The 227,102-nt window shown below is 66.2% G+C and carries 207 protein-coding genes, 1 tRNA gene and 4 pseudogenes (2 of these 212 running past the window's edge); 81 read left to right on the top strand and 131 right to left on the bottom strand.

All coding sequences use genetic code 11. The annotated features are described in order from the left end of the window. From araG to AB4Y36_RS09340, 9 genes are all read right to left on the bottom strand, one after another. Positions 1-375: the 5' portion of an L-arabinose ABC transporter ATP-binding protein AraG gene (araG, locus tag AB4Y36_RS09380; RefSeq protein WP_368682809.1), read on the bottom strand. The gene continues 1,137 nt to the left of window position 1, outside the view; only the first 375 of its 1,512 coding nucleotides appear in the window; the start codon lies at positions 373-375; the stop codon falls past the left edge of the window. A 105-nt stretch (positions 376-480) separates the two neighbouring features. Then, entirely contained in the window at positions 481-1,482 is a 1,002-nt protein-coding gene (locus AB4Y36_RS09375; protein WP_069269141.1) for an arabinose ABC transporter substrate-binding protein, read from the bottom strand. Positions 1,483-1,634: 152 nt separating this feature from the next. Continuing rightward, positions 1,635-2,414 carry an SDR family oxidoreductase gene (locus AB4Y36_RS09370; RefSeq protein ID WP_368682808.1) on the bottom strand — a complete coding sequence of 260 codons (780 nt, stop codon included), beginning with the start codon at positions 2,412-2,414 and terminating at the stop codon, positions 1,635-1,637. Next, on the bottom strand, positions 2,411-3,088 hold the full coding sequence (locus AB4Y36_RS09365) for a 2-dehydro-3-deoxy-6-phosphogalactonate aldolase (protein WP_342949487.1): 678 nt from the start codon (positions 3,086-3,088) through the stop codon (positions 2,411-2,413). The genes AB4Y36_RS09370 and AB4Y36_RS09365 overlap by 4 nt, the downstream gene beginning before the upstream one ends. Positions 3,089-3,177: 89 nt before the next feature. Next, positions 3,178-4,203: a 2-dehydro-3-deoxygalactonokinase gene (locus AB4Y36_RS09360; protein WP_368682807.1), complete on the bottom strand. Its 1,026-nt coding sequence runs from the start codon at positions 4,201-4,203 to the stop codon at positions 3,178-3,180. Further along, positions 4,200-5,147, bottom strand: a complete 948-nt coding sequence (locus AB4Y36_RS09355; RefSeq protein ID WP_368605879.1) for an IclR family transcriptional regulator — start codon at positions 5,145-5,147, stop codon at positions 4,200-4,202. The genes AB4Y36_RS09360 and AB4Y36_RS09355 overlap by 4 nt, the downstream gene beginning before the upstream one ends. A gap of 500 nt (positions 5,148-5,647) precedes the next feature. Beyond that, positions 5,648-6,037, bottom strand: coding sequence for a RidA family protein (locus AB4Y36_RS09350; RefSeq protein WP_069269146.1), 390 nt, complete (start codon positions 6,035-6,037; stop codon positions 5,648-5,650). 84 nt (positions 6,038-6,121) lie between these two features. Continuing rightward, positions 6,122-7,603: an amidohydrolase family protein gene (locus tag AB4Y36_RS09345; RefSeq protein ID WP_368682806.1), complete on the bottom strand. Its 1,482-nt coding sequence runs from the start codon at positions 7,601-7,603 to the stop codon at positions 6,122-6,124. A 34-nt stretch (positions 7,604-7,637) separates the two neighbouring features. Continuing rightward, positions 7,638-8,570, bottom strand: a complete 933-nt coding sequence (locus AB4Y36_RS09340; RefSeq protein WP_368605878.1) for a MurR/RpiR family transcriptional regulator — start codon at positions 8,568-8,570, stop codon at positions 7,638-7,640. Between the two features lie 127 nt (positions 8,571-8,697). Here AB4Y36_RS09340 and AB4Y36_RS09335 point away from each other — a divergent pair, with 127 nt between their 5' ends. Then, positions 8,698-9,978 carry an amino acid deaminase gene (locus AB4Y36_RS09335; RefSeq protein ID WP_368682805.1) on the top strand — a complete coding sequence of 427 codons (1,281 nt, stop codon included), beginning with the start codon at positions 8,698-8,700 and terminating at the stop codon, positions 9,976-9,978. 23 nt (positions 9,979-10,001) lie between these two features. Here the strand turns inward: AB4Y36_RS09335 and AB4Y36_RS09330 are convergent, their stop codons facing one another. Both AB4Y36_RS09330 and AB4Y36_RS09325 read right to left on the bottom strand, forming a co-directional pair. Then, positions 10,002-10,478 carry a MarR family transcriptional regulator gene (locus AB4Y36_RS09330; protein WP_342949490.1) on the bottom strand — a complete coding sequence of 159 codons (477 nt, stop codon included), beginning with the start codon at positions 10,476-10,478 and terminating at the stop codon, positions 10,002-10,004. A gap of 74 nt (positions 10,479-10,552) precedes the next feature. Continuing rightward, positions 10,553-12,148, bottom strand: coding sequence for an MDR family MFS transporter (locus AB4Y36_RS09325; RefSeq protein ID WP_368682804.1), 1,596 nt, complete (start codon positions 12,146-12,148; stop codon positions 10,553-10,555). A gap of 123 nt (positions 12,149-12,271) precedes the next feature. On the opposite strand from AB4Y36_RS09325, the gene AB4Y36_RS09320 reads away from it, so the two are divergent. Further along, the gene (locus tag AB4Y36_RS09320) at positions 12,272-13,147 is read left to right on the top strand and encodes an EcsC family protein (protein ID WP_342949492.1); all 876 of its coding nucleotides are present in this window, start codon (positions 12,272-12,274) and stop codon (positions 13,145-13,147) included. Here the strand turns inward: AB4Y36_RS09320 and AB4Y36_RS09315 are convergent. From AB4Y36_RS09315 to AB4Y36_RS09275, 9 genes are all read right to left on the bottom strand, one after another. After that, positions 13,117-14,085 (bottom strand): alpha/beta hydrolase, encoded by a 969-nt coding sequence (locus AB4Y36_RS09315; protein WP_368605875.1) that lies wholly within the window; start codon positions 14,083-14,085, stop codon positions 13,117-13,119. The genes AB4Y36_RS09320 and AB4Y36_RS09315 overlap by 31 nt on opposite strands. 143 nt (positions 14,086-14,228) lie before the next feature. Continuing rightward, positions 14,229-14,663: a CHRD domain-containing protein gene (locus tag AB4Y36_RS09310; RefSeq protein ID WP_368618162.1), complete on the bottom strand. Its 435-nt coding sequence runs from the start codon at positions 14,661-14,663 to the stop codon at positions 14,229-14,231. Continuing rightward, the gene (locus AB4Y36_RS09305) at positions 14,660-15,010 is read right to left on the bottom strand and encodes a hypothetical protein (protein ID WP_368682803.1); all 351 of its coding nucleotides are present in this window, start codon (positions 15,008-15,010) and stop codon (positions 14,660-14,662) included. Before AB4Y36_RS09305 ends, AB4Y36_RS09310 begins: the two co-directional genes overlap by 4 nt. Positions 15,011-15,250: 240 nt before the next feature. Then, positions 15,251-19,816, bottom strand: a complete 4,566-nt coding sequence (locus AB4Y36_RS09300; protein WP_368682802.1) for a transporter substrate-binding domain-containing protein — start codon at positions 19,814-19,816, stop codon at positions 15,251-15,253. Positions 19,817-19,837: 21 nt separating this feature from the next. Next, positions 19,838-20,569 (bottom strand): aquaporin, encoded by a 732-nt coding sequence (locus AB4Y36_RS09295; RefSeq protein WP_368682801.1) that lies wholly within the window; start codon positions 20,567-20,569, stop codon positions 19,838-19,840. 236 nt (positions 20,570-20,805) lie between these two features. After that, positions 20,806-21,489: a response regulator gene (locus AB4Y36_RS09290; protein ID WP_368605872.1), complete on the bottom strand. Its 684-nt coding sequence runs from the start codon at positions 21,487-21,489 to the stop codon at positions 20,806-20,808. Positions 21,490-21,515: 26 nt separating this feature from the next. Next, positions 21,516-22,304: a response regulator gene (locus tag AB4Y36_RS09285; RefSeq protein WP_368605871.1), complete on the bottom strand. Its 789-nt coding sequence runs from the start codon at positions 22,302-22,304 to the stop codon at positions 21,516-21,518. Beyond that, positions 22,301-22,942: a response regulator gene (locus AB4Y36_RS09280; RefSeq protein WP_368682800.1), complete on the bottom strand. Its 642-nt coding sequence runs from the start codon at positions 22,940-22,942 to the stop codon at positions 22,301-22,303. Before AB4Y36_RS09280 ends, AB4Y36_RS09285 begins: the two co-directional genes overlap by 4 nt. A 157-nt stretch (positions 22,943-23,099) precedes the next feature. Next, positions 23,100-24,422 (bottom strand): MFS transporter, encoded by a 1,323-nt coding sequence (locus AB4Y36_RS09275; RefSeq protein WP_368682799.1) that lies wholly within the window; start codon positions 24,420-24,422, stop codon positions 23,100-23,102. A 137-nt stretch (positions 24,423-24,559) separates the two neighbouring features. Here AB4Y36_RS09275 and AB4Y36_RS09270 point away from each other — a divergent pair, with 137 nt between their 5' ends. After that, positions 24,560-25,435, top strand: coding sequence for a LysR family transcriptional regulator (locus AB4Y36_RS09270; RefSeq protein ID WP_368682798.1), 876 nt, complete (start codon positions 24,560-24,562; stop codon positions 25,433-25,435). Between the two features lie 11 nt (positions 25,436-25,446). Here AB4Y36_RS09270 and AB4Y36_RS09265 read toward each other — a convergent pair whose 3' ends face one another. The 6 genes from AB4Y36_RS09265 to AB4Y36_RS09240 all read right to left on the bottom strand — a co-directional run bounded on the left by AB4Y36_RS09265 (position 25,447) and on the right by AB4Y36_RS09240 (position 32,102). Further along, positions 25,447-26,418 (bottom strand): threo-3-hydroxy-L-aspartate ammonia-lyase, encoded by a 972-nt coding sequence (locus AB4Y36_RS09265; protein ID WP_368682797.1) that lies wholly within the window; start codon positions 26,416-26,418, stop codon positions 25,447-25,449. Beyond that, a complete protein-coding gene (locus AB4Y36_RS09260) occupies positions 26,415-27,083 on the bottom strand; it encodes a transcriptional regulator (protein WP_218108657.1) in 669 nt (222 codons plus the stop codon). Before AB4Y36_RS09260 ends, AB4Y36_RS09265 begins: the two co-directional genes overlap by 4 nt. A 154-nt stretch (positions 27,084-27,237) precedes the next feature. After that, positions 27,238-28,260, bottom strand: coding sequence for a 2Fe-2S iron-sulfur cluster-binding protein (locus tag AB4Y36_RS09255; RefSeq protein ID WP_368682796.1), 1,023 nt, complete (start codon positions 28,258-28,260; stop codon positions 27,238-27,240). A 17-nt stretch (positions 28,261-28,277) separates the two neighbouring features. After that, positions 28,278-29,945, bottom strand: a complete 1,668-nt coding sequence (gene hcp, locus AB4Y36_RS09250) for a hydroxylamine reductase (protein WP_368682795.1) — start codon at positions 29,943-29,945, stop codon at positions 28,278-28,280. 289 nt (positions 29,946-30,234) lie between these two features. Next, on the bottom strand, positions 30,235-30,777 hold the full coding sequence (locus AB4Y36_RS09245) for a single-stranded DNA-binding protein (RefSeq protein ID WP_368682794.1): 543 nt from the start codon (positions 30,775-30,777) through the stop codon (positions 30,235-30,237). Between the two features lie 149 nt (positions 30,778-30,926). Beyond that, the gene (locus AB4Y36_RS09240) at positions 30,927-32,102 is read right to left on the bottom strand and encodes an MFS transporter (protein WP_368682834.1); all 1,176 of its coding nucleotides are present in this window, start codon (positions 32,100-32,102) and stop codon (positions 30,927-30,929) included. 220 nt (positions 32,103-32,322) lie between these two features. On the opposite strand from AB4Y36_RS09240, the gene uvrA reads away from it, so the two are divergent. Both uvrA and AB4Y36_RS09230 read left to right on the top strand, forming a co-directional pair. Beyond that, positions 32,323-35,214, top strand: coding sequence for an excinuclease ABC subunit UvrA (gene uvrA / locus AB4Y36_RS09235; protein ID WP_368682793.1), 2,892 nt, complete (start codon positions 32,323-32,325; stop codon positions 35,212-35,214). Positions 35,215-35,326: 112 nt separating this feature from the next. Next, entirely contained in the window at positions 35,327-36,412 is a 1,086-nt protein-coding gene (locus tag AB4Y36_RS09230; protein ID WP_069264815.1) for an AI-2E family transporter, read from the top strand. A gap of 30 nt (positions 36,413-36,442) precedes the next feature. Here the strand turns inward: AB4Y36_RS09230 and AB4Y36_RS09225 are convergent, their stop codons facing one another. The 13 genes from AB4Y36_RS09225 to AB4Y36_RS09165 all read right to left on the bottom strand — a co-directional run bounded on the left by AB4Y36_RS09225 (position 36,443) and on the right by AB4Y36_RS09165 (position 54,523). Then, the gene (locus tag AB4Y36_RS09225; RefSeq protein WP_069264817.1) at positions 36,443-37,138 is read right to left on the bottom strand and encodes a response regulator transcription factor; all 696 of its coding nucleotides are present in this window, start codon (positions 37,136-37,138) and stop codon (positions 36,443-36,445) included. Between the two features lie 72 nt (positions 37,139-37,210). Then, the gene (locus tag AB4Y36_RS09220) at positions 37,211-39,220 is read right to left on the bottom strand and encodes a type IV pili methyl-accepting chemotaxis transducer N-terminal domain-containing protein (protein ID WP_368682792.1); all 2,010 of its coding nucleotides are present in this window, start codon (positions 39,218-39,220) and stop codon (positions 37,211-37,213) included. A 271-nt stretch (positions 39,221-39,491) separates the two neighbouring features. Beyond that, positions 39,492-40,175: a respiratory nitrate reductase subunit gamma gene (gene narI, locus AB4Y36_RS09215; protein ID WP_069264820.1), complete on the bottom strand. Its 684-nt coding sequence runs from the start codon at positions 40,173-40,175 to the stop codon at positions 39,492-39,494. Next, complete coding sequence (gene narJ / locus AB4Y36_RS09210) at positions 40,172-40,873, bottom strand: nitrate reductase molybdenum cofactor assembly chaperone (protein WP_368682791.1); 702 nt, start codon at positions 40,871-40,873, stop codon at positions 40,172-40,174. The genes narI and narJ overlap by 4 nt, the downstream gene beginning before the upstream one ends. Positions 40,874-40,889: 16 nt before the next feature. Then, entirely contained in the window at positions 40,890-42,443 is a 1,554-nt protein-coding gene (gene narH, locus AB4Y36_RS09205) for a nitrate reductase subunit beta (RefSeq protein ID WP_368682790.1), read from the bottom strand. Further along, positions 42,440-46,165: a nitrate reductase subunit alpha gene (locus tag AB4Y36_RS09200; RefSeq protein WP_368682789.1), complete on the bottom strand. Its 3,726-nt coding sequence runs from the start codon at positions 46,163-46,165 to the stop codon at positions 42,440-42,442. The genes narH and AB4Y36_RS09200 overlap by 4 nt, the downstream gene beginning before the upstream one ends. Before the next feature lie 169 nt (positions 46,166-46,334). Further along, positions 46,335-47,729, bottom strand: a complete 1,395-nt coding sequence (locus AB4Y36_RS09195) for a NarK family nitrate/nitrite MFS transporter (RefSeq protein ID WP_368682788.1) — start codon at positions 47,727-47,729, stop codon at positions 46,335-46,337. A gap of 45 nt (positions 47,730-47,774) precedes the next feature. Continuing rightward, positions 47,775-49,100: a nitrate/nitrite transporter gene (locus tag AB4Y36_RS09190; RefSeq protein WP_368682787.1), complete on the bottom strand. Its 1,326-nt coding sequence runs from the start codon at positions 49,098-49,100 to the stop codon at positions 47,775-47,777. Between the two features lie 247 nt (positions 49,101-49,347). Further along, positions 49,348-50,217, bottom strand: a complete 870-nt coding sequence (gene purU, locus AB4Y36_RS09185; RefSeq protein ID WP_069264838.1) for a formyltetrahydrofolate deformylase — start codon at positions 50,215-50,217, stop codon at positions 49,348-49,350. A 74-nt stretch (positions 50,218-50,291) separates the two neighbouring features. Beyond that, positions 50,292-51,176, bottom strand: coding sequence for a DUF4743 domain-containing protein (locus AB4Y36_RS09180; protein ID WP_368682786.1), 885 nt, complete (start codon positions 51,174-51,176; stop codon positions 50,292-50,294). A gap of 18 nt (positions 51,177-51,194) precedes the next feature. Further along, positions 51,195-51,809: a LysE family translocator gene (locus AB4Y36_RS09175; RefSeq protein ID WP_368682785.1), complete on the bottom strand. Its 615-nt coding sequence runs from the start codon at positions 51,807-51,809 to the stop codon at positions 51,195-51,197. A gap of 35 nt (positions 51,810-51,844) precedes the next feature. After that, positions 51,845-52,411 carry an adenine phosphoribosyltransferase gene (locus AB4Y36_RS09170; protein ID WP_069264845.1) on the bottom strand — a complete coding sequence of 189 codons (567 nt, stop codon included), beginning with the start codon at positions 52,409-52,411 and terminating at the stop codon, positions 51,845-51,847. A gap of 96 nt (positions 52,412-52,507) precedes the next feature. Further along, on the bottom strand, positions 52,508-54,523 hold the full coding sequence (locus AB4Y36_RS09165) for a cation:proton antiporter (RefSeq protein ID WP_069264848.1): 2,016 nt from the start codon (positions 54,521-54,523) through the stop codon (positions 52,508-52,510). Between the two features lie 225 nt (positions 54,524-54,748). On the opposite strand from AB4Y36_RS09165, the gene kdsD reads away from it, so the two are divergent. The 11 genes from kdsD (at position 54,749) to AB4Y36_RS09110 (ending at position 64,414) form a co-directional block, all read left to right on the top strand. Continuing rightward, a complete protein-coding gene (gene kdsD, locus AB4Y36_RS09160) occupies positions 54,749-55,735 on the top strand; it encodes an arabinose 5-phosphate isomerase KdsD (protein ID WP_069264850.1) in 987 nt (328 codons plus the stop codon). Beyond that, positions 55,735-56,289, top strand: a complete 555-nt coding sequence (locus tag AB4Y36_RS09155) for a KdsC family phosphatase (RefSeq protein WP_368682784.1) — start codon at positions 55,735-55,737, stop codon at positions 56,287-56,289. Before kdsD ends, AB4Y36_RS09155 begins: the two co-directional genes overlap by 1 nt. Continuing rightward, a complete protein-coding gene (gene lptC / locus AB4Y36_RS09150) occupies positions 56,286-56,888 on the top strand; it encodes an LPS export ABC transporter periplasmic protein LptC (RefSeq protein ID WP_342949516.1) in 603 nt (200 codons plus the stop codon). The genes AB4Y36_RS09155 and lptC overlap by 4 nt, the downstream gene beginning before the upstream one ends. 31 nt (positions 56,889-56,919) lie before the next feature. After that, positions 56,920-57,612, top strand: a complete 693-nt coding sequence (gene lptA, locus AB4Y36_RS09145) for a lipopolysaccharide transport periplasmic protein LptA (RefSeq protein ID WP_368682783.1) — start codon at positions 56,920-56,922, stop codon at positions 57,610-57,612. Beyond that, a complete protein-coding gene (gene lptB / locus AB4Y36_RS09140) occupies positions 57,609-58,400 on the top strand; it encodes an LPS export ABC transporter ATP-binding protein (RefSeq protein WP_069264858.1) in 792 nt (263 codons plus the stop codon). Before lptA ends, lptB begins: the two co-directional genes overlap by 4 nt. 274 nt (positions 58,401-58,674) lie before the next feature. Continuing rightward, complete coding sequence (locus AB4Y36_RS09135; RefSeq protein WP_342949517.1) at positions 58,675-60,192, top strand: RNA polymerase factor sigma-54; 1,518 nt, start codon at positions 58,675-58,677, stop codon at positions 60,190-60,192. A gap of 173 nt (positions 60,193-60,365) precedes the next feature. After that, a complete protein-coding gene (gene raiA, locus AB4Y36_RS09130; RefSeq protein ID WP_028201861.1) occupies positions 60,366-60,722 on the top strand; it encodes a ribosome-associated translation inhibitor RaiA in 357 nt (118 codons plus the stop codon). A gap of 353 nt (positions 60,723-61,075) precedes the next feature. Beyond that, the gene (gene ptsN, locus AB4Y36_RS09125) at positions 61,076-61,531 is read left to right on the top strand and encodes a PTS IIA-like nitrogen regulatory protein PtsN (protein ID WP_069264863.1); all 456 of its coding nucleotides are present in this window, start codon (positions 61,076-61,078) and stop codon (positions 61,529-61,531) included. 201 nt (positions 61,532-61,732) lie between these two features. Continuing rightward, the gene (gene hprK, locus AB4Y36_RS09120; RefSeq protein ID WP_028201859.1) at positions 61,733-62,701 is read left to right on the top strand and encodes an HPr(Ser) kinase/phosphatase; all 969 of its coding nucleotides are present in this window, start codon (positions 61,733-61,735) and stop codon (positions 62,699-62,701) included. Positions 62,702-62,839: 138 nt separating this feature from the next. Next, the gene (rapZ, locus tag AB4Y36_RS09115; RefSeq protein WP_069264864.1) at positions 62,840-63,733 is read left to right on the top strand and encodes an RNase adapter RapZ; all 894 of its coding nucleotides are present in this window, start codon (positions 62,840-62,842) and stop codon (positions 63,731-63,733) included. A 42-nt stretch (positions 63,734-63,775) separates the two neighbouring features. Beyond that, positions 63,776-64,414: an LON peptidase substrate-binding domain-containing protein gene (locus AB4Y36_RS09110; protein WP_069264867.1), complete on the top strand. Its 639-nt coding sequence runs from the start codon at positions 63,776-63,778 to the stop codon at positions 64,412-64,414. Between the two features lie 29 nt (positions 64,415-64,443). Here AB4Y36_RS09110 and mutY read toward each other — a convergent pair whose 3' ends face one another. Beyond that, a complete protein-coding gene (gene mutY / locus AB4Y36_RS09105) occupies positions 64,444-65,577 on the bottom strand; it encodes an A/G-specific adenine glycosylase (protein WP_368682782.1) in 1,134 nt (377 codons plus the stop codon). Between the two features lie 15 nt (positions 65,578-65,592). After that, positions 65,593-66,423 carry a bifunctional DNA-formamidopyrimidine glycosylase/DNA-(apurinic or apyrimidinic site) lyase gene (gene mutM, locus AB4Y36_RS09100; protein WP_069264868.1) on the bottom strand — a complete coding sequence of 277 codons (831 nt, stop codon included), beginning with the start codon at positions 66,421-66,423 and terminating at the stop codon, positions 65,593-65,595. 122 nt (positions 66,424-66,545) lie between these two features. Here mutM and AB4Y36_RS09095 point away from each other — a divergent pair, with 122 nt between their 5' ends. The 8 genes from AB4Y36_RS09095 (at position 66,546) to hisC (ending at position 73,811) form a co-directional block, all read left to right on the top strand. Further along, complete coding sequence (locus tag AB4Y36_RS09095; protein ID WP_368605855.1) at positions 66,546-68,381, top strand: tetratricopeptide repeat protein; 1,836 nt, start codon at positions 66,546-66,548, stop codon at positions 68,379-68,381. Beyond that, a complete protein-coding gene (gene lolB, locus AB4Y36_RS09090) occupies positions 68,381-69,043 on the top strand; it encodes a lipoprotein insertase outer membrane protein LolB (protein ID WP_368618124.1) in 663 nt (220 codons plus the stop codon). Before AB4Y36_RS09095 ends, lolB begins: the two co-directional genes overlap by 1 nt. Positions 69,044-69,123: 80 nt before the next feature. Next, positions 69,124-70,026, top strand: a complete 903-nt coding sequence (gene ispE, locus AB4Y36_RS09085) for a 4-(cytidine 5'-diphospho)-2-C-methyl-D-erythritol kinase (RefSeq protein WP_368682781.1) — start codon at positions 69,124-69,126, stop codon at positions 70,024-70,026. Positions 70,027-70,076: 50 nt separating this feature from the next. Then, positions 70,077-70,153 (top strand) — tRNA-Gln (locus AB4Y36_RS09080). 89 nt (positions 70,154-70,242) lie between these two features. Then, positions 70,243-71,199: a ribose-phosphate pyrophosphokinase gene (locus tag AB4Y36_RS09075; RefSeq protein WP_069265235.1), complete on the top strand. Its 957-nt coding sequence runs from the start codon at positions 70,243-70,245 to the stop codon at positions 71,197-71,199. 169 nt (positions 71,200-71,368) lie between these two features. Further along, positions 71,369-71,977, top strand: a complete 609-nt coding sequence (locus AB4Y36_RS09070) for a 50S ribosomal protein L25/general stress protein Ctc (protein ID WP_069264876.1) — start codon at positions 71,369-71,371, stop codon at positions 71,975-71,977. Positions 71,978-72,125: 148 nt separating this feature from the next. Then, entirely contained in the window at positions 72,126-72,728 is a 603-nt protein-coding gene (pth, locus tag AB4Y36_RS09065) for an aminoacyl-tRNA hydrolase (RefSeq protein ID WP_342949522.1), read from the top strand. A gap of 15 nt (positions 72,729-72,743) precedes the next feature. Beyond that, complete coding sequence (hisC, locus tag AB4Y36_RS09060; protein ID WP_368682780.1) at positions 72,744-73,811, top strand: histidinol-phosphate transaminase; 1,068 nt, start codon at positions 72,744-72,746, stop codon at positions 73,809-73,811. Positions 73,812-73,880: 69 nt separating this feature from the next. Here hisC and AB4Y36_RS09055 read toward each other — a convergent pair whose 3' ends face one another. The 3 genes from AB4Y36_RS09055 to rsmD all read right to left on the bottom strand — a co-directional run bounded on the left by AB4Y36_RS09055 (position 73,881) and on the right by rsmD (position 75,475). After that, positions 73,881-74,141, bottom strand: a complete 261-nt coding sequence (locus tag AB4Y36_RS09055) for a YfhL family 4Fe-4S dicluster ferredoxin (protein ID WP_069264882.1) — start codon at positions 74,139-74,141, stop codon at positions 73,881-73,883. 80 nt (positions 74,142-74,221) lie between these two features. Beyond that, complete coding sequence (gene coaD / locus AB4Y36_RS09050; protein ID WP_069264884.1) at positions 74,222-74,725, bottom strand: pantetheine-phosphate adenylyltransferase; 504 nt, start codon at positions 74,723-74,725, stop codon at positions 74,222-74,224. Positions 74,726-74,833: 108 nt separating this feature from the next. After that, positions 74,834-75,475 (bottom strand): 16S rRNA (guanine(966)-N(2))-methyltransferase RsmD, encoded by a 642-nt coding sequence (rsmD, locus tag AB4Y36_RS09045; RefSeq protein WP_069264887.1) that lies wholly within the window; start codon positions 75,473-75,475, stop codon positions 74,834-74,836. 283 nt (positions 75,476-75,758) lie between these two features. Between rsmD and ftsY the strand changes: the two genes are divergently transcribed. Then, positions 75,759-76,928 carry a signal recognition particle-docking protein FtsY gene (ftsY, locus tag AB4Y36_RS09040; protein WP_368682779.1) on the top strand — a complete coding sequence of 390 codons (1,170 nt, stop codon included), beginning with the start codon at positions 75,759-75,761 and terminating at the stop codon, positions 76,926-76,928. 97 nt (positions 76,929-77,025) lie between these two features. Here ftsY and maiA read toward each other — a convergent pair whose 3' ends face one another. Together maiA and AB4Y36_RS09030 are read right to left on the bottom strand one after the other, a co-directional pair. Beyond that, complete coding sequence (gene maiA / locus AB4Y36_RS09035) at positions 77,026-77,673, bottom strand: maleylacetoacetate isomerase (RefSeq protein WP_368618119.1); 648 nt, start codon at positions 77,671-77,673, stop codon at positions 77,026-77,028. A gap of 44 nt (positions 77,674-77,717) precedes the next feature. Further along, entirely contained in the window at positions 77,718-78,416 is a 699-nt protein-coding gene (locus AB4Y36_RS09030; protein WP_342949527.1) for a fumarylacetoacetate hydrolase family protein, read from the bottom strand. Positions 78,417-78,661: 245 nt separating this feature from the next. On the opposite strand from AB4Y36_RS09030, the gene ybiB reads away from it, so the two are divergent. The 3 genes from ybiB (at position 78,662) to leuA (ending at position 81,856) form a co-directional block, all read left to right on the top strand. Next, positions 78,662-79,624 carry a DNA-binding protein YbiB gene (gene ybiB, locus AB4Y36_RS09025; protein WP_069264898.1) on the top strand — a complete coding sequence of 321 codons (963 nt, stop codon included), beginning with the start codon at positions 78,662-78,664 and terminating at the stop codon, positions 79,622-79,624. 392 nt (positions 79,625-80,016) lie between these two features. After that, the gene (locus AB4Y36_RS09020) at positions 80,017-80,220 is read left to right on the top strand and encodes a hypothetical protein (RefSeq protein ID WP_368682778.1); all 204 of its coding nucleotides are present in this window, start codon (positions 80,017-80,019) and stop codon (positions 80,218-80,220) included. Next, positions 80,210-81,856: a 2-isopropylmalate synthase gene (gene leuA / locus AB4Y36_RS09015; RefSeq protein WP_342949530.1), complete on the top strand. Its 1,647-nt coding sequence runs from the start codon at positions 80,210-80,212 to the stop codon at positions 81,854-81,856. Before AB4Y36_RS09020 ends, leuA begins: the two co-directional genes overlap by 11 nt. A gap of 150 nt (positions 81,857-82,006) precedes the next feature. Here the strand turns inward: leuA and AB4Y36_RS09010 are convergent, their stop codons facing one another. Then, positions 82,007-82,390 (bottom strand): nuclear transport factor 2 family protein, encoded by a 384-nt coding sequence (locus AB4Y36_RS09010; protein ID WP_028201838.1) that lies wholly within the window; start codon positions 82,388-82,390, stop codon positions 82,007-82,009. 574 nt (positions 82,391-82,964) lie between these two features. On the opposite strand from AB4Y36_RS09010, the gene rpoH reads away from it, so the two are divergent. The 4 genes from rpoH to cydB all read left to right on the top strand — a co-directional run bounded on the left by rpoH (position 82,965) and on the right by cydB (position 87,138). After that, on the top strand, positions 82,965-83,900 hold the full coding sequence (rpoH, locus tag AB4Y36_RS09005) for an RNA polymerase sigma factor RpoH (RefSeq protein WP_069264904.1): 936 nt from the start codon (positions 82,965-82,967) through the stop codon (positions 83,898-83,900). A gap of 188 nt (positions 83,901-84,088) precedes the next feature. Beyond that, positions 84,089-84,391 carry a cytochrome oxidase putative small subunit CydP gene (cydP, locus tag AB4Y36_RS09000; protein ID WP_368682777.1) on the top strand — a complete coding sequence of 101 codons (303 nt, stop codon included), beginning with the start codon at positions 84,089-84,091 and terminating at the stop codon, positions 84,389-84,391. Further along, positions 84,378-85,964 (top strand): cytochrome ubiquinol oxidase subunit I, encoded by a 1,587-nt coding sequence (locus tag AB4Y36_RS08995; protein WP_368682776.1) that lies wholly within the window; start codon positions 84,378-84,380, stop codon positions 85,962-85,964. The genes cydP and AB4Y36_RS08995 overlap by 14 nt, the downstream gene beginning before the upstream one ends. Before the next feature lie 37 nt (positions 85,965-86,001). Next, on the top strand, positions 86,002-87,138 hold the full coding sequence (gene cydB, locus AB4Y36_RS08990) for a cytochrome d ubiquinol oxidase subunit II (RefSeq protein ID WP_368682775.1): 1,137 nt from the start codon (positions 86,002-86,004) through the stop codon (positions 87,136-87,138). A gap of 83 nt (positions 87,139-87,221) precedes the next feature. Here cydB and nagE read toward each other — a convergent pair whose 3' ends face one another. From nagE to AB4Y36_RS08935, 11 genes and pseudogenes are all read right to left on the bottom strand, one after another. Further along, positions 87,222-88,982 (bottom strand): N-acetylglucosamine-specific PTS transporter subunit IIBC, encoded by a 1,761-nt coding sequence (nagE, locus tag AB4Y36_RS08985; RefSeq protein ID WP_368605845.1) that lies wholly within the window; start codon positions 88,980-88,982, stop codon positions 87,222-87,224. A 120-nt stretch (positions 88,983-89,102) separates the two neighbouring features. Continuing rightward, positions 89,103-91,696, bottom strand: a pseudogene (gene ptsP, locus AB4Y36_RS08980) (phosphoenolpyruvate--protein phosphotransferase). Between the two features lie 12 nt (positions 91,697-91,708). Beyond that, positions 91,709-92,716 carry an SIS domain-containing protein gene (locus AB4Y36_RS08975; protein ID WP_069264913.1) on the bottom strand — a complete coding sequence of 336 codons (1,008 nt, stop codon included), beginning with the start codon at positions 92,714-92,716 and terminating at the stop codon, positions 91,709-91,711. Then, positions 92,709-93,812 carry an N-acetylglucosamine-6-phosphate deacetylase gene (nagA, locus tag AB4Y36_RS08970; RefSeq protein WP_069264917.1) on the bottom strand — a complete coding sequence of 368 codons (1,104 nt, stop codon included), beginning with the start codon at positions 93,810-93,812 and terminating at the stop codon, positions 92,709-92,711. Before nagA ends, AB4Y36_RS08975 begins: the two co-directional genes overlap by 8 nt. A 76-nt stretch (positions 93,813-93,888) precedes the next feature. Next, positions 93,889-94,623: a GntR family transcriptional regulator gene (locus AB4Y36_RS08965; RefSeq protein ID WP_324148451.1), complete on the bottom strand. Its 735-nt coding sequence runs from the start codon at positions 94,621-94,623 to the stop codon at positions 93,889-93,891. A gap of 457 nt (positions 94,624-95,080) precedes the next feature. Continuing rightward, positions 95,081-95,893: a MetQ/NlpA family ABC transporter substrate-binding protein gene (locus AB4Y36_RS08960; protein ID WP_368682774.1), complete on the bottom strand. Its 813-nt coding sequence runs from the start codon at positions 95,891-95,893 to the stop codon at positions 95,081-95,083. 191 nt (positions 95,894-96,084) lie between these two features. Beyond that, positions 96,085-96,726 (bottom strand): SCO family protein, encoded by a 642-nt coding sequence (locus AB4Y36_RS08955; RefSeq protein ID WP_368682773.1) that lies wholly within the window; start codon positions 96,724-96,726, stop codon positions 96,085-96,087. 4 nt (positions 96,727-96,730) lie between these two features. Next, complete coding sequence (gene cyoE, locus AB4Y36_RS08950; RefSeq protein WP_069264928.1) at positions 96,731-97,636, bottom strand: heme o synthase; 906 nt, start codon at positions 97,634-97,636, stop codon at positions 96,731-96,733. Between the two features lie 9 nt (positions 97,637-97,645). Beyond that, entirely contained in the window at positions 97,646-98,755 is a 1,110-nt protein-coding gene (locus AB4Y36_RS08945; RefSeq protein ID WP_342949536.1) for a COX15/CtaA family protein, read from the bottom strand. A gap of 38 nt (positions 98,756-98,793) precedes the next feature. After that, entirely contained in the window at positions 98,794-99,447 is a 654-nt protein-coding gene (locus tag AB4Y36_RS08940; RefSeq protein ID WP_069264933.1) for a cytochrome C oxidase subunit I, read from the bottom strand. Positions 99,448-99,551: 104 nt separating this feature from the next. Further along, a complete protein-coding gene (locus tag AB4Y36_RS08935) occupies positions 99,552-100,346 on the bottom strand; it encodes an SURF1 family protein (RefSeq protein ID WP_368682772.1) in 795 nt (264 codons plus the stop codon). A 105-nt stretch (positions 100,347-100,451) separates the two neighbouring features. Between AB4Y36_RS08935 and AB4Y36_RS08930 the strand changes: the two genes are divergently transcribed. Then, positions 100,452-100,661: a twin transmembrane helix small protein gene (locus AB4Y36_RS08930; RefSeq protein WP_028201826.1), complete on the top strand. Its 210-nt coding sequence runs from the start codon at positions 100,452-100,454 to the stop codon at positions 100,659-100,661. Positions 100,662-100,795: 134 nt separating this feature from the next. On the opposite strand, the gene AB4Y36_RS08925 is transcribed toward AB4Y36_RS08930, so the two are convergent. The 8 genes from AB4Y36_RS08925 to AB4Y36_RS08890 form a co-directional block, all read right to left on the bottom strand. After that, the gene (locus AB4Y36_RS08925; RefSeq protein WP_069264937.1) at positions 100,796-101,653 is read right to left on the bottom strand and encodes a cytochrome c oxidase subunit 3; all 858 of its coding nucleotides are present in this window, start codon (positions 101,651-101,653) and stop codon (positions 100,796-100,798) included. 103 nt (positions 101,654-101,756) lie between these two features. Then, the gene (locus AB4Y36_RS08920; RefSeq protein WP_069264939.1) at positions 101,757-101,978 is read right to left on the bottom strand and encodes a DUF2970 domain-containing protein; all 222 of its coding nucleotides are present in this window, start codon (positions 101,976-101,978) and stop codon (positions 101,757-101,759) included. Positions 101,979-102,021: 43 nt separating this feature from the next. Continuing rightward, positions 102,022-102,600, bottom strand: a complete 579-nt coding sequence (locus AB4Y36_RS08915) for a cytochrome c oxidase assembly protein (protein WP_368682771.1) — start codon at positions 102,598-102,600, stop codon at positions 102,022-102,024. A gap of 40 nt (positions 102,601-102,640) precedes the next feature. Continuing rightward, positions 102,641-102,781: a cytochrome oxidase small assembly protein gene (locus AB4Y36_RS08910; RefSeq protein ID WP_208867222.1), complete on the bottom strand. Its 141-nt coding sequence runs from the start codon at positions 102,779-102,781 to the stop codon at positions 102,641-102,643. Positions 102,782-102,918: 137 nt separating this feature from the next. Next, positions 102,919-104,532 carry a cytochrome c oxidase subunit I gene (ctaD, locus tag AB4Y36_RS08905; RefSeq protein WP_069264943.1) on the bottom strand — a complete coding sequence of 538 codons (1,614 nt, stop codon included), beginning with the start codon at positions 104,530-104,532 and terminating at the stop codon, positions 102,919-102,921. A 122-nt stretch (positions 104,533-104,654) separates the two neighbouring features. Next, a complete protein-coding gene (gene coxB / locus AB4Y36_RS08900) occupies positions 104,655-106,322 on the bottom strand; it encodes a cytochrome c oxidase subunit II (protein WP_368682770.1) in 1,668 nt (555 codons plus the stop codon). Positions 106,323-106,411: 89 nt separating this feature from the next. Beyond that, positions 106,412-106,888, bottom strand: coding sequence for a DUF2244 domain-containing protein (locus tag AB4Y36_RS08895; protein WP_069264947.1), 477 nt, complete (start codon positions 106,886-106,888; stop codon positions 106,412-106,414). 267 nt (positions 106,889-107,155) lie between these two features. After that, positions 107,156-108,145, bottom strand: a complete 990-nt coding sequence (locus AB4Y36_RS08890) for a methyltransferase domain-containing protein (RefSeq protein ID WP_342949539.1) — start codon at positions 108,143-108,145, stop codon at positions 107,156-107,158. 87 nt (positions 108,146-108,232) lie between these two features. Here AB4Y36_RS08890 and AB4Y36_RS08885 point away from each other — a divergent pair, with 87 nt between their 5' ends. Both AB4Y36_RS08885 and trmL read left to right on the top strand, forming a co-directional pair. Beyond that, the gene (locus AB4Y36_RS08885; RefSeq protein WP_368682769.1) at positions 108,233-109,063 is read left to right on the top strand and encodes a ComF family protein; all 831 of its coding nucleotides are present in this window, start codon (positions 108,233-108,235) and stop codon (positions 109,061-109,063) included. A gap of 42 nt (positions 109,064-109,105) precedes the next feature. Then, on the top strand, positions 109,106-109,576 hold the full coding sequence (gene trmL / locus AB4Y36_RS08880; RefSeq protein ID WP_368682768.1) for a tRNA (uridine(34)/cytosine(34)/5-carboxymethylaminomethyluridine(34)-2'-O)-methyltransferase TrmL: 471 nt from the start codon (positions 109,106-109,108) through the stop codon (positions 109,574-109,576). A 25-nt stretch (positions 109,577-109,601) separates the two neighbouring features. On the opposite strand, the gene AB4Y36_RS08875 is transcribed toward trmL, so the two are convergent. From AB4Y36_RS08875 to AB4Y36_RS08855, 5 genes are all read right to left on the bottom strand, one after another. Next, entirely contained in the window at positions 109,602-110,135 is a 534-nt protein-coding gene (locus AB4Y36_RS08875) for an O-acetyl-ADP-ribose deacetylase (protein WP_368682767.1), read from the bottom strand. Positions 110,136-110,204: 69 nt separating this feature from the next. Further along, the gene (locus AB4Y36_RS08870; RefSeq protein WP_368682766.1) at positions 110,205-111,203 is read right to left on the bottom strand and encodes an NAD(P)H-dependent glycerol-3-phosphate dehydrogenase; all 999 of its coding nucleotides are present in this window, start codon (positions 111,201-111,203) and stop codon (positions 110,205-110,207) included. Between the two features lie 46 nt (positions 111,204-111,249). Further along, positions 111,250-111,714: a protein-export chaperone SecB gene (secB, locus tag AB4Y36_RS08865; RefSeq protein WP_042270084.1), complete on the bottom strand. Its 465-nt coding sequence runs from the start codon at positions 111,712-111,714 to the stop codon at positions 111,250-111,252. Between the two features lie 227 nt (positions 111,715-111,941). Next, positions 111,942-112,202 (bottom strand): glutaredoxin 3, encoded by a 261-nt coding sequence (gene grxC / locus AB4Y36_RS08860; RefSeq protein WP_042270085.1) that lies wholly within the window; start codon positions 112,200-112,202, stop codon positions 111,942-111,944. After that, a complete protein-coding gene (locus AB4Y36_RS08855; RefSeq protein ID WP_042270087.1) occupies positions 112,199-112,624 on the bottom strand; it encodes a rhodanese-like domain-containing protein in 426 nt (141 codons plus the stop codon). The genes grxC and AB4Y36_RS08855 overlap by 4 nt, the downstream gene beginning before the upstream one ends. A 212-nt stretch (positions 112,625-112,836) precedes the next feature. Here AB4Y36_RS08855 and gpmA point away from each other — a divergent pair, with 212 nt between their 5' ends. The 3 genes from gpmA (at position 112,837) to AB4Y36_RS08840 (ending at position 116,504) form a co-directional block, all read left to right on the top strand. Next, positions 112,837-113,586, top strand: a complete 750-nt coding sequence (gene gpmA / locus AB4Y36_RS08850) for a 2,3-diphosphoglycerate-dependent phosphoglycerate mutase (RefSeq protein ID WP_069264960.1) — start codon at positions 112,837-112,839, stop codon at positions 113,584-113,586. Positions 113,587-113,986: 400 nt separating this feature from the next. Further along, the gene (locus AB4Y36_RS08845; RefSeq protein ID WP_342949544.1) at positions 113,987-115,567 is read left to right on the top strand and encodes a S41 family peptidase; all 1,581 of its coding nucleotides are present in this window, start codon (positions 113,987-113,989) and stop codon (positions 115,565-115,567) included. Between the two features lie 175 nt (positions 115,568-115,742). Continuing rightward, on the top strand, positions 115,743-116,504 hold the full coding sequence (locus tag AB4Y36_RS08840) for a ThiF family adenylyltransferase (RefSeq protein WP_368682765.1): 762 nt from the start codon (positions 115,743-115,745) through the stop codon (positions 116,502-116,504). Between the two features lie 76 nt (positions 116,505-116,580). On the opposite strand, the gene ptsP (AB4Y36_RS08835) is transcribed toward AB4Y36_RS08840, so the two are convergent. The 7 genes from ptsP (AB4Y36_RS08835) to AB4Y36_RS08805 all read right to left on the bottom strand — a co-directional run bounded on the left by ptsP (AB4Y36_RS08835) (position 116,581) and on the right by AB4Y36_RS08805 (position 124,531). Continuing rightward, positions 116,581-118,320 carry a phosphoenolpyruvate--protein phosphotransferase gene (gene ptsP, locus AB4Y36_RS08835; protein ID WP_069265236.1) on the bottom strand — a complete coding sequence of 580 codons (1,740 nt, stop codon included), beginning with the start codon at positions 118,318-118,320 and terminating at the stop codon, positions 116,581-116,583. Positions 118,321-118,532: 212 nt separating this feature from the next. After that, on the bottom strand, positions 118,533-118,802 hold the full coding sequence (locus tag AB4Y36_RS08830) for an HPr family phosphocarrier protein (protein WP_042270095.1): 270 nt from the start codon (positions 118,800-118,802) through the stop codon (positions 118,533-118,535). An 85-nt stretch (positions 118,803-118,887) separates the two neighbouring features. Beyond that, on the bottom strand, positions 118,888-119,469 hold the full coding sequence (locus AB4Y36_RS08825; RefSeq protein WP_368682764.1) for a PTS sugar transporter subunit IIA: 582 nt from the start codon (positions 119,467-119,469) through the stop codon (positions 118,888-118,890). A 428-nt stretch (positions 119,470-119,897) separates the two neighbouring features. Further along, a complete protein-coding gene (gene gshB, locus AB4Y36_RS08820; protein WP_368682763.1) occupies positions 119,898-120,851 on the bottom strand; it encodes a glutathione synthase in 954 nt (317 codons plus the stop codon). Between the two features lie 133 nt (positions 120,852-120,984). After that, positions 120,985-122,274: a glutamate--cysteine ligase gene (gshA, locus tag AB4Y36_RS08815; RefSeq protein ID WP_069264972.1), complete on the bottom strand. Its 1,290-nt coding sequence runs from the start codon at positions 122,272-122,274 to the stop codon at positions 120,985-120,987. Positions 122,275-122,658: 384 nt separating this feature from the next. After that, a complete protein-coding gene (locus AB4Y36_RS08810; RefSeq protein WP_368682762.1) occupies positions 122,659-124,152 on the bottom strand; it encodes an ammonium transporter in 1,494 nt (497 codons plus the stop codon). A gap of 40 nt (positions 124,153-124,192) precedes the next feature. After that, positions 124,193-124,531 carry a P-II family nitrogen regulator gene (locus AB4Y36_RS08805; protein ID WP_028201804.1) on the bottom strand — a complete coding sequence of 113 codons (339 nt, stop codon included), beginning with the start codon at positions 124,529-124,531 and terminating at the stop codon, positions 124,193-124,195. A 526-nt stretch (positions 124,532-125,057) separates the two neighbouring features. Between AB4Y36_RS08805 and AB4Y36_RS08800 the strand changes: the two genes are divergently transcribed. Together AB4Y36_RS08800 and AB4Y36_RS08795 are read left to right on the top strand one after the other, a co-directional pair. Beyond that, positions 125,058-125,315, top strand: coding sequence for an accessory factor UbiK family protein (locus tag AB4Y36_RS08800; protein ID WP_069264980.1), 258 nt, complete (start codon positions 125,058-125,060; stop codon positions 125,313-125,315). Between the two features lie 210 nt (positions 125,316-125,525). Continuing rightward, positions 125,526-127,163, top strand: coding sequence for a YifB family Mg chelatase-like AAA ATPase (locus AB4Y36_RS08795; protein WP_368682761.1), 1,638 nt, complete (start codon positions 125,526-125,528; stop codon positions 127,161-127,163). Positions 127,164-127,581: 418 nt separating this feature from the next. On the opposite strand, the gene AB4Y36_RS08790 is transcribed toward AB4Y36_RS08795, so the two are convergent. After that, complete coding sequence (locus AB4Y36_RS08790; RefSeq protein WP_368682760.1) at positions 127,582-128,130, bottom strand: hypothetical protein; 549 nt, start codon at positions 128,128-128,130, stop codon at positions 127,582-127,584. Between the two features lie 197 nt (positions 128,131-128,327). Between AB4Y36_RS08790 and AB4Y36_RS08785 the strand changes: the two genes are divergently transcribed. Next, positions 128,328-128,861 (top strand): TlpA disulfide reductase family protein, encoded by a 534-nt coding sequence (locus AB4Y36_RS08785; protein ID WP_069265066.1) that lies wholly within the window; start codon positions 128,328-128,330, stop codon positions 128,859-128,861. 71 nt (positions 128,862-128,932) lie between these two features. On the opposite strand, the gene AB4Y36_RS08780 is transcribed toward AB4Y36_RS08785, so the two are convergent. From AB4Y36_RS08780 to AB4Y36_RS08770, 3 genes and pseudogenes are all read right to left on the bottom strand, one after another. Then, positions 128,933-130,282, bottom strand: coding sequence for a sigma-54-dependent transcriptional regulator (locus AB4Y36_RS08780; protein ID WP_368682833.1), 1,350 nt, complete (start codon positions 130,280-130,282; stop codon positions 128,933-128,935). A gap of 56 nt (positions 130,283-130,338) precedes the next feature. Beyond that, positions 130,339-132,234: pseudogene (locus tag AB4Y36_RS08775) on the bottom strand (ATP-binding protein); the annotation flags it as partial. A gap of 241 nt (positions 132,235-132,475) precedes the next feature. Then, complete coding sequence (locus tag AB4Y36_RS08770) at positions 132,476-133,762, bottom strand: dicarboxylate/amino acid:cation symporter (RefSeq protein ID WP_254314733.1); 1,287 nt, start codon at positions 133,760-133,762, stop codon at positions 132,476-132,478. A 24-nt stretch (positions 133,763-133,786) separates the two neighbouring features. Between AB4Y36_RS08770 and AB4Y36_RS08765 the strand changes: the two genes are divergently transcribed. Further along, positions 133,787-134,026, top strand: coding sequence for a hypothetical protein (locus AB4Y36_RS08765; RefSeq protein WP_368682835.1), 240 nt, complete (start codon positions 133,787-133,789; stop codon positions 134,024-134,026). Between the two features lie 32 nt (positions 134,027-134,058). On the opposite strand, the gene AB4Y36_RS08760 is transcribed toward AB4Y36_RS08765, so the two are convergent. The 6 genes from AB4Y36_RS08760 to AB4Y36_RS08735 all read right to left on the bottom strand — a co-directional run bounded on the left by AB4Y36_RS08760 (position 134,059) and on the right by AB4Y36_RS08735 (position 139,437). Continuing rightward, a complete protein-coding gene (locus tag AB4Y36_RS08760) occupies positions 134,059-134,946 on the bottom strand; it encodes an ABC transporter permease subunit (RefSeq protein WP_083245272.1) in 888 nt (295 codons plus the stop codon). Next, the gene (locus tag AB4Y36_RS08755; RefSeq protein ID WP_368682759.1) at positions 134,943-135,752 is read right to left on the bottom strand and encodes a taurine ABC transporter ATP-binding protein; all 810 of its coding nucleotides are present in this window, start codon (positions 135,750-135,752) and stop codon (positions 134,943-134,945) included. The genes AB4Y36_RS08760 and AB4Y36_RS08755 overlap by 4 nt, the downstream gene beginning before the upstream one ends. Positions 135,753-135,768: 16 nt before the next feature. Next, positions 135,769-136,821 carry a taurine ABC transporter substrate-binding protein gene (gene tauA, locus AB4Y36_RS08750; RefSeq protein ID WP_368606420.1) on the bottom strand — a complete coding sequence of 351 codons (1,053 nt, stop codon included), beginning with the start codon at positions 136,819-136,821 and terminating at the stop codon, positions 135,769-135,771. A 249-nt stretch (positions 136,822-137,070) separates the two neighbouring features. Further along, complete coding sequence (gene lipA / locus AB4Y36_RS08745) at positions 137,071-138,072, bottom strand: lipoyl synthase (protein WP_368682758.1); 1,002 nt, start codon at positions 138,070-138,072, stop codon at positions 137,071-137,073. A 13-nt stretch (positions 138,073-138,085) separates the two neighbouring features. Next, positions 138,086-139,000, bottom strand: coding sequence for a lipoyl(octanoyl) transferase LipB (lipB, locus tag AB4Y36_RS08740; RefSeq protein ID WP_368682757.1), 915 nt, complete (start codon positions 138,998-139,000; stop codon positions 138,086-138,088). Between the two features lie 110 nt (positions 139,001-139,110). Then, entirely contained in the window at positions 139,111-139,437 is a 327-nt protein-coding gene (locus tag AB4Y36_RS08735; RefSeq protein ID WP_069265084.1) for a DUF2917 domain-containing protein, read from the bottom strand. Positions 139,438-139,538: 101 nt separating this feature from the next. Between AB4Y36_RS08735 and AB4Y36_RS08730 the strand changes: the two genes are divergently transcribed. Continuing rightward, entirely contained in the window at positions 139,539-140,516 is a 978-nt protein-coding gene (locus tag AB4Y36_RS08730; protein ID WP_368682756.1) for a transcriptional regulator GcvA, read from the top strand. Between the two features lie 84 nt (positions 140,517-140,600). Here the strand turns inward: AB4Y36_RS08730 and AB4Y36_RS08725 are convergent, their stop codons facing one another. The 10 genes from AB4Y36_RS08725 to AB4Y36_RS08680 form a co-directional block, all read right to left on the bottom strand. Next, positions 140,601-140,894, bottom strand: coding sequence for a DUF493 family protein (locus tag AB4Y36_RS08725; protein WP_368682755.1), 294 nt, complete (start codon positions 140,892-140,894; stop codon positions 140,601-140,603). Then, complete coding sequence (locus AB4Y36_RS08720) at positions 140,891-141,856, bottom strand: D-amino acid aminotransferase (protein ID WP_368682754.1); 966 nt, start codon at positions 141,854-141,856, stop codon at positions 140,891-140,893. The genes AB4Y36_RS08725 and AB4Y36_RS08720 overlap by 4 nt, the downstream gene beginning before the upstream one ends. After that, a complete protein-coding gene (locus tag AB4Y36_RS08715; RefSeq protein ID WP_368682753.1) occupies positions 141,853-143,157 on the bottom strand; it encodes a D-alanyl-D-alanine carboxypeptidase family protein in 1,305 nt (434 codons plus the stop codon). Before AB4Y36_RS08715 ends, AB4Y36_RS08720 begins: the two co-directional genes overlap by 4 nt. Positions 143,158-143,426: 269 nt before the next feature. Beyond that, complete coding sequence (locus AB4Y36_RS08710) at positions 143,427-144,059, bottom strand: alpha/beta hydrolase (RefSeq protein ID WP_368682752.1); 633 nt, start codon at positions 144,057-144,059, stop codon at positions 143,427-143,429. Positions 144,060-144,105: 46 nt separating this feature from the next. Then, complete coding sequence (locus AB4Y36_RS08705) at positions 144,106-144,432, bottom strand: ferredoxin (protein ID WP_069265095.1); 327 nt, start codon at positions 144,430-144,432, stop codon at positions 144,106-144,108. Positions 144,433-144,595: 163 nt separating this feature from the next. After that, a complete protein-coding gene (locus tag AB4Y36_RS08700) occupies positions 144,596-145,960 on the bottom strand; it encodes a VanZ family protein (protein WP_368682751.1) in 1,365 nt (454 codons plus the stop codon). A gap of 69 nt (positions 145,961-146,029) precedes the next feature. Then, on the bottom strand, positions 146,030-146,674 hold the full coding sequence (locus AB4Y36_RS08695; RefSeq protein WP_368682832.1) for an ABC-type transport auxiliary lipoprotein family protein: 645 nt from the start codon (positions 146,672-146,674) through the stop codon (positions 146,030-146,032). A gap of 116 nt (positions 146,675-146,790) precedes the next feature. Beyond that, positions 146,791-147,756, bottom strand: coding sequence for an MlaD family protein (locus AB4Y36_RS08690; RefSeq protein ID WP_069265099.1), 966 nt, complete (start codon positions 147,754-147,756; stop codon positions 146,791-146,793). Between the two features lie 82 nt (positions 147,757-147,838). Further along, positions 147,839-148,774: an ABC transporter ATP-binding protein gene (locus AB4Y36_RS08685; RefSeq protein ID WP_083245276.1), complete on the bottom strand. Its 936-nt coding sequence runs from the start codon at positions 148,772-148,774 to the stop codon at positions 147,839-147,841. Beyond that, positions 148,771-149,904, bottom strand: coding sequence for an ABC transporter permease (locus AB4Y36_RS08680; RefSeq protein ID WP_069265102.1), 1,134 nt, complete (start codon positions 149,902-149,904; stop codon positions 148,771-148,773). Before AB4Y36_RS08680 ends, AB4Y36_RS08685 begins: the two co-directional genes overlap by 4 nt. Before the next feature lie 329 nt (positions 149,905-150,233). Here AB4Y36_RS08680 and AB4Y36_RS08675 point away from each other — a divergent pair, with 329 nt between their 5' ends. The 3 genes from AB4Y36_RS08675 (at position 150,234) to AB4Y36_RS08665 (ending at position 152,258) form a co-directional block, all read left to right on the top strand. Next, a complete protein-coding gene (locus tag AB4Y36_RS08675) occupies positions 150,234-151,145 on the top strand; it encodes a biotin--[acetyl-CoA-carboxylase] ligase (RefSeq protein ID WP_368682750.1) in 912 nt (303 codons plus the stop codon). Further along, on the top strand, positions 151,142-151,945 hold the full coding sequence (locus AB4Y36_RS08670) for a type III pantothenate kinase (protein ID WP_368682749.1): 804 nt from the start codon (positions 151,142-151,144) through the stop codon (positions 151,943-151,945). The genes AB4Y36_RS08675 and AB4Y36_RS08670 overlap by 4 nt, the downstream gene beginning before the upstream one ends. A 73-nt stretch (positions 151,946-152,018) precedes the next feature. Continuing rightward, positions 152,019-152,258 (top strand): hypothetical protein, encoded by a 240-nt coding sequence (locus tag AB4Y36_RS08665; protein ID WP_342949561.1) that lies wholly within the window; start codon positions 152,019-152,021, stop codon positions 152,256-152,258. 111 nt (positions 152,259-152,369) lie between these two features. Here the strand turns inward: AB4Y36_RS08665 and rfaE2 are convergent, their stop codons facing one another. The 7 genes and pseudogenes from rfaE2 to AB4Y36_RS08630 form a co-directional block, all read right to left on the bottom strand. Beyond that, on the bottom strand, positions 152,370-152,861 hold the full coding sequence (gene rfaE2 / locus AB4Y36_RS08660; RefSeq protein ID WP_342949562.1) for a D-glycero-beta-D-manno-heptose 1-phosphate adenylyltransferase: 492 nt from the start codon (positions 152,859-152,861) through the stop codon (positions 152,370-152,372). Positions 152,862-153,027: 166 nt separating this feature from the next. After that, positions 153,028-153,897 (bottom strand): acyl-ACP desaturase, encoded by an 870-nt coding sequence (locus AB4Y36_RS08655; RefSeq protein WP_028201777.1) that lies wholly within the window; start codon positions 153,895-153,897, stop codon positions 153,028-153,030. 599 nt (positions 153,898-154,496) lie between these two features. After that, positions 154,497-154,684 (bottom strand): annotated as a pseudogene (locus AB4Y36_RS08650) (patatin-like phospholipase family protein); the annotation flags it as partial. 30 nt (positions 154,685-154,714) lie between these two features. Next, positions 154,715-155,467: a PhaM family polyhydroxyalkanoate granule multifunctional regulatory protein gene (locus AB4Y36_RS08645; RefSeq protein WP_342949564.1), complete on the bottom strand. Its 753-nt coding sequence runs from the start codon at positions 155,465-155,467 to the stop codon at positions 154,715-154,717. 109 nt (positions 155,468-155,576) lie between these two features. After that, positions 155,577-156,401, bottom strand: a complete 825-nt coding sequence (locus AB4Y36_RS08640; protein ID WP_342949565.1) for an enoyl-CoA hydratase/isomerase family protein — start codon at positions 156,399-156,401, stop codon at positions 155,577-155,579. Between the two features lie 59 nt (positions 156,402-156,460). Further along, on the bottom strand, positions 156,461-157,591 hold the full coding sequence (locus AB4Y36_RS08635; protein ID WP_368682831.1) for an ABC transporter substrate-binding protein: 1,131 nt from the start codon (positions 157,589-157,591) through the stop codon (positions 156,461-156,463). A gap of 190 nt (positions 157,592-157,781) precedes the next feature. Then, the gene (locus AB4Y36_RS08630; RefSeq protein WP_342949566.1) at positions 157,782-158,774 is read right to left on the bottom strand and encodes a fumarylacetoacetate hydrolase family protein; all 993 of its coding nucleotides are present in this window, start codon (positions 158,772-158,774) and stop codon (positions 157,782-157,784) included. A 117-nt stretch (positions 158,775-158,891) separates the two neighbouring features. Between AB4Y36_RS08630 and AB4Y36_RS08625 the strand changes: the two genes are divergently transcribed. From AB4Y36_RS08625 to AB4Y36_RS08595, 7 genes are all read left to right on the top strand, one after another. Further along, on the top strand, positions 158,892-159,797 hold the full coding sequence (locus AB4Y36_RS08625; protein WP_368682748.1) for an IclR family transcriptional regulator: 906 nt from the start codon (positions 158,892-158,894) through the stop codon (positions 159,795-159,797). 117 nt (positions 159,798-159,914) lie between these two features. Further along, positions 159,915-161,336 carry a DUF3108 domain-containing protein gene (locus AB4Y36_RS08620; protein WP_368682747.1) on the top strand — a complete coding sequence of 474 codons (1,422 nt, stop codon included), beginning with the start codon at positions 159,915-159,917 and terminating at the stop codon, positions 161,334-161,336. Between the two features lie 420 nt (positions 161,337-161,756). Beyond that, on the top strand, positions 161,757-162,545 hold the full coding sequence (gene pcaD / locus AB4Y36_RS08615; RefSeq protein WP_368682746.1) for a 3-oxoadipate enol-lactonase: 789 nt from the start codon (positions 161,757-161,759) through the stop codon (positions 162,543-162,545). 174 nt (positions 162,546-162,719) lie between these two features. Further along, positions 162,720-162,977: a DUF3567 domain-containing protein gene (locus AB4Y36_RS08610; RefSeq protein ID WP_028201771.1), complete on the top strand. Its 258-nt coding sequence runs from the start codon at positions 162,720-162,722 to the stop codon at positions 162,975-162,977. Between the two features lie 203 nt (positions 162,978-163,180). Further along, positions 163,181-164,251: a homocysteine S-methyltransferase family protein gene (locus AB4Y36_RS08605; protein ID WP_368682745.1), complete on the top strand. Its 1,071-nt coding sequence runs from the start codon at positions 163,181-163,183 to the stop codon at positions 164,249-164,251. A gap of 61 nt (positions 164,252-164,312) precedes the next feature. Then, complete coding sequence (metH, locus tag AB4Y36_RS08600; RefSeq protein WP_083245277.1) at positions 164,313-167,030, top strand: methionine synthase; 2,718 nt, start codon at positions 164,313-164,315, stop codon at positions 167,028-167,030. A 249-nt stretch (positions 167,031-167,279) separates the two neighbouring features. Then, positions 167,280-167,483, top strand: a complete 204-nt coding sequence (locus AB4Y36_RS08595; RefSeq protein ID WP_069265125.1) for an acid-shock protein — start codon at positions 167,280-167,282, stop codon at positions 167,481-167,483. Positions 167,484-167,624: 141 nt separating this feature from the next. On the opposite strand, the gene AB4Y36_RS08590 is transcribed toward AB4Y36_RS08595, so the two are convergent. Beyond that, complete coding sequence (locus AB4Y36_RS08590) at positions 167,625-167,951, bottom strand: DUF1840 domain-containing protein (protein WP_069265127.1); 327 nt, start codon at positions 167,949-167,951, stop codon at positions 167,625-167,627. A gap of 354 nt (positions 167,952-168,305) precedes the next feature. Here AB4Y36_RS08590 and argS point away from each other — a divergent pair, with 354 nt between their 5' ends. The 6 genes from argS (at position 168,306) to AB4Y36_RS08560 (ending at position 175,012) form a co-directional block, all read left to right on the top strand. Further along, positions 168,306-170,090, top strand: a complete 1,785-nt coding sequence (argS, locus tag AB4Y36_RS08585; RefSeq protein WP_069265129.1) for an arginine--tRNA ligase — start codon at positions 168,306-168,308, stop codon at positions 170,088-170,090. Positions 170,091-170,169: 79 nt separating this feature from the next. Beyond that, a complete protein-coding gene (locus tag AB4Y36_RS08580) occupies positions 170,170-171,015 on the top strand; it encodes an SPOR domain-containing protein (RefSeq protein WP_342949569.1) in 846 nt (281 codons plus the stop codon). Between the two features lie 207 nt (positions 171,016-171,222). Next, positions 171,223-171,876 (top strand): thiol:disulfide interchange protein DsbA/DsbL, encoded by a 654-nt coding sequence (locus AB4Y36_RS08575; RefSeq protein WP_069265132.1) that lies wholly within the window; start codon positions 171,223-171,225, stop codon positions 171,874-171,876. A 10-nt stretch (positions 171,877-171,886) separates the two neighbouring features. After that, on the top strand, positions 171,887-172,663 hold the full coding sequence (locus tag AB4Y36_RS08570) for an SDR family oxidoreductase (protein ID WP_342949571.1): 777 nt from the start codon (positions 171,887-171,889) through the stop codon (positions 172,661-172,663). Positions 172,664-172,841: 178 nt separating this feature from the next. Next, positions 172,842-174,464: an ABC transporter substrate-binding protein gene (locus tag AB4Y36_RS08565; protein ID WP_368682744.1), complete on the top strand. Its 1,623-nt coding sequence runs from the start codon at positions 172,842-172,844 to the stop codon at positions 174,462-174,464. A gap of 242 nt (positions 174,465-174,706) precedes the next feature. Then, a complete protein-coding gene (locus tag AB4Y36_RS08560; RefSeq protein ID WP_368682743.1) occupies positions 174,707-175,012 on the top strand; it encodes a hypothetical protein in 306 nt (101 codons plus the stop codon). Positions 175,013-175,092: 80 nt separating this feature from the next. Here AB4Y36_RS08560 and AB4Y36_RS08555 read toward each other — a convergent pair whose 3' ends face one another. The 3 genes from AB4Y36_RS08555 to AB4Y36_RS08545 form a co-directional block, all read right to left on the bottom strand. Then, on the bottom strand, positions 175,093-176,103 hold the full coding sequence (locus AB4Y36_RS08555; protein WP_069265142.1) for a sulfate ABC transporter substrate-binding protein: 1,011 nt from the start codon (positions 176,101-176,103) through the stop codon (positions 175,093-175,095). A 133-nt stretch (positions 176,104-176,236) separates the two neighbouring features. After that, complete coding sequence (gene fabI / locus AB4Y36_RS08550; RefSeq protein ID WP_368682742.1) at positions 176,237-177,016, bottom strand: enoyl-ACP reductase FabI; 780 nt, start codon at positions 177,014-177,016, stop codon at positions 176,237-176,239. 139 nt (positions 177,017-177,155) lie between these two features. Further along, the gene (locus AB4Y36_RS08545; RefSeq protein WP_368682741.1) at positions 177,156-179,915 is read right to left on the bottom strand and encodes a DUF3141 domain-containing protein; all 2,760 of its coding nucleotides are present in this window, start codon (positions 179,913-179,915) and stop codon (positions 177,156-177,158) included. Between the two features lie 495 nt (positions 179,916-180,410). On the opposite strand from AB4Y36_RS08545, the gene AB4Y36_RS08540 reads away from it, so the two are divergent. Together AB4Y36_RS08540 and AB4Y36_RS08535 are read left to right on the top strand one after the other, a co-directional pair. Continuing rightward, positions 180,411-181,352 carry a bifunctional enoyl-CoA hydratase/phosphate acetyltransferase gene (locus AB4Y36_RS08540; RefSeq protein WP_069265246.1) on the top strand — a complete coding sequence of 314 codons (942 nt, stop codon included), beginning with the start codon at positions 180,411-180,413 and terminating at the stop codon, positions 181,350-181,352. Beyond that, positions 181,349-182,605: an acetate/propionate family kinase gene (locus AB4Y36_RS08535; protein ID WP_368682740.1), complete on the top strand. Its 1,257-nt coding sequence runs from the start codon at positions 181,349-181,351 to the stop codon at positions 182,603-182,605. The genes AB4Y36_RS08540 and AB4Y36_RS08535 overlap by 4 nt, the downstream gene beginning before the upstream one ends. A gap of 34 nt (positions 182,606-182,639) precedes the next feature. Here AB4Y36_RS08535 and AB4Y36_RS08530 read toward each other — a convergent pair whose 3' ends face one another. Continuing rightward, positions 182,640-183,251: an RBBP9/YdeN family alpha/beta hydrolase gene (locus AB4Y36_RS08530; protein WP_368682739.1), complete on the bottom strand. Its 612-nt coding sequence runs from the start codon at positions 183,249-183,251 to the stop codon at positions 182,640-182,642. A gap of 279 nt (positions 183,252-183,530) precedes the next feature. Between AB4Y36_RS08530 and AB4Y36_RS08525 the strand changes: the two genes are divergently transcribed. The 6 genes from AB4Y36_RS08525 to AB4Y36_RS08500 are packed head-to-tail and all read left to right on the top strand — an operon-like array spanning position 183,531 to position 187,608. Then, positions 183,531-184,478 (top strand): glyoxylate/hydroxypyruvate reductase A, encoded by a 948-nt coding sequence (locus AB4Y36_RS08525; protein ID WP_342949577.1) that lies wholly within the window; start codon positions 183,531-183,533, stop codon positions 184,476-184,478. Positions 184,479-184,532: 54 nt separating this feature from the next. After that, positions 184,533-185,456, top strand: a complete 924-nt coding sequence (locus tag AB4Y36_RS08520) for a hydroxymethylglutaryl-CoA lyase (protein WP_069265147.1) — start codon at positions 184,533-184,535, stop codon at positions 185,454-185,456. 40 nt (positions 185,457-185,496) lie between these two features. After that, the gene (locus AB4Y36_RS08515; protein WP_368606338.1) at positions 185,497-186,003 is read left to right on the top strand and encodes a YbaK/EbsC family protein; all 507 of its coding nucleotides are present in this window, start codon (positions 185,497-185,499) and stop codon (positions 186,001-186,003) included. A 2-nt stretch (positions 186,004-186,005) separates the two neighbouring features. Next, on the top strand, positions 186,006-186,233 hold the full coding sequence (locus tag AB4Y36_RS08510) for a DUF1289 domain-containing protein (RefSeq protein WP_368682738.1): 228 nt from the start codon (positions 186,006-186,008) through the stop codon (positions 186,231-186,233). Beyond that, on the top strand, positions 186,230-186,679 hold the full coding sequence (locus AB4Y36_RS08505) for a MaoC family dehydratase (protein WP_368606336.1): 450 nt from the start codon (positions 186,230-186,232) through the stop codon (positions 186,677-186,679). Before AB4Y36_RS08510 ends, AB4Y36_RS08505 begins: the two co-directional genes overlap by 4 nt. Continuing rightward, entirely contained in the window at positions 186,676-187,608 is a 933-nt protein-coding gene (locus AB4Y36_RS08500) for an MBL fold metallo-hydrolase (RefSeq protein WP_368682737.1), read from the top strand. Before AB4Y36_RS08505 ends, AB4Y36_RS08500 begins: the two co-directional genes overlap by 4 nt. Before the next feature lie 213 nt (positions 187,609-187,821). On the opposite strand, the gene AB4Y36_RS08495 is transcribed toward AB4Y36_RS08500, so the two are convergent. Both AB4Y36_RS08495 and AB4Y36_RS08490 read right to left on the bottom strand, forming a co-directional pair. Continuing rightward, a complete protein-coding gene (locus AB4Y36_RS08495; RefSeq protein WP_342949581.1) occupies positions 187,822-189,126 on the bottom strand; it encodes a DUF445 domain-containing protein in 1,305 nt (434 codons plus the stop codon). Between the two features lie 101 nt (positions 189,127-189,227). Continuing rightward, positions 189,228-190,136, bottom strand: a complete 909-nt coding sequence (locus tag AB4Y36_RS08490) for a DMT family transporter (protein WP_368682736.1) — start codon at positions 190,134-190,136, stop codon at positions 189,228-189,230. A gap of 159 nt (positions 190,137-190,295) precedes the next feature. On the opposite strand from AB4Y36_RS08490, the gene AB4Y36_RS08485 reads away from it, so the two are divergent. Further along, positions 190,296-190,769 carry an Lrp/AsnC family transcriptional regulator gene (locus tag AB4Y36_RS08485; protein ID WP_368606334.1) on the top strand — a complete coding sequence of 158 codons (474 nt, stop codon included), beginning with the start codon at positions 190,296-190,298 and terminating at the stop codon, positions 190,767-190,769. A 20-nt stretch (positions 190,770-190,789) separates the two neighbouring features. Here the strand turns inward: AB4Y36_RS08485 and AB4Y36_RS08480 are convergent, their stop codons facing one another. After that, entirely contained in the window at positions 190,790-191,683 is an 894-nt protein-coding gene (locus AB4Y36_RS08480) for an alpha/beta fold hydrolase (RefSeq protein ID WP_069265155.1), read from the bottom strand. A gap of 216 nt (positions 191,684-191,899) precedes the next feature. Between AB4Y36_RS08480 and AB4Y36_RS08475 the strand changes: the two genes are divergently transcribed. Further along, the gene (locus AB4Y36_RS08475) at positions 191,900-192,865 is read left to right on the top strand and encodes an NAD(P)H-dependent flavin oxidoreductase (RefSeq protein ID WP_368682735.1); all 966 of its coding nucleotides are present in this window, start codon (positions 191,900-191,902) and stop codon (positions 192,863-192,865) included. Between the two features lie 19 nt (positions 192,866-192,884). On the opposite strand, the pseudogene AB4Y36_RS08470 reads toward AB4Y36_RS08475, so the two are convergent. From AB4Y36_RS08470 to AB4Y36_RS08460, 3 genes and pseudogenes are all read right to left on the bottom strand, one after another. Beyond that, a pseudogene (locus AB4Y36_RS08470) lies at positions 192,885-193,860 on the bottom strand (LysR family transcriptional regulator). 187 nt (positions 193,861-194,047) lie between these two features. Beyond that, positions 194,048-195,145 (bottom strand): porin, encoded by a 1,098-nt coding sequence (locus tag AB4Y36_RS08465; RefSeq protein ID WP_368606330.1) that lies wholly within the window; start codon positions 195,143-195,145, stop codon positions 194,048-194,050. 535 nt (positions 195,146-195,680) lie between these two features. Beyond that, positions 195,681-196,127, bottom strand: a complete 447-nt coding sequence (locus AB4Y36_RS08460) for a hypothetical protein (protein WP_069265159.1) — start codon at positions 196,125-196,127, stop codon at positions 195,681-195,683. Between the two features lie 705 nt (positions 196,128-196,832). On the opposite strand from AB4Y36_RS08460, the gene AB4Y36_RS08455 reads away from it, so the two are divergent. Next, positions 196,833-197,879, top strand: coding sequence for a bile acid:sodium symporter family protein (locus tag AB4Y36_RS08455; RefSeq protein ID WP_368682734.1), 1,047 nt, complete (start codon positions 196,833-196,835; stop codon positions 197,877-197,879). Positions 197,880-198,094: 215 nt separating this feature from the next. After that, positions 198,095-199,945 (top strand): EAL domain-containing protein, encoded by a 1,851-nt coding sequence (locus AB4Y36_RS08450; protein ID WP_368682733.1) that lies wholly within the window; start codon positions 198,095-198,097, stop codon positions 199,943-199,945. 107 nt (positions 199,946-200,052) lie between these two features. On the opposite strand, the gene AB4Y36_RS08445 is transcribed toward AB4Y36_RS08450, so the two are convergent. Further along, positions 200,053-200,208, bottom strand: coding sequence for a DUF3309 family protein (locus AB4Y36_RS08445; RefSeq protein WP_069265162.1), 156 nt, complete (start codon positions 200,206-200,208; stop codon positions 200,053-200,055). Positions 200,209-200,437: 229 nt separating this feature from the next. Here AB4Y36_RS08445 and AB4Y36_RS08440 point away from each other — a divergent pair, with 229 nt between their 5' ends. The 7 genes from AB4Y36_RS08440 (at position 200,438) to AB4Y36_RS08410 (ending at position 209,970) form a co-directional block, all read left to right on the top strand. Beyond that, positions 200,438-201,493, top strand: coding sequence for a LacI family DNA-binding transcriptional regulator (locus tag AB4Y36_RS08440; RefSeq protein WP_368682732.1), 1,056 nt, complete (start codon positions 200,438-200,440; stop codon positions 201,491-201,493). Positions 201,494-201,571: 78 nt separating this feature from the next. After that, complete coding sequence (locus AB4Y36_RS08435; protein ID WP_141710687.1) at positions 201,572-202,879, top strand: AGE family epimerase/isomerase; 1,308 nt, start codon at positions 201,572-201,574, stop codon at positions 202,877-202,879. Positions 202,880-202,918: 39 nt separating this feature from the next. Continuing rightward, complete coding sequence (locus AB4Y36_RS08430; protein ID WP_069265165.1) at positions 202,919-203,902, top strand: carbohydrate kinase; 984 nt, start codon at positions 202,919-202,921, stop codon at positions 203,900-203,902. 211 nt (positions 203,903-204,113) lie between these two features. After that, a complete protein-coding gene (locus AB4Y36_RS08425) occupies positions 204,114-204,335 on the top strand; it encodes a hypothetical protein (protein ID WP_069265166.1) in 222 nt (73 codons plus the stop codon). Positions 204,336-204,602: 267 nt separating this feature from the next. Then, positions 204,603-204,848: a hypothetical protein gene (locus tag AB4Y36_RS08420; RefSeq protein WP_069265167.1), complete on the top strand. Its 246-nt coding sequence runs from the start codon at positions 204,603-204,605 to the stop codon at positions 204,846-204,848. A gap of 240 nt (positions 204,849-205,088) precedes the next feature. Beyond that, positions 205,089-206,027: an ion channel gene (locus tag AB4Y36_RS08415; protein WP_342949631.1), complete on the top strand. Its 939-nt coding sequence runs from the start codon at positions 205,089-205,091 to the stop codon at positions 206,025-206,027. Positions 206,028-206,334: 307 nt separating this feature from the next. Beyond that, positions 206,335-209,970 (top strand): indolepyruvate ferredoxin oxidoreductase family protein, encoded by a 3,636-nt coding sequence (locus AB4Y36_RS08410; protein WP_368682731.1) that lies wholly within the window; start codon positions 206,335-206,337, stop codon positions 209,968-209,970. 59 nt (positions 209,971-210,029) lie between these two features. Here the strand turns inward: AB4Y36_RS08410 and AB4Y36_RS08405 are convergent, their stop codons facing one another. Together AB4Y36_RS08405 and AB4Y36_RS08400 are read right to left on the bottom strand one after the other, a co-directional pair. Beyond that, the gene (locus tag AB4Y36_RS08405) at positions 210,030-210,731 is read right to left on the bottom strand and encodes a copper homeostasis protein CutC (RefSeq protein ID WP_368682730.1); all 702 of its coding nucleotides are present in this window, start codon (positions 210,729-210,731) and stop codon (positions 210,030-210,032) included. 48 nt (positions 210,732-210,779) lie between these two features. Then, a complete protein-coding gene (locus tag AB4Y36_RS08400) occupies positions 210,780-212,045 on the bottom strand; it encodes an EAL domain-containing protein (protein WP_368606325.1) in 1,266 nt (421 codons plus the stop codon). A gap of 526 nt (positions 212,046-212,571) precedes the next feature. Here AB4Y36_RS08400 and AB4Y36_RS08395 point away from each other — a divergent pair. Further along, on the top strand, positions 212,572-214,239 hold the full coding sequence (locus tag AB4Y36_RS08395) for a Na+/H+ antiporter (RefSeq protein WP_368682729.1): 1,668 nt from the start codon (positions 212,572-212,574) through the stop codon (positions 214,237-214,239). A gap of 80 nt (positions 214,240-214,319) precedes the next feature. Here the strand turns inward: AB4Y36_RS08395 and AB4Y36_RS08390 are convergent, their stop codons facing one another. From AB4Y36_RS08390 to AB4Y36_RS08365, 6 genes are all read right to left on the bottom strand, one after another. Further along, positions 214,320-215,624 (bottom strand): solute carrier family 23 protein, encoded by a 1,305-nt coding sequence (locus AB4Y36_RS08390; RefSeq protein WP_368682728.1) that lies wholly within the window; start codon positions 215,622-215,624, stop codon positions 214,320-214,322. Between the two features lie 371 nt (positions 215,625-215,995). After that, positions 215,996-216,631: a DUF2239 family protein gene (locus AB4Y36_RS08385; protein WP_368682727.1), complete on the bottom strand. Its 636-nt coding sequence runs from the start codon at positions 216,629-216,631 to the stop codon at positions 215,996-215,998. 90 nt (positions 216,632-216,721) lie between these two features. Then, positions 216,722-218,236, bottom strand: coding sequence for a diguanylate cyclase (locus AB4Y36_RS08380; protein ID WP_368682726.1), 1,515 nt, complete (start codon positions 218,234-218,236; stop codon positions 216,722-216,724). 222 nt (positions 218,237-218,458) lie between these two features. Further along, positions 218,459-219,238 carry a putative DNA-binding domain-containing protein gene (locus tag AB4Y36_RS08375; protein ID WP_368682725.1) on the bottom strand — a complete coding sequence of 260 codons (780 nt, stop codon included), beginning with the start codon at positions 219,236-219,238 and terminating at the stop codon, positions 218,459-218,461. Further along, positions 219,235-220,083: a DUF692 family multinuclear iron-containing protein gene (locus AB4Y36_RS08370; protein ID WP_069265176.1), complete on the bottom strand. Its 849-nt coding sequence runs from the start codon at positions 220,081-220,083 to the stop codon at positions 219,235-219,237. The genes AB4Y36_RS08375 and AB4Y36_RS08370 overlap by 4 nt, the downstream gene beginning before the upstream one ends. Positions 220,084-220,123: 40 nt before the next feature. Then, positions 220,124-220,378 carry a DUF2282 domain-containing protein gene (locus AB4Y36_RS08365; RefSeq protein ID WP_368682724.1) on the bottom strand — a complete coding sequence of 85 codons (255 nt, stop codon included), beginning with the start codon at positions 220,376-220,378 and terminating at the stop codon, positions 220,124-220,126. A 273-nt stretch (positions 220,379-220,651) separates the two neighbouring features. On the opposite strand from AB4Y36_RS08365, the gene AB4Y36_RS08360 reads away from it, so the two are divergent. Next, on the top strand, positions 220,652-220,960 hold the full coding sequence (locus AB4Y36_RS08360) for a DUF4148 domain-containing protein (RefSeq protein WP_368682723.1): 309 nt from the start codon (positions 220,652-220,654) through the stop codon (positions 220,958-220,960). Positions 220,961-221,236: 276 nt separating this feature from the next. On the opposite strand, the gene AB4Y36_RS08355 is transcribed toward AB4Y36_RS08360, so the two are convergent. Next, complete coding sequence (locus AB4Y36_RS08355) at positions 221,237-221,530, bottom strand: hypothetical protein (protein WP_368682722.1); 294 nt, start codon at positions 221,528-221,530, stop codon at positions 221,237-221,239. Positions 221,531-221,690: 160 nt separating this feature from the next. Between AB4Y36_RS08355 and AB4Y36_RS08350 the strand changes: the two genes are divergently transcribed. Then, positions 221,691-222,137, top strand: a complete 447-nt coding sequence (locus tag AB4Y36_RS08350) for an SRPBCC family protein (protein ID WP_069265180.1) — start codon at positions 221,691-221,693, stop codon at positions 222,135-222,137. Between the two features lie 45 nt (positions 222,138-222,182). Here AB4Y36_RS08350 and ggt read toward each other — a convergent pair whose 3' ends face one another. The 5 genes from ggt to AB4Y36_RS08325 form a co-directional block, all read right to left on the bottom strand. After that, positions 222,183-223,775: a gamma-glutamyltransferase gene (gene ggt / locus AB4Y36_RS08345; RefSeq protein ID WP_368682721.1), complete on the bottom strand. Its 1,593-nt coding sequence runs from the start codon at positions 223,773-223,775 to the stop codon at positions 222,183-222,185. Between the two features lie 69 nt (positions 223,776-223,844). Then, positions 223,845-224,645 carry an amino acid ABC transporter ATP-binding protein gene (locus AB4Y36_RS08340; RefSeq protein WP_133185447.1) on the bottom strand — a complete coding sequence of 267 codons (801 nt, stop codon included), beginning with the start codon at positions 224,643-224,645 and terminating at the stop codon, positions 223,845-223,847. Position 224,646: 1 nt separating this feature from the next. After that, a complete protein-coding gene (locus AB4Y36_RS08335) occupies positions 224,647-225,414 on the bottom strand; it encodes an amino acid ABC transporter permease (protein WP_368682720.1) in 768 nt (255 codons plus the stop codon). Positions 225,415-225,429: 15 nt separating this feature from the next. After that, positions 225,430-226,248 carry an ABC transporter substrate-binding protein gene (locus AB4Y36_RS08330; RefSeq protein ID WP_368618062.1) on the bottom strand — a complete coding sequence of 273 codons (819 nt, stop codon included), beginning with the start codon at positions 226,246-226,248 and terminating at the stop codon, positions 225,430-225,432. Positions 226,249-226,305: 57 nt separating this feature from the next. Beyond that, on the bottom strand, positions 226,306-227,102 hold the 3' portion of the coding sequence (locus tag AB4Y36_RS08325) for a GntR family transcriptional regulator (protein WP_368682719.1). 31 nt of this gene lie beyond the right edge of the window; 797 of the gene's 828 nt are visible here — the last part of the coding sequence; its start codon lies beyond the right edge, outside the window; the stop codon is at positions 226,306-226,308.

Below are 227,102 nucleotides of genomic sequence, written 5' to 3'. Positions count from 1 at the left end.
AAGACGTTCGCGCACGAACTTGCGCGCCTCGCCGCGCTTCACCCAGCCGAGCGCATTGGGCAACGCGCCGAGCAGCAGGTTTTCCGCGACGGTCAGGTCGGGCACGTACTGCAGTTCCTGGTGAATCACCGCGATGCCCGCGCCGATCGAGGCCGCCGCATCGGCGAAGTGCACCTCGTTGCCGTCCATCAGGATGCGGCCGGAATCGGGCTGATACTCGCCGCCGAGAATCTTGAGAAGCGTGGACTTGCCCGCCCCGTTCTCGCCCATCAGGCCATGGACTTCCCCTGCATTCACCTCGAACGACACGCCGTCGAGCGCGCGCACGCCTGGGAACACCTTGCCGATATTGTCAAAACGCAGTGTCGCTGACACTTCGGTTTCCTCTCATTCGATACGCTGCGGGCGCGGCCTTCATGCCTTTCGGGCCTGCTGGCCGCCCCTCAGCGGGAAACACCCTAAACCACTACTATCCAGCGCTTACTTCGACGCGAGACCCATCTGCTGACGCACGCTCTCCACGTTGTCGCGCGTGGCCAGCATGCCGGTCGTCAGCGTGAGCAGCGGCGGTTCCTTGCCTTGCGTGATCCACGAGTACATCAGGTCCGAGGTTTCCTCGCCGTGGCGCTTCGGGCTGATGATGACGGTGCCATAGAAGCCCGTCGGCTGCGGCTTCTTGAACTCGTTGAGCGCCGAGTCCGAACCGCCGATGCCGATGCCGATCATGTTGTCGGCCTTGAAGCCGCGGCCTTCCGCTGCGCGCACGGCGCCGAGCACGGCTTCGTCGTTCAGGCCGTATGCCACCCAGTGCTTGTACTGCGGGTTCTTCGTGAGCGCGATGTTGGCGGCGTTGAAGGCGTTTTCCGTGTCGGTCTTCGCTTGCGGCGCCTGGACGATGTTCGCCTTCGGGAAGCCCGCGGCCACGAGCGCGTCGGTCGCGCCCGACGTGCGGTCATGCGCCGTCGGCAACTGCTCGTAGGTCACGTCGATGGCGCCGACGTCCTTCATGTCCCAGCCGCGCTTCTTGATCTCGGCGGCGATGCCGTCGCCCACCTGCTTGCCGATGTTGTACGCCGAGATGCCCATGTGCGGCACCGACTCGATCGGCTTGCCCGCGCCGTCGACGAGACGGTCGTCTACCGTCATCATCTTGAGCTTGTCGGCCTTCGCCTTGGCGACGATGCCCGGTCCGAGCTTCACGTCAGGCGTGCAGATGATGAAGCCCTGCGCCTTTTGTGCGGCCAGGTTGTCGATCGCGCTCATCACCTTCTCACCCGAGGGCGCGCCGATCTTCACCAGCGTGAAGCCCTTCTCCTTCGCGGCCGCTTCCGCGAACTTCCATTCGTCCTGGAACCACGGCTCTTCGGGCTGCTTCACGAGGAAGCCGATCTTCACCTGGTCGGCGGCCTGCGCGACGGGCGCTTGCGCGAACATGGCAGTGGCGGCTGCAGCCACCAGCGTCAGAAAGATGCGTCGTTGCATGTTGCTAGTCTCCTGTCTTCTTCAGTCACGGGAAGGGTATCGGCCGCCTCTTCTTTTACCCGTCGATGCGCGCGGCCAGCGCCTCGGCGGATTCCTGCACATTCGTTCCAAGCTCGTTTTCCTTCGTGCTGCGAATTACTTTTTCAACGCGCTCATTCGTGATGGAGCGCCGTGCGGCCGCCATCGATCGTGATACAGCTTGCGTTGATGAACGGCGCTTCGTCCGAGGCGAGGAACACCGCCGTCATCGCGACTTCCTCCGGTCGGCCAATGCGTTTCATCGGCGGCAACTCGAGCGTCGCCTTGCGCGCGGCTTCCGGGTCGGGCTGCGCGTTCCACCAGTCGTGCGTGAGCTGCGTTTCGATGTAACCCGGCGCGATGGCGTTCACGCGCACGTTCTTCGGCGCGTACTCGATGCCGAGTGCGCGCGTGAGCCCGATGACGCCGTGCTTCGCCACCGGGTACGGGAAGCAGCCCGGAATGATCTGGAACGCGTGCGTCGAGGCGATGTTGATGATGCTGCCCGCACACCGCTCGACCATGCCCGGCAGCACCGCGCGGCAGCCGTTCCACACGCCGTCCAGATCGACGGCGAAGCAGCGGCGCCAGTCGTCGTCGGTCATCGTGAGCGGGTCGGCGAACACGTTGATGCCGGCGTTGTTCACGAGCACGTCGACCGGGCCGAACGCGCGTTGCGCTTCTTGCACGGCGGCGCGCACCGAGGCGGGCTGCGTCACGTCGGTTTGCACGGCGAGCGTTCGCGCGCCTTCATATGCGTTCGCAATCTCGCGCGCCGTTGCAACGGCCGTCGCGCCATCGAGCTCCGCGAGCACGACGGCGGCGCCCTCGGCCGCGAACGCGCGCGCGATCGCCGCGCCGATGCCGCGTCCGGCGCCGGTTACGAGCGCGACCTTGCCCGCGAGGCGATTCACTTTTGCGCTCCTCGCGCAGCTTTCCAGCCTTCGATGAAGGCCAGCGCGTTCGCACGCGTGGCCGCCGCGTCCTGGCCCGGCTTGTAGAGCGCGGAGCCAAGGCCGAAGCCGCTCGCGCCCGCGGCCAGCTGCGGGCCCATGTTGTCCGGCTTCACGCCGCCCACTGGCAGCAGCGGCACGATCGGCGGAATCACGGCGCGCCATGCCTTCGTCACAGCCGGGCCTAGCTGCTCGGCGGGGAACATCTTGAGCGCGTCGGCACCGTGCTTGAGCGCCGCGAACGCTTCGGTCGGCGTGGCGACGCCGGGCACGCACGCGAGGCCCTGGAGCTTGGCGGCGAGGATCACGTCGGTGTCGGCGTGCGGCATCACGATCAGTTCGCCGCCCGCTTCCCGCACGTCGCGCACGCGCTCAGTGGTGAGTACGGTGCCTGCGCCGATCATCGCGTCGTCGGGCAGCGCCTCGCGCAATGCCGCGATGCTGTCGAGCGGTTGCGGCGAATTGAGCGGCACCTCGATCAACCGGAAGCCCGCGTCGTAGAGCGCGCGGCCATGCTCGGCGGCCTCGGCGGGCTTGATGCCGCGCACGATCGCGACCATGCCGCAGGCGCCGAACGCGGCGACGAAGCCGGCGTGCGGCGTGTAAGGGGCGGGCAGATTCAGTTCGGGTTCCATGTCGGCTTCCTGTTGCCTGGCTTCCTGTTGCCTGGCTTCGTGTCTGGTTCGGTTCAGCGGGTTCGATTCATCGGCCCATCGGTGCGCACTTAGCGCGGCGTGACGAGGCCGGCCTGCACGGCGATGCGCCAAAGCCCGTGTTCGGTCGCCTGGCGCACGAGATGCGCGCCGCTGCATCCGAATGCGGCAAGCGCCATGCGGTAACGCTCGCACAGCGCCTCGGCGCCGATCAGCTGCGGCGCGCAGCCGGCGAGCGCCACGTCGCGCCGCGCCAGCGCCGCTTCGAGGCCCGCCAGCTCATGGCCGATCACGAGGCCCGATAGATAGTCGGGCTGCCCGTCGGCGGCGAGCTGGGCCGTGAGGCCGAGCGTGCGCGTGCTGAACGCGGTGGCCAGCAGTCCCACGCAGCCCTGCTCGCGCGCCACGCTCACGCCGCGCAGAAACGCCGCGGTGTCGGGCTCGACGGGATGCTTCATCGTGCGGCCGAGGATCGTATGCGCGCACAGCGCCGCGTAGACCTCACCCGTCATGAAGGTATAGAAGCGCGCAATGCGCTCGCCCTCCACCACCACCCATTTCGCGTGCGTGCCGGGCAGTCCGACTAGCGCCGTTTGCGGCTCGGCATCGTCACCCGCTGCGCCGAGCGCGCCAAAGATTTGCGTTTCCTCGCCGCGCATCACGTTGGGCAGCGCACCCGGCTCCAGCACGCCCGGCACCACGGCGACTTCGGCGCCGCATGCGGCGCGCACGCGCACGATGCCGGCCACCAGCGCCTGAGCGCTCGCGGGCGTTTCGACATACGGCGCCTGCACCCAGCCCTGGGCGCTGCCGACCATCCCCGCGGCCAGCACGGGCAGCGAGGGGGCTTGCGCGAGCCACACGCCGCACGCTTCGTCGAAGGCGGCGTCGAAGCCGCCTTCTTCGGCGGGCACGGGCAGGTTCATGATTCCCGCCGTCGAAACGCGCGTGGCGATCACTTGGCCCGCCGCATCGAACAGATACGCACGCAGCGAGGTCGTGCCCCAGTCGAGCGCGATGAGCGCGGCTTCGCGAGCGATCGCGGCGTCGCCGGCATCGATCGCCGCGCCGCTTACAGGCTTCTCGCGTGCTTTCATCGACGAATCCTGCGCGTGGTGGGCTGCGGCGCACGCCAGCCCAGTTCCTGCGAAATCGCGCGTGCCTCGCGCTGCACGACGGGAATCAGTTCGTCCATGCGCTCGAGCGGCATGTAGGGAATCGTGCTCGCCACCGAAAGCGCCGCCACGATCGCGCCGGAAGCGTCGCGCACGGGCGCCGCCACGCAGCGGATCGAAATTTCGTTCTCCTCCAGATCGAACGTGTACCCGCCCGCCGAATAAGTCGCCATGCGCTTGAGGAAGGTATCGGGTTCGAGGCTGTGATCGGGACGGAAGCTCACGCCGGCGAGCGTGCGGCGCGAAGCGTCGAACAGGTCGCGCCACGATTGCGGCGCGAGGTCGAGCATCATCGCCTTGCCGATGCCCGTCGACGCGAGCGGCATGCGGTGCCCCACCCGCGAGCGCATTTCGAGGCCCCGCTGGCCGGGAATCTTGTCGATGTACAGCACGTCGTCGCCGTCGCGCACGCCGAGGTGGATCGTGTCGAGCGTTTCGTCGGCGAGCGCCTGCAGATGCGGGCGCGCAACGGCCGTGAGCGGCATCTGCTCGAGTGCGATGGTGCCGAGTTCGATGAGCTTCGGCCCGAGCAGGTAGCCGCCCTGCACCTGGCGCAGATAGCGCGCCTGCACGAGGCTCGAAACGAGACGGTGCGTGGTGCTGCGCGTCGTGCCGAGCACCGCGCCGAACGAGCGCAGGTCGCGTACGCCGGCGGCGGCCGCTTCGAGGATCGCGAGGCCGCGCAGGAGCGTCTGGGTGCCGGCCTGCTGCATCGAGCCGTCGAGCAACGTGCTCGCGACGCCGATTTCATCGGCGGCGGGGCGGGCTTTCGGCTGCGCTTGCGCGGAGGTTGCCGCGGCGTTTTTTGCGGGCGCGGCCTCGTCGGGGAGATTCGCGGCGAGTGTGGAAGACATCGCTTTGTTCATGGCGAGGGCGATGAAAAGAGACGATCGAAAGGCGCGTGCCGTCAGGCGGCGCGCGAACCGTGCTTCGGGAGACGGCCCGCCGCGCGGGCGGCCGGGACTCGGACAGGTAGCGGCGGGCGGCGCGTGGCCGCGCAAAGCGCTGGCTGAAGCATGGCGAACGTCTCCTTTGCGGTCCGGTTCGCTCCGCGTGTTACGCGTGCGCCGGATTTATCTGGGTCTGCCGACGATGTCTGCCGCGCTGTGACAGTCGCGGCTTATCGGATGGACTGATTGTAGGCAGGTTTTTTCGAGTTCTCCAATATGTGATTGGGTCGCTCATATATTGGGAAAATAGACATATGGGAGTGCCATCTGCCGAATGCCTAATGAGGGACAGAATTCAGCACGGAAAAGCCCGTCGGCATGACCAGCAAGAAAAAACGGCTGCCGGATGATTCCGGCAGCCGTTTCGTGCGGCACTCAATGAGGCTTTCGCGTATCGCTCGCCAAAAGCCGCGCCCTTACTTCCCCGCCGGCGCCTTGTAAGCCACGCAGTCGACTTCGACCTTGCAGTCCACCACCATGCTCGACTGCACACAGGCGCGTGCGGGCGGATGCTCGCCGAAGTACTCGCGGAACACCTTGTTGAACGAGGTGAAGTCACGCGCGTCGTCGAGCCACACGCCGCAGCGCACCACGTGCTCCGCGCCATAGCCCGCTTCCTTCAGGATCGCGAAAAGATTCTGGATGGCCTTGTGCGACTGCTCGACGATCCCGCCGCTGATCACTTCGCCGCCTTCCATCGGCGTCTGGCCCGAGACGTACAGCCAGCCGTCGGCTTCCACGGCGCGCGCGAACGGCAGATGCTGTCCGCCCTGGCCCTTGCCGCCTTCCGCTCCAATTCGTTTCATCGTTTGCTCCTTTGAGATCGTACGGCGCGCGCAGCTTTTTGGGCCGCGTACGCCGGGGGTCGAAATTCGATAGATAAAGTCGGTTTAGAAGGCCGTCGCCTCGGCCTGCGCCTCGCGTTTGCCGCGCGCGACGAAGTGACCCGCGCGCTCGCCCGTGGGTTGCCCGTCGCGATACGAAAGCACGCCGTTCACCCATACCGCGTCGATGCCCTCGGCCACCTGCTGCGGCTTCTCGAACGTCGCCGCATCGCGCACGCGCGTCGGGTCGAACAGCACGAGGTCGGCGTGCCAGCCCACATGCACCTCGCCGCGCTGTGAAAGGCCGAAGCGCCGTGCCGAAAGGCCCGTCATCTTGCGCACCGCTTCTTCGAGCGGCAGCAAGGCCGCGTCGCGCGCGTAGTGGCCGAGCACGCGCGGAAATGCGCCCCACAGGCGCGGATGCGGCAGCGGATCGTTGGGCAGTCCATCCGAGCCGACCATCGTGGCCGGATGCGAAAGAATGCGGCGCACGTCGTCTTCGGACATGTTGTGGTACACGGCGCCCGCCGGCTGCAGACGCTTGCCCGCTTCCTGCTGCGACACGCCCCACCCGGCCGCGATGTCCTTGATGAGCTTGCCCGCCTGCTCCGGGTGCGGCGTGGACCACGTGATGGTGATGTCGATGTCGCCCGTCACCTGCTTGAGATCCAGCGTCGACGAGCTGCGGCTATACGGATAGCAGTCGCACCCGACCGGCTGATACTTGCGCGCGCTTTCGAGCGACGCGAGCACCTCCGTGCTGCGCCCCCAGTTGGACGGGCCCGCGCACTTCAGATGCGAGATCACCACCGGCACGCGCGCATGCTGGCCGATGTGGTACGCCTCGTTCATCGCTTCGAGAATCGCGTCGAACTCCGTGCGCATGTGCGTCGTGTAGAGCGCGCCGGCGGCGGCGAGCGGCTGGGCAAGCGAGGCGACCTCTTCGGTCGAGGCCTCGAACGCCGAGCCGTACGCGAGGCCCGTGGAAAGGCCGAGCGCGCCGTGCGCGAGCGCGTCTTCGAGCTGCGCGCGCATCGCCGCGATCTCGTCGCCGGTGGCAGCGCGCTTCAGGTCGTTCATGTGATTGTTGCGCAGCGCCGTATGGCCAATCAACGCGCCGACGTTCACGGCGGGTCTCGCCGCGTTGACGGCGTCGACGTACGCGGAGAACGTCGGATAGCTGAACGCGTCGCGCTCGCCGAGCAGGTTCATCGGGTCCGGCGGGTCGCCCTTGAGCGTCACCGGCGAGGCGCTGATCCCGCAGTTGCCGACCACCACCGTCGTCACGCCCTGGCTGATCTTGGGCAGCATTTGCGGCGCGCGGATCACGTGCGTGTCGTCGTGCGTATGGACGTCGATGAAACCGGGCGCGAGCGCGCGCCCATTGGCCTCGATCACCTCTTCCGCGAGCCAGTTCGACAGGTTGCCGATCGCGACGATGCGTCCGTCGCGCAGCGCCACGTCGCGCTCGACGGGCGGCGCGCCGGTGCCGTCATACAGCATCGCGCCGACGATCAGCGTGTCGGCGGCTTCGGGGTGCGAATGCATACGCGTCTCCTCAGGATGGCTCTTGGTTGGACGCTCAGTCACCGAGCGGCTGGCGTTCGCCGCCGCCGCGATGCGCGTCCAGCGTGTGCTTCATGCGGCGCAGCAACTCGCGGCTTTCTTCGGGTTGCGCGAGCGCCAGTTCGGTCACGAGCACGTCGAGTGCCATCATCATCGCGTAACGCGACGACGACGGCTTGTAGATGAAATCGGTCTCGCTCGCGACGATCGGCACGAGCCAGTCGGCGAGCGCGGCGAGCGGCGAAGCCGGCGCGGTGAGCGCGACGAGCTTCGCGCCGTAGTCGCGCGCGATGCGGCACGCGTCGACGAGTTCGGGCACGCGCCCTGTTACGGAAAGCGCGACGACGACGTCTTCGGGCGAAAGCGTGCTCGCCACCATGCGCTGCAGCAGGCTGTCCTGGTACGAAGCCACCGGGCGGCCCAGGCGCACGAGGCGAAAGCGCATTTCGTCGGCGAGCGCACTCGAGCCGCCGCCCATGCCGAACACGTAGATCATGCGGGCCTGCGCCAGCGCCGCGGCGGCTTGCGCAAACGGCGCCTGGCACAGCAGCTCGTGGTTGCGCGCGAGCGCCGTGTGAATTTCGTCGTAGACGCGCGTGGCGAGCGGTTCGGCTTCGCCGTTCGCGTCGGCGGCGCGCGGCTTGCCCGCGCCTTCGGAAGCGCCAGTTGCCGCACCGCGCAGGAAGCGGTCGCCCACGGCGGCCGCCTGGGCGAGCCGCAGCTTGAGTTCGCGCACGTCGTGGCAGCCCACCGCCTTCGCAAAGCGCGTGACGGAGGCGATGCTCACGCCCGCGCGCTGCGCCAGCTCACCGATGCTCGCCCGCGCGGCGCTGGCAAGATCGTCGAGAATGAGCGCAGCCACGTCGCGCTCGGCGGGACGCAATTCGGGCACGCATTGCGCGATACGCGCGACGATGTCGAAGCGGGCCGGATCGGCGGCGGTGTTCATTGCAGGGAGTCTGTTAATAAATAACAATTCACGAAGCGATGTTACTTTGTGTACTATCTCCAAGTCAACGCCGGTCCTGAAGATGCCGGTGTAGCGGAGCCGCATGAAGCATATGGAGCGAAGGGAAATGAAAGTTACAAACTATCAGAGTGCAACGATCGACCCGAACAGCAAGGGCCTTGGCAACGTACCGGGCGCGAGCGTGCCGCTCGGGGACGCCGGGCGCCTCGAATGGAATTTACTCGAAGAGGACGTGAGCCTGCCCGCTGCGGTGCTGTATGCCAACCGCGTCGAGCACAACCTCAAGTGGATGCAGGACTTCGTCACGCGCTATGGCGTGAAGCTCGCGCCGCACGGCAAGACGACGATGGCGCCGCAGCTCTTTCGCCGCCAGATCGACACCGGCGCGTGGGGCATCACGCTCGCCACGGCGCACCAGACGCGCGCCGCCTACCGCGGCGGCATCTCGCGCGTGCTGATGGCGAACCAGCTCGTGGGCCGCCGCAACATGGCGATCATTGCCGAGCTGCTCAGCGACGCGACCTTCGAGTTCTTCTGCCTCGTCGATTCGGTCGAAGGCGTGGAGCATCTGGGCGAGTTCTTCCGCGCATCGGGCCGCACGCTGCAGGTGCTGCTCGAACTGGGCGTGCCGCGCGGCCGCACGGGCGTGCGCGACACCGACACGCGCAACGCCGTGCTCGCGGCGATCGCGCGCTATCCCGACTCGCTCAAGCTGGCGGGCGTGGAAATCTACGAGGGCATCCTCAAGGAAGAAAGCGAAGTGCGCACCTTCCTGCGCGACGCGCTGAACGTCACCCAGGAACTGGCCGCCGCGGGCCGCTTCGCGCGCACGCCCGCGCTGCTTTCGGGCGCGGGCTCGGCCTGGTACGACATCGTCGCGGAAGAGTTCGCGCCCGCCACGCAGGCGGGCGCGATCGACGTGGTGCTGCGCCCCGGCTGCTACGTGACGCACGACGTGGGTGTCTACAAGCAGGCTCAGTCGCAGATCCTCACGCGCAACCCCGTGGCGCGCGAAATGGGCGTGGCACTGCTGCCCGCGCTACAGCTCTGGGCCTATGTGCAGTCGATTCCGGAGCCCGGCCGCGCCATCATCGGCTTCGGCAAGCGCGACGCCGCGTTCGACGCGGGCTTTCCGGAGCCGTCGCGCCACTATCGCCCCGCGAACGGCGGCGCGCCGCGCGAAGTGGCGGCAAGCGAAGGCTGGGAAGTGTTCCAGATGATGGATCAGCACGCCTACCTGAAGATTCCAGCGGGCGCGGACCTCAAGGTCGGCGACATGATCGCGTTCGATATCTCGCACCCCTGCCTCACGTTCGACAAGTGGCGTCAGGTGCTGATGGTCGATGCGAAATATCGCGTGACGGAAGTGATCGAGACGTTCTTCTGAGCTTGGCGCGCATCGGTGCAGGCTCAGCCCGCTTCGGGCTCGGCCTGCGGAGCCTGCGCGAGCGCGGCCGCCGCCATAGCGGCCTCGCCGATGCGCGCCTCCATCATCCCCAACGCGCTCGACAGCGCCGCGAGCGCATCGTCGGGCAGCGACATCGTCACGTCCAGGAACGCGTTGCGGCGCGGCAGCCCCTCTTCGGTCACGGCGCGGCCGGCGTCGGTCAGCGTCACGTTGGTGATGCGGTTGTCGCGCTCGTCGGCGCGGCGCGCGATCCAGCCGAGCGCCTCCAGCGCTTTCAATTGGCGCGTGAGCGCGCCCGGGTCGACACGCAGCCGCTCGACGAGCCGCTTTTGCGACGACTCGCCGTCCTGCTCGTAAAGCGCGAGCAGAATGCGCCAGCGCGGCAGCGGATGGCCGACCTGCGCCTCGAACGCCGACATGAACGTCCGGTAGGTCCGACCAAACTGCTGCATGACGGCGATGCGATCCTGAATTTCCATGCTTTGTCTTCCTGCCGGCATCATCGCCGCGCGTTTGCCGGGTCCGTGCCGGTGCCCGCCAGGGGCGGAACGTCTCAATCCGCGTGAATCACGGGCTCCAACTTGCGCTGCAGCTTGACGGGCGGCACGCGCCGGGTTTGCCAGATCGACACCACCGCGATCGCCGCCGCCACGGCAATGCCCAGGTGAATCGCGCCCACGAGGGCCTCGCGCGCGGCTTCGAGCAGCGGCGCGCCATTATGCCCGGCGTTGGCGAGATCGGCGATCAGTGAAGCCTGCGCGTCGCGGTTGATGAGGATCTGCGGGTCGGCGAGCTGCGGCAGCCAGTGCGTGGCGTGGTCGGCATCCAGCGCGCGTTGCACGCCGCTCGAGTAGAGCTGCGTGACCATCGTGCCGGTGAGCGCCGTGCCGATCATGCCGCCGATCATCCGCAGCGACTGCAACAGCGCGGTGGCGATGCCCAGATGCTCGCGCCCAGCGGTCTGCTGCGCGAACACCGTGAGGTTCGGCATGACGAAGCCCAAGCCGATGCCAGCCACGATCATGAACGTCATGAGCAGGCCGCGCGGCGTGTTGCGGGTGGCGAGCGCCACGGCGAAGCAGGCCACTGCGAGCATTGCGAAGCCGATGTAGAGCATCAGGTTCGGATTGCGGATGCGCGAGACGATGCGCCCGTTCGCGATACTGCCGATCGTGATGAACACCACGAGCGGCGTGATGACGACGCCCGCTTCCTTCGGCGTCATGCCGAAGCCGCCCTGGAACAGGAGCGGCGCGTAGAAGAGCAGCGAAAACATCGTGAAACCGCCCAGCACGGCGAGCGTGAAAAGCGCATTCAGGCTCGCGTTGCGGAACATGTCGACGGGCAGGATGGCTTGCGGGCAGCGCCGCTCCCATTGCCAGAGCGCCCAGCCGGCCGCCAGCGCAAGGGCGAGCAGGCCGAGGGCCGAAGCGCTGAGACCGTGCCCCGGCAGACGCTCCACGAAAAGCTGCAGACTCCCGAGCGCGACCGCGATGAGGAGCGCACCTGGCCAGTCGAGCCGCATGCGCGCCTCGTGCGCGACGTGGCGCAGATGCGGCAGATACTTCCAGACGAAAAACAGCGAAAGCAGGCCAACGGGCAGATTCACGTAAAACACGGAACGCCAGCCGTAGTACTGCGTGAGAAAGCCGCCGAGCGACGGCCCGACCGCGTTGGCGATACCGAATGCGGAACTCATGAGGACCTGCCAGCGCAGGCGCACGACCGAATCGGGGAAGAGATCCGGAATGCAGGCGAACGCCGTGCCGACCAGCATACCGCCGCCGATGCCTTGCAGCCCGCGCGCAATCACGAGGAACAGCATGCTGTTGGCCGCGCCGCACAGCACGGATGCGGCGGTGAAGACGACGATCGACGCGATCACGAACGGCTTGCGCCCGTAATAGTCGCCGAGCCGCCCGAAAATGGGGACAGTGATGACCGAGGTGAGCAGATAGGACGTGGCGACCCACGCATAAAGCTCGAAGCCGCGCAGTTCGGCGACGATGGTCGGCAGCGCGGTGCCGACGACGGTCTGATCGAGCGCGACGAGCATCGTCACGAACGAGACGCCGAGCATCGCGAGCAGCGACTCCCGGAACGGCAGAACCTGCCCGCTCGAATGGTGGGCGGCGGTATGAACGGCCATTTTTTGATCCAGCAACGGTTGACGCGTCAAAGATTGATCATCATAGCACGGTCCGATCCACTACACTGGGGCGTCGAACGGCGGCGATGCCCTCGCCGTCGTCGCTGAAAATCCGGGAGCGCCATGGAACCCACGACCGAACCGACCGCCGCAGATCCGGCCCGCACGGGCGCCATCGCGGCCTTCACAGAGGCCGATCTCGACGCGCTGCGGCGCGCCAAACATGAGCTCGAAACGCCGCCACTCGGCATGAAGCTCGCAGCGATCGTGGGTGCGCCGGTAGAAAAGCTGATCGCGCGGCTACCCGGCGTCGCGAACGACAAGGTGACCGAGGCGACGCAAGCCGCGCTGCGCAAGTGTCTGCAGCTCGCGCTGAAGACGCTCGGCAAGCAAAGCGCCCTCTCCACGGCCCAAGCGCGCACGAGCGCGAAGCCGAGCAACCTGCTGCACAAGTTCGCGGTGGCGACCACGGGCGCGGCAGGCGGCGCGTTCGGCCTGTTCGCGCTGCCGGTCGAGCTGCCCGTCACCACCACGCTGATGTTTCGCTCGATCTGCGACATCGCGCGTAGCGAAGGCGAGAATCTGGCCAGCACCGACACGCAGCTGCAATGTCTGACCGTGTTCGGCATGGGCGGCCGCTCGGCCGCCGACGACGAGGCCGACTTCGGCTATTTCATCGCGCGCGGCGCGCTCGCGAAGGCGGTATCGGCGGCGTCGTCGGAAATGGCGACGAAGGGCTTCGCCGCACACGGCTCAACCGCGCTCCTCAAGCTCATGCAGACCGTGGCCGCGCGCTTCTCCGTGCAGGTGAGCGAGCAGGTCGCGGCGAAATCGATACCCGCCATCGGCGCGGTGCTCGGCGCCATGGTCAACACCGTGTTCATCGATCATTTCCAGCAGGTGGCGCATGGGCACTTCACCGTGCGCCGGCTCGAGCGCCGCTACGGCGAAGCCGCCGTGCACGCGGCCTATGACGCGATCGATGTCTCGCTCGATTGAGGCGGCTGCGGTTTCTCGTCGCCGCGCGCCGGCACGGGCGTCACGCGGCGCACGAAGCGCGCGGCGACGTCGAGCGTGCGGCGCGCTTCGGGCATGAACGGCGCATAGATCGGCCAGATATGCGGCATGCCGCTGGCAATCTCGCACTCCACCGACACACCGTCGGCGCGCGCGCGCTCGGCGACGCGGCGCGTGTCATCGAGCAGCGTTTCGGAGCTGCCCACGAAGAGGCTGAGCGGCGGCAAGCCGCGAAAGTCGGCATACAGCGGCGACACGTAGGGATCGGTCGCACTGGCCGCGCCGAGGTAAAACGGCGCGATGCGCTCGAATACCGCGCCGCTGAACATGGGATCGCGCCCGTCGTTCTCGCGTATCGAAGCGCCCGTCGCCGCAAGATCGGTCCACGGTGAAAAGAGCACGGCGCCGGCGGGAAGCGCATCGCCTGCGTCGCGCAAGGCGACGAGCGTCGCAAGCGCAAGTCCGCCGCCAGCCGAATCGCCGCCAATCACGATCGAGCCGGGCTGCGTTCCTTGCGCCAGCAAATGGCGGTACGCGGCCATTGCGTCCTCGAGCGCGGCGGGAAAAGGATGCTCGGGCGCGAGGCGATAGTCGAGCGAGAAGACGTCGGCGCCGGCGCGCTTGCCCAGACCGAACGAGATCGCGCGCTGCGAACGCGGCGAGCAGAAGTAGTAGCCGCCGCCATGCAGATAAAGGAGCGTGCGATGCGCGGGCGAGCGCTCGCGGAAGAGCCACTCGCCGCGCATCGGAACATCGGAGGCGTCGTACTGCTCGCGCAGGCGCCAGCCGCTCGGCACGCCCGGCGTCCAGATGCGCCTCGCCGTCAGCATGCGCACGCGCGCTACGTTGATCGACTTGCGCGTTTGCGGCCGGAAGGTGCGGCGCAAGAACCTGCAGATCAGCCTGCTTTGCCAGCTCATCGGCTCAGCCCCTCCGCAGCCCTCAAACTGGCCTCGACCAGCACTCGGCGGCGGTCGGTCGATGGCGTCCCGCAATCAGACTTCGATCGCGGGAATGCGCGGCGCGCACGGTGCGGAGAGTGAGGCGAACGATCGAGGGCCGGTCAATTGGCGGGCAGCACCTGACCGCGAATCTCGCCTGACGGGTTCTGCGCCGTATGAATGTTGAAATACCACTGTCCGCCCATCAGCTGGGTGACCTGCTGCTCGTTGAGCGTGGCGGAGCCCTTGATCGGACTCGCCAGTTCGCCCTTCGGAATCGGTACCTGCACGTTGGCGTTCTGTCCGACCGGCGCCGGGCCGTGGAAGTGCGCGGCGGCAGCCGGGCCGGAAAGGCCTTCATAGGTGATCGTCCAGTTCAGCGTTTTCGTGGACGTGTCGAAGGTGGCGTTGAGCATGCCGTGACCCTGGCTCACGCGCGGCGGGACTTCGCTGGACGGTTCGAGATCGGCCTTAAGGGCAACGGTGTCGGCATACGAGGCGCTGGAGGCAAGGACACACAGAGCGAGAGCGAGCTGCAGCGGACGAAGCAAATTCATGGAATTTCTCCTGTTTTTGTGGCGCGCTGCGCCAGAAGGCGCAAAACCGCGCTCTCACATGCTAGAGCAAATCGGCTGGGCGCGTCCGCTGCGCCGATGTCGGCCCAACGTAAGCTGCGTGCAATAAAAAATGCGCCGCAAGCGACGCCTTGCAACCCAGCTACTCCCTTCCTGCCATCGGGTATTGCCACCGAATACCTGGAAGCGATGGCGAAGAACCGTTCGAGGTGCATGGACGCAACACCGAATTGATTTGCATAGCGAAGTGTCTTGGCGCCATCGTTTGACGAACCACCATTTGACAACGCGCACGTTCCGGCAAAAACACGCTCGTTCATCGATTTCACGGTCGAACCATTTCGCCGCCATGACACCGCGGCAGCAAGCGCGATTACCTGCACTTCCTGTAATAGTTAATTGATCGAAATTGTCTCGATTTCTCGTCGCACGGCGTCTAAGCTACCCAGTGCGAGAAGTGACTCTTCATCGAAGGGTCTCCAAGCTTGAACGCGGCTTCGGCCGCGTTTTTTTTGCCTGTTTTTTTCGCTCTATTGCCCTGCGCCCGTCGATTTCCTGATGTACATCATTCACGCGAGCAGCGCGACCTGCTGCTCGATTCCGACCAGCATCGCCTGGCAAGTGCGGATGAGCGCATAGCCTTCCTCACGCAGTTGACCGGCAGTGTGACCGTTCATATGACCGCGAAACGTCTCGAGCTCCGCGAGCAGCGCAGGGTACTGCAGCACGCCCACCGCACCGGCAAGCCGGTGATGCCATTCGCGCAGGCCCGCGACATCGGCTTGTTCGAGGAGCGGCGGCAAGGCATCCAGGTCGTCGCGCATCGCCGAAACGAACGAGCCGAGCAACGTCTTCACGGTCGCCTCGCCGCCCCAAACCTGGATCATATGCGCGAGATCCAGCGGCTCGAACGCCCGCGCGTTTGCAGGTTTTTCCGCGAGCTTTCCGTCGCGTCCCGGTGAAGGCGACCCGGAAGCCCGCAACGCTGTTTGCCCCGCCCGTTGTCCGTTCGCGCCTGCCTCGCGCACGACTTCGTCCTGCACGGTACGCTGTATGCCCTCCACGCCGAACCAGCGCGCGAGATGCTCGCGCAGCGTGGCCACGCGCGTGGGCTTGACGAGGCAATCGTCCATGCCCGCTTCGCTGCATTGACTCAGGTTCTCGGGCGCCGTATTGGCCGTGATGCCGAGTATCGGCAAGCGCCGCGCGCCGTGCGCCTTCTGCTCCATTTGGCGTACGCGCCGGGCGAGATCGTAGCCCGATACGTTCGGCATATGACAGTCGGTGATCAGGCAGCCGTATTCGCATTCGGCCAGCGCTTCGAGCGCCTTCGCACCGTCGTCGACGACGTCGCAAGCGAACCCGATCAACGCCAGTTGATGGCGGATCAGTTCCTGATTCACGGGATGGTCCTCTGCCACGAGGATGAGGCGGCTAGCAGCGCGTTCCTGCTCGCGATCGGGCGCCGGGAGTGTGGTTTCGACATCGGCGGCAGGACGCGACGGGCTGGCAGCCTTGACCGGCAGCCCCGCCAGCGCCAGCGCGCAAACGGCGCTCAAGCCCCGCCAGGATAACGGGTTGACGCTCACGCGCACGCCGCTCTCGACGACGCGATAACCGCTTGGCTTCGGGTTGTCCGTCAGACAAAGCACAGGCACACCGGGTTTGCCCAACTGCTCGGCCAGCGCTTCCGACACGAACACCAGATCGGCCTCGTCCGCGCTTACGGCGCGGGCGAGGTCCGCTGGCGCGGCGCGACGCATTTCCATACCGAGCGCCGAGCCAAAATGCATCAATGCGGCGGCGATGCTCGCGTCCTCGCACGCCACGAGCGCGCGCTTGCCGCGCAGCCCGGCGGCCGTGCCGCTACGCACTTCCACGGGCAATTCGATATGCAGCGTCAGACAGGTGCCGCGATCGACTTCGCTGTTCAGTTCGAGCGTGCCGCCCATCAGCGCCGCGAGCTTGCGGCAGATCGTGAGGCCGAGCCCCGTGCCGCCGAAGCGTCGCGTGGTCGAAGTCTCGGCCTGCACGAACGGCTCGAAGAGCTGCGCCTGCGCTTCGGGCGCAATGCCGATGCCAGTGTCGGCCACCGCGATCGACAGCCGCTGGCAGGCAGGCGCGCCTCCGCGGACGCCGATATCGCACGCGCTAAAGTGCACGCTCACTTCGCCTGCTGGTGTGAACTTGATCGCATTGCTGAGGAGATTGAAGAGGATCTGCCGTAGCCGCACACTATCGCCGCGCAACTGCACCGCGACGTCCGGCTCGACATCCACGCGCACCTTCAGCCCCTTCTCGTGCGCACGCGCGGCCAGCAGCCCAACGGCGTTGTCGACGAGTTCGCGCACGTCGAACGGCTGCGAGTCGATGACGAGATGGCCGGCCTGGATCTTCGAGTAGTCGAGCAGGTCGTCGAGGATTTGCAGCAGCGCCCCCGCCGATTCGTGCACCATGTCGACCATCTGCGCCTGGTCCGGGTTCAGGGGCGTACGTTCGAGCACCTCGACGAGACCCAGCACGCCGTTCATCGGCGTGCGGATCTCGTGGCTCATCATGGCGAGAAAATCGTCCTTCGCACGAGAGGCCGCCTCTGCGATATCGCGCGCACGCTCGAGTTCGTCGGCCCGCGCGTGCTCGACGCTCGCATCCAGCGCATAGCCGCTCCACACGATCGCGCCGTCTTCGGCACGGCGCGGCGCGAACTCTGCGCGCACCCACACGAATCCGGCCGCGCCCTGAAAGCGGAACTCGGCGTGCACGGGTATGAACCGGCGCGCGGAGCGTTCGAGCCGCGATGCAAGGCGCGCGCGGTCTTGTCGCCCCACCCGCGAGAGATCGACCGAATGCGCGCGGCGCAGCTCCTCGACGGTATCGCCGAGGAGCTGCTGCGTGTCGCCGCCAATGTACGGAAACGAGTAGCGGCCATCGGGCGAGCGGCGCAACTGGAATACGATCGCGGGCAGCGAACCCGTCACCTCCGAAAGAAGCCGCTCCGATTCGCGCTCGCGCAACTCGGCGCGGCGAATGTCGGTGACATCGATCATCGTGCCGAGCACGCAGAACGGCGCGCCTTGCAGGTCGCGGCACAGCCGTGTCCAGAAAATGCCATGACGCGCCTCCCCGAGCGCGTCCTCGAACGTCAGTTCGACACGCTGGCTCTCCCCCTCGACGATCGTGAGCCGGTAGAGATCGTCCATGCGGCGGCTGTTTTCGGGCCCCCACGCCATCACGGCCGAACCTGTGCGCCCCAGCACCCTGGCGCGCGCGAGACCCGTCGATTCTTCGTAGGCGCGATTGATCGCGAGATAGCGGTTTTCGAGATCCCGTGCACCGAGCGGATACGGGATCATCTCCATCATCGTGTCCTGCAGTTCCACCTGGCGCGCGAGCACCTGCTCCGCGCGCCGCCGCCGGTGCATTTCTCGCTGGAGCAGCACGTAGGCGCGCAGCGTGACGAGCAGCAGCACGCCGAACACGATCAGGAGCGGCAGCAGCCGCAGCGCGTTCACGCTCCAGCCCCCGGCCCGAGTGGCGACGGCAGCGGTCCAGCGATTGCGGATACGCTGCTGTTCGACGGGCGGCATCGCGTCGAGCGCGCGATTGATGAGCCGCGCGAGCGGGGCAAGGTCGCAGCGCACGGCAAATGCCGTCGAATCGTCGACACCCACCGCTCCCAGCACCTTCAGCGTGTCGAGATAGGTGCCGCTGAGCGGCTCGTCGAGCGCGGCCGCGTTGCCCACCAGCACGTCGGCCTCGTGGCGGCCGATCATTGCGAGCCCCGCGTCGAGGCTGGCGGCGCGCACGAGCTGCGTACCCGGCAACGCCTGCATGGCCGGCGTATGCGGCGCCAACACGATGCGCCGGCCCGCAAAGTCGGCAAGCGAGCGCGCCATCGGCTCGTCGCGGCGCCCCACCATGACGAGCGGATAGTGCTCGAACGCTTCCGTGTACGCTACGCCTGTGCCGAACACGCCATCGCCGACCGAGGTTGCGGCGAGCGCGATCTCGCCACGCTGCATTGCGTCCCCGGCGCTCGTCCAGGGAGAAATCGGCACGCGCTCGAAGGTAACGCCGAGGGTGCGCCCCAGATAGCCGAGATAGTCGACGGCCATGCCCGCCGGCTCGCCAGCCTTGTTCGTGAAGCTGAACGGGAGCCAGCCGCTGTCGTAGCCCACTTTCAGCGGCGACAAGGCGCGCAGCCACGCGCGCTCGTCAGCGCCCAGGCTGAACCCGGGCGGCGACGCCTGTGCTGGCGCGTCGCCTTCGAACCAGCGCGCCCGCTCGGCCGCCGCCGCGGCAGGCCGCACGCCAGCGAGCAGAAGGTCCAGCCGGTCACGCAGGTCCGACCTCGAGACCGGCACGGCGTAACGCAACTCGCGCAAGCGCTCGCGCTCCGCGAAGGCGACGCGCAGATCCCGGAATTCTTCGAGCGTGAGCTGATCGCGCGCCACGGGCGAAAAACCTGCATAGACGTCGGCCTGACCCTGAGCGACGGCGCGCAACGCTGCCTGCGTGCTCGCGAAGGTTTCGAAGCGCGCCTGCGCGAAACGCTCGCGCAATACCGATTCGAGGGCCTCGTCGCGCTCGACCGCAAACGTCGCACGCGCGAGGCGCGCCGGCTGGGTCGCGAGCGCAGTATTCCCGGCACGTGTGACAAATGCCGTGGTGCCGCTCAGATACGGCACCGTGAAAGCGAGACAGCGCTCGCGCAACGGTGTACGCGCGACGCTCATCACGATGTCGACATCGCCTGCGCAGGCCGCCGCGAGCAACGCCGGCATGCCTGCGAAGACGCGCGGCTGAAGCTTGACGCCAGCACCGGCGAGAAGGCGCAGATAGTCGGCGCTGAAGCCCGTGAGCGTGGCGCCGTCGAGCACCTCGAGCGGCGGCCGCCCGCCCTCCACCACGCCGACGACGAGCTCTCGCGGCAACGTCGGGGCGACCTGCCGCGAGAGTTCGACGCCCTCGTTTGTCTGCTCACACGACGTCGCGGCGCTCGCTGCCGCGGAAAACGCGAGCACCCATGCCGCAGCGAGCGCGCCGAAGCAGGCGAACACGCACGCGAGTCGGCGCGCCCGCCACGTTGCAGCCGGGCGCGCGCGAAGACGGAAGATGCGGTGAATCGACTTCATCGGCGCACGGCAGACTTGATTTCAGACGCCGTTGCGAGATGACGTGGTGCAAATGCGCGAGCGCCGGCTCCCGAGCCGGTAAATCACGCCAGCCGCGGCGCCCCCCAGCAACGGCGCCGCCCAGAAGAGCCAGAGCTGATCGAGCGCCCATTCGCCGACGAACAGCGCGGGGCCGGTCGAGCGCGCCGGATTCGCGCCGCCGTTGCTCACCGGGATGGCGATGAGATAGATGGCGGCAAGGCAGGCTCCAACGGCGAGCGCCGCAGTCTTGCGGCGTGCGACCGTGCTCGACATCAGCAGATGGAAGAGGACGAGCACGAAGGTCGCCGACAGTTCCAGGAGAAATACGGCAGCGAGGGCGTAGCCGGTCGGCGAATGATCGTCATAGCCGTTGCTGCCGAGGTCGGACGCCGCGATGGAAAAACCCGGGCGCGCGCTCGCCACGCGCAAGAGCAAGGCCGCGCCGAGAACGGCCCCGATGGTTTGCGCCGCGAGGTAGGGCCCGGTATCGCGCACCGGAAAGCGCCCGGAGAACGCGTAGCCAATCGTGACGGCGGGATTGAAATGGGCGCTCGCCGCGCGCGCGGCGGCGTAGTTCGCTAACGTGAGCGCGAGCCCGAATGCTGCGGCCATCTCGAAAACGTTGAAGCCCTGGGAGGGCGGGCTCGCGTTGAGCGCCGTGGTTGCGCAACCCGCGAACACGAGCCACGCGGTGCCCGCGCCCTCGACCGCTAAACGCCTACCGAGCTTCATCGTTTCATCTCCACATCCGGCCTGCATCCCGGCCCGGGTCTGACCTGGCCGTCGTTCGAACGCATTCCCAAGGTCGGCAATATCTGACGAGCGATGCGTCGAGCTTGGAATTATGGAGAGACGATTCCTGCAATCAGATAGGAGAACTCTTAAAACTCCGGCCGCATTGCGCCACACGGCGGGAGAAAATCCGGCCATCGAAGGACTAATTTAGGGACGCGCCGCCTGACGATGGATCAGGTCAGCCCCACCTGCATGGCGAAATCGCTCAGATCGCGCTCCGTGACGAGCCCCAGCTTGCGCATCGTGCTGCGCTTTTGGGCGCTGATCGTTTTGCCGCTACGCTGAAACCGCTGCGCAATCTGGTGCACCGACATACCCTGCGCGTAAAGCTGGAAGACCTCCCATTCGCGCACGCTCGGCACACCCGAGCAGGGGGCGCACGCGGCACCCGCGCTCGCGAGCGTTGCGCGTGCATGGCTTGAGAGAAACGGCGTGCGCTCGCGAGCGGCGGCAACGGCGAGCAGGAGATCGTGCGTGACGTCGCGCTTGTCGACGATGACGTTCAGGCCGTGATGCATCAGGCCTGTCAGGATGGGCGGCGTCGACACCATGCTCAGGACGACGACGCCAGGCGTGCCTCGTGTTTGCGCGAGGCGCCGCAGCAGGGTGAGAGAGCCATATTCGCCGTCCAGCCCCGGCATGCAGAGATCGGAGATGACGACGTCGCACTCAGTCGTATCGAGTTGCGTGGCGAGCTCGAGCGTGTTGCCGGCTTCGCCGACGACAAGGGCTCGATCCGTTGCGCGCAGCAGACTGGCCACGCCGAGCCGGATGCACGCGTGGTCGTCGGCAACGATCACGCGCAGCGGCTTGCCCGTGTGAAGCGCGTCTTCTCGACCGACCCGGATAGCGTGCATGGGAGACCTCGCGTGCGAAGAACCGTTCAGGTTTGCTCGCCCTGCGTCACGCCGCATTCGACCGCGAAGCGATAGAGCTCGATATCGTTGCCGAGTGCGAGCTTCTTCATCGCCGCGCACTTTTGCGCACTGATCGTCTTGACGCTGCGCCCGAGCAGACCTGCGATTTCCGTTACGCCGAGCCCCGTTGCATAGTGCGTGATCACCTCGAATTCACGCCGGGTGAGAATGCGGTGCACCTCTTCGCGCCGCTCGGCGCGCGCCGCTTCCGTGAGCAGGTCGCGTACGACTGGCCCGATGTATTGCTCATGCGCCATCGCCGACAGGATCGCAACCGGGATCAGGTCGATGCGGTCGCGCTTGCTGAGCACCGCATCCACTTCCATGTCGAGGGTCTTGCGCAGCACCGAGGCCTCGCTTTCCATGGTGAGGACGACCACGGCCTTGTGCGGGAACCCGGCGCGAAAGGCGCGGATGGCTTCGAGCCCGTCCAGCTCGCCGGGCAACGCCATGTAGAGGTCCATCAGCAAGAGGTCGAACGCATTGCGGGCCGCGACTTCGAACAGCTCGGGCACGCTGCGCGCACACGCGACGACCTGCACGTTGGGATAGTTGGTGAGCATGCTGTCCAGCGCATGCACGACGAGCGGGTGGTCGTCGGCGATGATCACGCGTACGGGTGCCGCGAGGTCGGCCGTATCCGTCATGTTGCGTGCCGCGAGGCAGGCGCGCTGTTCGTCGTGGTCGCGCATGGCGCGCTGGGAAGCGGTCGCCGCAGCGGCATGATCCGGCAGTGATGAGGGAGGCAGGTTCATAGAAGTCCGTACGCCCTGACATAGGCGAAGAGTCCCGCGTCGTTGCTGATGCCGAGCTTCGCCATGGCGTCACGCTTCTGGCAGCTCACCGTGCGCACGTCGCGGCCGAGGGCGCGCGCAATTTCCGTGATCGAGCCGCCGCTCGCGAATTTGCGGACCACCTCCGATTCGCGCGGCGTCAAACGCGGCAAACACAGGTCGGAAGGTCCGCCGGCCACCGCGAGTTCGCGCTCGATGGCCGGGCTGAGATGGGCGAGACCCTGGGCGGCGCCGCGCACGATGGCTGCGAGATCGTCCATCGGCCCGGTTTTGCGCAACATGGCGACCACGCCCGCGTGCGCCACTGCGCGCAGGAGGACGGCGTTCGCAACCCCGGTCAGCACGACCACGGCGATATGCGGCCAGTCGCGGCGCAAACGCTGCACGAGGCGCAGGCCGTCCTCCGCTTCGCCGGAGACAGGCGGCATAGTGAGGTCAGTGATCACCACGTCGCATGGGACGGCTTCGAGCGTCTGCAACAACTCTCGCGCGCCGCACGCTTGCCCCACGACCTCGATATCGTCTGCTGCAAGGAGCACCGAGCGAACGCCGAGCAGAACGAATGGATGATCGTCGGCGAGGACGATACGTAGCTTCACACTGAATCTCCTTCGAGGCGGATCTGCGTGGAAGCGATGCGCCGCATGAGCGCATCGGCAACCAGCAACATCGACAAGGTGTTCATCTGACCATTGAAAGGCCGCCGTCGAAATCGGAGATTTCCGAAACGTTAAATATGGCTTGTGTTCCGTACGGTCAAACCGCGGCGCGCGCGCGAGTGCGTTGTCGACGCTCGCCAGTGCGCATCGCGTCGCTGCGCTCGCGCGGCGCCGCGAATGCGGGCCATGCCAGCGCGGCGCAGAGCGCGGCCGCCGCCCAGACCGCCGGCCACCCGAACCACGACAACAGCAGCGGGATCGCCGAAGGCGCGACGAAGAACGCAAGGAATGCGCCGGTGTTGCCCATGGCGAGTGCGGTTCCCACGCGACCGTTGCCCGCGAGCGTCGCGAGTTCGGTGAAGGCAACGCCATGCCAGGCGGAAGCGGCGATACCGCCTAGCACGATCACCACGGCAAGCAGGGTGACGAACGCTGCGCTTGCGCGATGCGCTGGCGACGCAAAAGCCGTCAACGCGGCAAGCACGACGAACAGCGCGACGGTGAGCGCCGCGCAACCGCGCAGCCAGATGCGCCGGTCGCCGTGCCGGTCTGTCCAACGGCCGCCGTACACACGCATGAAGGCCGCGCCGCCCTGCACGGCCGCAAGCGTCGCGCTGACTGCTGCGGTACCCGCATGGCCGACGTCATGCAGGAAAATGCTCGCGAACGAGAGCACCGCCACCTGGGGAACGCACAGCACGCCAATGCCGGTCACCATGCGCCACACGGTGACGCTGCGCAGCGGTGAGACGGCGCGTTGTGCCTGTCCGAGCGCTTCGTGAGCGACGAGTGGCGCCTGCGCGGCGTCCTGTTCGTGCGCGGGTTCATGCAACCAGACGATCGTCAGCACGGTGGAGACCACACACATCGCCGCGAGCGCGCCGTACACGGCTGCGAATCCCGCATGCTCGGCGAGCGCGGGCAGCACGAGCGCTCCCAGCCCGCCGCCGGTTGGCACGGCCGTTTGGCGGATGCTCATCGCGAGGCCGCGCTCGTGGGTGGCGAACCACGCCATCACCGCACGCCCGCTCGAGCCGTTCACGCTTCCGCCAAGCAGGCCGAGCGCGAGCAGGCCTACCGCGAGCACCGTGCCGCTGGGCGTGTGCGTGCCCGCCGGTGCGCCCCAGAGCGCCATCGCGACGAGGGCGAGCGCTGTCGTGGAGAGCCCCGTGAGCAACACGCGCCGGTCGCCCCAGCGATCCGTCAGGAGTCCCCAGGGAAGCTCGCTCAGCACGATGCCCAGTCCCAGCATGCCGAGCACGACACCCAGTTCCGCGGTACCGATACGGTAATCCGACCGGATCAAGACGCCCGTTGCGGGAATGCCGCCGAGCGCTGCCGCAAAACTCGCGTTGGCCGCCACGCCCACCGCGAGCACTTTCCAGCGGTGTGCGGCGCCTCGCGTCGTACTGCGTCCCATGATGATCTCCAGAAAACGGTTGACTGAGGGCATCGTAGAGGCGCACCATCTATCGGAAAAGCGGGAAATTCCAATCCGTATATTCGGAATTTCCGAATCATTGAATTGCATGAAACGCATCTGATCAAGCCGAATCAATGAACGCACGCGGTTTCGATCTCGCGCAGTTGCGCACGTTTATCGCCGTGACAGAAGCGGGCAGTGTCTCTGCGGGTGCCGAGCGGGTGTTCCTCTCGCAGTCGTCGGTGAGCGAACAGCTCAAGAAGCTCGAAGAGCGCGTCGGCCAGCCGCTTTTCGTGCGCAGCAAGCAGGGCATGTCCGCCACACCCGCGGGCGCGAAGCTGCTCGACCACGCACGCCGCATCGTCGCGCTTTGCGACGCCGCCTTCGACGACATGCTCGGCCGCACGCTCGACGGCGAAGTGCGCATTGCGATCACGGACTATTACCGGCCGCACGACGTCGCCGAGATCATCCGGCGCTTCGCGGTCCAGCATCCGCGCCTGCGTCTGCATGTGACCGTGCTGCCGAGCGCCGTGATCGACAGCAGCGCCGACGATAACGCCTACGACATCGGCTTGTCGCTGCGGCTGGTGGAGGAAGGCCGCAGCACGCACAAGAGCACGTCGATACGCCGCGAAAAACTGGTGTGGGTGGGCGCGACGCAAACGCTGCGCGAGCGGCCCGCGCTCACGCCGCCCTGGCCGCTCGTGCTGCTGCCGGCGACCTGCCAGTTGCAGCGCCGTGTCGTGAGGTTGCTCGACGAAGCGCGCATGCCCTATCTGATCTCGCATTCGGCTTCGGGCGTGGCCGGGCTGCAGCTCGCGCTCAAGGCGGGGCTGGGAATCTCGTGTCTGAACGAGTCGTCGATCGGCGAAGGACTGATGCCCTGCCCGGCTTCATTCGGCTTGCCTGCACTGCCCGCGGCCGAATTTCATTTGCTGCCGGGCCGGCCGGGCGAGTCCGCGCACGTGACGAACGCGCGCGCGGCGCTCGCGCAACTGCTCGCTTGAGTCCAGGCGCTTTAGCCTGCGGCCTGAACCAGTTCGGCAAAGCGCAGCAGGTCGACGTTGCCCCCGGAGATGAGCACGCCCACGCGCTTGCCGCGCACGTCCACCTTGCCGTGCAGCACCGCCGCCGCCGCGAGGCAGCCGGTGGGTTCGACCACGAGCTTCATGCGGCTCGCGAAGAACTTCATCGTATCGACGAGTTCCGCGTCGCTCACCGTGACGATCTCGCTCACGCGCTCGCGAATCACCGCGAAGGTCAGGTTGCCGAGATGCTGGGTTTGCGCGCCGTCGGCAAGGGTCTTCGGCGTGTCGATGTGGACGATCTCGCCCAACTGCAGGCTGCGCTGACCGTCGTTGCCGGCCTCGGGCTCGACGCCGATCACCGTGCACGCGGGCGAGAGCGCATGCGCGGCGGTCGCACAGCCCGACAGCAGCCCGCCCCCGCCAAGCGGGGTGAGCAGCATGTCGAGCTCGCCCGTTTCCTCGAACAACTCCTTGGCGGCCGTGCCCTGCCCGGCCATCACGTGAGCGTGGTCGTACGGCGGAATGAGCGTGAGGCCGTGCTCGGCCGCAAGCCGTTTGCCGAGTGCCTCGCGGTCCTCGGTATAGCGATCGTAAAAGACGACCTCGCCGCCATAGCCGCGCGTGGCCTCGACCTTCACGGCGGGCGCGTCGTGCGGCATGACGATCACGGCCTTCACGCCGAGCAGACGCGCCGACAGCGCGATCGCCTGCGCATGGTTGCCCGACGAAAACGTGATCACGCCGCCCGCCTTCTGCTGCGGCGTGAACTGCGCGATCGCGTTATAGGCGCCGCGGAACTTGAACGCGCCCATGCGCTGCAGGTTCTCGCATTTGAAGAAGAGCTGCGCGCCCGTGCGTTCGTTCGCGGTGCGCGAAGTGAGAACCGGCGTGCGGTGCGCGACGCCACGCAGGCGTTCGTGGGCGGCGGCGACGTCTTCGAAGGTAATAGGCAGAGTGCTCATGGTCGTTCTTCGGCTGGCAGGTAGGTGTAGACGGTCGAGCGCGCCACGCCGAGCGTGGTGGCCACGTCGGCGAGCGCATGACGCAGGTTCAGCATTCCGTTTGTCGCGAGCTCGCGCACGGCCTCACGGCGCTGCGCGAGCGTCATGCCGATCGGTGTGGTGTTGCGCGTGGCAGCGAAGCGTTCGAGCGCCTCGCGCACACAGCCCACGCCGCGCGGTGCGAGCGTTTCGGCGACGGGCGCAGCCGCGCTGGTCTGGATCAGCTGGCCGAGGCCCGCCGTCACCGCGCCGATCAGCGACACATCCATGTTCAGGCAGAGGGCCGCGACGTACTCGCCCGCGCTGTTCTTCAGGCCGATGGATGTGCTCTTGGCCGGACGCCCGTCGGGAAAGCGGTTCGGATAGTTGGCCACGACTTCGGGAAAGCCGGAGTCGGTGATGCGCGCGAGGCCCATTTCGGTGGCGGCGTCGCCGACTTGCCGTCCTGACAAATTGTTCGCGATCGCCACGACCGAGTGCTCGGGCCGCGTGAGGTCGTGCAGCACGACCTCGACGAGCGGCGCGAGCGTCTGCCCGAGCGCCGCGACGATCTTCTCGCCTTCGCGCAGGAGCAGCGCATTCTCGTCAGTGGAAAGGCCGGAACGGGATTTGCGGGTTGGCATCATGATATTGGACATTTTGACAGTTAATGACTGAATGTCAATCGCTTGAACAGAACGCTCGGAAGTGCCGTGCATGGCCGCCCGAGACGCGAAAAAAAACCCCGCCCGAAGGCGAGGTCAATCAGACACGAAGAAACACGACTCACTGCATTGCTGGTCAGACCGTGAAGCGTTCGCTCACGAACTGCGTGGACGGCACGCGTGCGCGCGCCGCCACCGCCTGCGCGGCGCTCACCATCGCGGGCGGACCGCAAACGTAGAGGTCGGGCGCCGCGCCAGCGTCTGCCAACGCGGCGGCGAGCGCGTCGACTGGGGTGCTGTGCGAGCCCTGCCAGCCGTCGCCCGCTTCGCGCACGCAAAGCTCGACATGCAGTTGCGGCAACGCCTCCCGAAGTGCGTCCAGTTCGTCGAGCAGGAAAAGTTCGCTCTCGCGATTCACGCCGTAGAAGAGCCGCGCGTCGTTCATTTCCCCGAATTCGGCCATGCGGCGCAGCATCGAGAGCAGGGGCGCGAGACCCGTGCCGCCCGCCACGAACCAGCGCGGGCGCAGACTGTCGGCGATCAAACCGAAGCCGCCCTGCGGGCCGTGAACGGTGAGCACGTCGCCCGGCTGCGCTCGCTCGCGCAGATACGCCGAAAACTCGCCTTGCGGCCGCAGCCGGATCAGGAACTCGAGACGCCCCTCCCAGTTGCTCGTGTTGGCAAGCGAGAACGGGCGCTTCACGCCGCCCTCCGGCAGCTCCAGCTCCGCGAACTGGCCCGCTTCGAACTCGGCGGCGCTGCCGCTCGTGTCGTCGGCGTCGAGCAGCAGTTCGAGACGGCGCGTGTCGTCGGCGATCGTGTCGAGCGCGGCGATGCGCGCCGTGCGCGCGGCAACCGGCTGCAGCAGCACCTTCGTGCCGTCGTACGGCGCGGCGACGCGCAAGTCGGCCGAAGGTCTCGTGCGGCACAGCAGAACCGCCTGCGGGTCGCCGGACGGCAACGCATCCGCATTGTGATCGCCGAGCGTGTACGCGCCTTCGGTCACGGTGGCATGGCACGCGCCGCAGCTGCCGCGCCGGCACTGCGAAGGCAGCGTGATGTCCGCGGCCGCCGCCGCGCTCAGCACGTCCTGCCCCGGCTCGCACGCGAAACCGAACGCCTGGCCGTCGCGCGTGGTGAGCTCGATTTGATAACTCATGACGTTCTCACCCGCGCTCAAGCGGCCTTGCGTGCGAGCGCCGCGGCGAGGTCCGCCTGCGCCACGCCGATCGGCGAAATGCCGAACTGCTCGACGAGGATGTCGAGGACATTCGGCGTGAGGAAGGCGGGCAACGTCGGTCCGAGATGGATGTTGCGCAGGCCGAGCGCGAGCAGCGTGAGCAGCACCGCGGCGGCCTTCTGCTCGAACCACGACACCACGAGTGTGAGCGGCAGATCGTTCACCCCGCAGTCGAAGGCCTTCGAGAGCGCGATCGCGATCTGGATCGCCGAATAGCTGTCGTTGCACTGGCCCAGATCGAGCAGGCGCGGAATGCCGCCGATGTCGCCGAACTGGTGACGGTTGAAGCGGTACTTGTTGCAGCCGAGCGTCATGACGACGGTGTCGTCGGGCGCGCCCTGTGCGAACTCGGTGTAGTAGTTGCGGCCGGGTGCGGCGCCGTCGCAGCCGCCGATCAGGAAGAAGTGGCGGATCTGACCGGCCTTCACCGCGTCGATCACCTTGTCGGCCACGCCGAGCACCGTGTTGCGCGCAAAGCCGATGGTGATGGTTTCCTCCGGCGGCGTTTCGCGGAAGCCCGGCAGCGCGAGCGCGGCCTGCACGACCGGCGCGAACGCGTGATGCTCGAGATGGCGCACGCCGGCCCAGCCTACCGGCCCTGTCGTGAAGATGCGCTGGCGGTACTGCGGCAGCGGCTCGATCAGGCAGTTGGAGGTCATCAGGATCGGGCCGGGGAAATGAGTGAAGTCCGATTGCTGGTCCTGCCATGCGCCGCCGTAGTTGCCTGCCAGATGCGGATAAGCCTTGAGCTTCGGGTAAGCATGCGCGGGCAGCATTTCGCCGTGCGTGTAAATCTGCACGCCGGTGCCCTGGGTGGCTTCGAGCAGCGCCTCCAGATCGCCGAGGTCGTGGCCCGAAACCAGGATGGCTTTGCCCGCCGCGGGCGTCACGCGCACGGCAGTGGGTTCGGGCATGCCGAAGCGGCCCGTGTTTGCCGCATCGAGCAGTTCCATGACCTTGAGGTTCAGGTTGCCGAGGGCGAGCGCATGTTCAAGAAGATCGCCGGCCTGCGTGGGTTCGCTCGCGAGAAACACGAGCGCCGCCTCCACGCCCGTGTAGACCTCTTCGCTCTCGTATCCGAGCACGCGCGCGTGATGAGCGTAGGCACACACGCCTTTGAGGCCGTAGAGCACGAGGGCGCGCAAGCCCACAACGTCCTCGCCTACCTTCGGCAGCCCGGCCTTGATGCCGACGAGCGCGGCCTGCGCCTGCAGTTCGGCGAGGTCGTTGCCCGGTTGCCAGAGCGCGGCGCCGCCCGGCTGCGCAGCGGCGACGCCTTGCACGAGCGCGAGCGCCTCGCAGGTCGACTTCACGCGATCGCGGTGTTGCGCCGCCTCGCGCAGCATCGCCACGAAACGGCTGGCGTTGAAATTGACGTTGGTGAGCGTTGTGAACAGCGCGTAGAGCATGAAGCGGTCGGCTTCGCGATCGGGGCTGCCGAGGCCGCGCGCGAGCGCGCCATATTGTGCGATGCCCTTGGCCGCGTAGATCAGCAGGTCCTGCAGATCCGCAGTCGTGGCGTCCTTGCCGCAGTTGCCCTTGGCCGAGGCACAGCCCGGTATGGCCTGGGTGCGGTCGGTCTGTTCACATTGATAGCAAAACACGGCTTTCTCCTTTTCCTTGTGGGGTGACGGCGCGACCCGTCTTGTAAGATGCAAAATCAATGCATCTTTTAAATGGTCGCGCGCCGGCGGGAGTTTTGCCGTGACAAAAATCAGAAAACGTGTCGCTTGAAGCGGAGAATTGACCGTGTGCGCGAAAACGTCGCAGCGGGTCGGCGCTCGACTCGCTCAGCTTGCTGAGTTCGCTCGGTCCGCGCGCGCAAATGAAAAGCCCCGGCCCGACCGTGAGGTCGAGCCGGGGCTTCAGGTCCTGCCGATCCGTTCGAACGCTTTAGAACGGAATATCGTCGTCCATTTCATCGAAGCCGCCGCCAGCCGGCGCGTTCGAACGGCCGCCGCCTGCGCCGCCGCCAGCACCGCCACCGCTCGAACGCGGCGCACCGCCACCGCCCGCAGCACGGCCCCCGCCGCGCGGTGCGGACTGCTCACGGCTGTAGCCGCCGTCGTCGCCCATGTCGCTGCCCATCGAGGCGCCGCCGCTGCGGCCGCCCAGCATCTGCATCTGGTCGGCGACGATTTCCGTCGAGTAACGGTCGGTGCCGTCCTGCGCTTGCCACTTGCGCGTGCGGATGCGGCCTTCGATATACACCGACGAACCCTTCTTCAGGTACTCCGAGACGATCTCGGCCAGGCGCCCGAAGAACGACACGCGGTGCCATTCGGTCATTTCCTTGAACTCGCCGGACGCCTTGTCCTTGTAGCGGTCGGTCGTGGCGAGGCGAATGTTCGCCACGGCGTCGCCGCTCGGCAGATAGCGCACTTCCGGATCGGCGCCGAGGTTGCCGACGAGGATCACCTTGTTCACGGATGCCATGAATTTCTCCTGTTTGATTCCGTTGCGAGGAGCGGCCGCGCGGTGCGCGCCGGCGAGCGCCTGATGTGTCATGCGCCTTCGCCGGTCGCGGACCGCCTCCGCGAATTGCGTTGCTGTGAACCGCTGGTTCTAACTCAGGCCCGCCCGGGTCAAGCCCGCGTGGCCTCTGCCCGCTTGGGCGGCGCCTTCATATTGGCCGCGATTATAAGCCAGCACAAGACGAGCCCCGAGCACGTGTAAAAGACGGCGCTCGCGCCCTCGTGCTTGAGGATCCATCCGCCCACCACGCCGCCGAGCGCGAGCCCGATCGACTGGGTGGTGTTGTACACGCCCGTGGCCGCGCCCTTGCGGTTGCCCGGCGCGAGCTTCGACACGAGCGAAGGCTGCGAAGCCTCCAGGATGTTGAAGCCCAGGAAGTACACGAACAGCACGGCCGACACGATGACAAGTGTATGCGCGAGCGAGCCGAGCAAAAGCTGGCCGATCAGGATAAGACCGATCGCAGAAACGAGCACGGCCTTCATCCTGCCCCGCTTCTCCGCGACGATGATGGCGGGCACCATCATGACGAACGCGAGGCCCATGACCGGCAGGTAGATCATCCAGTGCGACGCGACCGGCAGGCCCGCGTCCACGAGCAGGCGCGGCACGACGAGAAAGAGCGCCGTCTGCGTGGCGTGCAGCACGAGCACGCCGAAGTTCAGGCGCAGCAGCTCCACGTTGTGCAGCACCTCGGCGAACGGGGCGCGCACGTGCACGGGCTTGCTGGGCGCGTCGGGCACGACCCAGATCACCACGCCCACCGCGATGATCGAGAACACCCCGACCAGCGCGAACAGGCCGCTCATGCCGACCCAATGGAACACGATCGGCGCGCCGACGATAGCCACGGCGAACGACATGCCGATCGAGCCGCCCACCATCGCCATGGCCTTGGTGCGATGCTCCTCGGCCGTCAGGTCGGCGATGAACGCCAGCACGGCCGACGACACCGCGCCCATGCCCTGGATCACCCGCCCGACGATGATCCACACCATGTCGTGCGCGCCCGCCGCGACGAAGCTGCCGATCGCGAAGATGACGAGGCCGGTGGCAATGACGGGCTTTCTGCCCACCATGTCCGAAACCCAGCCGTAGAAAATATAGAGAAGCGACTGCGTGACGCCGTATGCACCGAGCGCGATGCCGACCAGCAGCAGGTTGTCGCCGCCGGGAATGGTTTTCGCGTAGACGGAAAACACCGGCATGATCATGAAGAGACCGAGCATGCGCAGCGCGAAGATCGCCGCCAGCGAGACGGTCGCGCGCAACTCGGGCGCGCTCATGCGTGAAGAGGTAGCGGGTGAATTGGAGGACATCGGAGCGTTATGTGTTCGGACCGCATGTGCCCGCACGTTTGTTGACCGGGACGCCCCCTGACGCGCCTCTTTCGAGGCCCTTGCACTTGCCGCTCCGGGCCCTTTCAAAGACCGTCAGCAAGCCGTAACGGCGGTCTGGAAAAGTCGTTATAGTAGCAGGTTTGGTTTCCCTTTCTCCCGCAGGTTCATGGAACAGATCCGTATCCGTGGGGCCCGAACCCACAACCTGAAGAACGTCAATCTGGACCTGCCGCGCCACAAGCTCGTGGTGATCACCGGGCTTTCCGGCTCGGGCAAGTCCTCGCTGGCGTTCGACACGCTTTACGCGGAAGGCCAGCGCCGTTACGTGGAGAGCCTGTCAGCCTACGCGCGCCAGTTCCTGCAGCTCATGGAGAAGCCCGACGTCGACCTGATCGAGGGTCTGTCGCCGGCTATTTCCATCGAGCAGAAGGCCACGTCGCACAATCCGCGCTCGACCGTCGGCACCGTCACCGAGATCCACGACTACCTGCGGCTGCTTTACGCACGCATCGGCACGCCCTACTGCCCGGACCACGAGATTCCGCTGGAGTCGCAAAGCGTCTCGCAGATGGTGGACGCCGCGCTCGCCCTGCCCGAAGAAACGAAGCTGATGATCCTGGCTCCCGTGATCGTGGACCGCAAGGGCGAGCACGCCGAGCTGTTCGACGACATGCAGGCGCAGGGTTTCGTGCGCTTTCGGGTGCGCTCGGGCGGCGGCACGGCCAACGAAGGGGAAGCGAAGATCTACGAGGTGGAGTCGCTGCCCAAGCTCAAGAAGAGCGAGCGCCACACCATCGACGTGGTGGTGGACCGCCTGAAGGTGCGCCCCGACATGAAGCAGCGCCTCGCGGAGTCGTTCGAAACCGCGCTGCGTCTGGCCGACGGTCGCGCCATCGCGCTCGAAATGGACACCAACCGCGAGCACCTCTTCAGCTCGAAGTTCGCCTGCCCGATCTGCTCGTATTCGCTGCCGGAGCTGGAACCGCGCCTCTTCTCGTTCAACAACCCGATGGGCGCGTGCCCCGAGTGCGACGGTCTGGGCCAGATCACGTTCTTCGATCCGAAGCGCGTGGTGGCGCACCCGTCGCTGTCGCTCGCGGCGGGCGCCGTGAAGGGCTGGGACCGGCGCAATCAGTTTTACTTCCAGATGCTGCAGAGTCTCGCCGCGTTCTACGACTTCGATATCGACACCGCGTTCGAAGACCTGCCGGAGAAAGTGCGCAAGACCCTGCTCTACGGCTCCGGCAAGCAGGAGATTCCGTTCTCGTACATCAACGAGCGCGGCCGCACTTCGGTGCGCGAGCACGTATTCGAAGGGATCATTCCGAACCTCGAACGCCGCTACCGCGAGACCGACTCGGCCGCCGTGCGCGAGGAGCTGTCGAAGTACCAGAACAACCAGGCCTGCCCGCACTGCGAAGGCACGCGCCTGCGCCGCGAAGCGCGTTTCGTGCGCATCGGCGCGGGCGAAGAGGCGCGCGCCATTTATGAAGTGAGCGGCTGGCCGCTGCGCGACACGCTCGGCTACTTCCAGACGCTGCACCTCGAAGGTGCAAAGCGCGAGATCGCCGACAAGGTGGTCAAGGAAATCGTCGCGCGCCTCATGTTCCTCAACAACGTCGGGCTCGACTATCTCTCGCTCGAACGCAGCGCCGAGACGCTTTCCGGCGGCGAGGCGCAGCGTATCCGCCTCGCCTCGCAGATCGGCTCGGGCTTGACGGGCGTGATGTACGTGCTCGACGAGCCGTCCATCGGCCTGCACCAGCGCGACAACGACCGCCTGATCTCCACGCTCAAGCATCTGCGCGATCTCGGCAATTCGGTGATCGTCGTCGAGCACGACGAGGACATGATCCGCATGGCCGACTACGTGGTCGACATGGGTCCGGGCGCGGGCGAGCACGGCGGCATGGTGATTTCGCAAGGCACGCCAGGGGAAGTCGAACACGATCCGGCTTCGATGACGGGCCAGTACCTCTCGGGCGCGCGCCGCATCGACTATCCCGACGAGCGCATCGAGCCCGGCGAGCGCCGCCTGCGCATCGTCGAGGCCTACGGCAATAATCTCAACCACGTGACGCTCGACCTGCCCGTCGGTCTTTTGACCTGCGTGACGGGCGTCTCGGGCTCGGGCAAGTCCACGCTCATCAACGACACGCTGTATCACGCGGTGTCGCAGCATCTGTATGGATCGTCGGCGGAACCTGCGCCGTTCGAGGCGATCGAGGGCCTGGAGCACTTCGACAAGGTCATCAACGTCGACCAGTCGCCGATCGGGCGCACCCCGCGCTCGAACCCGGCCACCTACACGGGCCTCTTCACGCCCATCCGCGAACTGTTCGCCGGTGTGCCGGCCGCCAAGGAACGCGGCTACGAGTCGGGCCGCTTCTCGTTCAACGTGAAGGGCGGCCGCTGCGAAAGCTGCCAGGGCGACGGCGTGCTCAAGGTGGAAATGCACTTCCTGCCCGACGTGTACGTGCCCTGCGATGTCTGTCACGGCAAGCGCTACAACCGCGAGACGCTGGAGATTCAATACAAGGGCCGGAACATCAGCGAAGTGCTCGACATGACGGTGGAAGCCGCCTACGAGTTCTTCAAGGCGGTGCCGGTGGTGGCGCGCAAGCTCAAGACGCTGCTCGATGTGGGCCTCGGCTACATCCGCCTCGGCCAGTCCGCCACCACGCTCTCTGGCGGCGAGGCGCAGCGCGTGAAGCTTTCGCTCGAGCTTTCCAAGCGGGACACGGGCCGCACGCTGTATATACTCGACGAGCCGACCACGGGCCTGCACTTCCACGACATCGCGCTTTTGCTCGAAGTGATTCACCGGCTTCGAGATCAGGGCAACACGGTGGTCATCATCGAGCATAATCTCGATGTAATCAAAACCGCCGACTGGGTCGTGGACATGGGACCGGAAGGCGGCGCGGGCGGTGGGCAGATCGTGGCCCAGGGGACGCCCGAACAGGTGGCGAAGTCGAAGGCAAGCTTCACGGGCCGCTATCTCGCGCCGCTGCTCAAGCGCCAGATCGCCGCGCTGGACACGGCGTCGGGCAAATGACCCGCCAGGCGGGCTGACGACCGGGCCGGAAATTTAGCAGTAGAAATAGCTGCAGCAACAACGGGGCAGGGGCGCGTGCGCCCCCGAAGTTTGGAGACGGAATACACCCAACATGGTCAAGCGCAACGAAGCGACGGAAGATAAACAGGTGCGCGACCTGCGGCCACGGCCGGTCAGGCTCACGAGCGACATGAGCCTGCCGAAGCTTTCGGCAGTGGAAATCGGCAGCTATGTGGCCGCGCTCGCCGGTATGCTGGCGGTGCTGCACCTGAACCTGCTCGGCGCGCTGCTCGCGGGCATGCTCGTCTTCCAGCTCGTTCATACCATTTCGCCGCTCATCGAGCGGCGCATGTCGAGCAGCCGCGCCCGCTGGCTTTCCGTGGTGCTGGTTTCCATCGTGATCGTGGGCGTGCTCACGGGGCTCACCGTGGGCGTCATCGAGCAGTTCGAAAACGACGTGCCGAGCGTGCAGAAGGTCATGGCGCAGATGATGACGTTCGTCGATCAGGCGCGCGGGCGCATTCCCGAGTCCATCGCCGCCTATCTGCCCGTAGACGTCGCCCAGATGAAGCTCAAGGCGCTCGCGCTCATGCACGAGCACGCCACCCAGCTCGGCCAGGGCGGCAAGAACGCCGCGCGCATCTTCGGACATATCGTGATCGGCATGATCATCGGCGCGATCATCGCCATTGGCGCGCAGAAGAACGCGACGCGGCTGCCGCTTTCGACCGCGTTCGTCGCGCGCGTGTCGCGTTTCGCCGACGCGTTCCGCCGCATCGTGTTCGCGCAGGTGAAGATTTCGGCCATCAACACGGTGTTCACCGGCCTCTTCCTCCTGCTCGCGCTGCCGTTGTTTCACGCGCCGCTGCCGCTCGCGAAGATGCTGGTCGTGGTGACCTTCGTGGTGGGCCTGTTGCCCGTGATCGGCAACCTGATCTCGAACACGCTGATCGTCGCCATCGCGCTCACCGTGAGCCTGCCCGCGGCGGTCACAGCGCTCGTGTTCCTCATCCTGATCCACAAGCTCGAATACTTCCTGAACGCGCGCATCGTGGGCGGCCAGATCGAGGCGCGCACGTGGGAGCTGCTCGTCGCGATGCTCGTGATGGAAGCGGCGTTCGGCATTCAAGGCGTGGTCGCCGCGCCGATTTTCTACGCGTATATCAAGCGCGAACTGATCTATCTGCGGCTCGTCTGAGCCCGTTTTTCCCAGACCCGCGCGCGGCCTTCAGCGCCCGCGCGGCTCGCCGGGCACGTCGGTCATGCCGTCGTGCCCCATCGCGTAGATCGCCACCTGCACGCGGCTCGTGAGATTGAGCTTGCGCAGAATGTTGCGCACGTGAATCTTCACCGTGCTCTCCGCCAGGTCGAGCGCACGCGCAATCTCCTTGTTGCTCGCGCCGCGCGCCAGTTCGCGCACGATGTCGCGCTCGCGCGCCGTGAGCGCCTCCGCGCTCGCGCGCGCGGCGCCAGTCGTGCCGGTTGCGCCGGTCGACTGCGCAGGCTTGCGCATCTGCTCCACGAGCTTCACCGTCATGTGCTCGGTAATCACCGGCTGGCCGCTCGCGGCCTTGCGGATCGCCGCGACGAGCGCGTCGGCGTCGATGCTCTTGAGCAGGAAGCCACGCGCGCCCTCGCGCATCGCGGCGGTGAGTTCGTCGGCTTCCTCGGAGACGGTAAGCATCAGGACCGCCGTGTCCGGCAGATCCTCCACCAGCAGTTGCAGCGTTTCGAGCCCCGAGAGGCCCGGCATGTTGAGGTCGAGCAGGATGACGTCGGGCAGGTGCTGCTTCGCGCGCTTGACGCCTTCCACGCCGTCCGACGCCTCGCCCACCACTTGCAGGTCAGGCTGGCGCTGCAGGAGCGCACTCACGCCCGAGCGAAAGAGCGTGTGGTCGTCGATGAGCAGGATGCGTATGGTCATGGGGATCGTTGTTTTGTCGCGATGTCTTCTGATTTTGAGCGTAGCGCCATCGACGAGGTTCATTGGCCATATTTACGCGGCCATGCGGCTCGCGGCGGGCAATACCAGTTCGACGCGCGCGCCGCGCCCCTGCGCGCTCTGCAGCGTGAGCACGGCGGCAAGACGTCGCGCGCGCTCGTGCATGATGTGGAAGCCCACGTGCGATTCGCCACGCGAGGCGATATCGGCGGGATCGTAGCCCACGCCGTCGTCCTCGATCGTGAGGCGGAAGTCGCGCGCGTTCACGACACTCACCTGTACGTGCAGCGCCTGCGCATGCTTGCGTGCATTCGAGAGCGCCTCCTGCAACACGAAAAGTACCTGCAGCTGCTGGTCGGGCGGCAGCGGCGGCCCGTCTTCGTCGCGATAGTCGAGCGTCAGCTCGGCGTCCGACTGGCGGCGAAAGCGCGCCACGGTGTCCTCCACGGCGAGGCGCAGCTTGCCCGGGCTGAGCTTCGTGCGGAAATTCAGCAGCAGTTCGCGCACGTCGTCGTAGCTCTCCTCTACGCCGCCCGCGAGCAGCGGCACGATCTCGCGAATCTCGTCGAGATCGCCCTGCTGCGCCGCCCCATCGAGCAGGTGCACTTGCATCTTCAGGAAGCTCAGGCCTTGCGCGATGCTGTCGTGCAGCCCCTGAGCGACGAGATTGCGCTCCTCGGACACGGCGAGCTGGCGCCCGAGCGCCACGAGCCGCCGGTTCATGAGCGCGACGCCCAGGTGGCGGCCGAGCGTCTGGAGCAGCTGGACGCCCGAAGGCGGAATCTCCCGCTCGCGCCGGAAGTGCAGCGAGAACGTGCCGAGCGTCTCGTTCTGCGCGACGATGGCCGACACCGCGACGCTCAAGAAGCCCGCCTTCAGGCAGCGCTGCGTGAAAGCGCCGCTCAAGCCGCTTTCGCCGCTTTCTCCGCCGGCCGCGCGCGTGCCCGGCTGTGCCACCAGGCCGAATACGACCGGCGCCTCGGCCGTGGCACCGCCGCACGCACAGTCCGCCGCCGGCATGCACTGCTCTGCGCGCGTGATCGATTCGGGCATGCCTTCCGAGACGAGCAGATGCAGATTGCCGTCGTCAGGCGAAACGACTCGCACCGTGCCGCCGTCGGCGTCGAATTCGCGCATCACGCGGGTGAGGAAATCGTGGCACAGGCTTTCCGCCGGGCCCGGCGTATTGAGAAACGCCGCCATCTCGTAAAGCGTGGCGAGTTCGCGGTTTTGCGCCGCCAGTTGCGCGGTCTTGGCGTCCACGCGCCCGGCAAGGTCCCGGTACAGCGCCTGCAGCTCCGCGACCATGCGGTTGAAGCCTTGCGTGAGATGGCCGAACTCGTCGTACGTTTCGACCGGCAACCGCGTGTCGAACTCCCGCGCCTCGATGCGCGCGAGCCCGTCCTGCAAGCGCTGCACAGGCGCCACGAACCACTGGTAAAGCAAATAGACGATCGCCATCGTGCCCACGCACGACAGCGCCGCGAGCGCGACCTGCGAAATGCGCAGCCACGCGGTCTTGCGCGCATTCTCGCGCTCGATCAGGCTGACGAGCCGGTTCGCGTCGTCGACGAAACCGGGCAGCAGGCCGATATACATCGAGGGCTCGCCCCCGCTGGCGGCGAGGTCGCTTAGCGCAGCGGGCCTGAGCGTGTGATTCCAGGCAGACGCGACGCGTTCGAACTGCGCATGGATGCCGGCGTCTGCGGGAAGAAAGAGCGGCCGCGCCGGATCGCCGTCGCGCAATTCGCGCAGCGTCTCGTCGAGTTGGTGCATCTGCGCGTCGACTTGCGAGGGCTGGCCGGTGCGGGCTTCCCATAGCGCGATCGCCACCGCGTTCGCGCGCATGCGCAGGCTGCCCGCGTCGTTGATCGCCGCGCCGCCGCCTTCGAGCTGCCAGGAGAGCCAGAGCGTGCCGCTGATCATCGCAAGCACGAGCGCCAGCGCAACCGTGGAGAGCACAACGATGCGCGTGGAGAGCCGCTTCGGGAACGGCGCTTCGTGCGCGCCCGAGGATGCGGCAGAAGCGGCAGATGCGGTTGCGGAATCGGAAGACGGAGTCATGGCCGGGACCGGGAATCGGCTGCGCCGAAGCGGCGGCGCCTGTATCGACATTATCGGACCGAGTGCGGCCGATCGCGCGCTATGTCGCGGTCTGCACGGCCAACTGCGACACTATGCGTCAGGTCAGCTGCCTCCCGGGCGAGTCCTGGCGAACCACGTCGCGCCGCCCCTGACCTGGGCGCATCGCGAAAAAAAGCGGGGAATGCGAGTGGGTCTCGCTCCCCGCAATGAACGGCCATCCCCACGGCCGTCCAGAGGCAAACGTTGGCCGCTAGCGGCTGCGCACGAGCTGCCAGGCGCGCGACAGATAGGTGATCGAGGCGAACCCGCTCCACACGTGCACGAGCCGCGTGAACGGGAAGATCACGAACAGCGTCATGCCCATGAAGAGGTGCATGCGGAAGATGAGCGGTGCTTCTGCCACGTAGCTCGCTGCGTCGCCGCGGAACGTGACGATGTGCTGCGCCCAGGTCATGAGCCGCACCATCATCGCGCCGTCCATGTGGCTCGCCGATTCGCCGATGGTGCTCAGCCCGAGCAGCAGCGTGACGAGCAGCCACAACAGCAGCACCTTGTCGCCCACGCGCGTCACGGCCGAAACGCGGGCATTCGAAAGCCGCCGGTGCAGCAGGATCGCGAGGCCCACCAGACACATCGAGCCCATCACGCCGCCCGCGACCATCGCCACGAGCTGCTTGACCGCGTGCGGCACGCCGAGCCAGTCCCACACGGCGACGGGCGTGAGCAGACCGAACAGATGCCCGAAGAAAAGCCCGAGCACGCCGACGTGAAAGAGGATATTGCCGAGCCGCAAATGTCCGCGATAGAGCAGCTGCGAGCTGTCCGCCTTCCACGTGTACTGCTCCCGCTCGAAGCGCGCGAGGCTGCCGAACAGGAAGATGGCGGCGGCAATATACGGATAGATGCCGAACAAAAACTGATTGAACGTGTTCATGGCGATTCCTTTGCGCAGGCAGCCGCGGTGGTCGCAGTGGTCGCGGCAAACTGCGCTCGCGGGTGGAATTGAACGACCTGCGGCGAGTTGCTCGCGCCGAACGCGTGCACGAGCGGCTCCACGCCATCTGCGCCGGTGCCGAAGCGGTCGAGCGCCTCGTCCATGTCGCGCACGGGAGCGTCCACGAGCGGCAGCGGCTCGACATCGGTCAGCTCGCACAGCACCGTGAAGATGCCCGCGTACGGGCTTTCGCTCTTCTCGAGCTGATTGCCGAGCGCCGCGAGCACGTGAATCGCCTCGCCCAGCAGCGCGCGCGCCTCGTCCTCGCCAATCAGGCCGAGCACTTCGAGAAAGAGCGGCACGTAGTCGGGCAACTCGCTCGTCGCGACGTCGAGGCCATGGCTGCGGTATTCATCGAGCAGATCGACCATCGCCTGGCCGCGCGCGCGGCTCTCGCCGTGCACGTGCTCGAACAGATGCAGCGAGTGGCGCGGATTGCGGTCGAAGGTGGCCACGTACGCCTCCTGCGACTCGACGAGCGAGCGCTCGCGCAGCGCCGCGATGAGCGGCGCCAGTTCGCGCGCTGCGAATGCACCGTTCGGCAGGGCCTCGAGCGCGGCTTCGATCTCGTCGAGCGCGTCGAGCAAGGGCTGCTCGGGATAATCGAGCAGCGCGGAGAGAACCGGATAAATCGACATGATGATGCCCTCCCGCTCAAGCTTCGGACGGCGTCTTGCGACGCGACTTCGGCATATCGACATACACCACGCTGCCTTCGACCTTCGAGCCGAACAGCGAACCCTCGGAAACGCCGCCCGAACACCCGTTGCCGAACGAGAAGCCGCAACTGCCCTTCTCGTTGAACGAGTCCTCGACCATTTCCTTGTGCGACGACGGCACGACGAAGCGGTCCTCGTAGTTCGCGATCGCCATGGTGCGGTACATGTCCTCGACCTGCTCGGGTGTGAGGCCTGCGCGCGCGAGAACCGCGTTGTCGTTCACGCCGTCCACGGCCTGGGTGCGCTTGTAGGCGCGCATCGCCAGCATGCGGTTGAGCGCAGAAATCACGGGCTTTTCGTCGCCGGCGGTCAGCAGGTTGGCGAGATAGCGCATGGGAATGCGCAGGCTCGCCACGTCGGGAATCACGCCGTCCATGCCGATATGGCCCGCGTCCGCGGCCGACTGGATCGGCGACAGCGGCGGCACGTACCAGACCATCGGCAGCGTGCGGTACTCGGGGTGCAGTGGGAACGCGATCTTCCACTCGACCGCCATGCGGTACACGGGCGAGCGCGCGGCGGCGTCGAGCCAGCTCTGCGGCACGCCCTGGCGGCGCGCCTCGGCCTGAATGGCGGGATCGTGCGGATCGAGGAACACCTCGAGCTGCGAGTGATACAGATCCTGCGTCGATTCAACCGAGGCCGCCTCGCTGATGCGGTCCGCGTCGTAAAGCATCACACCCAGATAGCGGATGCGGCCCACGCACGTTTCCGAGCAGACGGTCGGCTGCCCCGCCTCGATACGCGGATAGCAGAAGATGCACTTCTCGGCCTTGCCGCTCTTCCAGTTGAAGTACATCTTCTTGTACGGGCAACCCGAGATGCACATGCGCCAGCCGCGGCACTTGTCCTGGTCGACGAGCACGATGCCGTCGTCTTCGCGCTTGTACACCGAGCCCGAGGGGCACGACGCCACGCACGCGGGATTCAGGCAGTGCTCGCACAGGCGCGGCAGATACATCATGAAGGTGTTCTCGAAGGTCGAGTACATCTCCTTCTGCACGTTCTCGAACAGCTTGTCGCGGCTGCGCGAGGCGAACTCGCCGCCCAGGTCGTCTTCCCAGTTGGGACCCCAATGGATCTTGTCCATCTTCTTGCCGGTGATGACCGACACGGGGCGCGCGGTGGGCGGCGTCTGCGAGAGGCGCGCCTTCTGCAAATGCTCGTAGTCGTACGTGAACGGCTCGTAGTAGTCGTCGATGCCGGGCAGGTTCGGGTTCGCGAACAGGTTGGCCAGCACCTTGAGCTTCGGGCCCTGGCGCGGCTCGATCTTGCCGTTCGGGTTGCGGACCCAGCCGCCGTTCCACTTCTCCTGGTTCTCCCATTCCTTCGGATAGCCGATGCCGGGCTTCGTCTCGACGTTGTTGAACCACGCGTACTCGACGCCATCGCGCGACGTCCACACGTTCTTGCACGTGACGGAGCACGTATGGCAACCGATGCACTTGTCGAGGTTCAGGACCATCGCCACCTGGGCGCGGATTTTCATGATGCTGCTCCTTCCTTCATCGGGCCTTCCAGCCACTCGACCTTCCTCATCTTGCGCACGATCACGTACTCGTCGCGATTGCTGCCGACGGTGCCGTAGTAGTTGAAGCCATACGCGAGTTGCGCGTAGCCGCCGATCATGTGCGTGGGCTTGAGCACCGTGCGCGTGACCGAGTTGTGAATGCCGCCGCGCATGCCGCTCGTTTCCGCGCCGGGAACGTTGATGATCTTTTCCTGCGCGTGATACATGAGGCACATGCCGCGCGGCACGCGCTGGCTCACCACGACGCGCGCGGTGAGCGTGCCGTTCACGTTGAACACTTCGACCCAGTCGTTATCGACGAGCCCGGCTTCTTTCGCCTCGGCTTCCGAGACCCAGACGTGCGGGCCGCCACGCGAAAGCGTGAGCATGCGCAGGTTGTCCGTGTACGTGGAGTGGATGCCCCACTTCTGGTGCGGCGTGATCCAGTTCAGCACGAGTTCGTGCTCGCCGTTGGGTTTCGCGCCGAGCATCGGCGAGGTCGTCTTCGTGTCGATGGCGGGCTTGTAGTTGCACAGGCCCTCGCCGAAATCGAGCATCCAGCGGTGATCCTGATAGAACTGCTGACGGCCCGTGAGCGTGCGCCAGGGAATCAGCTCGTGCACGTTCGTGTAGCCTGCGTTGTAGCTCACCTCTTCCGATTCGAGCCCCGACCACGTGGGCGCGGAGATGATCTTGCGCGGCTGCGCCTGCACGTCACGAAAGCGGATCTTGTCGTGCTCGCGGCCTTCGGCCAGATGCGTGTGATTCCGGCCCGTGATCTTCGAGAGCGCGTCCCACGCCTTCACCGCTACGTGGCCGTTGGTTTCCGGCGCGAAGGTGAGGATCATCTCGGCGGCGTCGATGGCCGTTTCCAGACGCGGGCGCCCCTCGGCCGCGCCGCGGTTCTGCTGGATGCCGGTGAGCCGGGCAAACTCGCCCACCTCGTGCACGGTGTTCCAGTTGATGCCCTTGCCGCCGTTGCCCAGCTTCTCGAGCAGCGGCCCGACCGACGTGAACTTGTTGTAGATCTCGCGATAGTCGCGCTCCACGAGCGTCATCGAAGGTGCGGTCTTGCCAGGGATCAGATCGCATTCGCCAAGACGCCAGTCCTTCGGCTCGAACGCCTGGCCGAGTTCGCCCGGCGTGTCGTGCATGAGCGGCGTGCACACGAGGTCCGTGCGCTTGCCCAGATGCGCGCCGCCGATCTCCGAAAACGTCTTCGCGATGGCCTTGTAGATCTCCCAGTCGGTCTTGCTCTCCCACAACGGCTGCACCGCCTCCGAAAGCGGATGGATGAACGGGTGCATGTCCGACGTGTTGAGGTCGTCCTTCTCGTACCACGTGGCCGAGGGCAGCACGATGTCGCCGTACAGGCACGTGGTGCTCATGCGGAAGTCCAGGACGGTGAGCAGGTCGAGCTTGCCTTCGGCCGCTTCGCGCACCTTCACTTCGGAAGGCTTGATCGCGTCGGCTTCGTCGCCGAACAGCGCGTTCTGCGTGCCGAGCAGGTACTTGAGGAAATACTCGTGCCCCTTGCCCGAACTGCCGAGGATGTTCGAGCGCCACACGAACATGTTGCGCGGGAAGTTCGCAGGGTTGTCGGGGTCGTCGCAGGCGAAGTTCAATGCGCCCGACTTCAGCTGATCGACGGTGTATTGCACCGGCGGCACGCCCGCGCGCTGCGCGGCATCCACCACGTCGAGCGGATTGGCGCCCAGTTGCGGCGCCGAAGGCAGCCAGCCCATGCGCTCGGACTTCGCGTTGAGGTCGAGCATCGACAGATTCTTGTAGCGTTCGCGGTCCGCGCCGGGGCCGAGGATCTCGTCGAGACTCACCTTCTCGTGGCGCCACTGGCTCGTGTGGTTGTAGAAGAACGACGTGCCGTTCATCTGGCGCGGCGGGCGCGACCAGTCGAGCGCGAACGCGAGCGGCGCCCAGCCGAATTGCGGACGCAGCTTTTCCTGGCCCACGTAGTGCGCCCAGCCGCCGCCGCTCTGGCCGATACAGCCACACATCATCAGCAGATTGATGATGCCGCGGTAGATCATGTCGTTGTGGTACCAGTGATTGAGCGCCGCGCCCACGATCACCATGCTCTTGCCGCGCGTGCGGTCGGCGTTGTCGGCAAACTCGCGCGCCACCTGGATCACGAGCTTGCGCGGCACCGTGGTGTGCTTCTCCTGCCATGCTGGCGTGCAGGGCACGTCGTCGTCATACGAGGACGCGACGTTCGGGCCGCCAAGCCCCTGGTCGACGCCGTAGTTGGCCATCTGCAGGTCGTAGACGGTGGCGACCAGCACACTCGTGCCGTCCGCCAGCGCCACGCGCTTCACGGGCACGCGGCGCGCGAGCAGCGCGCCATGTTCGCCGCCGAAGTACGGGAAGCCCACCTCGACCACTTCGTCATGCCGATCGACGAGCGAAAGGCGCGGATCGATTTCGCGGCCGCTGCCACCGTCCTTCATTTCGAGGTTCCAGCGGCCCACCTTCTTGCCGCCGTCGTGCTCGCCTTCGCCCCAACGGAAGCCGATCGAGCCGTTCGGCGCGACGATGTCGCCCGTGGTCGAATCGATGGCGAGCGTCTTCCACTGCGGGTTGTTCGCTTCGTCGAGATTCGCGGCGAATTGCGACGCGCGCAGGAACTGGTCCGGCACCAGCGAGCCGTCGCGCTTCGCGAGCGCGACGAGCATCGGCATGTCGGTGTACTGCTTCACGTAATCGCGGAAGTACGCGGACTTCGCCGTAGCGTGAAACTCCTTGAGCACCACGTGGCCCATCGCGAGCGCGAGCGCCGCGTCGGTGCCCTGCTTCGGCGCGAGCCAGATATCGCCGAACTTCACCATCTCGCCGAAGTCGGACGACACGGCCACCGTCTTCGTGCCCTTGTAGCGGACCTCCGTGTAGAAGTGGGCGTCGGGCGTGCGCGTTTGCGGCACGTTCGAGCCCCACACCACGAGATAGGTGGAGTTATACCAGTCGGCCGATTCGGGCACGTCGGTCTGCTCGCCCCACACCTGCGGCGAGGAAGGCGGCAGGTCGCAGTACCAGTCGTAGAACGACAGGCACGCCCCGCCGATCAGGCTCAGATAACGCGCGCCCGCGGCGTACGAGACCATCGACATTGCGGGAATGGGCGAGAAGCCAATCACGCGATCGGGACCGTACTTGCCGATGGTGTAGGCGTTGGCCGCCGCGATCATCTCGGTGGCCGTGTCCCACCCGGCGCGCACGAAGCCGCCCTGGCCGCGCGCGCGCTTGTAGTGCGCCGCCTTCTTCGGGTCCTCGACGATCGAAGCCCATGCCTTGACCGGGTCGAGCGTCTTGCGCGCCTCTCGCCACATCTCGATCAGACGCCCGCGGATCATCGGGTACTTCACGCGCTGCGCCGAATACACGTACCAGCTATACGAGGCGCCACGCGGGCAGCCGCGCGGTTCGTGATTGGGAAGGTCAGCGCGCGTACGCGGATAGTCGGTCTGTTGCGTTTCCCACGTGATCAGGCCGTTCTTCACGTAAACCTTCCACGAGCACGAGCCCGTGCAGTTCACGCCGTGGGTCGAGCGCACGATCTTGTCGTGCTGCCAGCGGCTGCGATAGCCGTCTTCCCATTTGCGGTCCTCGTTCACCACCGCGCCGTGACCTTTCGAAAACGTCGACTTCACGCGCGACATGAACTTCAACCGGTCCAGAAAATAACTCATCACGTTCTCCGGGACTGCTGCTGGAATCGATCGATCGCGCCTGTCGCCGCCCGCTCGCGTTGCAAGCCTGGCGCCTCGCGCTCGTATCGTTCCGAGTATGGCGAGCAGGCACCTGCCTGCCCATTCATCAACGGGAGAGTTCGCGCTACTCCCAAAGGACTAATCCGGTTCAGCAAGGCGTTGACGCGTTGCGGCGCGCATAGAAGAACCACGTCACCACCGCGCACACCACATAGAAGCCGATGAAGCACACGAGCGCGCCGACCGGTGAGCCGGTCATGTCGAGCGACGAGCCAAAGCTCTTCGGAATAAAGAAGCCGCCGTACGCGCCCATCGCGCCCGCGAAGCCGAGCACCGCCGCCGATTCCTTGCCCGCTTCGGCGAGCGCGCCGCGCTGTGCGTCATCACCCTTGCTCTTCGCGGCGCGTTGATGCTGCGTCAGGAAGATCACGGGAATCATGCGGAAGGTCGAACCGTTGCCGATGCCGGTGAGCGCGAACAGCACGACGAACATCGCGAGGAAGCCGGCGAAGCTGCCTTGTGCGCCGCCCAGCGCGCCGCCCGGCAGGAACGCGATCACGCCCATCACCGCGACGATCATCGCGAGGAAAGTCCAGAGCGTGACGCGCGCGCCGCCGAGCCTGTCGGAGATCCAGCCGCCGACGGGGCGCGTGAGCGCGCCGGCGAGCGGCCCGAGGAAGGCCCATGCAGTCGGGTTGATGGCGGGAAACTCCGCCTTCGTGAGAAGCGCGAGGCCGGCCGAGAAACCGATGAACGAGCCGAACGTGCCGACATAGAGAAAGCACATGATCCAGTTGTGCGCGCGGCGGAAGATCACGGCCTGCTCGCTGAACGAGGCCTTCGCGTCGGCGATGTCGTTCATGCCGAACCACGCGGCGAACGACGAGACGACGATGAGCGGAATCCACACGAAGCCGGCGTTCTGCAGCCAGATGCTGTGCTCGACGCCGTCCTTCACGTAGGTGTGCCCGTCGCCGAGCAGGCCGGCGAACACGGCCGTCGAGATGACGATCGGTGTGACGAACTGCACGAGCGAGACGCCGAGGTTGCCGATGCCCGCATTGAGGCCGGTGGCGAAACCCTTGCGCGCCTTCGGGAAGAAGAAGCTGATGTTCGCCATCGACGAGCTGAAGTTCGCGCCGCCCAGACCGCACAGCAGGGCGAGCACGAGCAGCGTCGAATACGAGGTGGACGGATCGCGCAGCGCGAAGCCCATGCCGAAGGCCGGGATCAGCAGGCTCGCCGTGGAGATCGCCGTGAAGCGGCGGCCGCCGAAAATCGGCACGAGAAACGAATAGAAGATGCGCAGCGTGGCGCCCGAAAGCGCGGGCAACGCCGTGAGCCAGAAGAGTTCGTTCTTGGTGAAGTGAAAGCCGCCCTTGTCGAGATTGACGACCGTGACGCTCCACAGCGACCACACCACGAACGCCAGCATCAGCGCGGGAATCGAAATCCACAGGTTACGGGTGGCGATCTGCTCGCCGGAAGCCTGCCAGAACCTGGCGTTCTCAGGCTCCCATTGGGTCAGGAGATACTTGGACATGATTGTGCTCGTTCAGTAGGCGCCGCACGCGCGGCGCAAGTTGGATCATTCGGAGTACGTGGTTTCCTTCGGCGCCGGCGGCGCGGCTCGAACCTTGTGCGCGAGCTTCGCGCTGCCGTGGGCGAGCGCTTCGGGGCGGAACGAAAAGTGCATGAACAGCAGGCTCACCAGGGTGGCGCCGAACATCAACATGAAGCAGGTGGTACGCACGCCCGTGAGGTCGACGAGCAGGCCGAACAGGATCGGCAGCACGAAGCCCGCGAGACCGCCCGCCAGCCCCACGACGCCGGAGACGGCGCCGATGTTGTCGGTGTACTCGTCGCCGATGAACTTGAAGACCGAGGCCTTGCCTACCGCCATCGCAATGCCGACGACGAACATCAGCACCGTGTAGAACACCGGTCCCGTGCTGATATGCAGACCGAGCGGGCCATGCGCACTGTGGATCGTGAAGTCGGTCGGCGGGTAGCTCAGCAGGAAGAAGCACGCGAGCGCGACCCACATCACGGCCCACGTCGTGCGATAGGCGCCGTAGCGGTCGGAGAGCCAACCGCCTGCCGCACGCAGCACGCCGCCGGGCAACGAGAAACACGCCGCGAGAAACGCAGCCTGCTCGATGCCGAAGCCGTACTGGTTCACGTAGTACTGCGGCATCCACAGCGACAGGCCGACATAGCCGCCGAACACCACCGAGTAGTACTGCGCGTAGCGCAGCACACGCGGGTCGGCGAGCACGCGCAACTGGGCCGCCACGCTCTGCGTGCCAGGCACGCGGTGCGCCGGGTTGCTCGCGGAGAATATCCAGAACAGCAGCGCGGTCACGAGCATCGCAACGGCGTAGACCTTGGGCACGATGGTCCACGTGCCGGCCGCGACGATCAGCACGGGCGCCACGAACTTGTTGAGCGCGGCGCCCGAATTGCCTGCGCCGAAGATGCCCATGGCGAGACCCTGGCGCGACTTCGGGAACCAGCGCGCGACATAGGGCGTGCCCACCGAGAACGATGCGCCGGCGAACCCCACGAACAGGCCTAGCGTGAGGAATTGCCAGAGTTGCGTCGCGTACGAGACGAGCCAGATCGGCACGATGGTCGCGAGCATGGTGATGAAGAAGACGATGCGCCCGCCGAAGCGGTCGGTCCAGATGCCGAGCGGAACGCGGGCGAGCGAGCCCGTGAGCACGGGCATCGCGGCAATCAGGCCGAATTCGGTATCGGTGAGGTGAAGCTGCTTTTTGAGCGGAATGCCGAGGATCGCGAACATCATCCAGACGGCAAAGCAGATCGTGAACGCGAAGGTACTTGAACCCAGCACGCGCCAGGCACGGCTATCGGCGACAGGTTCCGCCTGCGGAGATGGGGCGGCTTTCATGAATTTCCCTCTTGTCGTTTAGTTAACGCGACAAGAGTAGGAAAGACGAAAGGTGCGGGCTATTCTCCGCAGGGAGTGCGCGACGATGCGCCACTAGAACTTAAGGAGTAGTACCGCGGGAACGAGTTGGCGCGGAAGAGAAATCGCATGCATGCGAACGCGCCGGAGAGCAATAAGATTAGTCCGAGAAGCCGTAGCGTGTCATGAAACACGCTACGGCATGGTGTCGCACGCGATCAACCAAAGATCAGCGGAACACGACCGTCTTGTGACCGTTGAGCACGATGCGATGCTCCACGTGCCACTTCACCGCGCGCGCAAGCGTCACGCACTCCACGTCGCGGCCGATGGCGGTGAGCTGATCCGGCGTCATGTTGTGATCCACGCGCTCGACTTCCTGCTCGATGATCGGCCCTTCGTCGAGATCGGACGTCACATAGTGCGCCGTGGCGCCGATCAGCTTCACACCGCGATCGAACGCCTGGTAGTACGGCTTCGCGCCCTTGAAGCTCGGCAGGAACGAATGGTGGATGTTGATCGCGCGGCCTTCGAGCGCCTTGCAAAGCTGCGGCGAGAGGATCTGCATGTAGCGCGCGAGCACCACCAGATCGACGCCTTCGCGGTTCACCACTTCGAGCACGCGCGCTTCCTGCGCGGCCTTGTCGGCCTCGGTGCCGCCGAGCAGCGGGAAGTGATGGAACGGAATGTTGTAGCTCGCGGCGAGCTGATAGAAGTCCTTGTGATTCGAGATGATCGCTGGAATCTCGATAGGCAGCTGGCCGGTGCGATAGCGGAACAGCAGGTCGTTCAGGCAATGGCCGATCTTCGAGACCATGATGACGACGCGCGGCTTCACGTTCGCGTCATGCATCTCCCAGCGCATGCCGAACTCCTGCGCGAGCGGCTCGAACGCGCTGCGCAGACCGTCGAGGCCCGGGTCGCCGCCCACTTGCTGGAAGTGCACGCGCATGAAGAACTCGCCCGTGTGGCTGTCGCCGAACTGGGCCGAGTCGAGAATATTGCTGCCGCGCTCGAACAGAAAGCCCGACACGGCGTGCACGATGCCAGGCCGGTCGGCGCACGACAGTTTGAGGATGAAGCTGTGATCGGTCGACATGACCTTGGTAACTCCCGTCAAGACTTGGTGTTGCTAAAAGGGCTTTGGGCTTTGCTAAAAGAACCGGCGCCCTTTCACAGCGTCGGCGGTTCGAAGATCGCGGCAATGCCCTCGCACGCGTCTTCGTCTATCCATCGGCGGCGCAGCAGGCAGTCGAGCGTCGCGAGGCTCGCGTCTACCGTCATCGCGCCCTCCTCGATCCAGCGCGCGGCTTCGTCGATGCGTGCGAGGCGATGCTCGCCCACTTCGCCGTCCTGGTTGTGCGGCACGAAATCGGCCGGGAGCACGAGATCGTAGATGAAGATCTGCTCAGCCTGCGTGCCCTCTGGCAGCGACTGCAGCACGTGCACGGTGCGGCCCGCGCGCGCCTCGCGCGCCAGCTCCTCGGCAATGCCCGCCTCTTCCCAGCATTCCTTCACGAGCGTGGCCTCGATCCCGAAGCCCCAGCCGATGCCGCCCGCCACGACGTTGTCCAGCATGCCGGGGTCGGTGGCCTTGGTATCACTGCGCCGCGCGATCCACAATTGCGGCGCGCCGGGCGCGCCTACGCCGGCCGCACCGGAATCTGCGTATTCTACGACGCCGTTCAGATGAACCGCGTACGTCATCGTGCCGAAAAAGCGCGAGGCCGCACGTTCGATAAAGGCGAGCGGCGGCGCATCGAAGGTGTTGCGGATCGCGTAGGTTTCGTTGCGCCAGCCGGGAATGTGCCCTTCCGCCGCGAGTGCGCCGATCACCGAACCGAGCGCGGCGCTGCGTGCATCGACGCTATCGAAGTGCGGGGCGAGCGTCACGCGGGCGCTATCCGCATCGCCGTCGATTTCGAACACGTCGGGCCAGCGTGCGAGCCGCGCCACGTCGTTCTCGCGTATCCAGCCCACGCGCTCGTCACCGATGTGAAACGGCAGATGCGCGCCGGCATCGAAGCGTCGCGCGTCGATAATGCAAGGCAAGCTCATCGATCAGGACTCCATAGATCAGTCGCGCAGGGCGACGCGTATGCCGATGGCGATGAAGGTGATGCCGGCCAAGCGGTCGAGCCACAGGCCCGCGCGCGGCCGGCGCTTCAGCCAGCCGCCGATCGTGCCCGCGCACAGCCCGAAGAGGGAGAACACGACGACCGTCTGCGCCATGAACACGAGGCCGAGCTCGAGCATCTGCAGCGTGACGGGCTGCGCGCCATGCGGGTCGACGAACTGCGGCAGGAACACGACGAAGAACAGCGTCACCTTCGGGTTCATGATGTTGCCGAGCACGCTCTGGCGAAAGATCGCGGAGAGCGGCTGGCGCGGCTTGTCGCCGGCGGCGGCGAGGCCCTGGCTGCGCAGCGCCTTCACGCCGATCCACACGAGATACGCGGCGCCCGCGAGCTTGAGGATCTGGAACGCGAGCGGCGAAGAACGCAGCACGGCGGCCACGCCGAGTGCCGCGAGCGTGGTGTGGAACGTCACGCCCGCGGCGAAACCCAGCGCGGCCACGAGCCCGGCGGCGCGGCCCTGCGAAATGCCGCGCGCGAGCACCTGGAGATTGTCGGGACCGGGCGCGAACGTGATGGCGATGGAGGTGGCGAGAAAGAGCGCGAAATTCGGCATGAGATCGACTCGTGACGGTGGGCGTTCGGGTTGTTTCAGTGGCCGCCGAAGGCGGTCACGGTGAAGAGCGGCAGGCCGGCATCGGTGAGCAGCCTCGAGCCGCCCAGATCCGGCAGGTCGATGATCGCGGCGCCCTCCACCACGCTCGCGCCGAGGCGTTCGAGCAGCAGCTTGCCGGCCATCATGGTGCCGCCGGTGGCGATCAGGTCGTCGACGATCACGACGCGGTCGCCCTTGCTGCAGGCATCCTCGTGAATCTCGACGGTCGCTTCGCCGTATTCGAGCTTGTAGGTCTCGGAAACCGTCTTGTACGGCAGTTTGCCGATCTTGCGGATCGGAATGAAGCCCACGTTCAGCTCATACGCGACGATCGGCCCGATGATGAAACCGCGCGCGTCGAGCCCGGCCACGTAGTCGAGCTTCGCATCGACATAGCGCTCGACGAACAGGTCGATCAGCACGCGCAGCCCCTTCGGATGGCCGATGAGCGGCGTGATATCGCGGAACTGCACTCCCGGCGCAGGCCAGTCGGGCACCGTGCGGATCAGGCTGTTCACGAACTGGGCGGCTTCAGCGCTCGGGTTCGCAGGTGCGTTGGACATGATTTCTCCGGGTAATGACCAGACAAGAACGGTAGAGTTATTTAAACGGGGCTGGACCGCTTGGCGCGGTCTCGCGATCGCGCGAACGACGGCGTGTCAGACCGCCGCCGCGCCCGCACCGGCCGCGCCCGGCTTGCGATGCCGCGAAAGCCGCTCCTCGGCCTGCGCGAGCTGCTCAGGCAGACCGCGCAGCACGACGATGTCGGCCTCGCGCAGTTTGGTCGATGGGTCCGGTTCCACACCGCGAATGCCGTGGCGGCGGATCGCCGTCACCTCGACGCCAAGCTCGTACAGGCCCAGTTCCGCGAGCGTGCGGCCCACGGCGTCGGCGCGCTCGTCGACCGGTACGGATTGTAGCCGCACCTGCTCGTGACCGTCCTCGCCCACATCGTCGGTACCGTGGAAGTAGCCGCGCAGGAGGCTATAACGTTCGTCGCGTAGTTCCTCCACGCGGCGCACCACGCGCCGCATCGGCACGCCCATCAGCACCAGCATGTGCGAGGCGAGCATCAGGCTGCCTTCCACGATCTCCGGAATCACCTCGGTCGCGCCCGCGGCGAGCAGGCGTTCGAGATCGGCGTCGTCCACCGTGCGCACGATCACGGGCAAGGTGGGCTCCAGTTCGTGAATGTGATGGAGCACGCGAAACGCCGATTGCGTATTGGCGTACGTGATCGCCACCGCGGCCGCGCGGTGGATGCCCGCCGCGACGAGCGATTCGCGCCGCGCGGCGTCGCCGAACACCACCGACTCGCCGGCCGCCGCAGCCGCCGCGACGCGGTCCGGGTCGAGGTCGAGCGCGACGTACGAAAGGCCTTCGTATTCGAGCATGCGCGCGAGATTCTGCCCTGCACGGCCGTAGCCGCACACGATCACATGGCCGCTTTGCTTGATGCTTTGCGTGGCGATGCGCGTCATCATCAGCGACTGCTGCATCCATTCCGTCGAAGAGAGGCGCAGTACGATGCGGTCGGCGTTCTGAATCAGGAACGGTGCGGCGAGCATCGACAGCAGCATGGCCGCGAGGATCGCCTGGAGCAGCGTGGCGTCGACCAGATGCTTGTCGAGAATGAGGTTCAGCAGCACGAAGCCGAACTCGCCGGCCTGCGCGAGACCGAGACCCGTGCGCATGGCCACGCCCGGCGAGGCGCCGAAAATACGCGTGAGCGCCGTGATGAGCACGGCCTTCATCACGACCGGCCCGAGGAAGAACGCCGCCACCATGATGGGGTGCTGCCAGATCACGTGCGGGTTGAGCAGCATGCCCGTGGTCACGAAGAAGAGGCCGAGCAGCACGTCGCGAAACGGCTTGATGTCCTCTTCCACCTGGTGCCTGTACGGCGTCTCGGCGATCAGCATGCCCGCGATGAAGGCGCCGAGCGCGAGCGAGAGGCCGAACTTGTCGGTGATGAACGCGGCGCCCAGCGTGACGAGCAGCACGTTGAGCACGAACAGCTCCTGCGAGCGGCGGCGGGCGACCACGTTGAACCAGCGCGTCATGAACTTCTGGCCGACGATGAGCAGAATGCCGAGCGCGAGCACGATCTTCACGGCCGCCGTACCGAGCGACTCGACGAGCGACGCCGACGAACCGCCGAACGCCGCGATCACGATGAGAAGCGGCACCACGGCCAGATCCTGGAACAGCAGCACGCCCAGAATGTTGCGGCCATGCTCCGATTCGATCTCGAGCCGCTCGGAAAGCATCTTGCTGACGATGGCCGTCGACGACATGGCGAGCGCGCCGCCCAGCGCCACGCAGGCCTGCCACGTGATATGCACCCACGGTTCCAGCACGAGCCCGAGCAGGAGTGCCACGACGATCGTGCCCATCACCTGCGAAAGCCCGAGTCCGAACACGGCGTGGCGCATGGCGCGCAGCTTCGAGAGCGAGAACTCGAGGCCGATGGAGAACATCAGGAACACGACGCCGAACTCGGCCAGGTTCTGCGCGCCGTGCGTGTCCGGCACGATGCCGAGCGAGCGCGGGCCCACGAGAATGCCCACCGTGAGGTAGCCGAGCATCGGCGGCAGATTCAGATAACGAAACAGCACGACGCCAACCACCGAGGCGAGCAGCAGGAACAGCGTCATTTCCAGCGGGGAGATCATCGTGTGAAGCGTCCTCGTTCGTCTGCGTCGTTACCGGCGATGCAAATTCTGCCCCGCGCCGGGTCAATGATCGACGCCAGGGCGGCTAAGGCCTGTTTACATGAATAACGGGCTAAATGGGAAGGGCTACGGAGAAACGGCTGGGCAAGCCCGGCGGCTCGCGCACGGGGTTTTGGCGCTGGGGGCGCCGGCGCGGCGCGCAGACGCCTTTGCTATACTCCGCGGATGATAGCGAAAATCAATGGCGACCGGGCGCTGAAGCTCGCTCGCAACGTGCTCGACATCGAAGCGGACGCCGTGCGCGGGCTTCGCGACCGGCTCGACGACAACTTCGTCGGCGCGGTCGACCTCATCCTCAGCTGCCGTGGACGCGTGGTCGTTTCCGGCATCGGCAAATCGGGCCATATTGCCCGCAAGCTCGCGGCCACGCTGGCCTCCACGGGCACCCCCGCGTTTTTCGTGCACCCGGCGGAAGCGAGCCACGGCGACCTCGGCATGGTCACCGCCGACGACGTCTTCATCGGCCTGTCGAACTCCGGCGAATCCGAAGAACTCGTGGCGATCCTGCCGCTCGTCAAACGCATTGGCGCGAAGCTCATCGGCATGACGGGCAATCGCCCGCAATCGACGCTCGGCCAGCTTTCCGACGTGCATCTGGACGCCGGCGTGGAGAAAGAAGCCTGCCCGCTGAACCTCGCGCCCACCGCCAGCACGACGGCGGCACTCGCGCTCTCCGACGCACTCGCGGTCGCGGTGCTCGACGCGCGCGGCTTCGGTGCCGACGACTTCGCGCGCTCGCATCCGGGCGGCGCGCTCGGCCGGCGCCTGCTCACCTACGTGCGCGACGTGATGCGCACGGGCGACGAAATCCCGAAGGTGCGCGACGACGTGACCGTGCGCGACGCCCTCTTCCAGCTCACGGCCAAGCGCATGGGCATGACGGCGGTCGTCAACGCCGACAACCACGTGCAGGGCATCTTCACGGATGGCGACCTGCGCCGTGTGCTCGAGCGCGTGGGCGATTTCCGCGACCTGCCGATCGCTCAGGTCATGACGAAAGGCCCGCGCACGATCGGCCCGGACCAACTTGCCGTCGAAGCTGTGGAACTGATGGAGCGCCATCGCATCAATCAGATGCTGGTCGTCGATGCCGAGGGCACGCTGATCGGCGCCCTCAACATGCACGACCTGTTCTCCAAGAAGGTGATCTGATGGCTAGCCCACTCGACGCAACCGCGCGCGCCGCGCGTGTGCGCTTGATGATTTTCGACATCGACGGTGTGCTCACCGACGGTGGCCTGCTCTTCACCGGCGCGGGCGACACGATGAAGGCGTTCAACTCGCTCGACGGCCACGGCGCGAAGCTCCTGCGCGAAGCCGGCATCGACACGGCCATCATCACCGGGCGCCGTTCGGAGACCGTCGCCGTGCGCGCGAAGGAACTGAAGATCACGCATCTGTGGCAAGGCGTGGAAGACAAGCGCGTCGCGTTCGCCGAGCTGCTCTCGCAAACGGGCATTGCGCCCGAAGCGTGCGGCTACATGGGCGATGACTGGCCCGACCTCGGCGTGATGCTCCAGTGCGGCTTCGCGGCTGCGCCCGCGAACGCCCACCCCGACGTGCTCTCGCGCGCCCACTGGGTGTCCGACAAGGTGGGCGGCCACGGCGCCGTGCGCGAAGTCACCGACCTGATCCTGCGCGCGCAGAACCGCTACGACGCCCTGCTCGCCGCGGCCTGCGCGCCGCTCGCCGGGATGCCGCGATGAACCACCAGAAGTTCCGCCTCACGTCGCTCGTGCCGCTCGTGTGCGTCGCCGCGCTCGCCGGTTTCACGTGGTGGCTGCTGCAGGCCGTCCAGCCGCGCGAGAAGGAGGCGGCGCCGCGTGCGCCCACGCATACGCCCGATTATTTCGCCGATAACTTCTCGGTGTCCGAGCTCGACCAGTCGGGCGCCACGCAGTACCGGCTCACGGCCACGCACATGGTTCACTACGAGGACGACGAGAACAGCGACCTCACGAACCCGGCCGTGCGCGCATTCCAGCCCGGCAAGCCGATCGTCACGGCCACCGGGCTGCGCGGCACGGTCAACGCCGACGCCTCGATCGTCAATCTGTACGACAACGCGCGCATTCTGCGCGCGGCCGGCGCCGGCGACCCCGAAATGCAGGCTGATTCCGAGCATTTCAAAGTGCTCGTGAACGACGATGTGATCCTGACCGAAAAGCCGGTTAAACTTCGACGCGGCCAGTCGGTCATGACGGCCACCAGCGGCATGAACTACAACAATGTCTCCCGGGTCATCCAGCTCTTCGGCAACGTCCGTGGAGCCATCGCCCCGGCAGACTCCGGCGGCTCGTCCTGAACGCCGGGCCGTCCACGCAAGGCACGATTGCATGAACGATTCGCTTCCCCGTCCACTGAACGGCCGTTCGCCTGACGCCCGCCGCGCACGCTTCGCGGCGCTGATGGCGCTCGCCAGCGCGCTGCTGTTCGCCGGCCTCGCGCCCGCGGCCCACGCCGAGCGCGCCGACAAGGACAAGCCGCTCAATATCGAAGCGGACAACATGACCTATGACGATCTGAAGCAGCAGACCGTCTTCACGGGCCACGTGGTTGCCACCAAGGGCACGATCCTCATCAAGGCCGACAAGCTCGTCGTCACCCAGGACCCGCAGGGCTACCAGTTCGCGACCGGCACCGTCGCGCCGGGCACGCCCGCCGACAAGCTCGCCTACTTCCGCCAGAAGCGCGAAGGCCTCGACGAATACGTCGACGGCACGGCCGAGCGCATCGACTACGACGGCAAGCAGGACCTCACCACGCTCACGACGCGCGCCACGGTGCGCCGCCTGCAGGGCCTCTCGACGGTGATGGATCAGGTCCACGGCAGCGTCGTCACGTACGACGGCCAGAACGACTTCTACACGGCGCGCTCCGGCAAGGACGTCGCGGGTCCCGGCAACCCCGGCGGCCGCGTTCGCGCGATGCTCTCGCCGCGCAACACCACCACCGGCGCACAGCCGCCCGCCGGCGCCCCGGCCGCCCTCACGCCGTCCACCAAGCTGCAGGAAGCGCCGCCACAGTGAATACCGTCACCGCCACCCAAAGCTACGGCCGCCAGCTGGCCGGCAAGACGAGCACGCTCGTCGTGCGCAACCTGAAGAAGCGCTATGGCTCGCGCACCGTCGTCAAGGACGTGTCGCTCGACGTGAAGAGCGGTGAAGTGGTCGGACTGCTCGGCCCCAACGGCGCCGGCAAGACCACGTCGTTCTACATGATCGTGGGTCTCGTGCCGCTCGACGCGGGCGAGATCGACCTCGACGGCCGCTCCATCAGCCTTCTGCCGATCCACAAGCGCGCGGCGCTCGGTCTTTCGTATCTGCCGCAGGAAGCCTCGGTGTTCCGCAAGCTCACGGTCGAGGAGAACATCCGCGCGGTGCTCGAACTGCAGGTCGACGGCAACGGCAAACGTCTGTCGAAAGACGTCATCACCGAGCGCGCCGAAGCGCTGCTCGAGGAGCTGCAAATCGCGCATCTGCGCGAGAATCCGGCGCTGTCGCTGTCAGGCGGCGAACGCCGGCGCGTCGAAATCGCGCGCGCGCTCGCAACCGATCCGAGCTTCATCCTGCTCGACGAGCCGTTCGCGGGCGTCGACCCGATCGCCGTGCTGGAAATCCAGAAGATCGTGAAGTTCCTGAAGCAGCGCAATATCGGCGTGCTGATCACCGACCACAACGTGCGCGAGACGCTCGGCATCTGCGATCACGCGTACATCATCAGCGACGGCAGCGTGCTCGCGGCCGGCGCACCCGGCGAGATCATCGAGAACGAGAACGTGCGCCGCGTTTATCTCGGCGAGCACTTCCGCATGTAAGCCCCCGGGCGCGCCTCGCGCGCCCGTTCACCGCAGTCCCGCAGCGCCCACCCGGGCGCGCGCGATCCGCTTTCGCGTTTTTCCGGCCTCATCTTTCGCGTTTCCCCGTGTAACTGCTCGACCTTGCCCCCAAAACGGTGCATGGCAGGCCCGGGAGCGCCCCTGTTTGCGCACCAAATTCCGGGCAGGCACCGGCGTGGCGCACGCTCGTTTTTGCGAGTGCCCCGTGGTTTCGTCCGCGTGGCAAACTCTTTACAATGGTTCGCACACCGCCATGAAAGCCAGCCTCCAACTCCGCCTCTCGCAGCATCTTGCGCTCACGCCACAACTGCAACAGTCCATCCGGCTGCTGCAGCTGTCGACGCTCGAACTGCAGCAGGAGGTCGCGACGGCGATCTCGCAGAACCCGCTGCTCGAGAACGAGGACGACTGGATCGCGAGCCCGCTGCGCGTGGCCGCGGACGGCTCGGTCATCGCGCAGCCGCCCGCGCCCTCCGGCGCCGAGCCGATGCAGGGCGCGAACAGTTCCACCTCGACGTCCAACGGCAGCGGCGAAAACAGCGAGAGCGAGCCGCGAGGCGTGGACGAATACGACGGCCTTGGCGGCGACGCGAACGGCGACGCGAGCCAGTGGAACCTGGACGATTACGGCCGCTCGGGCAACGCCTCCGACGACGACGACCTGCCGCCGCTGCAGATCCACGAATCGACCACCACGCTGCGCGACCATCTCATGGCGCAGTTGCGCGAAACGAACGCGAGCCAGCGCGACCGCGCGCTCATCACGTTTCTCATCGAATCGCTCGACGAAGACGGCTACCTCAGCGCGACCTGCGAGGAAATTCTTGCCGACATTCCCGAAGAATTCGAAGTCGACGCCGACGAATTCAATGCGGCGCTAGCGCTGCTGCATAGCTTCGACCCCGCGGGCGTGGGCGCGCGCTCGGCCTCCGAGTGCCTCAAGCTGCAGTTGTTGCGCGTCACTTCGTCGCCCACGCGCACGCTCGCGCTCGAAATCGTGTCGAACTATCTCGAACTGCTCGCCGCGCGCGACTTCACGCGGTTGCGCAAGCAACTGAAGACGGGCGACGACGAGCTGCGTGACGCGCATGCGCTGATCCGTTCGCTCGAACCGTTCCCGGGTTCGTCGTATGGCAAGGCTGAAGCCGATTACGTGGTGCCCGACATCATCGTGAAGAGGACCGGCCAGAACTGGCATGCGGAACTCAACCCCGAGGTGGTGCCGAAGCTGCGCATCAACCACCTGTACGCGAATATCCTGCGCAACAACCGTGGCGATCCGGCTAGCGGTTCGCTGCGCCAGCAGCTGCAGGAAGCGCGCTGGCTCATCAAGAATATCCAGCAGCGCTTCGAGACGATCCTGCGTGTCGCGCAGGCTATCGTCGAGCGTCAGAAGAACTTTTTCGTGCACGGCGAAATCGCCATGCGCCCCTTGGTTTTGAGGGAGATTGCTGATACGCTGGGCCTACACGAATCAACTGTCTCGCGTGTGACAACCGGTAAATACATGCTGACTCCATTCGGGACACTTGAATTTAAGTACTTCTTCGGATCGCATGTATCGACGGACACCGGAGGCGCTGCATCGTCCACCGCCATCCGCGCCCTCATCAAGCAACTCATAGGAGCCGAGAACACCAAATCTCCTCTTTCAGACAGCCGCATAGCCGAACTGCTGGCAGAACAGGGCTTCGTGGTCGCGCGACGCACCGTTGCGAAGTATCGCGAGGCGCTGAAGATTCCAGCCGTCAATCTGCGCAAGTCTCTTTAGCCTGTTCCGGCTTTTTCGGAGCAGGCGTTTTCCGGCCGCTACGCCCGTTGGCGGACATGGCCGGCCGAGTTCGCCCGCCGTCGCAGGCCTTTCGGGGAGCCGCGTTCTGGCAGACAGTCGACCGGCATTGCCGCACTTCACGCGTCACGCGGCCATCAGCCTGGAGAAGCACTATGAATCTGAAGATCAGTGGACACCATCTCGAAGTAACGCCAGCGTTGCGAGAATACGTGATCACCAAACTGGACAGGGTGCTAAGACATTTCGATCAGGTAATCGATGGCAATGTGGTCCTCTCGGTCGACAACCATAAGGAAAAGGATAAGAGACAGAAGGTCGAAGTGAACCTTCATCTGAAAGGCAAGGACATATTTGTGGAAAGCGCGAACGGCGACATGTACGCCGCCATCGATCTCGTGGTCGACAAGCTGGACCGCCAGGTCGTACGTCACAAGGACCGCGTGCAGGGACATCAACATGAGGCGATCAAGCACCAGCCTGCGCCCATCATCGAAATCCCGCCGCAGTGATCCCACAGTGTCCTGTGTGGCGATTCACGCCATGAACCGGGGCTGGAGTTGATAGTTCATCCTCCGCCCCCCGAAGCGAAGCCGCCCAAACCGGGCGGCTTTTTCGTGAGTACGCGCAATGCAGGGTTTTACCGCCGGGTGCAACCGGGCAACGAGGGTTGCGCTCATGCGTGGCGCATCGCACCATCGGCGTGGACGCTTGTTCTATAATGGTCCAGTCGTATTACGGGGTCTAACGCGCCAACAGGTCCCCACGGTCCCGGCACCGGGCTTCGTCGCCAGATCCAAAGCTTCCGCCAAAGCGGTCAGCTGTCGGGGTGTGGAGCATTCAGGCCACGTTTTCGCCTGCCAACATGAATCGTTTAGCCAAAATACTTCCCATCGAGAACGTCGTCGTCGGCCTGTCCGTCACCAGCAAGAAACGCGTCTTCGAGCAGGCTGGCCTGATCTTCGAAAACCAGAACGGCATCGCCCGCAGCACGGTTACCGACAATCTTTTCGCACGCGAGCGTCTCGGCTCCACGGGCCTCGGCGAAGGCGTCGCGATCCCGCACGGCCGCATCAAGGGCCTGAAGCAGCCGCAGGCCGCCTTCGTGCGCCTCGCCGAGCCGATCGCCTTCGAAGCGCCAGACGGCCTGCCCGTGTCGCTTTTGATCTTCCTGCTCGTGCCCGAACAGGCCACGCAGCAGCACCTTGAAATCCTGTCCGAGATCGCACAACTACTGTCGGATCGCGAAACGCGTGAGCGGCTCCATACGGAAGAAGACCGCGAAACGTTGCATCGCCTGCTCACCCAGTGGCAACCTTGATGTAATGTGCGGCGTCTTGCGAGGCGCGGTCGCGGTACGCGCGGCCGAACAGCGCGCGCTCGACGCTCGTTGCAGGGGTGAAGCGTAAGGCGCCGGCAGCCGTGAACCACCCAGGTAGCGCACCCAGGCCAGGTCGCGCGGATTATTTAGCCAGCAATTCAGTCAGCCGTTAAGCGAGTCATCTCGCGGAGTCACCGACTCATGGACACTTCCAGCATCAACGCCCAAAGCATCTTCGACGACAACGCCACCACGCTGAAACTCAGCTGGCTGACGGGGCACGAAGGCTGGGAACGCGGCTTTTCGACCGAAACGGTGGCCACGGCCACGGCGAGCGCCGACCTCGTCGGTCACCTGAACCTGATCCACCCGAACCGCATCCAGGTGCTCGGCGACGCCGAAATTCACTACTACCAGCGCCAGACCGACGAAGACCGCTCGCGCCACATGGCCGAGCTGATCGCGCTCGAACCGCCGTTTCTCGTGGTCGCCGACGGCATGACCGCGCCGCCCGAACTGGTGCTGCGTTGCACGCGTTCTTCCACGCCACTCTTCACCACGCCGATGTCGGCGGCCACCGTCATCGACAGCCTGCGCCTCTACATGTCGCGCATTCTCGCGCCGCGCGCGACGCTGCACGGCGTATTTCTCGACATTCTCGGCATGGGCGTGCTGCTCACGGGCGACTCGGGTCTCGGCAAGAGCGAGCTGGGTCTGGAGCTGATCAGCCGCGGCCATGGCCTCGTAGCCGACGACGCCGTGGACTTCGTGCGCCTCGGCCCCGATTTCGTCGAGGGGCGCTGCCCGCCGCTGTTGCAGAACCTGCTCGAAGTGCGCGGCCTCGGCCTGCTCGACATCAAGACGATCTTCGGTGAAACGGCCGTGCGCCGGAAGATGAAGCTCAAGCTCATCGTGCAACTCGTGCGCCGCCCGGACGGCGAGTTCCAGCGTCTGCCGCTGGAGAGCCAGACCGTCGACGTGCTCGGCCTGCCCATCAGCAAGGTCACGATCCAGGTGGCCGCGGGCCGCAACCTCGCCGTGCTGGTCGAGGCCGCCGTGCGCAACACGATCCTGCAATTGCGCGGTATCGACACCCTGCGCGACTTCATGGACCGCCAGCGTCTCGCCATGCAGGACCCCGACAGCCAGTTTCCCGGCAAGCTGATCTGACGCCCGAAGCGGTGAGGCCGGCGAGGCGCGCAATGTACGCCGTGCGCGCCCTCGAAACGAGCGCCTGCGGCCCGGAGAGCCAATACAGGCGCGCGGATCGGATGCTATGATGACCCAATCGGGTTCATCGACTCTCCCATGCGTATCATCCTGATCACCGGCATTTCGGGTTCCGGCAAGTCAGTGGCGCTCAATGCGCTCGAAGACGTCGGCTATTATTGCGTCGACAATCTGCCGCCGCGCTTTCTACCGCAACTCGCCCAATATCTCAGCGACGACGGCTACGAACGCCTCGCCGTCGCTATCGATGCGCGCTCGAGTTCGTCGTTCGACGACATGCCGGAGATGATCCGCGACCTGGCGCTTCGCCACGATGTGCGCGTGCTCTTCCTCAACGCGAGCACGCAGTCGCTCATCCAGCGCTTCTCGGAAACGCGCCGCCGCCATCCGCTTTCGGGCTCCGCCGCGCACGACGCCAACGTGGGCATGCTCAAGTCACTCGAAGAAGCGATCGAGCACGAGCGTGAACTCGTTTCGAACCTCGCCGAGTTCGGCCATCAGGTCGACACGAGCAACCTGAGTTCCAACGCACTGCGCCAGTGGGTGAAGGTGTTCGTCGGCGGCGAGCGCGGCTCGCTCATGCTCACGTTCGAATCGTTCGGCTTCAAGCGCGGCGTACCGCTCGACGCCGACCTCGTGTTCGACGTGCGCACGCTGCCGAACCCGCATTACGACGCCCGCCTGCGGCCGCTCACCGGGCTCGATCAGCCCGTGATCGACTTTCTCAATGCGCAGCCGGCCGTCCACGAAATGATCGACGATGTCTATGCGTTCGTCGCGAAGTGGCTGCCACATTTTCGCGCCGACAACCGCAGCTATCTCACCGTTGCGATCGGCTGCACGGGCGGACAACATCGATCGGTGTACATCGCCCAGACGCTCGCCACGCGCTTTGCCGGCGAGTCGAACGTTATCGTGCGTCACCGCGACGCGCCTCTCGATGTCGGAGAGTCGTCACGGCTGATCGCCTAACCGGCTGCGCATCGCGCGGCCCTTAACCGAAAGCGTTGCGCCATGTCCTCGTCTCCTGCCGTGCTTGGCCGTTTGCCGTTGTTCCCGCTGCATACGGTGCTGTTCCCCGGCGGCCTGCTGCCGCTCAAGATCTTCGAAGCGCGATACCTGGACATGGCGAGCGAGTGCCTGCGCGAGCACACGCCGTTCGGCGTGTGCCTGCTCAAAAGTGGCGCGGAAGTCGCGCAGCCCGACGAGACGACTGCCGTGCCCGAATCCGTGGGATGCCTCGCGCTCATCGAGCAATGCGATGTCGAGACCGTCGGCATGCTGCATATCCAGGCTCACGGCACGCAACGCTTTCATCTGCTCTCGCATCGCGTGGAAGCCGACGGCCTGCTCGTGGGCACGGCCGAGTTGATCCCCGAAGATATTCCACTGGAAGGCGGCAAACAGCTCGCGCAATTCGGCGCGTGTGCGGAAGTGCTCGAGCGCATCATCGCGACGATCCGCGAGCGCGATTCCGCGAGCCTGCCGTTTGCGGAGCCGTTCCGCTTCGACGATCCCTCGTGGGTATCGAACCGTCTGGCCGAGGTGCTGCCGATCGCGCTGCGCGCGCGTCAGAAGCTCATGGAGTTGAACGACGCCGGCGCGCGTATCGAAATCGTGCATCACTACATGCAGCAGCATCAGCTGCTTTGATGCAGCGTTGATGCCGCTTGCTCGCTGACTCAGATCAGCGGTCCACGCAAACCATCGAGCAGTTTGCGCACCGGCGCGGGCACGCCATACGCGTCGATGTTGCCTAGCGACACCCATGCGCTCTGTCCATCATTGGCTTCGAGCGGCGCGGCATTGCGCTTGAGTTCGATCACGCGCGGCTCGATGTCGAGCTTGAAGTGCGTGAACGTATGCGTGAGCGGCATGAGCGCCGAACTCGACGCCGCGCGCTCCGGCGTCACTCCGAAGTCTCGCGCGCGCTCGGCGAGCGCGGGTTCGTCCGCGGCTTCGGGCAAGCTCCACAACCCACCCCAGATACCCGATGGCGGGCGCTTCTCCAGCATCACCGCATCGCCGTCGAGCAGCACGAGCATCCACGTGCGCCGCGTGGGCACGGCCTTCTTCGGGCGCGCGGCGGGTAGTTCGCGTTGACGTCCCGTCGTGTTCGCCACGCAGTCCTGCGCGAACGGGCAGCGCGCGCAGTCGGGCTTGCCCCGCCCGCACAGCGTCGCGCCAAGATCCATCAAGCCTTGCGTGTACGCGCTCACGTCGGCGTCGCTCGCTTCGGGACCCGGCACGAGCGTTTCGGCGAGCGTCCACATCGCGTTCTCCACGCGCTTTTCACCAGGAAAGCCTTCCACGCCGAACACGCGCGCGAGCACGCGCTTCACGTTGCCGTCCAGGATCGTTTCGCGCGCGCCGAACGCGAACGACGCGATCGCCGCCGCCGTCGAACGGCCGATGCCGGGCAACTCCGCGAGCGCCTCGACCGTCAGCGGAAACTTGCCACCGTGGGTATCGGCCACGACCTGCGCGCAGCGGTGCAGATTGCGCGCGCGCGAGTAATAGCCGAGGCCGGCCCAGAGCGCCATCACGTCGTCGTCGGACGCGGCAGCGAGCGCTTCGACCGTGGGAAAGCGCTCGAGAAAACGCGCGTAGTACGGAATCACGGTCGAGACCTGAGTCTGCTGCAGCATGATTTCCGAGAGCCAGATGCGGTACGGGTCGCGCGTGTTCTGCCACGGCAGGTCGTGACGGCCATGCTCGCGCTGCCAGGCGATCAGGCGCGGCGCGAAACCGGTAAGCAGCTCAGCGGGATACGCGCCAGCCGGTAGCGGCACGGAAGTGGAAGAAGTTCGGTACATGGAAATGCCTGGCGCTCAGCGCTGGCAGCGCGGACAGAAATAAGTGGAACGCTGGCCCTGCACGATCTGCTTGATCGGCGTGCCGCACACGCGGCAGGGTTGGCCCGCACGGTCATAAACGAAGTATTCGAGCTGAAAATAGCCGCTTTCGCCGTTGCTGCCGACGAAGTCGCGCAGCGTGCTGCCGCCCTTCTCGATGGCCGAGGCGAGCACGGCGCGCACGGCATCCGCGAGGAGTTCGTAGCGCGCAAGCGAAACGCGGCCCGCGGGGGTCGTCGGCCGGATACCGGCGCGGAACAGACTTTCCGATGCGTAGATATTGCCAACGCCCACCACGATATCGCCCGCGAGGAGAGCCTGCTTGACGGCGACCTTGCGGCCGCGGGTCTCGCGAAAGAGCAGTGCGCCGTCGAAGGCCGGTGTGAACGGCTCGATGCCGAGCGCCGCCAGCAGCGGATGGCCGAGCACGTCGCCAGCCTCGCGCGGGTGCCAGAGCACGGCGCCGAACCGGCGCGGGTCGCGAAAGCGCAGCGTGAAGTCGTCGAAGAACCAGTCGACGTGATCGTGCTTCTCCGCGGCCGGCGGCTTCGGCAGATTGCGCAGCACGCGCAGCGTGCCGGTCATGCCGAGATGCACGATGAACCAGCCTTCGTCGACCTCGAACAGCAAATACTTGCCGCGCCGCCCAACCGAACGTATCGTGCGGCCGCGCAGCGTACGGGCGAGCGTAGCCGGCACGGGCCAGCGCAATGCGGGGTTGCGCACCTCCACGCGCTCGACGCGGCGGCCCGCGACCCACGGTTCGATCCCCCTTCGGGTAACCTCAACTTCTGGCAACTCTGGCATATCTCGCGGCCTGATTCGGATGCTGGTCCGGGTTGGTCTGCAACTTGCGTAAACGTGTGTGCGCGTTGTGCGCGTATTGTAGCCAGCGCGTTACAATCGACCGAAACATTCGACGGAATTCCATGGAACTGTCTTTCGTTAAGCTGTTCGCGAAGCGTCCCGCGACGCCCCGCGCCCCTGCCGCCTTCGCGCGTCGCCTCGTTGGCGCCGCAGTTCTCGCCGCCTGGGCGTTGACCACGTCGAGCGCATATGCGCAGGATCCGTCCCCTGACACGGACGACACTTCCGTCACCATGCCGGACGCTTTCGGTCCCCCCTCGCCCGACGAGAAGAAGGATCTGCCGGCCGTTCCGCTGTCGAGCCAGATCGTCTTCCAGGTGCTCGCCGCGGAAATCGCGCTGCAGCGCGACCAGCCTGCCCCCGCCTTTCAAACGTATCTCGCGCTCGCGCGCGACACGCACGACCCGCGCATGGCGCAGCGCGCGACGGAAATCGCGCTCTCGGCGCAAAGCCCGTCCGACGCCCTGAATGCGGTGCAGCTCTGGCAGCAGTACGCGCCCGATTCCGAGCGCGCGGCGCAGCTCGACGCGTCACTCCTCGTGCTCGCGGGCAGGCCCGACGACGCCCAGCCGCTGCTTGCGCGCGAACTCGCGAAGGTACCGGCCGACAGCCGTGGCCAGGCGATCCTCTCACTGCAGCTTCTGCTTTCGCGCGGTCCCAATCGCGTGGGCGGCCTGAATGTGCTCAAAACGCTGCTCAAGGACGACATGAACCGTCCCGAGGCGCAGCTCGCGATCGGCCGCCAGCAACTGCTCGCCGACGACGCACCCGGCGCACGCAAGTCGTTCGAGCAGGCGCTCGCGCTCAAGCCCGACTACCTTCCCGCCGCGCTGATGCTCGCGCAGATGGGGCCGGAGGAGCGCGCCGAAGGCATTGCGTCGATCGAAAAATACGTCCAGCAGAACCCGAAGTCGCGTGAAGGGCGTCTCGCACTCGCGCAGACCTATCTCGCTGCCGACCGCCTCGACGACGCGCAGAAGCAGTTCGAGATTCTGCACAAGGACAACGCGACCGACCTGATGCCGCTCATGGCGCTCGCGCTCATCAGCGTTCAGCAGAAGAAGTTCGACGCCGCGCAGAAGTATCTGACGCAATACGCGCAGGTTGCCGAGAAGAATCCGGCCGCCGACCCAGGTCAGGCCTATATTTACCTCGCGCAACTGTCGGTCGAGCAGAAGGACGACGCCGGCGCACAGAAGTGGCTCGACAAGATCCAGCCCAACAGCCAGCAATATGTGCCGGCCCAGATCACGCGCGCACAGATCCTGGACAAGGAAGGCAAGACCGACGACGCGCGCCGTCAGCTCGCGAGCATTCAGGCCGACGATCCGCGCGACCAGGCGCTGATCGCGCGCACCGACGCCGCGATCCTGTTCGACGCGAAGCGCTACCCGGAAGCCGAAGCACGGCTCGCTAAGGCGACCGCCGACTTCCCGGACGACCCGGACCTCACCTATGACTACGCGATGGCTGCGGAAAAAACCGGCCACTACGACGTCATGGAAGCGCAGCTGCGCAAGCTGATCAAGACGCAGCCCGACAATCCGCAGGCCTACAACGCGCTCGGTTACTCGCTTGCGGACCGCAATCAGCGCCTGCAGGAAGCCGACAAACTGGTGGAAAAAGCCTCGTCGCTCGCACCGGACGACGCGTTCATCATGGACAGTGTGGGCTGGGTCAAATACCGCCTGGGTGACAATGCCGACGCGATCAAGCTCTTGCGCAAGGCCTACAGCCTCCAGCCGAACGCGGAAATAGGCGCGCACCTCGGTGAAGTGCTCTGGAAAAACGGCGACCAGGACGGCGCACGCGCCGCGTGGCGCGAGGCCCGCAAGCTCGAACCCGACAACGACACGCTCCTGAAGACGCTCAAACGCTTCCAGGTCAACGATCTCTGATGGCAGATTTTTTCACTTCGATTTCCCCCAAGGCCCTCACCGTTGCGCGCGCAGCCAGTTTCGTACGGCGCGCGTCGCTCGGCGCAGCGGCGGCCGCGCTCCTCGCGCTGACGGGTTGCGCGACGCAGCAGCCGCCGCGCCAACCTTCCACCTCGAACGCCACGACCTCGCTCAGTACGCAGACGAACCGCGCCTATCATGGCCGCTTCGCCGTTCAATATGTCGATCAGAACGGCCAGCAGCGCAACGCGTACGGCAACTTCGACTGGCACGAGACCGATTCGACGGTGACGCTGCAACTGCTCAATCCGCTCGGCCAGACACTCGCGCTCGTCACTTCCGCGCCGTCGCAAGCCACGCTGGAACTGCCCAACCGCCAGCCGCTCACGGCCGACAACGTGAGCACGCTCATGCAGCAGGCGCTCGGCTTTGCCCTGCCCGTGGAAGGGCTGCGCTACTGGCTGCAGCCTTCGGTCGCGCCCACCTCGCATGCGCGCACTACGCCCGACTCGCAGAATCCGCAGCGGCTTTCGCAGATCGAGCAGGACGGCTGGACCATCGATTATGTCGCCTATGCCGACGCGCCGGCCAATGGCGTGAAACGCGTCAATCTCACGCGCGAAGCACCGCCGCTCCAGATCAAGCTCGTGCTCGACCAGTAAGCGGGCCGGTTGCGGTCTCTCATCAGCAATATCTGGCCGGCACGCGCCGGCCAGAATCCAGGCATCATCCCAAGAGCATCATGATCGAAACCCAGGACTCGCTGCGCGACTGCCTAGCGCCCGCGAAACTCAATCTCTTCCTGCACATCACGGGCCGGCGCCCCAATGGCTATCACGATCTGCAGACCGTGTTCCAGTTGCTCGACTGGGGCGACACGCTGCATTTCACGCGCCGCCACGACGGCCGCATCACGCGCACCGTGGAAGTGGAAGGCGTACCTGCCGAGCACGACCTCACCGTGCGCGCCGCGACGCTGCTCAAGGAACACACGGGCACGAGCGAGGGTGTCGAGATCGATATCGAAAAGCGTCTGCCGATGGGCGCGGGTCTCGGCGGCGGCAGCTCCGACGCGGCCACGACGCTGCTCGCGCTCAACCGCCTCTGGAAGCTCAACCTGCAACGCGAGCAATTGCAGGCGCTCGCACTCGAACTGGGCGCGGACGTGCCCTTCTTCGTGTTCGGGAAAAATGCGTTCGCGGAGGGTGTTGGCGAAGCCCTCGAGGCTGTACAATTGCCCCCGCGTCATTTTTTGGTCGTGACGCCGCGGGTTCATGTTCCTACTGCCGAGATTTTTTCAGAAAAATCGTTGACAAGGGACACAAAGACCTGCACAATTGCAGTCTTTCTTGCACAGCAAGCAACGCAGAACGGATGGCCAGACAGCTTCGGTCATAACGATATGCAAGCGGTTGTCGCAGGAAAATACGCGGAAGTAGCGCAGGTGCTTCGATGGTTTGAGAGTGTCTCGAACAGCATCGCGCCAGCGCGGATGACCGGATCGGGTGCCAGCGTTTTTGCAGCATTCGCCAGTCGGTCCGAAGCAGAATCGGCACAGGCCAGACTGCTTTCGGAACAACCGGACTGGCGAAGCGCGGTAGCCTCGAGTCTGAACAAGCATCCACTCTTCGCTTTCGCGGCATAGTTTTGCATGGTTGATCGTCCTACCGGTCAGTCAGGCTCAAAGTTGAGTGTAGGGGAGTCGCCAAGTTGGTTAAGGCACCGGATTTTGATTCCGGCATGCGAGGGTTCGAGTCCTTCCTCCCCTGCCAAAAATTCCAGGCAGTTCGCTCTGTGGGTTACCCGGAGCAGTTCGCCCAAGTAGTTCCTCTCGCCCCCCAAAGTCCGCAGCAGGTGCATGATGAGCAGCCATGACGGCCTGATGGTTTTTACTGGCAACGCAAATCCCGCGCTTGCCCAGGAAGTCGTCAAGATCCTCGGTATTCCCCTCGGTAAGGCTATGGTTAGCCGATTTTCCGACGGTGAAATCCAGGTCGAAATCCAGGAAAACGTGCGCGGCAAGGACGTCTTCGTCCTTCAGTCGACTTGCGCGCCGACCAACGACAACCTGATGGAACTGATGATCATGGTCGATGCGCTCAAGCGCGCATCCGCAGGCCGGATCACCGCAGCTATTCCCTACTTCGGCTATGCCCGTCAAGACCGCCGCCCCCGTTCGGCGCGCGTCGCCATCTCGGCGAAGGTCGTGGCGAACATGCTGGAAATCGCCGGCGTCGAGCGGATCATCACGATGGATCTGCACGCTGACCAGATTCAGGGCTTCTTCGATATTCCCGTCGACAACATCTACGCGACGCCCGTGTTGCTCGGCGATCTGCGCAAGCAGAATCACGAGAACCTGCTGGTCGTTTCGCCGGACGTCGGCGGCGTGGTGCGTGCCCGTGCGCTCGCCAAGCAACTGAATTGCGATCTCGCCATCATCGACAAGCGTCGTCCGAAGGCGAACGTCGCCGAAGTGATGAACATCATCGGTGAAGTCGAAGGCCGCACCTGCGTGATCATGGACGACATGGTCGACACCGCCGGCACGCTCTGCAAGGCAGCGCAAGTGCTGAAGGAACGCGGCGCGAAGAAGGTGTTCGCTTACGCCACGCACCCGGTTCTCTCGGGTGGCGCAGGCGAGCGCATCGCCGCTTCGGCTCTGGACGAACTCGTCGTGACCGACACGATTCCGCTGGGCGCCGAAGCGCGTTCGTGCGCGAAGATCCGCTCGCTCACGAGCGCAGGACTTCTCGCCGAAACGTTCTCGCGTATCCGTCGCGGCGACTCGGTGATGTCGCTGTTCGCGGAAAGCTAAAAAGAATTGACGCGCAAGGCGCGGTGTTCGCAAGGACGCCGCGCTTTTGCACGTAATCGGCGCGAACGGACGATGGTTCGCGCTGCATCGCTGGGGGCCGGAAGGCAGGCATTCTGCTGAAAAGGCCCCGTTTTACTGCCTGGTCGCGGGCAGTGCAATGGAGAATCAAATGAAAGTCATCGCTTTCGAGCGTAACCTGCAAGGTACGGGTGCGAGCCGCCGCCTGCGCATTGCTGGCAAGACCCCTGGCATCGTTTACGGTGTCGGCGCCGAGCCGCAACTGATCGAAATCGATCACAACGCGCTGTGGCACGCCCTCAAGAAGGAAGCCTTCCACTCGTCGATCCTCGACCTCGAAGTGGCCGGCAAGTCGCAGCAAGTGCTGCTGCGCGACGTGCAATACCACCCGTTCCGTCAGCTCGTGCTGCACGTGGACTTCCAGCGCGTGGATCCGAGCAAGAAGATCCACACGAAGGTGCCCCTGCACTTCATGAACCAGGAAACCAACCCGGCTGTGAAGACGGGTGGCGCGATCATCTCGCACGTTCTGGCTGAAATCGAAATCCAGTGCCTGCCGGGCCAACTGCCGGAATTCCTCGAAGTCGACCTCGCCAAGATCGAAGCCGGTCAATCGCTGCATGCCAAGGACATCACCCTGCCCGCAGGCGTGACGCTGGTTCAGCACGTCGAAGTGGAAAACCCGGTCATCGTGTCGGCACCCGTGCCGGCTGGCGCCCAGGCGGCTGCTGAAGGCGAAGAAGCGCCGGCTGCGGAGTAAGCGCAGCGGCCTCAATGAGCCGATCCTCTCGATCCGTTTCCCTGAAACGGTCGACGTGACCCGCCGCGGTTCGCCCCGGCGGGTTTTTTTTCGCACTTTTTCGTACACTTGCGGGTCAGTTCATCGATTGACGCAGCGGAACACCACAATGATCAGGTTGATCGTCGGGCTCGGCAATCCGGGCGCCGAATACACGGCGACGCGCCACAACGCGGGCTTCTGGCTCGTGGACCAGCTCGCGCGCGAAGCCGGCACGACGCTGCGCGACGAGCGGCGCTTCCACGGCCACTACGCGAAGGCGCGACTCTACGGCGAGGAAGTGCATCTGCTCGAACCGCAGACCTATATGAACCGCTCGGGGCAATCGGTCGTCGCTCTCGCGGCCTTCTTCAAGATCCTGCCCGATGAGATCCTCGTCGCGCACGACGAGCTCGATCTGCCGCCCGGCGCCGTCAAGCTCAAGCTCGGCGGCGGCAGCGGCGGCCACAACGGCCTGAAGGACATATCCGCGCATCTGTCGACGCAGCAGTATTGGCGTTTGCGCATCGGCATCGGCCATCCGCGCGACCTGATCCCCGAAGGCGCGCGCGCCGGTGCAAAGCCCGATGTCGCGAACTTCGTGCTCAAGCCGCCGCGCCGCGAAGAGCAGGAGGTCATCGACGCATCGATCGAACGCGCGCTCGCCGTGATGCCGACGTTCGTGAAGGGCGAGGCCGAACGCGCGGTGATGCAGCTGCATCGCAACGGTTGAAACAAGGAGAGCGTCTTGAGTCGTTACTGGAGTGACATCGTCGACCGGCTCGTGCCCTACGTGCCGGGCGAGCAGCCCGCGCTCGCGAAGCCGGTCAAGCTCAACACCAACGAGAATCCGTATGCGCCCTCCCCGCGTGTGCTCGAGGCGATCCGCCACGAACTGGGCGAGACGGGCGAGTCGCTGCGCCGCTATCCCGACCCCGTCGCGAAGCGTCTGCGCGCCGCCGTGGCCGCGCATCACGGCATCCGCGCGGAGCAGGTGTTCGTCGGCAACGGCTCGGACGAGGTGCTCGCTCACGCCTTCCATGCGCTGCTCAAGCACGACGAGCCGATCCTCTTTCCCGACATCACCTACAGCTTCTACCCGACCTACGCGCGGCTCTACGAGGTCGAGTACCGCACCGTGCCGCTCACGGAACAGTTCACGATTCGCGTCGACGATTACCGCCAGCCCAATGGCGGCGTGATTTTCCCGAATCCGAATGCGCCCACGGGTCACGCGCTGCCGCTCGCGGAAATCGAGCGGCTTGTCGCGGCGAACACGGAATCCGTGGTGGTGATCGACGAAGCGTATGTGGATTTCGGCGCCGAGTCGGCGATTGCGCTGATCGACCGCTATCCGAACCTGCTGGTCGTGCACACAACTTCGAAATCGCGCTCGCTCGCGGGCATGCGCGTGGGCTTCGCGTTCGGCCACCCCGATCTCATCGATGCGCTCAACCGCGTAAAGGACAGCTTCAACTCGTACCCGCTCGACCGCCTGGCACAAGCCGCCGCGACTGCCGCTTACGAAGACGGCGAGTGGCTGAAGACCACGAGCGCGCGCGTGATCGCCAGCCGCGAGCGCCTGACGGCCGCGCTCACGGCGCTCGGCTTCGACGTGGTACCTTCGGCGGCAAATTTCGTGTTCGCGACGCATCCTGCGCACGACGCGGCGGCAATTGCGGCCAAGCTGCGCGAAAAGGAGATCTTCGTGCGCCATTTCAACGCGCCGCGCGTGAACCAGCATCTGCGTATCTCGATCGGCACGGATCTCGAGTGCGACACGCTCATCGACGTATTGAAGGCCATCGTCGCGTAAGAAGACGGCAGGATGAAATAAAAAACGCGCCAGTTGGCGCGTTTTTTATTTTCCGCAGAATTACGCGATTCAGGCGTTGTTCTTGGCGGCCGTCAGCGCGTGGTACTTCTGCATCAACTGCTCGGGCGACTCGACATGCTCCGGATTCTTGGGAATGCACTCCACCGGGCACACCTGGATGCACTGCGGCTCATCGAAATGGCCGACACATTCGGTGCACTTCTTCGGGTCGATCACATAGATTTCCGGGCCCATCGAGATCGCGTCGTTCGGGCACTCGGGCTCGCACACGTCGCAATTGATGCACTCGTCGGTAATCATCAGGGCCATGCTGTTCTCACTTCCCGCCGGCGCGAAGGCCGGCTCACACGTTGCTTAGCCCGACAGTTTACGCTGCTTTGGCCGGGCGTTCACACCTTCGTAACCGGGGCGCCCATCGAGGCCACCTTGTCCTGCAAGCGCTTTTCCACGGACGGAAACACGAACTTGCTCACGTCGCCGCCCAACTGGGCGATTTCGCGCACAATCGTGCCCGAAATGAACTGATACTGGTCCGATGGCGTCATGAACATCGTCTCGACGTCGGGCAGCAGGTAACGGTTCATGCCCGCCATCTGAAATTCGTACTCGAAGTCCGACACCGCGCGCAGGCCGCGCACGATCACGCGTGCGTTGTTGGTGCGCACGAAGTCCTTCAGGAGCCCCTTGAAGCTCATGACCTGCACGTTCGGATAGTGGCCGAGCACCTCGTGGGCAATCTCGAGCCGCTCGTCGAGCGAGAAGAAAGGCTTCTTGTTGCGGCTGTCCGCAACGCCGACTACCAGCGTGTCGAAAATGCTCGACGCGCGCCGCACGAGATCTTCGTGGCCGCGCGTGAGCGGGTCGAAGGTACCGGGGTACACGGCGACTACCATGAGGCTTCTCCTCTCAACAGAAATGGGGCGCAATGCAGTGCCGTGGCGACGCATGCGCACGTGCGTGCGTGACGGCCAGGCCGCCCGCCGCTTCTTATCGAACGCGCATTATTCCTCATTTTCGCGCTGCAGCAAATGATAGTGAACGGCGCCGGCCCGGCCCTCGCGCACCACGCTCCAGCCCGCCAGCACGGGCCGCGCAGCTGGATCGATACGCTCACCTGACTCCACGTAAAGCCAGCCGTCCGGGGCGACGAGCGGCGCAGCCAGTTCGAGTGAGCGCTCGAGCAGCGCGGTGTCGCCGAACGGGGGATCGAGGAACACCACATCGAACGAGCCTGGCGCGAGATTGGCCGCGAGACGCAGTGCGTCGGCTTCTGCGATTTCGATCATGCGCGCGCCAAGCCGCGCCTGGTTCGAGCGCAGTTGCGCGGCGGCGCGCGCGCTGCGCTCCACCATCACGACGCGCGCGGCGCCCCGCGAGGCCGCCTCGAAGCCGAGGCCGCCGCTGCCCGCGAAAAGGTCGAGGCAACGCAGACCGTCGAGACGCTGGCCAAGCCAGTTGAAGACCGTCTCGCGCACGCGATCGGGGGTCGGACGCAAACCGTCGAGGTCGAGCACCGGCAGCGGCGTGCGCTTCCAGTCGCCGCCGATGATGCGGATCGTGTGCGCACCGCCGCCGCCACGTGCGCGGGGATCGGGCTGATGGGTGCGGCCGCCTTGGCCACGTGAAGGTGAGGAACGGGTCATGCGTTGGGTCGTACCGCTGCGTGCATTTGACCGCTGGCAGTCAACTTGCCGGCGGAACTCGACTGTGGGGTTCGACGCTTTCGCATCGCGCCCTCCAATGCGCGCACGTTACCACAGGGGCGCGCAGGTGCCGCGTGCGCGCCGCAACGCTCCCACCGCGATGCCGCAGCGACTCAAGCTAACGCGCCTGATAAAATGCCATGTTTTCCGCGCGTTACCTCTTCCATGCCGTCGCTGACCGCCCCTCGGTCCGACCCGCAGCGCGCCTGACCCACCCCAGACCATGTTCAGTTTCTTCAAACGATTCCGCGGCTCGAAGGACGCCGAGAACGCGCCGGCCGAGAATGCGCAGGACGAAGCCGCCCTCGAGGCGCCGGACGAGGCCGTTGATGAGGCCGTTGATAAGGCCGCCAGCGCGCCGCACCAAACGTCGCCCGCGCCCTCCGCTCCACCGGCCGTGACCGCTCCGGTCGAGCCGCAGCAAGCCGTCGACAATGACGACGAACCGGAAACCGTCGAGATTGTCCCGCCACCCGCGCTCGAGCCCGAAGCCAGGCAATCGTGGCTCAAGCGCCTGAGGTCGGGGCTCTCGAAAACCGGCTCGAACATCCAGAGCATCTTCGTCAACGCGAAGATCGACGACGATCTCTACGAAGAGCTCGAAACCGCGCTGCTGATGTCGGATGCGGGCGTCGACGCGACCGAATATCTGCTCGAAACGCTGCGCCAGAAGGTACGCGCCGAGCGCCTGACCGACGCACAGCAGGTGAAGAACGCCCTGCGCGAACTGCTCATCGGCCTGCTCAAGCCGCTCGAGAAGTCGCTCATGCTCGGCCGTGCACAGCCGCTCGTGATGATGATCGCGGGCGTGAACGGCGCCGGCAAGACCACCAGCATCGGCAAGCTCGCCAAGCATCTGCAAAGCTTCGACCAGAGCGTGCTGCTCGCCGCCGGCGACACGTTCCGCGCCGCCGCGCGCGAACAGCTCGCCATCTGGGGCCAGCGCAACAACGTGACGGTCGTGCAGCAGGAAAGCGGCGACCCGGCAGCGGTGATCTTCGACGCCGTGAGCGCCGCGCGCGCGCGCCGCATCGACGTGGTGATGGCCGACACCGCTGGCCGCCTGCCCACGCAATTGCATCTGATGGACGAGCTGAAGAAAGTCAAGCGCGTGATCGGCAAGGCGTTCGACGGCGCACCGCACGAGGTGGTGCTCGTGATCGACGCGAACACGGGCCAGAACGCGCTCGCACAGGTCAAGGCCTTCGACGACGCGCTCGGCCTCACCGGCCTCATCGTCACGAAGCTCGACGGCACCGCCAAGGGCGGCATCCTCGCCGCAATCGCGCGGCAACGCCCGATCCCCGTGTATTTCATCGGCGTGGGCGAAAAGGTCGAAGATCTGCAGCCGTTCGTGGCCGAAGAATTCGCCGACGCGCTGCTTGGCAGCTGATAGCGCGCGATTACCCGGCTTTGAATGTACGAAGGGCGTCGTTCTCACGAACGACGCCCTTTTTCATTGTCGCGGCCAGTGCAAACCGGTCATGCGCTCATTCCGTGTCCGGCTGCACGCCCGGCGCGGCGCGCGCGAACGCGTCGAGCGTGAGCGCGTAGTCGTTGATGCGCTGAATGGTCGGGTAACGCGTCGTGTCGATCTTGAAGCGGTTCGCGTTGTAGACCTGCGGCACGATGCAAAGATCGGCGACGGTCGGCGTGTCGCCGAAAGCGAGCTTGCCGGTGCGCGGATCGCTGGCGAGCCGCTGTTCGAGCGTCGCGAAGCCCGCCTCGATCCAGTGGCGGTACCACGCGTCTTTCGTCGCGTCGTCGGCGCCCACGGTGTGCTTGAGGTACTTGAGCACGCGCAGGTTGTCCACCGGATGAATCTCGCACGCCACCTGCAGCGCGAGCGAGCGTACATGGGCGCGATCGATGGGCGACCTCGGCAGCAGCGGCGGCTCGGGATGCGTCTCTTCCAGATATTCGATGATCGCGAGCGACTGCTGAAGCGTGTGCCCTTCGTCGTCGACGAACGACGGCACGATCGCATCGGGATTCACCTGGCGATAGGCGGGCTTGAGCTGCTCGCCGCCGTCGCGCACGAGGTGAACCGGGACGTACTCGTACGACAGGTTCTTCAGATTCAGCGCAATTCGCACCCGATACGATGCCGAACTGCGGAAATAGCTGTAAAGCTTCATGCTCCTCTCTTGCTCCTCTTGAATCGTGCTGCGGCGCGCGCCGCTCAGACGACCCGCACGGCGAATTCGCCGATTCCTGCCACACCGCCCGTCATCAGATCGCCCTTGACCACGGCGCCCACGCCTTCGGGCGTGCCCGTGTAGATCAGGTCGCCGGCCTTGAGTTCGAACAGCGTCGAAAGGAACGCGATCGTGTCGGCAACCGGCCAGATCATCTGCGAGATATCCGAGCGCTGTTTCTCCTCGCCGTTGACTGCGAGCCAGATTTCGCCCTTCTCGAGCTGGCCGATCTTCGAAACCGGATGGATCGGGCCGATCGGCGCCGAATGGTCGAAGCCCTTGGCCGTATCCCACGGACGCCCGAGCTTCTTCGCCTCGCCCTGCAAGTCGCGGCGTGTCATATCGAGGCCGAGCGCGTAGCCAAACACGTGGTCGAGCGCGCTCGCGACCGGAATGTCCTTGCCGCCTTTGCCGATTGCCGCGACGAGTTCCATCTCGAAGTGCACGTTCTGCGATTGTGCGGGGTACGGAAATTCGGCGGTCGAGCCCGGTGCAACGTAGAGCACGGCGTCGGCGGGCTTGGAGAAGAAGAACGGCGGTTCACGGTTCGGATCGTGGCCCATCTCGCGCGCATGCGCTTCGTAGTTGCGGCCAACGCAATAGATGCGCCGCACCGGGAAACGCGTATCGGTGCCTGCCACCGGCACCGAGGCGAGTGCCGCCGGTTCGAATACGTACGTCATGGAGTTCTCCGTCTTTGTGATGGCGCGTGCACGAAGCACGCGTGCCTGTCGATCGCGCGGCTTGCGCCGTCAGAACAATCGCGAGTGTAACGCGCGGCGGTGGGCGTGCGCGGCGGCGTCTTCACGCGGCCGGCCGGGCGCGGCCGGCGATGCGTGCCGGCGAGGCACCGCGTGCTCGTGCGATACTTCCCGCATCCCCATTTCAATACGACGGCGGCCCTCGGCACGCCGAACGAATCGCGCCCATGACCACCGCCGACTCCACCGACATCTTCCCGTGCGCCCGCTTCATCAAGGAGATCGGCCGCGGACCGCACGGCGCTCGCTCGCTCTCGTCCGAAGACACGCACGCCCTTTACGCCGCCATGCTCGACGGTCGCGTGCCCGAGCTGGAGCTAGGCGCGGTGCTGCTCGCCTACCGCCTCAAGGGCGAAACCGCGGATGAGCTGGCCGCCATGCTCTGCGCGGCGCACGCCTCGTTCGCGCCGCTCGCGGTGCCGCGAGGCGACTATCGGCCTGTGTCGATCCCAAGCTACAACGGCGCGCGCAAGCAGCCGAATCTCGTGCCGCTGCTCGCCTTGCTGCTCGCGCGCGAAGGTGTGCCGACGCTCGTGCACGGCGTCGTGACCGATCCGGGTCGTGTCACGAGCGCGGAAATCTTCGCGGCGCTGAATCGTCCCGAAGCACGCGATCACGCCGAAATCGAGGCGCAACTGGCGTCGGGCCGCGTGGCGTTTTCGTCGATCGACACGCTCGCGCCCAAACTCGCGCGCCTGCTCTCGATGCGCCGGCGCATGGGCGTGCGCAACTCCACGCATACGCTCGTGAAGCTGCTGCAGCCGTTCGCGGAGCCGGGCCTGCGTCTCGTGAACTACACGCACCCGCCGTACCGCGAAAGCCTCAGCGCCCTCTTCGCGGCGCATCCGGAAGCGGCGGTGGGCGGCGCGTTGCTCGCGCGCGGCACTGAGGGCGAAGCCGTCGCCGATACCCGCCGCCAGGTGCAGGTCGACTGGCTGCACGACGGCATCTGCGAAACGCTGGTCGAACCGGAGCGCTCGTCGCCCGGCGCGCCCGAAATCGATCTCCCCGAAGGCCGCGATGCACCGACTACAGCCGCCTGGATCGACGCCGTGCAGCGCGGCGAAGCGCCGGTGCCGGATGCGCTCTCGCGCCAGATCGAGACGATCAAACGCATCGCGAAGCGCTGACGATCGAACCCGAAAACCCGGCGCTCAAGCCGCCGAGGGCCGCGCGGGGCGGGCGACGCGCGTGGTCCGCCGCAAGCGTATCGGCGCGCTTCATCGGCCATCTTCACGCATCTTCACGCGCCCAACCAGCAAATTCGCTGTTGACACGCGCAGCCGCCCTGATTTACATTGGACGAATGCGTTCCTACCCGAACACCCTCCGAATTACCTTCGGCCGACTATCGGCCCTATCGCTACGCCTGGCCTAAAGCTGGTGTAGCGCCGCAACGACCCCTCCTCCGGTCACCGCGGTCCTCCCAAAGCAGTTCTCGCAGTACCCCAAATCCGCTGTATCTCTACAACTTGTCGTCTGCATACGTCCGCTTACCGTTCGGACGAGTCGCGAGGTCAAAATGCACGTTGCATGGGCATCGTTCACGTCCGCTTTCGCCGCGCCGGTTACCGCCGTCACCGTGGCCGTCTTCTTCGCGTCCGAGGTTGCCGCCCGTACGCATGAGGTTTCGCGCATCGTGCTCCGTCGCCAGCCCGCCAACCGCCCGCTGCCGACCACCATCGCAAACGACACCATGAAGAACGAGGCTCGTCATGTTGCGTAATCCCGCCGAGAAGTACCGCCCCTTCCCCGCCATCCGATTGAACGGCCGCAAATGGCCCACGCGCGCCGTCGAGCGCGCGCCGATCTGGATGAGCACCGACCTGCGCGACGGCAACCAGTCGCTGATCGAGCCGATGAGCATCGAGCAGAAGACCGAATTCTTCGAAATGCTCGTCGCGATCGGCTTCAAGGAAATCGAAGTCGGCTTTCCGTCCGCTTCGCAGACCGACTTCGATTTCGTGCGCAAGCTGATCGACGAAAAACGCATTCCCGACGATGTGACGATCGAAGTGCTCGTGCAGGCGCGCGAAGAATTGATTGCACGCACGTTCGAAGCGCTCGAAGGCGTGCCGCGCGCCATCGTCCACCTCTACAACGCGATCTGCCCGTCGTTCCGCAAGATCGTGTTCGGCCAGTCGAAGGAGGAAGTGAAAGCGCTCGCGGTCGAAGGCACGCGCATCATCCGCGCACACGCCGACAAGAACCCGCAAACGCACTGGATTTACCAGTATTCGCCCGAAACCTTCAGCATGACCGAGCTGACCTTCGCGCGCGAAGTCTGCGACGCGGTGGCCCAGACGTGGCGCCCGACGCGCGACCACAAGATGATCGTGAATCTTCCGGCGACCGTCGAAGCGGCGATGCCCAACGTCTACGCCGACCAGATCGAGTGGATGGACCGCAATCTCGCGTACCGCGACAGCATCGTGCTGTCGGTGCATCCGCACAACGACCGCGGCACGGCGGTGGCCGCCGCCGAGTTGGCGCTGCTCGCGGGCGCGGACCGGATCGAAGGCTGCCTGTTCGGCAACGGCGAGCGCACCGGCAACGTCGATCTCGTCACGCTCGCGATGAACCTCTACACCCAGGGCATCGACCCGGGCCTCGACTTCTCGGACATCGACGCCGTGCGCCGCGTGGTCGAGCGCTGCAACCAGATGCCCGTGCATCCGCGTCATCCGTATGCGGGCGACCTCGTGTTCACGGCGTTCTCGGGCTCGCACCAGGACGCGATCCGCAAGGGCTTCGCGCAGCAGCAGCCCGACGCCGTCTGGGAAGTGCCGTATCTCCCGATCGATCCCGCCGACCTCGGCCGCAGCTATGACGCGGTGATCCGCGTGAACAGCCAGTCGGGCAAGGGTGGCGCGACTTATCTGCTCGAGCGCGGCATGGGCTTCACGCCGCCGCGCCGCGTGCAGATCGAGTTCAGCCACGCCGTGCAGACCGTCGCCGATACGTCTGGCGAAGAGATCACGGGCGAGGCGGTCTGCGCACTGTTCGCGCGTGAGTACTTCGAAACGCGCGGGCCGGTTGCCAACGCCGGTTCGGGCCGCGTGCGCTGGGAAGGCCGTGATGTGGCCATGCCGGCTGCCACGAGCAGCGATGAGGCACATGCGCAAGCTGTGGCCGCCGCCATCGCGGCACTCGCCGGCGAGCACATTGAAATCACGTCGTTCGAGACTGAGCGCACCTCGCAGGGCGGTACGGCCGTGTTCGTCGGCGCGCGCGTGGGCGGCCAGCCGCTGCGCCACGGCGTCGGCGTGGGCGAAGACGCGGTCCATGCGTGCGTCGCGGCAGTGGTCAGCGCGGTGAACCGCGCGGCCTGGCCGCAAGTGGATCGGCGCGCGGCGGCCTGACGCCTTTCGCGCGTGTCGCGCGCTGTGCGCGAAGCAGTTTGGGTTTCAGCAGGGAAATCGGCGGCATTGTTGAGCGCCGGCGGCAAAACGGGCCGCCGGCGTGCGCCTGAAGCGCCTACACGGCGTTTCAGCGAGTGGACTTACCGGTCATCACTCGATCGCGCAACGCGTCGCCTGCCATGCGAGCAGACGCCAGTGGCCCCCTTCCTGCGTCTGGATCGCCGTATAGGCAATCGGAAAGAGCAGCGCACCGTTGTTCGCTTCCATCTCGATCAACACGCGGCCGGAGACCACGCAGGCCTCGTTGCCCGCGTGCAGCACGTCCTGCGACTGGATCTCGATCTGGCGGTAGCGGCGGCGGCCGGCCGTGATCGCGTCGATGAACTGCTGCTTGGTCTCGCGTTTGCCGTTGGTGTGGACGAAGGTCGCGTGATCGGACAGCAACTGGTCCAGCGACGTGCCGTCGCCGTCGACCATCGCGCGAAAGCGCTCGCGCTCAAGTCCGCGAATCGCATCGATCAGTTTTGCCGCCATCGCTCGAGCCCCTTGCGCGTTGGCCCGCGCCTGAGCGCAGATCTCCGCCGAAGATTTCTGCATACGTCTGGCTGAAATTTATACCAGGTTTTGGCACAAGGATACTTGCGATCAAAGACATCGCCTCCATCTATGGTGGATACGCCACGCGCCCGGTGAGAACTGCGCCTGGCGTAGCGACATCTCCGCGGCCGCGCCCGGATGTCGCAGCGCAGCACTTTCCGCTTTATCCGATGTCTATCTCTCAGATTGTGTGGCAAGGTCCTGGCGCTGCGCGGCCCGTCGAACGTCGCTGATTTCACCCCTTATTTCCCGCGCGCTTCGCGCCGGACGCTGTCCCGTTCTAGAGTGTTCCTTCGGCCTGCCCCTTGCGCAGGCCTGCGCCGGGCGCTGGGCCCCGCCCTGCTTGATTGCCGGCGTTTAGTGTAATCTATCGATACAACCATTTCGATAGGAATCAAGGAACCTTGAAGCCCCTACAGACTCCAAGTATTAGCACTCGGGGATTCAGAGTGCTAACATCCACCGTGGAGTCGGTGTCTGACTTTCGCAAGATTCCTGAGGAGTTCGCTACGTGAGCAACGCAATGACCATGACCCTTCCGAGTACGCTGAGCCCGTCGTCGGCCAAGGCCGGGGGCTCATTGGCGCTCGCGAATGCTTCCCTGTTGCCCGGCCAGCTGGGCAACATCGACGCTTATATTCAGGCCGTGAACCGGATCCCGATGCTGACGCCACAAGAAGAGCGTCAGTTCGCGACCGAGTTTCGCGAGCAGAACAATCTTGAAGGCGCGCGCCGCCTGGTGCTGTCGCACCTGCGCCTCGTGGTGTCGATCGCGCGTAATTATCTCGGCTATGGCCTGCCGCACGCCGACCTGATCCAGGAAGGCAACATCGGCCTGATGAAGGCCGTGAAGCGCTTCGACCCCGAGCAGAACGTGCGCCTGGTGTCGTACGCCATGCACTGGATCAAGGCTGAGATCCACGAATACATCCTGCGCAACTGGCGCATGGTGAAGGTCGCCACGACCAAGGCGCAGCGCAAGCTGTTCTTCAACCTGCGCAGCCACAAGCAGGGCCTGCAGTCGTTCACGCCGGAAGAGATCGACGGCCTCGCGCAGGAACTGAACGTGAAGCGCGAAGAGGTCGTGGAGATGGAAACGCGCCTGTCGGGCGCCGACATCGCGCTCGAAGGCCAGACCGAAGACGGCGAGGAGTCGTTCGCCCCGATCGCCTGGCTCGCCGACTCGCACAGCGAGCCGAGCGCCGTGCTCGCCGCACGTTCGCGCGACCGCCTGCAGTCGGACGGCATTGCGAGCGCGCTGGAAGCGCTCGACGCACGCAGCCGCCGCATCATCGAGGCGCGCTGGCTCAACGTGGACGACGATGGTTCGGGCGGCTCGACCCTGCACGAGCTGGCCGACGAGTTCGGCGTTTCGGCCGAGCGCATTCGCCAGATCGAGGCGAGCGCCATGAAGAAGATGCGCACCGCCCTCGCCGACTACGCGTAAGCGTCGCCAGGTCTCACCGGCACACCGAAAACCCCGTTCCCGCGAACGGGGTTTTTCTTTTGCGCGCACCACACGCTGCGCACCTTCGCACCGGCCTCGCTGATTCCACCCTAAGATGATTTCGAGGTGGTGAGCCAGAGGCCGCGCCGCGGTCTGGCCTCGTAACGCGTTCGAGGGCACCCGTCGCCATGATCCCGGCATCCGGTCAACGCCAGCGCATATCGTCGCTGCTGCGCACGCGCATCCTCCAGTGGATGCGCGGCCCCACCTTCGCGCGCGATATTGCCCTCGTTCTCGCCGTCAAGCTCGTCCTCTTGATGGCGCTCAAATACGCATTCTTCAATCATCCGCAGGCAGAAGACATGAACATGCCGCCTGCCGCTGTCGCGCAGGCCATCCTGGCCGTGCCCGAGTCTACGGCGCTCAAGCCGTCAGTGTCCCAATCCCCGACCATGCCGCCCCCGCGAGGAGACCGTCATGCCCACGATTGAATCGGTGGAACTCTCGCGTCTTCAGTTCGCCATCACCGCGCTCTACCACTTCCTGTTCGTGCCCCTCACGCTCGGCCTCTCGTGGCTGCTCGTCATCATGGAGTCCGTCTATGTGATGACCGGCAAGGAGATCTACAAGGACATGACGCAGTTCTGGGGCAAGCTCTTCGCCATCAACTTCGCGATGGGCGTCACCACCGGCCTCACGATGGAGTTCCAGTTCGGCACCAACTGGTCGTACTACTCGCACTACGTGGGCGACATTTTCGGCGTGCCGCTCGCCGTGGAAGGGCTCGCGGCGTTCTTCCTCGAATCGACCTTTGTCGGGGTGTTTTTCTTCGGCTGGAATCGCCTGTCGAAAGGCGCACACCTCTTCACCACGTTTCTCGTCGCGCTCGGCTCGAACCTCTCGGCGCTGTGGATTCTCATCGCCAACGGCTGGATGCAGAACCCCGTGGGTGCGTCGTTCAACTACGAAACCATGCGCATGGAACTCACCAGCCTGTTCGCGGTGATCTTCAACCCCGTCGCGCAGGTGAAGTTCGTGCACACGGTTTCGGCCGGCTATGTGACGGCGTCGATGTTCGTGCTCGGCATTTCGTCGTGGTACGTGCTGCGCCGGCGCGACGTCGAGTTCGCGCTGCGCTCGTACGCGATCGCCGCGGGCTTCGGCCTTGCGTCCACGCTATGCGTGCTGATCCTCGGCGACGAATCGGGCTACACCGACGGCGTGGTGCAGCAGGTCAAGCTCGCCGCCATCGAGGCCGAATGGGAAACCGCGCCCGCCCCCGCGCCGTTCACGCTATTCGGTTTGCCTAACCAGAAGGAAGAGCGCACCGACTACGCGATCCGCATTCCCTGGCTGATGGGCATCATCGCCACGCGCTCGATCGACACGCCCGTGATCGGCCTGAAAGACCTGATGGACCGCGCCGAAGTGCGCATCCGCAATGGCATGCTCGCCTACGCCGCGCTGCAAAAGATGAAGGAAGGCACCGCCGACACCGAAACGCGCGACGTGTTCGAGGCGCACAAGGCCGATCTCGGCTACGGCCTGCTCTTGAAGCAGTTCACGCCGAACGTGGTCGACGCGACTTCCGGCCAGATCAGGGCCGCGTCGCGAACGGCGATTCCGGCCGTCGCGCCGGTGTTCTGGTCGTTTCGCGTGATGGTGGGTCTCGGCATCCTCTTTCTCGTGACCTTCGTACTCGCGTTCTGGTTCTGTGCGCAGCGCTCGCTGCTCAAGGACAGCCGCCGCTGGTTCCTCGGCTGGGCGCTGGTGGCGATTCCGCTGCCGTGGCTCGCCGCCGAGTTCGGCTGGGTCGTCGCGGAAACCGGCCGCCAGCCGTGGACCATCGCGGAAGTGCTGCCCACGCGTCTTTCGGCTTCGAGCCTCGCACCCGGCGACGTGATGCTGAGCATCGCGGGCTTCGTGATCTTCTACACGCTGCTCTTCATCATCGAGATCACGCTGATGTTCAAGTACGCGCGCCTCGGGCCTTCGTCGCTGCATACCGGTCGCTACTTCCACGAGCAGACGGCCGCGCTGGCCACCAGCGGCAAGGTCTCGTGATCGCTGCAAGACACCGAAAGACGCGAGGAAACACGCCATGGACTACGCAACGCTCAAGTTGATCTGGTGGGTGCTGATCGGCGTGCTGCTGATCGGCTTCGCGCTCACCGACGGCTTCGACATGGGTGCGGCCGTGCTGCTGCCCTTCGTCGGCAAGACCGATGAGGAGCGCCGCATCGTCATCAACGCGGTCGGCGCGACGTGGGAAGGCAACCAGGTGTGGTTCATCACGGCGGGCGGCGCGATGTTCGCCGCGTGGCCGCTCGCCTATGCGGCGTCGTTCTCGGGCTTCTACTTCGCGATGCTGCTCGTGCTGTTCTCGCTGTTTTTCCGTCCCGTGGGCTTCGACTATCGCGGCAAGCGCGTCGATGTGAGATGGCGCCAGGGCTGGGACTGCGGTCTTTTCATCGGCGGCTTCGTGCCGGCGCTCGTGTTCGGCGTGGCGTTCGGCAATCTGCTCCAGGGCGTGCCGTTCGCCTACGACACCGACCTGCGCGTGACGTATCACGGCAGCTTCTTCGCACTCCTCAATCCGTTCGCGCTGGTTTGCGGGCTGGTGAGCCTGTGCATGCTCACCGCGCACGGCGCGGCGTTCCTGAAGAGGAAGACCGATGGCGTCGTCGCCATGCGCGCTTCGAAGGCGCTACGGCTTTTCTCGGCGCTCACGATCGTGTTGTTTCTCGTGGCGGGCGCGCTCGTGGCGACGCTCATCGGCGGCTATACGATCACGTCGCCGGCGCCGCTCGATACCGTGGCCAATCCGCTCCTGAAACGTGTCGATGCGGGGCCAGGGCTCTGGCTCGCGAACTACGGGCTTTATCCGTGGATGGCGCTCGCCCCTGCCGTGGGCGTGCTCGGCGGCGTGCTCGCATTCGCACTCGCGGGCTCGCGCTTCGAGCGGCTCGCGTTCCTCAGCACGGGGCTGCAGATCGTCGGCGTGATTCTGACTGCGGGCTTTTCGATGTTCCCGTTCATCATGCCCTCCTCGCTCGACCCGCGTTCGAGCCTCACCGTCTGGGACGCAACCTCGAGCAAGATGACGCTCGAGATCATGCTGGTGGCCGTCATCATTTTTCTGCCGATCGTGCTCGCCTACACGGCGTGGGTCTATCGCGTGATGCGCGGCAAGATCACCGCCAGCGCGATACAGGACAACCACCATACGCTGTACTGAGCGCCCAGGCGACTGAGCGGCGCTGGAAACGAAAACGCCGCGGCGGGTGCCGCGGCGTCTTTCACAGGCATACAGCGAATCGATTACGCCGGCTGGAGCGCCAGCTCGCGTGCATAACGCGGCGCGGCGTCGCCGACCACGATGTGCAGCGTATCCGCCGAAGTCCACACCGCGTCGAGCGCGCCGAGCTTCTCGCGATCCACGGCCGCCGGGTCGCGCACGATCACGCGCAGGCGCGTGGCCGCCACCGCGTCGAGCGAAACGATATTGGCAACGCCGCCGAACACCGCGAGCCAGCGCGACGGATTCGGATCGAGCGGGCCATGCGCGATATCTGCGCTCGCGCTCGCCTGAGCAGCCAGAACAGCCTGAGCCGCAGGCTGCGCCGCGGGAGCCGCCTTGCCAGCCGCGGAACCGCCGCGGGCGATCTCTCCGCGAATCTCATCGGCGATGATGTCCGCTTCCGGCCCGATGACGACCTGCACGCTTTCGCCGCCACGCTTGAGCACGCCGCGTGCGCCGATCGCCTTCAACGCCGGCTCGGAAACATGTGCCGGATCGGCCACCGTGAGACGCAGACGCGTCGTGCAGGCATCGACCACCTTGAGGTTGGCCGCGCCGCCCAGCGCATCGATGTAACGCGCAGCACGCGAGAGCGATGCCGCCGCCGCGCCGCCGGCCGCCACCGCAACGCCCGACATCGACGAGGCGATTGCCGTATCGCCCGCCGAAGCTTCACGGCCCGGCGTGGGCAGATTGAAGCGGCGGATGAAGAAGCGGAACAGCCCGTAGTACACGACCGCATAGACCGCGCCGAGCGCAATTGCATACCAGCCGTGCGTGGAGAGCCCGTAGTTCAGCACGTAGTCGATCGCGCCGGCCGAGAAGGTGAAGCCGAGCTTGATGCCGAGCAGCGAGCAGATCGCGAGCGACAGCCCCGTGAGCACCGCGTGGATCGCGTAGAGCACGGGAGCGAGGAACATGAACGTGAACTCGATCGGCTCGGTCACGCCCGTGAGGAACGAGGTCAGCGCCATCGAAAACAGCAGGCCGCCCACCATCGCGCGCTTGTCCTTCGGCGCTTCGTGCAGCATCGCGAGACACGCTGCCGGCAGGCCGAACATCATCACCGGGAAGAAGCCGGCCATGAAGCTGCCCGCCGTGGGGTCGCCCGCGAAGAAGCGGTGCAGGTCGCCCGTGACCGCCGCACCGCCGGCTGCCGGCGTGAACGAGCCGAACACGAACCACACGAGCGAGTTGAGGATGTGGTGCAGACCCGTGACGAGCAGGAGCCGGTTGAGCAAGCCGTACACGAAGGTGCCGATCGCGCCCGCCGTGGTGAGCCAGTGGCCGGCGGTGTCGATCACGCCCTGCACCGGTCCCCAGACGTAGCCGAACGCGATACCCAGCGCGAGACACGTGAGCCCTGTGACGATCGGCACAAAGCGTTTGCCGCCGAAGAACGCGAGGAACTCGGGCAGCTTGATGTCCTTGAAGCGGTTGTACAGCATGCCCGCGACGACGCCGGCCACCACGCCCGACAGCACGCCCATGTTGAGCTTGTCGTTGATGTCCTTCATCACGGCGGTCTGGACCAGATAGCCCAGCGCACCCGCGAGGCCGGCGACGCCGTTGTTGTCTTTCGCAAAGCCCACCGCAATGCCGATCGCAAACAGCAACGGCAGGTTATCGAAGATCGCGCCGCCCGCGTCGGCGATGATCTTGATGTTGAGCATGTCGGCCTGGCCGAAACGAAGCAGGATGCCGGCGACCGGCAGCACTGCGATGGGAAGCATCAGCGCGCGGCCGAGGCTTTGAATCTTGAGAAACGGATTGCCATCCATTGAACTGCCTCCAGTCTCTATCTCTTGCTTGACGCGTGTGGGTGAGAGAAGCCGGCGCGCGATCGCTGCGCACGCCGGCATGTTTCCAAGGATTACTTAGGGTGGGTGAAACAGAAATCATCAATCGAGCGGCCAGCTTTCGCGGCTTGCCGCACGCACGGCTTGCGCCGATTCGAGTGCGAGGGCGTTCTGCGCACGCTGGCGGCAGTCGTTGTAGTCGAGCTTGCGCACGCGCGCCTTGATCGACGGCACCGAAACCGGATCGACGGAAAGCTCCGTCACGCCGAGGCCGACGAGCAGCGGCACCGCGAGCGGATCGCCCGCCAGCGCACCGCACACGCCGACCCACTTGCCGCGCTTGTTCGCGCCTTCGACCGTCGCTGCCACGAGACGCAACACGGCCGGGTGCAGCCCGTCGGCTTGCGCCGCGAGGTCAGGCTGGCAACGGTCCATCGCGAGCGTGTACTGCGTGAGATCGTTGGTGCCGATCGAGAGGAAATCGGCGTGGCGCGCGAGCTGGTCCGCGAGCAGCGCCGCCGAGGGCACCTCGATCATCACGCCCACTTCGACCGGCTCCGTGCGGCCCGCTTCGCGTGCCAATGTGTCGATGCGCTCGCGCAGACGCACGAGTTCGCCCACGTCGGTCACCATCGGCAGCAGGATGCGCACCTTGCCCGCCGGCTTCACGGCAACGAGTCCGCGCAGCTGATCGTCGAGCAGATCGGGCCGCACCTGCGCGAGGCGGATGCCGCGCAGACCCAGCGCCGGATTCGGCTCGGGCGGCAGCGTGAGATAGTCGACTTCCTTGTCCGCGCCCACGTCGAGCGTGCGGATGATCGCCGTGCGGCCCGCCAGTGCGTCCGTGATGGCCTGGTAGCTCTGAAGATGTTCGTCCACCGTGGGCGCGGCCTGGCGATGGATGAAGAGCAGCTCCGTGCGCAGCAGCCCCACGGCGTCCGCGCCGTTATCCACCGCCGTGTTGGCATCCTCCAGCGTCGCGATGTTCGCGGCGACTTCCACCGCGTGGCCGTCGCGCGTGGCTGCGGCCTCGTGCGACGTGCGGCGGTTCGCTTCGCGCACGCCGGCCAGGCGCTGCTTTTCGCTGCGCGCGCGTTCGATGTCGAGCGCGCTCGGCGTGTACGCAAAGCGGCCGGCGCTCGCATCGATGACGACTTCGGTGCCCTCGGGCACCGCATGCAGCGCGTCGCCGAGCGCGACGAGCGCCGGAATGCCGGCCTGGCGCGCGATGATCGCGGCGTGCGAGGTCGCGCCGCCGCGCGCCATCACGAGCGCCATCACGCGCTTGCGGTCGAGCGAGGCGAGATCGGAAGGCGTGAATTCGTCGGCGGCGAGCACGGCTTCTTCGGGCAGCGTACGCGCGGCCGCGTTCGACAGACCGAGCGCGCGCAGCACGCGCTTTTCGAGGTCGCGCAGGTCGGCGGCGCGCTCCGCTAGCAGCGGATCGTCCACCTTGCCGAGCACCGCAATCTGCGCGCGAATCGCTTCGCGCCACGCGTAGCCCGCGCTCTTGCCGAGGCTGATCGCGTCGCGCGCGGCGTCGACGAGCGTCGGGTCTTCGAGCAGCACGCGGTGCATCGTGAAGATGCCCGCCTCGCCGATCGCGCCGCGCTGCGACGCCGTGCGCACGCTCTGGTTCAGCTCGGCGTCGACAGCGGCGATCGCCTTGTCGAGCGCGCGGCTTTCCGCGGCCGACGTACCGCTCGCGAGTTCGGGCGGCGTCAGTTCGGCTTCGTCCCAGCGCACCAGCTTGCCGACCGCGACGCCCGGCGCGGCGCACACGCCCGCGAGCACGCCCGGCTCGGCGGAGGACGCCACGGCGGCCGCGGCTTCCTGCATCACGGGCGCGGGCGACTGCTGCCGCGCCGGCGCTTCGCCGTGCTCGCCGGGCGCTTCGCGCAGGAGCTCATTCGCTACGGCGTCCACGGCGCGCTGCGCCTCCAGGCCGATGCCGACGAGTTCGATGGTCGCGCCCTCGCCCGCGCCGAGGCGAGCAGGCCGACGACGCTCTCGATGGCGGACTTGCGCTCGCCGAAGCGCACCTCGACGCGCGCGTCGATGCCGCGCACCGCTTCGCGCGCCCGCGCCGCGGGCCGCGCATGGAGGCCGCCCGCATGCGTGAGCGTCACGCTGCGGCGCACTTCGTTTGCGATCAATTCATGGGCGGCTGCGATCTCCGCGCCGTCACGCACGCGCAGCACGAGCAGCGCGGATTTGCCCGCTTCGACGTGACCCGCGCCCGCGCGCTCGATCACTTCGAATGCATCCGAATTGGCGATCGCGACGACCGAAACGAGGCTCGGTGCAGTGCACGCCACCACGTCGAGATCGAACTCGATCAAGGTGTCGCCGAGCCGCACCTGAGCGCCCTGCGCGACCTTCGGCGTGAAGCCCTTGCCGTTCAGCTCGACCGTATCGATGCCGACGTGCATGAGCACCTGTGCGCCTTCCGCCGATTGCAGCGTGACCGCGTGGCCGGTGCGTGCGAGATGCACGACGATGCCGTCGCACGGCGCGACGACGCGGCCGACGAGCGGATCGACGCCGATGCCGTCGCCGAACAACCCTTCCGAGAACACCGGATCGGGCACCGACGCGAGCGGCACAACCGGGCCGGTGAGCGGAGAGACCAGTACGATGTGCCCCTCGGCGCGAGTATGCGGATCCATCAGGCGAGACTCCTCGATGCGTTCCATTCGCTTTCCAATCTAGTGTGTTTCGGTGACTTTGTTCAGGTAACGCGGCTCGTCAGGATTGCGGCCGCGCGCGGCGGCAAGGCCCGCCGCCATCACGTAGAACGACAAAATGGCCGCGATGGGATCGAGTGCCGCGTCGGCAGCCGTTTCGAGCGGCAGCGCAGCGCCAGCCACGTCGGCGGGCGCCGCGAGCAGCACGCGCGCACCGCGCTTCTCCATGTCGCGGGCGAACTCGATCAGGCCCGCCTGCTCCGGCCCGCGCGGGGCGAACACGAGCAGCGGGTAATCGCGGTCGATCAGCTCCATCGGGCCGTGGCGCACCTCGGCGCTCGAAAACGCTTCGGCCTGAATGCCCGAGGTTTCCTTGAGCTTGAGCGCAGCCTCCTGCGCAACGGCGAGGCCCGGACCGCGACCGATCACGATCATCTGTTTCACGTCGCGCAATTCTTCGACGGCCTTCGACCAGTCGAGCGTGCCCGCGCGATCGAGCGCGTCGGGCAGCGCGCGCACGGCGTCGAGGAACGCGGCGTCGCGCTGCCAGAAGCCGACGAGTTGCGCCGACATCGCGAGCATCGCGATATAGCTCTTGGTGGCCGCCACGCTCAGCTCGGGACCGGCGAGCAGCGGCAGCTCCATGCCGGCGGCCTCGGCGAGCGGCGAGCCCGCGACGTTGACCATCGCCGCCGTCAGCGCACCGGCTTCGCGCAGCGCCTTGATCGTCGCAACCAGATCAGGACTCCTACCTGATTGGGAGAAAGCGAGGGCAAACTGGCTGCGCACGCGTAAGGGCGCCTGCTGGAGCGTTGCGATCGACATCGGCAGCGTGGCGACCGGTATGCCGATGCGGCTCATGGTGAGCGCAGCGAAGTAGCTCGCCGCGTGGTCCGAACTGCCGCGCGCGACGGTGAGCGCGACATGGCGCGGTTCGGCCTCGAGCGCGCGGGCGAGCGCCTCGACGCGCGCGGTGTCCGCGAGTTGCGCGGCGACAACGCTGGCCGAGGCCAGCGCTTCCTTAAGCATATTCGACAATCGATTCTCCTTCGACGTAGGTCGCGGTGAGCGCCAGCTCGCGATCGAACACGTTGACATCGGCCCATGCGCCGCGCGCGAGGCGGCCACGGTCTTCGATGCCGAGGTAATCGGCGGCATAGCGCGACAGGCGCGCGGACACGTCTGCGATCGGCAAGCCGATCGAGACGAGGTTGCGCAGCGCCTGGTCCATGGTGAGGGTGCTGCCCGCGAGCGTGCCGTCGGCGAGGCGCACGCCGCCAAGGCACTTCGTCACGTGCTGGCTGCCGAGGCGGTATTCGCCGTCGGGCATGCCGGTGGCCGAGGTGCTGTCGGTCACCACATAAAGGCGCGGAATGGCGCGCAGCGCGGCGCGGATCGCGCCCGGATGCACGTGCAGCAGGTCGGGAATGATCTCCGCGTACTCGGCATGCGCGAGCGCCGCGCCGACTACGCCCGGGTTGCGATGGTGCAGCGGCGACATCGCGTTGAAAAGGTGCGTGAAGCCGCAGGCGCCATGCTTGAGCGCGGCCACGGCGTCGTCGTAGGTCGCGAGCGAGTGGCCGATCTGCACGCGCACGCCGCGCGCCGCCATCTCGCCGATGATCTCGATATGGCCCGCGATCTCGGGCGCCACGGTCACCACGCGAATCGGCGCGATCGAGAGGTACTTGAGCACTTCGTCGAGCACGGCCGAAACGGCGGCGTCGGGCTGCGCGCCGAGCTTGCCCGGATTGATGTACGGCCCTTCGAGGTGCACGCCCAGCACGCGCGCGCCACCCACCGTGCGGTTGCGCGTAACGTTGCCGAGGCCCGCGACCACGTTCATCAGCTCGTCGCGCGGGGCGGTCATGGTGGTGGCGAGCAGGCTCGTGGTGCCGTAGCGGGCGTGGGTGCGCGCGATGGTTTCGATCGCGTCGCCGGCTTCCATCACGTCGGCGCCGCCGCCGCCGTGCACGTGCAGGTCGATGAAGCCCGGCAGGATGTAGGGCGCGTCGTTGTTCGCCGGATCGGTGGCCTCGCCCGTGATCGCGGTGATGCGTCCGTTCTCGAACGACAGCGTGCCGTGGATCCAGCCTTCAGGGGTGAGTATGTTTCCGCTCAGCATGAGAGTTTTCCGATGAGGCGCATCGAAGCGCGGTAGGACGTTTCGGTGACGTGCATGAGAGAGACTGCGGCGGCGCTCACTGGCGCAGCTCCGCAACGAAGTCGTAATAGCCGTCGCGGCAATAGGTGTCGGTCAGCTCGATGGCCCGCTGATCGGCGGAAAAGCCCACGCGCGTGATGACGAGCAGCGCCGCGCGCGGCTCGACGCCCATCAGCGCGGCGATTTCGCCCGTCGCGTTGACCGCGCGAAAGTGCTGCAGGGCGCGTACCACGGGCACGCGATGCTGCTCGAGATACGCATACAGCGAGCCCTCGATGGCTTCCGGGTCGGGCACGATCGACACGGGCAGCGCCGAATGCTCGACGGCCATCACGGTGCCGTCGGCGCGGCGCAAGCGGCGCAGGCTCGCGACCGAGGCGCCCGGAGAGAGGCCGAGCTGCACGATCTCCTCGCGGTGCGCGGGCCGTACCTCGCGCGCGAGCCACACCGAGTCGGGCGTGAAGCCGCGCTGCTCCATTTTCTTCGTGAAGCCCGTGAGGCGCGAAAGCGGATCTTCCACGCGCGGCGTGATGAAGCTGCCCGCACCGCGTGCGCGCCGGATCAGCCCCTGCTCCACGAGCAGCTCGATCGCCTTGCGCGCGGTGATGCGCGACACGCCGATGGCGTCCGACAGCGTGCGCTCCGAAGGCAGCGCTTCGCCGGCCGACCACACGCCGCAGTGAATGGCCGTGGCAAGGTTGCGCGCCAGCTGCAGATAGAGCGGCGTCACATTGCGCGCATCGGGCATCAGGGCAGACCAACGGGTTTCCATGGACTTGGCGCCAGCGGTTGGACGTTCGTGGGGGGCCGGACGGGCACGCTGCGTGGCAGTGCCGGTGGTGCAGATTGGTCCGGTGTGGAAGCGAGCCCATTATATAACCACAATAAGACCAGTCAACAGAGGCTATCTCGCCGCGGCACATAGAAAATTATCGTTAAAAATCAATGCATTGCACGAATACATAAGGCTCAAACGGGGCGCAGCCTAGCATCAGGATTTACCCTGGCGCGGTATCCGGGCGCCCCACAACGGGACCAGAGTGGCAACAACAGGTTATCTGACATAGCCCACCGTAGTACCGCCGTAGGACCAGCACGCGACTTGGAAAGAGCGCGCGGCTCCGAGAGTGCACGCGCAATAAAAAAACGCCGTGGCGGTCGCCACGGCGTTCGGGTCCTGCTGAGCTCCCGCGTCGATTGGACGCAGGCAGCCGCTGCTCGAAGGTCCCTTAGAACGACGGAACCATCGAGCCCTTGAACTCGTTCTTGATGAACTGGCGCACGTCTTCCGACTGGTACGCGGCGACCAGCTTTTTCACCCAAGGCTTGTCCTTGTCCTGGGTGCGAACGGCGATCAGGTTCGCGTACGGGCTGTGGATGTCCTCGATGGCGATCGCGTCTTTGGTCGGCTGCAGGCCGGCCGCGAGCGCGTAGTTCGTGTTGATCACGGCGGCGTCCACGTCGCCGAGCGCACGCGGAAGCTGCGCGGCGTCCAGTTCGACGAGCTTGATCTTCTTCCGGTTTTCGGCGAGGTCGAGCGGCGTCGCGTTGTTGCCGTTGACGCCCGCGCCAGCGCGCAGCTTGATCAGGCCCTTGCTTTGCAGGAGCAGCAGCGCGCGGTTTTCGTTCGACGGGTCATTCGGCACGGCGACCTTCGCGCCTTGCGGCAGATCGTTCAGCGATTTGAGCTTCTTCGAGTACACGCCGATGGGCGAGATGTACGTGAGGCCCGCGTTCACGAGCTTGTAGCCGCGCTGCTTGATCTGGCTGTCGAGATACGGGCCGGTCTGGAAGCTGTTGGCGTCGAGCTCGCCGGCGTCGAGCGCGGCGTTCGGCTGCACGTAGTCGTTGAATTCGACGACCTTGACGTTCAGGCCTTCGCGCTTGGCGACCTTCTGGACGACGGCCCAGACTTGCGCGTCCGGACCTGAAACGGTACCGACCTTGACGACCTGGTCGTCGGCGCGTGCGCCGAAGCTGGCTGCGAGCGTGGTGGCGGCGATGCCGGCGAGGAGTGCTTTAATCAGATTTCTGCGCTGCATGAAGATGATGTTCCTGCGTGGTTTTGGTATTGCTCCGGTTCCGTGGCGTTGAGCGCCATCTGCCGGACGATATAAATCGTCTCATATGGAACCGGTTGCGGGAAATAATGAATTCGCATACTGGTATGCGCGCGCAGCCCTGAGGCGTGCGGCGCGCGTTCGCCTCTCGAGGCGAACACGCCGCGCTTCCCTTAGTCGGGATTCGAGCCGAGAAGGATCTTCAGATCGTGCAGCCAGGGCGTGACGCCCTGCCCGTCGCGCGCAAAGAGGCGCAGCTTGCCGGTCGTGTCGAACACGTAGCTCGCGGCGGTGTGATCCATCGTGTAGCTATCCGGCGTGTTGCCGGGCACCTTCGCGTAGTACACGCGGAAATCCTTCGCCACCTGTTTGAGCTGGTCCTCGTTGGCCGGGCGCAGCCCAATGAAGGTCGGATTGAACGCGGCCGCGTACTGGCCCAGGATCTGCGGCGTGTCGCGCTCGGGATCGACGGTGACGAACAGCACCTGCACGCGCTTCGCCGCATCGGGCCCGAGCTGCTGGAGCGCCTGCGAAAGCTCGGCCATGGTGGTCGGGCAAACGTCCGGACAGTGCGTATAGCCGAAGAACAGCACGACCACCTTGTCCTTGAAGTCGGCGAGCGTGCGCGTCTTGCCGCTGGTGTCGGGCAGCGCGAAGTCCTTGCCGAACTGGGTATTGCCGGTGATGTCGAGGTTCGAGAACGCGGGCGGCTGCTGGCCGCAGCCCTCGAGAACCAGCGTGCCGCCGAATGCGCCTGCAGCGGCAAGCGCGACGACCGTGGCGCGCACGAAGCGCGCAAGCGTGCGGTGGGCCATGTCGTTACGCCGCGATGAGCGCATGCACGTAATGGTCGACGAGCAACGCCATGAACAGCAACGAGAGGTAGACGATCGAATAGCGGAAAGTCTTGCGCGCCAGTGCGTCGGAATATTCGACGTAGATCTTCCACGCGTAGGCGAGGAATACGGCGCCGAGCAGCACGGCCGAAGCCAGATACAGCACGCCGCTCATGCCCGAGATGTACGGCATCAGCGTGACCGCGAACAGAATCACGGTGTAGAGCAGGATGTGCAGACGCGTGTACTTCTCACCGTGCGTGTTGGGCAGCATCGGCAGGCCGGCGTTTTCGTAGTCCTTGCGGCGGTAGAGCGCGAGCGCCCAGAAGTGCGGCGGCGTCCACACGAAAATGATCAGCACGAGAATCCAGGCGTCGCCGGGCACGTGGCCCGTCACCGCGGCCCAGCCGAGTGCAGGCGGCATGGCGCCCGAGGCGCCGCCGATCACGATGTTCTGCGGCGTGGCCGGCTTGAGCAGCAGCGTGTAGATGATCGCGTAGCCGATGAAGGTCGCGACCGTGAGCCACATGGTGAGCGCATTGGTGAACGTGTACAGCACCCACATGCCCAGGCCGCCGATCACCGCCGAGAAGATCAGGATCTGCGTGCTCGTGATCTCGCCGCGCGCCGAAGGACGCCAGGCAGTCCGACGCATGCGCGCATCGACCTTTTGCTCGACGAGACAGTTGATCGCGAAGGCCGCACCGGCCGTGAGCCAGATGCCGACGGTGCCGCCGATCAGCTGCTTCCAGGGCACCATGCCGGGCACAGCGAGGAACATGCCGATGACGGCGCAAAACACGGCGAGTTGCGTGACGCGCGGCTTGGTGAGCGCGAGATATTGGGAAATCCGGCTACCGGGCGTCTGGGATAGGGTTGTACTTTCCATAGGGCGGGATCACACCGCAGCGGTGTCGCGCGCAGGGAGAACGGCGCGGCCGGGGCGGCTACAAGCAATTCGAAAGTTTAGCACGACGACCAAAAGCAGCAGGATCGCCGCGCCACCGTTGTGCGCCACTGCCACGGGCAGCGGCCACTGCAGCACGATGTTGGATAGCCCTGTCAGAAATTGGATAAAGATCACGATCATGATCCAGTTTGCCGGGCGTCGCAGCGAGGCATAGCGTCGCAACTTGAGGGCGAACCATACCAGATAAGCGATCACGACGAACGCGAAGGTGCGGTGCGTCCAGTGGATCGCGACGAGCGCGTCCTGCGTGATCACGTCGCCGTTGCCGTCCATGCCGAGCGCGCGCCACACGTGGAAGCCGTGATGGAAATCCATCGGCGGAATCCACGCGCCGTTGCAGGTCGGGAAGTCGGTGCAGGCCAGCACCGCGTAGTTCGTGCTCACCCAGCCGCCCAGCGCGATCTGCAAAACGAGCAGCACGAGCGCCGCCAGCGCGGCCATGCGCCAGCGCGCGGCGTCCGGCTCGTACGCGGGCAGCGGCGTCATGCGCGCGGCGAGCCAGGCGAGCGAGCCGAGCAGCGTGAGGCCGAGCAGCAGGTGCGTCGTGACGATGATGGGTTGCAGCTTCATCGTCACCGTCCACGCGCCGAACACGCCCTGCACGAGGATCAGCCCGAGCAGCGCCGTGGGCCACCACGGCGACACATGCAGCGGCAGGCGCTTGATGCGCGCGCGCCAGGCAATCGCCATCTGCGCGATGATCAGCACACCGATCGCCATGGCGAAATAGCGGTGGATCATCTCGATCCACGCCTTCGTCATGCTCACGGGGCCGCTCGGCATGGCCAGATGCGCCGCGGCAATCTGCACGTGCGCGATGAACGGCGACGACGTGCCGTAGCAGCCCGGCCAGTCAGGACAGCCGAGACCCGAGTCGGTCAGGCGCGTAAAGCCGCCGAACATCACGAGGTCGAGCGTCATGAACGTCGTGAGCCACACGAGCTTGCGAAACTTGTTGTCGTCGGCCTTGACCCAGACCCACGAGAGCGGCAGCAACGCGATGCACAGGCCGATCAGGCCCAGCTCCAGGATAAACATCTCTCTTACTCTTCTCTGTCAGACTCGCGCTGCGCACCTTAACCGATGCGGGACCACTTGAGCAGTTTAGTGACGTCTTGTTTGATTTTCGACGGATCGGCTTGCGCCGGGAATCGCATCATCAGGTTGCCGTTCGGATCGACCAGATAGATGTGGTCGGTGTCGTTCGTCGTCTGCGTCGCGGGCAGCCACGCCGCGACGGCGACCGGATCGGCGCGCAACACGCGCGTGTCCGCGTAGGCGCCCTTCACTTTCGCGGGGACGCTCGTGTCGTCGGTGCGCAGCCAGACCGTGACGATGCGCTCGCGCTCCTGGCCCTGCGTCGCGCGCACCTGGCGCATGAAATAGAGCTTCGTGGCGCAGGCTTCGTCGCAGGCGCCGCCATTCACCGAGATCATTAGCCAGCGGCCCTTGAGCGAGGCGAGCGGCACTTCATGGCCGTCGTCGCCCGTCACCATGAGCGCGCCGGGAATGGGCCGCTGCGGCTCGATGAGCGTGCCATAGCTCGTCGAGCCGCCCTTCGGCTTGATCACGTAGTACGAGAAGTACGAAATCGCGATCGGCGCGCCGCAGATGAGCATGATGATGAGCAGCGTCCAGCGGCCACGCCGCTTCGCGTGATTCTGCGCGGACGTGGCGGCCGGCTGTGCGGCTTGTCTGGCCTGGGCGGAACGGGGGGATTGCGTCGACACTCTCGTGGAACCTCGCTTCTGTCGCTTTCAGTTGTCCATGTGCTGCACGCGCAGCGCCATTGTCCGGATCATGTCGGGATCGAATCGATTCGTCCGACGGATCATCAGGCGTCCTTCGCGCTGCCTGCGTCTTGCCCTGCGGACTCTTCGGCGTGCCGCCCGGCTTCGCCTTCGGTGCGCGCTTTTGTCGCAGCGCTTTTCGCAGCTTTACGGGCCGCAAACAGACCGAAACCGAGGGCCGCGAGCGCCATGCCCCACCACTGGAGCATGTAGCCGTAGTTGCGCTCGACATCGGTATCCGGCACCGGCCAGTCGCGCACGAGCCCGTCCTTGAAGGCCGGCACGAAGCCGGTTTGCTGGATCACGAACGATTGCAGCGGCAACCCGGTTTCCGCAGCGTAGGAAGCGACGCCGAGATTCTGCCGTATCTTCTGATGCGCTGCAGAGCCACCCGCACCGAGTTCGAACGCACGCGAGGCGTTTGCGCGCGCAATGCCTTCGACTACGACCTGCCCAGGCGGCGTGACATAGGGCGCGATCGCGGCGCGGTCCGCGACGTTGCGCGGCAGCCAGCCGCGATTGACCAGCACGTAGCCGCCGCCTTCGAGTTTAAGCGGCATCACGACATAAAAACCCGGCTGGTCGTTATACGGACGATTGTCGAGATACACCACGCGCTCGGGCAGGAAGGTGCCCGTCGCCCGCACGCGATGGAACTCGATGTCCTTCAGCGGGAGCGGCGCGGCGCCCACCGGTTGCGGCGCAGACGATTCGTACTGCGTGATTTGCGCCTGCAGCGCCTCCTTCTGATGCGCGCGGTCGCGCTGCCAGAAGCCGAGCCGGATCGTCACGGCCATCACGATCAAGATGAGCAGCGTGGGGACGAGCCGGATTTTCATTGGGCACGTCCCATGCGTGAGATACCGGTGATCGAACCCCGCGCCACGCAGCGTGGTGCGATAATGAGACAGACGTTTTCAGGCATGCCAAATTCCGTGAACTTCATGCACATACTCGTCCCGGTTGCGTTCGCGCTGATCATCGCGAGCATGATCTCCGCGCTCTACTTCATGATGCACGACCGGGGCCGCACCAAGCGGATGGTCTGGTCGCTCGCCACGCGCGTGGGCCTTTCCATCTCGCTCTTTCTGTTCATCCTGTTCGCGCACTGGATGGGCTGGATTCAGTCCACCGGGATTCCCTACGGTCGCTGAGCACCGCTGACCGTCACCGAACACCGCCGCGCAAACCGCATTCCGGAAAACACAAGGCGCCGCGCCGACGAGGTCGGGGGGCGCCTTGTTTCGTTCCCGGCTCGCGCGCCGCGGCCTGCGCGGCGCACCCCGCATCACAGCCAGTACACGACGACGTAGAGGCCGAGCCACACCACGTCGACGAAGTGCCAGTACCATGCCGCGCCTTCGAAGGCGAAGTGATGCTCCGCGGTGAAGTGGCCGCGAATGAGCCGGATCATCACGACGGTCAGCATGGTGCCGCCCAGGAACACGTGGAAGCCGTGGAAGCCCGTGAGCAGGAAGAACGTCGAACCGTAGATGCCCGAAGCGAGCGTGAGATTCAGCTCGCCGTACGCGTGGATGTACTCGAACGCCTGCAGGAAGAGGAAGCACACGCCCAGCACGATCGTCGCGGCGAGCCAGGCGATGGCCTTCGAGCGATGATTGTCGCGCAGCGCATGGTGCGAAACGGTGAGCGTCGCGCCCGAGGAAAGCAGCAGCGCCGTGTTGATGGTCGGCACGGGCCACGGCGTCATCGAGCGGAAGTGCGAGACCAGTGCCGCGGGACCGTTGTTCGGCCACACCGCGGAGAAGTCCGGCCAGATCAGCCTGTAGTCGAGGCTGCCGAGCTGATGCAGGGCGATCGCGCGCGCGTAGAAAAGCGCACCGAAGAACGCGCCGAAGAACATCACTTCGGAGAAGATGAACCAGCTCATGCTCCACCGGTACGACACATCGACGCGCTTGCCGTACATGCCGCCTTCGGACTCGGCGATGGCGTCGCCGAACCAGTGCCACAGCGTGAAGAGCAGCCACAGCAGGCCGACGAGCACACCGATCGGCCCCCACGACTCGCCGTTGATCCACGAGGCGAGCGACCCGAGCATGACCACAAGCCCAATGGACGCGCTGATCGGATGCCGCGACGGGTGCGGTACGAAGTAGTACGGGCTATCGTTTTGGCCGCTCATGCCTGTTTCTCCAGTTTCCAGTTGCACCGGACATCGCCGGCTGCATTTGTCCGAGTGAGTCCTCGTTATTCACTGCTTCGTGCGCAGCGTTGCGCGCACTCGCTCATCCCACCACCGCGTGCACGATCAACAGCAGCACGACGATGAACAGCACTGCGCCGATGATGCCCGCGATGATCAACTGCACGGGGTGCAGATTCGCCGCGTCGTCTTCGAGGTCGGCGCGCTTGCGCACGCCGAGAAAGGACCACGCCACCGCTTTCATCAACTGCAGGATGCCGCCCTTCTTCTTCGCCGGCCCCGCTCCGCCATGTTCGTCACTCATGCGCCTTTCGCCTCCTGGCATCGTTGACTTCGGCGCTGAAGGCTCACGCGCCCGCCGATTGCTTCGGCGGCGGCGGCACAGCCGGCTTGTTCAGCTCGAAGAACGTGTACGACAGCGTGATCGTCTTCACGTCTTTCGGTAGCTTCGGGTCGATCACGAACACCACCGGCATGCGCTTCGTCTCGTTCGCCTTCAGGACCTGCTGCGTGAAGCAGAAGCATTCGATCTTGCGGAAGTACTCCGTCGCCTGCTTCGGCGCGTAGCTCGGAATGGCCTGCGCGTCGATCGTGCGTCCTTCGTTGTTCGAAATGTCGTACATCACCGTCATGACTTCGCCCGGATGCACGTCGAGGCTCGTCTGCTCCGGCTTGAAGCCGAGCAGCCCGCGTGCGTTCGCGTCGAACTCGACCGAGATCGTGCGTGTCCTGTCCACCTGCGTGTTGCGCGCCTCGCGCTCCGTGGCGTCGCGCTGCACCAGGTTGTTGATGCCTGTGACCCGGCAGATCGCTCGATACATCGGCACCAGCGCAAAACCGAAACCGAACATCAGCAGCGCCACCACGGCGAGCTTGATGAGCATCGACCGGTTGAATGCGCGATCATTTCCAGCTTGCGTGGACATCGAACTTCCTCGAACGATCTTCCGGCAAACGCCCTGCGCGTCAGTGGCCGGGGAAATACACCTGCTTGACGACGGCCGCCACAAAGAAACCGACTACGACAGCCAGCAAGATGAGGCCGAGCCGCAGATTGCCCGCGCGGATCTGCTCGGGCGTGCGTCTTTTTTGTGGATCCCGGGTCATGCGTTCAGCGCGGTTGGCCGCGGCTTCTCCTTGCATCGTGAATCGCCTCTCGTACGTGCTCCGATGAAGACTGCGTGAAGACCGCGTGCTTCGTTCGCGTCCGGCTGCGCACAGCCGGACGCCACCCACTCAACGGGTTACTCGACCGTCGGCGGGTTCTCGAACGTGTGGAACGGCGCCGGGCTCGGCACGGTCCACTCGAGGCCCGTTGCGCCGTCCCACGGCTTGTCGCCGGCCTGTTCCAGCTCGCCGCCGCCGCGATACGCGGGCAGCGCGACAAAGAACAGGAAGTACACCTGAGAAAGCCCGAAGCCGAAGGCGCCGATCGTGATCACCTGGTTCCAGTCGGTGAACTGGGCCGGATAGTCGGCATAGCGTCGCGGCATGCCGGCCAGGCCGACGAAGTGCATCGGCAGGAACGCGAGGTTGAAGAAGATGAGCGAGCACCAGAAGTGGATCTTGCCGCGCGTCTCGTTGTACATCCAGCCGGTCCATTTTGGCGCCCAGTAGTACCACCCTGAGAACAACGCGAATAATGACCCCGCCACCAGCACGTAGTGGAAGTGCGCCACCACGAAGTAAGTGCCGTGATACTGGATGTCGAGCGGCGCCATGGCGAGCATCAGGCCCGAGAGACCGCCGAACGTGAACACGATCAGGAATCCCACGGCCCACAGCATCGGCGTTTCGAACGAGAGCGAGCCGCGCCACATCGTGGCGACCCAATTGAACACTTTCACGCCCGTCGGCACGGCGATCAGCATCGTCGCGTACATGAAGAAGAGCTGGCCCGTGACCGGCATGCCGGTGGCGAACATGTGGTGCGCCCAGACCATGAACGAGAGAATCGCGATCGACGCCGTGGCGTACACCATCGAGCTATAGCCGAACAGCGGCTTGCGCGAGAACGCCGGAATCACCTGCGAAACGATCCCGAACGCCGGCAAGATCATGATGTAGACCTCGGGGTGCCCGAAGAACCAGAAGATGTGCTGGTACATCACCGGGTCGCCGCCGCCGGCCGCATTGAAGAAGCTCGTGCCGAAGTGGCGGTCGAACAGCAGCATCGTGATGGCGCCCGCGAGCACCGGCATCACGGCGATCAGCAGGTAGGCGGTGATGAGCCACGTCCACACGAACATCGGCATCTTCATGAGCGTCATGCCGGGCGCGCGCAGATTCAGGATCGTCACGACGATGTTGATACCGCCCATGATCGACGAGGCGCCCATCATGTGCAGCGCGAAGATCGCGAAGTCCATGCCCGGGCCCATCTGCGTGGAAAGCGGCGCGTAGAGCGTCCAGCCCGCGGCGGTCGCGCCGCCCGGCGAGAAGAACGAGCCGACCAGCAGGCAGCCGGCGGCGGGCAGCAGCCAGAAGCTGAAGTTGTTCATGCGCGCGAACGCCATGTCCGAGGCGCCGATCTGCAGCGGAATCATCCAGTTCGCGAAGCCCACGAACGCCGGCATGATCGCGCCGAACACCATGATGAGACCGTGCATCGTGGTGAGCTGGTTGAAGAACTCGGGGCGCATGATCTGCATGCCCGGCTCGAACAGCTCCGCACGAATGGCGAGCGCCATGACGCCGCCCGAGAGGAACATCACGAACGAGAAGAGCAGATATAGCGTTCCGATGTCCTTGTGATTCGTCGCGAGCAGCCAGCGGCGCCAGCCGTGGGGCGTGGCGTGCGCGTGGTCGCCGTGCACGTGACCGTGCCCGCCAGCTACATCGTGTCCGATGCTAGACATGTCTTATCTCCTGTCGGTCCGGATTTGGCGCTTTGGCGCCTGACTCCAGCCCCATGCAATTGAAATGCTGAAGCGAATTGCTTTTGCGTCTCTTGCTGCTTGTTCTTATGGCGCGGGCCCGTTCAGGCCGCCGCGCTGATCTCCACCCGACGCGCTTCTTTCGCGTTCGCGCCGCCCGTGATCGTTTCCGGCTTCTTCAGAATGATGTGGTCTTCGGCGATGCCTGCCGCCTTCATCGCGTCGCGCACTGCTTGCGCCCGGTGCCTGGCGAGGTCGGCGTTCGTGCTGGCGTTGCCGCTCGAATCGGTGTAGCCCGACAGCGTGAACTTCGCGTCCGGATGCGCCTTCGCGTAATCGGCTGCCGCCTGGATGGCGTCCTTCGCGTCGGCGGGCAGCGTGCTCTTGCCCACTTCGAAGTAGACGCTCGCCGGCAACGCGGCTGCGCTCGGCGCCGCTGCGCCCGACGCCTGATCCGCGCCGCTTGCGGGGACCGCGCCGCTCGCCGCGCTCGCTTGGGCCGCGCCGCTAGCGGCTTCCGCGCCGCTTGCCGCGGCCGCGCCGCTCGCGGCGCCCTCGCCCGCTGCCGCCGTCGTGCCGCCGCCCTCGGGCATTTTGCCGTTACGCGCGTCGGCCACCTGACGCGGCTGCAGAATGTCGCCGGTGTGGTTGCCCCACGAGTTGCGCTCGAACGTGATGACCGATGCGATCTCGACGTCGTTGAGCGTCGGCGCCCATGATGGCATGGCGTTCTTGCCGTGCAGGACGATGCTCACGTGCTCCGCGAGCGGACCCTGAACGACCTTGCTGCCGTCGAGCGCCGGGAACGCGCCCGCGCCCTTGCCGGTGGGCTGGTGGCACACCGCGCAGTTCGAGTTGTAGATCTTTTCGCCGCGCTCCTTGAGCTCGGCCAGCGTGTAGGTCTTGTTCGGGTCGTCGTTGGCAGAGGCCATCTTCGCCTTTTGCGTATCGACCCACTTCGCGTAGTCCTCGTCGGAGAGCACCTCGACGACGACCGGCATGAACGCGTGCTCCTTGCCGCACAGCTCGGTACAGAAGCCGCGATAGGTGCCGACCTTGTCGGCCCTGAACCACGTGTCGCGCACGAAGCCCGGAATCGCGTCCTGCTTCACGCCGAACGCGGGCACGTACCACGAGTGCACGACGTCGTTGGCCGTGGTGATGACGCGGATTTTCTTGTTGACCGGCACGACGAGCGGATTGTCGACTTCCTGCAGGTACGTATCGGTGATCGGCACGCGGTTGTTCACCTCGGAGCGCGGCGTGCTGAGCGTGGAGAGGAAGTTGATGCCTTCGCCCGGCCCCTTCACGTAGTCGTAGCCCCATTTCCACTGGTAGCCCGTGACCTTTACCGTGAGGTCGGCGTTGGAGGTGTCCTTCATCGCGACGACGGCCTTGGTGGCGGGCAGCGCCATCAGCACGACGATGATGAACGGCACCACCGTCCAGATGATTTCGACCGTGGTGCTCTCATGAAAGTGAGCGGCCTTGTGGCCCTTCGCCTTACGGTGCGCGTAGATCGAATAGAACATGACGCCGAACACGCCGACGAAAATCACGACGCACAAGAGCAGCATCATCATGTGGAGGCTGTAAAGCTCTTCGGCGATGCGCGTGACGGGCGGCTGGAAATTGATCTCGTTGACCGCAGGGCCGCCTGGGCTGTCTCCGACTGCGAGTGCCGCGCCGGCGACGAGGAATCCGCTGCACGCCAGCACGCCCTGGAGGGCTCGCTTGATTGTTTTCATAGCTTCCTTACCCATAATTTCCATTCAAACCCTCGACCCCGCAGGAAGGTTTTGCAACCAGGGCGCCCCCTGGGACGCTCGTACCGCCAACCGGCAAGCTCACGCGCCGCGCATCAAGGCGCGCGCGCAAGCCAGGCACGCAGTTCCCGCGCGAACTGCGCACGCCGATATTGCGGCAGATGCAACCCGACAGCGACCGCCTGACCGCGGGACACGAGACGCACCGGGTCGCGTGGGGTCGCGCCCGGCTCGACCCGGACCCAGCGGGGATTGAATTCGAACTGCGTGAGCGCGTCGGCGCTCATCTGTTCGATCACCAGCCGGTTCGGATAAAGCCTGATACGTTCGTAATCGACAGCATGGCGCGCATAGATGACAAAAGCGCCGCCTACTACCAACAGATCGATACCGGTAAACGGCAAAACCAGCCAGGCGCCGTGGATCAACAACAGAACGGCGATCGCGATGGAAACCAGCGCCAGCGAAACATAGAAGAACACGAATTGCCTGGGCGAAACCGAACAGTTGCGCTTCATGATCCAGTCTTTCAGGACCGGTTCCGGACTCGCCAGCAGATCAGACGCCTGCATCGCTCGCTTCCCCCACTTGCAACTTCGCCAGACTATCGCCGCGTCGCGCCTCGCACAACTACGGGAACATCTGGACTTGCCACAACGGAATTTGGGGACCCTTCCGCGCAGCAAACTGACGCATTATAGGCGCGATCCCCAGCCCTCACAAGCAAGGCCCAATCGCCCGCGAACCCATACCAGACGGGCTTTACAGCGATTTTTCAAGCATTTCCCCAAGGCTTTTCCGGCGCTAATTTCAGGCATAACGAAAGCCCCCTTACCACGTTACCGATTCCTTGCAGGACCCCGGCCGATGTCTTCGATGCGCACGATGCCATGGCCTTCGGCGGTCGTGCGCGGCACGGCCTTCCACGCGTGGCCGTAGATGATCTCGAAGGTCAGCGGGATCGTGCCCGCGTGCGGACCGTCCGTGCAGCGGCGCGCCTCGAGCGCCGCCACGAGCGCACGGTGCAGGCGCCGCGCGGTGCCACCGTTCTCACTGTCGCCATCGCCGTTGCGCTCGAACGGATACGCGCCCCAGCGGCGCACGTCGGCGAGCAGCTTCTCCGGCGTCTTGTAGGTGATGGTGAGCGTTTCCTGGTCCATGACCGGAATCTCGAAACCGTTCTCCACGAGCATGTCGCCGAGATCGTGCATGTCGACGAAATCGATGACGTGCGCGCGCGTCGGCACGCCGTGCGCGGCTTCGACTTCGGCGAACGCGCCGCGCAGCTCCTTGAGCGTGTCGGGGCCGAGCGTGCTGAACATGAGCAAGCCGTTGACCTTAAGCACGCGCTGCCACTCGCCGAACACGAGGTCGGGGCGCGGATGCCAATGCAGTGCGAGATTCGACCACAGCAGCTCGAACGCACCGTGCGCGAACGGCAGTTCGGCGAAGTCGGCCTGCGCAACCCGCGGACCGCGCGAACCGAGGGCGCGGCCGACCGTTGCGGGCAGGAAACGCCGCCAGCTCGTGTCGGGGGCGTCGTGCTCGCGGGCACGGCGCAGCATGGCGAGGGAGAGATCGGTGCCGAACACGGGCGCTTCGGGAAAGCGCTCGCGCAAGCCGGGCAGGTCGTCGCCCTGGCCGCACGCGATGTCGAGCACGGCCGCAGGTTTCACCTTGATGTACTCGAGGCGCTCGCGCATGCGTTGCGCGATTTCACGCGGCAGGAAGGCAACGTCGTCGAAAGTCGCCGCACGGCGATCGAAGATGCGCCGCAGGTGCCGGGTGTCATAGTCCGGACGGCCAGTTCTTGCGGGAGACGGGGACATGTCGGTCGTATTGGCGAAGTCTGCGAAGTATACTCGCTCACTCCTTTCCTTTCAGTCACGCGAGCCCGCTGCCCGGGCCGTCTTTCGATGCCGCCGCGCCCTTCTTCTCGTGACGCACGCAACGCAGCGGGCGTCACACCGCCCGCTTCGCACCGCACTCGTCTTGCGGGCGTTGCGCGCGTCTGTCGAAAAGCGCGGGCGCTGCCGTCACAGCTTGCCCACTTCGTGCTGCCCAATCTGTGCCCATTATGCGGCAATTTGACGCGAGCCACGCTCTGTGTGTGCTGCGATGCCGCGTACTGGAATGAGCCGCGCCTGCGCTGCACGGTCTGTGCGATGCCGCTCGCGCACAGGCGCGGTGCGGCGGGACGCGCACGCTACCGCTGCGAGGCCTGCACCGATGCACCGCCTGCGTTCGACGCCACGCTCGCGCTCGCCGATTATCGCGCGCCGCTCGACCTGCTCGCGCGTGGCCTGAAGTTTCGCGCGCGCCTCGCGCTCGGCGAGGAATTTGCGCGACGCCTGGCGCTGGCCGCACACGATATGGGCGATGAGCACGGCATGCCGGAGATCGTCGTGCCGGTGCCGCTCTCGCGCGAACGCCTGATCGAGCGCGGCCACAACCAGGCCTGGCAGATCGCGCGGCCGCTCGCGCGCCGGTTGGGCACGCCCGCGGACGCCACGCTCGTACGACGCATCCTGCATACGGCGCCGCAATCGAAGCTCGATCGCGAGACGCGCCGCCGCAACGTCGGCCGGGCCTTCGCGCTCGCGCGGCCGCTTGCCGGCCTGCACGTGGGCGTCGTCGACGACGTGATGACCTCGGGCGCCACGCTCGACGCGCTCGCGCACACGCTCAAGGCCGCGGGCGCACGGCGCGTGACCAATTTCGTCGCGCTACGCACGCCGAAAGACTGATCGGCCTCACACTATTCAAGACATCGAGAGAGTTTCATCGTCATGTTCAACGTCGTTCTCGTCGAACCCGAAATTCCGCCGAACACCGGCAACGTGATCCGCCTGTGCGCGAACACCGGTGCGCGGCTTCATCTGATCGAACCGCTCGGCTTTCCCCTCGACGACGCGAAAATGCGCCGCGCGGGCCTCGATTACCACGAGTACGCGCAGATGCACGTGCACGCCGACTGGGATGCCTTCATCGTCAAGGAAGCGCCGGACCCGTCGCGCATGTTCGCGTTCACGACGCGCGGATCGGGCCGCTTTCATGCGCATGCGTTCCAGCCGGGCGACTGGTTCGTGTTCGGCGCGGAAACGCGCGGCCTGCCCGACGCGGTGCTAGAGCGCTTTGCGACGCCACAGCGCGTGCGCCTGCCGATGCGACCCGGCAATCGCAGCCTGAATCTCTCGAACACAGTTGCGGTCGTGGTGTTCGAAGCGTGGCGTCAAGCGGGATTCGAAGGCGGCGAATGACGCGGGTACGTTGTACCGCGTCGCCCTACGCCCTGCCGCGCGCCGCAAGCTCACGCTCGTAGCGCGTGAGCATCGCATTGTCGAAGCACGCGAAGATCACGTGTTCGAGCGTCGGATATTTCGATAGCTCGTCGATCACGGTCGATACCGCAATCGCCACCGCGTCGTCGGCAGGAAAACGGTAGACGCCGCAACTGATTGCCGGAAACGCGATGCTCGTCACGCCCGCCTCGCGCGCGCACTCGAGCGAGCGCCGGTAGCAGGAAGCGAGCAGATGCGCTTCGTCACGGCCGCCGCCGTACCAGACGGGGCCCACGGTATGGATGACGTGTTTCGCGGGAAGGCGATAGCCGCCGGTGATTTTGGCGTCGCCGGTCGGACAGCCGTTCAGCGTCTCGCATTCGCGCAGCAGGTCCGGCCCGGCGGCGCGATGAATCGCGCCGTCCACGCCGCCGCCGCCGAGCAGCGATTCGTTCGCGGCGTTGACGATCGCATCGACCTTCAACGTGGTGATGTCGACGGCCTGCGCTTCGATGCGGCAGTTTCCGATGGTCAGCATACGGTCCTCCTTTGCGATCCGGTCCACGCAAAGCGTGCTCAAAACCTGGCGCAGCAGGACCGAAGCGCCCTACTCCGCCTTCGCGTCGCGCCGCAGCAGCGCGCTCACGGCGTCGCGCGGCGTGACACCGTCGAACAGCACGGCGCATACCGCCTGGGTGATCGGCATGTCGATGCCGTGCGCGCGCGCGAGTGCCAGCACGGCCTGCGCGCAGCGCACGCCTTCGGCCACGTGACCGAGTGCGGCGAGGATATCGTCGAGCGTGCGGCCGCTCGCGAGCTGCTTGCCCACGGTGCGGTTGCGCGAGAGGTCGCCCGTGGCGGTGAGGATGAGGTCGCCGAGGCCGGTCAGCCCCGTGAAGGTCTCGGCACGCCCGCCGAGCGTGACGCCAAGGCGCGTCATCTCGGCGAGACCGCGCGTGATGAGCGCCGCGCGTGCGTTCAGGCCGAGGCCCAGACCATCGGCAATGCCGGTCGCGATCGCGAGCACGTTCTTGACCGCGCCGCCCACCTCCACGCCGACCACGTCGTCGCCGGTATAGATGCGCATCGCGCGGTGATGGAACGCAGCGAGCGTGCGCTCGCGACAACCGGCGGAGGCGCTCGCCACCGTCAACGCGACAGGCAGGCCCTCGCCGACTTCGCGCGCGAAGCTCGGCCCCGAAAGCACGCCGTTGCTCGCGTGGCCCGGCAGCTCGGCCGCCACGACCTGATGCGGCATCAATTGCGTTTGCGCTTCGAAGCCCTTGCAGAGCCAGACGAAGTGCGCGGGCACGCGGCCCATGTCGCGCAGTGTGCAAAGCATGCCGCGCAGGCCGGCCACGGGCGTGGCGAGCACGACGAGATCCGCCTCGCCCGACGCATGGTCGAGCGCGGCGGCAAGATCCGTTTCGTATTCGAGATTGCTGGGCAGCGCGACGCCCGCGAGGTAGCGGGCGTTTTCGTGCGTCTTGCGCAAGGTGTCGACGAGCGCGCCATCGCGCGCCCACAACAGCGTGTGATGCGCCTGGGCGAGATGCCCTGCCAGCGCGGTGCCCCACGCTCCGGCGCCGAGAACGGCGATGTTCATTCCGATACTCCGCACCGGTAGTTCGTGGAAACTATCAACGTACGCTTTAGTGCGTTGCGCTGCTTGCGCCGTCTTGCTGGGCGAGTTGCTGCAGGCGTTGCTCGTAGAGCGCCTGGAAGTTGATCTCGGCCAGGTGGATCGGCGGGAAGCCCGCGCGCGTGATCGCGTCGGCGATATTCGAGCGCAGGTACGGGAACAGGATGGTCGGGCATGCGATGCCGACGAGCGGATCGACCTGTTCTGCCGGGATGTTGCGGATGTCGAAAATGCCGGCTTGCTTGGCTTCGATCAGGAACGCAACCTTGTCCTTGACCTTGGCCGTGACGGTGCCGGTGACGATGATCTCGAACACCGATTCGGCGAGGCGCTCGGCCTTGACGTCGACTTCCACTTCGACCGAAGGCATGTCCTGCTCAAGGAAGATGGCCGGCGAATTCGGCTGCTCGAGCGACATGTCCTTGAGGTAAATGCGCTGGATATTGAAGAACGGCTGGTTGTTCTCGTCAGACATGGTGTATGGCTTCCCTGATTGAATGGATCGCGGCGGCATCCTCGTGACATCTCAGCGTCCCGAAAATGCGCCGCGCTACGGCAATGAACGGCAACAGGCCCGCGCAAGCCTCACTGGCTCGCGCGGGCCGAAACCCTGCGTCGCTACGTCACGCTGCGCAGCCCGCCTGCGGACCGAGGCCGCAAGGCTATCGGGCTGCGAATCAGGCCTTGAATCCGCCCGTAACCTCAGGCGGCTTCGAGCAGCGGCATCAAGCCGCCCGCACGGTCGAGCGCGGAGAGGTCATCGTAACCGCCCACGTGCGTCTCGCCGATGAAAACCTGCGGCACGGTACGCCGGCCGGTGCGCGTCATCATCTCTTCGCGCCGCGCCGGGTCCCGGTCGATCAGCACTTTCTCGATGTGTTCGACGCCGCGCGACTTTAAAAGACGCTCGGCCATCTGGCAATACGGGCACACCTGGGTGCTGTACATGACCACTTTGCTCACTTCGAACCTCCTTGTTTCACGACCGGCATACCGGCCTGCTGCCAGGCGTTCACGCCGCCGTCCAGCACGTGGACTTCGGCAAAACCGGCGTCCTTCACGAGGCGCAGCGCCTTGTGCGACTGCTGGCCCGTCTGGCAGACCAGCAACACCGGGTTGCTCTTGTTCTTCACGAGCTGGCCGATCTTCGTCTCGAGTTCGCCGAATTCAACCTGGCGCGCCGAGGGCAGATGACCCTTCGCGAACTCACCCGCGGGACGCAGGTCGACCACCACCGCGTTGCGGCGGTTGATGAGCTGCGTCGCCTCGGCGGTGGAAACCCCGCCGCGGCCGCCGCGCTTGAGCGTCGGCCAAAGGAGCAACCCTCCTGAGATGAGGACGATCGCGATGAGTACAAGGTTGATGTAATTGGTGAAGAACGTCACGGAGGGGCCGCCGGAAAAAGGGAAAGTCGGAGAAATCGTGCGAAATCGGATTCGGACAATCCGCTCATTATAAAATAACCGTTTGTCGCAGGGTTACCGCCCCCCAGCCCGGGCGTGCCACCCGCCGGACCTGGACCGCCGCCATGGCGCTGCTGCCGTGTTGCGTCTTCCGTCCCCGATTACCGCTTCCTTCACTACCGACCGGCATCCTCATGTACAAACTCGTACTCATCCGCCACGGCGAATCGACCTGGAACAAGGAAAACCGCTTCACCGGCTGGGTGGACGTCGACCTCACCGAGCAGGGCAACCGCGAAGCGCAGCAGGCAGGCCAGCTGCTCAAGGAGTCCGGCTACACGTTCGACATCGCCTACACCTCCGTGCTCAAGCGCGCGATCCGCACGCTCTGGCACGTGCAGGACCAGATGGACCAGATGTACCTGCCCGTGGTCCACTCGTGGCGCCTGAACGAGCGTCACTACGGTGCGCTTTCGGGCCTGAACAAGGCCGAAACGGCGGCCAAATTCGGCGACGAGCAGGTGCTGGTCTGGCGCCGCAGCTACGACACGCCGCCGCCGGCGCTCGAGCCGTCCGACTCGCGCACGTCGTACAACGACCCGCGTTACGCCAAGGTGCCGCGCGAGGAACTGCCGCTCACCGAGTGCCTGAAGGACACGGTCGCGCGCGTGATGCCGATCTGGAACGAGTCGATCGCGCCGGCCATCAAGGCGGGCAAGAAGGTGGTGATCGCCGCGCACGGCAACTCGATCCGCGCGCTCGTGAAGTACCTCGACAACATTTCGGATGACGACATCGTCGGTCTGAACATCCCGAACGGCGTGCCGCTCGTCTACGAGCTGGACGAGAGCCTCAAGCCCATCAAGCACTACTACCTGGGCGACGCCGAAGCCATCGCGAAGGCGCAGGCCGCCGTGGCGAACCAGGGCAAGAAGGCGGGCTGAGGCTTGGTGCTTCCCTTCATCGGCCGCATCCTGGCCATGCCTGGTTGATTCAGGCAGCCGCCGGTCCGTCGGGCCGGCGGCCTGTCCGCAGGCCATGCCCTCCCACCAGGCGAAGCGCCGCGCGGCTTCGCCCCGGCACTCTGGCCGCGCTGGAATTCGTTGCACATTCCCCTTTTCTGTCTTTTTCCGGGCCTGGCTGGCAGGATTGCCAGCGCACTGCCAGCACCGTGCCAGAAGCAAAATTGCGGCACACGGTTTGCGAACCTGGCGGCTGCGGCACTGTCTTAGTCCCCATCGTACGCGCCATATACACAGCCACGGCGGGTGTGCAGTTATACTTGTCCGTCGCTTTTCCAATAGACGCTGCCACGCGCCTTTTCGACTGCACGCAACATACTCTATGCGAAAGAACCTGAAAAACATCGGCCTGATCGCCGCTGGCCTCGCGACCGGCGTATTTGCCACCCTGCAGATTTCCGCCGAGGCGCAGCAAACCCAGCAGACGGTCGTAGAACCGCTGCCGCTCGACCAGCTGAGGCTCTTCGCCGAAGTCTTTGGTCAAATCAAGCATGAGTATGTCGTGCCGGTGGACGACAAGAAGCTCCTCACCGCCGCCATCAAGGGCATGGTGTCGAGCCTCGACCCGCACTCGTCGTATCTCGACAAGACCGATTACCAGGAACTCCAGGAGCAGACCAAGGGTCGCTTCGCGGGCCTCGGCATCGAAATCTCGTCGGAAGACGGCCTGATCAAGGTCATCTCGCCGATCGAAGACACGCCCGCCTACCGCGCCGGCATCCGTCCGGGCGACCTCATCACGCGCATCAACGACAAGCCGGTGCGCGGCATGACGCTCGACCAGGCCGTCAAGCAGATGCGCGGCGACCCGGGCACGAAGGTCACGCTCACGATCTTCCGCAAGACCGACGACCGCACCTTCCCGCTCACCATCACGCGCGCCATCATCAAGGTCCAGAGCGTGAAGTCGAAGATCGTGCAGCCGGGCTACGCGTATATCCGCATCACGAGCTTCCAGGAGCGCACGGTCCCCGACCTCGCCCAGAAGCTGCAAGATATCGCGCGCCAGGAGCCGAACCTCAAGGGCATCATCCTCGACCTGCGCAACAACGGCGGCGGCCTGCTGCAAAGCGCCGTCGGCGTTGCGGGCGCGTTCCTGCCGCCGGATTCGGTCGTCGTCTCGACGAACGGCCAGATCCCGGACTCGAAGCAGGTCTACCGCGACACCTACGAGAACTACCGCCTGCCGTCGTTCGACGGCGACCCGCTCAAGGGCGAGGCGGCCGAGTTCAAGACCGTGCCGATGGTCGTGCTGACCAACGCCTACTCGGCGTCGGCCTCGGAAATCGTGGCGGGAGCGCTGCAGGACTCGAAGCGCGCGCTGATCGTCGGCAAGACGACGTTCGGCAAGGGCTCGGTGCAGACCGTGCGCCCGATGACGGCCGACACGGCGCTGCGTCTCACCACGGCGTACTACTACACGCCGAGCGGCCGCTCGATCCAGAACAAGGGCATCCGTCCTGATATCGCGGTCGACCAGTACGCAGACGGCGATCCGGACGACGCACTCGTCACGCGCGAAGTGGACTACCAGAACCACCTCGCCAACACGCAGGATCCGGACGAGAAGAAGGAGCAGGAAGTGCGCGAGCAGGAGCGCATGGACATGCTGCGTCAGCTCGAAGAGCAGAACGACAAGAAGACGCCGGATCAGCGCCAGAAGGATCGCGAGCGCAAGCCGGTCGAGTTCGGTTCTACCGACGACTACATGCTCCAGCAGGCGCTGAACAAGCTCCAGGGCAAGCCGGTGGCCGAATCGAAGTCGCCGATGGAGCGCCGCCTCGCGCAGCAGAAGCCGCCGACCTCGGCTTCCGCGCCGATCGCCGTGAAGCCGGGCGCGCTCATCATGGCGCCGGCTCCGGGCTCCGCCGCGCCGGCCTCCGCTCCCGCGCCGGCGAAGTAACACGCCGTACCGCCTCGCGACCCGTGCGCCTCGTGCGCCGGTCGCGAGGCCGCCCCTCCTCCAGCCGCTGGCGTCGTTACAATAACGGCACGGTATTTCCCCGGCGCGCGCTCCCCCATTCAGGGCCATTCAGGCTCTCGAGTCCATCGCAGCGCCATCGAACCAGCGCATCGCGATGAACGACGACCAACTCCTTCGCTATTCCCGCCATATCCTCGTCGACGAGATCGGCATCGAGGCGCAGCAGCGCTTTCTCGACGCGCATGCGATCGTCGTGGGCGCGGGCGGCCTGGGGTCGCCCGCGGCGATGTACCTCGCGGCCTCGGGCGTGGGCACGCTCACGCTCGTCGACAACGACACCGTCGACCTCACCAACCTGCAGCGGCAGATCATGCACGAGACGGCTTCGGTCGGCCGCGCGAAGGTCGAGTCGGGCCGCGACGCCATCGCGCGCCTGAATCCCGAAGTGAAGGTGGTCGCGCTGCAAACACGCATCGACGATGCGTGGCTCGACGCGCAGGTGCCGGGCGCGACGGTCGTGCTCGACTGCACCGACAACTTCGCCACGCGCCACGCCATCAACCGCGCGTGCGTGAAGCATGGCGTGCCGCTCGTCTCGGGCGCGGCGTTGCGCTTCGACGGACAGATCAGCACGTTCGACTTCCGCGACGACGCCTCGCCGTGCTACGCCTGCGTGTTCCCGGAAGATCAGCCATTCGAGGAAGTGGCGTGCTCGACGATGGGCGTATTCGCGCCAACGGTTGGCATCATCGGCGCGATGCAGGCGGCCGAGGCGCTGCGCGTGATCGGCGGTATCGGTACGCCGCTCGTCGGGCGGCTCATGATGCTCGACTCGCTGCGCATGGAGTGGAGCACGATGCGCGTGGCACGGCAGCCGGATTGCCCGGTGTGCGGCGAGCGTCGCCGGCACGCCTGAACCCCCGCGCGAGTCAAGAAAAAAGCCCCGGACATGCCGGGGCTTTTCGCATTTTCGCGTATCAGCAGGTGCACGCTCAGGCCTGGGCCACACGCTGCAGCGCGGCCTGCAGCTCCTCGGGCTCGTAAGCGGCCAGCACCTCCGCCACCGGTTTTTCCAGCGTCTTGAGCTGCGAGCGCAGGATCTCCTGCTTCACCACGAGCAACTGGCTCGGGTGCATCGAAAACTCGGTAAGCCCCATGCCGAGCAGCAAACGCGTGAACGACGGGTCGCCCGCCATCTCCCCGCATACCGAAACGGGCACGCCCGCGCGCTTCGCCTCGCGCAGCGTATGCGCGATCAGCTGCAGCACGGCCGGATGCAGCGGATCGTACAGGTCGGCCACCGCGTTGTCGGCGCGGTCGATGGCGAGCGCGTACTGGATCAGGTCGTTGGTGCCGATCGAGAGGAAGTCGAGACGCCGCAGGAACATCGGCAGCGCGAGCGCGGCCGCCGGAATCTCGATCATCGCGCCGACCTGGATGTTGGGATCGTAGGCGAGGCCCGCGTCGTCGAGCTGGCGCCTGGCCTCGCGGATCAGGTCGAGCGTCTGGTCGATCTGCTGCGCGTGCGCGAGCATCGGAATCAGGATCTTGACCGAACCGAACGCCGAGGCGCGCAGGATCGCCCGCAACTGCGTGAGGAACATCTGCGGCTCGGACAGGCTCCAGCGGATCGCGCGCAGGCCGAGCGCCGGGTTCGCAGCCGTCTCGTAACCGTCGCCCGCATTCATGGCGTCGAGCGGCTTGTCCGCGCCCACGTCGATCGTACGGATCGTCACGGGCAGCCCGTTCATGAGCTCCACCGCGCGGCGGTAGGCGGCGAACTGCTCGTCCTCCTCCGGCAAGTGGTTCTTGTGGTTCATGAACAGGAACTCAGTGCGAAAGAGGCCCACGCCCGTCGCGCCCGAGTCGAGCGCGGCCTGCGCGTCGTCGGGCAGCTCGATGTTCGCGTACAGCTGGATCTTCGCGCCGCATAGCGTTTGCGTCGGCGAGAACTTCAGGCGCTGCAGCTTGCGCCGCTCGAGCGCCATCTCGCTTTGACGGTAGGTGTACTCCTCGAGCACGATCGGCGCGGGATCGACGATCACGATGCCGTGGTCGCCGTCGACGATGATGAGATCGTCCTGGCGGATCAGCGCGCTCGCCTGCTGCACGCCCACCGCGGCCGGGATGCCGAGGCTGCGCGCGACGATCGCCGTGTGCGAGGTGCGGCCGCCCAGATCGGTGACGAACCCCTGGAAGGTTTGCCCCTTGAACTGCAGCATGTCGGCCGGCGCGATGTCGTGCGCGACGACGATCATCTCGTCGCAGCCGCCGTGCAGCGAAGGCGGCATGGCGCCGGCGAGCGACTTCAGTACGCGCTCCACGACTTGCTCGATATCGGCCTTGCGCTCGCGCAGGTACTCGTCCTCCACGTCGTCGAAGTGACGCGAGAGGCGTTCGAGCTGTTCGGTAAGCGCCCACTCCACATTGAAGCGGCGCGTGCGGATGAGATCGATGGTCTCCTGTACGAGCATCACGTCGTTCAGGATCATGAGGTGCACACCGATAAATGCGCCCATTTCGGAAGGGGCGTCGGCGGCGAGATCGGCGCGCAGCGTGTCGAGTTCGTGCTCCACGGCCTGCAGCGCCGCGCGAAAGCGCACGATTTCGTCTTCGATCTGCGCGTGCTCGATGAGGTAATGGTCGACGTCGAGCGCAGCCGGAGCGATCAGGTACGCTCGCCCGATGGCTATACCGCGTGATACGGGAATTCCATGCAGCGTGAACGGCACGCGCACCTCCTCTGGTTATTTGATGCTGCGGCAAACCGCTGCAATGCGCTCTCTCAGACCCCGGCGATGATTATAAATTCCAGCGCGGCGGAATGTGGCCATGCGCACCTGTGCGCGCATGACTGCGGCGTTGTGCAGCAGTCGCCGCCCGCAAACAAAAACGCCGCGGCAAACCGCGGCGTTCCGAGCAAGGCGCAATGACCACGCGCGTCTTACTGGCCTTCGCCAAACTTATCGGCGATCAGCTTGAGCAGCGCGCTCATGGCGTCGGCCTCGTCCGGGCCTTCGGTTTCGATCATCACCGTGCTGCCGATGCCCGCCGCCAGCATCATGACCCCCATGATGCTCTTGGCGTTGATGCGGCGGCCGTTGCGGCTCATCCAGATTTCCGACTGATAGTTGCCTGCGAGCTGCGTCAGCTTCGCCGACGCCCGCGCGTGCAGGCCGAGTTTGTTCACGATGGTCGTTTCTTGTTGCAGCATAGGTCGATCCGGACGCGGTGTGTGGAAGTGAGACTGGGTTGTTTCGCTGTGCCTTGTTGTTGGCTTTCGCTGGCGCGCCGCCGGCTCAGGTACTGCCAGCCGGCCTGAACACGCCCGCCGCAACGCCGCCGGTGCAAGCCGCGCCGCGCGTCGCGGCTGCGGGCTGGCTGGTGCCCTGGCCCGCTACCGGATTCGCGGCCTGCTTTGTCGCCTCCGCAGTGGTTTCGGTGCAGGGCGTGGGCGGGCAAGCGCATTCGCTCGCAGGAGCAACGGGCGGCATGGTCGGGCCGATGGTCTGCACGCCCTTGCTCGCGCCGGCCAGCGCCTTTTCGACCAGCGTGTCGAGCGGCGTTGCCCGGTAGCACACGGCACGCACCAGCATCGGCAGATTCACGCCGGCCAGCACGCGCACCTCGGGCACCGTGGCGAGGCGCGCCGCGATGTTCGAAGGCGTGGCGCCGAACATGTCGGTCAACACGAGCGCGCCGTTTTCTTCGCGCAGGCGCTCGATCTCCGAATTCGCCTTGGCGACCACTTCAGCCGGGTCGCTGTCGGGGAGCACGTCGAGCGCGCCGATGCGCGCCGGACAACCGCCATAGATATGCGCGATGCACTCGCGTAGCGCGGTGGCGAGCGGTGCGTGCGCAATGATCAGAATCCCTGCCATGTCAGCTTGACTGCAAAAAACGGCTCCGGTTGATGCTCGGACGACCCCGTAGATCGCGTCCTGCAGCGCCAACCCCGCAGCCAGCCGTGAGCTCGCAGGGTCGGAACACGCGCCGCGCGGCAGCCAAAGCGTCTCGTCGACGCCCGCTTGCCAGCCCGGAACGCGGGCTCGCGGCATTGTAGCAGGGTCATTTTCGCGCACGCGAGGCGGTTCTGCTCACAGCGGCGACAGATATCGCGCGCGATTCACAGGCTCCGCGTACGCGCTCGACCTTTCGTGGTCCAAAACTGCCCGCCAGTCAAGGTCTGGAGGGGGCGCCTGCCCTGCAAGGCGTCCACATCCGGCAAATGCAGCCATACGCGAGGCTTTCAAGTCCGCGCTCCAGGTGTGGGCTTCAAATGCGCCCGGTCCCCGTTTCGAAAGCAGATTCAGGCCGCCGCGCGCTCCAGCGCGTCGATGAACATCGCGGCCACGTCGAAGCCCGTCTGCTCCATGATTTCGCGGAAACACGTCGGGCTCGTGACATTGACCTCGGTGAGCCAGTCGCCGATGGCGTCGAGCCCGACAAGCAGCAGGCCGCGTGCCGCGAGCGTCGGGCCGAGCGCTTTGGCGATCTCCATGTCGCGCCCGGTGAGCGGCTGCGCGACGCCGAGCCCACCCGCCGCCAGATTGCCGCGCACTTCATTGCCCTGAGGAATACGCGCGAGCGAAAACGGCACCGGCTCGCCGCCGATCAGCAGGATACGCTTGTCGCCGGCCTTGATTTCGGGGATGAACTTCTGCGCCATCACGCTGCGCGCCCCGTCGTGACTCAGCATCTCGATGATCGAGCCGAGGTTCATGCCGTCCGCCTTCACGCGGAACACGCCCATGCCGCCCATGCCGTCGAGCGGCTTGAGGATCACGTCCTGGTGCTCCTCATGGAACTTGCGCAGGCGCGCCGCGCTGCGCGTGACGAGCGTCGGCGCGACGAACTGCGCAAATTCGCCGATGGCGAGCTTCTCCGAGTGATCGCGAATCGACTGCGGCTTGTTGAAGATCTTCGCGCCCGCGCGCTCGGCGATCTCGAGCAGCCACGTCGACGTGACGTACTCCATGTCGAACGGCGGGTCCTTGCGCATGACGACGGCGTCGAAGCCGGTCAGCGCGCGCGCATCGGCCGTGGCTTCGAACCACGTTTCGCGATGCAGGTCCGCCGTATCGCCGATGATCGTGAAGCGCCGCACGTCGGCCTCCACCTGGCCGTTCACCCATGCGAGGTGCCGAGGCTCGCACGCGAAGAGCCGGTGGCCGCGCTTCGCGGCCTCGGCCATCATCGCGTAGGTCGAGTCCTTGTAGATCTTGAACCGCTCGAGCGGATCGGCGATGAAGAGAATGTCCATATCGTCTCTGCCTTGTCCCTGTCCTGTCGCTGCTTGACGCCTGGTGGCGCCTGGTGTGGTGCCTGCTTTCATGACGGCAACGCCCGCACGGTGGCGGGCGCTGCGTTCGATTGTGTGAAGGATGACGGCTGGATCAGACCTGGATCGCTTCGGGGTCGGTCTTCTCCAGCTCGACCGAGGCCGCCAGCAAGCCGAGCCGCGCCACCACGCCGTACATGTAAAAGCGGTTCGGCGGCGCCGCCCCCGCTTTCGCGCGCGTGTCGGGCAGCGCCGTGTGCTCGAAGCCGAGCGGCACGAAATGCATGCCCGGCGCGTTCAGGTTCTGGTCGCGCTCGCGGCTGCCGTGCGCGCGGTAGAAGCCGCCCACCACATAGCGGTCGATCATGTACACGACCGGCTCGGCCACTTCGTCGCCGATATGCTCGAACGTATAGACGCCTTCCTGCACGATCACGTCGTGCACTTCCAGCCCGTCCTTCGTGGCCGACATCTTCGCACGTTCGCGCTTCGTGAGTGCGGCGACCTCCGAGGCATCGTGCACCGTCATCACACCGCGGCCGTCCGTGCCGGCATCGGACTTGATGACGACATAGGGCTTTTCGGTGATGCCGTACTCGCGGTACTTCTTCGCGATCTTCTTGAGCACGGCGTCGATGGCGGTCGCGAGCGGCTCCTCGCCCGTGCGCGCCTCGAAGTCCACGCCTTCCACGTGCGCGAAGTACGGATTGATCATCCACGGGTCCACGCCCACCATCTTCGCGAACTTCTTCGCCACGTCGTCATAGCAGGAGAAGTGCGTGGACTTGCGGCGCACCGCCCAGGCGGCGTGCAGCGGCGGCAGCACGTACTGCTCGTGCAGGTTTTCGAGCACGGGCGGAATGCCGGCCGAAAGATCGTTGTTCAGCAGGATCGAGCACGGGTCGAAGTTCTTCAGGCCGAGGCGCCGCTGCGAGCGCTCGAGCGGTTCGAGCACGATCTTCTGGCCGTCCGCGAGCGAGATCGTGACCGGCCCGGCGATCGTGTCGTCGAGGGTGCCGAAACGCACGTTCAGGCCCGCCTGGCGCATGATCGTGGCGAGCCGCGCGACATTCTCCAGATAAAACGCGTTGCGCGTGTGCATCTCCGGAATCACCAGCAGGTTCTTGGCGTCCGGGCAGATCTTTTCGATGGCGGCCATGGCCGCTTGCACGGCGAGCGGCAGCACTTCCTGCGGCAGGCAGTGGAAGGCGCCGGGAAAAAGGTTGGTGTCGACGGGCGCGAGCTTGAAGCCGGCGTTGCGCAGGTCGACCGAGGCGTAGAACGGCGGCGTGTGCTCCTGCCATTCGAGGCGGAACCAGCGCTCGATGGCCGGCGTCGCGTCGAGGATGCGCTGCTCCAGTTCGAGGAGCGGGCCATTCAACGCCGTAACCAGATGCGGGACCATAAGGGGTGACTCGCGGACGAAATGCTTTGATTGTAGGGAAACCGGTCGTTTATCTGGGGACGATTGCGCCAGTTGCAAGACGGGATTGCCCTCGTGAATCCCCGTCATGAATTCCCTGGGCGCGGTAGGGTCAATCGAGCGTTTCGCGCGCGCGGATATTCAAGCCGGATATCCATTCTGGACCGCCCGCGCCGCCCGGCGCAATTGGGCACACGGATTGAAGGGGCACTATGCGAACGCGCGTGCGCGGCGCTTATTCCCCCTTCCGCGGGAGCAAAGCCCACACCCGGCGCCGCAGCGCGCAAAAGAAAAGGGCCCGCCGAAAAGGCGGGCCCAGGTCGCTGCTTACTGCCCTGCTAGATCAAACCGTCTAACGCGGCGCGCTTATTCCACGCGTTCGCCATGCAGCACCACGTCGAGACCTTCGCGCTCTTCTTCTTCCGAAACGCGCAGGCCCATCACCATGTCGATCACCTTCAGCAGGACGAAGCTCACCACGCCGCTATAGATGAGGGTCGTGAGCACGCCCTTGGCTTGCAGGATGAGGCTGCCATCCGCGCCGCCGATGTCCTTCACCGCGAACACGCCGGTCAGCAGCGCACCGATGATGCCGCCGATGCCGTGCACGCCGAACGCGTCGAGCGAGTCGTCATAGTTGAACTTGTGCTTGAGCCACGTCGCCGACCAGAAGCAGACCACGCCCGCCACCACACCGATCACGATTGCGCCCAGCACGCCGACGAAACCCGAAGCCGGCGTAATGGCCACGAGACCTGCAACGGCGCCCGAAGCGATACCGAGCACCGACGGCTTGCCCTTCGCGATCCACTCCGCGAACATCCAGCCGAGCGCGGCGCAGGCGGTAGCGATTTGCGTCGTGAGCATCGCGAAGCCGGCACGGCCGTCAGCCGCGACTGCCGAACCCGCGTTGAAGCCGAACCAGCCCACCCACAGCATGGCCGCACCCATCAGCGTGAGCGTGAGGTTGTGCGGAGCCATCACTTCGCGGCCATAGCCAACCCGCTTGCCGAGCACGAGACAGCACACGAGGCCCGCGATACCGGCGTTGATGTGCACGACCGTGCCGCCCGCGAAGTCGAGGATGCCGGCGCTGGCGAGCCAGCCCGTCGGCTCCCACACCATGTGCGCGATCGGCGAGTAGACGATGACCGACCACAGCGACATGAACACGAGCATCGCCGAGAACTTCATGCGATCGGCAAACGCACCGGTGATGAGCGCCGGCGTGATGATCGCGAACGTCATCTGATAGACGAAGTACACGGTCTCGGGGATGGTCGGCGCGAGGTGGCTCACGGTAAGCGTCGTCGCCTTGTCGCCCTTGATGTAGTTCATGCCCTCAAGGAAGATGCGCGAGAAGCCGCCGATGAACGAGCCGCCCGGCGTGAACGCGATCGAGTAGCCGACCACCGTCCAGATCACCGTGACGACGCAGGTGATCGCGAAGCTCTGCATGAGCGTCGAGAGCACGTTCTTCTTGCGGACCATGCCGCCGTAGAAGAGCGCGAGGCCCGGGATCGTCATGAACAGCACGAGCGCGGTGGAGGTCAGCATCCACGCGGTGTCGCCGGAGTTGATCTTCGACGAATCGACCGAGAACGGCGCGGTCGGTGCGGCGGGCGCCGCAGCTGCGGCAGCGGCCGATGCGTCGGCCGGGGCGCTGGCGGCGGCGGCCGGGGCGCTGGCTGCTGCTGCCGGGGCCGAAGCCGCGTCGGCTGCGGACGCATCGGGCGCCGAAGCCGTGGTGGCCGGCGCGGAGGCCGCGGCGGGCGCGGATGCGTCGTCCGCCAGCGCGGCGCCGACGCCGCCGGCCAGCAGCGAGCCGGCCATCATCAGGGACATCAAAAGTTTGCGCATCTCGGTTTCCTCTTTCCTCTTGTCTCGGTCTCTTTAGGCTTTACAGCGCGTCGGCGCCGGTCTCGCCGGTGCGGATGCGGATCACTTGTTCGATCGGGGTGACGAAAATCTTGCCGTCGCCGATCTTGCCCGTGCGGGCCGCGCGTTCGACTGCCTCGATGGCCTGCTCGACGATGTCGTCGGCCACGGCGGCTTCGATCTTCACCTTCGGCAGGAAGTCGACGACATACTCCGCGCCGCGGTACAGCTCGGTGTGCCCCTTCTGGCGACCGAAGCCTTTCACCTCCGTCACCGTGATCCCCGAAACGCCGATCGCCGAAAGGGCTTCGCGCGCCTCATCGAGCTTGAACGGCTTGATGATTGCTGTAATGAGTTTCATGTAGTCCTCGCTGTGGTTTGCTTCATTCCTTTGTCTGCTTCTGCAACGGGCGCCCGGCGAACGGCGCGTGATGCTTCGCCGCGTCGCTGGCACACCGTGAGCCAACCTGTCGTTCGGTGCGCGGGGCAGTATTAGCAACACCCGTGCCAATTTGCTGCAGTCCGTGCGTAAAGGCGGTGTGATGAACTTCGATGCAAGCGCGCTCAAAGCCGTGGACAATGCGGTCCGCGCCTTGAGGGGCGCGGCGCGCAAGGCCCTGGCCGAACGGCCAGCGTGGCGCGCGCGGTGGCGTGGCGGGGGGAACGTTGCTACAGTGTTCTCAGGCATTGCTGCCGCGCCGGGCGCCGCATGGCGGCTGGAAATGGCCCGCCGCGCCACAGCGCGAAGCACACGGGCCCGCGGTGCGCACCACTTGCGCGCACACTGGCCGGGGCCCTGCGAGTTCGCACCAAGATCGATCACGGTCCGCCGCGGGGCACAGGCGAAACAAAACTTGCACATTTTTTGTGCAGCGAAGGGGAATCGAATGAAGCAACCTAACGATGTATTCAATGATCTGCAGTCGCGCATGAGCGATCTGCTCAAGAACTCGCCGGCGCGCGATGTCGAACGCAATGTTCGCGCAATGTTGTCGCAAGGCTTTTCGAAGCTGGACCTCGTCACGCGCGAGGAATTCGACGCGCAAACGCAGGTGCTCGTGCGCACGCGCCAGCGCCTCGAAGAACTCGAGCGCCGCGTGGCCGAGCTCGAGCAGAAGCTGCCGGTGACTAGCCAGTCCTCCTGATCATTTCCTTGCGCACTCCTGTGCGCAATTGAGTGCAGCACCGCTGCCGCCCCGCCGCAAGCGATCCGTAGCGTGGTCGCAATGGAACCGTAAAGGGGCATACGCCTCACCAGCCTGGCGCATGCACGGCGCGCGAAACACATACGAAGCCCGGTCCGAAGCTTCGTACACCGCGCGCCACTTCCGCATGCGAGCCTTCCGGAGAATCCCATGTCGCTTGCCGTGGTGCGCAGCCGCGCGCCGGCTGCTGGCCGCGCGCCCGAAGTCACCGTCGAAGTCCATCTCGCCAACGGTCTGCCGTCGTTTTCGATTGTGGGGCTGCCCGACCTCGAAGTGCGCGAAAGCCGCGAGCGCGTGCGCGCCGCGCTCTCGAACTGCGGCTTCGATTTCCCGGTGAGGCGCATTACCGTCAACCTGGCGCCCGCCGATCTACCCAAGGAATCCGGCCGCTTCGATCTGCCCATCGCGCTCGGCATTCTCGCGGCGAGCGGTCAGCTTCCGGTTGCTGCGCTCGAACACCGGGAGTTCGCGGGCGAGCTTTCGCTCACCGGCGCCGTGCGGCCCATGCGCGGCGCGTTTGCCATGGCGTGCGGCACGGCACGCGCGCACAGAGAGCGCGCAGCGCATTTCGACGAAGCGGCAGCGTTCAGCCGCGAGCCCATAGGCGAAAGCGCCATCCTTCGGATTCCCGATACTGAACCCGGCGAAGCAGCGCGCTCCGGCATGCCCGAGCTTTATCTGCCTGCGCAAAACGCTGCCGAAGCGGCGCTCGTGCCAGATGTCGCGGTGTACGGCGCGGCAGACCTGCGCTCCCTGTGCGCCCATCTGGCGGGCGGCGATCCCGAAGCGCGCCTCGCCCCCGTGCGTGCGCGCGCCCTCGACACTGGACCCATCGCCACGCCCCCTGACATGGCCGACGTCGTCGGCCAGCGCGGGGCGCGCCGGGCGCTCGAAGTCGCGGCGGCCGGCGGGCACCATCTGTTGATGGTCGGGCCGCCAGGCGCCGGCAAGTCGATGCTCGCCGCACGCCTGCCCGGGCTCCTGCCACCCATGACGGACGACGAGGCGTTAGCCTCCGCCGCCCTGCTCTCCGCCAGCGCGGTCGGTTTCACGCCGCAGCAGTGGCGCAAGCGGCCGTTTCGCGCGCCGCATCACTCGTCGAGTGCCGCCGCGCTGATCGGCGGGCGCAATCCGCCGCAGCCGGGCGAGATCACGCTCGCGCATTTAGGGGTGCTATTTCTGGACGAGCTGCCCGAATTCGACCGCCACGTGCTGGAGACCCTGCGCGAGCCGCTCGAAGTGGGCGCGATCACCATTTCACGCGCCGCGTGGCAAACCGACTTTCCGGCCGCCTGCCAACTCATTGCCGCGATGAATCCCTGCCCGTGCGGCTGGCGCGGCGACCCCGCTGGTCGCTGCCGCTGCACGCCCGAAAGCGCCGCGCGCTATTTGCGCAAGCTGTCGGGGCCGCTCCTGGACCGCATCGACATCCAGATCGAGATTCCAGCGCTGCCGCCCGCCGAACTGGCCGCTCGCGCGAGCACGAACGCCGAATCGAGCGCCGCGATCGCCGCTCGCGTCCAGGCGGCACGCGAGCGCCAGCTGGCGCGCCAGAGTAAAACCAATCGCGAATTGAACGGCCGCGAAACCGACGCAGTCTGCCAGCCGGACGCCGCCGGGGAAGCGCTGCTGCGCGAAGCGGGCGAGCGCTTTGGCTGGTCGGCACGCGCCCATTACCGGGTGCTCAAGGTCGCGCGCACGATCGCCGATCTCGCGGGCGCCGCGATGCCCGAAGCCGCCCACGTGGCGGAGGCCGTGCAGTACCGGCGCGTGTTCACCGAGCGGTAACCCGCAGTGCCGGTTTCGCCGGAGAGCGCTGCCGCTTTGCGCCGCAGGGAATGTGAATAGCGCCAATAAGTCGAAGTCAAGACTTGACTTATGCACATTTCGTCATGATGCCCCTGGTTCTGAGCATGGTTCGCATTACGCCACGATCGCTTTCGTAACCCATTGATTCTTCTACCCTTCTGGATTTACAGAAAAGCGGCCAAAACTAACAGAAAGCCCACAGGACGGCCCTTTCCGGCCAACGGGGCGTTGTTTTCCACAAAGTTACCCACAGCTCCTGTGGGTAACCAGTAAACCGTCAATCAAATCCGATAATTAGCGTGTTTACCTGCAGCGCAACTTTCACTTCGGCCCGCAAGCGCCCGCCGCTGTGTGACCAAAACATCGCGACGCAAGGCGTACTGCGGACTCCCAAAACTCAGTACAGCTTGAAAGATCCGAAGAACTGATCGACCTGCTCGACCGGCGGCTCGGTACGGCCGACGATCGCCACCTGATAGACGCGTGCGCCCTTTGCCACGAGCCGCGCGTGGATCGTGCGCGTCTCGCCGTTGGCGCCCGCCTTGCCGGCCATGCGCATTTCGACGCCCTCGACCGAGCCGCCCATTGCAAGCGGCACCCCCACCGCGTGTGTCTCGGCAGCCGCGCCCACGTTGCGCGCGAGGCCCGCGCGCAGGAAGTCGAGTGCCTTTTGCTGCGTTGCGGGCTGCGCGTCGGGCAGATCGAGCGTGCCGACCACGAACACGTCGCCGGCGACTTCGGCCGTCTGCACGCGCATGCGCATCGGCGTGCCGTTCACGTCGATGCGGCGCTCGTCCTTGTCGGGCTTGGCCGGCAGATCGATCGCGTAGCCGCTCGCATCGTTTGAAATCGTGCGCCAATCGTAAGTGGGCGAGCAGGCGGCCAGCGCGAACGCGGCGGCGACTATGCCCAGCGCCGCCACGCGGGCAGGAACGGAGGCGCGCATCGGTAGATTCAACGGGAGTCGGGCACGGCGAAGGATGTCCAGGACCATGGGGCGCGGTTCGTCACGGAGGTGAAAGGTGCGCGACATTATCCGTCGACGCATACCCGGATGTTGTCTCGCAACCGCTATGCCGGGAAATTCCGCGCTACAATATTTGGGCTCGACACCCGCGCCCTTCGGCGCACGAGGCAAGGCTCATGACCGCTGCATCCCCGAATTCTTCGAACAAGCGTTCCGGCGCGCTCACGCGCATTGGCGCGGCGGTGGTCGTCGTCGCGATCGCTGTGGCCGGCTACTTCGCGTTCTTCGGCAGCCAGCAGCGCGTGCCCGACGCCACCTTCACGCTCCTGTCCGGCCAGAAGGTCTCCACGAACGACCTCAAGGGCAAGGTCTACCTCGTCAACTTCTGGGCGACGAGCTGCACGACCTGCATGGCGGAAATGCCGAAGATGGTCCAGACCTATAACCGCTTCAAGGGCGAAGGTCTCGAGTTCGTCGCAGTGGCGATGAACTACGACGCGCCGATGTACGTCGCCAACTACGCGCAAACGCGCCAGCTGCCGTTCAAGGTGGCGATGGACGACGGCTCGGCGGCCAGGCAGTTCGGCAACGTCCAGCTCACGCCCACTACCTTCGTGATCGGCCGCGACGGCAAGATCCTCAAGCGCTACGTGGGCGAGCCGCAGTTCGCCGAACTCGACCAGTTGCTGCAGAAGGCGCTGGCGACCTGATACGCGATTCGCGTAGCCATAAAAAAAGCAGCGGAAAACCCGCTGCTTTTTTTATGCCTCTTTGTGCCGCTTCACGCCTCGCCGCGCGCCACCAGCCCATAGCGGCGAATTTTCTCGTACAGCGTGGCTTTCGCCATTTGTAGCCGCTCGGCGGCCTGGGCGACCGCGCCGTTGGTCTGCTGCAGCGCGTCGGCAATCAGTGCGCGCTCGTACTGCTCCACGCGCTCCTTGAGCGGCAACGCGTCGTCCTCGCCGGCCGCCGCGACTGCCGACAGATCGTCGGGAATCCCGAGGACTCGGCGGTCGGCCGCATTGCGCAGTTCGCGCACGTTGCCCGGCCAGTCGCGTTGCGCGAGCCGCATGCGATCGCGCTCGGTGAGGAGCGGCGCAGGACGCTGGTAGCGCACCGCCGCGTCGAGCAGGAAGTGCTCGAAGAGCGGCACGATGTCCTCGCGGCGCTCGGCCAGCGGCGGCAACGCGATCGTCACGACGTTCAGCCGGTACAGCAGGTCGCGCCGGAAGGTCCCCGCCGCGACGTGCTCGCTCATGTCGCCCTTCGCCGCCGCGACCACGCGCAAGTCGGCGCGCACCGGCTGGTTCGAACCGAGGCGCTCCAGCACGCCATCCTGCAGCACGCGCAGCAGCTTCACCTGCAGCGAGAGCGGCATGCTTTCGATCTCGTCGAGAAAGAGCGTGCCGCCGCTCGCGTGCTCGAGCTTGCCGATCCGGCGCTTGGCCGCACCCGTGAAAGCACCCGCCTCGTAGCCGAACATCTCCGACTCGAACATCGGTTCGGGCAGCGCGCCGCAGTTCACGGCGACGAACGGCTTGTCATGGCGCGGCGAAAGCTCATGCAGGCTGCGCGCAATGAGTTCCTTGCCCGCGCCAGTGTCGCCGTTGATGAGCACCGAGGCGTCCGTCGGCGCGACGTTCGCGATGAGCTTGCGCACCTGTTCGATCGCCGGACTTTTGCCGATGATGCGCGGCGCGAGCGCGTCGTGCCCCGCCAGCTCGCGGCGCAGCGCGAGGTTTTCGAGCACGAGCAGGCGCCGCTCCAGCGCGCGCCGCACCGTTTCGATGAGGCGCTCGGAGGCAAACGGCTTTTCGATGAAGTCGTAAGCGCCGTCGCGCATGGCCTGCACGGCCATCGAGATATCGCCGTGGCCCGTCACGAGGATGATGGGCACCTCGGGCGCTCGCTCGTGGCATTGCGCGAGCAGATCGAGCCCGCTCATGCCGGGCAGGCGGATATCGCTCACCACGACGCCCGCGAAGTCGGCATCGACGAGCGGCAGCGCGCTTTCCGCATTGGCGAAACCGGCGGCGTCGAAGCCGGCGAGCTGCAGGCTTTGCACGCCCGCGCGGCGCACCAGTTCGTCATCCTCTACGTAGAGCACCCGGCCGGGCGTGGTATTGACCATGCGTTCACCATGTTCGTTCGTCATCCTGATTCAAAAGCCAGCCACACAACCCAGCGTCACAACCCCGCGGCACGCGCCGCGCTCTCGGCATCGGCACGCGCGCGGCGCAACGTCAGCACGAAGCGTGCGCCGCCTTCGGGTACGTTGCTCGCCGTGAGCGAGCCGCCGCAGTCGCGTGCGATCGACGAGGAGATCGCGAGTCCGAGGCCGAGCCCCTGCCCCATTTCCTTCGTCGTGAAAAACGGCTCGAAGAGGCGCGGCAGCACATCGTCGGGAATGCCCGGCCCATTGTCGCTCACCGCGATGGCGAGCGTCGCGGCGCTCGCCTGCACGTCGATCGCAATGCGCGGCGACGGCAGGCCTCCCACGGCGTCGAGCGCATTGCCGAGCACGTTGATGAGCACCTGTTCGAGCCGCAGGTCGTCGCTCTGCGCGCTCAGGTCCGGGTACTCGGCGTCCACGTCGAGCGGCACGGTCGGCGCGCCGTCTTCCGTCAACGTGAGATCCACGCGCACGCCGTCGAGCCGCTTGCCGAGCAGCGCGAGCGAGTTGCGCAGCGCGCGGGCCACCGGTGCACGCGCGCCCCTCGGCCGCGCACGCCCGACGAACAGCTTGAGCTGATTGACGATCTTGCCCATGCGCTCGGTGAGCGAGCCGATCGCCTCGAGGTTTTCGGTGGCCGCCGCGTACTGGCCGCGCTCCAGAAACACGCGCGTGTTGTCCGTGAAGCTGCGCAACGCCGCGAGGGGCTGGTTCAGTTCGTGCGTGATGCCCGCCGCCATCTGGCCGAGCGCGGCGAGCTTGCTCGCCTGGATCAGCTCGTCCTGGGTGGCGCGCAGTTCCGCTTCGGCGCGCGTGCGCTCCGCTACCTCGCGCTGCAGGCGCTCGTTGGCCTGCGAGAGATCGGCGGTGCGCTCTGCCACGCGCTCGTTGAGCATCGCGTAGGCCTTTTGCAGCATCGCGCGGCTGCGCATCACTTCCCTCACGCGTGCGCGCCGCATGCGCCAGTAGAAGCCGAACAGGCACAGCGAAACGTAGCCGAAACCGGTCATGATGGTCGCGTTGCGCGAGGCTTCGAGCACGGGGTCGATCGACGACATGGTGACGAGATGCCAGTCGGGCTCGACGAGCGAGCGGCGCGTTTCCAGGTAACGCGGTGCGCGGATGCCGGCGCCCATGCGCACGATGTCGGCGCCGCCCTGCAACACGCGTTCGACGCGCGTCGGCAGCGGCGCGATCGGCTCGCTCGCGTACTGGCGCGTGGCGTCGATCGAGGCCACCACGGCCGGCGGCAGCGGGCGTACCGTGCGGTACTTCCACGCGGGCACCGAAGAGAGAAAGATCACGCCGTTGTCGTCGGTGACGAGCAGCGGCTCCGAGGCATCGGTGCCCGGAAACCATTCGAGATTGAGCTTCACCACGGCCACGCCGACGATCTTGCCGTCGCGCCGCACGGGTTGCGACACGTAGTAGCCCGGATCGTGCGAGATCGTGCCGATGCCGAAGAAGCGCCCCACGCGGCCGTTCATCGCGTCGATGAAATACGGCCGGAAGCGGTAATCCGCGCCCACGAAACTGTCGGGGTCGCGCCAGTTGCTCGCCGCGATGCTCTTGCCGTCGGCGCGGATGATGTAGGTCGTCGTGGCGCGCGCGTGACGGTTCACGTCTTCGAGATAGCGGTTCGCGGCGGCCACCCACTCGGGTCTCGGATCGACCAGCACGTCCTGCACGAGCGGATGCTCGCCGACGATATAAGGCAGCGAGTCGTAGCGCTCGAGCGTGCTCTTGAGCGAAGCCGCGGTGCGGTCGCCGCGCACGGCAGCGTTGCGGCGCAGCGCGTCGATCCCGGTCTGCCACGTGAGCGCCCACGTCAGCGCGCAGACCGCGACGAGGCCGGCTGCGAGCGCGAAGAGGATGATGAGGCGGCGCGTCACGTGAGCGGCTTCCAGACGGTCGAGGGGGATGAGGGAGATTGTGGCACACGGCCGCGCCGCGCCGGGGCGTCCGGGTCGCACGGTGCGCTTGGGGCCCACTCAGCCAAACTGCGGCGAAGTCGGACGAGAAACAAAAACGGGCGGCGCTCGCGCAGGGGAAACGCTCGCGCCGCCCAGCGGCGATGGCCGCGAAAGATCGAGAGAACAGACATCGACGGGCGGCGCGCCTCACGGCCTGCGCGCGCCCGCCCAGCGCGGCTTACGCGCCTGCGCTTTCCTTCATTTCTTCGACCTCGCCGGAGAGCACGGCGCGCAGCTTGTTGCGGTCGAGCTCCTTCTCCCATGCCGAGACCACGACCGTCGCCACGCCGTTGCCGACGATGTTGGTCAGCGCACGGCACTCGCTCATGAAGCGGTCGATGCCGAGGATCAGCACCATGCCCGAGAGCGGAATGGTCGGCACCACGGCGAGCGTGGCCGCCAGCGTGATGAAGCCTGCGCCGGTCACGCCGCTCGCGCCCTTCGAGGTGAGCATCGTCACCGCGAGCAGCGTGAGCTGCTGCGTCCACGTGAGATCGGTGTTGGTCGCCTGGGCGATGAAGAGCACCGCCATCGTCATGTAGATGTTGGTGCCGTCGAGGTTGAACGAGTAGCCGGTCGGCACGACGAGGCCCACGACCGACCGCGAGCAGCCAAGGCGCTCGAGCTTCTGCATCAGTTGCGGCAGGGCCGATTCCGACGAGCTGGTGCCGAGCACGATCAGCAGCTCTTCCTTGATGTAGGAAACGAAGCGGATGATCGAGAAGCCCGTGAAGCGCGCGATCGCGCCGAGCACGACGAGCACGAACACGATCGACGTGAGGTAGAACGTGCCGATGAGCTTGAGCATCGGGATCAGCGAGCCCACGCCGTACTTGCCGATGGTGAACGCCATCGCGCCGAACGCGCCGATCGGTGCGAGCTTCGTGACGATCTTCACGACGCCGAACAGCACGCCCGAGATGCTGTCGATGAACTCGGTCACCACGCGGCCACGCTCGCCCAGTTGCGTGAGCACGGCGCCGAACAGCAGCGCGATCAGCAGAATCTGCAGGATTTCGCCCTGCGCGAACGCCGAGGTGATCGTGTCCGGAATGATGTGCATCAGGAAGTCGACGCTGCTCTGGCCATGCGCCTTTTCGGCGTAGCTGGCCACGGCCTTGGCGTCGAGCGAATGGACGTCGACGTTGAAGCCCGCGCCCGGCTTCAGCACGTGCGTGGCGATCAGGCCGAGCACGAGCGCGAAGGTCGAGACGATCTCGAAGTACAGCAGCGCCTTGCCGCCCACGCGGCCCACCTTCTTCATATCCTCCATGCCGGCGATGCCGGTCACGACGGTACAGAAGATGATCGGCCCGATCACCATCTTGATGAGCTTGATGAAGGCGTCGCCGAGCGGCTTCATGTCGATGCCGATGGCGGGCCAGTAATGGCCGAGGATCACGCCGATGACGATCGCCACGATCACCTGGAAATAGAGGACTTTGTGGAGAGGTTTCTTCACGATGGTTCCTGCAAATGAGTTAAGCCAATGGCCGAACGAATCGAGTTCGGGCCGCGACAGGTCGAAACTGGGGATCAGCGAAACCGGAAGAGGGGATCGGACATCGGCTGTCTCCTTGCTGTTTTTTTTGTCGCGGCCGGGGTGGCCGCGCGTTCTTATTTGCAAGGAGAATGCCAGCTAGCGCAACCGCTCATGCCATTGATTTATAAGGATTTTTATCCAACGAACCAAGGCGCGAATCTGGTTTTCCAGAATCGCGCCCTATGAGCGTTCGGATTTCCAGAAAGACAGGAGCCGCCTTAGCCGCGTCCCTTCCACGGCACGAGGCGCCGTTCGAGCGCGCGCATGGCGAGGTCAAAGCCCCAGGCAATGAGCCCGATCAGCACGATGCCCATCACCACGACGTCGGTACGCAGGAAGCTCGATGCGTTGAGCACCATCTGCCCGAGACCTGCCGTCGCGGCGACCATCTCGGCGGCCACGAGCGTAGTCCAGCCGAAGCCGATGGCGATGCGCAGGCCCGTGAGGATCTCCGGCAGCGCGGCGGGCAGCACGACGAAGCGCACGATCTGCGCGAGGCTGCCGCCCAGCGACGCCGCCGCGCGTATCTGCTCGACGCTCGCGCTCTTCGCGCCGGCGCGCGCGGCCATGGCGATGGGCGCGAAACACGCGAGCCAGATCACGACGATCTTGGCCGTTTCGTCGATGCCGAACCAGATCACCACGAGCGGCAGGTAGGCAAGCGGCGGCAGCGGCCGGTAGAACTCGAGCGGCGGATCGAGCAGGCCGCGCGCGATGCGCGAGACGCCCATCAGAATGCCGACGGGCACGGCCGTCACCACCGCCAGCAAGAACGCACCGAACACGCGCAGCGCGCTCCAGAACAGATGCTCGGAGAGCGGCAGGCCCCCCTGGATGCGGCCGTGCAGCGCGTCCGTGAAGGCTTGCCAGACGGCTTCCGGCGTCGGCAGGAAAAGCGGCGGCAGCCAGTGCAGGTGCGTCGCGAGCCACCAGAGCAGCGCGAGCGCCGCCACCGACGCCGCGCTCAGCGCCGCCGTAGGGCCTTCGCCGGGCATGCGCCAGACTTTGGAGCGCGCCGCTTGCGCCGCGTGCGCCTCGTCAGTGCGGGGCAGCGCGCGGGCCGCTTTAAGCGCGACTTCTCTCAACGATTCGTGCGACACGCTCATACCGGCTCCTCGTGTGCATGTGCGCCCGCGTCTGCATGCAGCAATTCCACCAGCCGCTCGCGCCACGCGATGAATTCCGGCGACGACTTCACGGCGCGCGCGTCACGCGTGGCGAGATACTGGCGCGCGAACGGCACCTCGTACTCGCGCTCGATGCGGCCCGGGCCCGGCGTCATGACGACGATGCGCGTCGCCAGAAAGAGCGCCTCCTCGACGCTGTGCGTGATGAAGAACACCGTCTTCTGCGTGCGCGCCCAGACGTCGAGCACGAGCGTCTGGACCTGCTCGCGCGTCATGGCGTCGAGGGCGCCCATCGGCTCGTCCATCAGCAGGATCTGCGGATCGCTCGCGAGCGCGCGCGCAATGCCCACGCGCTGCTGCATGCCGCCCGAGAGCGCATACACGCGTTCGCGCGCCTGGGCTTCCAGGCCCACGAGCGCAAGCTGCTCGCGCGCGATGCGCTCGCGCTGCGCTTTCGGCACGCGCCGAAAGCGCAAGCCGAGCGCGACATTTTCCAGCACGTCGAGCCACGGCAGGAGCGCGTGCTTCTGGAACACCACGCCGCGCTCGGCGCCAGGCCCCTCCACACGCGCGCCGTTCACGCGCACCTCGCCAAGCGCCGGCTCGATGAAGCCCGCGATGCAGTTGAGCAACGTGGTCTTGCCACAGCCCGAAGCGCCGAGCGCCACGACGAACTCGCCGCTCGCCACGTCGAGGTTCACGTTCGCGAGCGCGACGTTCGGCGCAGCGTCACGTCGAGCGCCTTCGTAGATGACGGTGAGATCGCGGATCTCGAGCGCGCTCATGGGTTGCTCCTTGCGTTCAATGCGCAGCGGCGCGCTGCACGTACTGCGGATCGACGCCTACCGAATAGTCGGGCAGCACGTTCTGGATCGTGCCTTGCTCCTTGAGGAAGGCCGCCGTGGCGAGCAGCGACTGCGCCGCCCCCGACTGCGCGCCACCGCCCAGCCAGGTCTTCGAGGCCTGCTCGGCGGGCGTGGGGAACGCGTAGAGCGCGAGGCTCGCGGGCACTTCGGCGGCATTCGCACCCGACTCTTTCGCCACCGCCAGCACCTGCGGCGAAGCCGCGTTCCATGCCGTGCGATGCGCGCTGTAATCGGCGTCGGCGGCGGCCAGCACCTTCACGAACCTGGCGACGAAATCGCCGTTGTCCTTCGCGAACTTGCGATCGACCACGAAGCCGTCGAAGGTCGCCTTGCCCGTGGCCTTCGCCACCTGGCCCGAAGTCACCAGCACTTTGCCGTTCTTCTTCACCTGCGCGAGCACGGGGTCCCAGATGTAGGTCGCGTCGATGTTGCCGCGCTGCCAGGCGGCCGCGACCTCGGGCGGACGCAGGTTGACGATCTTCACGTCGGCGGGATTCACGCCCGCGTTCTGCAGCGCGACGAGCGCGTGAAAGTGCGAGGTCGAGACATACGGCACGCCGATCGTCTTGCCCTTCAGACCCGCGATGCTCGTCACGCCCGAACCGTCGCGCGCGACGAGCGCTTCGGCGTCGTTGATGTTGTCGAGAATCCAGAAGAGCGAGAGATCCACGCCCTGCGAGAGGCCCGCCGCAATCGGGCTCGAACCGGCTTCGCCGAGCTGCACCGAGCCCGAGGCGAGCGCGCGGATCACATCGGCGCCGCTCGCGAGCTTACGGTAGGTGACCTTGTAGCCCGTTTCCTTCTCGACTTCGCCGGTTGCCTGCGCGTAGCGCCACGGCACCACCATGTCCTGATACGCGATCACGACCTCGCGCGTTTCGGCGTGCGCGCGCGGCGCGCCGAACGCGCTAGCGAGGCAGGCGGCGGCGAATGCGACGGCGGCGATGTGCGGGCGGCGTGCGAATGCAGGGATAGCGCGAGGGTTCATCGGGAGACTCCGGCGAAACGACGTTCGAGTGAATGAAGGTTCCGACTATAGGGAGTCTGGCGGCGGCCGGTTCTAACTTATCCGCGTTAGCTAATGACGCTGCTGGAGCATTGCTTTTCGCGTTGAGGTGGATGGTGCGGGAATCGATGCATGCATCGCGCTGTTCGAGCGCGGCGCGATGCAAAAAAGCAAAAAGCCCGCTTTTCAGCGGGCTTTTCGATTGCGTGCTTGCGAGAAGGGCGGAATTGTTTAAACCACCCCTGCCCCATGCGCCTGCAGATCGGCGTGATAGCTCGAACGCACCATCGCGCCAACGGCAGCGTGCGTGAAGCCCATCTTGTACGCCTCTTCCTCGTACATCTTGAAGGTGTCGGGATGCACATACGAACGCACTGGCAGATGGTGCTCCGAAGGCTGGAGGTACTGGCCGATCGTCAGCATGTCGACGTCGTGCGCGCGCAGGTCGCGCATCACCTGAAGAATTTCTTCTTCGGTTTCGCCGAGGCCCACCATCAGGCCCGACTTCGTCGCGACTTCGGGATGCAGCGCCTTGAAGTCCTTGAGCAGCTTGAGCGAGTGCGCGTAATCCGAACCCGGGCGCGCTTCCTTGTAGAGGCGCGGCACCGTTTCGAGATTGTGGTTCATCACATCGGGCGGCGCGGCATTGAGGATCTGCAGCGCGCGATCCAGACGGCCGCGGAAGTCCGGCGTGAGAATCTCGATACGCGTTTCGGGCGATTGCTCGCGCACCTGACGGATGCACTCCACGAAGTGGCCGGCGCCGCCGTCACGGAGGTCGTCGCGGTCCACACTCGTGATCACGACGTACTTGAGCTTGAGCGCGCCGATCGTGCGCGCGAGGTTCGCCGGCTCATCCGGATCGAGCGGATCGGGGCGGCCGTGGCCCACATCGCAGAACGGGCAGCGGCGCGTGCACTTGTCGCCCATGATCATGAACGTCGCGGTGCCCTTGCCGAAGCATTCGCCGATGTTCGGGCAGCTCGCTTCCTCGCACACCGTGTGCAGGTTGTGCTCGCGCAGGATGTTCTTGATTTCGTAGAAGCGCGAGTTGCCCGTGGCCGCCTTCACGCGGATCCACTCGGGCTTCTTCAGCTTCTCGATGGGAATGACCTTGATCGGAATGCGCGAGGTCTTGGCCTGCGCCTTCTGTTTTGCGGTGGCGTCGTAGGCAACGGCGTCGGCGCTCGTGCCAGCGGGGTTTGCGGCGGGGTTCGCGGTTACGTCAGTCATGCTTTCGATCCAGTCAGGCCGCCGGTGCAACGCCAGCCTGCGGTTGCGGCGGTTGCCCGCCTGATACGGCCGCTTCGGCCGGGTCCATCGCGGCCGCGTAAGCGGCCGCTTCCTTTTCAGCCGCCTCTGCGACCGGGTGCGTCCCGGCCGCTTCGGCTGAAGGGTCTGTGGCAGCCGCTTCGGCTACCGCCAGAAGTGTTGCTGCGTGCGCCGCGAGATTCGCCTCGAGCCGCGCCGCCAGCGTGGCGGCGACTTCGCGCCAGTCCGCCCGGACGCCAAGCGTGGCCATATCGACGGTTTCGAGACCGGCGTATCCACACGGATTGATCGCCAGAAATGGGTTCAGATCCATCGACACGTTCAGGCTCACGCCGTGATAGCTGCAGCCGTTGCGGATCTTCAGGCCGAGCGCTGCAACCTTGGCGCCCACATGCAGCGCGCTCGCGCCGCTGGCGTCTTCTGGCACGTAAATGCCGGGCGCGCCGGCCTTGCGCTCGCCGGCGAGATTATACGCCGCCAATGTTTCGATCACGGCGTCCTCGATGAGCGTGACGAGCTCGCGCACCATCAGCTTCCTGCGCCGCAAGTCGAGCAGCAGGTAGGCCACCACCTGGCCCGGCCCGTGATACGTGATCTGGCCGCCGCGATCGATCTGTACGAGCGGGATGCCGCTGTTCGCCACCAGCAGATGCTCGGGCTTGCCGGCCTGGCCGAGCGTGAACACGGGCGGATGCTCGACGAGCCAGATTTCATCGGGCGTATTGGCGTCACGGGCGGCCGTGAACTCGCGCATGGCGTCAAAGCTTGCTTGATAAGCCTCGTTGCCGCGCCAGCGCACGACGATGGACGAACTTGCCGTTTGAGACGCGACCGCGGCCGCGCCGGGGTCGGAAGGAATTTGCGAGGGTGAAACCGGGGTGGCGCACATGATTTCGGGAGTTTACCGAATTCGGGGCGAGCGCGCCGGGCATGCTGCGGACAACGGCGGCGATGGGTGGCTTTCCCATCGTCGCCGCTTTCGAGTGACGAGCCGTCAGGTCAAACCGTGCGCCAGCCGTCGCCGATGTGAACGCCTGCGCGCTGTGCGGCGCGCGCGGCCAGGTCGACCACGCGCTCACTCAGGCGCGCCGGCGCGGCGAACCCCACCCACGCGGGCGCGCCGCCTTCCGCGCCGATCCACAGGCGCTCGCCGCGCCGCAGCCGCATCGTGTGGCCGGGTTCGAGCCAGTAGTCGGCGGTGTCGTCGCTGCGCGTGACCCAGACGGTGCCGCACTTCACGCTCAGCCGCGTGCTGCGCGCGACGCGCACTGAAGCCGTTTGGCCGGCCGCCACTTCAAACGTGATATCCGAAGAAATTTCTCTCATTTTCCACTCCGAATGACCTGCTTCGATAGCTACAATCGTAGACACCATAAGGGGTCGAGCAAAACGATCAATTTTCACGCCTATGTGAGAAAAAATACGATATGGATCTGCGCCAGCTACCCGCGCTGAATGCGCTCAAGGCCTTCGAAGCCGCCGCCCGCCACGAAAGCTTCTCGCGCGCCGCCGACGAACTCTTCGTCACGCACGGCGCCGTGAGCCATCAGATTCGCGCGCTCGAAGCGGAACTGGGCGTGGCGCTCTTCGCCCGCGACGGCAAACGCGTGCGCGTAACCGACACCGGCCGCCGCTACGCCGGCCAGGTGCGCGATGCGCTCAGCCAGCTCGCGCACGCCACCCAGGAGATCCGCGCCGGCGACCGCGACCGGCGGCTCGTCGTTTCGATGCTGTCGTCGTTCGCGGCGCGCTGGGTCACGCCGCGCATCGGCCGCTTCATCGAGGCGCATCCGCAGTGGGACGTCGAGCTGCAATCGACGAATTCGCTCACCGACTTCGCGCGCGACGACGTCGATGTCGCCATCCGCTTCGGCTACGGGCACTATCCGGGGCTGCACGCCGAACTGCTGCTCGACGAAATCTTCTTTCCCGCCTGCTCGCCCGAATTCAACGGCGGCAATCTGCCCACCGATCCACACGAACTCGCGAAGCTGCCGCTACTGCGCTCGGACGACGAACTGTGGCGGCCGTGGTTCGACGCCGCTGGCCTCCAGGACCTGCCCGAGCCGAAGCGCGGCGTGCTTTACCAGGATTCGTCGAACCTTTTGCAGGCGGCGATGGACGGCCAGGGCATCGCGCTCGTGCGCCGCTCGCTCGCCATGCACGAGATCACACGCGGGCGCCTCATGCGCCTTTTCAAGGACATCGACGGACCGAGCCCGTGGCGCTACTACTTCATCTGCCCGCCGCAACGCATGCAGACCGAGCGCGTGCAGGCGTTCCGCGACTGGGTGTTCGACGAGGTCGCGCGCTTTCGACGGCTCTACGAGGACGCTTGCGAAGCCGGTCCGCTGATGACGGCCGCCGCCGCGGCGCAGCGCGCGCGCATCGGCGACATGCCCTGACGTCCATCTGGACGCCAGATGCGGCGCCCGATGCAAAAAGGGCCGCATATTGCGGCCCTTTTCGTTCGAATGCCTTCTGCTCGCTTACAGCACGATCTTCACCATCGGATGCCCGGTGAGGGCGCGATAGATGTCGTCGAGATGCGCCTGGCTCGTGGCGCGCACCGTCACGGTGAGGCCCGTGTAGTTGCCGCCGCTCGACGGACGCGTCTCGATGGTCGCGGCGTCGAAGCCACCGTCGAATTCGCGCAGCACGGTCACGATGGTGTCCTGGAATTCCGGATGCGTCTTGCCCATCACCTTGATCGGGAAGTCGCAGGGGAATTCGATCAGCGATTCTTTCGCTGCGGGGGGGTTTGCCTGTTGTGTCACGTTCATTTCTCCACTTCCTGTAGCTCGGCAACTGCTGCACGCAATGCCTGCGCCTCGCGTTGCTTTGCGCGCTGGTACGCTGCGTGAAGCGCCGCATAGACCGGGCCCGGCTTGCCGCAGCCTACTGCTTTGCCGTCGAGCGCGACGACCGCCAGCACTTCCTTCGTTGCCGAGGTCACGAGAATCTCGTCCGCCTCGCGCAGTTCGGCTTCGGCGATCTCTCGCGCTTCGAAGCGCACGCCGCACTCCCCGGCCAGCTCCTCGACCAGGCCGTAGCGAATGCCTTCGAGAATGCGGTTGCTGCGCGGCGGCGCAAAGAGCGCGCCGCCCTTCACGACCCACACGTTCGACGAAGACGCTTCGGTGAGCCAGCCGTCGCGCAGCTGGATCGTTTCGAACGCGTCGTTTTCCGCCGCGTGCTGCGCCATCAGCACGTTGCCGAGCAGCGAGGTCGACTTGATGTCGCAATTGAGCCAGCGCTTGTCTTCAGCCGTCACACAGCGCACGCCTTGTTCGCGCTGTGCAACGCCCGGCAGCTTGAGCGGATTGACCATCGCGAACACGGTGGGTGTGGCCGCCGCCGGGAAGGCGTGGCCGCGCGGCGCCACGCCGCGCGTCACCTGCACGTAGAAGTTGGCGTGGGCATCGCGCGCGAGCGCACCCGCCGCTTCGTTCGCCTCGACGAGACGCGCGAGGAGCGCGCGCCAGCCTACTTCGTCGAACGGATTCGCGATGCCGACCTTCTCGAGCGAGCGCTTGAGCCGCGCGAGATGCTGCGCGATGCGAAACGGCACGCGCACCGTGCCTTCATCATCGGCGAGCGCATAGACGGGCATGACTTCGTAAATGCCGTCGCCGAAGATGAAGCCGCGATCGAGCACGGGAATGCGTGCTTCGGAAAGCGGCGTGATCTCGCCGTTGAGCCAGACGAGCGGCTCGGCCGGCTGCGTCGCTGAAGCGGACGTCATGACTTCTTCTTGTTGACCATGAGCATGAGCGAATCCCACACGCGGCCGACGACACCGGCCTGCGGCACGGCTTCGAGCGCGACGAGCGGAACCTGCGCGAGCACCTTGCCGTCCGCACCCACGAACTTCGCCGAACCGACCTGCTGGCCAACGGCGAGCGGCGCAATCAGCGGGCTGCTGAGTTCGACCTGCGGCTTGGCCTTCTCGGCGGCGCCCTTGGGCAGCGTGACGAACTGATCCTTCTGCACGCCGACCTTTACGGCGTCGAGCGTGCCCTTGTAGATGCGCGGCGTCGCCACGGCCTGGTTCGCCTGATAGATGCGCGTGGTGTCGTATGCGCTATAGCCGTAGTTCAGCATCTTCAGGCTGTCCTGCACGCGGTCGTGTTCCTTCGGCTCGCCCATCATCACCGAAACGAGACGGCGGGAGGCGCCGCCCGCGATCGGACGCTTGGCCGATGCGATCAGGCAGTAACCCGCAGCTTCGGTGTGGCCGGTCTTCAGACCGTCGACGGTCGGGTCGATCCACAGCAGGCGATTGCGGTTCGGCTGCTTGATGTTGTTGTACTTGAATTCCTTGACCGAGAAGATTTCGTAGTACTCGGGATAGTCGCGGATCAGGCGCGCGGAGAGCCTGGCGAGGTCGCCGGCCGTCGTGTAGTGATTCGGGTCGGGCATGCCGTTCACGTCGGCGAAATGCGTGTGCGTCATGCCGAGCTTTTGCGCCTCGGCGTTCATCATGTTGGTGAAATTCGCCTCGCTGCCGCCCACGAGTTCGGCGAGCGCGATGGCCGCGTCGTTGCCCGACTGCACGATCATGCCGTACACGAGGTCATGCACCGAGACCGGCTTGTTGGCTTCGATGAACATGCGCGACTCGTCGTTCTTCACGCGGCGCACGGCTTCGCTCGGCTCGATGATCTGGTCCATCGAGATCTTCTTGCTCTGCAGCGCCTCGAACACGAGGTACGCGGTCATGAGCTTCGTGAGCGATGCGGGCTCGACGCGCTCATCGGCGTTGCCGGAGGCGAGCACCTGGTTCGCGGTGGCGTCGACGAGCACCCACGAGCGCGCGTTCACGCCGGGCGGCGGCAGGCCGCCAAGCACCTGGTCTGCGGCCGCGCCGGCAGACGCCTGCGCCTGCGGCTGTGCCTGCACTTTCGCGCCGGCGGGTGCGGGCGTGCGGGCAAACGCGCTCGCGCTCACGAGAAGTGTGGCCGGCAGCAGCGTTGCGAGCGTGACATTGCGGACGACGGAGGAAGGAACGAAAGAAGACGGTTGGCCGGAGGAGAGAAAACGCATAGGTTCAGGTCGGGCTGAATGGGGACGGGATGAACGTAGCGCGCCATGCGGCGCACGGTCGGTGAAAGCCGGAATGCGGGTGCCGTGCATGCGCCGGTCGCGGCGCAGCAAGCACAAAATTGGCGAACATTATACGCGTCACGTCGTGGCGAATTTTCGCTAAGTCACACGTTTGCGCATACCTGTCGTGCATTTTTCACGCATTTCTGCCGACATAAGCGAGGTGACGAAGGGCTAGCATCGGGCCCCGAAACTGTGGGGCCGACGCTTCAGCGCCACGCTTCGACGATGATGCGCTTGAGGATATGCAGCTTGCGGTGCAGGAAATGTTCCGCCCCCGGAATCACGACGACCGGCAATTCCTGCGGACGCGCCCATTCGTACACCGAGAGAATCGGCACGGTGTCGTCGAGCTCGCCGTGGATCACCAGCGTGTCGTCGCGCACGGGCGCGACTTCCCAGCGGCTCGCAGCCGTGCCGACGAACACCATGCGCTCGATCGCACCGCCCGCTTCGAGGTAGCGCTTCGCGACGTGCGAGAGCACGAAGGTGCCGAACGAAAAGCCCGCGAGCACGAGCGGCACGTCGGCCTGGCCTGGTTGCGCGCGCATGTAGGCGATGAGTGCGAGCAGATCGTCCTGTTCGCCGATGCCGTTGTCGTGCGTGCCCGCCGTTTCGCCCACGCCGCGAAAGTTCGAGCGATAGGTCGTGTAGCCGAGCTGCACGAGCGTGCGCGCGAGCGTTTGCGCGACCTTGTTGTCCATCGTGCCGCCAAAGAGCGGATGCGGATGCGCGACGAGCGCAATGCCGCGCGGCGTCGTGCCGGCGTCGGGCACGTCGAGCGCGCACTCGATCTTGCCGACGGGACCGTCGATCTGGAATTTATGTGTCTGGGCGTTCATCGTGCGGCAGTCCTTACGGGTACTGTTTGGCCGTGCATTGGAGCAATCAGCGATCGATTTTCAGGCGCTCGACCACCTGGCCGTTCTGCAGATGCGAGACGACGATTTCGTCGATGTCGCTCTCGTCGATATACGTGTACCACGTGCCTTCCGGATACACGACGACGGCCGGGCCCTCCTCGCAGCGATCGAGACAGCCCGCCTTGTTGATGCGCACCTGGCCGGGACCGGCGAGGCCCAGCTGCTTCACGCGCTTCTTCGCGTACTCCTGCATGGCCTGTGCGTTGCAATTCGCGCAGCTCGGGCGGTCCGCGCCGGGGTCGCGCTGGTTCAGGCAGAAAAAGACGTGGTACTTGTAGAACGAATCGGTCATGGCGTGGGGCACCGGTGAGTGTCGCGCAGTGAGCGCGGGCTTGCTGAAAGCGTGTGGCCCGCCTTGGCGGCAATACATTGCGTGGCGCGCGAGCGTGGCTGCGCGGCGATCCGGTCGATTATAGCGAGCGCGGCGTGAACGCTCTTGCGAGCGCCGCGCGCCCTCACCGGTCGTGGCGAGCGCGCTTCGCGGCCCGGCGCGCTCGCCGCACGAGCCACGCGCGTTCGAGCGAGAACGCCGTCCATGCGAGCGCGGCCCAGGGCCACGTCCACGCGAGCCAGCGCGCGAGGCCGTTGAAGTGCAGGTAGCGGCCCTGGCGCCAGTCCGCGAGCACGACGTCGAAATACGGATTCACGGGCAGCACATTCACGAACACGAGGGCCGCCGCGAGTGCGAGCGTCGCCGCCGCGGCGCGCACGACGCGCGGCAGACGCAAGGCGAGAAACGCGAGCAGCGTGCCCCACACGAGGCCCGCGAGCGCCCCCGGCGTCGCCCAGTCGAAAATCAGGCCGCTTTGCGACTGCAGAAAGGTCGCGCCTACCTTGACGACGAGTGTCACCGCAATCAGCGCAATGACGAGCCGCGCGCGCGGCGCCCGCGAGCGCATGGGGAGCGTCGCGAACGCCGCCGCGCCGAACAGGTTCAGCGTCGTGACGATCGCTTCCCAGCCGCTATCGGGCAGGCGCGCGGCCAGCATGTCGGGCAGCGAGCGCAGATGCCAGGCGGCAGGCGTCCAGGCAATCACGGCGTCCTGCATCGAGCCGTCGAGGCGCTGCCAGAGAGCGCGCGCCCACTCGCCCAAGCCGAAGAGGCGCGGCGTAGGGTACATCGTCGCGAACGGCCAAAGCCCCGCGAGCACCATCAGCACGGCCGCGTCGCGCTCGAACCAGCGAAAGCGCAGGCGGCGCAGGAAGCCGCGCTCGAGCAGCGCGCCGGTGGCGGGCGCCGCCACGAGCGCGCCGAGCAGTGCGCCGAGCGCGTTCGAGGCGAGATCGAGATTGGACGCCACGCGCGTGGGCAGCCAGGTCTGCACGGCCTCCATGACGCCCGAGAGCAGCGTGCCCGCAATGGCGGCGAGCAACACGGCGAGCCAACCGCGCCAGCGCGGCCACGCGGCGAGCACGACGAGCGCGCCGAACGGCATGTAGCCGAGCACGTTGGTGACGATGTCGAAAACCGTCCAGTAGCGTGGCCACGGATCGCCGAGATAGGCGAAGGGACTGAGGCCGAGCGAGCGCCAGCCAGTGAACGGATACCACGAGCCGTAGACGATCAGCGCCGTGTAAAGCGCGAGTGCCTGGCGCGAGAGCGTCGAGGCCTGGCGCGGCAGCGGCTCGCGTGCGGCGGCAGGCGATGGCGATGGCACTGGCGCTGACGACGCGGGCGTGTCGCCGCTGGCGATCGCACCGCGTTCGTCGCCAGCGCCCTGGCCGTTGCTTTGGCCACCGCTTTGACCACCCTCGTCGCCGTCCATCCCGCGCCGCCCGCCGTGCGGGGCGCGCAGCCGGAGCCGTCCCGCTTCGATCATGCCGCTATCCCGCCCTTGCCCCCGATGTCACGCCGCGCATCGCAATCGCGCGACGCCTCTCTATATCCCTCAAGGCGTGCCCGCGAACGACTGCGTGCTCAGCCACGCGCCCACTTGATTGGCGAAATCGTCACTGGCCGCCTGCAGCGCACGCACGCCGCCCGCGGCGTCGGGCGTGGGCGCCGGCGCGCGCGTGGCGAACGAGCGCTGCGCCAGCACCCTGCCGCCCTGCATGAGCGTTGCGCGCGCAGCCAGCACGCCCGCGCTTTGCGTCGGGCTCTCGAACACCTGCTCGAACTCGTACAGCTCGACCTTGAGCATCGGCGCCTGCACGGCGTCACCGCCGGCGAGCACCGTCGCGTGCGCGCCGAGCGACGTGCGCAGACGTTCCGTGAGCAGCCGCGCGGGCGACATCGTCCAGCGGCTGTTCGCGTAGCGCGCCGTGCGCTGCGAGTCGAAATTCATCCGGTAGAGGATGCCGTCGTTATCGAGCGGCGGCGGCGCGCTCACCGCCAGCACCTTCAAAAGCGGCCGGGCACCCGGCGCGCCGGGCACCGCCGGGGCGGCCTGGGCGCCAGGCGCTTCCTGCGACGACTGCAGGCCGAGGTCGTAGCGAGCCTCGTTGATCGCCGGATTGCTCGCACAGGCGGCGAGGAGCGCACCGAGCGCGAGCGCCGCCAGCCAGGCTGAGCCGGCCGCTGCAGCGCGTTGCATCGATGGTGGCAGGCGTGATGTGCGTGACATTGCGTTTCCTTCTTTGGCGCGCGGCGCATGCGCCGCGCGAAGTGCATCGAATGGTGTCGCGTAGGACCGTCAGGCAGCGGCGCGGCCTACCTCGTCCCCGCAGTAGCCGGCCACGCAAAGCCCGCCTCGCCGGGCCCGGGCGCCGGCTGCGGCGCGCCGCCGAACAGCACGCTGCGCGGGCTCGTGCTGAAGGTGCCCGCCGCGCGGTCCACGGCGCGCATGGCCGAGCGCACATCGTCGGTGAGCGAGTCGACGCGCGGCAGCGTGTCGTAGCCCACGCGCGCCGACAGGTCCTGGATCGAGGTGTCGATCGAGGTGAGCGCCGCGCCGGCCTGGGCCGCCGCCGTGCCGGCCTTGTTGAGGTTGGTCTGGAACGGGCCGTCCGGGCGGTTCATGCTCGTGATCAGCGTGTTGGTCGACTGCAGCGTGTGCTGCAGTTGCGTCACCGCGCCCGGTAGCTGCTTCGTGGCGGGCTGGAGCTGCTCGGCGAGCACGTTCACGCTGCTCGCGGCCTGCTGCAGGCTGTTCACGGCCTGCATCACCTGCTTGCGGTTGTCCTCGGAGAGCATTTCGTCGATGTCGCCGGCAATGTTGTCGAGCTTGCGCAGGAGCGCGTCGCCGCGGCGCTGGAGCTGGTCGAGCAAGCCCGGGCGCAGCGGCAGCTCGGCCACGCGCGCTGGCGAAGAATGCAACGGCGAGAGGTCCACGCCGTTGTCGTCGAGCTGCACGAACGCGATGCCCGTCACGCCCTGCAGCGCGAGCGAGCCGAAGGTGGAGCGCGTCATCGGCGCCTTCTGGTCGACGAGAATGCGAATGCGGATCTGGCCCGGATGCTGGGTATCGAACTTGATCGACTGCACCTTGCCCACGTCGATCCCGCGAAACCGCACCGCCGCGTCCGGATAGAGGCCCGTCACGCTCGAGCGCGAAATGAGGTCGTACGGCACGCGCACGGCCCGATCGGCGCTGAAGAAGACGACGACAAGCGCGATCACGATGAGCAGCCCTATCGTGAACATGCCCGCCCAGAACGCATGCGGTTTGTTTTCCATCGTCAGATTCCTTCTTTGGCGGCCGCGGCGCGCCGGTTGAGCCGGTCAGGCCGATCGAGCCGGATAGCGGCGCGCGCGGACCCTACCACGGCTTGTACCCCACGGCTGCGGGAGCGAGCGCCGCCGGCGGCAGCTTTGCGCGCCGCTCGGGCGGCAGCGCCTGGAGCGCGCGGCGACCGCGCATGCCCAGAAAGTACTCGCGGATGAACGGATGATCGACGCTCGCCGCCTCTTCCACGGGCGCCGCCACGAGCACCCTGCGCTCGGCGAGCACGGCCACGCGCGTGGAGAGCGCGACCATGGCGTCGAGGTCGTGCGTGACGAGCACCACCGTGAGCCCCAACGCCCGGTGCAGCGTGCTGATGAGCTCCACCACTTCGTCGGAGGAGCGCGGGTCGAGCCCGGCCGTGGGTTCGTCGAGAAAGAGCAGCTCCGGCTCCAGCACGATCGCGCGCGCGAGGCCCACGCGCTTGATCATGCCGCCCGAGAGCGCGGCCGGCATTTTTGACGCGTGCTTGCACGGCAGCCCGACCATTTCGAGCTTGAGCATCACGATGTCGCGCAGCAGGCCGGCCGGCACCTTGCCGAGTTCGCGCACGGGCTGCGCGATGTTGTCGAACACCGTGAGCGACGAGAACAGCGCGCCCTGCTGGAACAGCATGCCGGTGCGCGTGCGCATGAGGCGCGCACGCTCGGCGTCGATGGTCGAAATGTTCTCGCCGAACATCTTGATGGTGCCCGAGGTCGGCTTCTCGAGCCCGAGGATCTGGCGCACGAGCGTGGTCTTGCCCGAGCCCGAGCCGCCTACCAGCGTGACGATCTCGCCACGGCGAATTTCCAGGTTCAGATGCTGATGGACGACGTTGCGCCCATAGCGCTTCGAGAGGTTGTGGACCTCGATCACCGGCTCGCCGATGGTCGGCAGCGGCAGATCCTGCGCGACCTCCTTGAGCGGCGTGGTGATCGTGCCGGTCGTTTTCGTCTCGATCGTCGTAACCGTCGTGCCAGTCGTGCTCATGAAAGCCCCACGTTCTGGAACAGGATCGCGAACACGGCGTCGGCGAGGATCACGATCGTGATCGACGTGACGACCGACGTGGTCGTGCCCTCGCCCAGGCTCTGCGAATTCGCCTTGATGCGAAAGCCGAAGTGACAGCCCACGATCGCCACCAGCATGCCGAACGCCACTCCTTTGCCGAGGCCGATCCAGAGATTGGCGATCGGCACGACGCTGGGCATCGAGCGCATGAACCACGAAATGTCGATGCCCAGCACGATCTTCGCCGCGATCGCGCCGCCTAGCAACGCAATGATGTCGGTCCAGATCACGAGCAGCGGCATTGCGATGCCGAGCGCGATCACCCGAGGCAGGATCAGACGCAGGCCGTGCGAGATGCCCATCACGCGCATGGCGTCGAGTTCTTCGGTCACGCGCATCACGCCGATCTGTGCCGTGATGGCAGAGCCCGAGCGCCCCGCCACGAGAATCGCCGAGAGCACGGGCCCGAGTTCGCGGATCACCGCGAGGCCGAGGATATTGACGATGAACTGGTTCGCGCCGAACAGGCGCAATTGCTGCGCCGAGAGGTACGACAGCACGATGCCGATCAGAAACGCGACGAGCGCCGTAATCGGCAGCGCGCGCGCACCGGCGTTGTAGATGTTCGCCGAAATCTCGATCCACGGCGTGACCTTGGGCTTGCGCACCACGAGCAGCAGATCGAGGATCACGCGCCCGAACATGGCGATGCCGCCGTACAGGTGGTCGAAGAACGAGAAGATCGCGAGGCCGAGCTGCGTGACCGGATCGATGCGCACGATGCGCTCCGCCGGCTCGCGCACGGAGTCGAGCAGGGCGATGCGCTCGAAGATGTCGCGCTGCGTTTGCGTGAGGTCGACGAGGTCGGCCGGCAGCTTGTGGCCCCAGACGCGCCAGAGCGCCTGGCCGCCGACGTGATCCATGCGCTCGACGCCCGAGAGGTCCCAAGCGCCCACGCGCTCTTCGGCGAGCGCACGCAGACGGCGCGCGGCGCCGCCCTGATCGCGGTCGCGCGCGAGCGCGAGCGCTGTCCACTGGCCAGACAGGCGCACGGTCTTTCCGTGGGTGCCGGCCGAGACTTCAAGGCCGGGCGGCGTGTCTTGATTCAAGGGTAAGCACTCGACGGACGGGGTGAGCAAACATTGTAACGAACGCGCCCCGTTTCGTCGGTCCGAAAGCGCACGGTCGGCTTTCAGACACGAGGCGAACTGTGGGCAACTCTCTGGATAACTTGTGGACTGCCTGTGGGCGGCCTGTGAATTGCCTAAAGATTGGGCAAATTGCGGGGAATCGACGGGGCGATTGCCACCTTCGCGCCTGTGGACGATTCCGTGGATAACCTGTGGGCTGCCTGTGGGTGGCATGTGAATTGCCCACATTTCGGGTCGAAACAGCGTTGCGGGCTGCTACCCGCGCCTCAGCCACTACAATATGAGACATGAATGCGACGCCCCCCACCCCCGAGACTCCGAGCGCCGGCGACTGGCGCATCGACCGCGACCGCGCGATCACGCTGTTCGGCCCGGCCGCACACGACTGGCCCATCGAGATCGTCGAGGAAACCGGCTCGACCAACGCCGACCTCATGGCGCGCCTGAAGGCGCTGCCGCAAAAGCGCGACGCCCTCGCACGCCCGATCGTGCGCGTGGCCTATCTGCAGACGGCCGGCCGGGGCCGGCGCGGCCGCACCTGGGTCGCGCAGCCCGGCGACGCACTGCTGTTCTCGATCGGCTGCGTGCTGCCGCGCCCGATCGAAGGGCTTGCGGGCTTGAGCCTCGCCGTCGGCTCGGCGTTGGTGGACGGCCTGCGCACGCTGCCCGTCACGGCGCCCGGACAAATCGCGCTCAAGTGGCCCAATGACGTGCTGCTCGAAGGCGACAAGCTGGTGGGCATCCTCGTGGAAACCGCCTGGACCACCGCCGACGCCACAGCGGTCGTGATCGGCATCGGCACGAACGTGCGCGGCGAAGATGCGCTCGCCGCCGGCGTCGAGGCGCTCAACGCCGCGGGCGGCAGCGCGGCAGTCGTGCCCGGCACGACGCCCACGGCGCTTTCGCGCGCGTGGCCGAACGCCAATCTCACCGACACGCTCGCCGCCGAACTCAACGCACTCGAAGCCGCGCTGCAACGCTTCGGCGCGGCGGGCTTTGCGCCCTTCCAGGCGCGCTGGAACGCGTGCCACGCGTACGCGGGCCGCGAGGTCGCCATCTACGAGCAGGGCAAGGAACTGCTGCGCGGCACCGCGACCGGTGTGGACGAGCGCGGCCAGTTGATCCTCGATACGCCGAACGGACGCGAGACCGTCACGGCCGGCGACGTGTCGCTGCGGCTCGCGGACAGCGGCGCATGAGCCGCGGCCCCTTCCTCCTCATCGATGCAGGCAACAGCCGGATCAAATGGGCGCTCGTCGCGCAGGATGGGTCGCGCCTGCACGCGGGAACGATGAATCATGTGCGCGACGACGGCGCGCAATCCGCGCCCATCGCTCATGAAGCTGGTAGCAGCGAAGAATGGGCGACGCTGCCCCGGCCCGCCGGCGCGTGGATATCGAACGTCGCGGGCGCGGCGGTGGGCGATCGCCTCGGCGCGCTGGTCGAGGCGCACTGGCCCGGTCTCCCGCGCACTGTCGTGCGGGCCTGCGCGCAGCAGTGCGGCGTGACGAACAGCTATGCCACGCCCGACGCGCTCGGTAGCGACCGCTGGGCCGGCATGATCGGCGCGCACGCCGCCTATCCGGACGAGCCGCTCCTGATCGCAACATTCGGCACGGCCACCACGCTCGAAGCGCTGCGCGCCGACGGCACCTTCGTGGGCGGCATGATCGCGCCGGGCTTCACGCTCATGATGCGCTCGCTCGGCGAGCACACCGCGCAGCTGCCCGTGGTCGCCGGCGGCATGGCGAATGCTGCCCAGCCAGGCATCGCTTTCGCCACCGACACGCGAAGCTCGATTGCGGCGGGCTGTGCGCTCGCGCAGGCCGCGCTCATCGAGCGCGCCTGGGCGGATCTACAGGATGCGTGGAGAATGCCAGTGCGGCTCGTGGTGAGCGGCGGCGCAGCGGCCGAAGTGACAGCGGCGCTCAAGGTGCCGCATACTCGCCACGATGCACTGGTGCTGTCGGGCCTGGCGCTCATCGCGGCGCAGTCCTGAGACGCGCGTCACCCGCGCGCCGCTTACATCCGGCCCTGAAACTGAACGAACGTTTTCGAAGGAGCTTCACACGATGCTGCGCTGGCTGATCGCCATTCTGATTCTCGCCAACGGCCTCGCCTTTGCGGCCATTGGCGGCGTGTTCGGCCCGACGCCCTCGTCGGGTTCGCGCGAAACCCAGCACCTGAACCGGCAGATCCACCCCGAGCGGCTCGTGGTGAAGCCGATCCGGCCGTCCGAATCGGCCGACGTGCCGACCGTCGGCGGCCCGGTGACGGTACCGTCGGTGCAGGCGTCGACCCTCACGCAGTAAGCGACAGCTCAAACGCAACCGGCCGGGGGTCGGGCGCGCCCATGCGTTGGGCGGCCCGGCCTCCGGCCGGTTTTGCATCGTCCGCCACATCGTGCGGACGTACGTCGCGACTTACTTCGATCCTTCCTGCGCGCGCACTTTCTGCAGCAGCTTCGTCGTGGAGCGGTCGTGCTCGAAGGCGATCGCGAGCGCCCGACCGCCCCAGCCGCGCACCAGCGCCGACTCGGGCAGCGCGTCCATGTCGTAGTCGCCGCCCTTCACGAGAATGTCCGGGCGCAAGGCTCCGATCAGCTCGACGGGCGTTTGCTCACCGAACTGCACGACCCAGTCCACGCTCTCCAGCGCCGCCAGCAGCGCCATGCGGTCGTTCTCGTTGTTGATGGGGCGGTCATCGCCCTTGCCGAGCATCTTCACCGAAGCGTCGCTGTTCACGCCGACGATCAGCGTGGCGCCCAGCGCCTTCGCATCGGCGAGATAGGTGACGTGTCCGCGGTGCAGGATGTCGAAGACGCCATTGGTGAACACCACAGGGCCGGGCAGCGAGGCGCGCAGTTGCGCGAGCGCCTCGCGGGTCGTGATCTTGCGTTCGAAGGAAGCGGGCATGGAATGAGGCTCGGATAAAAAATAGGCGCGGATCGATTTGGGCGTGCCGCATTGAGCAAGCCAGTGAGACGCGCGCCAATGAAAACGGCCCGTCACGCGAAAAGCGCTTCGGGCCGTCCCGGTCGCGGCGCGCCACGAAAGCACGCACGCGAGATGTCCCGGCGCGTCAGGCCGGCTGTTGCGTGCCTTGCTCGGCCTGCAGGCGCTGCACCACTTCCTTGCGATAGCGGTTCAGTTCCTGCGCCGTGGTGAACGTGCGCTCGAACAGGATCGAGAGGTTGTGCAGAATGCGCTCGATCACCTTCTTTTCCCAGCCGTCGTCGAAACGGATCTGCTCGTCGAGCCAGCGCTCGAGCCATTCCGGGTCGGGCAGGCGCGACTGCACGGTGTCGCGCGGGAACAGCGCCTGGTTCACGTGCAGATTCGTCGGGTGCAGCGGCTTTTCGGTGCGGCGCGCCGAAGCCATCAGCACGCCGATCTTCGCGAACGCCGCGCGCGCGACGTCGCCGAAATTGTTGAGCGCCTTCTTCATGTAGCGCAGATAGGCGCCGCCGTGGCGCGCTTCGTCGCGCGAAATCGTTTCGTAGATGGCCTTGATGACCGGTTCCGTGTGCCATTCGGCGGCACGGCGATACCAGTGGTTCAGGCGGATTTCGCCGCAGAAGTGCAGCATGAGCGTTTCGAGCGGCGGCGCCGGATCGAACTCGAAGCGCACGGCGTGCAACTCTTCTTCCGTCGGCACCATTTCCGGCTTGAAGCGGCGCAGGTATTCCATGAGCACGAGCGAATGCTTTTGCTCCTCGAAGAACCACACGCTCATGAACGCCGAAAAGTCGCTGTCGTGATGGTTGTCGCGCAGGAACATTTCCGTGGCCGGCAGCGCCGACCATTCGGTGATCGCGTTCATCTTGATGGTCGCGGCCTGCTCATCGGTAAGGAGCGACGCATCGAACTTGTCCCAGGGAATGTCCTTTTCCATGTCCCATCGGACCGATTCGAGCGATTTGTAAAGTTCCGGATAAAGCATCGTGTTCATAGTCCCGCCCCTGATCTGCGCAAAACGCGCGCATGACGAATTCGTAGCGTGCCGCGTGCCCGCATACAACGCGGCCGCGCAGGCAAAAAGCATTTAATTTTACGCGGTATCCGGCCCTCTGGACGCAATCGCAGACCGGCGAACGCAACACGCGTTGCCCCACGACAATCCAGCCAACCGGAATGAAGGCGCCGTCGTGGATTCTGGGTAGCTGCTCCGTTCCTCGAACCCGGCCGCCTGATACCGCTGATCACTACCGATACCGGCAAGGCATGCAAGCCATCGCCGCGCGGCTATGCGACACAATGCCGCATTCTCGCACCCCACGTCGACGTCTTTTTGACACACCTGCTGGCTGATTTTCCAATGGGCCGACATCCCGCCCGTCAAGGCCGTGGAACCTGCGCGGCGGAGCGTCGCAACGCCGTCCGCAACTCCCACAAATGACCGGAAAAACCTTACACAATAATAGCATGCCGATGTTTCAGTTCCGCCGCGCCCCGAAATCCATGATCGCGCCGTCTGTCGGAGCTTTGAGCCAAGTCAAAAGAACGTCGCTTTGAGCGAGCGTGTCGTGGTCACCCAGCTCGATCAATTCAGCCGTCGCCGAAATATTCGTGGCGGCCGTCGAGTTCGAGACGCACGGCCGGGAACACGAATGGAATCGCCGCCGAAGCGAGCAGATGCGCGGGCGTGAGCGCGACCATGCGCGCGGTGCGTTGCACGCGCCGCCACGACAATCGGCTTGCACCTGGTAGAACATGACGTGCCGCCCCGACGAATAGCTGCGCCGTGACGGCGAGCGCCGCGGCGCGCCTTATTCGGGCTGCGCCGGCGCCTTCTTCGCGCCGCGCGGCGCGCTGCGGCCTGCGCCGCCGCTGTTGCCATTGCCGTTGCCGTTGCCGGTGTTGCTGCTCCGCTTGGCGGTGCTGCTGCGTTTGGCCGTGGCGGCTTCGGTCTTCGCCTGCGCCTCGCTCACCGCTTGCGCCGCCGCTTGCGCGGCCTGCGCCGCGGCGGCGGGCTGCGCCATCGCGAATTGCGCAAGTTGGTTGAACTGCGCCTGCACGAGATTCCACCACGAACCCGCGTCGAAGCCCGGCGGCGCGGCTGCCGCACCTTCGGACGCAGCGCCTGCGTTCGCGGCCTCGGGCTCGGTGGCCCGCTCGCGCGCGGCGCCCGCTCTCGGCGCTTCGGATTCGGCGTGCGTCGGCGTCATCTGCGCCTGCGCGAACGCGCCGAACGCACGCAGCGTGGTGAGCGTGGCGCGCTGTACCTCGAGCGCCTGGATGGCGGACTGCAACATACCGAGATTGAGCTTGAGCCACTGCTCGACGGCGCGCAGATCGGTGATCCGCTTGTCGAGTTCCTCGATGTTGGTGAGCGGCGTCATCATGTCGGTCATCATCGAAAGCGGCGGGCCAAAGGCTTGCGCCACGCCCGGTTCGCCGCCTGGAAACGCGCCGCCGAACGGCGTGAGGCGCATCATCCCCCACATCTGGTCGAGCATTTCGGCGGGCGGAAAGCCCGGAAAACCCGGGAACGGCGGCATGGTGCCTGCTGAGTCGGTCATGCGGTACTCCCTCGCATAGATAGGTGGTCAAATGCGCGCGTGTGGGCGGCACGAAACGATCTCTTCGATGATAGCGCGCGTAAAACCAGAAATCGGCAGAAAGCGCGAATCAGAATGGATCGCCGCCCGGAAACTCCGGCGCGCGCCGCTCGCGCAGCGACTTCACGCCTTCGCGCACGTCGGGTCCCGCGAAGCCCATGAATTCGAGCGCGAGCGACGTGTCGAAGTTCGGCCCCGCCATGCGCAGCCAGTTGTTGAGCGCGTACTTGGTCCAGCGCAACGCGGTTTGCGAACCGTTGGCGAGGCGCTTCGCCACTTCGAACGCTTTCGGCAGCAAGTCGTTCTCGTCCACGGCGAGCGAGACGAGGCCGATGCGCTCCGCCTCCTCGCCGCTCACCGGCTCGCACAGCAGCAGGTAATACTTCGCCTTCGCCATGCCGCACAACAGCGGCCACACGATCGCCGCGTGGTCGCCCGCCGCGACGCCCAGGCGCGTATGGCCATCGATGATGCGCGCCGTTTTGGTGGCGATGGAAATGTCGGCCAGCAGTCCCGCGACGAGCCCCGCGCCCACCGCCGGACCGTGCATGGCCGAGACGATCGGCTTGCCGCAGTTGATCACGTTGTAGACGAGGTCGCGCGCCTCGCGCCACACGCGCGCGCGCACGTCGAAATGCGTGGCCATGTCCTCGACGAGCTGCAAGTCGCCGCCCGCCGAAAAGCCCTTGCCCTCGCCGCGGATCACGGCGACGCGCGCGTCGGGATCGCGATCCACGTCGCGCCAGATCTCGGCGAGTTCGCGGTGCATGTTGGCGTCGGCGGTCGCGAGGCCGCTCTTGTTCGTGCCCTCGCCGCTCATCACGATCTCGACGATGCCGTGCTCGTGCCGCCGCACGCGCAAAGCGTGATAGTGGGCGTAAAAAGGATCGTTCATGGGCGGACCTCCTTTGCTTCGGATTACTGATTACGTGAAAGCGATGGCACTGCCGCTCATCAATGCGGCTGATACATCCACTTGCCATCGTGGATCTCGACCATCACGCGCGCTCGCGCGTCGAGGCCGAGGTGATCGGTGGCGCTCATGTTGACGACGCCATTGGTGTCATGCAGCCCGTGCGTCGCTTCGAGCGCGTCGCGCAGCGCGCGGCGAAACGCGGGCGTGCCGGGCGCAGCCGACTTGAGCGCGACGGGTATCGCGTTCTGCAGCAGGAGCCCCGCGTCCCACGTGTAGGCGCCGAATGCCGACACGGTGCCCGCGCCGTTACGGGCCTCGTAACGCGAAATATAGTCGAGCGCGAGGCGCCGGCCGGGCTGGTCCTCGGGCAGTTGCGCGGCCACCAGCACCTGGCTTGCGGGCAGGAAGGTGCCGTTGCAGTCGGCGCCGCACACGCGCAGGAAGTCGCGGTTGCCCACGCCGTGGTTGTGATAGATGACGCCCTTGTAGCCGCGCTCCTTGAGCGCCTTGGGCGGCAGCGCGGCGGGCGTACCGGCCGCGCCGACCACGACGGCATCCGGGTGCGCCGCGACGATCTTGAGGACCTGCCCAGTCACGCTCGGATCGGTGCGATTGAAGCGCTCGTTCGCGACCAGCTTGATGTCGTGCTGCTGCGCGGCCTTCGCAATCTCGGCGTAGAACGTCTCGCCGAGCGCGTCGGCCTGGCCGATATAGGCGAGCGTCTTCACGTTGTGCGCGGCTGCGTGCTCCATGATCGCGCCGGCCATCATCGCGTCGGTTTGCGGCGTCTTGAACATCCAGTGGCGCTTGTCGTCGACGGGCTCGATGATCTTCGCCGACGAAGCGAGCGAGATCGTGGGCGTCTCGCCTTGCGCGATCACGTCGAGCATCGCGAGCGAGTTGGGTGTGATCGACGAGCCGATGATCGCATCGACATGCTGCTCGTCGATGAGCTTCTTCGTGTCCTGCACGGCCTGGGTCGTGTCGGACGCGTCGTCGAGCACGATGTACTGAACTTTCTGACCCGCGATCTCGGTGGGGAACATCGCGGCGGTGTCGCGCGCGGGAATGCCGAGCGAGGCGGCCGGACCCGTGAGCGAAAGCACGAGACCGATCTTGACCTGCGCGAGCGCGAACGTAGGCACACAGACAGAAAAAAGCAGGGCGATGCGTACAGCAAGACGGCTGGGGCGAGAAGCGTTCACGGTGTCTCCTTGTCGTTTTACGTTCGGATGCTGCGTGCTTCTACGGCTCGTACCTTGACTGCTCTGCCCGATGCGCCCGAAGAAAAAGGGCGTTCGCCAGTGTAGCCGCACGCGTGGCGCGCGGCATCCGGCGAAACCCTTCAGCGTTTGCGTGTCAATGCTCGCCGTGGAGCGACGCCACGGCCTGATCGATCGCGCCGAAAATCGACTTGCCCGCTTCGTCGAGCATCTCGATCTTCACGCTGTCGCCGAATTTCATGAACTCGGTGCTCGCCTGTCCGCTTTCGATCGTTTCGAGGCAGCGCTTCTCGGCAATGCAACAGTAGCCGCGCTTTGTGTCTTTGTTCGAGACCGTGCCCGAACCGACGATGGCGCCCGCGCGCAGATTGCGCGTTTTCGCAGCGTGCGCGATCAGCTGGCCGAAGTGGAACACCATGTCCGTGCCGGCATCGGGCTGACCCACCTTCTTGCCGTTCCAGTGCACGATGAGCGGCAGGTGCACGCGCCCTTCGCGCCAGTGCTCGCCGAGCTCGTCGGGCGTGACCATCACCGGCGCGAACGCGCTGGCCGGCTTGCTCTGGAAAAAGCCGAAACCCTTCGCGAGTTCCGCGGGAATGAGATTGCGCAGCGAGACGTCGTTGACGAGCGCAACGAGCCGCACGGCCCGCAGCGCTTCGTCGGGGCTCGCGCCCATCGGCACGTCGCCGGTCACGACGGCCACTTCGGCCTCGAAGTCGATGCCGAACGCCTCGGACGCGCACACGATGTCGTCGCACGGCCCGATGAAGTCGTCGCTGCCGCCCTGGTACATGAGCGGGTCGGTCCAGAATTCGGCGGGCATCTCGGCGCCGCGCGCGCGCCGCACGAGTTCGACGTGATTCACGTACGACGAGCCATCCGCCCACTGGTACGCACGCGGCAGCGGCGCCATGCAATCGCGCGCGTCGAAGCTGAACGCGTTGCGCGCGCGCCCGTAGTTGAGCGCGTCGTACAGCTCGGCGAGCTGCGGCGCGTAGAAGCGCCAGTCGTCGAGCACGCGCTGCAGCGTGGGTGCGATCGCATCGGCAATGGCGGCGCTGCGCAGGTCGCGGGAAACGACGATCAGCTGGCCGTCGCGGGTGCCGTCCTTCAGCGTGGCAAGTTTCATGGAATCAGACGTGAGTGACGATAAGGGAAATGTATTCTACGATGGTGAATCGGCGGGCCCCAAGCGGGCGTGCCGTACGCCCCAGTCGCCGTACGTTTGAACACCACAACGCATCCCATGCCGCCAACCGTCCGATCCGCCTCGCCGCGCGCGAGCGCCCCAGACGCCACGAACGCCGAAGATCTCGCCGATCCCCTCGACACCGCCGAAGCTGCGGAAGGCGCCGAAGCCGGCGAAGAAAAACTGCGCTCGGGCATCCAGTCGATCGAAGTGGGGTTTCGCCTGCTCGAAGTGCTCACCAGCGAGCCTCGCGCGATGATGCTGCGCGACCTCGCGCAGCGCGCGGGCATGAGCCCCGCGAAGGCGCACCGCTATCTCGTGAGCTTCATGCGCCTCGGCGTGGTCGCGCAGGACCCGCTGACGGGACGCTACGAACTGGGCGGCTTCGCGTTGCAGCTCGGACTCGCGCGCCTCGCGCGCGTGGACGGCGTCAAGCTCGCGCGCCTCGCGCTCACCGAATTGCGCGACGCGCTCGACATCACCGTGGGCATCGCCGTGTGGGGCAACCAGGGGCCGACCGTCGTGCACTGGCTGGAGTCGAGCCACCCCGCGAAAGCGTCGCTCAAGCTCGGCGATGTGATGCCGATGCTCAGTTCCGCCACGGGCCTGCTGTTCGCCGCCTACCTGCCGCGCAGCAAGACGGCCCCGATGATCGAGCGCGAACTCGCGGGCGCGCAGCAGTACTCGTACGGCTCGACGCCGCGCACGGCCGATGCGCTCGAACAGGCGCTCGTGGAAGTGCGCGAGCATGGCGCAGCCCGCGTGGAAGGCATGTTGCTGCCGACCATCCACGCGTTCTGCACGCCCGTGTTCGACGCGAGCGGCGAACTCGCGCTCGGGCTCATCGCGCTCGGTCACGAAGGCGCGTTCGATATCGCCTGGAACGGCGCCGTGGACACCGCGCTGCGCGCGTGCGCCGAAAAACTGTCGTACGAATTGGGGTACAGTCCAACGCCGCGCTGAGGGCTGCGTCCCCGGGGCCGGCACATGTGACCCTGCTCGCGCGCGTCTGCGTTTCTGCAAGCACCCGGCGGGTTGTGTCACATTAACGTACGACCGATACCGACTCACGAACCGCCGATGTCCACGCCAGCCGCCCCGCGCGAGGTACGCCGCCTCGACACCGACTCACGCACGCCGCAGCGCATGCGCGCGTGGCGCTGGGTCGGTGTGTTCGTCGCGGTCACGGCGCTGCATTGGCTCGCGGCCGAATGGTTCGAGCGGCATCACGGCGCGCCGCCGCCTGTCGCGCACGTGCGCGTGCCGGTGCAAGTGGCGCTCCTCAAACCCGAACGCATCGAGCGCGAGGCCAAGCCCGCGGGCCCCGCGGCAGCGCCCGCGCATGCCGCGCCCAAACCCGCACCGAAGCCTGCCGAGCCGCACACGCTGCACGCGGTGACGCCGCCCAAACCGCACCCCAAAGCGCCGGCTGCGCCGCCGGATACGCAGGCGGCGTCCGCGCCCGCAGCCGCGTCGCCAGCCAGCGCGAGCGCCGCCGGCACCAGCGGGACCGCTGGCACGGCGCCCGGCAACGGCAAGCAGCCTTCGGCGCAAGCCACGCAGGCCTCGCACGGACTGAAGTTTTCGGTGCCCCCATCGGGCGAACTGCAGTACGACACGTTCTATAACGGCGTGCGCAATCAGCCCGGCACGATCCACTGGTCGAGCGACGGGCAGCGCTACGAGATGGTCGTGCGTGTGCCCCTGCCCTTCGTCGGCGAGTTCAGCTGGACGAGCAAGGGCCGTGTGGACGCCTTCGGCCTCGCACCCGATCAGTACATCGAAAAGCGCGGCCATCGCCCTTCGGATGTGACGGTTTTCAATCGCACCGACAAGCAGATCGTGTTCACGCGCACGCCGAACTCGCTCGCGCTGCCCGATGGCGCGCAGGACCGCTTCAGCATGGTGATGCAGCTTGCGAGCCTCGTGCGCGGCGACCCCGACGCGTACAAGCCCGGCGTCACGCGCGAGTTCTATGTCGCGGACAACGACAGCGGCGAGACCTGGCCCATCACCACGATCGGCGACGAAACCGTGAGCACGGATCATGGCTACGTCACCGCGCGCCACTTCATGCGTCTGCCGCGTCGCGAGGGCGACAAGCGGCGCATCGACGTGTGGCTCGCGCAGTCGCTCGGCTGGTTGCCCGTGCGCCTCGTGCAAACCGAACCGAATGGCAACCAGTTCGAACTGGTGTGGCGTGGCGCACTCACGGTGCCGAGCGCATCGAACGCGCCCGCGCCAGCGCCCGATTCTGCGGCGGCCGCAACCGCCCCGGCGCCCAGCGCGGCACCCGACACAACATCGGCACAATCGGCAACACCGGAGGCGGCGCCGGCTTCTGCGCCTGCTGCATCACAAGCGCAACCGCAACCGTCTGCGCAGCCGGCGCCACCCGCCAATTTGCAGACAGAACAGCCAACAGAATCACCGCCTCAACCGTCTACTGGCGATGCGCAACCCTCATCCGATTCGCCAGGCCCGGCGGCCGAGCATCCCTGAGCGCGCAAGCGCACGCACCACTCGATCCGGACGGCCCGCTTCACAACACAAATTCGCGAAATAGCGCATACTGGAATCGAGCCATGCGTCAAGGATCGCAAGGCATCGCGCGCATCACGAAGGGCCAAAGAACAAGCAGACGAAACACGGCAGCACGACGCCGCGCGCAAACAACGGACCAGTGAACGGACCGACAAACGGACCAGCACGAACAAACCGATACACCGCTGCACAAGACGGACAAAATCGGCACGACACAATAAACAGCGCAGCAAACAGGGACGCGACACACAAGCTAACGAACATCGCATCGCGCATCGTCTGCGCGCGCCAGGCGCGCGGATTGCTCCACCAGCATCGCGTGCATGCAGTACCTCGCAAACGGCTTGACTCCCAGCCTGGAAGGCGAAGGAGGAACCCATGCAAGTGACTGTCAATGGCATCGATACGCACTATGTCTTCGACGACAGGAGCGGTGGGCCCGCGCTGGCGTTCATTCACCAACTGGGCGGCGACCTTGGCGTGTGGGACACGCTCGCCGGACATTTCCGCCACCGCCACAGCGTACTGCGCTATGACGTGCGCGGCCACGGCGCGAGCGCCGTCGCGAGCGAGCCTTTCGGCTTCACAGAACTCGCCGCCGACCTCGATGCGCTTTTCGACGCCACTGGCATCGAGCATGCGCATCTCGTGGGCATGTCGATGGGCGGCATGATCGCGCAGCAGTTTGCGCTCGATTTCCCGGAACGCGTGACGACGCTCACGCTTTGCGACACGGCGAGTCATACGCCGCCACAAGCGCGCGAAACATGGAACGAGCGCGCCGCCACAGTACGCAGCGAAGGCCTCGGGGCGCTCGTCGACGCAACGATGGCACGGTGGTTCACCGCCGACTTCCGGCATGCGCATGCGCCGACTGTCGAGCGCATTTGTGACGTTTTATTACGGACCCCTTCAGAAGGTTATGCGATGGCCTGCGAGGCGCTACGCGATTTCGACGTGCAAAAGAGGCTCGCGCAACTGCGCGTGCCGACGCTCGCAGTCGCGGGCCGCCACGACAGCGGCACGCCGGTGGCCATGACGCAGGCCCTTGCACGCGCGATAGAAGGGTCGCATTTCGTGGTGCTCGATGCCGCACATCTGGCCCCGGTAGAGGAGTCGCACCGTTTCACCGCTTTGCTAGAAACGTTTCTCAAACAGTTGGTCTAAGCAGTTCGAAGTAAAAGCATCATGGCAGTGGCAGCAGACGCAGTTGAGAAGTGAAGTAAAAAGGGAGAGCAGTCCACATAAGAGGTGATGCGGGACCCACCCCTTGAATTCCAGAACGAACGCTCCATGTATTGACCGAGAAGGTCAGGGAGCACAGGAAAAAGGAGTGTCGCCATGCAAATGATCTACAACAGTCCCAACTATTGCGTCGTCGAGTTCCCACCGCAGGACGGCCACAGCGCGATGCGCGCAGGAGGCTACGAGATCGTCGACAAGAACGCGCGCCGCGAGATCTTCATCGACGGCGTGATGGCGGCACGTTTTCGCGAAGACGTGCAAAAGCTGATGGACGAAGACCAGTCGCTCGACGAAGTCGACGAATTCCTCGGACAGTTCGACAGCCTCATGCAGCAACCCGTCGTGCTTCACTGACGCTAGCGCACCCCGCGGCACTCAACGCGCAGCGTCCTTCACACGAAACCCCGTCCGGCTTGCCCGGCCGGGGTTTTCTTTTGGCCGTCCGGCGCGAGCCACAGCGGTTGCCTGCGCGCGACGCCGCCCGCAGCGGCGCGTTGCCGCAGCGGCTACAATGTGGGGTTTCCCAGTTCAACCGGCACCACGCCCGCCCGCGATCCATGAACCAGCCCGCAGCCCTTGCCCCGCGCCCCGCCGGGGACGCCAAATACACGCGCGGCGCAGCGCTTCCCGCGCTGCTCGCCTCGCGTATCGTGATCCTCGACGGCGCGATGGGCACGATGATCCAGCGCTACAAGCTCGACGAAGCCGCCTATCGCGGCGAACGCTTCAAGGACTACCCGCGCGATATCAAGGGCAACAATGAACTGCTCTCGCTCACGCAGCCGCAGATCATCAGCGAGATTCACGAGCAGTATCTCGCGGCGGGCGCGGACATCATCGAGACCAACACGTTCGGCGCGACCACGGTGGCCCAGGACGACTACGGCATGGGCGATCTCGCCATCGAGATGAACGTCGAGTCGGCGAAGCTCGCGCGCGCCGCGTGCGCAAAGTATTCGACGCCGGACAAGCCGCGCTTCGCCGCGGGCGCGATTGGGCCGACGCCGAAAACGGCAAGCATCTCGCCCGACGTGAACGATCCGGGCGCGCGCAACGTCACGTTCGAAGAACTGCGCAATGCGTACTACGAGCAGGCGAAGGCGCTCATGGACGGCGGCTGCGACCTCTTCCTCGTCGAGACGATCTTCGACACGCTCAACGCCAAGGCCGCGCTGTTCGCGCTCGACCAGCTTTTCGAAGACACGGGCGAGAATCTGCCGATCATGATCTCGGGCACCGTCACCGATGCCTCGGGCCGCATTCTCTCGGGCCAGACCGTCGAAGCGTTCTGGAATTCGCTGCGACACGCGAGACCGCTCACGTTCGGCCTGAACTGCGCGCTGGGCGCGGCGCTCATGCGCCCGTACATCGCCGAGCTTGCGAAGCTCTGCGACACCTACGTCTCGTGCTATCCGAACGCGGGCCTGCCCAACCCGATGAGCGACACGGGCTTCGACGAAACGCCCGCCGATACCTCGGCACTGCTCAAGGAATTCGCGAGCGCCGGTCTCGTGAACGTGGCGGGCGGCTGCTGCGGCACGACGCCCGAGCACATCGCGGCCATTGCCAAAGCGCTCGCCGAGGTCAAGCCGCGCCGCTGGCCCGGCCAGTATCGCGACGCCGCCTGAAGGCAATTTCGACCGCTGCTTCCGAGTCCCGCCCCCACACCCTACGATCCGGTCCCACGCCATGACTGACCATACCCTGCGCCTTTCCGGCCTCGAACCCTTCAACGTGACCGAAGGCACGCTGTTCATCAACGTGGGCGAGCGCACCAACGTGACCGGCTCGAAGGCTTTCGCGCGGATGATTCTCAACGGCCAGTTCGACGAGGCGCTCGCGGTTGCGCGCCAGCAGGTCGAAAACGGCGCACAGGTCATCGACGTCAACATGGACGAAGCCATGCTCGACTCGAAGGCGGCCATGGTGCGCTTCATGAACCTCATTGCCTCCGAGCCCGACATTGCGCGCGTGCCGATCATGATCGACTCGTCGAAGTGGGATGTGATCGAGGCGGGCCTGCAATGCGTGCAGGGCAAGGCCATCGTCAACTCGATCTCGCTCAAGGAAGGCAAGGAGCAGTTCGTGCATCACGCGAAGCTGATTCGCCGCTATGGCGCGGCGAGCGTGGTGATGGCGTTCGACGAGCAGGGCCAGGCCGATACATTCGCGCGCAAGACCGAGATCTGCAAGCGCTCCTACGACATCCTCGTGAACGAAGTGGGCTTCCCGCCCGAGGACATCATCTTCGACCCGAACATCTTCGCGGTGGCCACGGGCATCGAGGAGCACAACAACTACGCGGTGGACTTCATCGAAGCCACGCGCTGGATCAAGCAGAACCTGCCCTACGCGAAGATCAGCGGCGGCGTGTCGAACGTGTCGTTCTCGTTCCGCGGCAACGACCCCGTGCGCGAAGCGATCCACACCGTGTTCCTCTACCACGCCATTCAGGCCGGCATGGACATGGGCATCGTGAACGCGGGCCAGCTCGGCGTGTACGCCGACCTCGACGCCGAGCTGCGCGAGCGCGTGGAAGACGTGGTGCTCAACCGCCGCGCCGACGGCACCGACCGTCTGCTCGAGATCGCCGACAAGTTCAAGACCGGCGCCGCGAAGAAGGAAGAGAACCTCGAGTGGCGCAACCAGGCGGTCGAAAAGCGTCTTGCGCACGCACTCGTGCACGGCATCACGAACTTCATTGTCGAGGACACCGAAGAAGCGCGCGAGAAGATCATGGGCGGCGGCGGCCGCCCGATCAACGTGATCGAAGGCCCGCTCATGGACGGCATGAACATCGTCGGCGACCTGTTCGGCCAGGGCAAGATGTTCCTGCCGCAGGTCGTGAAGTCGGCGCGCGTGATGAAGCAGGCCGTGGCCCACCTCATTCCGTTCATCGAGGAAGAAAAGCGCCTGCTCGCCGAGTCGGGCGCCGACGTGCGCGCGAAGGGCAAGATCGTCATCGCGACCGTGAAGGGCGACGTGCACGACATCGGCAAGAACATCGTGTCAGTGGTGCTCCAGTGCAATAACTTCGAAGTGGTCAACATGGGCGTGATGGTCCCGTGCAACGAGATCCTCGCGAAGGCCAAGGTCGAAGGCGCGGATATCGTCGGCCTCTCGGGGCTCATTACGCCGTCGCTCGAGGAAATGGCTTACGTTGCGAGCGAAATGCAGCGCGACGACTACTTCCGCATCAAGAAGATTCCGCTGCTCATTGGTGGCGCGACCACCTCGCGCGTGCATACGGCCGTGAAGATCGCGCCGCACTACGAAGGTCCGGTTGTGTACGTGCCGGACGCGTCGCGTTCGGTTTCGGTGGCGTCGAGCCTGCTGTCGGACGAAGGCGCGGCGAAGTACCTCGACGAGCTCAAGGCCGACTACGAGCGCATTCGCGACCAGCACGCCAACCGGAAGGCGACGCCGCTCGTGACGCTCGAAGAAGCGCGCGCGAACAAGACGAAGATCGACTGGGCGAACTTCCAGCCCGTGAAGCCGAAGTTCATCGGCCGCCGCGTGTTCAAGAATTTCGACCTGAACGAACTCGCGAATTACATCGACTGGGGTCCGTTCTTCCAGACGTGGGATCTCGCCGGCCCCTATCCGCAGATCCTCAACGACGAGATCGTGGGCGAGTCGGCACGCCGTGTGTTTTCCGACGCGAAGTCGATGCTTTCGCGCCTGATTCAGGGCCGCTGGCTGCAGGCCAACGGCGTGATCGCGCTGTTGCCCGCGAACACGGTGAACGACGACGACATCGAGATCTACACCGACGAGTCGCGCAGCGAAGTCGCGCTCACGTGGCGCAACCTGCGCCAGCAGTCGGTGCGCCCGGTGGTGGACGGCGTGATGCGGCCGAACCGGTCGCTTGCCGACTTCATCGCGCCGAAGGACTCGGGCGTGGCGGACTACATCGGCATGTTCGCGGTGACGGCGGGCATTGGCGTGGACGTGAAGGAAGCGCAGTTCGAGAAGGACCACGACGACTACAGCGCGATCATGCTCAAGGCGCTCGCGGACCGCTTCGCGGAAGCGTTCGCCGAAGCGCTGCACGCACGCGTGCGCCGCGACCTGTGGGGCTATGCGGCGAGCGAAACGCTCGACAACGACGCCCTGATCGCCGAAAAGTACGCGGGCATTCGCCCGGCGCCCGGCTACCCGGCCTGCCCGGATCACCTCGTGAAGCGCGACATGTTCGACTTCCTGCAGGCGGGCGAGATTGGCATGAGCGTGACGGAATCGCTCGCCATGCTGCCGGCCGCGAGCGTTTCGGGCTTCTATCTCGCGCACCCGGACAGCACGTATTTCTCGGTGGGCAAGATCGGCCAGGACCAGCTCGCCGACTATGCAAAGCGTATGTCGCTCTCCGACCAGGACGCCCGCCGCGCGCTCGCGCCGCAACTCTAGGCCGCACGGCGCGCCGCCCCGCGCGGCGCGCTTTTCCCCCGTTGCGCTACCCCCTGTTGTCGCCGCCCGACATACGCCATCCGGCAAGGTGAAGATTACGCGCGCGCGATTTTTCGGCTTTGTAAGATGGCCCGGCAAGACCCGGTATCACCTGCATGACACCCGGCCACATGCGGCAAGGCCGCGCCGGCTCGCTCATCAGCAAATCCTTAAAACGCAAAATCGAAGCAACCTCGACGGAGAAATCGTATGAAGAAGCTGATGTTGATGTTGACTGCCTTCGGCGTCGCGGCGCTTGCGCAGCCGTCGTTCGCCCAGCCGGCCGCGCCGGAGCAGGCGAGCCCGGCGACGTCGTATTCGGCGCCCACCGAAAAGCACGTGAAGAAGCCGAAGAAAAAGAAAATGATGAAGTCGGAGGCTTCTGCTGCCGAACCGGCGGCCGCCAGCCAGTAAGGTGAGCCGAAGGTGAACATAAGCAAAGAGCCCGCGAGATTGCGGGCTCTTTGCTTTTGGAACGTTGAATTGGGCGGGTCAATCAGGCGCAATGGCGCGCTCGCCCCCAGTCATGTCACGCAAGGACGTCAAGCACGGACCTCAAATGCCCCACAAAACGTCGTTGTCTTCCTTCTTCGCGGCGCGCAGCATATCGAGGAACGGAAAGGCGCGTTGCGCGAGGCCGACCGGCAGTTCGTGATGCACGTGGTCATCCTCGCCTTCGTGAAAGTGGCCTTCCTGCTCGTGGCGCTCTTTCTTGTCAGTGGCGATGGCTGCTTCGAGCTTGGTGATGGCGGTATCGAGTTCGTCGTGGGTGATCACGCCGCGCGGGCCGAGCCGCTTGCCGATGATGCCGAGAAGGTACTGTGCGAGGTTCTCCAGCATCGTGACGTCGGGCGCCGCGTGACATTTAAAAGTAACCAGCATGTCTGTTCCCTTTATGATTTTTTGGATCTGCGCGTGACGTTCCGGCCTGCGAAGCCAGACGGGCCAAGGCGACCCATGTCGCGCTACCTCATTTCACATATTAGCACCTGCTAAAATCCGTCAGGACGGAATTACCCGCAGGGCGCGGCGCCCGGACGTTCTGGCGTCAGGTACGCCGCCACGCCGCCTGCCGCAACGAGGCCCGCCGCGCATTGGCGCATGGCAATCGGGCCACCGCGAGGCTGGCGCGCCCTCACCCGTATCAGGCGGTCAGCGCCGGAAAGCCAGAGGCCATGCATGCCCCTGGACGCCCCGGCCCCGCATCCCATTACCCGCACAGGACTTGCAACCAGCATGCTGCCCGCACAGAAACACACCCTGGAGACCCTGCTCGCGCAAGCCGTAGCCCAGGTGGCGAAGGCCACCGAAGGCGCGAGCGAAGGCGCATTCGTCGTGCCCGTGATCACGCTCGAGCGTCCCAAGGTCGCCGCCCACGGCGACGTCGCCTGCAACGTCGCGATGCAGCTCGCCAAGCCCATGCGCGCGAATCCGCGCCAGCTCGCCCAGCAGATTGTCGACGCCGTGCTCGCCCAGCCCGAGGCCGCCGGCCTCGTCGAGGCGGCCGAAGTGGCCGGCCCCGGCTTCATCAACCTGCGTCTCACCGCCAACGCGAAGCGCGCCGTGATCGGCGCCGTGTTCGAGCAGGGCGAGGCATTCGGCCGCTCGCAGCGCGAAGCCGGCAAACGCGTACTCGTCGAGTTCGTTTCCGCCAACCCCACGGGCCCGCTGCACGTGGGCCACGGCCGCCAGGCCGCGCTCGGCGACGCCATCTCGAACGTGCTCGCCTCGCAGGGCTATGACGTGCACCGCGAGTTCTACTACAACGACGCGGGCGTGCAGATCGGCAACCTCGCCGTCTCCACCCAGGCGCGCGCGCGCGGCTTCAAGCCCGGCGACGCAGAATGGCCCGAGGCGGCCTACAACGGCGAATACATCGCCGACATCGCGCGCGACTACCTCGCGGGCGAAACGGTCGCGGCCAAGGACGGCGAGCCCGTCACGGGCGAGAAGGACCCGGAGAACCTCGAAGCGATCCGCCGCTTTGCCGTCGCCTATCTGCGCCACGAGCAGGATCTCGACCTGCAGGCGTTCGGCGTGAAGTTCGACCGCTACTACCTCGAGTCGTCGCTGTACACGGAAGGCCGCGTCGAGAAGACCGTCGAGGCGCTGGTCGCTTCGGGCCAGACCTACGAGCAGGAAGGCGCGCTGTGGCTCAAGACCACCGACTACGGCGACGACAAGGACCGCGTGATGCGCAAGTCCGACGGCACCTACACCTACTTCCTGCCCGATGTGGCCTACCACGTCACCAAGTGGGAGCGCGGCTTCACGAAGGTCATCAACATCCAGGGCTCCGATCACCACGGCACCATCGCGCGCGTGCGCGCGGGACTGCAGGCGCTCGGCATCGGCATTCCGAAGGGCTATCCCGACTACGTGCTGCACAAGATGGTCACGGTGATGCGCGACGGCCAGGAGGTGAAGATCTCCAAGCGCGCGGGCAGCTACGTGACGGTGCGCGACCTGATCGAATGGTCGGGCGGCGCGAACCCGGGCAGCGAAGTCTCGCCCGACCTGCTCGACGAGGCGACCATCCGCCGCGGCCGCGACGCCGTGCGCTTTTTCCTCATCTCGCGCAAGGCCGACACCGAATTCGTGTTCGACATCGACCTCGCGCTGAAGGAAAACGACGAAAACCCGGTGTACTACGTGCAGTACGCGCATGCGCGCATCTCGTCGATTCTCGGCGACTGGCAGGGCAAGTTCGGCGGCGATCCGGCCGCGCTGCCCAAGGTCGATCTCGCGCCGCTTGCCAGCGAGCGCGCGCTCGCGCTCATCGCGAAACTCGGCGAATTCCCCGACATGCTCACGCATGCCGCCAGCGAACTCGCGCCGCACGCGGTGGCGTTCTACCTGCGCGAACTCGCCGCTGAGTTTCACTCGTTCTACAATGCCGAACGCGTTCTCGTCGATGACGCCGCCGAACGCGACGCCCGCGTCGCCCTGCTCGCGGCCACGCGCCGGGTGCTCGCGAACGGCCTGGCCGTGATCGGCGTGTCCGCGCCGGAGCGCATGTAACGAGACGCGCGAGACCCGCGCGCAGCAGCTTGTTTGGGGCCGCCGCCTCGCGCGGACGGCCATTCCAGGATTCTCTTGTTTGCAGGTGATTCAGACGATGGCAAAACCGCGCCGCACTACAAAACAGCAGTCGAAGCAGTCCGGGGGAACCTTTCTCGGCATCGTGCTGGGCCTGATCGTCGGCCTTGCGATCGCGGTGGTGGTGGCGCTCTACATCACGCGCGCGCCCACGCCGTTCGTCTCGAAGGTCGCGCCGCCGGCCGCTTCCGACGTCGGCCAGAACAACGAGCAGGTCGACCCGAACCGCGCGCTGCAGGGCAAGTCGCCGGGCCAGCCGGTGCCGCAGGCCGCGCAAAGCACGCCGCCCAACACGGCGCCGGGGCAGACCACGAACCAGTCGCAGTCCTCGGGCATGCTCGAAGAGCCGCAGATCGTGGAAGTGCCGCCCTCGGGTTCGAACAGCAACGCCGCCAATAACAACGGCGTGGCCGTCGCGCCGCAACCGTCGACGGGTGAAAACGTCACGAGCGGCACGGCGATCGCGAAGAAGCCGCAGTCGGCCAGCAACTCGACGAGCAACCCGGCGCAGATCCTCGCGAACAACCCGCCGCAGAAGCCCGCCAACGCGGTGCCCACGCCCCCGGGCGCCAAGCCCGGCAGCGCCGCGCCCGCACCGGGCGACGCCAACACCGGCTACTTCCTGCAGGTGGGCGCGTACAAGACGTCGGGCGACGCCGAGCAGCAGCGTGCGCGCCTCGCGTTCCAGGGGTTCGAGTCGAAGGTCACGCAGCGCGACGCCGGCGGTGTGACGTACTATCGCGTGCGCATCGGTCCGTTCACGAAGTTCGACGACATGAACTCGACGCGTCAGCGCCTGTCCGACGCCGGTATCGATACGGCCGTCATCCGCTTCACGAAGCAGTAATCGCCGTCCGCGCCGCGCACCGCGCGCCCGCCCACCGAAGCCGCAGCCATTCAGCGGCATTCGCGTGAGGCCCGGCCACGGTGCGCGGCGCGAAGTCCGTCAACAAGCAACACCCGCGCAGCACCCGCATGCGTCTGGTTCGCGCCAACGGCGTCCTGCGGCAGACAACCGGCCGCCGCCGGTCCAAGAACAGTGGATTCCTACGCCATGAAACGACTTCTCGGTACGCTTTTTCTCTCGCTTTCGCTGATCGCCGGCGTGGCCCACGCCTCGGCCGCGGCACCCGTGGCCGGCAAGGACTACACGGTCCTGAAGGCACCCCAGGCGCTCGACGTGCCCGCGGGCAAGATCGAAGTGATCGAGTTCTTCTGGTACGGCTGCCCGCACTGCAACGCGTTCGACCCGTATCTCGAAGCGTGGATCAAGAAGCAGGGCCCGGACGTCGTGTTCAAGCGCGTGCCGGTGGCATTCCGTGACGACTTCATCCCGCACTCGAAGATGTACTACGCGCTCGACGCGCTCGGTCTCGCCCAGAAGCTCACGCCGGTCGTGTTCCACGAAATCCACGTGAACAAGAACTACCTGCTCACGCCGGAAGAGCAGGCGAAGTTCCTCGCGACGCAAGGCGTGGATGCGAAGAAGTACATGGAAGCGTACAACTCGTTCTCGACGCAGAGCGCGCTGCAGCGCGACAAGGCCCTGCTCGACGCCTACAAGATCGACGGCGTGCCGACCATCGCCATCCAGGGCAAATACGAAACCGGCCCGGCCATGGTCCAGGGTCCGGAAGACAAGGCGCTGCCGGGCACGGCCCAGGTGATGGACTTCATCATCTCGCAGATCCGCGCGAAGAAGATGTGAGGTTAGCGCCATGCAAGACGCGCCACTGAAGGTCTTCATCACCGGCGCGTCGAGCGGCATTGGCGCCGCGCTCGCCGCCGTGTACGCGCGGCAGGGCGCCGTCCTCGGGCTCGTCGCGCGCCGCGGCGAGGCCCTTGCCGGCTTCCGGCAGTCCCACCCCGATCACCCCATCTCCATCTATCCCGCCGACGTGCGCGACGCCGATGCGCTCGCTGCCGCCGCGCGCGACTTCATCGCCCAGCACGGCATGCCCGACATCGTGATCGCCAATGCGGGCGTGAGCCGCGGCGTGCTGACGGGCGAAGGCGATCTCGCCACGTTCCGCGACGTGATGGACACCAACTACTTCGGCATGGTCGCCACCTTCGAGCCGTTCGCGTCGGCCATGGCGAAGGCAAGACGCGGCACGCTCGTGGGCATCGCGAGCGTGGCCGGCGTGCGCGGGCTGCCGGGCTCGGGCGCCTACAGCGCCTCGAAGGCCGCGGCGCTCGCCTATCTCGAAGCGCTGCGCGTGGAAATGCGTCCGTTCGGCGTGCCCGTCGTCACCATCGCGCCCGGCTACATCCGCACGCCGATGACGGCGAAGAACCCCTACCGCATGCCCTTCCTGATGGACGCGGACCAGTTCGCCGCGAAGGCCGCGCAAGCGATCGCGCGCGGCACGTCGTTCGCGGTGTTCCCCTGGCCGATGCGCGTGGCCGCCACGCTGCTGCGCGCGCTGCCCCGCTGGGTCTACGACCGCGTGTTCGAAAAGGCGCCGCGCAAGCCGCGCGCGGCGAGCCACTAAGCCGCTTCGACTTGCCGCACGGCGCCTCCATGCCATATGGGTATGTGGATTAAATTGTTGTCTCGGCAATTTCCCTTCGATAAGCTTGGCTCGTCCGGGCGCCCTTCCGAGCCTTCTCGCCTCTCCTGAATCGAACAAAACGGGGCGCCGCCCGCCACCGAAGAACCACGGAGATCCCATGCGCTTCACCTCGCCCTCCGCGCGCACGCTTGCGCCTGCTCTCGTGCTCGCGACCGCGCTTGGCGCCGCGTTCGCGGCCACGCCCGCGCTCGCCAAACCGCTGACGGTCTGCACCGAGTCGAGCCCCGACGGCTTCGACGTCGTGCAGTTCAACTCGCTCGTCACGACCAACGCGTCCGCCGACGTCATCTTCAATTCGCTCGTGGCCTATGACGAAGCGCAGAAGAAGGTCGTGCCCGCACTCGCGGACAAGTGGGAAGTGAGCGCCGACGGCCTGACCTACACGTTCCATCTGCGGCCCGACGTGGCGTTCCAGACGACCGAGTGGTTCAAGCCCACGCGTACGCTCGACGCCGACGACGTGCTCTTCACGTTCGACCGCATGCTCGACGCCAACAACCCGTGGCACAAGGTGGCCGGCGCGAGCGGCTTCCCGCACGCGCAGTCGATGGGCCTCGTGAAGCTCGTGAAGGCGGTCACGAAGGTCGACGCGAACACGGTCAAGTTCGAGCTCAACGAGCCGAATGCAACGTTCCTCTCGATCCTCACGATGGGCTTCGCGTCGATCTATTCCGCCGAGTACGCCGACCAGTTGCTCAAGGTCGGCAAGCAGGTCGACCTCAACGCGAAGCCGGTGGGCACGGGCCCGTTCGTGCTCAAGAGCTACACGAAGGACGCGGTGATCCGCTACGACGTGAACCCGACCTACTGGGGGCCGAAACCGAAGGTGGACCGCCTGATCTACGCGATCACGCCCGACGCCGCCGTGCGCGCGCAGAAGGTGAAGGCCGGCGAATGCCAGATCGCGCTCTCGCCCAAGCCCCAGGACGTGGCCGCGGCGAAGGACGACAAGTCGCTCAAGGTGGTGGAGACGCCAGCGTTCATGACGGCGTTCGTCGCGCTCAACACGCAGAAGAAGCCGCTCGACAACCAGAAGGTGCGCCAGGCGCTGAACATGGCGTTCGACCGCACGACGTACCTGAAGGCGATTTTCGACAACACCGCCACGCCCGCGACCAACCCCTGGCCGCCCATCACCTGGGGCTACGACCGGTCGATCCAGCCGTATCCGTATGACCCGGCGAAGGCGAAGCAGCTGCTCGCCGACGCGGGCTTCCCCAACGGCTTCGCGACGACGATCTGGGTGCGTCCGAACGGCAGCGTGCTGAACCCGAACCCGCGCGCGGGCGCGGAGCTGTTGCAGGCCGACTTCGCGAAGATCGGCGTGAAGGCCGAGATCAAGGTGATCGAGTGGGGCGAGCTGATCAAGCAGGCGAAGCAAGGCCAGCACGACACGCTCTTCATGGGCTGGGCCGGCGACAACGGCGACCCCGACAACTATCTCTCGCCGCTCTTTAGCTGCAATGCGGTGCAGTCGGGCATCAACTTCGCGCGCTTTTGCGATCCGCAGCTCGACAAGCTGATCGCCGAAGGCAAGGCCACCGCCGACCAGGCCAAGCGCGTGAAGCTGTATGAAGCCGCCCAGCAGATCATCCGCGACCAGGCGCTGTGGATTCCGCTTGGCTACCCGACCGCCTCCGCCATCACGCGCACGAACGTGAGCGGCTATCAGGTGAGCCCGTTCGGACGCCAGAACTTCGCGAGCGTCGCGGTGCAGTGACGGCTCTCGCCGCGCCGGGCGTTCGCGCCCGGCGCGCCATTACAGAGCTGCCCTGACGATCACGAATTGAAACACGCCCGCTTGCGCCAGACATGCGGGAAGCGCGCCACAGGCGGGCGAGCGCCCTTTCCTCCCATTACCGCCGGTAAGATTCGCGCGCAGTTTGTTGCAGTTTGGTAACTCAAGCCGGCGAGCGCCCGGCTACATTGAAGCCATCGAATCTTCAACCGAAGGGGCTCAAAATGAAAACCAAACTCTTTGCCGCGCTGGGTGCTGGAGCGCTCGTCCTGGCCGCCTCGCAAACCGCCATGGCCGGTGTGATGGTCGGCCTGAACGTCGGCGTGCCCGCACCGGTTTATGTTGCACCCGCACCGGTGTATGTCGCGCCGCAGCCCGTTTATGTCGCGCCGCGTCCCGTCTACGTCGCGCCGCCCGTGCGCGTGGCCTACGCGCCGGCTGTCGTGATCGGCTGGCACGGCGACCGCTACTGGGACGGCCGCCGCTGGTACGGCCGCAACGAATGGCATGGCCGTCGCGGCTGGTACTAAAGCCGCAGCCCGAAATGCAAAGCGCCTCGCAAACTGCGAGGCGCTTTTGTTTTACGCACTATCGTTGCGTGACGCCCCGATCACTTACGGTCCGCGACGATCTGATCGAACGTGCCGCCATCGGCGAAATGCGTCGCCTGCGCGTTTTGCCAGCTGCCGAACACCTGCTCGACCGTGAAGGTCTTGATCGGCTTGAACTCGCTTGCGTGCTTCGCGAGCACTGCGGCATCGCGCGGACGCAGATGATGCTGCGCGATGATCTCCTGCGCGGCGGGCGAATACAGATAGTCGAGATACGCCTGTGCGCTCTTGCGCGTGCCGCGCTTGTCCACCACCTTGTCGACGATCGTCACCGGCGGCTCCGCCAGCAGACTCACCGAGGGATAGACCGCTTCGAAGTCTTTCGCACCCACACCCGTATCGATGAGCGCCACTTCGTTTTCAAAGGTCACGAGCACGTCGCCGATGCCGCGCTGCGTGAAGGTCGTCGTCGCGCCCCGGCCGCCCGCGTCCAGCACCGGCACGTTCTTCAGCAGTGCGCGCTCGAAGTCGAGCGCCTGGGCGTCGCTCGCGCCCTGCTGCTTGCGATAGCCCCATGCGGCCAGATACGCGTAGCGTCCATTGCCTGAAGTCTTCGGATTGGCGATCACGACCTGCACGCCGGGTTTGGCGAGATCGTCCCAGTCCTTGATGTGCTTGGGGTTGCCCTTGCGCACGAGGAACACCATCGTCGTCGTATAGGGCGCGCTCGCGTCGGGCAAGCGCGTGCGCCAGTTGGCGGGCACGAGATGCCCCTGCTGCGCGAGCAGGTCGATGTCGTTGGGCTGGTTCATCGTCACGACGTCGGCTTGCAGGCCTTGCAGCACCGAGAGCGCCTGCGCGCTCGACGCGCCGTGCGACTGCTTGATCGACAGGGTCTCGCCGGTCTTCTTCTGATAGTCGGCGATGAAGCTCGCGTTGATGTCCTTGTACAGTTCGCGCGTCACGTCGTACGAGACGTTCAGCAGCGACGTTTCGGCATGAGCAGCCGCTGCACTCAATGCGATGATGCCCGCGCCGAGCCAGCGCGCCGTGCGTCCCAAACCTGCCATGGTGATCCCCGTCTGTCGTTGAAAGGCGTTTCGGCCTGCCTGCATGATTTTCGTAAGCAGGCCGAACGCCCGATTCTAGCGAGCCGGGGCGCACGGCTTATACCAATGCGAGCTTTGCTTTGCGGCTTTCGTGCTAAGCCATGATGTGCGCGCCGCCGTCGATATACACGGTGTTGCCGCTCATGCGCCGGGCGTAGCGCGTGGCGAGATATGCGGTGGCGTAACCCACGTCCATGATGTCGACGAGTTCGCCGAGCGGCGCGCGCTCCACGGCCTCGGCGAGCATGCGGTCGAAGTCGGGCAGCCCCGAGGCTGCGCGCGTCTTGAGCGGCCCGGGCGAGATTGCGTGCACGCGGATGCCGATCGGCCCGAGTTCGTACGCGAGATAACGGCACGACGCTTCGAGCGCCGCCTTCACCGGGCCCATCAGGTTGTAGCTGGGCACGACGCGGTTCGCGCCGTCGTAGCTCATCGCGAACAGCGTGCCGCCGTGCGGCATCAGCGGCACGGCGCGCTTCGCCATGCGGATGAACGAGTGGCACGACACGTCCATCGCATACGCGAAACCCTTCGCCGACGAATCGAGCAGGCCGCCTTGCAGATCCTCTTTCGGCGCATAGGCGATGGAGTGCAGCACGATGTCGAGCGATCCCCACGTTTCGCGCACGGCGTCGAACACGGCGTCGAGCTGGCCGTCTTCCTCGACGTTCAATGGCAGCAGCAATTGCGCGCCCAGTTCGTTGGCGAGCGGTTCGACGTAGGGCTTGGCCTTGTCGTTGAGATAGGTGACGGCGAGTTGCGCACCGAGATCGGCGAACGCGCGGGCGCAGCCGTAAGCGATCGAATCGGCGTTCGCCACGCCGGTGACGAGCGCGCGCATGCCGGCAAGCGGCCGTTCGGATGGATTATGCATGGCTGACCTCGCAGTGGAAGACGGCCGGTGATGGCCGCGGATGCAGTTGCCGACCTGGCTGCCGGTGTGTCGAGCTCAAAACGACGCGCCGCATCGGTGGGGATGCGGCGCGTGCAGGGTGAAACGAGAACGGGCTTCGTTACTCGCCTGCGTTGCGCGTCGCGCGGCGGCGCGTGGCCGTCGTGCCCGCTGCCCGCGTGGCGGTGGGCGTCGATGCCGCGCGCGAGCGGCGCGCCGCCGTCTTGGCGGCAGCCGGCGCCTTCTTCGCTTCGGCCGGTTCCGCGGCCTTTACCTTCACGCCGGCGCGCGCCGCACGCATGGGTTTCGTGGGCGCGGCGTGTTCGCCCGCCAGAGCGGCCTTCGCGCGGGAGGACTTTGCGGAAGCTGTCGGGGCTTCAGTTGCAGGCTCAGGTCCCTCAGCCTGCGCGGCGGAGGACGCCTGGACACCCTGTTCGGCGCCGCCGTCACCAGCCGTGCCGCCGCCTGGGCCCGAAACACCGCCGCCCTCCGACGACGACCCGCCGCCATCGAGCGGCGGCAGTCCCGTCTTCTCGCTGCCCGGCTCGACGCCCAGCGCGCGCTGCACGTGGCGATAGCGCTCGCGCCGCTCGCCTTCGAGCGGCCCGGATACGGTCGCGATGCGGTACACGGCTGCGAGCAGCGCGCGGCGCGTCTTCATGTCGGGCACGATCTCGGGCAAGGCGTCGATTGCGGCCTGCGGATCGAGCTGCACGATCGCGCCCTGGCGGCGCGCCGATTCCTTCAGCTCGGCGATGCTCGGCTGGCGATCGCCGAGATACTCCCGCGCGAGTTCGCGCATGCGCTGGAACGGCCGGTACTGCACGGCATGCATTTCATCGACGATATACGCGGCGATGCGCATGAACGCGTCGACGAGGGAGCCCTTCGCGAGATGCGCGCGCGCCGCACGCAGGCGGTACTGCGCAAGCTCCTTGCGCAGCGCCATGAGCGGCGGCGCGATGGGCTCGAGCGGCTGGTTGGGCGCTACGCCCACACAGGCCTGCACCCACGGCGCGGTGTACACGTTGTAGAACGTGCTCTCGACCCAGGTGTCGCGCGCGTCGCGATACGCATCGAGGGTTGCCTCGATGGTCGCCGACGCCTGCCTTTCGAGCAGCGTGAACGGATTGTCGGGCGCGGCCGGTTTGCGATGCGCGCGCACCGCTTCCGCCATGGCGGGCAGCACGCCCAACGTAGGATTCGCGTCGCTCAGCACGCTGCGCTCCACGCGCGACGGATGCGACTCGCGCAGCGCATGCGCGCTGAACGCGTTGCTCGACGCACGCACGAACGGCGAGACGAACAGGTCATACAGGCGCTGGTTGTTTTCCGCGAGACGGCGCACCACCTCGAAGGGCTGTTCGTCGTCGCGGCCGTCGTCGAGCGCGAGAATATCTTCGATCGTGCGCAGCTCGAAGCGGATCTCGTAGCGCCCTTCGAGCGCTTCGAGGCGCCCGGCTTCCGGCGTCGAGTCGGTGATCTTCGCTTCGTAGAGGCCCGGCGGCAGCACGTCGATCAGATCGAGCGCCGAGAATAGTTCGGTGTGCTCCTTATTGGCCACGCTCGCCGAAACGAAGATGCCGAGGTGCCCCACCTTGTCGTGCAGGCAGTACACGATCACCTGCTCGTTGGCGACGATCTCGTCGACGCTCGCGTAGAGATCGGGAATCCAGTTGAGCGCCTGCTGCGGCGGCGTGATGTTGTCGCCCCAGGAGGCGAGCACGATGATCGGCGTGCGGATGTTGCGCAGGTCCACCGGCGAGCGAGCGTTCTTCGCGAACACTTCATTGCGCGTGAGGTGGTTGCCCACGAAGAGGTTCTGCACGATCCAGTCGATCTCGGCGCGGTTCAGCTGGAAATGGCCGCCCCACCAGCGCTCGAATTCGAGGAAGCGCTCGCGCTCGGAATCGACCTTCGAATAGAGGTTGTAGAGCTTGCCCCAGTACGTGTTGGCCGGATTGAGGTACTCGAAGTTCTGCACGAGATACGCGCCGTCGAAGCGGCCGTCGCCCAGGTCCGCCGCGAGCGAGGACATCCACGAGCCGCCCAGCATGCCGCCCGAATAGCGCATGGGGTTCTTGCCGCGCACGCCGGCCCAGTAGGACAGCGGCGAGCCCGCGAGCATGAGCGGGCCGACCAGTGCGGGCGCGGAGGCCGCGAGCAGCGCCGCGGCCCAGCCGCCCTGGCAGTTGCCGATGATGAACGGCAGGCCGTCCGCGTCGGGATGCAGCTCGCGCACACGTTGAATGAAAACGGCTTCGGCCTGCGCGACCGACTGGATCGTCTGCGTTTCGCAGGGCAGCGGGAAGAACGTCACGAAATAGCACGGGTGGCCCTTGCGCAACGCGATGCCGACTTCGCTGTCCATCTTGAAGCCGGCAATGCCGGGGCCGTGGCCCGCACGCGGGTCGATCACGACGAAGGGGCGCATGCGCGGATCGGTCGGCACGCCCTCTTCGGGCTTGATGCGCAGCAGCGCGTAATTGCACGGATCGTCGAGTTCGCGGCCATCGACGATCACTTCATAGTCGAACGCGAGTACCGGCGGCATGCCCGCCTGCTCGTGCACATAAGTCTGGTTGCCGCGCTCGCGCAGCACGTCGAGGAACAGCACGCTGCGCTGCCAGGCGTCGTAGACGTAGTCATAGAGCGGCTGCGCAACCGTGGGTGCGGATTGCGCCGTTTCGATTGCCCGGTTCACGGCCGAGGACATGGCCGAAGCCGCTTCGGTCAGCGGCGTCTGGGGCGATGACTCCTCGTCGGATGCGCCCGCGAGGGGCCAGAAAGGCGCGAAGGGCCAGAAAGACGTGCCCGATGCGAGCGTGGGCAGAAACGAAAACGGCGACGAAACGAGCGGCGAGGAGGCGGGAACTGCCACGAGACGAATCTCCTTTAAGGGAGCGCCGGCTCGCCTCGCGGCAAGCAAGCGCCAGGCCGACGCGGGCCGTGGACGCGTGCCGTCACGACGAACGACGCGCGAGGCCTGGCCGCTGCCCCTGTTCTGCCGCCCTCGGAGCGGCGGCATTGCGGGCAACGGGGCCGGCAAAAGGTATTCGCGGCCGCGTGCGCGTTTCGTACGCCACGCGACCGCGACGTGAAAAGAGCCAGATCATGTTGCACTGCGGCATCTAAAAACTTAGGCGGCGGCCCTGTGAAAGTCAAGGTTCGCGGCGGGCTCTAGTGCCTCTTCCATGATCGCAACGCCTTGTGAACGAAGCATGACAGGCGCGACTGCCGGACCTCGCCGCGACGCGTCACGATGCCGCGCCGGCCCGGCGTGCATCCAGCCGACCGCCTCGTTCGCGCTGGTCTACACTGTTACGGCTTTGCGCGCCGCAGCATGGTCCAGATGCACATCCTGGAGGAGACCGTCATGACTTCATCGCCTGACAAGTATTCGGTTCTGCTCGCCCGTTGTGGCGGCCTTGCGCCCGTGCCCACCGCCGTGGCGCACCCGTGCGACGTGTCCTCGCTCACCGGGGCACTCGACGCCGCGAACCTCGGCTTGATCGTGCCGATTCTGGTCGGCCCCGAAGCGAAGATCCGCGCGGTGGCCGAGGAAGCCGACCTGCGCCTCGACGGCATCACCATCATCGACGCGCCGCACAGCCACGCCGCCGCCGAATTCGCCGTGCGCGCCGTGCGAGAGGGCCAGGCCGAACTGCTCATGAAGGGCAGCCTGCACAGCGACGAGCTGCTCCACGAAGTCGCGCTCGGCGCCAATGGCCTGCGCACCGAGCGACGCCTCTCGCACGTGTTCGCGATGGACGTGCCCTCGTACCACAAGCCGCTTTTCATCACCGATGCGGCCGTCAACATCTTCCCCAAGCTCGCCGACAAGGCCGACATCGTGCGCAACGCGATCGACCTCGTGCAGTCGCTGGGCGTGGGCACGCCGAAGGTCGCCATCCTCGGCGCCGTGGAAACGGTGTCCGAAAAGATGCCCTCCACCATCGACGCCGCCGCCCTGTGCAAGATGGCCGACCGCGGCCAGATCACGGGGGGCCTGCTCGACGGCCCGCTCGCCTTCGACAACGCGATCAGCGCCGAAGCCGCGCGCATCAAAGGCATTACGTCGCCCGTTGCAGGCGACCCCGACATCCTGCTCGTGCCCGACCTCGAAGCGGGCAACATGCTCGCCAAACAGCTCACCTTCCTCGCCGGCGCGGAAGCAGCCGGCATCGTCCTCGGCGCGCGCGTGCCGATCATCCTCACGAGCCGCGCCGACAGCGTGCGCTCGCGCATCGGCAGTTGCGCGATCGCCGTCCTGCTTGCGCACGCGCGACGTGCGCGCAAAGCAACGGAGATCCTGTGAGCAGCGTCCAAGCCCAGCCGGCCGTGGAAGGCCATGTCGTGCTCGTCGTGAATGCGGGGTCGTCGAGCATCAAGTGTTCGGTGTTTCGCGTGATCGAAGACGACCACGTGGAAGGCGGTGCGCGCGCGCTGCATGGCGCGGGCGGGCAGATCGAGGGCATCGGCGTCGCGCCGCGCGTGGTCGCGCATATGGCCGACGGGCGCCTGATCGTCGACGAGAAGTTTCCGGTTGCCCAGGTCGCCGATCACGACGCCGCGTTTCGCCTCCTGCGCCTCGTGCTCGCCGTGGGGCTGCGCGACACGCCGCCCGCCGCGATCGGCCACCGCGTGGTGCACGGCGGCGCGCGCTACGCCGACGCCGTGCTCATCGACGACGAAGTGATCCAGGAGCTCGACGCGCTCACCCCGCTTGCGCCGCTGCATCAGCCGCACAATCTCGCCGCGATTCGTGCGGTGCGTCAGGCCACGCCGGAGCTGCCGCAGGTGGCGTGCTTCGACACCGCGTTCCATGCGGGCAACGACATCATGGCGCAGCTCTTCGCGCTGCCGTACAGCTACTACGGCGAGGGCGTGCGGCGCTACGGCTTTCACGGCCTCTCGTACGAATACATTGCCAGGCACCTCCATCAGGTCGCGCCCGACATTGCGCGCGGGCGCGTCGTCGTCGCGCACCTGGGCAACGGCGCGAGCCTGTGCGCGATGAAGGACGGCAAGAGCATCGAGACCACCATGGGCCTCACCGCGCTCGACGGCCTGCCCATGGGCACGCGCTGCGGCGCGCTCGACGCAGGCGCCGTGCTCTGGATGATGGCGAAGGGTATGGACTACCACGCCATCGAGAAGGTCCTGTATCAGGAGTCGGGCCTGAAGGGCCTGTCGGGCCTGAGCAGCGACATGCGCGAGTTGCTCGCGAGCGGCAGCGACCGGGCGAGGCTCGCGATCGACTTCTATACGTATCGCATCGCGCAGGACGTCGGCAAGCTCGCCGTGGTGCTGGGCGGGCTCGACGCGCTCGTGTTCACGGCGGGCATCGGCGAGCATGCCGCGCCCATTCGCGCGCAGGTGTGCGAGCGGCTCGCGCCGGTGTTCGGCACCGTGCTCGACGCGCAAGTCAACGAGGTGGGCAGCAGCAACGGCAACGAGCGCGTGAGCACGCGCGAAAGCCGCGTTCCCGTTTTCGCGATCCGCACCGACGAAGAAGGGATGATCGCGCTCCATACGGCGCGGCTGTTGCGGGCGGCGCTCAGGCACTGAGCGGGCACGGCGCCGCGGTTCGCTACGCCTGACTTCAGGCGTACGCCGGACCGCCCCGGTCGAATGCCGCGTCGCGCAAGCGCCCCGGCGCCGCGCCGTGAACGAGCGTATCGACGAAATACTTCGCGCGCGGCCACGGCCCAAAGCCTGCCGCCGTGTTGATGTGACCCGCATCGCCGAGATTCACGAACGTGCTGCCCAGTTGCTGCGCGAGCGCGCGGGCGCCTTCGAGCGGCATCCACGGATCGGTTTCGCTGCCGATGAGGATGGACGGCACGGGAAGCTGCCGCGCCTCGAACACGCCGGCAAAGCGGAACTTCTCGGGACTCGCGGGCGCGACGAACAGCACACCGGCAATGTCGGCGCCGCTTTCCCCCAGCATGCCCGTGTGCAGCGCATGCGCCGCCACGAGGCAGCCGAAGCTGTGCGCGGCCAGCAGGAACGGCCCGCGCTCGCCCGCCAGCCGCCGCGCGAGCCCCGCGCCCCACGCCGCCAGATCGGGCGCGTCCCAGTCGTCCTGTTCCGCGCGCAGCGAGCGCGCGAACTGGCGTTCGAGCCAGCTCTGCCAGTGAGCGCCGTCGCTGCCGTGCAGACCCGGCACGGTGACGAGGCGGGGCGGCCAACGCATTTGCGCGCACGAAAGCATGATTATTTCCTCGCTGGAACACGGCGTGAATCGATTGTGGCCTGCGAGCCGCGCACCCCGAACCAATTTTTTTTGCTTAGCTTTTCGGCGCGCCCGGCCGGGTCCTGCCCGAGACAGGCCGCGGGCTGGCGCGCCGCGATTTGCGCGGCGGGCGCGGGCCTGAAAAAGTAGAATGGTGCCGGTGCACGCGGCTCTCGCGGCCCTCGCGGGCTGCACGCAACGCAACAGCGCGCGTAGGCTCGAGCCGCACAGCCGTTACCAGGGACAGGTTCACCCATCATGAAGATCATTTTCTGGTTCCCGCAGACCGACGCCTCCACGTGGCTCCACGGCCTCGCGCGCGCGCTGCCCGATGCCGAGTTGCGAGAGTGGCAGCCCGGCGACACCGATCCCGCCGACTATGCTGTCGTCTGGCACCCGCCGCGCGAACTCTTCGGCGTGCCGGGGCTTCGCGCCATCTTCAATCTAGGCGCGGGCGTCGACGCGATCCTCGCCCACGAACGCGAGCGACCGGGCACGCTGCCCGGCACCGCCATGCTCGTGCGGCTCGAAGACTCGGGCATGGGCCGGCAAATGAGCGAGTACGTGCAGCATGCTGTACTGCGCTACCTGCGCCGTTTCGACGAATACGCGCTCGCGCAGGCGCGCCGCGAATGGCACGTGCTCGCGCCGCATCCGCACGAGACCTTCACGGTGGGCGTGCTCGGCCTCGGCGTACTGGGCGCGCAGGTCGCGCACGCGGTCGCCTCGCTCGGCGTGCCGGTGCGCGGTTTTTCGCGCGGCATGAAGACGATAGAAGGCATCGAAACGTATTCGGGCGAGTTGCACGGCGAGCAGTTCGACGCCTTCCTCGACGGCGTCAAACTGCTCGTGAACCTGCTGCCCGCCACGCCCGACACCGAAAGCGTGCTCAACGCGCGCACCTTCGGCAAGCTCTCGCGCGGCGCGTATGTCGTGAACGTGGCGCGCGGCACGCATCTGAACGAACAGGATCTGCTCGACGCACTCGCCAACGGCACGCTTGCGGCGGCGACGCTCGACGTGTTCCGCGAAGAGCCGCTGCCGCCCGATCATCTCTTCTGGCGCGAGCCGCGCATCACGATCACGCCGCACAGTTCGGCGCTCACATTACGCGACGAAGCGATCTCGCAGGTCGCCGACAAGATCGGCGCGCTGGCTCGCGGCGAGACCGTGAGCGGCGTGGTGCATGTCGGGCGCGGTTACTGAACATCGCGGCGGCACATCGCGAAGCCTTTTCAAAAAATTGTTGGAGACACGGCAATGGCACTACCCACCGCAGTCAAGATCGTCGAAGTCGGCCCGCGCGACGGCCTGCAGAACGAGAAGGAATTCGTTCCCACCGCAACCAAGATCGAACTGATCAACCGGCTCTCGGCCGCGGGCTTTCCGAACATCGAGGCCGCCTCGTTCGTCTCGCCCAAATGGGTGCCGCAGATGGCCGATGGCGCCGAAGTCATGGCCGGCATCGAGCGGCGCAGCGGCGCGATCTACTCGGTCCTCACGCCGAATCTGCGCGGCTTCGAAGGCGCGCTCGCCGCGCGCGCGGACGAGATCGTGATCTTCGGCGCGGCGAGCGAAGCGTTCTCGCAGAAGAACATCAACTGCTCGATCGCGGAAAGCATCGAGCGCTTCGCACCGGTGGCGCAAGCCGCGAAGGAGCGCGGCGTGCGCATTCGCGGCAGCGTGTCGTGCGCGCTCGGCTGCCCGTATCAGGGCGAAGTGCCGGTCGCTTCGGTCGTCGATGTCGTGGAGCGCTTCGCCGCGCTCGGCTGCGACGAGATCGACATTGCCGACACCATTGGCGTGGGTACGGCGAAGCGCGTGCACGAAGTGTTCGAGGCGGTGACGAAGGTGTTCCCGCGCGAGCGCCTGTCGGGCCACTTCCACGACACCTACGGCCAGGCGCTCGCCAACATCTATGCGGCGCTCGAAGAAGGCATCGCCATTTTCCACGCCTCGGTGGCGGGCCTGGGCGGCTGTCCGTATGCGAAGGGCGCCACGGGCAACGTCGCGACCGAAGACGTGCTGTACCTCATGAACGGCCTGGGCATTCATACCGGCATCGATCTGAACCAGGTCGTCGCGGCGGGCGACTTCATTTCGACCGCCATCGGCCGGGCGAACGTCTCGCGCGCGGGTAAGGCCCTGCTCGCGAAGGCCCGCAGCGAAGCCGCATGCTCGTGACACGCGACCCATCGAATCGCAGTACGAAGGAAATCAATCTATGACGGAAACCCTCGATAACCTCGACGCCCTGCCCGAGTCCGCGCGCCGTGTCGCCCTGATGCTGCGCGAGCGCGGCCACGCCAGACCCGTCGTGATGCTGCCCGAGACCGGCAAGACTTCCGCCGAAGCCGCCGCGGGTCTGGGCTGCGAAGTCGCGCAGATCGCCAAGTCGATCCTGTTCCGCCGCCGTGAAGACGACGCGCCCGTGCTCGTGATCGCGAGCGGCGCAAACCGCGTGGACGAAAAGAAAGTGGCCGCGCACGTGGGCGAGATCGGCCGCGCCGACGCGAAGTTCGTGCGCGAGAAGACCGGTTACGCCATTGGCGGCGTGTGCCCGATCGGCCACGCCACGACGCCCGTCACGCTGATCGACGCCGATCTGTTCGAGCTCGAAAGCCTCTGGGCCGCTGCCGGCCATCCGCATGCGGTGTTCAACCTCTCGCCACAGGAACTCGAAGCGCTGACCGGCGCGCCCGTGGTGGACGTCGCGCTGCGCGACGCGTGAGCATGACCGCGATTCACGACACCGTCGCGCCGCCGCCCTCGCCTTGCATCAACATCTGCCGCATGGATGAGCGCAGCGGCTTGTGCGAGGGCTGCCTGCGCACCATCGACGAGATTGCGAACTGGTCCACGCTCGACGACGAGGCCAAGCGCGCCGTCTGGGACGCGATCGAGACGCGGCACGCTCAATGGGTCGCGAAGCGCTTCGCGTCGCAAGGAGAACAACAATGAACGCGCCCGCCCGCGTCGTCACGGTCGGCGAGACGTTCCGCTCGACGCTTCAGCTCACACCCGAATCGGTGAAATCATTCGGACTGCTCGTGAACGACCTGAACCCGCTGCATCACGACGAAGCCTACGCGGCGCAAAGCCGCTTTGGCGGCCTGATCGCATCGGGCACGCAACCCACGGCGCATTTCATGGCGCTGCTCGCCACGCACTACTCGCAGTACGCGCAACCGCTCGGGCTCGAATTCGACATGAAGCTCAAGCGCGCCGCACACGCGAACGACACGATCACGTTCGAGTGGCGCGTGGACGAAGCGTGGTGGAAGCCGAGCCTGAACGGCGATCTCGTGAAGCTCGTGGGCGAGGCCGTGAACCAGAAGGGCGAAACGCTCGTGGTGGGGCGCGCGACGATCCTCGTCATGCCGAAGGCCGAGCACGCACCGGCATGAGCGCCGCGCCCGCCCTCCCTGAATCGATCCGCGTCTTCGAGCGCGGCTGGCTGTCGTCGAACAACGTGCTGCTCGTCGACGAGGCGCGTGCCGCACTCGTCGATACCGGCTACGCCACGCACGCCGAACAGACGCTCGCGCTCGTGCGCCAGGCGCTCGGCCCGCGCGCGCTCGACCTTATCGTCAACACGCATCTGCACTCCGACCATTGCGGCGGCAACGCGCGACTGCAGGCGCAATGGCCCTGCGCGACGCTGATCCCCGCGCCGAGCGCGACGATTGTGCGCGACTGGGACGAAGCGCGTTTGAGCTTTCTCGCCACCGGGCAGACCTGCGACCGATTCGCGTTCACAGGCACGCTCGCGGCAGGCGAACGGCTCACGCTAGGCGGCTTCGACTGGGAAGTGATCGGCGCGCCGGGGCACGACCCCGACTCGGTGATGCTCTATGCAGCCGGACCGCGCCTGCTCATCAGCGCCGATGCGCTCTGGGAGCATGGCTTCGGTGTGATCTTTCCCGAGCTTGAGGGCGAAAGCGGGTTCGCCGAGCAGCACGCGGTGCTCGAAGCCATCGCGAAGCTCGACGTGCGCGTGGTGATTCCGGGCCACGGCAAGCCGTTCACAAACGTCGAGGCGGCGCTGGAGCGCGCGTTCTCGCGCCTCGCCTGGCTGCGCGCCGACCCTGCCCGCAACGCGAAGAACGCGCTCAAGGTGCTGATCGTCTTCAAGCTGCTGGAAGTGCGCGCGATGACCTTCGACTCGCTACTGGCGATGCTGGAAAACGCCGCCTCCCTGCGCGCCGCGGCGCAACAACTCGGCCCGCGCAGCGCGTGGCCCGGGCTGCTGCGCGAGCTGGCCGGGGAGCTGGCGAAGAGCGGCGCCCTGGTCATAAACGGCGAACGCTTCGAAGCACCGGCGGCAGCGGTCTAGCCGCGCCGCAGGACAAACGCTGGGAAAGCGCAAAAAAAAACGCTCGTCCGATTTCGGACGAGCGGTGGAATTAGCTCTGACGTGATCAAACTGTCGAGGTCATCATACTCGCGCCGGAATTCCCGAAGCATCGGTGATTTCCCTACAGATCACCTACGAGCGCAGGCCTGGCGCGTCCTCGCAGGATTCATTCATCTGGAATCCGAATCAATCTCACTGCCCGAGCTTGAGCCGCACGAGTTCGAACAGATGCGAACACAGGTAAAGTCCGAGCCCGATCGCGCCGCCGATCACCGTGCCGTTCACGCGGATTTTCTGCAGATCCTTGCCGATTTTCAACTCGATGAGCCGGGCGGTCTCGCGCGTGTCCCAATTCTTCACGGTGTCGCGAATGTGGTGCGTAAGGTAGCGAGCAAAGTCGGGCGCCATGGCGCGCGCGGCGTCTTCGAGATGGCCGTTGAGCGAGGCGCGCAGGTCGGCGTCGGCGGCGAGCGTCTCGCCTAGCCACTGGCCAGTGGCGGCGACCTTCGCGTGCAGCGCCGAATCTTCGCGCTCCAGATCGTCGCGCAGCCACGCACGCAGGCTGTCCCACAGCGCGCGCGTGTAATCGTTGAGCGCGCCGCCCTCGCTCAGGCTCGCCTTCAGCTCCTCGCCCTTTCGCAGGAACGCCGGATCGCTCTTGAGCTTCACGATCAGCTTTTCCACGACTTCGTCGAACTTCTGGCGCAGACGATGTTCGCGATCCTCGCTCACCTGCAGCAGCAGCCGGTTCACGGCGCTTTCCACCACGCGCGCGCCGCTCTCGCCGATCCACTCGCTCGGCAGAAACTTCTCGGTCGTCGGATAGTCGCTCTTGAGCCAGTCGACGATGGCCGACGCGACGAACGCGCGCGTGCCCTCGTCGCGCAACAGGATGGCGAACTGCTCGAGCATCTGGTCGAGCAGCTCCTGGTGGCGGCCATCCCGGGTGAGGGTGTCGAGAATCGCGCCCGCCGACTTCGCGAAGTCGACGCGCGCGAGCGCCGCGTGCAGGCTGTCGCGGATGAAGCTCTGGATGCGCGCGTCATCGGTTAGGCCGAGCACGCCCGACATCATGCGTACCGCGTAGTCGCCCAGGCGCTGCGCATTCTGCGGCGCGGTGAGCCAGCTGGAGAGCCGCGCCACGGGATCGTGACGCCGGATCAGCCCGACGAGCGAACCCACGTCGAGAAACTTGTCGCGCACGAAGGCGGCGAGTTCGTCGGCGATGCGCTCCTTGTTGCGCGGAATCACGCCCGTATGCGCCGAAACGAACGGAATCGGGACGCGCCGGAACAGCGCGACCACCGCGAACCAGTCGGCGAGGCCGCCGACCATGGCCGCTTCGCTCACGGACTTGACGCCATCCGTCACGACGCCTGGCGGGAAAAAGAGTGCCGTGCCGGCGAACACGAGCGCCGCAACCAGCAGAAAGGCCAGCGCCTGGCGCTTGGCGCGCGTGAGTTCGGCTTCGTCCCGTGGGGCGTGCGAAGGCGTCATGAGGAGCAGGGAGTCGCGGGTTCGAATCGCAACATTATGCTGCCCGCGCGCCAACCGCCGCATGCCGAAGCGCCGCGCCAGCGCGGCGCGCTCGCGACGCCTCAGGCCGAACGCGTGTCCCGCCGTTGCGGCACGATCCGCCAGCCGAGGTTCACGCCCGCCGCCGCGACGAGGATGAGCGCGGCGCCCACCACCTGGATCCACGCGAGACGCTGGCCGAACGCGAACCAGTCGACGAGGATCGCGACCACCGGGTAGATGAACGAGAGCGCGCCCGTCATCGCCGTGGGCAGCTTCTGGATCGCGCCGTAGAGCAGCACGTACATGATGCCCGTGTGCACGATGCCGAGCGTGACGAGCTGCGCCCAGTGCAGCGGCGTGGCCGGCAGCGTGCCGTAGTGGATGAACGGCGCGAGCGCGAGCGCGCCGAATGCGAGCTGCACGAGCGCGATGAGGTGCGGCGGCGTGCCCTTGAGATGGCGCGTGATGATCGACGAGATCGCGTAGAGAAACGCCGCGCCCGCCGCGCAGGCCACGCCCTGCAGATACTCGCCGGGCACGGCGAGCACGGCAGGCTGCACCTCGACCACGCACACGAGGCCGAGGAAGGCCACCGCCAGCCACGCCACCGTCGAAGCGCTCACGCGCTCGCGCAGAATGACCACGCCGAGACCGACGAGCATGAACGGCTGCGTGTTGTAGACGGCCGTGGCCATGGAGATCGAAGCACGCGAATAGGCGGCGAACAGCAGCACCCAGTTCGCAACGATGGCAGCGCCTCCCAGGACGGCAAGCGCGAGCGTGCGTGGCGGCAGGTGCTTGCGGCGCAACAGGCCGAGCGCGGCGCACACGAGCGTGAGGGTCGCGCCGCCCAGCACGCAGCGCAAGAAGGCGATGTTGATCGGGGCCTGGCGCGAGGCGACCACGAGCCAGCCGATGGTGCCGGACATCAGCATCGCGACGACCATCTCGGCGGCGCCGCGGCGAATTTCAGGGGTGGTGGAAGACATGAGCTTGCATCCTCGTTGTGGCGGACGAAAGGCGCGCGGCCCTTCGCATCTGCAAGTCAGTTTATCGGCTGCAGGGCGAGGAATACATGGCTAAACTTAGGCGATAGGCAACCCTTGCCTTCGATTGAAAGGCCAACCTGGCGGAGCACCCGCGCAATCATGAACCGACGCCCGAACCCAACGCCCACCGCCGCCCCGCTCGACGACATCGACCGCATGCTGCTCGCGGCGCTGGCCGAGGACGCCCGCGCGAGCGTCGCCGAACTGGCCAAGCACGTGGGGCTGTCGGCGCCTAGCACGTCCGAGCGGCTGCGCCGGCTCGAAGCGCAAGGCGTGATTGGCGGCTATACGGTGCAGATCGATCCGCGCGCGCTCGGCTACACCTTGCAGGCCATCGTGCGCGTGAAGCCGCTGCCCGGACAATTGCATCTGGTGGAAGAGGTGCTGCGGCGCATTCCCGAATTCGTCGAGTGCGACAAGGTCACGGGCGACGACTGCTTCATCGCCCGGCTGTATCTGCATTCGATCGAACAGCTCGACGAGATTCTCGCGAAAGTCACCGAGCGCGCCGAGACCAGCACGGCCATCGTCAAGTCCACCCCGGTGCCGCGCCGCCTGCCGCCGCTGCGTTGAAGCCGAGGCGCGGCAGCCCGTCAGCGCTCCGTGGTCTCGAAGAAGGCCAGCATCTCCTCGACCAGCGCCTCGCTCGCCTCCTCGGGAATGTAATGGCCGCACGGCAGCGAGCGCCCGCTCACGTCGCGCGCCACCTTGCGCCATTCGGCGAGCGGGTCGAAACAACGCTCGATCACGCCTTCCGCGCCCCACAGCACGCGTAGCGGGCACGCCACCTTGTTGCCGCGCTCGAGGTCGGCGCGGTCGTGCTCGAGGTCGATGGTTGCCGAGGCGCGGTAGTCCTCGCACATCGCATGCACGGCGCCCGGCTGGCGCAGCGCAGCGCGGTAGGCGCCCAGTGCCTTCGGCGCGAAGGGCGCGAGACCCGCGTGACGGCTGCCCATGACGCGCTCGATATAGACGTCGGGGTTCGCTTCGATCAATGTTTCCGGCAGCGGCGCGGGCTGGATCAGGAAGAACCAGTGGAAGTAGAGCGTGGCGAACTCGCGGTCGGTCTGCTCGTACATGGCGAGCGTGGGCGCGATATCGAGCAGCATCAGCCGCTCGACGGCGTCGGCGTGGTCGAGCGCCATGCGGTGCGCCACGCGCGCGCCGCGGTCGTGCGCGCATACGAGAAAACGCTCGTGGCCGAAGTGGCGCATGGCTTCGACCTGATCGGCCGCCATCGCGCGTTTCGAATAGGCGGCGTGCGTGTCGTCGCTGGCCGGTTTCGAGGAGGCGCCATAGCCGCGCAGATCCGTCGCGATGACGGTGAAGTGCTGCGCGAGCGCGGAAGCGCACCGGTGCCAGATCATGTGCGTCTGCGGATGGCCGTGCAGCAGCAATAGCGGCGGTCCATCGCCGCCCTTCACGCCGCAGATGTCTACGCCGCCCGCAGTGCGAACGGTGAAAGGCTGGAATCCGTCGAAAGGCATGGGGCTAGTCTCTTGTGTTTGTTGGTCTGCGGTCATTGTATGAGGCGAGCGCGGCTCGAAAATGTGCTTTTGAGCCCATTGCGGTAGAAACCGAACACTCCCTCGAATACCGCACGAGGGATCCGCACGCGCGATGCCCGAACGACCCCACGCCTATAATCGAACGGCCGATTTCGCGCCCCGCCGTCTATCGAAGCGCCGCAAGGAGACCTCCCCATGGCACTGCCCGCCGTCCTGCAAAACCTCTCGCTGCCCGTCGTGGGCTCGCCGATGTTCATCGTCAGCTATCCGGAGCTCGTGCTCGCGCAGTGCAAGGCGGGCATCGTCGGCTCGTTTCCGGCGCTCAACGCGCGCCCCGCCGAAGAGCTGGGTGTCTGGCTCACGCAGATCCGGGAGGGGCTCACCGCTTACAAGAACGCGAACCCCGAGGCCGTCATCGGGCCGATCGCCGTCAACCAGATCGTGCATCAGTCGAATGCGCGGCTCGAGCACGACGTGCGCGTCTGCGTCGAGCACCACGTGCCGATCTTCATCACGAGTCTGCGCGCGCCGCCGCGCGAGCTGCTCGACGCCGTGCACAGCTACGGCGGCATCGTGCTGCACGACGTCATCAACCTGCGCCACGCCGCCAAGGCGCTCGAAGCGGGCGTAGACGGCCTGATCCTCGTGGCAGCGGGCGCGGGCGGCCATGCGGGTACGACCTCGCCGTTCGCGCTCGTGGGCGAAGTACGGCGCATCTTCGACGGCCCGATCGTGCTGTCGGGCGCGATCGCCAACGGCGGCTCGATCCTCGCCGCCCAGGCCATGGGCGCGGACCTCGCCTACATGGGAACGCGCTTCATCGCGACCAAAGAAGCGCACGCCGTGGACGACTACAAGCACGCCATTCTCGAAGCAAAGGCCGCGGACATCGTCTACACGAACCTCTTCACGGGCGTGCACGGCAACTACATCCGCGAGAGCATCGTGAACGCCGGGCTCGATCCGGATGCGCTGCCCGAGTCGGACAAGTCGAAGATGGATTTCGGCGCGGGCACCTCGAAGGCAAAGGCCTGGAAAGACGTGTGGGGTGCGGGCCAGGCGGTGGGCCTGATGGACGACGTGCCCTCGGTGGCGGATCTCGTGGCGCGCCTGAAGCACGAGTACGAGGCGACGAAGGCGCGGCTGGGCGTGGGCCGCTGAGCGCGAGGCGCGCCCGGTTTCAGCGCCGGGTAGACGCAACACGGGCGACGTCGGCATTGAGCGCCGCCGCGCGGATCGCCTCGACGCCCGGCCAAAGCTCGCGCTCAGAAAAGCGCGCGGCCAGGAAATCGACGAACGAGCGCACCTTCGCCGACAGATGGCGGCGGCTCGCGTACACGGCGTAGATCGGCAGCTCGCGCGGCGGCAGTGCGTCGACGAGCAGCGGCACGAGGCGCCCTTCGGCGATATCGTCGCCCACCACCTCGGTGCCGAGCATCGACAGCCCGCCGCCTTGCAGCACCACCACACGCAGCGCTTCCAGGTGATTGACGATGAGGTTGCCGCCCGGCTTGGGCTTCACGCCGCCCGCGCCCTCCGCGAACGGCGCGAGTTCCTGGGCCGATGCCCCCGCGTACTGGACGAAGTTGTGCCGCGCGAGATCGGCCACGCTTTTCGGCGCGCCCGTGGCGGCGCAGATACTCGGGCGAGGCGCACAGCACGATGTGCGCGGTGGCGAGCGGCCGCGCGATCAGCGAAGAAGACTTGAGCCCCGACGGCGCGGCGCGGATCGCCACGTCGAAGCCCTCGTCGATCAGCTCGACCACGCGGTCGGACAGCGTGATGTCGACCGTCACCTGAGGAAATCCGGCGGCGTAGTCGGCGACCGCGCCCATCACATGACGCAGCCCGAATGCCGTGAGCGACGACACGCGCAGCCGCCCCTGCGGCACCACGCTCGCCGCGCCCACGGCCTGGCCGGCCTCGTCGAGTTCGGTTAGCGCCTGGGCCACGCGCTCGTAGTATTCGCGCCCCGCCTCGGTGGGCGCGACGCGGCGCGTGGTGCGGTTCAACAGCCGCGCGCCGAGCTGCTGCTCCAGATGCATCACATGCTTGCTCGCCATCGCGGCGGACATGTTCAAGCGCTCGGCCGCCGCGACGAAGCTGCCCGCCTCCACCACCTGGCGGAACACTTTCATGCTGACGAGGGTATCCATTGCGCGACCTTCAACTCGAACATCAAAGAATGGGAATCAATCGGCGATATTTTCCTCGTTTTATCAAATGCGAGTGTTGAAACGCGCAGGCGCGCTTCCTATGTGAGGCGGCCAGAAAGCAAAAAACCCCGCGCTGCAAATAGCGCGGGGTTTTCGCGTCGAACGCCGGCCTTGAAGGCTGCACCGCTTAGAACTTCGCGCGCATGCCCACGCCGTAGGTCTGGCCGCTCGACATGTTGTCGAAGTGGTCGTACATGTACGCGGCGTAGACGTCGGTGCGCTTGGAAAGCGGGTAGTCGTAGCCGATCGCCGCCGTCTGGCGCGTCTGGTTCAGGCCGCCGCCGTCGCGCGAGTACGCATACGACGCCATCACCGTGCCCGGGCCGGCCGGGACCGTCACGCCACCCTGGGCGGTGTTGACGTGCCAGCTGCCCACCTGCTGCCAGTTCGCCGTGTACATGTACTGGCCGAAGAACTTCACGTACTTGAGGTCGTAAGAAAGACCGACCTGCGCCACGCCCTGGCTCTTCAGGCCGATGATGGTCGTGTCGCCGCTCACGATGCTGCCGATGTCGCCCGGCGTGTTGTTGAAGTTCACGTACTGGTAGACCGCCGTAGCCGCGAACGGGCCGTGGAAGTACAGACCCTGCACGCTCCACTTCTTCGAGCCGTTCTGGCCGGCCTGGTTGCCGAACGCATACATGGCCGAACCCGAAAGGCCGTTGAAGTTAGGCGTCGAGTACTGCACGGCGTTGTTCCAGCCCGAGTCGCCCACCACGCCCTGATCGGTCGTGTAGGTCGGGAACGTCGAGAGGCCGAGGTACACGTGGTACACCATCGGCGAGAAGGTGTACGAATCGATGAACGGGTTGAAGAGAATCGTCGAGACGAACAGCTGCGTCGTCAGGCGCCCCGCCGTGACCGTGCCGTACGGCGATTCGAGGCCGACGTACGCATTGCGCGCGAAGAACGTGTCGCCCGCGAAGCGGCCGTACTGACCGTTCTGCGCGCGGAAGAAACTTTCCAGTGTGAAGATCGCCTTGAAGCCGCCGCCCAGATCTTCCGATCCCTTCATGCCCCAGTACGACGTGGACATGCCCCCGCCGCTCACGTTCCAGGCGGTCTGGCCGCCCGGAAATTTCGTCGCCCCGACCCACTCGTCGACCTGGCCGTAGAGCTGGACGCTCGACTGCGCAAACGCCGACGACGACGCGGCGGCAAGAACAGCGGCGAGCGCGCTCGCCTTCAGGGTAGTGCGCAGCGCTCGGCTGACCGTTGTATTCATGGGTTCTCCAGTCTTTGTCAAAAAAGGGTGTCGGGCGGCTGAGGCGCTCGCGCAAGGCTTTGTTTTTTCGTCGTTCGCAGACGTGGCCGTTCTGGGCGGATCCATCTTTGCGGACCATTTTTATGGTCAAAAATAAACGGTGTTATTGCCGGTATATCGGGCGGATTAGTTTGCCGCCGATAGCACCCGGTTTGCCGCTGTCGACTCTGCTTTGCGCTGCGCTGCGTCACGGTTAATCGCAGGCTGCCGCGCCGCGCCCAGTGGGGCGCTGCCGCGCGTGCGTGGCTGCGAATGACGCGCCGCCAAAACGAAAGCGAGATTTGAGACGAAAGGGTTCTGCGTGACGAGAGATTTCCAAAAAAGTGTGGTATCCGCGCGTCAGTTTTCGCGGCGTGGACGAACGCAACCTGTTTTGGACGTGTTTCGGCGGCGCTAACAGGTCAATGCCTGAAGCGAATCCTGAGGAGAGTCAAACGAAGACAGCGGGATAAAGCGTGCGGAGGGAAGAAAGCAAAAGCGCGCGGCGTGGCACCGCTCAATTACGGTAGGGCGAAGGCATGGGCGGACGCGGGACCTCGCCGCCGTTGCGCGTGAAGGGCCGGTAGGTACCGCCGCGCTCCTCGTTGTAGCGCGCGACGTCTTCGCGGATCGAGCCCGCGCGCACCGGCGACTCGGGCGGCGGATGCGGCACCTGGCGCGATTCCGCGCTCACGGGCGTGATGGGATTGCCGCGATAGCCACCGTAGCCGCCGAACGGCGTGCCGTAGCTGTAATCGCGATGCGGGGCCGGCTGCTGAACCTGGCCTTGCCACTGGTTCGGCGAGCGGTTACCGCCGCGCTCGTACCGGCCGCCCTGGTCGGCCACGCGCATGGGCGAAGCGGCACCTGTGTAAGCGGCGGGGCCACGGCCGCGTTCAGGGGCGCCGTGGTAGCCGCTGCCCCACGCCATGCCGCCGCCGCGCGGCGCGGGCATCGATTGCATGGCGGGCCTCGTGGGCATGGAAGGGGCGCGCGCGAAGCCGCCGCCCCCGCCGTGCCCTGGAAAACCGGGCTGAGCATGGGCGAGCGCAACGAAGGCCGCAAATCCGGCCCCCAAGACCCACTGTCCGAGTTTTGACAACCCTGCCTGCATTGTGACGTTTCACCTGCCCGACGTTCGCGCCTGGCACCCGCCGCTCGGGCCATGGCGGGCCAGTCCCGGGACGCTCGCCGCGCTGGCGCGTAACGATTGCCGCCACAACGGTCGCGGCGTCCCATTGACGGTAATTTATGGGCGTGCTGTATGGGTGTCGAGCCAAAAGATGTTATGCCGCCCGAAGGGTTGTAACACCATGTTACTGCTGGGTTTTCTGCCTTCGGGCAAGCCCTGGGAAGGCCGCCAGGCACGGTTCTCCGCGCAAGTCTGGGAACGGTTCGTTTATGGTTGATAGACGTCTGAAGATCTGAAGAATGCGCGGAGTCCTGACGGCTTTTGCGGCCCGGGAACGCCCCTCGCACGTCGATAAGGAATCCGGCATAAAGGTGGGATCGATGCCGGCGATACATGCGCATCCGTCATTAATCGATGCTTCAAATGAATTTGCTTTTTCAATCGGCTTGCGCCGACAATAGACGATCCGATTCACCCGTTGCACGCACATCGATCTGCGCGCAGCCAGGCGCCCAGGCGCGCACTTGAGATTGTCCGATGGCACGTCCGAAATTCCTGCCCGATAACTTCACCCTTTGCCTCGTCGGCACGGTGATTCTCGCGAGCCTGTTCCCCGTGCACGGCCAGGCCGCCACCGGTTTCAACTGGCTGACCAATGTGGCGGTCGGCCTGTTGTTCTTCCTGCACGGCGCCAAGCTCTCACGTGAGGCGATCATCGCCGGCGCGACGCACTGGCGGCTGCACATCGTCGTGCTGCTCAGCACCTTCGTGCTCTTTCCGGCGCTGGGCCTGGCTCTCAAGCCCGTGCTTTCGCCGCTCGTCACCCCGGCGCTCTACGCGGGCGTGCTGTTCCTCTGCACGCTGCCCTCCACGGTGCAGTCGTCCATCGCGTTCACCTCGATCGCGCGCGGCAACGTGCCCGCCGCCGTGTGCAGCGCTTCGGCGTCGAGCCTGATCGGCATCTTCGTCACGCCCGCGCTCGTGAGCCTGCTCGTCACGAACCAGAGCGCGAGCGGCGGCTCGGCCTGGCACACCGTGTGGAACATCGTGCTGCAACTGCTCGTGCCGTTCGTGGCGGGCCAACTGCTGCGCCCGGTGATCGGCCGCTGGATCGAACGCAACAAGGGCGTGCTCAAGTTCGTCGATCAGGGCTCGATCCTGCTCGTGGTGTTCGGCGCGTTTTCCGAGGCCGTGAACGAAGGGCTCTGGCATCACCTTCCGCTCACCGCGCTCGGCGGCCTGCTCGTGGTGAACGCCGTGCTGCTCGCGCTCGCGCTCGGCATCACGATGTTCACGAGCAAGAAGCTCGGCTTCTCGCGCGCGGACCAGATCACCATCATTTTCTGCGGCTCGAAGAAGAGCCTCGCGGCCGGCGTACCGATGGCGAAGGTCATCTTCGCCTCGAACGCCGTGGGTGCGGTCGTGCTGCCGCTCATGCTGTTCCACCAGATCCAGCTCATGGTGTGCGCGGCGCTCGCCCAGCGCTGGGGCGCCCGCGACATGAGCGCCGAGCGCGCCGCCAGCGCGGGCGACGAATCGCGCGCCGGCGCGAACGAGCGCACGGCTACTGCTGCGCGCCGTTAATCGGCATCAAGTACGTCACCCGGGGCGGCGAGAGGCCGCCGCCCCGCTGCAGCAAACGCCGTGGCTAGCGCCCGGCATTTCACCCTCCCCCGCCAGCCCCCTTCCCGCGTCACATGCCCAAAGACTGGGCTTCGCGGCGCTGTCACCAAAATTTCATTTAATTCATCCGATCATATGCCGTTAAGTTCATCGTCTTCGCCCGTTCCGGCCTGTCCATGTCTGCTCCCGCGCCACTCCTGCACGCGGCGCCCGGCGTCGGGGCGCTGATCGCCCAGCGCCAGCTGCGCGCCGTCTTCCAGCCCATCGTCGATTTCGAGGGTGGCGCGATCCTCGGCTATGAAGGCCTCATTCGCGGGCCGACCGGCTCGCCGCTCGAAACGCCCGCCGCCCTCTTCGCGCGCGCCGGCGACGAACAGTGCACCGCCTCGCTCGAACGCGCCGCCGCCCGCACCTGCATCGAAACGTTCGCGAAACTCGACTGCCCCGGCAAGCTGTTCCTCAATTTCAGCGCCGACGCGCTGCGCCAGCTGACCGCCGACGGCGACGCCGCACTCGCCCTCTTCGACGGCCCGATCGACCCCACGCGCGTCGTGATCGAGCTCACCGAGCAAAGCGCCATCCACGACCTGCGCAACTTTTCGGCCGTCGTCGAGACGCTGCGCGCGGCCGGCGCCCAGTTCGCGCTCGACGACTACGGCACGGCCAACGCCAGCCTCAACCTCTGGGTGCAGCTGCAGCCCGATGTCGTGAAGATCGACCGCTTCTTCATCCACGACATCGCCAACGACGCGCTCAAGTTCGAAGCCGTGCGCGCCGTCCAGCATTTCGCGCAGGCGAGCGGCACGCGGCTCGTGGCGGAAGGCATCGAGAACGCGGCCGACCTGATCGTGCTGCGCGACATGGGCATCGACTGCGGCCAGGGCTTTTTCTTCGGCCGCCCCAACGTGGAGCCGCTGCGCGTGCTCGCCCGCGAAGCGCGCGAGGCGATTCGCGCGGATCATATCGCCGTGTTCCCCGAGGCCACGCGCAGCGCCGCCACGCAGCCCGCGGGTGGCGGCGCGCCGGCCAGCAAGATGCTCGTGCGCGCGCCCGCGCTGCCGCGCGAGGCGACCAACAACGACGTGCTCGAACTGTTCAACGGTCAACCCGACCTGCACGCAGTGGCCGTGGTGGCAGACGAGGCGCCCGTCGCGCTCATCAACCGGCGCGCGTTCATGGACCGCTATGCGCTGCCGTATCACCGCGAGCTGTTCGGCAAGAAGGCCTGCCTGCAATTCGCCAACGCGCAGCCGGTGGTGATCGAGCAATCGATGACGGTCGAGCAGATGGCGACGCTGCTCGTCAGCGACGACCAGCGCTATCTCGCCGATGGTTTCGTCATCACCGATAACGGCCGGTACGCCGGGCTCGGCACCGGCGAGAGCCTCGTGCGAGCCGTGACGGAGGTGCGCATCCAGGCGGCGCGCTACGCCAATCCGCTCACCTTCCTGCCGGGCAATATTCCCATCAGTTCGCATATCGAGCGGCTGCTGTCGCACGACGCGGGCTTTCACGCGTGCTACGTCGACCTGAACCAGTTCAAGCCCTTCAACGATCAGTACGGCTACTGGCAGGGCGACGAGGTGCTGAAGTTCGCGGCGACGGTGCTCGCCGACGCCTGCGACCCCACGCGCGACTTCCTCGGCCACGTGGGCGGCGACGACTTCCTGATCCTGTTCCAGAGCGAGACGTGGCGCGAGCGCGCGCGCCAGGCGATCGAAACGTTCAACGAGGGCGCGCAGCGCTTCTACGCGCCGGGCGACCGCCTCGCGGGCGGCATTCACGGCGAGGATCGCCACGGCAACGCCACCTTCTTCACCTTCGTGACGATGGCGATCGGCTGCGTGCACGTGGCACCGGGCGAAGGTGCGCAGCACAGCAGCGACGCCATCGCCTCGCTCGCGGCGCTCGCCAAGCGCCGCGCGAAACAGGAAGCGAGCGGCCTCGTCGTGATCGACGGCAACGCGAGCGCCAACCTCGTGCCCATGCTCAGTTCGGCATCAGGCGGAACCGCCGGTACAGCATAGCGACCTGAGCCTCCCCTGCGGCAGCCCGCAACATCAACGGGCCGGCCGCGCGGCTCGTGCCGCGCGCCGGCCCGTTTTGCTTGCGTTGCTTGACTGCTGCGCAGTCGCTAGATCGTCCCCATCAAGACCAGCACGACCACCACGACGACGATGATGCCGAGCGTGCCTGAAGGCGCATAGCCCCACGAGCGGCTATACGGCCACGCCGGGAACGCGCCAATGAGCAGCAGGATCAGAATGACCAGAAGCAGGGTGCCGAGCATGAGGCCTCCGAAAGTCGAATGTTGGCATCCGCCTTTCCGCAACCGTCGTGCCCGCACGTGTTTAGCTAATTTTACTAAACACTAATGTTTGCGTTTATTTCATTGTTTACTGGTATTTACCTGGAATTCGAGACGTCGATTTGGGTTTTTCGAACAGATTTTTACTATACAATCGCCGCACACCTGACCACACCCGGAACGCTCACCGCGCCACCGCTAGCCAGGAATCATGGGGACAACCATTCGCGACGTCGCGCAGGCCGCCAACGTGTCGATCGGCACGGTGTCGCGCGCGTTGAAAAATCAGCCGGGCCTCTCCGAGGCCACGCGCGAGCGCATCGTCGAGATCGCGCGCACGCTCGGCTATGACTGCGCGCAACTGCGTCCGCGCATTCGCCGGCTCACCTTCCTGCTCCACCGCCAGCACAACAACTTCGCGGCCAGCCCGTTCTTCTCGCACGTGCTGCACGGCGTGGAAGACGCGTGCCGCGAACACGGCATCGTGCCCGCGCTGCTCACCGCCGGCCCCGCCGACGACACCGTCCAGCAGTTGCGCCTGCACGCGCCCGACGCCATCGCCGTGGCGGGCTTCGTCGAACCGGAAATGCTCGCCGCGCTCGTCGCGCTGCAACGCCCGCTCGTGCTGATCGATCTGTGGGCGGCGGGTCTGCGCTCGGTGAACATCGACAATGCGGCGGGCGCCGCGCTCGCCATGCAGCATCTGTTCGAGCTGGGACGGCGGCGCATTGCGTTCATCGGCGGCTCGCTCGCGCACTACAGCATCGCGCAGCGCGCGCTCGGCTACCGGCGCGCGTTCTTCGAGGCGGGCCTGTTGTTCGACCCGTCGCTCGAAACGACGATCGACGGCGGCCTCGATCCCGACACGGGCGCGTCGCTCGCCATGCAACGCTTGATCGACACGGCGCGCGCCGCATCGCGCCCGCCGCCCGACGCGCTTTTCGCCTACAACGACGCCGCCGCGCTCGCTGCCATGCGTGTGTGCCTCGCCAATGGCCTGCGCGTGCCCGAGGACATCGCCATCATCGGTTTCGACGATATCGCGGGCGCCACGCACGCCACGCCGCCGCTTTCGACGATCGCCGTCGACAAGGAAGCACTCGGGCGGCGCGGCGTCGAACTGCTGCTCGAAGAAACGCCTGCCGCGAGCGAAATCCGTTTGCCGGTGCAGCTCGTCGCGCGTGCGAGCACGCTGGGTGCGGCGTCATCGAATCTCGTTGCCGCGCAGGCCGTCCACCACACTGTAGGCGCGCCGCAAAGCGCCTGACGCGCGCCGTCGAAAACACGCTGAACACACACGAAATACGCTGAAGCCACGTCCAGGACAGAAGAGAAAGCCATGACGATGACCGCCGACACCGCCACCCCCGCCACCGCAAACCCCGTCGCCGTACCGGGCGTCGCGAGCTTTCGCGACCGCGGCTTCCTGCTCGGCCACGTGCAGGACACGCTGCGCTTTTACGCGCCGAACGTGCTCGATCCCTCGGGCGGCTTCTTCCACTACTTCCGCGACGACGGCTCGATCTACAACGCGCACTCGCGGCACCTCGTGAGCAGCTGCCGGTACGTCTTCAACTACGCGATGGCGTATCGCGAGTTCGGCGATCCGCAGCACCTCGAATACGCGCGCCACGGCCTGCAGTTCCTGCGCGAGGGCCACTGGGACCCGCATCTGCAGGGCTACGACTGGGAGATCGACTGGCGCGACGGCAAGAAGCGCGTGCTCGACGCCACGCGCCACTGCTACGGCCTCGCGTTCGTACTGCTCGCTTACGCGCATGCGGCGATGGCCGGCATCGAGGAAGCGCGGCCGATGATCGGCGCGACCTTCGATCTGATGGAACACCGCTTCTGGGACGGCGCGGCGGGCCTCTACGCCGACGAGGCGAGCGCCGACTGGATCGTCTCGGGCTATCGCGGCCAGAACGCCAACATGCACACGACCGAGGCGCTGCTCGCGGCCTACGAAGCGACGGGCCATCTCGTCTATCTCGACCGCGCCGAGCGCGTCGCCTCGAACATCACGCTGCGCCAGGCGAAGCTCTCGCAAGGGCTCGTGTGGGAGCACTTTCACGCGGACTGGTCGGTGGACTGGCACTACAACGAGGAAGACAGCTCGAACATCTTCCGCCCGTGGGGCTTCCAGCCGGGCCATCAAACGGAGTGGGCGAAGCTGCTCTTGCTGCTCGAACGGCACCGGCCGCTGCCCTGGCTGCTGCCGCGCGCGATCGAACTGTTCGACGCCGCCATGGCGCACGCCTGGGACAACGATCACGGCGGCCTCTACTACGGCTTCGGCCCGGATGGCACCGTGTGCGATCACGACAAGTACTTCTGGGTGCAGGCGGAAACCTTCGCCACGGCGGCGCTGCTCGGCAAGCGCACCGGCAACGAGCGATTCTGGGACTGGTACGACGAAATCTGGCGCTACAGCTGGGCGAATTTCGTCGATCATCGTTACGGTGCGTGGTATCGCATCCTCACCTGCGACAACCGTAAGTACAGTGACGAGAAGAGTCCCGCCGGCAAGACCGACTATCACACGATGGGCGCGTGCTACGAAGCGCTGAACGCGCTGCCCGGACGCGGCATGGCGCCGGTCATCGGCCGCGAGGAAGCGACCGCCGCCGACGCCGGTGGCGCGAACGCATGACGGGCACGAGCGGCCAGAACTAGAGAGAGGAACACGACGATGAGCACCTGCAGCACCGGCCCGGACTTTTCGTCCGGCTTCCCGGCCTTCATCTCGGCCGGCGACATTCTCACCGATCTCGTGCGCACTCCCGCGCCCGAGGGCACGCCGCACACGTCGCAGCCCGGCGCACCGGGCATGGACTCGCACTGGCGCGCGCATCCTGGCGGCGCGGGCTGGAACGTCGCGCGCGCGGTCGCGCGCCTCGGGCTGCCCACGGCGAGCGTGGGGGCGCTCGGCGTCGACAACTTCTCGGACGAGCTCTGGAACGCAAGCGTGGCCGCCGGTCTCGACATGCGTTTCATGCAGCGCGTGGAGCGCGCGCCGCTGCTCGCGATCGTGCATCAGACGCATCCGCCCGCGTACTACTTCATCGGCGAGCACAGCGCCGACCTCGCCTTCGATCCCGCGAAGCTGCCCGAAGGCTGGCGCGCGCATGCGAAGTGGGCGCACTTCGGCTGCATCAGCCTCGTGCGGCAGCCGCTCGGCGAAACGCTCGCCACGCTCGCCGCCGAGCTGCGCGCGGCCGGCGTGAAGATCAGCTTCGATCCGAACTACCGCAACCTCATGGCGCACGGCTACGAGCCGATCCTTCGCCGCATGGCCGCGCTCGCCGATCTCATCAAGGTCTCCGACGAAGACCTGCGCATGCTGTTCGCCGGCAAGAGCGAGGCCGACGCCATCGACGCCGTGCGCGCGCTCAATCCGGCCGCCACGCTGCTCGTCACGCGCGGCGCGCAGGCGGCCACGCTCTATGTGGGCACCGAGGTGATCGAGGCGGCGCCGCCGCGCGTCGAAGTGGCCGATACGGTGGGTGCCGGCGACGCGTCCATCGGCGGACTGCTGTTCAGCCTCATGAGCGCGCCGCAGCGCAACTGGCGCCAGCATCTCGCCTTCGCGCTCGCCGCGGGCGCGGCCGCGTGCCGCCGGCCCGGCGCGCATTCGCCGACGCTCGACGAAGTCGTCGCGCTGCTCGCCGACTGAAGGCGCCCGCGGCGCGCAGTCTGGCGCGCCGCCGGGACACGGCGCGGGGCTGACACGAAAGCGCCGCGCCGTCGTCATATGCGTGTCCCGCAGCCCCGCGGGCAACGTGCTAGCATGGAATCTCCCTCTTGTTGCGGGTCAGGCGCGACGCTTGCGCGCCTTCATCCACTGTGACCCGTCGAGGGGAGTTTCCTTCCACGAGGAGCACGTTATGGAAGACGTCAGCTACACCAAGGGGATCTACACGGCCGTCGCCACAGTGCGGCCCATGAACGCCGGCCAGTACCAGGGCCTGGTCTCCCTGGCGCGCGACGACGGCGAGGAACTCGAAAACGCGGTGTATGAAGTCGAAGCCGCATCGGGCACGCCGGAAGAAGCTCTCGAAGAAGCCAAGGCGCTGGCGCATCGCATTCTCGGCGAGCTCGAGCTGTAAGTCGCCCGGTGAGCCCAGGGCCCGCTCGGGGACTGCCGGCAGCGCTGCAAGAGACGGGGGGCTCTGCATGGGGCCAGAGTAATGGCGTTGCATGGGCCCGGAGTAAGTGCTGAAGCACTAACTCCGGCCGACAGCTAAAGCGCCAACTCTGGTCGACAGCTGTGCATGGGACCAGAGTAAAGGCTTTGCATGGGCCCGGAGTAAGTGCTGAAGCACTAACTCCGGCCGACAGCTAAAGCGCCAACTCTGGTCGACAGGAGGTTAGCCATGTCCGAACAGCTCTTTCTATACGGCGTCTACGCCATCCACGTGCATCCGCTCGAACTGCAGGGCGCTCGCTGGGACGCCGAGTATCAGATCACGCATCGCGACAAGGCCGTGCAGCCGTGGGTCACGGTCGGCGGCAACTCGGGATTCGACGCGGCGACGCTCGCCGTGGACGCCGCGCGCCGCCAGGCCATCGCCGATATCGAACATGGCGCGGGCATTCCGAAGCCGCATGGGTTTCCGTAAGCCTTTCGTTCGACGCCGTTCCTGCCGCGTCTCGCTGCTGCTCTCGTCGCGCTAGCCCTGCGCCCTGCCAGCGCCCGTCGGCGCGTGCCCGCTTGTCCTGTCCCTGCGGCATTGCTACGCTCTTCTCCTTACTTCAGATCCGCAGGGACCATCATGACGTCCGAGACGCCGGAGCGCTTCGCCAACCAGGAAGCAGCCCAGCAAGCCGATTCGGCATCCGGGGCTTCGCCCGGCGTGGATATGGACGCCTGCAAGGCCGAAACGCCCGCGGGGCCGAGGAAAAGAGCCAGACGCGGCACGCCGCGCAAGCTGATGATCGGCACGCGCGAGGTGCTCGTCTACGGCATGCCGCAGTCCTGGGGCGACTTCTATCACACGGCGCTCACCATGCGCTGGCCCACCTTCTTTGCGTCGCTCGCGGCCCTCTTCCTGCTCATGAACGGCGTGTTCGCGTGCCTCTACCAGCTCGGCGCCGCGCCCATCGCCAACCAGTATCCAAAGGGCTTCCTCGGCGCGTTCTTCTTCAGCGTGGAGACGCTCGCCACCGTCGGCTACGGCGACATGCATCCGCAAACGCTCTACGCGCATATCGTCGCCACGTTCGAGATCTTCGTCGGCATGTCGGGGATCGCGTTGGCGACCGGCCTCGTGTTCGCGCGCTTCTCGCGCCCGCGCGCCAAGATCATGTTCGCGAGCCAGGTGGTGGTGCACCCCATCGAAGGCCGCATGACGCTGATGGCGCGCGCGGCCAACGCCCGCCAGAACGTGATCGCCGAAGCGGGCGCGAAGCTGCGGCTCATCCGCATCGAAACCTCGTCGGACGGCTTTCGCGCGCGGCGCATCCACGACCTCAAGCTCGTGCGCGACCAGCATCCGCTCTTCACGCTGGGCTGGAATCTCATGCACGTGATCGACGAATCGAGCCCGCTCTACGGCGTCACACCCGAGATGCTGGCCGAGCAGCACGGTACGCTGCATGTCGTGATCGAGGGCTCCGACGAATCGACCGCGCAGACCATGCAGGCGCGCTTTAGCTGGTCGGACCGCCAGATCCGCTGGGACTACCGCTACGTCGACCTGATGAGCGACGCGGACGGCGTGAGCACGATGGACTACACGCACTTTCACGATGTCGTGCCATTCGATCGCGCGAAGCCCTACGCACCGCGGACGATCTGACGGATTGTCCCGAAGGCCGATCCGGGCGGGATCGCGGCCGCGCAGGGAAAATCTCTCTCCAAATTCGCCCGGCGCGGGCAGGCTCTCGCGCGAATAGGCGGCAGCGCCGGAGAGTTAGCAAAAAATTTCCGTCATTGGCGAGAAAAAATAGAGTCTCTTTCGCCGCTCTCCTCGGAGGGCGTACGACAGCAAAGCTAAGCATGAGATCGCAGCAAGTGCTCTGCATGGGCCCGGAGTAAGTGCTGAAGCACTAACTCCGGGCGACAGCTGAAGCGCTCACTGCGGTCGATATATGGAGACTCCCCCAATGACCGCGCGCCCCGCGTTCGGCGACACGTCCTCGCCGCTTGATACGCCGCCCCTCGCTGATTACAAGCTCACCGACAACCTCACCGCCACGCGCGGCCGCATCTTCCTGACCGGCACCCAGGCGCTGATCCGCCTCGCGCTCATGCAGCGCGCACTCGACCGCGCGCATGGCCTGAACACCGCGGGCTTCATCAGCGGCTATCGCGGCTCGCCGCTCGGCATGGTCGATCAGCAGGCGTGGAAGGCGAAGAAACTGCTCGAAGCCGCCGACGTGCGCTTCCTGCCCGCCATCAACGAGGAGTTGGGCGGCACCGCCGTGCTCGGCACGCAGCGCGTGGAAGCGGACCCGGAGCGCACCGTCGAAGGCGTGTTCGCGATGTGGTACGGCAAGGGCCCGGGCGTCGATCGCGCCGGCGACGCGCTCAAGCACGGCAACGCCTACGGCTCGTCGCCGCACGGCGGCGTGCTCGTGGTGGCCGGCGACGACCACGGCTGCGTGTCGTCGTCCATGCCGCATCAGAGCGACTTCGCGCTGATGGCGTGGCACATGCCTGTCGTGAATCCGTCGAACATCGCGGACATGCTCGAATTCGGCCTGTATGGCTGGGCGCTCTCGCGCTACTCGGGCGCGTGGGTGGGCTACAAGGCGATTTCGGAGACGGTGGAGTCGGGCTCGACCGTCGATCTCGATGCCATCAAAACCGACTGGCAAGCACCCGATTTGGCCACTGCAGGCTTTACGCCGCCGCCGGGCGGCCTGCACAACCGCTGGCCCGATCTGCCGAGTCTCGCCATCGAGCAGCGCCTCGCCGCCAAACTCGACGCCGTGCGCCACTTCGCGCGCATGAACAGCATCGACAAGTGGATCGCGCCGAGCCCGCATGCGAACGTGGGCATCGTCACCTGCGGCAAGGCGCATCTGGACCTGATGGAAACGCTGCGCCGTCTCGATCTCACCGTCGACGACCTCGATCGCGCGGGCGTGCGCATCTACAAGGTGGGCCTGTCGTTCCCGCTGGAAATGTCGCGTATCGACGCGTTCGTCTCGGGCCTCACCGACGTGCTCGTGATCGAAGAGAAGGGCCCCGTGATCGAGCAGCAGATCAAGGACTACCTCTACAACCGCAAGGAAGGCGCGCGCCCCACCGTGATCGGCAAGCACGCCGAAGACGGCACGCTGCTGCTCTCCGAGCTGGGCGAGCTGCGCCCCTCGCGCATCCTGCCCGTGTTCGCCGCGTGGCTCGCGAAGCACCGTCCGGCGCTCGACCGCCGCGAGCGCGTGGTCGATCTCGTCGCGCCGCAAATCCTCTCGAACGCCGCCGACGCCGTGCGCCGCACGCCCTACTTCTGCTCGGGCTGCCCGCACAACACGTCGACCAAGGTGCCCGAAGGCTCGATCGCGCAGGCCGGTATTGGCTGCCACTTCATGGCTTCGTGGATGGAGCGCGACACCACGGGCCTGATCCAGATGGGCGGCGAAGGCGTGGACTGGGCCGCGCACTCGATGTTCACGAAGATGCCGCACGTGTTCCAGAATCTCGGCGACGGCACCTACTTTCACTCAGGCATCCTTGCGATTCGCCAGGCAGTCGCGGCGAAGACCAACATCACCTACAAGATCCTCTACAACGACGCCGTGGCGATGACGGGCGGCCAGCCCGTGGACGGCAGCATTTCCGTGCCGCAGATCGCACGCCAGGTGGAAGCCGAAGGCGTCTCGCGCTTCGTGGTGGTGAGCGACGAGCCCGAGAAGTACGACGGCCATCACGGCCTGTTCCCGAAGGGCACGACGTTCCATCACCGCAGCGAACTGGACACGGTGCAGCGCGAACTGCGCGAAACGCCGGGCGTGACCGTGCTGATCTACGACCAGACCTGCGCCGCCGAAAAGCGCCGCCGCCGCAAGAAGGGCGAATTCCCCGACCCGGACAAGCGTCTCTTCATCAACGAGGAAGTGTGCGAAGGCTGCGGCGATTGCGGCGTGCAGTCGAATTGCCTTTCAGTTGAGCCCGTGGAAACGGAGCTGGGCCGCAAGCGCCGCATCGACCAGTCGTCGTGCAACAAGGACTATTCGTGCGTGAACGGCTTCTGCCCGAGCTTCGTGACCGTCGAGGGCGGCAAGCTCAAGAAGGCCGCGGGCGCCGCGTTCGATCCGCAGGCGCTCACCGCGCGCGTGAATGCGCTGCCCATGCCGGCCACGCATCTCGACAACGCGCCCTACGACATCCTCGTGACGGGCGTGGGCGGCACCGGAGTCGTGACCGTGGGCGCGCTCATCAGCATGGCCGCGCATCTGGAAGGCAAGAGCGCTTCGGTGCTCGACTTCATGGGCTTCGCACAGAAGGGCGGCTCGGTGCTCTCGTTCGTGCGCTTCGCGGCCACCGACGCGCTGCTCAACCAGGTGCGCATCGACACGCAGCAGGCCGACCTGCTGCTCGCCTGCGACATGGTGGTGGGCGCGAGCGCCGACGCGCTGCAAACCGTGCGGCACGACCGCACGCGCATCGTCGTGAACACGCATGAGATTCCGAACGCGTCGTTCGTGCAGAACCCCGAAGCGAACCTGCACGCCGACGCGCTGCTCGCGAAGATGCGGCACGCGGCGACCGGCGGTGCTTCGAACGCGCAGGATCCACTCTCCGCATGCGACGCGCAGGCGCTTGCGCAGCGTTATCTCGGCGACACGATCGGCGCCAACATCGTGATGCTCGGCTTCGCGTGGCAACTTGGCCTCGTGCCGGTTTCGCTCGCGGCGCTCACGCGCGCCATCGAGCTGAACAACGTGGCCGTGCAGGCGAACCTGTTCGCGTTCTCCATCGGCCGCATGGCCGCCGCCGATCCCGCTGCGCTCGAAGCGCTCGACACGCAACGTGCGGCCGCCGCGAAAGCCACGGCGCGCAAGCTCACGCAAACGCTCGACGAACTGATCGCCGACCGCGAAGCGCGTCTGCTCGCGTATGGCGGCGCGAGCTACGTGAAGCGCTATCGCGCGCTGGTCGATGCCGCACGCAGCGCCGACAAGAGTGCGGAGAAAACGCTCGCGCGCGCCGTCGCGACCACGTTCTATCGGCTGCTTGCCGTGAAGGACGAATACGAAGTCGCGCGCCTGCACGCCGACCCGGCGTTGCGCGCCGCGCTCGAGGCGCAGTTCGAGGGCACGGCGGGCAGCGACTTCACCGTGAAGTTCAACCTCGCGCCGCCGCTCATCGCGCGTGAAAAGAACGGCCAGCCTCCGCGAAAGATGCAGTTCGGCCAGTGGATGTGGAGTGCGTTCGGGCTGCTCAAGAAGGGCCGCAGCGTGCGCGGCACGTGGCTCGATCCGTTCGGCAAGACACTGGAGCGCCGCATGGAGCGCGCCCTCGCCGGCGACTACGAGGCGACGCTGCGCGGTGCGTTCGCGAGCCTCACCGCCGAAAACGCCGACGACATCGCCAAGCTCGCGACTCTGCATCAACGTGTGCGTGGCTATGGGCACGTCAAGCTGGCGAACCTCGCGGCGGTCAAACGCAGCGAGCGCGAACTGGCGGCGCGCCTTGCCATCGACGTGAAGACGAGCGTCGCCGTCCGGGAAGCCCTCGCGTCGTTCAAGGGTGCTGGCGCGTTGCGCGGCATTCCGGTGGTCGTGGCGAAATAAGGTGAAGTGAGCCGGCAGGCGCGCGCCGTTCATCTGAATGGCGCGCGCTTTTTTATGGGTCAGGCGTCGAGCAGGTTCCGCGCGCGCCGCACCTTGTTTTCGTCGACGGGAGCGAGTCCCTTGCCGTCGATGCGCACGCCCGAGCCGAAGTGAACCGCGCGTACCCGCGTCGAACTTACGAATTGCGCCACGCGGTCGAGCGTGAGTCCTGCGCCCGCCAGCACCGTGCAATGCGTGTGCGCCGCGCGCTGCACGAGCGTTGCGATCTGCGCCTGCGCGTCAAGCACCGAAGGCTTGCCGCCCGAGGTGAGGACGTTCGTCACGGCGTCGAAACCGAGCAGCACGTCGAACGCCTCCTGCAGATCGCGCGCTTCGTCGAACGCGCGATGAAACGTGAGCGACATGCCGTCGGCGGCGTCGATCGCGCGCTGCAGTCCTTCGCGATCGACTTCATGCGAAGGCGTGAGCATGCCGATCACGACCGCATGCGCGCCCGCGAGCTTCGCGGCGCGCACGTCGCGCAGCATCACCGTGTAATCGTTCGAATCGTAAATAAACGCGCGGCTGTGCGGCCGCACGATCACGTTCACGGGAATCGCCACCGCCGCGACCACGGCTTCGATCATGCCGATGCTCGGCGTGAGGCCGCCCTCGCCCATTGCGGTGACGAGTTCGAGACGATCCGCGCCGCCGCGCTCGGCGGCTTGCGCATCGGCGACGGTGGTCGCGATGACCTCCAGCAGTACCCGTTCATGTGGCATGTTTGCGCGCCATGTCGTGAGAAACACGACATGATCGCAGATGCACGCCTACTCGAACCAGTCGATGTCGCCGCACAGCACGCACAGGCGCTCGCCCACCTGCACCGCCATCGACAGCGTCAGGCACGGCAGCGCCTCGTTGATCGACAGATACGGTCCGGTCACGTGCACGCGCCCCGGCGTGACGAGCGCCGTGCGGAAGTACGGCCTGCGCAGCCAGCTCGCGCCTTGTGCGTCCTCGAGCGGCAAAAAGCGCGCATCGCGCTCCGCGCGGTCGACGCGCAGCACCACGTTGCGGCCCGCCTGCCGGCCGTTCGAATCGAGCAGATAGCAGCGCGCCGCATGATCGAGCGCGAGGAAGTTCCAGCACACCTCCTCCATCGATTCGCCGGCCGAAAGCCGTTCGGCCGCGCGCTCGAACGCACGCAGATAAGGCACGAGGCGATTCGTCTCGCCGCGCTCGCGCGTTTCGGTCTGCTGACGAAAACGCTCGGTCGCCTCGGCGATCACGGCTTGCGCCTGGGCGGCGTCGGCGAGTCCGGGCGCGGGCCGCGCGAAGAAGAAGCCCTGCACGAAATCCGCGTTGCACGCGAGCGCGAGCTGCGCCTCGTGTTCCGTCTCCACGCCTTCGATCAGCACGAGCTTGCCCGCGTCGTGCAACAGCGCCACGAGCGCGGGCAGCGTCGCGGCCATGTCGGCGCGATGCTGCGCGTGCATGAGCATGATGCGGTCGAGCTTCACGATGTCGGGATTGAGCTGCCACACGCGGCCGATATCGACGTTGCCCGCGCCGAAGTCGTCGAGCGCCACGAGAAAGCCGCGCTCGCGAAACGTCGCCACGGCCTGCGCGAGGGCGTCGAGATCGGTCGCGTCGTCTTCCAGCACCTCGAGCACGACGCGCCGCGGCGCGATGTTCAGCCGCCGCAGGTTCGCGAGCAGCGCCGCCGAGTGATACGGCTCGATCAGCGTGCCCGGATGCACGTTGAGAAAGAGCCATTCGCGCTCCGCGCCGAGCAGCGCGAAGTTCTCCAGATGCAGCCCCTGGGCGAGCCGGTCCACCAGCAGCGCTTCGCCCACGCGCGCGGCGTCGCCGAACACGTCGAGCGGCGAAACCGGGCGGTCGAGCGGATCGTGCGCGCGCAGTAGCCCTTCGTAGCCCACCGCACGCATGTGCGAGAGGCTGAACACCGGCTGGAACACGCTCGTGAGCGTGAGGTCGCCATGGTGTGCGCTGTAGCGCTGCAGCCCCGAAGTGACGCTGAGATCGAAGCCGTGAGGGGTCACGGCTGTTTTGTCCTGTTGCTCTGTGATCATGCCATCCTCTAGCGCGTAGGAAGGACGCTGCAGTCCGCACAGCCTCTGCACGGCCCGCGCTCGTCCTCCATAGCCTGATTTTCGTTGCGCCACAGGAGGGGTTAAGCAAGGTCCGTGCTCGCTCGCACTGCGATCTGGCACGCATCGCGAAATGCGTTCGCGCCCATCGCGTGCGCCGCGAAGGGGCACGCCGTGCACCGCGCGAGACCTCGCACGGCGCACCGATATCGTGCGCCTTTCCACGCGCCTTTGCTTCGGTGGTGGCGCACACAGGGCGGACAAATTGCCGCATTTTCGGCACATATCGGGCTTGCCACGCGTTCGCCCTGCGCGCTTCGCGGCAGCTTACAGACGCGTCAGGCTACACTGTCCCTCGACCGGCGCGCCCTCCTCTAATGCGCGCCAGAACGCCGTGCCGCATCGCGCTTGAAAAGAGGCGTCCGTCCCCTCTTCAACGCTTCCCCTTGGTCCCGTTTGGCCTCGTTTGGCCTCGTTGGGTCCCGTTTGGCCCCCGCTACGTTTTTCGATGGACATTCTCTTCACCGTTCTCATTCTGCTGCTCGCCGTTGCCGTGTCCGGCATCCTCGCGCGCACCGTGCCACTCAAGCTTCCGCTGCCGCTCGTGCAGATCGGTATCGGCGCGTTGCTCACGTTTCCGCTCGTGAATCCGCACGTCACGTTCGATCCCGACATCTTCATGGCGCTGTTCATTCCGCCGCTGCTGTTCGCGGACGGCTGGCGCATGCCCAAACGCGAGTTCTTCTTGCAGCGCCGCGCGATCCTCATGCTCGCGCTCGGGCTCGTGCTGCTGACGGTCGTCGCCGTGGGCTATTTCGTGCACTGGCTCGTGCCGCAGATCTCGCTGCCCGTGGCGTTCGCGCTCGCCGCCGTGCTTTCGCCCACCGACGCCGTCGCGCTCGCGGGCATCGCCGGCAAGGACCGCATTCCCGCGCAGCTCATGCACATCCTCGAAGGCGAAGCGCTGATGAACGACGCCTCGGGCCTCGTCGCGCTCAAGTTCGCCGTGGCGGCCGCGCTCACCGGCTACTTTTCGCTGCGCGCGGCGGCGCTCAGCTTCGTCGTGATCGCGGCGGGCGGTCTGGCGCTTGGGGCGGCGATCGGCTGGCTCTTCAGCTTCGTGTCGGCGCGCTTTCTCAACACGACCGAAGAGGGCGACCCCGCGCCCGGCGTCGTGCTCACCTTGCTGATTCCGTTCGCGGCGTATCTGTTCGCCGAGCACCTCGAAGTGTCCGGTGTGCTCGCAGCCGTTTCCGCCGGGATGACGATGAACTTCACGAGCGTCGCGCACAAAGGACCGGTGTCGACACGCGTGCGCGCCACGAGCACCTGGTCGATGATCGAGTTCGTCTTCAACGGCATGGTGTTCACGCTGCTCGGCCTGCAGTTCCCGGGCATTCTCGGCAAGGCGCTGCTCGACGCGCACCACACGAGCAACGTGCAGATGCTGCGCCTCATCGGCTACATCGCCGCCGTGCTTGCGGCGCTCTACGCCATGCGCTTCGGCTGGGTGTGGCTGCTGCGCTGGGTGGCGAGCCGGGGCGCCGCGCGTCACGGCGTGGCGAACGCGGTGCCGGGCCTGCGCACCGTGGCGATCACCACGGTCGCGGGCGTGCGCGGCGCGGTGACGCTCGCGGGCGTGCTCTCGCTGCCCGTGGCGCTCGCCAACGGCAGCCCGCTGCCCGGGCGCGACAGCGCCATTTTCATCGCGACGGGCGTGATCCTCGCCTCGCTGCTGGTGGCGATCGTCGGCCTGCCGCTCCTGCTGCGCGGCGTGCGGCGCGGCGCGCAGGGACCGCACGCGGCCGAGGAGCGCGCGGCGCGCATCCAGGCGGCGCAGGCGGCCATCCGCGCCGTGGATGCGGTGCACGAAAAGGTCAGCGAGGATCTCGACGAATCGCAGGCCGCCTACGCCGCCGACACGACCGCGCGCGTAATGGACGCCTATCGCCGCCGCCTCGCCTCGCTCGACGCCGACCGCGACCGCAGCGCGAACGCGCGCCGCTCGGACGCGCTGGAAATGGAAATGCGCCTCGCCGGCATGCGCGCCGAACGCGCGACGCTGCTCAGGCTGCGCAACCAGATGCAGATCAACGACGAGACGCTCGCGAAGCTGATGCGCGAAGTCGATCTTTCGGAGACGGCGATGACGACGCGCGGGCGCAATCGCAACTGAGCACGTAGGCGCAGATGCGTGGGAATCGGGAGACGGGAAAACGCGGCGCCGAGGACCGGCGCCGCATGTCACGGTGAGGCTTAAACCGCCGCTTCCTGCGCCGGCTTGCGACGCAGCAGCGCGTAGAGAATGATCGCGCCGAACGTGGCGGTGCCGATGCCGCCCAGCCCGAAGCCGCCGAGCTTGAGCGAGAAGTCGCCCGCGCCGAGCACGAGCGTGACCGCGGCGACGATGAGATTGCGGTTGTCCGAGAAGTCCACCTTGTTGACGACCCAGATACGCGCGCCCGTCACGGCGATCAGACCGAACACGACGATCGAGACGCCGCCCAGCACCGGGCCGGGAATCGTCTGAATGACGGCGCCGAACTTCGGCGAGAAGCCGAGCACGAGCGCGATGAGCGCAGCGATCACGAACACGAGCGTCGAGTAGATTTTCGTCACGGCCATCACGCCGATGTTTTCCGCGTAGGTCGTGACACCCGTGCCGCCCGCGAATCCCGAGACGATCGTGGCTAGGCCGTCGCCAATGAACGCGCGGCCCACATAGCGGTCGAGGTTGTAGCCCGTCATCGCGGAAACCGCCTTGATGTGGCCGAGGTTCTCCGCCACCAGAATCACGGCGATCGGCACGAGCAGCGTCATGGCGTGCGGGTCGAACACCGGCGCGGTGAACTTCGGCATACCGAACCAGGCGGCGTTCGCGACAATCGAGAAGTCGATCGGCTTGCCCAGGCCCATGCCGTTCGTGACGATCGCGTAGATCACATAGGCGATCAACAGGCCGACGAGAATCAGCAGACGCTGCAGCATGCCGCGCGTGAACACGGCCACGCCGCCCACGCAGAGCACGGTGACGATCGCCATCCACGAGTCGAAGATCGAACCGCTCACGCCCTTCACTGCGATGGGCGCGAGATTCAGCCCGATCACGCAGACGATCGCACCGGTCACCACCGGCGGCATGAGCGTTTCGATCCATTTGGTGCCGACGGCCGAGACGAGCAGGCCGATCAGCGTATAAGCCACCCCGCACGCGATGATGCCGCCGAGCGCGACCGGAATATTGGGATTGGGTCCCTGCCCGCCGTAGCCCGTGACAGCGATTACGAGACCGATGAACGCGAAGCTCGAACCGAGATAGCTCGGCACGCGCCCGCCCACCACCACGAAGAACAGCAGTGTGCCGACACCCGACATGAAAATGCACAGGTTCGGATCGAAGCCCATGAGCAGCGGCGCAAGCACGGTCGAGCCGAACATCGCGACGACGTGCTGCACGCCCATGGCGAACATCTGCGGCCAGGGCAGGCGCTCGTCGGGAGCCACGACGCTGCGGGCGTCACCCGTCTGCGCGCGCCAGCGGGGGAAATAGGAGTCGGACATGGGTTCCTCTTGTCGGCGTGATTTGCGGTCTGGTTGTGGTTTTGATTGTTGGCGCGCACGCATCGAAGCAACGGCCGCCCTTGATGCAGGTCAGGCGGGAGTGTACGGAGCCGCAATCGGCGTGGCAAGCCGGATGTCGGGCATCCGAAACACTCCCGGCGGCCGTCGACCCGAGCCGTGAAGTCAGCACCGAATGGAGTTTCAGACTCATCCTATATTAGGGGTGGGTTGCCGGATCTAGACTGTCCTTGCTGCGTGACCCTCACGAGAGTTCATGCAGTGTTGGCAAGCAGCAAACTCTCCGACTTCCCCGCTCCAGTTCCCCGCTGGAGCGGCTTTTTTTGCCCACACGATCGGAGCCCTTCGCGCGTTCAGGCGAATGCGGATTCCGCGAGTTCCCGCGCGTAATCGCGCACGTCTTCCGGCCAGGGCGCATTCGCCGCTTCGAAGCGGCTACGCTCGCCCGCGTACAGCGCGCGCAACGCCTCCTCGTAATTCGGCATATCGCCGGCCAGTGCAGTCATGAAGCGATGCGCGGTTTCCTGGGCCGCGCGCACGCGTTCGCGTGCCTCGCTCGCATGGCGCGCGGCATCCACGAGCCGGCGCAACACCACCGATGCCCCGCCGGGCTGCGCGCCGAGCCAGTCCCAGTGGCGCGGCAACAGCGTCACCTCGCGCGCCACCACGCCGAGCTTCGGGCGGCCGCGGCCGCGCGGGGCGTCGTCCGGGGCGGCTTCGTCGATGACGTCCGGCGCGGTTGCGCCTTCCTCGCGACTGGCCTGTGCGACGATGCGCGCCTCGATGTCCTTATCCGTGCCGCGCAGATCGAATTCGAGCGGACGCGCGTCGCGGTCGTCGAAGACCAGCATCGTTGCGCCGTTTTCGTTTCCGTTTTCGTTCACTTCGCGTTCGAGTTCCGCCTTGACCGCCAGCGCCACCTGAAGCGGTGCGCCGCGCGCGATCAGGCGCGTGCCCGCAAAAGCCGTACAGCCGTTCGCCACCACCATGGTGTTCTCCTTCCTGGTATCCAATGATGGGCGAATATTACCCGGGTAAATTGGGTGGCGCAATATCATCCGGGTAAAATTTGATGACGGTCAGCCGGAGCGGCCTCTTAGATCCGCGCCGCGCGCGTCGTCGGTCGTGGCGGGCAGCCATGCCGCCACGCGGTTGCGGCCCGAGCGCTTGGCGGTATAAAGCGCCGCGTCGGCGGCATCGGTCAGCGCGCGCCAGTCGGCAAACGCGCTTTGCGTCGTGCAGGCCACGCCCACGCTCACCGTGAGCACACCGTTCGGGCTGTCGGCATGCGGCAGCGCCAGCGCCTCGATCGCGGCGCGCACCTTCTCGGCCAGGGCGAGCGCCTGGGCCTCGCCCGTGTCGGGCAGCACCAGCACGAATTCTTCGCCGCCGTAGCGCGCCGCACAGTCCGCCGCGCGGCGTGCGTGTGCGCCGATCGCGTGGGCGACGGCCGCGAGCGCGTCGTCGCCCGCGAGGTGACCGTAGCGGTCGTTGTAGAGCTTGAAGCGGTCCACATCGAGCAGCACGAGCGCGAGCGGGCTGCCCGAGCGGCGTGCGCGCGCCCATTCGTGGTCCGCGCGGGTTTCGAAGGCGCGCCGGTTCGCGAGCGACGTGAGCGCGTCCGTGCCCGCCTGCGCGCGCAACTCCGCCTCCACTGCGCCGCGCTGGCGCAACTGGCGCGTGAACATCAACGCGAGCGCGATCAGCGAGACGTCGAGCACCGCCGTGAGCGTGCCGATGATCCAGGCGCGCACGCGCCATTCGCGATAGATGTCGTCCGCCGCGACCGCGACGCTGAACACGAGTGGGTAACCCTCCACGCGCCGCAGCGCGAACCAGCGCCGCACGCGGTCGACCGGACCGAGCGAGAAGAAACCGCTAGCCTGGGATCGCTGGAACCGCTGGAAGAGCGCGGATTCCGCAACGCTCTTGCCGATCAGATCGGGAACGTACGGGCGGCGCATGAGCAGCGTGCCATCGGCGAGCGTGAGCGCCAGCGCGCCGTTCGTGCCGATGTCCACGCCGCTGAACAATTGCCGGAAATAATCGAGCCGCATCGTGCCGACCACGACGCCCGCGAACGAGCCGTCGGGGTTCGAGAGACGGCGGCTCAATCCGATGGTCGCGTTGGCCGGTCCGTCGCGTGGAATGAACGGGTGGCTCAGAAAGAGGCCCACGTGCGGCGAGTCGCGCTGCGCGATGAAGTAGTCGCGGTCGGCCACATTGAGCGCGCGCGGCGGCACCGCGCGCGAATCGAACACCACGTCGCCCACTGCGTTGGTCACGAAGATCGCGCCGAGATTCTTCGCCGTGGCCGAGCGGTCGAACAGCACATTCTGGCGAATGTCGGGGGGCAGCGCGGCGAGACGGGGATCGTCGATGGCGTCGATGACGGCCTGCAGCGAAAGGTTGTAGACGTCGAAATTGCGCGCCGTGTCGCGCTCGAAAAGCAGCGCCATATTGGAGGCGGAAGCGCGGGCGCTCGCGAGCGCGTCGTGCCGCATCTGCGCCATGACCCACGCGGCGATCAGCGTCAGCACTGCGGCCAGCGCGATGCCGATGGCAAGCACGGCGTTCGGTCGGCGGATCATCATCTCGGGCCTTCGGGGGCTGGCCTTGCAGCGGCGCCGGTTGCCGGGCGCTTGCTGTGCGTATGCATTCATCCTCGCATGCCATGTGAGTCGTGGCTATGCGGGCAAGTCCGGTCGAGCGCCCCATTCTCCTGAATAAAGTGCGCTTCGAGTGCCGTGCGTTTGGTTAGTTTGGATTCCTCTGCTTTATCGTGTGAGTCCGTTTGCGCTTGTCATGCTGCAGGGTCAGTCGTCGTGCACGCCGACGATTGCGCGCGCCTCGATCCATGCTCGCCACTGGCCGCCGAAGTCGAAAGCCGGGTCGATGTCGAAGGCTTGCGCAAGCGCATCGTCGAGCGTGGCGCCATCACGCAGCGCCACAAAGGCCGCGTGGGCGGCATGCGTGTGCACGAGCGGCGCGGGCCGCCATTGCGGCCGGACCACGAGCGTCCACGACGGCATGTCCACACGCTCGGGCCAGACGCCGCCCGGCTGGTGCGCCCGCCAGATCGCCACGGCATCGAAGCGTAACGCGAGCGCGGCGCAGGCGGGATGCACCGCGAGACGCGCCTGCGCCAGACGCTCCGCGCCGAGCGCTTGCCATTGCTGCGCGTTAAGTGGCGTGGCGTTCGCTGCGTAACTGGCGGCGTGCAGCGCCCATTCGAGCCGCGCGACATCGCCGAAATACGCATAACGTATGTCGGTCTCGTAGCGCTCGACGAATTCGGGCAGTCGCGCGCCGAAGCGGTTCAGATCGGCATCGCGAGAAGGATGCGCGCGCGCGTAGGCCAGCGCGAGTGCATCGAACCAGGCCTCGCCAGACAGGGCCGCGAGCACCGGATACGCGTTCGCAAGCGCAAGCCGCCGCGCCGCCCGCCCATTGCCGCGATACAGGCCCATGCGCTCGTGCAGCAGCGCGGCATCGGCGGGAAGCAGTTCGTGGGCGAGCGCCGCATCGGCGGCGGGATCGTCCAGTGCGGCGGCGAAAGCTTGTTGCGTCGCTTCCAGCGCGTTGTGCACGGTCATGAGCGCAGCTCCGATGCTTGACGCGCATGTTTCGCGCAGCGTTCGCGCGCGAGACGCGCCTCGTCGAGCAGCACCTCGAGCGCCGGCACCGCCGTGTCCCACTCGATGAGCGTGGGCGTCGCGCCAAAGCGTTCGAGCGCGGCCTCGTACAGCGCCCAGACCGCCGGCGCGACGCGCGAACCGTGATCGTCGATCACGGCGGCGGGCGTCGCGCGATGCCCTGCCAGATGGATTTCGCCGACGATCTGCGGCGGCAGTGCGGCCATGGCCGCCAGTGCATTTTCACCGTGGTTGCATTGATTCACGTACAGATTGTTCACGTCGAGCAGCACGCCACAGCCCGTGCGCTGCGCGAGCGTCGCGAGGAATTCCGCCTCGCTCCAGGTATCGCCGCGAAATCGTACGTAGGTCGAAACATTTTCGATCAACACGGTCCGGCGCAGCGCGTCCTGCATCTGCGAGACGCGCGCGCTCATGTGATCGAGCGAGGCTTGCGTGAGCGGCATCGGCAGCAGATCGTGCAGCGCGCCTTGCGCGCTCGCGCCCCAGCATAAATGCTCGGAAACCACAGCGGGGTCGATGCGCTCCACGAGCCGCGCGAGCCTCGCGAGATGCGCCGTATCGAGCGGCGCGGCAGAGCCGAGCCCCAGCCCCACGCCGTGCAGGCTCACCGGCAAATCGCGGCGCACCGTTTCGAGCACGTGCAGGTCGTAGCCGCCTTCGCCGAAGTAGTTCTCGCTGTGGACTTCGATCCAGTCGACCGCAGGAGGCCCGGCCATGAAGGCCTCGTAGTGCGCGTGACGCAGGCCAATGCCCACGCCACTGAGTGCGCCTGGCGCGCTCATCTCGCGCGTCCCGCCTTGCGCGCCGCCTCAGCCGCGAGGCTCATTTTTCGGCCGTGCCGCCAAGCTTCTCGCACGTGCCCTTCGGCATGGTCTTGAAGTCGCCCTTGTCATGGTCGACCTTGGCCTGGCCCGCGCAGTCGTGCACACCGGTCTTGCTCGAGCAATCGTTCTGGCCGGCCTTGGCGACGCCGTAGCAATTCACGGTGTCGTCCGCGTGGGCCACGCCCGCGCCGGCCGTCGCCAGACCCGCGAGCGCGGCGGCGATCAGCGCCTGGCGGCCGAGAGAGTTCTTCATCGCGTTTCTCCTTGAACTTCGAAATGGGTTTCGCAGCAAGCGATCGGCTGCGCAGCCGTCGCAACGCGCGGCCCCGGGTGCCCTATTTTGCCTCACCCGAGCGCGACCAGCCCGGTCGAAGCGCCGCTGATCGGCGGAATTATTGCAATCTCGGTAATGATGTTTGCTGGACTGCGGTATTTTTCTTTGAAGTGCGCGGCAATAAAGTGTCATCAACGGTTCGAACAGCACGATTGTTACGGATCGACAACATAATTTTCGGAGGTTGTTACCATGAAGAAACTGATTGCTGCTGCACTCGCCGCTACCGTCCTCGCCGCTCCGGCCCTGTCGTTCGCACAAGCCGAGCAAGCGCCCGTGACGCGCGCTCAAGTTCGCGCCGAACTGGTTCAACTGGAAAAGGCCGGCTACCGCCCGAATCTGTCGAGCCCGTACTATCCGGAAGACCTGCAGGCTGCCGAGGCGCGCGTCGCCCAGCAGAACGGCGCTGCAGAAGCCACGGCCTACGGCGCGTCGACGAACGGCAGCGCCCAAACCGGCACCCGCGCACCGAACATCAAGCCGACCTACTTCGGCCAGTAATCGCGGCTCACACGTAGTGCCGGCGCACTACGCGAGCAACGCCTGGCGGGCCCGCTCTCCCGATTAGGAGACAGCGGGCCCGCCGTTCATTTCTGCGCCGCGCGTGCAATGCGCGCGGCAGAAATAAGCGGCACGCCCACGAAAACCTCCGCCGCCGGAAATCCGGTGGCTTTGCCCGGACTGCGGTCCGGGCCTTTTTCCTCCTTCTCTTTCGCGACGCATGCGGCCCGCTTTATTAGCGCGGGCCGCGCGCGAAGGCGGCTCACTCGCGGGGCCCTAGAAGCCGTGGGTCACGAGCGAGAGCACGGAAAGATCGGGGTGCGTGCCGTCGATGATGCTGCGGCCGACGTGCACCGCCTCTTCGATGGCATCCTGCTCGCTGCGCCAGGTTTCGTCGCCATTCGCGTGATACGTGACCGTATGGCCCGGCTTCGCGGGATTCGCGCCGGGATGGCAAACGTAGGCCGTGTAGGTGTAGCGGTTCGCGCCTTCCTCGGCTGGCGTGGCGCTGACGTGAATCTCGAAGCCTTCGTAGTCGACCTGATGCATCGCAAGCGGTTGAGCGCTCATGGTGACCTCCGGGTGCCGCGGGTTAGCGGCTGCGGGCTATCTGGCCGATGGGTATGCGGCCAGGTGTTCGGTATTGATTCGGTATTGGGAAGTTTAGGCGATGGGTCCCGGGCGGGTGGCCTACTATTGCAGGGCGATCCACCACCCTGGGAGCTTAGACATGGCATCGAACACCGTCCGCCTGCATCGTGTGCTGCGCGCGCCGCCCGAGCGCATCTATCGCGCCTTTCTCGATGCGAGCGCAGTCGTGAAATGGCTGCCGCCCAACGGCTTCACCTGCACGGTTCATGAACTCGACGCGAAAGTCGGCGGCCGCTACCGGATGTCGTTCAAGAATTTCACGGCCGGCCACGGTCATTCGTTCGGCGGCGAATATCTCGAGCTCGTGCCGAACGAGCGTTTGCGATACACCGGTGTGTTCGAGGATCAGCACCTGTCCGGCACCATGCAGACGACCGTGGAGCTGCGCGCCGTGTTCTTCGGCGCGGAAATGACCGTCGTGCAGGAAGGCATACCGGAGATCATTCCGGTCGAGGCGTGTTATCTGGGCTGGCAGGAGTCGCTGGCGTTGCTCGCAAAGCTCGTCGAGGCCGAAATCCAGCAGTAAAGAAAAAGGGGCGCTCGCGCCCCTTCTTTCCGACCGTGTGCTGCCTCAATACCCGAGCGCGCAGCCGTCCTTGCGATGATCGGACGCGCCGGTCAACACGCCCCGCTCCCAGTCGATGCGGATCGCCTGCGAACCGCCAATCGGCCCGGCAGCGGGCACGAGCTTGAAGCCGCGATCCGCGAGCACCGCGCGCGCGTTGGCGGGCAGGGTCGATTCGATTTCCACGGTGCCCGTGCCAGGGCGCGGAAAGACACGCGGCAGATCCATCGCCGCCTGCATGTCGAGGCCGTAATGCAGCACCTTCGAGAGGAAGTGCGCATGGCCCATGGCCTGATAGTGGCCGCCCATCACGCCGAAACTCATCTGCACGCGGCCGTCACGCGCGACCATCCCGGGAATGATGGTGTGCATCGGACGCTTGTGCGGCGCAATCGCGTTGGGGTGTCCTGGCGCGACCGAGAAACTCATGCCGCGGTTGTGCAGCATCACGCCGGATTCCTTGCCCATCAGCCCGCTGCCGAATGGATAGAACAACGAATTGATGAAGCTCACGCAGTTGCGGTCGCGATCGACGACGGTGATGTAGACCGTGTCGCGGTGCTCGACCCGGCTGAGCGCGGCGGCCGGGTCCAGAACGCTTTCGAGGTCGATGCGGCTGCGCAGGCTGTCCACATAGTCGTCGGATAGCAGGCGATCGACATCGACGCCGCCATGGCGCGGGTCGCCCAGCACGGCGTCGCGTACGGCGTAGGCGAGCTTCGCCGCCTCGATCTCGCGATGCAGACGGTCGGCGTCGAGCGGGCTGCCTTCGGCGTCGTATTTGTCGAGCAGGCGCAGCAAAAGCAGCGCAATGATGCCCTGCCCTGCCGGCGGACATTCGATCACGTCGTAGCCGCGGAATTTCGCGCGGATCGGCGTGACGTATTCGCCGCGGAATTCGGCGAAATCGTCCAGCGTGTGCAAGCCGCCGTGCGCCTGAAGCTGCGCGACGAGATCGGCCGCGATGGCGCCGCGGTAGAACGCGTCGCGGCCCGATTCGGCGATGGCGCGCAGCGTGTTCGCGAGGCGCGGTTGACGGTGCGTCGAGCCGGCTCGCGGCGCAGCGCCATCCACGAGCATGGTGGTGCGCGCTACGGCGTCGCGCGAGAGCGTTTCCACTTCTGCCGCCCAGTCGTGCGCGGTGCGCGGCGCGACGGCGTAGCCTTCTTCAGCGAAACGGATGGCCGGAGCCAATACGTCGCGCAGCGGCAAATGGCCGTGATCGCGATGGAGCGTGGTCCATGCATCCACCGCGCCCGGCACCGTGACCGCGTGCGTCGAATGACGCGCGATGGTTTCCACGCCCATGGCGCGCAGACGCTCGGCGCTCGCGGCCGCGGGGGCCCAGCCGGAGCCGTCGTAGGCGATCACGTCATCCGTGCCGCCGCGCGAATAGAGCGCGAAACAGTCGCCGCCTATGCCCGTCGAGCCGGGTTCGACCACGCACTGCACCGCGCACGCGGCAATCGCGGCATCCATGGCGTTGCCGCCGGCGGCGAGAATCTGGACGGCGGCGAGCGTCGCGCTCGGGTGCGAAGTCGCAGCCATGCCGTTGCGAGCCATGACGAGCGAGCGGCCCGGCGTTTCGAAGTTACGCATCGAAGCGTTCTCCTCTTTTGGTATCCTGATGATGTGTTATTTCACGTGACACAGCATTGCGGCTCATGCCTACGCAGATGCAGGCATGGCAGTTCGCAACGTGCGCTTCAAGAACGTCTGCGTACGCGGATGCGAAGGCGCGGTGAAAATGCGCTCGGGCGGCCCCTCTTCGATCAACTCGCCCTGGTCGAGCACGACCACGCGATCGGCCACCTCGCGAGCAAAGCCCATTTCGTGCGTGACGACGACCATCGTCATGCCGTCCTCCGCCAGCTCCTTCATTACCTGCAGCACTTCGCCGACGGTTTCCGGATCGAGCGCGCTGGTGGGCTCGTCGAAAAGCAGCACCTTCGGCTGCATCGCAAGTGCGCGGGCGATGGCGATGCGTTGCTGCTGGCCGCCGGAAAGCTGCGACGGATAGTGGTCGGCGCGATCGGCAAGACCCACGCGGGCGATCAGCGCCTTTGCCTGCTTGATCGCCTCTTCGCGCGGCATCTTCAGCACATGGATAGGCGCCTCGATCACGTTCTCCAGCGCCGTCATGTGCGGAAACAGATTGAAGCGCTGGAACACCATGCCGATATCGCGGCGCTGCCGTGCGAGCTGGCGCGCCGAATCGCGCACCAGCGTGCCGTTCGGGCGCTCGACAAAGCCGAGCAGATGGCCGTTCACGCGCACCCGCCCGCTGTCGTACGACTCGAGCAGATTGAGGCAGCGGATGAACGTGGTCTTGCCCGACCCCGACGAGCCGATCAGCACCACCACTTCCCCCTTCGCGACGCTCAACGAAATGCCGTTGAGCACCTTGGTCGAGCCGAACGACTTGTGAATGTCCGACGCCTCGATGACGATTTCGCGTGCTTCGTTCATGTCAACGCCCCCGCAGCAGTTTCATCGTTTGCGCGCCGAACAGACGCGTATTCGCAGCCGGCTTCGCCTCGGCGCGGCCGAAGTGGGCTTCGAGCCGCCGCTGCACGAAACCCCAAAGCGTGGTGAGCGCGAGGAAGTAAATGCCGAGCACGAGATATAGCTCGAACACGCGGAAGTTCACCGAGGTGATCATCTGCGTGCTGAGCAGCAGTTCCGGCACGCCGATCACGCTCACGAGCGTGGTGTTCTTGAGCATGACGTTGAACTCGTTGCCGAGCGGCGGCACGATCACGCGGAACGCTTGCGGCAGCACGACGCGGCGCATGAGCAGCACGGAAGACATGCCAAGCGAGCGCGACGCTTCATACTGCCCACGATCCACCGAACTCAGACCCGCGCGAATGATCTCCGCCTGATAGGCCGCCGAATTCATGCCGAGCGCAAGCACGGCTGCCTGAATATTGCCGGGCAGCGAGATGATGCCGAAGTCGAGATCGTGAAAGTGAAAGATGTTCGCCGCGGCAAACGCGGTGTAGAGGAACACGATCTGCATGAGCAACGGCGTGCCGCGCATGACCCAGATATAGCCGCGCGCGAGATACTGCACGGGCAGACTCGACGAAAGCCGCATGAGCGCGACGATCAGACCGAGCGTGGCGCCGAACGCGATCGCGCAGGCGCTGATCGAGAACGTGAGCCACAATCCGTGCAGATACGCCGGGCTTGGGTCCAGCAGGAATTTCCGGAAGATTTCCCAACTGAAATTCATGGCGTCACCCCGCGCTCACAGGCGATCGTTTTCGAGCTTCCAGGTGGCGAGCATCTTGCCGTAGCGATCGCTCTTCACGAGATCGGCCACGGCCTTCGCCACGGCCGGCGAAAGCGGTTCGCCCTTGCGCGCGCCAATGCCGGTCGCGATGCGATTGAAACCGGGCACCGCCTCCTCGAACATGTCGCCCGAGACCTGCTGGAAGTGCGCCGCGCTTTCCGACGTGGTGCCGTAGGCATCGACCTGATTCAGGCGGAAGGCCTGAAATGCATCGGCATCCGAACTATAGACGACGATGTTCATGGGCGGCTTGCCCGCAGCCTTCAGCTTCTCGTTTTCCTTGTCGAGCAGCGTGCTGATGGTGGTGCCGTTGAGCACCGCGACCTTCATGCCAGAAAGATCGCCGAGCGAGCGCACGTGATGCGGGTTGCCGCGCGGCACCATGATCGACTGGCTCGAATACATGTAGTCGACGATGTCGATGATCTGGCGACGCTCGGGCTTGTCGAAGAGCTGGCCGATCACGAGATCGCATTGCTTCGCCTGCAGCGCCGGAATCTGCCCGCTGAAGGACATGACCTTCCACTCGACCTTGAGATTGCCGAGCTGCTTCGCGACGTCATGCGCGACGTCGACGGAGAAGCCACGCGGCTGTTGGTTCTCGTCGTAGGATGCGAGCGGCGGCGCGTCCATGCTCGAACAGTAGGTGAGCGTGCCGCCTTTCACGAGACCCAGATCGGCGGCCTGCGCCGCGGAAGTTCCAGCAACCTGCGCGAGGAGCGCAAAGCCTGCGCAGGCGGCGAGACGAAGACGCTTGAACTGTTTTGCTGACATCGAGAGGCTCCTGGTGTGAGCTGCGTGAGGTACGACGACAGTTAGGACGCCGACGCGTTACGCTCGTGACGCGGGCGATTCGAGGAACTTGATGATCTGGGGAACGGTTGATTCGAGGTGCTCGCGCAGCGCTTGCTCGGCTTGCGCGGGGTCGCGGGTGCGCAGCGCGTCGATGAGGATCTGGTGGGCGTCGCGCGCGCGTTTGCGTCTGAAGGTGGCTTGCTCGATCCACAAGCGCATGGGGCCTTCGATCAGCGTGTAGAGCGAGTGAATTTGCTGGTAGAGGCGCGTGCGGCCGCTGATTTCGCACAGGTATTCGTGGAACGCGCAGTGGCGTTGGACCCAGGTGTCCGTGTCGCCTACGCAGGCGTCCATGTCTTCCAGCAGGCGTTGGAGCTTCGTGAGATGCGCTTCAGTGCAGCGGGGGGCGGCGACGCGCATGGCCAGGCATTCGAGCGCGATGCGCATGTCGAAGATGTCCTGGACCTCCTCCACGGTCAGACCGCGGACGATTGCGCCTCGGTTGGGGCGCTGGATGATCAGGCCTTCCGTGTGCAGTCTTTTTAACGCCGCTCGCACTGGCATGCGGCTCATTGAGAGCTCTTCGGCAACCGTTTCGGCGACGATGCGCTGGCCTGCAGCGTAGCGGCCTTCGATGATCGCTTCCAGCAGGAAGCGGTAGGCCTCCTCCTCGGCGGTTAAGGCCAGACCGGCGGTGTTGCGGACGTTGGTGGCAGGCATTTTTGTGCGCTTGATCCGTTTTGTGCGGTGCGGGAGGATGCCATTGCGGTTGCTGAGTCGTTGGGGCAGATTACTCCAAGTGGATTTGTGGATCCAGTCTTTCAAAAAAGATT

This window comes from Paraburkholderia sp. BR10936, from assembly GCF_040965735.1.
Taxonomy (GTDB): Bacteria; Pseudomonadota; Gammaproteobacteria; order Burkholderiales; family Burkholderiaceae; genus Paraburkholderia; species Paraburkholderia nodosa_A.
This window is presented reverse-complemented; position numbering and strand designations above follow the sequence as displayed.

Coding starts and splice junctions, on each gene's coding strand:
- AB4Y36_RS09375 (WP_069269141.1), bottom strand. CDS start 1,482: ATGCAACGACGCATCTTTCTGACGCTGGTGGCTGCAGCCGCCACTGCC.
- AB4Y36_RS09365 (WP_342949487.1), bottom strand. CDS start 3,088: ATGGAACCCGAACTGAATCTGCCCGCCCCTTACACGCCGCACGCCGGC.
- AB4Y36_RS09360 (WP_368682807.1), bottom strand. CDS start 4,203: ATGAAAGCACGCGAGAAGCCTGTAAGCGGCGCGGCGATCGATGCCGGC.
- AB4Y36_RS09355 (WP_368605879.1), bottom strand. CDS start 5,147: ATGAACAAAGCGATGTCTTCCACACTCGCCGCGAATCTCCCCGACGAG.
- AB4Y36_RS09350 (WP_069269146.1), bottom strand. CDS start 6,037: ATGAAACGAATTGGAGCGGAAGGCGGCAAGGGCCAGGGCGGACAGCAT.
- AB4Y36_RS09345 (WP_368682806.1), bottom strand. CDS start 7,603: ATGCATTCGCACCCCGAAGCCGCCGACACGCTGATCGTCGGCGCGATG.
- AB4Y36_RS09340 (WP_368605878.1), bottom strand. CDS start 8,570: ATGAACACCGCCGCCGATCCGGCCCGCTTCGACATCGTCGCGCGTATC.
- AB4Y36_RS09335 (WP_368682805.1), top strand. CDS start 8,698: ATGAAAGTTACAAACTATCAGAGTGCAACGATCGACCCGAACAGCAAG.
- AB4Y36_RS09330 (WP_342949490.1), bottom strand. CDS start 10,478: ATGGAAATTCAGGATCGCATCGCCGTCATGCAGCAGTTTGGTCGGACC.
- AB4Y36_RS09325 (WP_368682804.1), bottom strand. CDS start 12,148: ATGGCCGTTCATACCGCCGCCCACCATTCGAGCGGGCAGGTTCTGCCG.
- AB4Y36_RS09320 (WP_342949492.1), top strand. CDS start 12,272: ATGGAACCCACGACCGAACCGACCGCCGCAGATCCGGCCCGCACGGGC.
- AB4Y36_RS09315 (WP_368605875.1), bottom strand. CDS start 14,085: ATGAGCTGGCAAAGCAGGCTGATCTGCAGGTTCTTGCGCCGCACCTTC.
- AB4Y36_RS09310 (WP_368618162.1), bottom strand. CDS start 14,663: ATGAATTTGCTTCGTCCGCTGCAGCTCGCTCTCGCTCTGTGTGTCCTT.
- AB4Y36_RS09300 (WP_368682802.1), bottom strand. CDS start 19,816: ATGAAGTCGATTCACCGCATCTTCCGTCTTCGCGCGCGCCCGGCTGCA.
- AB4Y36_RS09295 (WP_368682801.1), bottom strand. CDS start 20,569: ATGAAGCTCGGTAGGCGTTTAGCGGTCGAGGGCGCGGGCACCGCGTGG.
- AB4Y36_RS09290 (WP_368605872.1), bottom strand. CDS start 21,489: ATGCACGCTATCCGGGTCGGTCGAGAAGACGCGCTTCACACGGGCAAG.
- AB4Y36_RS09285 (WP_368605871.1), bottom strand. CDS start 22,304: ATGAACCTGCCTCCCTCATCACTGCCGGATCATGCCGCTGCGGCGACC.
- AB4Y36_RS09275 (WP_368682799.1), bottom strand. CDS start 24,422: ATGGGACGCAGTACGACGCGAGGCGCCGCACACCGCTGGAAAGTGCTC.
- AB4Y36_RS09270 (WP_368682798.1), top strand. CDS start 24,560: ATGAACGCACGCGGTTTCGATCTCGCGCAGTTGCGCACGTTTATCGCC.
- AB4Y36_RS09265 (WP_368682797.1), bottom strand. CDS start 26,418: ATGAGCACTCTGCCTATTACCTTCGAAGACGTCGCCGCCGCCCACGAA.
- AB4Y36_RS09260 (WP_218108657.1), bottom strand. CDS start 27,083: ATGATGCCAACCCGCAAATCCCGTTCCGGCCTTTCCACTGACGAGAAT.
- AB4Y36_RS09255 (WP_368682796.1), bottom strand. CDS start 28,260: ATGAGTTATCAAATCGAGCTCACCACGCGCGACGGCCAGGCGTTCGGT.
- AB4Y36_RS09245 (WP_368682794.1), bottom strand. CDS start 30,777: ATGGCATCCGTGAACAAGGTGATCCTCGTCGGCAACCTCGGCGCCGAT.
- AB4Y36_RS09240 (WP_368682834.1), bottom strand. CDS start 32,102: ATGAGCGCGCCCGAGTTGCGCGCGACCGTCTCGCTGGCGGCGATCTTC.
- uvrA (WP_368682793.1), top strand. CDS start 32,323: ATGGAACAGATCCGTATCCGTGGGGCCCGAACCCACAACCTGAAGAAC.
- AB4Y36_RS09230 (WP_069264815.1), top strand. CDS start 35,327: ATGGTCAAGCGCAACGAAGCGACGGAAGATAAACAGGTGCGCGACCTG.
- AB4Y36_RS09225 (WP_069264817.1), bottom strand. CDS start 37,138: ATGACCATACGCATCCTGCTCATCGACGACCACACGCTCTTTCGCTCG.
- AB4Y36_RS09220 (WP_368682792.1), bottom strand. CDS start 39,220: ATGACTCCGTCTTCCGATTCCGCAACCGCATCTGCCGCTTCTGCCGCA.
- narI (WP_069264820.1), bottom strand. CDS start 40,175: ATGAACACGTTCAATCAGTTTTTGTTCGGCATCTATCCGTATATTGCC.
- narJ (WP_368682791.1), bottom strand. CDS start 40,873: ATGTCGATTTATCCGGTTCTCTCCGCGCTGCTCGATTATCCCGAGCAG.
- narH (WP_368682790.1), bottom strand. CDS start 42,443: ATGAAAATCCGCGCCCAGGTGGCGATGGTCCTGAACCTCGACAAGTGC.
- AB4Y36_RS09200 (WP_368682789.1), bottom strand. CDS start 46,165: ATGAGTTATTTTCTGGACCGGTTGAAGTTCATGTCGCGCGTGAAGTCG.
- AB4Y36_RS09195 (WP_368682788.1), bottom strand. CDS start 47,729: ATGTCCAAGTATCTCCTGACCCAATGGGAGCCTGAGAACGCCAGGTTC.
- AB4Y36_RS09190 (WP_368682787.1), bottom strand. CDS start 49,100: ATGAAAGCCGCCCCATCTCCGCAGGCGGAACCTGTCGCCGATAGCCGT.
- purU (WP_069264838.1), bottom strand. CDS start 50,217: ATGTCGACCGATCACAGCTTCATCCTCAAACTGTCGTGCGCCGACCGG.
- AB4Y36_RS09180 (WP_368682786.1), bottom strand. CDS start 51,176: ATGAGCTTGCCTTGCATTATCGACGCGCGACGCTTCGATGCCGGCGCG.
- AB4Y36_RS09175 (WP_368682785.1), bottom strand. CDS start 51,809: ATGCCGAATTTCGCGCTCTTTCTCGCCACCTCCATCGCCATCACGTTC.
- AB4Y36_RS09170 (WP_069264845.1), bottom strand. CDS start 52,411: ATGTCCAACGCACCTGCGAACCCGAGCGCTGAAGCCGCCCAGTTCGTG.
- AB4Y36_RS09165 (WP_069264848.1), bottom strand. CDS start 54,523: ATGATCTCCCCGCTGGAAATGACGCTGTTCCTGCTGCTCGCCTCGGTG.
- kdsD (WP_069264850.1), top strand. CDS start 54,749: ATGATAGCGAAAATCAATGGCGACCGGGCGCTGAAGCTCGCTCGCAAC.
- AB4Y36_RS09155 (WP_368682784.1), top strand. CDS start 55,735: ATGGCTAGCCCACTCGACGCAACCGCGCGCGCCGCGCGTGTGCGCTTG.
- lptC (WP_342949516.1), top strand. CDS start 56,286: ATGAACCACCAGAAGTTCCGCCTCACGTCGCTCGTGCCGCTCGTGTGC.
- lptA (WP_368682783.1), top strand. CDS start 56,920: ATGAACGATTCGCTTCCCCGTCCACTGAACGGCCGTTCGCCTGACGCC.
- AB4Y36_RS09135 (WP_342949517.1), top strand. CDS start 58,675: ATGAAAGCCAGCCTCCAACTCCGCCTCTCGCAGCATCTTGCGCTCACG.
- raiA (WP_028201861.1), top strand. CDS start 60,366: ATGAATCTGAAGATCAGTGGACACCATCTCGAAGTAACGCCAGCGTTG.
- ptsN (WP_069264863.1), top strand. CDS start 61,076: ATGAATCGTTTAGCCAAAATACTTCCCATCGAGAACGTCGTCGTCGGC.
- hprK (WP_028201859.1), top strand. CDS start 61,733: ATGGACACTTCCAGCATCAACGCCCAAAGCATCTTCGACGACAACGCC.
- rapZ (WP_069264864.1), top strand. CDS start 62,840: ATGCGTATCATCCTGATCACCGGCATTTCGGGTTCCGGCAAGTCAGTG.
- AB4Y36_RS09110 (WP_069264867.1), top strand. CDS start 63,776: ATGTCCTCGTCTCCTGCCGTGCTTGGCCGTTTGCCGTTGTTCCCGCTG.
- mutY (WP_368682782.1), bottom strand. CDS start 65,577: ATGTACCGAACTTCTTCCACTTCCGTGCCGCTACCGGCTGGCGCGTAT.
- mutM (WP_069264868.1), bottom strand. CDS start 66,423: ATGCCAGAGTTGCCAGAAGTTGAGGTTACCCGAAGGGGGATCGAACCG.
- AB4Y36_RS09095 (WP_368605855.1), top strand. CDS start 66,546: ATGGAACTGTCTTTCGTTAAGCTGTTCGCGAAGCGTCCCGCGACGCCC.
- lolB (WP_368618124.1), top strand. CDS start 68,381: ATGGCAGATTTTTTCACTTCGATTTCCCCCAAGGCCCTCACCGTTGCG.
- ispE (WP_368682781.1), top strand. CDS start 69,124: ATGATCGAAACCCAGGACTCGCTGCGCGACTGCCTAGCGCCCGCGAAA.
- AB4Y36_RS09075 (WP_069265235.1), top strand. CDS start 70,243: ATGAGCAGCCATGACGGCCTGATGGTTTTTACTGGCAACGCAAATCCC.
- AB4Y36_RS09070 (WP_069264876.1), top strand. CDS start 71,369: ATGAAAGTCATCGCTTTCGAGCGTAACCTGCAAGGTACGGGTGCGAGC.
- pth (WP_342949522.1), top strand. CDS start 72,126: ATGATCAGGTTGATCGTCGGGCTCGGCAATCCGGGCGCCGAATACACG.
- AB4Y36_RS09055 (WP_069264882.1), bottom strand. CDS start 74,141: ATGGCCCTGATGATTACCGACGAGTGCATCAATTGCGACGTGTGCGAG.
- coaD (WP_069264884.1), bottom strand. CDS start 74,725: ATGGTAGTCGCCGTGTACCCCGGTACCTTCGACCCGCTCACGCGCGGC.
- rsmD (WP_069264887.1), bottom strand. CDS start 75,475: ATGACCCGTTCCTCACCTTCACGTGGCCAAGGCGGCCGCACCCATCAG.
- ftsY (WP_368682779.1), top strand. CDS start 75,759: ATGTTCAGTTTCTTCAAACGATTCCGCGGCTCGAAGGACGCCGAGAAC.
- maiA (WP_368618119.1), bottom strand. CDS start 77,673: ATGAAGCTTTACAGCTATTTCCGCAGTTCGGCATCGTATCGGGTGCGA.
- AB4Y36_RS09030 (WP_342949527.1), bottom strand. CDS start 78,416: ATGACGTACGTATTCGAACCGGCGGCACTCGCCTCGGTGCCGGTGGCA.
- ybiB (WP_069264898.1), top strand. CDS start 78,662: ATGACCACCGCCGACTCCACCGACATCTTCCCGTGCGCCCGCTTCATC.
- AB4Y36_RS09020 (WP_368682778.1), top strand. CDS start 80,017: ATGCACGTTGCATGGGCATCGTTCACGTCCGCTTTCGCCGCGCCGGTT.
- leuA (WP_342949530.1), top strand. CDS start 80,210: ATGTTGCGTAATCCCGCCGAGAAGTACCGCCCCTTCCCCGCCATCCGA.
- AB4Y36_RS09010 (WP_028201838.1), bottom strand. CDS start 82,390: ATGGCGGCAAAACTGATCGATGCGATTCGCGGACTTGAGCGCGAGCGC.
- cydP (WP_368682777.1), top strand. CDS start 84,089: ATGATCCCGGCATCCGGTCAACGCCAGCGCATATCGTCGCTGCTGCGC.
- AB4Y36_RS08995 (WP_368682776.1), top strand. CDS start 84,378: ATGCCCACGATTGAATCGGTGGAACTCTCGCGTCTTCAGTTCGCCATC.
- cydB (WP_368682775.1), top strand. CDS start 86,002: ATGGACTACGCAACGCTCAAGTTGATCTGGTGGGTGCTGATCGGCGTG.
- nagE (WP_368605845.1), bottom strand. CDS start 88,982: ATGGATGGCAATCCGTTTCTCAAGATTCAAAGCCTCGGCCGCGCGCTG.
- AB4Y36_RS08975 (WP_069264913.1), bottom strand. CDS start 92,716: ATGCTTAAGGAAGCGCTGGCCTCGGCCAGCGTTGTCGCCGCGCAACTC.
- nagA (WP_069264917.1), bottom strand. CDS start 93,812: ATGCTGAGCGGAAACATACTCACCCCTGAAGGCTGGATCCACGGCACG.
- AB4Y36_RS08965 (WP_324148451.1), bottom strand. CDS start 94,623: ATGGAAACCCGTTGGTCTGCCCTGATGCCCGATGCGCGCAATGTGACG.
- AB4Y36_RS08960 (WP_368682774.1), bottom strand. CDS start 95,893: ATGCAGCGCAGAAATCTGATTAAAGCACTCCTCGCCGGCATCGCCGCC.
- AB4Y36_RS08955 (WP_368682773.1), bottom strand. CDS start 96,726: ATGGCCCACCGCACGCTTGCGCGCTTCGTGCGCGCCACGGTCGTCGCG.
- cyoE (WP_069264928.1), bottom strand. CDS start 97,636: ATGGAAAGTACAACCCTATCCCAGACGCCCGGTAGCCGGATTTCCCAA.
- AB4Y36_RS08945 (WP_342949536.1), bottom strand. CDS start 98,755: ATGTTTATCCTGGAGCTGGGCCTGATCGGCCTGTGCATCGCGTTGCTG.
- AB4Y36_RS08935 (WP_368682772.1), bottom strand. CDS start 100,346: ATGAAAATCCGGCTCGTCCCCACGCTGCTCATCTTGATCGTGATGGCC.
- AB4Y36_RS08930 (WP_028201826.1), top strand. CDS start 100,452: ATGCACATACTCGTCCCGGTTGCGTTCGCGCTGATCATCGCGAGCATG.
- AB4Y36_RS08925 (WP_069264937.1), bottom strand. CDS start 101,653: ATGAGCGGCCAAAACGATAGCCCGTACTACTTCGTACCGCACCCGTCG.
- AB4Y36_RS08920 (WP_069264939.1), bottom strand. CDS start 101,978: ATGAGTGACGAACATGGCGGAGCGGGGCCGGCGAAGAAGAAGGGCGGC.
- AB4Y36_RS08915 (WP_368682771.1), bottom strand. CDS start 102,600: ATGTCCACGCAAGCTGGAAATGATCGCGCATTCAACCGGTCGATGCTC.
- AB4Y36_RS08910 (WP_208867222.1), bottom strand. CDS start 102,781: ATGACCCGGGATCCACAAAAAAGACGCACGCCCGAGCAGATCCGCGCG.
- ctaD (WP_069264943.1), bottom strand. CDS start 104,532: ATGTCTAGCATCGGACACGATGTAGCTGGCGGGCACGGTCACGTGCAC.
- coxB (WP_368682770.1), bottom strand. CDS start 106,322: ATGGAAATTATGGGTAAGGAAGCTATGAAAACAATCAAGCGAGCCCTC.
- AB4Y36_RS08895 (WP_069264947.1), bottom strand. CDS start 106,888: ATGCAGGCGTCTGATCTGCTGGCGAGTCCGGAACCGGTCCTGAAAGAC.
- AB4Y36_RS08890 (WP_342949539.1), bottom strand. CDS start 108,145: ATGTCCCCGTCTCCCGCAAGAACTGGCCGTCCGGACTATGACACCCGG.
- AB4Y36_RS08885 (WP_368682769.1), top strand. CDS start 108,233: ATGCCGCCGCGCCCTTCTTCTCGTGACGCACGCAACGCAGCGGGCGTC.
- trmL (WP_368682768.1), top strand. CDS start 109,106: ATGTTCAACGTCGTTCTCGTCGAACCCGAAATTCCGCCGAACACCGGC.
- AB4Y36_RS08875 (WP_368682767.1), bottom strand. CDS start 110,135: ATGCTGACCATCGGAAACTGCCGCATCGAAGCGCAGGCCGTCGACATC.
- AB4Y36_RS08870 (WP_368682766.1), bottom strand. CDS start 111,203: ATGAACATCGCCGTTCTCGGCGCCGGAGCGTGGGGCACCGCGCTGGCA.
- secB (WP_042270084.1), bottom strand. CDS start 111,714: ATGTCTGACGAGAACAACCAGCCGTTCTTCAATATCCAGCGCATTTAC.
- gpmA (WP_069264960.1), top strand. CDS start 112,837: ATGTACAAACTCGTACTCATCCGCCACGGCGAATCGACCTGGAACAAG.
- AB4Y36_RS08845 (WP_342949544.1), top strand. CDS start 113,987: ATGCGAAAGAACCTGAAAAACATCGGCCTGATCGCCGCTGGCCTCGCG.
- AB4Y36_RS08840 (WP_368682765.1), top strand. CDS start 115,743: ATGAACGACGACCAACTCCTTCGCTATTCCCGCCATATCCTCGTCGAC.
- AB4Y36_RS08830 (WP_042270095.1), bottom strand. CDS start 118,802: ATGCTGCAACAAGAAACGACCATCGTGAACAAACTCGGCCTGCACGCG.
- AB4Y36_RS08825 (WP_368682764.1), bottom strand. CDS start 119,469: ATGGCAGGGATTCTGATCATTGCGCACGCACCGCTCGCCACCGCGCTA.
- gshB (WP_368682763.1), bottom strand. CDS start 120,851: ATGGACATTCTCTTCATCGCCGATCCGCTCGAGCGGTTCAAGATCTAC.
- gshA (WP_069264972.1), bottom strand. CDS start 122,274: ATGGTCCCGCATCTGGTTACGGCGTTGAATGGCCCGCTCCTCGAACTG.
- AB4Y36_RS08810 (WP_368682762.1), bottom strand. CDS start 124,152: ATGCGCAAACTTTTGATGTCCCTGATGATGGCCGGCTCGCTGCTGGCC.
- AB4Y36_RS08805 (WP_028201804.1), bottom strand. CDS start 124,531: ATGAAACTCATTACAGCAATCATCAAGCCGTTCAAGCTCGATGAGGCG.
- AB4Y36_RS08800 (WP_069264980.1), top strand. CDS start 125,058: ATGAAGCAACCTAACGATGTATTCAATGATCTGCAGTCGCGCATGAGC.
- AB4Y36_RS08795 (WP_368682761.1), top strand. CDS start 125,526: ATGTCGCTTGCCGTGGTGCGCAGCCGCGCGCCGGCTGCTGGCCGCGCG.
- AB4Y36_RS08790 (WP_368682760.1), bottom strand. CDS start 128,130: ATGCGCGCCTCCGTTCCTGCCCGCGTGGCGGCGCTGGGCATAGTCGCC.
- AB4Y36_RS08785 (WP_069265066.1), top strand. CDS start 128,328: ATGACCGCTGCATCCCCGAATTCTTCGAACAAGCGTTCCGGCGCGCTC.
- AB4Y36_RS08780 (WP_368682833.1), bottom strand. CDS start 130,282: ATGGTCAATACCACGCCCGGCCGGGTGCTCTACGTAGAGGATGACGAA.
- AB4Y36_RS08765 (WP_368682835.1), top strand. CDS start 133,787: ATGGCCGAACGAATCGAGTTCGGGCCGCGACAGGTCGAAACTGGGGAT.
- AB4Y36_RS08760 (WP_083245272.1), bottom strand. CDS start 134,946: ATGAGCGTGTCGCACGAATCGTTGAGAGAAGTCGCGCTTAAAGCGGCC.
- AB4Y36_RS08755 (WP_368682759.1), bottom strand. CDS start 135,752: ATGAGCGCGCTCGAGATCCGCGATCTCACCGTCATCTACGAAGGCGCT.
- tauA (WP_368606420.1), bottom strand. CDS start 136,821: ATGAACCCTCGCGCTATCCCTGCATTCGCACGCCGCCCGCACATCGCC.
- lipA (WP_368682758.1), bottom strand. CDS start 138,072: ATGACTGACGTAACCGCGAACCCCGCCGCAAACCCCGCTGGCACGAGC.
- lipB (WP_368682757.1), bottom strand. CDS start 139,000: ATGTGCGCCACCCCGGTTTCACCCTCGCAAATTCCTTCCGACCCCGGC.
- AB4Y36_RS08735 (WP_069265084.1), bottom strand. CDS start 139,437: ATGAGAGAAATTTCTTCGGATATCACGTTTGAAGTGGCGGCCGGCCAA.
- AB4Y36_RS08730 (WP_368682756.1), top strand. CDS start 139,539: ATGGATCTGCGCCAGCTACCCGCGCTGAATGCGCTCAAGGCCTTCGAA.
- AB4Y36_RS08725 (WP_368682755.1), bottom strand. CDS start 140,894: ATGAACGTGACACAACAGGCAAACCCCCCCGCAGCGAAAGAATCGCTG.
- AB4Y36_RS08720 (WP_368682754.1), bottom strand. CDS start 141,856: ATGACGTCCGCTTCAGCGACGCAGCCGGCCGAGCCGCTCGTCTGGCTC.
- AB4Y36_RS08715 (WP_368682753.1), bottom strand. CDS start 143,157: ATGCGTTTTCTCTCCTCCGGCCAACCGTCTTCTTTCGTTCCTTCCTCC.
- AB4Y36_RS08710 (WP_368682752.1), bottom strand. CDS start 144,059: ATGAACGCCCAGACACATAAATTCCAGATCGACGGTCCCGTCGGCAAG.
- AB4Y36_RS08705 (WP_069265095.1), bottom strand. CDS start 144,432: ATGACCGATTCGTTCTACAAGTACCACGTCTTTTTCTGCCTGAACCAG.
- AB4Y36_RS08700 (WP_368682751.1), bottom strand. CDS start 145,960: ATGATCGAAGCGGGACGGCTCCGGCTGCGCGCCCCGCACGGCGGGCGG.
- AB4Y36_RS08695 (WP_368682832.1), bottom strand. CDS start 146,674: ATGCAACGCGCTGCAGCGGCCGGCTCAGCCTGGCTGGCGGCGCTCGCG.
- AB4Y36_RS08690 (WP_069265099.1), bottom strand. CDS start 147,756: ATGGAAAACAAACCGCATGCGTTCTGGGCGGGCATGTTCACGATAGGG.
- AB4Y36_RS08685 (WP_083245276.1), bottom strand. CDS start 148,774: ATGAGCACGACTGGCACGACGGTTACGACGATCGAGACGAAAACGACC.
- AB4Y36_RS08675 (WP_368682750.1), top strand. CDS start 150,234: ATGAATGCGACGCCCCCCACCCCCGAGACTCCGAGCGCCGGCGACTGG.
- AB4Y36_RS08670 (WP_368682749.1), top strand. CDS start 151,142: ATGAGCCGCGGCCCCTTCCTCCTCATCGATGCAGGCAACAGCCGGATC.
- AB4Y36_RS08665 (WP_342949561.1), top strand. CDS start 152,019: ATGCTGCGCTGGCTGATCGCCATTCTGATTCTCGCCAACGGCCTCGCC.
- rfaE2 (WP_342949562.1), bottom strand. CDS start 152,861: ATGCCCGCTTCCTTCGAACGCAAGATCACGACCCGCGAGGCGCTCGCG.
- AB4Y36_RS08655 (WP_028201777.1), bottom strand. CDS start 153,897: ATGAACACGATGCTTTATCCGGAACTTTACAAATCGCTCGAATCGGTC.
- AB4Y36_RS08645 (WP_342949564.1), bottom strand. CDS start 155,467: ATGACCGACTCAGCAGGCACCATGCCGCCGTTCCCGGGTTTTCCGGGC.
- AB4Y36_RS08640 (WP_342949565.1), bottom strand. CDS start 156,401: ATGAACGATCCTTTTTACGCCCACTATCACGCTTTGCGCGTGCGGCGG.
- AB4Y36_RS08630 (WP_342949566.1), bottom strand. CDS start 158,774: ATGAAACTTGCCACGCTGAAGGACGGCACCCGCGACGGCCAGCTGATC.
- AB4Y36_RS08625 (WP_368682748.1), top strand. CDS start 158,892: ATGCCGCCAACCGTCCGATCCGCCTCGCCGCGCGCGAGCGCCCCAGAC.
- AB4Y36_RS08620 (WP_368682747.1), top strand. CDS start 159,915: ATGTCCACGCCAGCCGCCCCGCGCGAGGTACGCCGCCTCGACACCGAC.
- pcaD (WP_368682746.1), top strand. CDS start 161,757: ATGCAAGTGACTGTCAATGGCATCGATACGCACTATGTCTTCGACGAC.
- AB4Y36_RS08610 (WP_028201771.1), top strand. CDS start 162,720: ATGCAAATGATCTACAACAGTCCCAACTATTGCGTCGTCGAGTTCCCA.
- AB4Y36_RS08605 (WP_368682745.1), top strand. CDS start 163,181: ATGAACCAGCCCGCAGCCCTTGCCCCGCGCCCCGCCGGGGACGCCAAA.
- metH (WP_083245277.1), top strand. CDS start 164,313: ATGACTGACCATACCCTGCGCCTTTCCGGCCTCGAACCCTTCAACGTG.
- AB4Y36_RS08595 (WP_069265125.1), top strand. CDS start 167,280: ATGAAGAAGCTGATGTTGATGTTGACTGCCTTCGGCGTCGCGGCGCTT.
- AB4Y36_RS08590 (WP_069265127.1), bottom strand. CDS start 167,951: ATGCTGGTTACTTTTAAATGTCACGCGGCGCCCGACGTCACGATGCTG.
- argS (WP_069265129.1), top strand. CDS start 168,306: ATGCTGCCCGCACAGAAACACACCCTGGAGACCCTGCTCGCGCAAGCC.
- AB4Y36_RS08575 (WP_069265132.1), top strand. CDS start 171,223: ATGAAACGACTTCTCGGTACGCTTTTTCTCTCGCTTTCGCTGATCGCC.
- AB4Y36_RS08570 (WP_342949571.1), top strand. CDS start 171,887: ATGCAAGACGCGCCACTGAAGGTCTTCATCACCGGCGCGTCGAGCGGC.
- AB4Y36_RS08565 (WP_368682744.1), top strand. CDS start 172,842: ATGCGCTTCACCTCGCCCTCCGCGCGCACGCTTGCGCCTGCTCTCGTG.
- AB4Y36_RS08560 (WP_368682743.1), top strand. CDS start 174,707: ATGAAAACCAAACTCTTTGCCGCGCTGGGTGCTGGAGCGCTCGTCCTG.
- AB4Y36_RS08555 (WP_069265142.1), bottom strand. CDS start 176,103: ATGGCAGGTTTGGGACGCACGGCGCGCTGGCTCGGCGCGGGCATCATC.
- fabI (WP_368682742.1), bottom strand. CDS start 177,016: ATGCATAATCCATCCGAACGGCCGCTTGCCGGCATGCGCGCGCTCGTC.
- AB4Y36_RS08540 (WP_069265246.1), top strand. CDS start 180,411: ATGACTTCATCGCCTGACAAGTATTCGGTTCTGCTCGCCCGTTGTGGC.
- AB4Y36_RS08530 (WP_368682739.1), bottom strand. CDS start 183,251: ATGCTTTCGTGCGCGCAAATGCGTTGGCCGCCCCGCCTCGTCACCGTG.
- AB4Y36_RS08525 (WP_342949577.1), top strand. CDS start 183,531: ATGAAGATCATTTTCTGGTTCCCGCAGACCGACGCCTCCACGTGGCTC.
- AB4Y36_RS08520 (WP_069265147.1), top strand. CDS start 184,533: ATGGCACTACCCACCGCAGTCAAGATCGTCGAAGTCGGCCCGCGCGAC.
- AB4Y36_RS08515 (WP_368606338.1), top strand. CDS start 185,497: ATGACGGAAACCCTCGATAACCTCGACGCCCTGCCCGAGTCCGCGCGC.
- AB4Y36_RS08510 (WP_368682738.1), top strand. CDS start 186,006: ATGACCGCGATTCACGACACCGTCGCGCCGCCGCCCTCGCCTTGCATC.
- AB4Y36_RS08505 (WP_368606336.1), top strand. CDS start 186,230: ATGAACGCGCCCGCCCGCGTCGTCACGGTCGGCGAGACGTTCCGCTCG.
- AB4Y36_RS08500 (WP_368682737.1), top strand. CDS start 186,676: ATGAGCGCCGCGCCCGCCCTCCCTGAATCGATCCGCGTCTTCGAGCGC.
- AB4Y36_RS08495 (WP_342949581.1), bottom strand. CDS start 189,126: ATGACGCCTTCGCACGCCCCACGGGACGAAGCCGAACTCACGCGCGCC.
- AB4Y36_RS08490 (WP_368682736.1), bottom strand. CDS start 190,136: ATGTCTTCCACCACCCCTGAAATTCGCCGCGGCGCCGCCGAGATGGTC.
- AB4Y36_RS08485 (WP_368606334.1), top strand. CDS start 190,296: ATGAACCGACGCCCGAACCCAACGCCCACCGCCGCCCCGCTCGACGAC.
- AB4Y36_RS08480 (WP_069265155.1), bottom strand. CDS start 191,683: ATGCCTTTCGACGGATTCCAGCCTTTCACCGTTCGCACTGCGGGCGGC.
- AB4Y36_RS08475 (WP_368682735.1), top strand. CDS start 191,900: ATGGCACTGCCCGCCGTCCTGCAAAACCTCTCGCTGCCCGTCGTGGGC.
- AB4Y36_RS08465 (WP_368606330.1), bottom strand. CDS start 195,145: ATGAATACAACGGTCAGCCGAGCGCTGCGCACTACCCTGAAGGCGAGC.
- AB4Y36_RS08460 (WP_069265159.1), bottom strand. CDS start 196,127: ATGCAATCGATGCCCGCGCCGCGCGGCGGCGGCATGGCGTGGGGCAGC.
- AB4Y36_RS08455 (WP_368682734.1), top strand. CDS start 196,833: ATGGCACGTCCGAAATTCCTGCCCGATAACTTCACCCTTTGCCTCGTC.
- AB4Y36_RS08450 (WP_368682733.1), top strand. CDS start 198,095: ATGTCTGCTCCCGCGCCACTCCTGCACGCGGCGCCCGGCGTCGGGGCG.
- AB4Y36_RS08445 (WP_069265162.1), bottom strand. CDS start 200,208: ATGCTCGGCACCCTGCTTCTGGTCATTCTGATCCTGCTGCTCATTGGC.
- AB4Y36_RS08440 (WP_368682732.1), top strand. CDS start 200,438: ATGGGGACAACCATTCGCGACGTCGCGCAGGCCGCCAACGTGTCGATC.
- AB4Y36_RS08435 (WP_141710687.1), top strand. CDS start 201,572: ATGACCGCCGACACCGCCACCCCCGCCACCGCAAACCCCGTCGCCGTA.
- AB4Y36_RS08430 (WP_069265165.1), top strand. CDS start 202,919: ATGAGCACCTGCAGCACCGGCCCGGACTTTTCGTCCGGCTTCCCGGCC.
- AB4Y36_RS08425 (WP_069265166.1), top strand. CDS start 204,114: ATGGAAGACGTCAGCTACACCAAGGGGATCTACACGGCCGTCGCCACA.
- AB4Y36_RS08420 (WP_069265167.1), top strand. CDS start 204,603: ATGTCCGAACAGCTCTTTCTATACGGCGTCTACGCCATCCACGTGCAT.
- AB4Y36_RS08415 (WP_342949631.1), top strand. CDS start 205,089: ATGGACGCCTGCAAGGCCGAAACGCCCGCGGGGCCGAGGAAAAGAGCC.
- AB4Y36_RS08410 (WP_368682731.1), top strand. CDS start 206,335: ATGACCGCGCGCCCCGCGTTCGGCGACACGTCCTCGCCGCTTGATACG.
- AB4Y36_RS08405 (WP_368682730.1), bottom strand. CDS start 210,731: ATGCCACATGAACGGGTACTGCTGGAGGTCATCGCGACCACCGTCGCC.
- AB4Y36_RS08400 (WP_368606325.1), bottom strand. CDS start 212,045: ATGATCACAGAGCAACAGGACAAAACAGCCGTGACCCCTCACGGCTTC.
- AB4Y36_RS08395 (WP_368682729.1), top strand. CDS start 212,572: ATGGACATTCTCTTCACCGTTCTCATTCTGCTGCTCGCCGTTGCCGTG.
- AB4Y36_RS08390 (WP_368682728.1), bottom strand. CDS start 215,624: ATGTCCGACTCCTATTTCCCCCGCTGGCGCGCGCAGACGGGTGACGCC.
- AB4Y36_RS08385 (WP_368682727.1), bottom strand. CDS start 216,631: ATGGTGGTGGCGAACGGCTGTACGGCTTTTGCGGGCACGCGCCTGATC.
- AB4Y36_RS08380 (WP_368682726.1), bottom strand. CDS start 218,236: ATGATGATCCGCCGACCGAACGCCGTGCTTGCCATCGGCATCGCGCTG.
- AB4Y36_RS08375 (WP_368682725.1), bottom strand. CDS start 219,238: ATGACCGTGCACAACGCGCTGGAAGCGACGCAACAAGCTTTCGCCGCC.
- AB4Y36_RS08370 (WP_069265176.1), bottom strand. CDS start 220,083: ATGAGCGCGCCAGGCGCACTCAGTGGCGTGGGCATTGGCCTGCGTCAC.
- AB4Y36_RS08365 (WP_368682724.1), bottom strand. CDS start 220,378: ATGAAGAACTCTCTCGGCCGCCAGGCGCTGATCGCCGCCGCGCTCGCG.
- AB4Y36_RS08360 (WP_368682723.1), top strand. CDS start 220,652: ATGAAGAAACTGATTGCTGCTGCACTCGCCGCTACCGTCCTCGCCGCT.
- AB4Y36_RS08355 (WP_368682722.1), bottom strand. CDS start 221,530: ATGAGCGCTCAACCGCTTGCGATGCATCAGGTCGACTACGAAGGCTTC.
- AB4Y36_RS08350 (WP_069265180.1), top strand. CDS start 221,691: ATGGCATCGAACACCGTCCGCCTGCATCGTGTGCTGCGCGCGCCGCCC.
- ggt (WP_368682721.1), bottom strand. CDS start 223,775: ATGCGTAACTTCGAAACGCCGGGCCGCTCGCTCGTCATGGCTCGCAAC.
- AB4Y36_RS08340 (WP_133185447.1), bottom strand. CDS start 224,645: ATGAACGAAGCACGCGAAATCGTCATCGAGGCGTCGGACATTCACAAG.
- AB4Y36_RS08335 (WP_368682720.1), bottom strand. CDS start 225,414: ATGAATTTCAGTTGGGAAATCTTCCGGAAATTCCTGCTGGACCCAAGC.
- AB4Y36_RS08330 (WP_368618062.1), bottom strand. CDS start 226,248: ATGTCAGCAAAACAGTTCAAGCGTCTTCGTCTCGCCGCCTGCGCAGGC.